193 protein-coding genes, 4 tRNA genes and 1 riboswitch (2 of these 198 only partly in view) are annotated in these 230686 nt (G+C 36.2%); of the genes, 100 read left to right on the top strand and 97 right to left on the bottom strand.

Annotated elements, in window-relative coordinates; all coding sequences use genetic code 11:
• From metH to murQ, 4 genes are all read right to left on the bottom strand, one after another.
• Positions 1-3003 carry the 5' portion of a methionine synthase gene (gene metH, locus R2Q16_RS03080; RefSeq protein WP_316735105.1) on the bottom strand. 699 nt of this gene lie to the left of the window's left edge, so the window shows 3003 of its 3702 coding nt (coding positions 1-3003); the start codon lies at positions 3001-3003; its stop codon lies beyond the left edge, outside the window.
• Positions 3004-3175: 172 nt separating this feature from the next.
• A riboswitch (SAM riboswitch) is annotated at positions 3176-3281 on the bottom strand.
• Between the two features lie 113 nt (positions 3282-3394).
• The gene (locus R2Q16_RS03085; protein WP_316735106.1) at positions 3395-4150 is read right to left on the bottom strand and encodes a Bax inhibitor-1/YccA family protein; all 756 of its coding nucleotides are present in this window, start codon (positions 4148-4150) and stop codon (positions 3395-3397) included.
• A 40-nt stretch (positions 4151-4190) separates the two neighbouring features.
• Entirely contained in the window at positions 4191-4757 is a 567-nt protein-coding gene (locus tag R2Q16_RS03090; protein WP_316735107.1) for a hypothetical protein, read from the bottom strand.
• A 102-nt stretch (positions 4758-4859) separates the two neighbouring features.
• The gene (murQ, locus tag R2Q16_RS03095; protein WP_316735108.1) at positions 4860-5672 is read right to left on the bottom strand and encodes an N-acetylmuramic acid 6-phosphate etherase; all 813 of its coding nucleotides are present in this window, start codon (positions 5670-5672) and stop codon (positions 4860-4862) included.
• 190 nt (positions 5673-5862) lie between these two features.
• Between murQ and R2Q16_RS03100 the strand changes: the two genes are divergently transcribed.
• Genes R2Q16_RS03100 through bla form a run of 3 tightly spaced genes read left to right on the top strand, consistent with a single transcriptional unit; the run spans position 5863 to position 8715 of the window.
• Positions 5863-7461, top strand: a complete 1599-nt coding sequence (locus R2Q16_RS03100) for a S41 family peptidase (RefSeq protein ID WP_316735109.1) — start codon at positions 5863-5865, stop codon at positions 7459-7461.
• 18 nt (positions 7462-7479) lie between these two features.
• Positions 7480-7989: a GNAT family N-acetyltransferase gene (locus R2Q16_RS03105; protein WP_316735111.1), complete on the top strand. Its 510-nt coding sequence runs from the start codon at positions 7480-7482 to the stop codon at positions 7987-7989.
• A gap of 3 nt (positions 7990-7992) precedes the next feature.
• On the top strand, positions 7993-8715 hold the full coding sequence (bla, locus tag R2Q16_RS03110; protein ID WP_316735112.1) for a BlaB/IND/MUS family subclass B1 metallo-beta-lactamase: 723 nt from the start codon (positions 7993-7995) through the stop codon (positions 8713-8715).
• Here bla and R2Q16_RS03115 read toward each other — a convergent pair.
• From R2Q16_RS03115 to era, 3 genes are all read right to left on the bottom strand, one after another.
• Positions 8705-9214: a GNAT family N-acetyltransferase gene (locus R2Q16_RS03115; RefSeq protein ID WP_316735113.1), complete on the bottom strand. Its 510-nt coding sequence runs from the start codon at positions 9212-9214 to the stop codon at positions 8705-8707. The two genes, bla and R2Q16_RS03115, sit on opposite strands and share 11 nt — an antisense overlap.
• 637 nt (positions 9215-9851) lie before the next feature.
• A complete protein-coding gene (gene der / locus R2Q16_RS03120; RefSeq protein WP_316735114.1) occupies positions 9852-11153 on the bottom strand; it encodes a ribosome biogenesis GTPase Der in 1302 nt (433 codons plus the stop codon).
• A 130-nt stretch (positions 11154-11283) separates the two neighbouring features.
• Positions 11284-12186: a GTPase Era gene (era, locus tag R2Q16_RS03125; RefSeq protein WP_316735115.1), complete on the bottom strand. Its 903-nt coding sequence runs from the start codon at positions 12184-12186 to the stop codon at positions 11284-11286.
• Between the two features lie 187 nt (positions 12187-12373).
• Here era and R2Q16_RS03130 point away from each other — a divergent pair.
• The 4 genes from R2Q16_RS03130 to R2Q16_RS03145 all read left to right on the top strand — a co-directional run bounded on the left by R2Q16_RS03130 (position 12374) and on the right by R2Q16_RS03145 (position 15413).
• Positions 12374-12449, top strand: a tRNA-Met gene (locus R2Q16_RS03130).
• A gap of 79 nt (positions 12450-12528) precedes the next feature.
• Positions 12529-12600: transfer RNA gene (locus tag R2Q16_RS03135), tRNA-Glu, on the top strand.
• A gap of 247 nt (positions 12601-12847) precedes the next feature.
• Positions 12848-14233 carry a hypothetical protein gene (locus tag R2Q16_RS03140; protein ID WP_316735116.1) on the top strand — a complete coding sequence of 462 codons (1386 nt, stop codon included), beginning with the start codon at positions 12848-12850 and terminating at the stop codon, positions 14231-14233.
• A 109-nt stretch (positions 14234-14342) separates the two neighbouring features.
• Positions 14343-15413, top strand: a complete 1071-nt coding sequence (locus tag R2Q16_RS03145; RefSeq protein ID WP_316735117.1) for an ATP-grasp domain-containing protein — start codon at positions 14343-14345, stop codon at positions 15411-15413.
• On the opposite strand, the gene R2Q16_RS03150 is transcribed toward R2Q16_RS03145, so the two are convergent.
• The 11 genes from R2Q16_RS03150 to R2Q16_RS03200 all read right to left on the bottom strand — a co-directional run bounded on the left by R2Q16_RS03150 (position 15410) and on the right by R2Q16_RS03200 (position 29010).
• Positions 15410-16678 carry a sensor histidine kinase gene (locus R2Q16_RS03150; protein ID WP_316735118.1) on the bottom strand — a complete coding sequence of 423 codons (1269 nt, stop codon included), beginning with the start codon at positions 16676-16678 and terminating at the stop codon, positions 15410-15412. The two genes, R2Q16_RS03145 and R2Q16_RS03150, sit on opposite strands and share 4 nt — an antisense overlap.
• Positions 16662-18035 (bottom strand): sigma-54 dependent transcriptional regulator, encoded by a 1374-nt coding sequence (locus R2Q16_RS03155; protein ID WP_316735119.1) that lies wholly within the window; start codon positions 18033-18035, stop codon positions 16662-16664. The genes R2Q16_RS03150 and R2Q16_RS03155 overlap by 17 nt, the downstream gene beginning before the upstream one ends.
• Positions 18036-18052: 17 nt before the next feature.
• Positions 18053-19231: an ABC transporter permease gene (locus tag R2Q16_RS03160; protein WP_316735120.1), complete on the bottom strand. Its 1179-nt coding sequence runs from the start codon at positions 19229-19231 to the stop codon at positions 18053-18055.
• A 20-nt stretch (positions 19232-19251) separates the two neighbouring features.
• Entirely contained in the window at positions 19252-20481 is a 1230-nt protein-coding gene (locus R2Q16_RS03165) for an ABC transporter permease (protein WP_316735121.1), read from the bottom strand.
• A 9-nt stretch (positions 20482-20490) separates the two neighbouring features.
• Positions 20491-21156 carry an ABC transporter ATP-binding protein gene (locus tag R2Q16_RS03170; RefSeq protein ID WP_316735122.1) on the bottom strand — a complete coding sequence of 222 codons (666 nt, stop codon included), beginning with the start codon at positions 21154-21156 and terminating at the stop codon, positions 20491-20493.
• Between the two features lie 144 nt (positions 21157-21300).
• Positions 21301-22752 (bottom strand): TolC family protein, encoded by a 1452-nt coding sequence (locus tag R2Q16_RS03175; protein ID WP_316735123.1) that lies wholly within the window; start codon positions 22750-22752, stop codon positions 21301-21303.
• Positions 22753-22756: 4 nt separating this feature from the next.
• Positions 22757-24004, bottom strand: coding sequence for an efflux RND transporter periplasmic adaptor subunit (locus R2Q16_RS03180; RefSeq protein WP_316735124.1), 1248 nt, complete (start codon positions 24002-24004; stop codon positions 22757-22759).
• A 416-nt stretch (positions 24005-24420) separates the two neighbouring features.
• Positions 24421-25332, bottom strand: a complete 912-nt coding sequence (locus R2Q16_RS03185) for an alpha/beta hydrolase (RefSeq protein ID WP_316735126.1) — start codon at positions 25330-25332, stop codon at positions 24421-24423.
• Positions 25333-25341: 9 nt separating this feature from the next.
• Positions 25342-26416, bottom strand: a protein-coding gene (gene prfB, locus R2Q16_RS03190) for a peptide chain release factor 2 (RefSeq protein WP_316735127.1) whose coding sequence is annotated in 2 segments (ribosomal slippage) — positions 25342-26355 and positions 26357-26416 — 1074 coding nt in all. Because the reading frame shifts where the segments join, the coding sequence is not laid out codon by codon here.
• Positions 26417-26921: 505 nt separating this feature from the next.
• Positions 26922-28229: an amidohydrolase gene (locus tag R2Q16_RS03195; protein ID WP_316735128.1), complete on the bottom strand. Its 1308-nt coding sequence runs from the start codon at positions 28227-28229 to the stop codon at positions 26922-26924.
• 268 nt (positions 28230-28497) lie between these two features.
• Positions 28498-29010, bottom strand: coding sequence for a hypothetical protein (locus R2Q16_RS03200; RefSeq protein ID WP_316735130.1), 513 nt, complete (start codon positions 29008-29010; stop codon positions 28498-28500).
• Between the two features lie 160 nt (positions 29011-29170).
• Here R2Q16_RS03200 and pgi point away from each other — a divergent pair, with 160 nt between their 5' ends.
• The 4 genes from pgi to R2Q16_RS03220 all read left to right on the top strand — a co-directional run bounded on the left by pgi (position 29171) and on the right by R2Q16_RS03220 (position 35103).
• Complete coding sequence (gene pgi / locus R2Q16_RS03205; protein ID WP_316735131.1) at positions 29171-30817, top strand: glucose-6-phosphate isomerase; 1647 nt, start codon at positions 29171-29173, stop codon at positions 30815-30817.
• Between the two features lie 169 nt (positions 30818-30986).
• Entirely contained in the window at positions 30987-32300 is a 1314-nt protein-coding gene (locus tag R2Q16_RS03210; RefSeq protein WP_316735132.1) for a pitrilysin family protein, read from the top strand.
• 34 nt (positions 32301-32334) lie between these two features.
• Complete coding sequence (locus tag R2Q16_RS03215) at positions 32335-34416, top strand: insulinase family protein (RefSeq protein WP_316735133.1); 2082 nt, start codon at positions 32335-32337, stop codon at positions 34414-34416.
• A gap of 159 nt (positions 34417-34575) precedes the next feature.
• Positions 34576-35103 (top strand): DUF4251 domain-containing protein, encoded by a 528-nt coding sequence (locus R2Q16_RS03220; protein WP_316735134.1) that lies wholly within the window; start codon positions 34576-34578, stop codon positions 35101-35103.
• Positions 35104-35562: 459 nt separating this feature from the next.
• On the opposite strand, the gene R2Q16_RS03225 is transcribed toward R2Q16_RS03220, so the two are convergent.
• The 9 genes from R2Q16_RS03225 to R2Q16_RS03265 form a co-directional block, all read right to left on the bottom strand.
• Entirely contained in the window at positions 35563-36645 is a 1083-nt protein-coding gene (locus tag R2Q16_RS03225) for a glutaminyl-peptide cyclotransferase (protein WP_316735135.1), read from the bottom strand.
• The gene (locus R2Q16_RS03230; protein ID WP_316735136.1) at positions 36623-36988 is read right to left on the bottom strand and encodes a YraN family protein; all 366 of its coding nucleotides are present in this window, start codon (positions 36986-36988) and stop codon (positions 36623-36625) included. Before R2Q16_RS03230 ends, R2Q16_RS03225 begins: the two co-directional genes overlap by 23 nt.
• Positions 36989-37096: 108 nt before the next feature.
• Complete coding sequence (dnaG, locus tag R2Q16_RS03235; RefSeq protein ID WP_316735137.1) at positions 37097-39061, bottom strand: DNA primase; 1965 nt, start codon at positions 39059-39061, stop codon at positions 37097-37099.
• 71 nt (positions 39062-39132) lie between these two features.
• Positions 39133-39792 (bottom strand): SGNH/GDSL hydrolase family protein, encoded by a 660-nt coding sequence (locus R2Q16_RS03240; protein ID WP_316735138.1) that lies wholly within the window; start codon positions 39790-39792, stop codon positions 39133-39135.
• Positions 39793-40007: 215 nt separating this feature from the next.
• Entirely contained in the window at positions 40008-40949 is a 942-nt protein-coding gene (locus R2Q16_RS03245; protein ID WP_316735139.1) for a hypothetical protein, read from the bottom strand.
• A 122-nt stretch (positions 40950-41071) separates the two neighbouring features.
• A complete protein-coding gene (locus R2Q16_RS03250; protein ID WP_316735140.1) occupies positions 41072-42256 on the bottom strand; it encodes a M20 family metallopeptidase in 1185 nt (394 codons plus the stop codon).
• A complete protein-coding gene (locus tag R2Q16_RS03255) occupies positions 42243-42689 on the bottom strand; it encodes an SPOR domain-containing protein (protein ID WP_316735141.1) in 447 nt (148 codons plus the stop codon). The genes R2Q16_RS03250 and R2Q16_RS03255 overlap by 14 nt, the downstream gene beginning before the upstream one ends.
• A 257-nt stretch (positions 42690-42946) precedes the next feature.
• The gene (secA, locus tag R2Q16_RS03260) at positions 42947-46249 is read right to left on the bottom strand and encodes a preprotein translocase subunit SecA (RefSeq protein ID WP_316735142.1); all 3303 of its coding nucleotides are present in this window, start codon (positions 46247-46249) and stop codon (positions 42947-42949) included.
• 137 nt (positions 46250-46386) lie between these two features.
• The gene (locus tag R2Q16_RS03265; RefSeq protein WP_316735143.1) at positions 46387-46686 is read right to left on the bottom strand and encodes a hypothetical protein; all 300 of its coding nucleotides are present in this window, start codon (positions 46684-46686) and stop codon (positions 46387-46389) included.
• Between the two features lie 228 nt (positions 46687-46914).
• Between R2Q16_RS03265 and R2Q16_RS03270 the strand changes: the two genes are divergently transcribed.
• The 3 genes from R2Q16_RS03270 to R2Q16_RS03280 all read left to right on the top strand — a co-directional run bounded on the left by R2Q16_RS03270 (position 46915) and on the right by R2Q16_RS03280 (position 48911).
• A complete protein-coding gene (locus R2Q16_RS03270; protein WP_316735144.1) occupies positions 46915-47649 on the top strand; it encodes an intradiol ring-cleavage dioxygenase in 735 nt (244 codons plus the stop codon).
• 66 nt (positions 47650-47715) lie between these two features.
• Positions 47716-48225, top strand: a complete 510-nt coding sequence (locus R2Q16_RS03275; RefSeq protein ID WP_316735145.1) for a hypothetical protein — start codon at positions 47716-47718, stop codon at positions 48223-48225.
• On the top strand, positions 48225-48911 hold the full coding sequence (locus tag R2Q16_RS03280) for a hypothetical protein (protein ID WP_316735146.1): 687 nt from the start codon (positions 48225-48227) through the stop codon (positions 48909-48911). The genes R2Q16_RS03275 and R2Q16_RS03280 overlap by 1 nt, the downstream gene beginning before the upstream one ends.
• Before the next feature lie 232 nt (positions 48912-49143).
• Here R2Q16_RS03280 and R2Q16_RS03285 read toward each other — a convergent pair whose 3' ends face one another.
• The 4 genes from R2Q16_RS03285 to R2Q16_RS03300 all read right to left on the bottom strand — a co-directional run bounded on the left by R2Q16_RS03285 (position 49144) and on the right by R2Q16_RS03300 (position 54463).
• A complete protein-coding gene (locus tag R2Q16_RS03285) occupies positions 49144-50097 on the bottom strand; it encodes a Smr/MutS family protein (protein WP_316735147.1) in 954 nt (317 codons plus the stop codon).
• A gap of 71 nt (positions 50098-50168) precedes the next feature.
• The gene (locus tag R2Q16_RS03290) at positions 50169-51755 is read right to left on the bottom strand and encodes a DUF1501 domain-containing protein (RefSeq protein ID WP_316735148.1); all 1587 of its coding nucleotides are present in this window, start codon (positions 51753-51755) and stop codon (positions 50169-50171) included.
• The gene (locus R2Q16_RS03295) at positions 51752-53320 is read right to left on the bottom strand and encodes a DUF1800 domain-containing protein (protein ID WP_316735149.1); all 1569 of its coding nucleotides are present in this window, start codon (positions 53318-53320) and stop codon (positions 51752-51754) included. The genes R2Q16_RS03290 and R2Q16_RS03295 overlap by 4 nt, the downstream gene beginning before the upstream one ends.
• Before the next feature lie 96 nt (positions 53321-53416).
• The gene (locus tag R2Q16_RS03300; protein WP_316735150.1) at positions 53417-54463 is read right to left on the bottom strand and encodes a beta-ketoacyl-ACP synthase III; all 1047 of its coding nucleotides are present in this window, start codon (positions 54461-54463) and stop codon (positions 53417-53419) included.
• 125 nt (positions 54464-54588) lie between these two features.
• On the opposite strand from R2Q16_RS03300, the gene R2Q16_RS03305 reads away from it, so the two are divergent.
• Positions 54589-54870, top strand: coding sequence for an ATP-dependent Clp protease adaptor ClpS (locus tag R2Q16_RS03305; RefSeq protein ID WP_010599054.1), 282 nt, complete (start codon positions 54589-54591; stop codon positions 54868-54870).
• A gap of 71 nt (positions 54871-54941) precedes the next feature.
• On the opposite strand, the gene R2Q16_RS03310 is transcribed toward R2Q16_RS03305, so the two are convergent.
• Together R2Q16_RS03310 and rsmA are read right to left on the bottom strand one after the other, a co-directional pair.
• A complete protein-coding gene (locus R2Q16_RS03310) occupies positions 54942-55538 on the bottom strand; it encodes a thioredoxin family protein (RefSeq protein ID WP_316735151.1) in 597 nt (198 codons plus the stop codon).
• A 320-nt stretch (positions 55539-55858) separates the two neighbouring features.
• Complete coding sequence (rsmA, locus tag R2Q16_RS03315; protein ID WP_316735152.1) at positions 55859-56644, bottom strand: 16S rRNA (adenine(1518)-N(6)/adenine(1519)-N(6))-dimethyltransferase RsmA; 786 nt, start codon at positions 56642-56644, stop codon at positions 55859-55861.
• A gap of 182 nt (positions 56645-56826) precedes the next feature.
• On the opposite strand from rsmA, the gene pdxA reads away from it, so the two are divergent.
• From pdxA to ade, 18 genes are all read left to right on the top strand, one after another.
• Positions 56827-57906 (top strand): 4-hydroxythreonine-4-phosphate dehydrogenase PdxA, encoded by a 1080-nt coding sequence (gene pdxA / locus R2Q16_RS03320; RefSeq protein WP_316735153.1) that lies wholly within the window; start codon positions 56827-56829, stop codon positions 57904-57906.
• Positions 57907-58055: 149 nt separating this feature from the next.
• Positions 58056-59219 carry an MFS transporter gene (locus tag R2Q16_RS03325; protein ID WP_316735154.1) on the top strand — a complete coding sequence of 388 codons (1164 nt, stop codon included), beginning with the start codon at positions 58056-58058 and terminating at the stop codon, positions 59217-59219.
• A gap of 11 nt (positions 59220-59230) precedes the next feature.
• A complete protein-coding gene (locus R2Q16_RS03330) occupies positions 59231-60070 on the top strand; it encodes a sulfurtransferase (protein WP_316735155.1) in 840 nt (279 codons plus the stop codon).
• A 404-nt stretch (positions 60071-60474) separates the two neighbouring features.
• Positions 60475-61005: a DUF177 domain-containing protein gene (locus R2Q16_RS03335; protein ID WP_316735156.1), complete on the top strand. Its 531-nt coding sequence runs from the start codon at positions 60475-60477 to the stop codon at positions 61003-61005.
• Between the two features lie 15 nt (positions 61006-61020).
• A complete protein-coding gene (rpmF, locus tag R2Q16_RS03340; protein ID WP_231460361.1) occupies positions 61021-61212 on the top strand; it encodes a 50S ribosomal protein L32 in 192 nt (63 codons plus the stop codon).
• A gap of 101 nt (positions 61213-61313) precedes the next feature.
• Entirely contained in the window at positions 61314-62252 is a 939-nt protein-coding gene (plsX, locus tag R2Q16_RS03345; RefSeq protein WP_316735157.1) for a phosphate acyltransferase PlsX, read from the top strand.
• A gap of 18 nt (positions 62253-62270) precedes the next feature.
• Positions 62271-63266 (top strand): beta-ketoacyl-ACP synthase III, encoded by a 996-nt coding sequence (locus R2Q16_RS03350; protein WP_316735158.1) that lies wholly within the window; start codon positions 62271-62273, stop codon positions 63264-63266.
• A 141-nt stretch (positions 63267-63407) separates the two neighbouring features.
• Positions 63408-63884, top strand: a complete 477-nt coding sequence (gene accB / locus R2Q16_RS03355) for an acetyl-CoA carboxylase biotin carboxyl carrier protein (RefSeq protein ID WP_316735159.1) — start codon at positions 63408-63410, stop codon at positions 63882-63884.
• 44 nt (positions 63885-63928) lie between these two features.
• On the top strand, positions 63929-65269 hold the full coding sequence (gene accC, locus R2Q16_RS03360; RefSeq protein ID WP_290238336.1) for an acetyl-CoA carboxylase biotin carboxylase subunit: 1341 nt from the start codon (positions 63929-63931) through the stop codon (positions 65267-65269).
• A 187-nt stretch (positions 65270-65456) separates the two neighbouring features.
• Positions 65457-66698 (top strand): hypothetical protein, encoded by a 1242-nt coding sequence (locus R2Q16_RS03365; protein ID WP_316735160.1) that lies wholly within the window; start codon positions 65457-65459, stop codon positions 66696-66698.
• A gap of 116 nt (positions 66699-66814) precedes the next feature.
• Positions 66815-67699, top strand: coding sequence for a twin-arginine translocase subunit TatC (tatC, locus tag R2Q16_RS03370; RefSeq protein WP_316735161.1), 885 nt, complete (start codon positions 66815-66817; stop codon positions 67697-67699).
• Between the two features lie 45 nt (positions 67700-67744).
• Positions 67745-68182, top strand: coding sequence for a ribose 5-phosphate isomerase B (rpiB, locus tag R2Q16_RS03375; RefSeq protein WP_316735162.1), 438 nt, complete (start codon positions 67745-67747; stop codon positions 68180-68182).
• A gap of 29 nt (positions 68183-68211) precedes the next feature.
• A complete protein-coding gene (locus tag R2Q16_RS03380) occupies positions 68212-69849 on the top strand; it encodes a M28 family peptidase (protein WP_316735163.1) in 1638 nt (545 codons plus the stop codon).
• Between the two features lie 81 nt (positions 69850-69930).
• Positions 69931-71319 carry a LutB/LldF family L-lactate oxidation iron-sulfur protein gene (locus R2Q16_RS03385; RefSeq protein WP_316735164.1) on the top strand — a complete coding sequence of 463 codons (1389 nt, stop codon included), beginning with the start codon at positions 69931-69933 and terminating at the stop codon, positions 71317-71319.
• A 72-nt stretch (positions 71320-71391) separates the two neighbouring features.
• The gene (locus R2Q16_RS03390; RefSeq protein WP_316735165.1) at positions 71392-71625 is read left to right on the top strand and encodes a DUF4160 domain-containing protein; all 234 of its coding nucleotides are present in this window, start codon (positions 71392-71394) and stop codon (positions 71623-71625) included.
• Positions 71615-71836, top strand: coding sequence for a DUF2442 domain-containing protein (locus tag R2Q16_RS03395; protein WP_316735166.1), 222 nt, complete (start codon positions 71615-71617; stop codon positions 71834-71836). The genes R2Q16_RS03390 and R2Q16_RS03395 overlap by 11 nt, the downstream gene beginning before the upstream one ends.
• Before the next feature lie 32 nt (positions 71837-71868).
• Entirely contained in the window at positions 71869-73845 is a 1977-nt protein-coding gene (locus tag R2Q16_RS03400; RefSeq protein ID WP_316735167.1) for a dehydrogenase E1 component subunit alpha/beta, read from the top strand.
• 95 nt (positions 73846-73940) lie between these two features.
• The gene (ade, locus tag R2Q16_RS03405) at positions 73941-75578 is read left to right on the top strand and encodes an adenine deaminase (protein WP_316735168.1); all 1638 of its coding nucleotides are present in this window, start codon (positions 73941-73943) and stop codon (positions 75576-75578) included.
• A gap of 206 nt (positions 75579-75784) precedes the next feature.
• On the opposite strand, the gene R2Q16_RS03410 is transcribed toward ade, so the two are convergent.
• The 3 genes from R2Q16_RS03410 to R2Q16_RS03420 form a co-directional block, all read right to left on the bottom strand.
• Positions 75785-76435 (bottom strand): SprT-like domain-containing protein, encoded by a 651-nt coding sequence (locus tag R2Q16_RS03410; protein ID WP_316735169.1) that lies wholly within the window; start codon positions 76433-76435, stop codon positions 75785-75787.
• Between the two features lie 75 nt (positions 76436-76510).
• Complete coding sequence (locus R2Q16_RS03415) at positions 76511-76888, bottom strand: GxxExxY protein (RefSeq protein ID WP_316735170.1); 378 nt, start codon at positions 76886-76888, stop codon at positions 76511-76513.
• A 56-nt stretch (positions 76889-76944) separates the two neighbouring features.
• Complete coding sequence (locus R2Q16_RS03420; protein WP_316735171.1) at positions 76945-79266, bottom strand: helix-turn-helix domain-containing protein; 2322 nt, start codon at positions 79264-79266, stop codon at positions 76945-76947.
• Positions 79267-79322: 56 nt separating this feature from the next.
• Here R2Q16_RS03420 and R2Q16_RS03425 point away from each other — a divergent pair, with 56 nt between their 5' ends.
• The 8 genes from R2Q16_RS03425 to R2Q16_RS03460 all read left to right on the top strand — a co-directional run bounded on the left by R2Q16_RS03425 (position 79323) and on the right by R2Q16_RS03460 (position 88434).
• On the top strand, positions 79323-80249 hold the full coding sequence (locus tag R2Q16_RS03425) for an MBL fold metallo-hydrolase (protein ID WP_316735173.1): 927 nt from the start codon (positions 79323-79325) through the stop codon (positions 80247-80249).
• Between the two features lie 341 nt (positions 80250-80590).
• Complete coding sequence (locus R2Q16_RS03430; protein WP_316735174.1) at positions 80591-82174, top strand: peptide chain release factor 3; 1584 nt, start codon at positions 80591-80593, stop codon at positions 82172-82174.
• Between the two features lie 241 nt (positions 82175-82415).
• Complete coding sequence (locus R2Q16_RS03435) at positions 82416-84140, top strand: HAD-IIIC family phosphatase (protein WP_316735175.1); 1725 nt, start codon at positions 82416-82418, stop codon at positions 84138-84140.
• Positions 84141-84145: 5 nt separating this feature from the next.
• Positions 84146-84382, top strand: a complete 237-nt coding sequence (locus R2Q16_RS03440; RefSeq protein ID WP_316735176.1) for an acyl carrier protein — start codon at positions 84146-84148, stop codon at positions 84380-84382.
• 1 nt (position 84383) lies between these two features.
• The gene (locus tag R2Q16_RS03445) at positions 84384-84791 is read left to right on the top strand and encodes a VOC family protein (RefSeq protein ID WP_316735177.1); all 408 of its coding nucleotides are present in this window, start codon (positions 84384-84386) and stop codon (positions 84789-84791) included.
• A gap of 2 nt (positions 84792-84793) precedes the next feature.
• Positions 84794-86248: an MBOAT family O-acyltransferase gene (locus R2Q16_RS03450; protein WP_316735178.1), complete on the top strand. Its 1455-nt coding sequence runs from the start codon at positions 84794-84796 to the stop codon at positions 86246-86248.
• A 5-nt stretch (positions 86249-86253) separates the two neighbouring features.
• A complete protein-coding gene (locus tag R2Q16_RS03455) occupies positions 86254-87162 on the top strand; it encodes a hypothetical protein (protein ID WP_316735179.1) in 909 nt (302 codons plus the stop codon).
• A 6-nt stretch (positions 87163-87168) separates the two neighbouring features.
• Positions 87169-88434: a sialate O-acetylesterase gene (locus R2Q16_RS03460; protein ID WP_316735180.1), complete on the top strand. Its 1266-nt coding sequence runs from the start codon at positions 87169-87171 to the stop codon at positions 88432-88434.
• A 44-nt stretch (positions 88435-88478) separates the two neighbouring features.
• Here R2Q16_RS03460 and R2Q16_RS03465 read toward each other — a convergent pair whose 3' ends face one another.
• The 15 genes from R2Q16_RS03465 to R2Q16_RS03535 form a co-directional block, all read right to left on the bottom strand.
• Positions 88479-89336, bottom strand: a complete 858-nt coding sequence (locus R2Q16_RS03465) for a hypothetical protein (RefSeq protein ID WP_316735181.1) — start codon at positions 89334-89336, stop codon at positions 88479-88481.
• 107 nt (positions 89337-89443) lie between these two features.
• Positions 89444-90697: a pyridoxal phosphate-dependent aminotransferase gene (locus R2Q16_RS03470; RefSeq protein ID WP_316735182.1), complete on the bottom strand. Its 1254-nt coding sequence runs from the start codon at positions 90695-90697 to the stop codon at positions 89444-89446.
• Between the two features lie 30 nt (positions 90698-90727).
• Positions 90728-91060 carry a type II toxin-antitoxin system RelE/ParE family toxin gene (locus R2Q16_RS03475; RefSeq protein WP_316735183.1) on the bottom strand — a complete coding sequence of 111 codons (333 nt, stop codon included), beginning with the start codon at positions 91058-91060 and terminating at the stop codon, positions 90728-90730.
• Positions 91060-91248: a hypothetical protein gene (locus R2Q16_RS03480; protein WP_316735184.1), complete on the bottom strand. Its 189-nt coding sequence runs from the start codon at positions 91246-91248 to the stop codon at positions 91060-91062. Before R2Q16_RS03480 ends, R2Q16_RS03475 begins: the two co-directional genes overlap by 1 nt.
• A 20-nt stretch (positions 91249-91268) precedes the next feature.
• Positions 91269-92600 (bottom strand): argininosuccinate lyase, encoded by a 1332-nt coding sequence (gene argH / locus R2Q16_RS03485; protein WP_316735185.1) that lies wholly within the window; start codon positions 92598-92600, stop codon positions 91269-91271.
• Positions 92601-92822: 222 nt separating this feature from the next.
• A complete protein-coding gene (locus R2Q16_RS03490; RefSeq protein ID WP_316735186.1) occupies positions 92823-93890 on the bottom strand; it encodes a M20 family metallo-hydrolase in 1068 nt (355 codons plus the stop codon).
• A gap of 89 nt (positions 93891-93979) precedes the next feature.
• On the bottom strand, positions 93980-94789 hold the full coding sequence (gene proC / locus R2Q16_RS03495) for a pyrroline-5-carboxylate reductase (protein WP_316735188.1): 810 nt from the start codon (positions 94787-94789) through the stop codon (positions 93980-93982).
• 333 nt (positions 94790-95122) lie between these two features.
• Positions 95123-95911 (bottom strand): acetylglutamate kinase, encoded by a 789-nt coding sequence (gene argB, locus R2Q16_RS03500; protein ID WP_316735189.1) that lies wholly within the window; start codon positions 95909-95911, stop codon positions 95123-95125.
• 79 nt (positions 95912-95990) lie between these two features.
• Entirely contained in the window at positions 95991-96965 is a 975-nt protein-coding gene (locus tag R2Q16_RS03505; RefSeq protein ID WP_316735190.1) for an acetylornithine carbamoyltransferase, read from the bottom strand.
• A gap of 94 nt (positions 96966-97059) precedes the next feature.
• Positions 97060-98196: an aspartate aminotransferase family protein gene (locus R2Q16_RS03510; protein ID WP_316735191.1), complete on the bottom strand. Its 1137-nt coding sequence runs from the start codon at positions 98194-98196 to the stop codon at positions 97060-97062.
• A gap of 25 nt (positions 98197-98221) precedes the next feature.
• Positions 98222-98590 carry a four helix bundle protein gene (locus tag R2Q16_RS03515; RefSeq protein ID WP_316735192.1) on the bottom strand — a complete coding sequence of 123 codons (369 nt, stop codon included), beginning with the start codon at positions 98588-98590 and terminating at the stop codon, positions 98222-98224.
• Positions 98591-98615: 25 nt separating this feature from the next.
• Complete coding sequence (gene argC, locus R2Q16_RS03520) at positions 98616-99623, bottom strand: N-acetyl-gamma-glutamyl-phosphate reductase (RefSeq protein ID WP_316735193.1); 1008 nt, start codon at positions 99621-99623, stop codon at positions 98616-98618.
• A gap of 149 nt (positions 99624-99772) precedes the next feature.
• Positions 99773-100963: an argininosuccinate synthase gene (gene argG, locus R2Q16_RS03525; RefSeq protein WP_316735194.1), complete on the bottom strand. Its 1191-nt coding sequence runs from the start codon at positions 100961-100963 to the stop codon at positions 99773-99775.
• On the bottom strand, positions 100963-101664 hold the full coding sequence (locus tag R2Q16_RS03530) for a GNAT family N-acetyltransferase (protein ID WP_316735195.1): 702 nt from the start codon (positions 101662-101664) through the stop codon (positions 100963-100965). The genes argG and R2Q16_RS03530 overlap by 1 nt, the downstream gene beginning before the upstream one ends.
• A gap of 355 nt (positions 101665-102019) precedes the next feature.
• On the bottom strand, positions 102020-102562 hold the full coding sequence (locus tag R2Q16_RS03535) for a hypothetical protein (RefSeq protein ID WP_316735196.1): 543 nt from the start codon (positions 102560-102562) through the stop codon (positions 102020-102022).
• 286 nt (positions 102563-102848) lie between these two features.
• Between R2Q16_RS03535 and R2Q16_RS03540 the strand changes: the two genes are divergently transcribed.
• The 7 genes from R2Q16_RS03540 (at position 102849) to R2Q16_RS03570 (ending at position 111623) form a co-directional block, all read left to right on the top strand.
• Complete coding sequence (locus R2Q16_RS03540; RefSeq protein ID WP_316735197.1) at positions 102849-103550, top strand: DUF4397 domain-containing protein; 702 nt, start codon at positions 102849-102851, stop codon at positions 103548-103550.
• A gap of 241 nt (positions 103551-103791) precedes the next feature.
• Positions 103792-106203: a TonB-dependent receptor gene (locus R2Q16_RS03545; RefSeq protein ID WP_316735198.1), complete on the top strand. Its 2412-nt coding sequence runs from the start codon at positions 103792-103794 to the stop codon at positions 106201-106203.
• Between the two features lie 57 nt (positions 106204-106260).
• A complete protein-coding gene (locus tag R2Q16_RS03550; RefSeq protein ID WP_316735199.1) occupies positions 106261-106971 on the top strand; it encodes a DUF4198 domain-containing protein in 711 nt (236 codons plus the stop codon).
• A 70-nt stretch (positions 106972-107041) separates the two neighbouring features.
• Positions 107042-108241, top strand: a complete 1200-nt coding sequence (locus R2Q16_RS03555) for a PepSY-associated TM helix domain-containing protein (protein WP_316735200.1) — start codon at positions 107042-107044, stop codon at positions 108239-108241.
• Between the two features lie 28 nt (positions 108242-108269).
• Positions 108270-109187: a DUF6607 family protein gene (locus R2Q16_RS03560; protein ID WP_316735201.1), complete on the top strand. Its 918-nt coding sequence runs from the start codon at positions 108270-108272 to the stop codon at positions 109185-109187.
• An 89-nt stretch (positions 109188-109276) separates the two neighbouring features.
• The gene (locus R2Q16_RS03565) at positions 109277-110428 is read left to right on the top strand and encodes a M28 family metallopeptidase (protein WP_316735202.1); all 1152 of its coding nucleotides are present in this window, start codon (positions 109277-109279) and stop codon (positions 110426-110428) included.
• Positions 110429-110552: 124 nt separating this feature from the next.
• Complete coding sequence (locus tag R2Q16_RS03570) at positions 110553-111623, top strand: DUF5694 domain-containing protein (protein ID WP_316735203.1); 1071 nt, start codon at positions 110553-110555, stop codon at positions 111621-111623.
• Between the two features lie 507 nt (positions 111624-112130).
• Here the strand turns inward: R2Q16_RS03570 and R2Q16_RS03575 are convergent.
• The 3 genes from R2Q16_RS03575 to R2Q16_RS03585 form a co-directional block, all read right to left on the bottom strand.
• Positions 112131-112886, bottom strand: a complete 756-nt coding sequence (locus R2Q16_RS03575; protein WP_316735204.1) for a class I SAM-dependent methyltransferase — start codon at positions 112884-112886, stop codon at positions 112131-112133.
• A 59-nt stretch (positions 112887-112945) separates the two neighbouring features.
• Entirely contained in the window at positions 112946-114346 is a 1401-nt protein-coding gene (locus tag R2Q16_RS03580) for an MBL fold metallo-hydrolase (RefSeq protein WP_316735206.1), read from the bottom strand.
• 64 nt (positions 114347-114410) lie between these two features.
• The gene (locus tag R2Q16_RS03585) at positions 114411-114638 is read right to left on the bottom strand and encodes a YtxH domain-containing protein (protein WP_316735207.1); all 228 of its coding nucleotides are present in this window, start codon (positions 114636-114638) and stop codon (positions 114411-114413) included.
• A 78-nt stretch (positions 114639-114716) separates the two neighbouring features.
• Here R2Q16_RS03585 and R2Q16_RS03590 point away from each other — a divergent pair, with 78 nt between their 5' ends.
• Positions 114717-115349 carry an HAD family hydrolase gene (locus R2Q16_RS03590; RefSeq protein ID WP_316735208.1) on the top strand — a complete coding sequence of 211 codons (633 nt, stop codon included), beginning with the start codon at positions 114717-114719 and terminating at the stop codon, positions 115347-115349.
• A gap of 312 nt (positions 115350-115661) precedes the next feature.
• Here the strand turns inward: R2Q16_RS03590 and R2Q16_RS03595 are convergent, their stop codons facing one another.
• The gene (locus R2Q16_RS03595; protein ID WP_316735209.1) at positions 115662-117191 is read right to left on the bottom strand and encodes a DUF6600 domain-containing protein; all 1530 of its coding nucleotides are present in this window, start codon (positions 117189-117191) and stop codon (positions 115662-115664) included.
• 277 nt (positions 117192-117468) lie between these two features.
• On the opposite strand from R2Q16_RS03595, the gene R2Q16_RS03600 reads away from it, so the two are divergent.
• Positions 117469-118170 carry an SAM-dependent methyltransferase gene (locus R2Q16_RS03600; RefSeq protein ID WP_316735210.1) on the top strand — a complete coding sequence of 234 codons (702 nt, stop codon included), beginning with the start codon at positions 117469-117471 and terminating at the stop codon, positions 118168-118170.
• Between the two features lie 7 nt (positions 118171-118177).
• Entirely contained in the window at positions 118178-118825 is a 648-nt protein-coding gene (locus R2Q16_RS03605; protein WP_316735211.1) for an HAD family hydrolase, read from the top strand.
• A 1-nt stretch (position 118826) separates the two neighbouring features.
• On the opposite strand, the gene nadD is transcribed toward R2Q16_RS03605, so the two are convergent.
• The 3 genes from nadD to R2Q16_RS03620 all read right to left on the bottom strand — a co-directional run bounded on the left by nadD (position 118827) and on the right by R2Q16_RS03620 (position 121011).
• Positions 118827-119399, bottom strand: coding sequence for a nicotinate (nicotinamide) nucleotide adenylyltransferase (nadD, locus tag R2Q16_RS03610; protein WP_316735212.1), 573 nt, complete (start codon positions 119397-119399; stop codon positions 118827-118829).
• Positions 119400-119508: 109 nt separating this feature from the next.
• Positions 119509-120078: a guanylate kinase gene (gene gmk / locus R2Q16_RS03615; RefSeq protein ID WP_316735213.1), complete on the bottom strand. Its 570-nt coding sequence runs from the start codon at positions 120076-120078 to the stop codon at positions 119509-119511.
• A 69-nt stretch (positions 120079-120147) separates the two neighbouring features.
• Complete coding sequence (locus R2Q16_RS03620; RefSeq protein ID WP_316735771.1) at positions 120148-121011, bottom strand: YicC/YloC family endoribonuclease; 864 nt, start codon at positions 121009-121011, stop codon at positions 120148-120150.
• A gap of 417 nt (positions 121012-121428) precedes the next feature.
• Between R2Q16_RS03620 and R2Q16_RS03625 the strand changes: the two genes are divergently transcribed.
• Positions 121429-122142 (top strand): hypothetical protein, encoded by a 714-nt coding sequence (locus tag R2Q16_RS03625; protein ID WP_316735214.1) that lies wholly within the window; start codon positions 121429-121431, stop codon positions 122140-122142.
• Positions 122143-122191: 49 nt separating this feature from the next.
• On the opposite strand, the gene rnc is transcribed toward R2Q16_RS03625, so the two are convergent.
• The 3 genes from rnc to R2Q16_RS03640 all read right to left on the bottom strand — a co-directional run bounded on the left by rnc (position 122192) and on the right by R2Q16_RS03640 (position 124526).
• Positions 122192-122920: a ribonuclease III gene (gene rnc, locus R2Q16_RS03630; protein ID WP_316735216.1), complete on the bottom strand. Its 729-nt coding sequence runs from the start codon at positions 122918-122920 to the stop codon at positions 122192-122194.
• Between the two features lie 94 nt (positions 122921-123014).
• Positions 123015-124268 carry a beta-ketoacyl-ACP synthase II gene (gene fabF / locus R2Q16_RS03635; protein ID WP_290238424.1) on the bottom strand — a complete coding sequence of 418 codons (1254 nt, stop codon included), beginning with the start codon at positions 124266-124268 and terminating at the stop codon, positions 123015-123017.
• A gap of 21 nt (positions 124269-124289) precedes the next feature.
• Positions 124290-124526 carry an acyl carrier protein gene (locus R2Q16_RS03640; protein WP_008508386.1) on the bottom strand — a complete coding sequence of 79 codons (237 nt, stop codon included), beginning with the start codon at positions 124524-124526 and terminating at the stop codon, positions 124290-124292.
• Between the two features lie 157 nt (positions 124527-124683).
• On the opposite strand from R2Q16_RS03640, the gene R2Q16_RS03645 reads away from it, so the two are divergent.
• Together R2Q16_RS03645 and pyk are read left to right on the top strand one after the other, a co-directional pair.
• On the top strand, positions 124684-125103 hold the full coding sequence (locus R2Q16_RS03645; protein WP_316735218.1) for an IPExxxVDY family protein: 420 nt from the start codon (positions 124684-124686) through the stop codon (positions 125101-125103).
• 146 nt (positions 125104-125249) lie between these two features.
• Positions 125250-126680: a pyruvate kinase gene (gene pyk, locus R2Q16_RS03650; RefSeq protein ID WP_316735219.1), complete on the top strand. Its 1431-nt coding sequence runs from the start codon at positions 125250-125252 to the stop codon at positions 126678-126680.
• Between the two features lie 62 nt (positions 126681-126742).
• On the opposite strand, the gene R2Q16_RS03655 is transcribed toward pyk, so the two are convergent.
• On the bottom strand, positions 126743-127738 hold the full coding sequence (locus R2Q16_RS03655) for a LacI family DNA-binding transcriptional regulator (RefSeq protein ID WP_316735220.1): 996 nt from the start codon (positions 127736-127738) through the stop codon (positions 126743-126745).
• Positions 127739-127995: 257 nt separating this feature from the next.
• On the opposite strand from R2Q16_RS03655, the gene R2Q16_RS03660 reads away from it, so the two are divergent.
• The 7 genes from R2Q16_RS03660 (at position 127996) to R2Q16_RS03690 (ending at position 139983) form a co-directional block, all read left to right on the top strand.
• The gene (locus tag R2Q16_RS03660) at positions 127996-129750 is read left to right on the top strand and encodes an alpha-glucosidase (protein WP_316735221.1); all 1755 of its coding nucleotides are present in this window, start codon (positions 127996-127998) and stop codon (positions 129748-129750) included.
• A gap of 1 nt (position 129751) precedes the next feature.
• Complete coding sequence (locus R2Q16_RS03665; RefSeq protein WP_316735222.1) at positions 129752-131101, top strand: MFS transporter; 1350 nt, start codon at positions 129752-129754, stop codon at positions 131099-131101.
• A complete protein-coding gene (locus R2Q16_RS03670) occupies positions 131101-132285 on the top strand; it encodes a glycoside hydrolase 100 family protein (protein WP_316735223.1) in 1185 nt (394 codons plus the stop codon). Before R2Q16_RS03665 ends, R2Q16_RS03670 begins: the two co-directional genes overlap by 1 nt.
• A gap of 8 nt (positions 132286-132293) precedes the next feature.
• Positions 132294-133205 (top strand): carbohydrate kinase family protein, encoded by a 912-nt coding sequence (locus R2Q16_RS03675; RefSeq protein WP_316735224.1) that lies wholly within the window; start codon positions 132294-132296, stop codon positions 133203-133205.
• A 118-nt stretch (positions 133206-133323) separates the two neighbouring features.
• Positions 133324-136347, top strand: a complete 3024-nt coding sequence (locus R2Q16_RS03680) for a SusC/RagA family TonB-linked outer membrane protein (protein ID WP_316735225.1) — start codon at positions 133324-133326, stop codon at positions 136345-136347.
• Between the two features lie 17 nt (positions 136348-136364).
• The gene (locus tag R2Q16_RS03685) at positions 136365-137873 is read left to right on the top strand and encodes a RagB/SusD family nutrient uptake outer membrane protein (protein ID WP_316735226.1); all 1509 of its coding nucleotides are present in this window, start codon (positions 136365-136367) and stop codon (positions 137871-137873) included.
• Positions 137874-137943: 70 nt separating this feature from the next.
• Positions 137944-139983, top strand: coding sequence for a glycoside hydrolase family 65 protein (locus tag R2Q16_RS03690; RefSeq protein ID WP_316735227.1), 2040 nt, complete (start codon positions 137944-137946; stop codon positions 139981-139983).
• Positions 139984-140018: 35 nt separating this feature from the next.
• On the opposite strand, the gene treF is transcribed toward R2Q16_RS03690, so the two are convergent.
• Positions 140019-141620, bottom strand: coding sequence for an alpha,alpha-trehalase TreF (gene treF, locus R2Q16_RS03695; RefSeq protein WP_316735228.1), 1602 nt, complete (start codon positions 141618-141620; stop codon positions 140019-140021).
• Positions 141621-141771: 151 nt separating this feature from the next.
• Here treF and R2Q16_RS03700 point away from each other — a divergent pair, with 151 nt between their 5' ends.
• Both R2Q16_RS03700 and R2Q16_RS03705 read left to right on the top strand, forming a co-directional pair.
• Positions 141772-143904: a S9 family peptidase gene (locus R2Q16_RS03700; RefSeq protein WP_316735229.1), complete on the top strand. Its 2133-nt coding sequence runs from the start codon at positions 141772-141774 to the stop codon at positions 143902-143904.
• Positions 143905-144034: 130 nt separating this feature from the next.
• A complete protein-coding gene (locus tag R2Q16_RS03705) occupies positions 144035-144793 on the top strand; it encodes a hypothetical protein (RefSeq protein ID WP_316735230.1) in 759 nt (252 codons plus the stop codon).
• 115 nt (positions 144794-144908) lie between these two features.
• On the opposite strand, the gene R2Q16_RS03710 is transcribed toward R2Q16_RS03705, so the two are convergent.
• Positions 144909-145088 carry a hypothetical protein gene (locus tag R2Q16_RS03710; RefSeq protein WP_316735231.1) on the bottom strand — a complete coding sequence of 60 codons (180 nt, stop codon included), beginning with the start codon at positions 145086-145088 and terminating at the stop codon, positions 144909-144911.
• A 496-nt stretch (positions 145089-145584) separates the two neighbouring features.
• Between R2Q16_RS03710 and R2Q16_RS03715 the strand changes: the two genes are divergently transcribed.
• Both R2Q16_RS03715 and R2Q16_RS03720 read left to right on the top strand, forming a co-directional pair.
• Positions 145585-147204 (top strand): glycoside hydrolase family 3 protein, encoded by a 1620-nt coding sequence (locus tag R2Q16_RS03715; RefSeq protein ID WP_410478152.1) that lies wholly within the window; start codon positions 145585-145587, stop codon positions 147202-147204.
• A 148-nt stretch (positions 147205-147352) separates the two neighbouring features.
• On the top strand, positions 147353-147559 hold the full coding sequence (locus R2Q16_RS03720) for a hypothetical protein (protein ID WP_316735233.1): 207 nt from the start codon (positions 147353-147355) through the stop codon (positions 147557-147559).
• A 65-nt stretch (positions 147560-147624) separates the two neighbouring features.
• Here the strand turns inward: R2Q16_RS03720 and R2Q16_RS03725 are convergent, their stop codons facing one another.
• Entirely contained in the window at positions 147625-148158 is a 534-nt protein-coding gene (locus R2Q16_RS03725; RefSeq protein ID WP_316735234.1) for a thioredoxin family protein, read from the bottom strand.
• 111 nt (positions 148159-148269) lie between these two features.
• Between R2Q16_RS03725 and R2Q16_RS03730 the strand changes: the two genes are divergently transcribed.
• The 11 genes from R2Q16_RS03730 (at position 148270) to R2Q16_RS03780 (ending at position 162711) form a co-directional block, all read left to right on the top strand.
• Positions 148270-148926 carry a TatD family hydrolase gene (locus R2Q16_RS03730; RefSeq protein ID WP_316735235.1) on the top strand — a complete coding sequence of 219 codons (657 nt, stop codon included), beginning with the start codon at positions 148270-148272 and terminating at the stop codon, positions 148924-148926.
• Between the two features lie 40 nt (positions 148927-148966).
• On the top strand, positions 148967-149761 hold the full coding sequence (locus R2Q16_RS03735) for a tRNA threonylcarbamoyladenosine dehydratase (RefSeq protein WP_316735236.1): 795 nt from the start codon (positions 148967-148969) through the stop codon (positions 149759-149761).
• An 84-nt stretch (positions 149762-149845) separates the two neighbouring features.
• A complete protein-coding gene (locus tag R2Q16_RS03740; RefSeq protein WP_316735237.1) occupies positions 149846-153067 on the top strand; it encodes a UvrD-helicase domain-containing protein in 3222 nt (1073 codons plus the stop codon).
• A 3-nt stretch (positions 153068-153070) separates the two neighbouring features.
• A complete protein-coding gene (locus R2Q16_RS03745; protein WP_316735238.1) occupies positions 153071-155935 on the top strand; it encodes a PD-(D/E)XK nuclease family protein in 2865 nt (954 codons plus the stop codon).
• 178 nt (positions 155936-156113) lie between these two features.
• The gene (tnpA, locus tag R2Q16_RS03750) at positions 156114-156548 is read left to right on the top strand and encodes an IS200/IS605 family transposase (protein WP_316735239.1); all 435 of its coding nucleotides are present in this window, start codon (positions 156114-156116) and stop codon (positions 156546-156548) included.
• A 3-nt stretch (positions 156549-156551) separates the two neighbouring features.
• Positions 156552-157109, top strand: coding sequence for a GNAT family N-acetyltransferase (locus R2Q16_RS03755; protein ID WP_316735240.1), 558 nt, complete (start codon positions 156552-156554; stop codon positions 157107-157109).
• Positions 157110-157113: 4 nt separating this feature from the next.
• Positions 157114-157470, top strand: coding sequence for a VOC family protein (locus R2Q16_RS03760; RefSeq protein ID WP_316735241.1), 357 nt, complete (start codon positions 157114-157116; stop codon positions 157468-157470).
• A gap of 196 nt (positions 157471-157666) precedes the next feature.
• Positions 157667-158653 (top strand): pyruvate dehydrogenase complex E1 component subunit beta, encoded by a 987-nt coding sequence (locus tag R2Q16_RS03765; protein ID WP_316735243.1) that lies wholly within the window; start codon positions 157667-157669, stop codon positions 158651-158653.
• A gap of 390 nt (positions 158654-159043) precedes the next feature.
• The gene (locus R2Q16_RS03770) at positions 159044-159616 is read left to right on the top strand and encodes a pentapeptide repeat-containing protein (RefSeq protein ID WP_316735244.1); all 573 of its coding nucleotides are present in this window, start codon (positions 159044-159046) and stop codon (positions 159614-159616) included.
• A gap of 40 nt (positions 159617-159656) precedes the next feature.
• Positions 159657-160031 (top strand): iron chaperone, encoded by a 375-nt coding sequence (locus R2Q16_RS03775; protein ID WP_316735245.1) that lies wholly within the window; start codon positions 159657-159659, stop codon positions 160029-160031.
• A gap of 388 nt (positions 160032-160419) precedes the next feature.
• Positions 160420-162711 (top strand): Tex family protein, encoded by a 2292-nt coding sequence (locus R2Q16_RS03780; protein ID WP_316735246.1) that lies wholly within the window; start codon positions 160420-160422, stop codon positions 162709-162711.
• Between the two features lie 105 nt (positions 162712-162816).
• On the opposite strand, the gene R2Q16_RS03785 is transcribed toward R2Q16_RS03780, so the two are convergent.
• Entirely contained in the window at positions 162817-163896 is a 1080-nt protein-coding gene (locus R2Q16_RS03785) for a mechanosensitive ion channel family protein (protein ID WP_316735247.1), read from the bottom strand.
• Between the two features lie 124 nt (positions 163897-164020).
• Here R2Q16_RS03785 and R2Q16_RS03790 point away from each other — a divergent pair, with 124 nt between their 5' ends.
• From R2Q16_RS03790 to tsf, 5 genes are all read left to right on the top strand, one after another.
• Positions 164021-164560, top strand: coding sequence for an ORF6N domain-containing protein (locus R2Q16_RS03790; protein ID WP_316735248.1), 540 nt, complete (start codon positions 164021-164023; stop codon positions 164558-164560).
• A gap of 388 nt (positions 164561-164948) precedes the next feature.
• Positions 164949-165392 (top strand): 50S ribosomal protein L13, encoded by a 444-nt coding sequence (gene rplM / locus R2Q16_RS03795; protein ID WP_010602007.1) that lies wholly within the window; start codon positions 164949-164951, stop codon positions 165390-165392.
• A 3-nt stretch (positions 165393-165395) separates the two neighbouring features.
• Positions 165396-165782 (top strand): 30S ribosomal protein S9, encoded by a 387-nt coding sequence (rpsI, locus tag R2Q16_RS03800; protein ID WP_055913282.1) that lies wholly within the window; start codon positions 165396-165398, stop codon positions 165780-165782.
• A gap of 18 nt (positions 165783-165800) precedes the next feature.
• Positions 165801-166634 carry a 30S ribosomal protein S2 gene (gene rpsB / locus R2Q16_RS03805; protein WP_316735249.1) on the top strand — a complete coding sequence of 278 codons (834 nt, stop codon included), beginning with the start codon at positions 165801-165803 and terminating at the stop codon, positions 166632-166634.
• Between the two features lie 130 nt (positions 166635-166764).
• On the top strand, positions 166765-167610 hold the full coding sequence (gene tsf / locus R2Q16_RS03810; RefSeq protein ID WP_316735250.1) for a translation elongation factor Ts: 846 nt from the start codon (positions 166765-166767) through the stop codon (positions 167608-167610).
• 60 nt (positions 167611-167670) lie between these two features.
• Here tsf and R2Q16_RS03815 read toward each other — a convergent pair whose 3' ends face one another.
• Entirely contained in the window at positions 167671-169692 is a 2022-nt protein-coding gene (locus R2Q16_RS03815; RefSeq protein ID WP_316735251.1) for an O-antigen ligase family protein, read from the bottom strand.
• 140 nt (positions 169693-169832) lie between these two features.
• Between R2Q16_RS03815 and nagA the strand changes: the two genes are divergently transcribed.
• The 3 genes from nagA (at position 169833) to frr (ending at position 172303) form a co-directional block, all read left to right on the top strand.
• Positions 169833-170930, top strand: a complete 1098-nt coding sequence (nagA, locus tag R2Q16_RS03820) for an N-acetylglucosamine-6-phosphate deacetylase (protein WP_316735252.1) — start codon at positions 169833-169835, stop codon at positions 170928-170930.
• 64 nt (positions 170931-170994) lie between these two features.
• Entirely contained in the window at positions 170995-171699 is a 705-nt protein-coding gene (gene pyrH, locus R2Q16_RS03825; RefSeq protein ID WP_316735254.1) for a UMP kinase, read from the top strand.
• 40 nt (positions 171700-171739) lie between these two features.
• Entirely contained in the window at positions 171740-172303 is a 564-nt protein-coding gene (gene frr / locus R2Q16_RS03830) for a ribosome recycling factor (RefSeq protein ID WP_316735255.1), read from the top strand.
• A gap of 143 nt (positions 172304-172446) precedes the next feature.
• On the opposite strand, the gene R2Q16_RS03835 is transcribed toward frr, so the two are convergent.
• Positions 172447-172590: transfer RNA gene (locus R2Q16_RS03835), tRNA-Asp, on the bottom strand.
• A gap of 72 nt (positions 172591-172662) precedes the next feature.
• Positions 172663-172770: transfer RNA gene (locus tag R2Q16_RS03840), tRNA-Asp, on the bottom strand.
• 156 nt (positions 172771-172926) lie between these two features.
• Here R2Q16_RS03840 and R2Q16_RS03845 point away from each other — a divergent pair.
• Positions 172927-173403 (top strand): Lrp/AsnC ligand binding domain-containing protein, encoded by a 477-nt coding sequence (locus tag R2Q16_RS03845; protein WP_025145395.1) that lies wholly within the window; start codon positions 172927-172929, stop codon positions 173401-173403.
• A gap of 449 nt (positions 173404-173852) precedes the next feature.
• Here the strand turns inward: R2Q16_RS03845 and feoB are convergent, their stop codons facing one another.
• The 10 genes from feoB to R2Q16_RS03895 form a co-directional block, all read right to left on the bottom strand.
• Positions 173853-175961 (bottom strand): ferrous iron transport protein B, encoded by a 2109-nt coding sequence (gene feoB, locus R2Q16_RS03850; protein ID WP_316735256.1) that lies wholly within the window; start codon positions 175959-175961, stop codon positions 173853-173855.
• Positions 175962-175973: 12 nt separating this feature from the next.
• Positions 175974-176189, bottom strand: a complete 216-nt coding sequence (locus R2Q16_RS03855; protein ID WP_316735257.1) for a FeoA family protein — start codon at positions 176187-176189, stop codon at positions 175974-175976.
• Between the two features lie 143 nt (positions 176190-176332).
• Positions 176333-179092 (bottom strand): outer membrane beta-barrel protein, encoded by a 2760-nt coding sequence (locus tag R2Q16_RS03860; RefSeq protein ID WP_316735258.1) that lies wholly within the window; start codon positions 179090-179092, stop codon positions 176333-176335.
• A 133-nt stretch (positions 179093-179225) separates the two neighbouring features.
• A complete protein-coding gene (locus R2Q16_RS03865; RefSeq protein ID WP_316735260.1) occupies positions 179226-182045 on the bottom strand; it encodes an outer membrane beta-barrel family protein in 2820 nt (939 codons plus the stop codon).
• A gap of 248 nt (positions 182046-182293) precedes the next feature.
• Entirely contained in the window at positions 182294-182692 is a 399-nt protein-coding gene (locus tag R2Q16_RS03870; RefSeq protein WP_316735261.1) for a VanZ family protein, read from the bottom strand.
• Positions 182693-182702: 10 nt separating this feature from the next.
• On the bottom strand, positions 182703-183083 hold the full coding sequence (gene gcvH / locus R2Q16_RS03875) for a glycine cleavage system protein GcvH (protein ID WP_316735262.1): 381 nt from the start codon (positions 183081-183083) through the stop codon (positions 182703-182705).
• A 164-nt stretch (positions 183084-183247) separates the two neighbouring features.
• Positions 183248-183862, bottom strand: a complete 615-nt coding sequence (locus R2Q16_RS03880; RefSeq protein WP_316735263.1) for a hypothetical protein — start codon at positions 183860-183862, stop codon at positions 183248-183250.
• A gap of 72 nt (positions 183863-183934) precedes the next feature.
• On the bottom strand, positions 183935-191134 hold the full coding sequence (gene sprA, locus R2Q16_RS03885; protein WP_316735264.1) for a cell surface protein SprA: 7200 nt from the start codon (positions 191132-191134) through the stop codon (positions 183935-183937).
• Between the two features lie 11 nt (positions 191135-191145).
• Positions 191146-191730, bottom strand: a complete 585-nt coding sequence (ruvA, locus tag R2Q16_RS03890) for a Holliday junction branch migration protein RuvA (RefSeq protein ID WP_316735265.1) — start codon at positions 191728-191730, stop codon at positions 191146-191148.
• A gap of 69 nt (positions 191731-191799) precedes the next feature.
• Complete coding sequence (locus R2Q16_RS03895; RefSeq protein ID WP_316735266.1) at positions 191800-194124, bottom strand: NADP-dependent malic enzyme; 2325 nt, start codon at positions 194122-194124, stop codon at positions 191800-191802.
• Positions 194125-194408: 284 nt separating this feature from the next.
• Between R2Q16_RS03895 and R2Q16_RS03900 the strand changes: the two genes are divergently transcribed.
• The 3 genes from R2Q16_RS03900 (at position 194409) to R2Q16_RS03910 (ending at position 199673) form a co-directional block, all read left to right on the top strand.
• Positions 194409-197582 (top strand): TonB-dependent receptor, encoded by a 3174-nt coding sequence (locus R2Q16_RS03900; protein WP_316735267.1) that lies wholly within the window; start codon positions 194409-194411, stop codon positions 197580-197582.
• Between the two features lie 105 nt (positions 197583-197687).
• On the top strand, positions 197688-199439 hold the full coding sequence (locus R2Q16_RS03905) for an ABC transporter ATP-binding protein (RefSeq protein ID WP_316735268.1): 1752 nt from the start codon (positions 197688-197690) through the stop codon (positions 199437-199439).
• Between the two features lie 15 nt (positions 199440-199454).
• The gene (locus R2Q16_RS03910; RefSeq protein ID WP_316735269.1) at positions 199455-199673 is read left to right on the top strand and encodes a PLDc N-terminal domain-containing protein; all 219 of its coding nucleotides are present in this window, start codon (positions 199455-199457) and stop codon (positions 199671-199673) included.
• Between the two features lie 311 nt (positions 199674-199984).
• Here the strand turns inward: R2Q16_RS03910 and R2Q16_RS03915 are convergent, their stop codons facing one another.
• The 6 genes from R2Q16_RS03915 to R2Q16_RS03940 all read right to left on the bottom strand — a co-directional run bounded on the left by R2Q16_RS03915 (position 199985) and on the right by R2Q16_RS03940 (position 206345).
• The gene (locus tag R2Q16_RS03915) at positions 199985-201268 is read right to left on the bottom strand and encodes an MFS transporter (protein ID WP_316735270.1); all 1284 of its coding nucleotides are present in this window, start codon (positions 201266-201268) and stop codon (positions 199985-199987) included.
• A gap of 86 nt (positions 201269-201354) precedes the next feature.
• Positions 201355-203460, bottom strand: a complete 2106-nt coding sequence (gene recG / locus R2Q16_RS03920) for an ATP-dependent DNA helicase RecG (protein WP_316735271.1) — start codon at positions 203458-203460, stop codon at positions 201355-201357.
• Positions 203461-203465: 5 nt separating this feature from the next.
• Complete coding sequence (locus tag R2Q16_RS03925; RefSeq protein ID WP_316735272.1) at positions 203466-204368, bottom strand: EamA family transporter; 903 nt, start codon at positions 204366-204368, stop codon at positions 203466-203468.
• Between the two features lie 2 nt (positions 204369-204370).
• Positions 204371-204751 carry a RidA family protein gene (locus R2Q16_RS03930; protein ID WP_316735273.1) on the bottom strand — a complete coding sequence of 127 codons (381 nt, stop codon included), beginning with the start codon at positions 204749-204751 and terminating at the stop codon, positions 204371-204373.
• Positions 204752-204767: 16 nt separating this feature from the next.
• Positions 204768-204902, bottom strand: a complete 135-nt coding sequence (locus tag R2Q16_RS03935; protein WP_316735274.1) for a DUF6728 family protein — start codon at positions 204900-204902, stop codon at positions 204768-204770.
• A 96-nt stretch (positions 204903-204998) separates the two neighbouring features.
• Entirely contained in the window at positions 204999-206345 is a 1347-nt protein-coding gene (locus tag R2Q16_RS03940; RefSeq protein ID WP_316735275.1) for an OmpA family protein, read from the bottom strand.
• Between the two features lie 173 nt (positions 206346-206518).
• On the opposite strand from R2Q16_RS03940, the gene R2Q16_RS03945 reads away from it, so the two are divergent.
• The gene (locus R2Q16_RS03945; protein WP_316735276.1) at positions 206519-207808 is read left to right on the top strand and encodes an aminopeptidase P family protein; all 1290 of its coding nucleotides are present in this window, start codon (positions 206519-206521) and stop codon (positions 207806-207808) included.
• Here R2Q16_RS03945 and meaB read toward each other — a convergent pair.
• Positions 207795-208694, bottom strand: a complete 900-nt coding sequence (gene meaB / locus R2Q16_RS03950; RefSeq protein WP_316735277.1) for a methylmalonyl Co-A mutase-associated GTPase MeaB — start codon at positions 208692-208694, stop codon at positions 207795-207797. The genes R2Q16_RS03945 and meaB overlap by 14 nt on opposite strands.
• 75 nt (positions 208695-208769) lie before the next feature.
• Here meaB and R2Q16_RS03955 point away from each other — a divergent pair, with 75 nt between their 5' ends.
• The 6 genes from R2Q16_RS03955 to R2Q16_RS03980 all read left to right on the top strand — a co-directional run bounded on the left by R2Q16_RS03955 (position 208770) and on the right by R2Q16_RS03980 (position 214938).
• Positions 208770-209645: a glycosyltransferase family 2 protein gene (locus R2Q16_RS03955; protein ID WP_316735278.1), complete on the top strand. Its 876-nt coding sequence runs from the start codon at positions 208770-208772 to the stop codon at positions 209643-209645.
• Positions 209646-210632, top strand: a complete 987-nt coding sequence (locus R2Q16_RS03960; RefSeq protein ID WP_316735279.1) for a glycosyltransferase family 2 protein — start codon at positions 209646-209648, stop codon at positions 210630-210632. It begins immediately after the preceding gene.
• Positions 210633-210760: 128 nt separating this feature from the next.
• Positions 210761-212581 (top strand): ABC transporter ATP-binding protein, encoded by a 1821-nt coding sequence (locus tag R2Q16_RS03965; RefSeq protein ID WP_316735280.1) that lies wholly within the window; start codon positions 210761-210763, stop codon positions 212579-212581.
• 3 nt (positions 212582-212584) lie between these two features.
• On the top strand, positions 212585-213388 hold the full coding sequence (locus R2Q16_RS03970) for a hypothetical protein (RefSeq protein WP_316735281.1): 804 nt from the start codon (positions 212585-212587) through the stop codon (positions 213386-213388).
• Positions 213388-214125, top strand: coding sequence for a glycosyltransferase family 2 protein (locus R2Q16_RS03975; RefSeq protein ID WP_316735283.1), 738 nt, complete (start codon positions 213388-213390; stop codon positions 214123-214125). The genes R2Q16_RS03970 and R2Q16_RS03975 overlap by 1 nt, the downstream gene beginning before the upstream one ends.
• Positions 214126-214134: 9 nt before the next feature.
• Positions 214135-214938, top strand: coding sequence for a DUF5672 family protein (locus tag R2Q16_RS03980; RefSeq protein ID WP_316735284.1), 804 nt, complete (start codon positions 214135-214137; stop codon positions 214936-214938).
• 1 nt (position 214939) lies between these two features.
• Here R2Q16_RS03980 and R2Q16_RS03985 read toward each other — a convergent pair whose 3' ends face one another.
• Entirely contained in the window at positions 214940-215887 is a 948-nt protein-coding gene (locus R2Q16_RS03985) for a glycosyltransferase (RefSeq protein WP_316735285.1), read from the bottom strand.
• Between the two features lie 84 nt (positions 215888-215971).
• On the opposite strand from R2Q16_RS03985, the gene R2Q16_RS03990 reads away from it, so the two are divergent.
• A complete protein-coding gene (locus R2Q16_RS03990) occupies positions 215972-216910 on the top strand; it encodes a glycosyltransferase family 2 protein (protein WP_316735286.1) in 939 nt (312 codons plus the stop codon).
• A gap of 122 nt (positions 216911-217032) precedes the next feature.
• Positions 217033-218115, top strand: a complete 1083-nt coding sequence (locus R2Q16_RS03995; RefSeq protein ID WP_316735287.1) for an acyltransferase — start codon at positions 217033-217035, stop codon at positions 218113-218115.
• A 508-nt stretch (positions 218116-218623) separates the two neighbouring features.
• On the opposite strand, the gene R2Q16_RS04000 is transcribed toward R2Q16_RS03995, so the two are convergent.
• Positions 218624-219079, bottom strand: coding sequence for a PA2169 family four-helix-bundle protein (locus R2Q16_RS04000; protein WP_316735288.1), 456 nt, complete (start codon positions 219077-219079; stop codon positions 218624-218626).
• Between the two features lie 192 nt (positions 219080-219271).
• Between R2Q16_RS04000 and R2Q16_RS04005 the strand changes: the two genes are divergently transcribed.
• Positions 219272-219994, top strand: a complete 723-nt coding sequence (locus R2Q16_RS04005) for a hypothetical protein (RefSeq protein WP_316735289.1) — start codon at positions 219272-219274, stop codon at positions 219992-219994.
• Between the two features lie 35 nt (positions 219995-220029).
• Here the strand turns inward: R2Q16_RS04005 and R2Q16_RS04010 are convergent, their stop codons facing one another.
• The 5 genes from R2Q16_RS04010 to R2Q16_RS04030 form a co-directional block, all read right to left on the bottom strand.
• Positions 220030-221094 carry a branched-chain amino acid aminotransferase gene (locus R2Q16_RS04010; RefSeq protein ID WP_316735290.1) on the bottom strand — a complete coding sequence of 355 codons (1065 nt, stop codon included), beginning with the start codon at positions 221092-221094 and terminating at the stop codon, positions 220030-220032.
• 138 nt (positions 221095-221232) lie between these two features.
• A complete protein-coding gene (locus R2Q16_RS04015; RefSeq protein ID WP_316735291.1) occupies positions 221233-222198 on the bottom strand; it encodes a tryptophan 2,3-dioxygenase family protein in 966 nt (321 codons plus the stop codon).
• A gap of 12 nt (positions 222199-222210) precedes the next feature.
• Entirely contained in the window at positions 222211-222588 is a 378-nt protein-coding gene (gene crcB / locus R2Q16_RS04020; protein WP_316735292.1) for a fluoride efflux transporter CrcB, read from the bottom strand.
• 4 nt (positions 222589-222592) lie between these two features.
• Positions 222593-223894 carry an HAD-IB family phosphatase gene (locus tag R2Q16_RS04025; protein ID WP_316735293.1) on the bottom strand — a complete coding sequence of 434 codons (1302 nt, stop codon included), beginning with the start codon at positions 223892-223894 and terminating at the stop codon, positions 222593-222595.
• A complete protein-coding gene (locus R2Q16_RS04030) occupies positions 223894-224856 on the bottom strand; it encodes an NAD-dependent epimerase/dehydratase family protein (RefSeq protein WP_316735294.1) in 963 nt (320 codons plus the stop codon). Before R2Q16_RS04030 ends, R2Q16_RS04025 begins: the two co-directional genes overlap by 1 nt.
• Positions 224857-224926: 70 nt before the next feature.
• Between R2Q16_RS04030 and R2Q16_RS04035 the strand changes: the two genes are divergently transcribed.
• The gene (locus R2Q16_RS04035; RefSeq protein WP_316735295.1) at positions 224927-226108 is read left to right on the top strand and encodes a formimidoylglutamase; all 1182 of its coding nucleotides are present in this window, start codon (positions 224927-224929) and stop codon (positions 226106-226108) included.
• Positions 226109-226197: 89 nt separating this feature from the next.
• Entirely contained in the window at positions 226198-227340 is a 1143-nt protein-coding gene (locus R2Q16_RS04040; RefSeq protein ID WP_316735296.1) for a TlpA disulfide reductase family protein, read from the top strand.
• A gap of 75 nt (positions 227341-227415) precedes the next feature.
• Here the strand turns inward: R2Q16_RS04040 and R2Q16_RS04045 are convergent, their stop codons facing one another.
• The 4 genes from R2Q16_RS04045 to R2Q16_RS04060 all read right to left on the bottom strand — a co-directional run.
• Positions 227416-227922 (bottom strand): SMI1/KNR4 family protein, encoded by a 507-nt coding sequence (locus R2Q16_RS04045; protein WP_316735297.1) that lies wholly within the window; start codon positions 227920-227922, stop codon positions 227416-227418.
• Between the two features lie 16 nt (positions 227923-227938).
• Positions 227939-229210, bottom strand: coding sequence for a phosphoribosylamine--glycine ligase (gene purD / locus R2Q16_RS04050; RefSeq protein WP_316735298.1), 1272 nt, complete (start codon positions 229208-229210; stop codon positions 227939-227941).
• 138 nt (positions 229211-229348) lie between these two features.
• Positions 229349-230224, bottom strand: coding sequence for an SDR family oxidoreductase (locus tag R2Q16_RS04055; RefSeq protein ID WP_316735299.1), 876 nt, complete (start codon positions 230222-230224; stop codon positions 229349-229351).
• 82 nt (positions 230225-230306) lie between these two features.
• On the bottom strand, positions 230307-230686 hold the end of the coding sequence (locus R2Q16_RS04060) for an enoyl-CoA hydratase/isomerase family protein (RefSeq protein WP_316735300.1). It continues 382 nt past the right edge of the window; only the last 380 of its 762 coding nucleotides appear in the window; its start codon lies off the right edge, out of view; it ends in the stop codon at positions 230307-230309.

Genomic DNA, 230686 nt, shown 5'->3' on the forward strand with positions numbered 1-230686 from the left:
TGGCCAAAAACCAAATACCGCCTTTGCAGTTAAAAGCTTTTCATCTACGATTCTGTTTAACAATACTTGTGCATCATCAATAAGTTTTTTGGCTTCATTGCCAACATTTTTATCATCAAATATTTTAGGATAACTACCACGAAGCTCCCAGGTATGGAAAAAGGGTGTCCAATCTATGTATGGTACAAGTTCTGCCAACGGATAATCATCCAACACTTTAGTTCCGGTAAAACTTGGTGCCGGAGCAACTTTTGTAACGTCTATCTTAAATTTATTTTCCCTTGCTTGTTCTAAAGTTTTAAAACGTTTATCCGAACGTTTGTTCAAATGCGCTTCACGGGCCTTATCATATTCGGCTTTAATGCCTGCAACATATTCATCCTTCGTTTCAGGATTCATTAAAGTACTACAAACCGTAACACTTCTCGAAGCATCTAAAACATGAATTGCAGGGCCGGAATAATTTGGCGCAACCTTAACAGCAGCATGGATACGAGAAGTTGTTGCACCGCCAATAATTAAAGGAATAGTAAAGTTTTCACGTTCCATTTCCTTTGCAAAGTGTACCATTTCATCCAATGATGGTGTAATTAATCCACTTAAACCAATAATATCAGCATTTATTTCTTTGGCTTTTTTGATGATATCCTGAGCAGGAACCATCACACCCAAATCTACAATTTCGAAGTTATTACATGCCAAAACTACACCTACGATATTTTTACCAATATCGTGTACATCACCTTTTACGGTAGCCATTAAAACTTTACCTGCCGATGAACTTTGATTTTGATCAGGATTATCTAACTTTTCTTGCTCGATAAATGGAAGTAAATAAGCTACTGCTTTTTTCATTACCCTTGCCGATTTTACAACCTGTGGCAAAAACATTTTCCCTGCGCCAAATAAATCACCCACAATGTTCATCCCATCCATTAACGGGCCTTCAATAACCTGAATCGGACGGGCATACTTCTGGCGAGCTTCTTCTACATCATCATCGAGATATTCTACAATACCTTTAACCAACGAATGAGATAATCTATCTTCAACCGGGCCTTTTCGCCACTCATCATCCTTAACAATTTCTTTGCCTTTAGATTTTACGGTATCAGCGTACTCAACCAATCGTTCGGTTGCATCTTCCCTTCTATTTAAAAGAACATCTTCAACTCGTTCTAATAATTCTGGCGGAATTTCCTGATAAACTTCCAACATACCCGCATTAACAATCCCCATATCTAAACCCGCTTGAATGGCATGGTATAAAAACGCAGAGTGCATCGCTTCGCGGACGACATTATTTCCTCTGAAAGAGAATGAAATATTCGAAACACCGCCACTTACCTTTGCGTAAGGCAAGTTTTCTTTTATCCACCTTGTGGCATTTATAAAATCAACAGCATAGTTGTTATGCTCTTCCAATCCGGTTGCAACAGTTAAAATATTAGGGTCGAAAATAATATCCTCTGGAGGAAAACCGATTTCATTAACTAAAATATCATAACTGCGTTTACAAATTTCTTTTCTACGCTCATAATTATCGGCCTGGCCTTGTTCATCGAAAGCCATAACTACAACTGCTGCGCCATATTGCATAATTTTTTTGGCGCTTTCGCGGAATTTATCCTCACCTTCTTTAAGCGAAATCGAGTTTACAATTCCTTTCCCCTGCAAGCATTTCAAACCATTCTCGATAACCGACCATTTCGAGGAATCGACCATGATAGGCAATTTGGCAATATCAGGTTCGGATGCAATAAGGTTTAAGAATTTGGTCATGGCTGCTTCCGAGTCAAGCATACCTTCATCCATATTTACATCAATTACCTGCGCACCGCCTTCAACTTGTTGCAAAGCAACGGCAAGAGCGGCTTCATAATCGCCACCTAAAATCAGTTTAGAAAATTTAGGTGACCCTGTAATATTGGTTCTTTCACCAACGTTTACAAAAATACTTTCAGGCGTTATCGTTACGGGCTCTAACCCACTCAAACGCATATAAGGCTCGATTACAGGCAATTTCCTAGGCGATGCTTTTCTTGCATTGTTAGCAATACAACAAATATGATCTGGAGTTGTGCCGCAACAACCACCAACAATATTAACAAAACCTGATTGAATGAAATCATCTACCAAATGAGCGGTTTCATGGGGCTGCTCATCGTAAGCACCAAACTCATTTGGCAAACCTGCGTTTGGATAAGCAGACACATAACAACCAGCTTTTGCAGCCAATTCTTCGATATGCGGACGCATTTCTTTTGCACCCAATGCACAGTTGAAACCAATACTCAATGGTTTCGCGTGCATAATCGAGTTTAAAAAAGCCTCGGCTGTCTGTCCGGATAATGTTCTGCCAGAAGCATCAGTAATAGTACCCGAAATCATAATTTCGAGTTTACGACCAATAACTTCTTCGTATTTTTTAATGGCAACAATTGCCACTTTTGCATTTAAAGTATCAAAAATGGTTTCAATGAGCAACACATCCGAACCACCATCAACCAAACCACGTACCTGTTCGTAATAAGCTTCCTCTAATTCATCAAAATAAACCGCTCTGTAGCCTGGGTCGTTAACATTTGGCGACATAGAAAGCGTACGATTGGTTGGTCCAATAGCACCGGCAACGAAGCATTTACGATCTGGATTTTCAGACATAAATTCCAATGCAGCTTCTTTGGCAACCCGAGCGCCTTCAAAACTTAATTCGTACGACAAATCTTCCATCTGGTAATCTGCCATAGAAATACGTTGCGTACTAAAAGTATTGGTTTCGATAATATCGGCACCAGCTTTTAAATATTCAAGATGGATGGCCTTGATAATATCCGGACGAGTAATATTAAGCAAATCGTTATTGCCCTTTACATCACAAGGATGATTTTTGAAACGCTCTCCTCTAAAATCCTCTTCTGTTAACGTATAACGCTGAATCATGGTACCCATCGCACCATCAATTACCAAAATACGTTTTTCTAATTCTTCTCTTATGCTCATTTGTTGCTGATAGTTAGTATCAAGTAGCGAGAATCAAGTATCAAGACTTTCTTAATATTCTGATAATGGCTTTATAGAGTACTGTAAGAAGACTTTATTGTCTTGATACTCGATACTTTATTCTTGATACTCCAAAGGCTTATTTAAAAAGTTGGCAGATTGATACCAGCTAAACTTATCTTTCTCCCGATAAATCGGGATTAGAATTTAGCACCTTGTGTGGGCACAGGTTGCTAAGACATCGTAGGGTCTAATCCCTCCGTCTTTCATAATAAGCATACAAAAATGCAACAAAGCAACATCATTTCCAAAAATTATCGCTTCGCTACCAAATAAAATTACAAAGGCCACGCAAAATTGCGCAGCCTTTAAAATATTGTTTTGCTGAAGATTACTTTCTGCTTCCGAAAATACGAAGTAAGAAAAGGAAAATATTTAAGAAATCTAAGTATAAAGATAATGCAGCTACAATAGCCATTTTCTTCGATTCTACTTGTAAAACCTGTTCACCATTGGCTTCGATACCCTCACCAATTCTTTTGATTTTTTGAACATCATATGCAGTTAAAGCCGTAAAAATTGCAATACCAATAAAAGCCATAAACAAGCTAAATTGCTCACTTTGGATAAACATATTAACCAAGCTAGCAATTACCAAAGCAATTACGCCAACCATTAAAATCGGACCAAATTTGCTTAAATCGATGTTAGTTGTGTATCCCATTACAGCCATAATACCAAATATACCAGCTGCACCTGCAAAACAACTTACAACCGAACCGGAAGTGTAAGCCAATAAAATAAAGCTTAAGCTGATTCCAGTTAATACTGAATATAGAACAAACACGCCAATTAATGATGTGTAAGAAAGCTTGCTTAATCCAAATCCCATTAGTAAAACTAATCCAAGCGGTGCAAACATTGCAATGTAACCGAAAATCGACATACCAACTTTTCCTGTTGATGGATTTATGGTTAACAGATACTGCATCAATTGCTCATTCTCACTAAATAAGTATGCTGCAACTGTTGATAAACATAGTGCCACAAACATCCAGGTAAAAACATTTGCGAAGAATTTTTTAGAAACAGAGCCTTGCTGTACAAAAACGCTGTTATCTTGATATTGATAATTTTGTTGTTCCATTTTTTGTTTTGTGTATTTAAATTATATAAAAATAGATATTTTAATTCAATCTTTTTGTCAGCAACTCTTCAACTTTTTTAAAGAATTGTAACGGTTTTAGTGTACGCCAAGGCATCTCATCAAAAGAACCACCAAAATTGATGTAATAATCGATGCTGTTTTCCTTAAATTCTCGGATGACGTGCTCCTGAAAATTTATACCAACAATCCAGCCATCTTCTACTTCCTGAAACCATTCTTCATAGTAACTATCGTCTGATGAGTGAAAATTTAGTACATTTTCTCCTATCAGGATAAATTTATTAATGCCTTCATCCATCATCAACTCCAAAATATCACGTTTAAGCAACATGATATCGTTATTAATGGCGTCATTCCATTCTCCCATAAATTCGATAATGGCATAACTTCTATCATAATCTACAAAAAGCACTTTCATGTATAAGGTGCTCGAACCAAATTCATCCCATTGAGGATGTAAAAGAAAATTGTAAATCTGCTTATCGAAGAATAACTCAGAATATTCTGTATTGTAAAAAGGCGAACGTTCATCCTCTGCTGAGATATATTCATCCCTCCATTGATAATACGGCTCTATCTCGTGCATTTTTTAAATTTTTGATTTAAAGATTTACGATTTTAGATTGAAAAATAGTAAATCAATTTATTTGAAATTGGGTTGCAGAAATCGTAAGTCGTAAATCTACAATCATAAATTCAATTGCCCCGCTTCTACCGCTTTACGAACACTTCCATGAATTGACAAAAGCTCTGCTGCATCATCATAGTTAATGTGTAATTCATCAGCAACCATCTGCGTTCCGCGATCAACCAGTTTATTATTAGTTAACTGCATATCAACCATTTTGTTTCCAACTACACGGCCTAACTGAACCATAACCGTGGTACTCAGCATGTTTAAAACCAATTTTTGTGCAGTACCCGATTTCATACGAGTAGAACCAGTTACAAATTCAGGCCCAACCACAACCTCCACAGGAAAGTCAGATTCAGCAGCAATTGGTCCGCCGGTATTGCAAACAATGCAACCTGTTAAAACGCCTATTTTACGGGCAGTATTTAAACCCCCAATAACATATGGTGTTGTACCCGAAGCAGCCAAACCAACCAAACAATCTTTTTCGTTGATGTCAAATTCTTGCAAATCTTTCCAGGCTTGTTCGGTATCATCTTCCGCAAACTCTACTGCTTTTCTAATCGCAGTGTCGCCACCAGCAATTATGCCTACAACCCAATCAAAAGGAACGCCATAAGTTGGTGGACATTCGGATGCATCAACTACGCCCAAGCGCCCGCTTGTACCTGCACCAATATAAAAAAGACGACCGCCCTTTTTCATCCTTTCGGCCACTGCCGAAGTTAATTTTTCTATCTGAGGCAAAGATTTTTCAACCGCAAAAGCAACTGTTTTATCTTCATTATTAATGCCTTGAAGAACCTCTAAAACCGACATTTTTTCGATCTCATGGTAATTTGATTCTTGCTCGGTAACTCTGTTCATAAATTTAATTTTGATAAAATTCGGTAAATTCTTTTTAAAAACTATTCAAAACTTTAAAAATCTACAGCACAAAAATTCGGGATGTTAGGGTAAGGAGTTAATTTATGTTAAAAATTAGAAACAAAAGACTAATAAAATGAGTTAAAAAATTAATCAAACCGCTTATTTTCATAAATTTGTAGCAACGCTGATGAAAAAAAATACCCGTAATAATGCCCTAATTGCAATAAGCTATTCTGTAATTTTAATAGTTGGCATGTTTTTGGGCATTAAGTTCATAAAAGACCAAGGGTATGGTGTTCAAAAACCAACAAAACTTGCTGCAAATTCCGAAAAGCTTGATGAAATCCTGCACATCATCAACGGGAATTATGTAGATGACATCAATACAGACTCACTTCAGAATTTACCAATCGATAGCGTATTGCATCAATTAGATCCGCACAGCGTTTATCTGCCACCTGCAAATGCTCAAAACATGCAGGAAGATTTGGAAGGAAACTTTGAAGGCGTTGGCTTGGAATATTACATGCTTAACGATACCATGATGGTAACCGGAGTTATAAAAGACGGACCAGCATTTCAAGCAGGGATAAAACTTGGCGATAAAATTTTAAGCATTGATTCTACTGTGGTTAGTGGCAGAGAATTGCCAAAAGAACAATTGGCCGGTCGCTTTAAAGGTAAAGCCGGGAGTGGTGTAAATGTTTTATTGCAGCATAGCGGAAGCCAATTGCCAAATCGGGTAATGGTAACCAGAGGTAAGGTAAACATTAGCAGTATTGATGCCGCTTACATGATAAACGGTGAAACAGGTTATGTTCGCATTAGTAAATTTGGTGCCAACACTGATAATGATTTTTCAGCCGCAGCAAATAATTTAAAAGCCAAGGGCATGAAAAAACTGATTCTCGATTTGCGAGACAATGGCGGTGGTTATTTCAGTGCGGCAACGGGCTTGGCCGACCAATTTTTACCCGAAAATAAACTTATCGTTTACACGCAAGGTAAACACGAACCTCGCACAGATTATTTCTCGACTGGAAGCGGTGCTTTTCAACAAGGTAAATTAGCGGTTTTAATCAATGAAAATACCGCTTCAGCAAGTGAAATTGTAGCCGGAGCCATTCAGGATTTAGGACGAGGTGTGATTGTCGGTCGTCGCTCTTTTGGTAAAGGCTTGGTGCAAGAGCAATTTGCTTTTAATGATGGTTCTGCACTAAATCTAACCATTGCCAGATATTACACACCATCAGGTAAAAGCATTCAAAAATCTTATAAAAAGGGTTACGATGCTTATAAGCATGAGCTTGATGAACGCATGAATGATGGAGAATTAACCGGAGATTTAACATCCTTTAAAGATTCTCTTGAAAAAAATAATGGTGTAAATCTTCAGAAAAAACCTAAGACCGTTGGCGGCATACAGCCCGATGTTTTCGTAAAACTAGATACTACAGGTTACAACAAATTCTACAATAACTTAGTAAGCAAAAAAGTGCTTTCTGATTATGTTTTCAATGTTTTAACCGCAAAATACAGCTCAACTTACATCGAACAGAATATCAATAACTTCAATTTAAATGATTTGGATTTTAAAGATTTTATAGGTTTTCTTCAACGTAAAAATGTACAAATCGATCGTTTTCAGCTTTACAATTCGAGAGGCTTGATTTTGAACGATTTAAAAGCATTGCTTTGCAGATATTATTTAGGAGATGTTGGTTATTACCGTGCTGCAAACCAAAACGATAACGTAGTTAAACAAGCACTAAACAGTTTACAGTAATCTAAAAAGCACTAATTTATGACTCTTGAAACGGACCGATTGATTTTGCATCCGCTAACTCATAACCAGCTTTTAAAATATGTTAGAAATAACAATTCGCTCGAAAGAGAATTAAACCTGAAACCGGGTAAAAACATCATTTCTGAAGAATTACAAGCTGCCATCCGCGAAACCATTTTGCCAAATGTAATCGATTCTAATAAAAATTATTTATACAACACCTTGTGGTCAATTAGCTCAAAAGCCGATGAAAAATTAATTGGCGATTTGTGTTTTGTTGGCGAACCCGATGCAAATGGAGAAATCGAAATCGGCTACGGTACTTACCCCGAATTTAGAAATAATGGCTACATGACTGAAGCGGTTGCCAGGTTAATACAATGGGCAGCAACACAGGTTGATGTGAAAACAATTACGGCATCAACAGAAATTGAAAATGTTGCATCTTATTCAATTTTGGAAAAGAATAATTTCGTTAAAATTGCCGAGGGAGAAGGTATGTTTACCTGGAAACTAAATTTAAAATAACTTATGAAAACCTTAGTTTTTGCAATTTTTTGTTTGATTTCTACAAATATTTTAGCCCAAAATCCAAAACTAAAAATCACAAAAATTGCCCCAAATTTATACAAATACACATCATACAATGTGTATAAAGGCAACATTACCGATGCGAATGCGGTTTATTTGGTCACTAAAAAAGGTGTAGTTGTAATTGATGCGCCCTGGGATTCCACACAATTTCAACCCTTTTTAGATAGCATAAAAGTTAAGCATAACCAAAAAGTTGTACTAGCAATAGCAACACATTCTCATGAAGATAGAGCAGGCGGATTAGGGTTTTTTAAAGCAAAAGGCATTGAAACTTATGCAACAGCCAAAACCAACAAAATACTTCTAGCAACTAAAAAACCTACTGCTCAATTTACATTTAATGGCGATACCACTTTTAATATTGGAGGAGTAAACATCCACACTTATTTTGCTGGCGAAGGGCACACCAAAGACAATATCACCATTTGGTTTGAACAAGGTAAGTTGTTATATGGTGGCTGTTTAGTTAAAAGTATCGATTCGAAAGATTTGGGCTATATTGGCGAAGCCAACATAAAACAATGGGCACAAAGCATTAAAAATGTACAAAAGAAATTTCCTGATGCTAAAATCTTAATTCCTGGTCATGGCGAGGGCAATAAACCCAACGCCCTAAACCACACTTTAGAATTATTAAGTAACACAAAGGTTAAACCTTAATTTCGAATAAGCTCAAACTGATGCCTTCATAATGTTTTGGCAAGCCCTCCGACTTTTCCAAAGTAACCATACCAGCATAGTCAAAACCGCAAGCAGTATAGTATTTTAAAAGCTTCTCATTATCAGCCCAGGTATCCATTCTTATAAAAGCAATATTATTTGTTGCCGCATAAGTTTTTGCCCATTTTATAATTTCTTTCACAAAAGCATAACCCCTAAAATCAGGATGCGTGACGATTCTATGAATGTAAATTGAATCTTTATCTCGCTCGCCCCAAATTAATTTATCATTAAAAGTTACGGCAAAAACACAGGCAATTTCTCCATCAACCAAAATTTTATACTGGCGATTTTCGGCGATTTCAGACTCAACTAATGTTCTGCTGAAACCTTGCCAATGTTTATTGAAAACCTTTTTTTGATAGGCAATCGCCATATCATAAAATTCAAAAATTTTATCGATATCGGTTTGGATGCTGTTTTTAACTTCAATTTGCATGGTGTAAAATTATGTTTTTACCACGGAATACACTGCGGATTTTATAATATATTACCACATGGCCGTAACTCCCGCGTAGGCAGAAATTATGAAGCTACCTAAATGAAATTTTCAATAATATGAATTAATTTAATTTTTTGAAGCGCAATTGCACTACATAACTTTACGCTTCTTCCCGTTTTACGCTTATACGCTTTGGGCATGCTACGCAGCCCTGCAGGGTATCGCTTCAACCGGGGCTATAAAACTTCTATTGTGTAAATATCTATGGGTGAATGGAGCAAAACCAGCCCTAAATGCCATCAATTTAAATAAATCCGTTGTCAGTCTGAGCGTAGTCGAAGACTTTTCTTTCAGTTGAAAAACACAAAATATCTATCCTTCGACTACGCTCAGGATGACTATATTTTTCCATTTTCCTAAAGTTAACGACATTTGGGCAAGGGGGGGGTAACTTGCCCAAAAAGTTCATTCCTTTGTAACTAAACCTGATTGGCGTGAAAATCCCCCGATTTTTCATCGGGGATTGAAACAAAAAGCAGGGCTGCTTTCCCCGATGGAATGCGAACCCTGCTTTTCTAATTACGCTTTAAAATTTAAGCCAATATCGTTCAGCTTTAGTTTTTCCGACTTAAACCTACTTCTGTCTGAAATAAATCTGAATTGGAACACCAGAAAAATCAAAATTTTCTCTCAATTTATTCTCGATAAAACGTTTGTAAGGGTCTTTAATATATTGTGGCAAATTACAGAAGAACGCAAACATTGGCGAAGTTCCATTAATTTGTGTGATGTATTTAATTTTGATATGCTTTCCTTTTAATGCCGGAGGTGGGAAAGCCTCGATTAATGGTAACATTACATCGTTCAATTTTGATGTAGGTATTTTCTTGCTACGGTTTTTATAAACTTCTAAAGCAGCTTCAATGGCTTTGAAAATACGTTGTTTATTTAAAACGGAAGTGAAAATAATAGGCACATCAGTAAATGGTTTAATGCGCTCTCTAATTTCATCTTCAAAAACCTTCATGGTTTTAGTGTTCTTTTCAATCAAATCCCACTTATTTACCAAAATAACAAGACCTTTTTTGTTCTTTTCGGCAAGGTGGAAAATATTAATATCCTGACTTTCGATACCTTCTTGTGCATCAATCATTAATACCACAACGTCAGCCTCTTCCAATGCTTTAATGGTACGCATTACCGAATAAAACTCAAGGTTTTCTTTAACCTTTGTTTTTTTACGTAATCCGGCAGTGTCAATTAGCATAAACTCATGCCCAAACTGGTTGTAATGAATTTTAATTGAATCGCGTGTTGTACCTGCGTTTGCCGTTACAATATTACGCTCTTTACCAATTAATGCATTTACCAATGAAGATTTACCAACATTTGGGCGACCAGCGATGGTTATTTTTGGTAGTTGATTCTCCTCTTCAGGTTCATCATCAAAGTTTTTAATCACTTCATCAAGCAACTCGCCAGTTCCAGAACCCGTCATAGATGAAAGCGGATAAACTTCGCCTAAACCAAAACCGTAAAAAGTATGAACATCGTTGTACAGCGCTGTATTATCAACCTTATTAGCGCAAACAAAAACTGGTTTTTTACTTCTACGAAGCACCTGTGCAATATCATCATCCAAATCGGTAATGCCAGTCGTTACATCAACCATAAAAATAAGCACACTCGCTTCTTCAATGGCAATCATAACTTGCTCACGAATTGCTGCTTCGTAAACATCTTCAGAATTCGCAACGTAACCACCGGTATCAATTACAGTAAATTGTCTGTCAGTCCACTCGCCAACGCCATAATGCCTATCGCGGGTTACACCGCTCATATCATCAACAATAGCCTTACGACTTTCAGTTAATCGGTTAAAAAGGGTACTTTTTCCTACGTTTGGTCTGCCTACGATGGCGATAATATTACTCATTGTTGTATTATTGATAGTTAATGGCTTATAGTTAAGGGTCGCGGTGTTTAGGCAATCTGCTTAAACGATTTGGCTATCAGCCATTGACTATCAACTACTAACCGATTTATTTCGGGCTGCAAAGGTACGGTTAATTATCGTAACCGAAGCTCTTTAAATAATTCTTTTTACTTCTCCAGTCTGGGATTACCTTAACAAATAGTTCTAAGAAAACTTTGTTCCCTAAAAATTTTTCTACTTCTAAACGGGCTTCGGTACCTACTTTTTTAAGCATTTTACCGCCGGTGCCAATCAATATATTTTTTTGAGAATCGCGTTCTACCACAACCTCAGCACTAATTCGTATCATTAAATCGCCCTCTTTACCAGAACGCAATTCTTCTTCCTTAAAGCTTTTTACAATAACTTCGGTACTGTATGGAATTTCTTTCTGATAGTTTAAAAAGATTTTCTCTCTAATAATTTCCGACACGAAGAAACGCTCCGAACGGTCGGTTAAATCTTCTTTATCATAATATGGCGGATGTTCTGGTAACATTTCCAAAACTCTATCTAACAAGCCATCAACATTATGTTTATGCAAAGCTGATATCGCGTAAATAGCTACAGGATTTAATTTTTCCTTCCAGTAAGCAATTTTTTCATCAACCTGCTCTTGTAAAGCCGTATCGATTTTGTTGATTAATACAATAGTTGGAATATCACGATTAAGCAATTTCTCTAAAACATCATCCTCATCATGCGTTTCATTAATATCAGTTACGAACAAAAGTACATCGGCATCAGTTAAAGAACCATTTACAAAGCTCATCATACTTTCCTGTAAACTGTATTTTGGTTTGATAATTCCTGGAGTATCAGAAAAAACTATCTGATATTCTTCTTCATTTACAATACCTAAAATGCGATGTCTTGTGGTTTGTGCCTTAGGTGTAATAATGCTAAGTCGTTCGCCAACAAGCACATTCATTAGGGTTGATTTACCAACATTTGGTTTACCGATTATACTAACAAAACCTGCCTTATGTGCCATTAAAATATTTTTTAAAAAAAATTTGCACTACAAAGAAACGAATTATATCTTTGCATTCCAATTCGGAAACAGAGTTAAGGATTTAATTCAAGCGAAAAACGAGTTGTATATAGTGCGGGGTGGAGTCCCGATTTATCGGGAGTAAGCTCGGAAGAGTTCATAACCGATTAGAAAATTCCAAATATAGTGCGGGGTGGAGCAGTTGGTAGCTCGTCGGGCTCATAACCCGAAGGTCGCACGTTCGAGTCGTGTCCCCGCTACCAAGTTGAATGACGATTTTAGATTAACGATTGTAGATTTTTACTAATCGTAATTCTAAAATCCAAAATCACAAATTAAAATGGCCCGTTCGTCTAGGGGTTAGGACGCCAGATTTTCATTCTGGAAACAGGGGTTCGATTCCCCTACGGGCTACTAAACCGCTTTAAGAAATTAAAGCGGTTTTTTTGTTTCCAGAGAAATTCGCTTCTCATAATTGTATAAAAATACATTTTAAAAAAATAACTCCTAAAAGTTGTATAAAATAAATAGAGTTATTTAATTTTGTACCTTTTATTACCCAAGCATGTCATTCCTATTAAAATTAATACGCGTTTGTATTATTGTTATTTTTTGTTTGTGCTACATAAATTCAGCATTTGCACAGGCAAACAAAAAACAAATGGATAGCCTATATTCAATAGCTACTACAACTTCCGATGCCGACTCCAGCACGCTAATGATAGAAAGGCTTTTAAAACAAACCAGGGCAAACCATTATCAATCAGGTACTTTAAAGCTATTGCTGCTAAAAGCTGTTAATCTATACAATAGTGGCAAATTCGACATCGCCTTAAAAGAAACGTATAATATTGAGCAAGAAGTACGCGAAACAAAGGATTTTGCCAAAATCTCCCATTTGCTGGCCCTTAGAGCCAATTGTTACGGCAACCTCTTCTATTTTGATAAAAGCAAAAACTGCCTAAAGGAATCTACTTTCTACGCAGAAAAAATAAAGGATGAAGATGAAAAGTACAATTGCTTGGGAAGAATATACAGGCTAACCTCCCTTAATATAAAAACAAACACGAGCGTACCAGTAAATAATGATTCTGTAATGTATTACAGAAAGAAAGCTTACAATGTTCAGCTTTTGATTAAACGAAAGCACTCAAATCAAGGTTTGGTGGTAGATGCAGCTGCCGTCGGAGAATTATATCTTGAAGCGGGAAGACTAGACTCCGCCAAAAGTTATTTCCTTATTGCTCAAAAACTCGTTAAAATCACTAAAGCTTATAAATTTGGCATAGAACCAATATATGGCCTGGGCGTAATTTTCGATAAACAAAACCAGACAAATAGCGCCTTAGCTTACTTCAATTCTGGGCTAAAAATGTCTCAAAAAGCAAAAAGAATTGGCAATATTAAAAGGGGCTACCAACTTTTATCTGCTTTGTACAACAAAATGGGAGATAAGAAGATGGCTCAAGATTATGCTAATAAATTTGCAATGATTACGGATAGCATTGCCAATGCCCATAAGAAAGCATCGACCATTACTGCCGACTTAATTATCAAAGATAACGAAACACTCCACTCAAAAAGCAAAAAAAATTACATGTTAATTATCGCCATTGCGGCGATAGTTATTCTGCTCACAACCATTGCCTTTGTTTTGCTCCGCAAGAAATATTTTAAATCCGTAAAAACCCACAAAGAAGAAAAAAACCTGTTAAACAAGAAATTTGATGATTTACAGGTAGACAAACTTAGCGATGAAATCTTGAAAGAAATTAACGGATTGGTCAAAACAAATGATGCCGCATTTTATTCGAAATTTAAGGAACATCACCCCATTTTCATCCACAAATTAACGCAAAAATCACCCGATATGCTTGCGTCAGACTTAGACCTCTGTGCAAAACTTAAGCTTGGTTTTAACACCAAGGAAATCGCTTACTATAGCAAAAGCTCGCAAAGGGCAGTAGAAAGCCGAAAATACAGAATCAGAAAAAAGTTAGGTCTGTCTCCCGATGATGATATGGGTACCTGGGTTATGAATTTGTAACCTGTAATCGGTTTACATGTGGCTAAAAGAATAGAACCGCATGACAACCTTGGATTGCAAACTTAACATCAACAGCCAAACCAAAAGCCCGTCATTTCGTTATTAAGACATGAGTGACACTAATTTTAAGGTAGCTGTATTGTACCAGGCGAAACAACCCCCTGTTAAAGATGGAATTTTGAAACCTATCAAACCCGGTGGTTATGCCGATAGCGGTGCCGATATTGCTTATACGCTTAAAGAAAAAAACATTCCCGTTATTACGCCAACCGAAAATCCGGAAGTTGAGCAAGATTTAGATTGGGTTTTTCCGGATACAAAAGAGGGCATTTCCAAAGCCATATCGTTAGGCGCAAATACCTTCTGGCTGAATACAGTGCTATATAACGGACATCCGATAGAAGAATTTATTTCAAAAGATATTTTTGTTGTAGGGCAGGACCCAAAAATGGTTGATACCTATGACGATAAAGTCCATACTAATAATATGCTCAAAAAAGCCAATTTGCCCATACCAAAATCTATGCTGATTGATAGCAAAAACATAGATAAACTTGGTTCGATTGACCTGAAATTTCCTTTAATGATAAAACCAATAAGAGGAAGGGGAAGCCAAGGCGTTATGCTTGTAGAGCAGGAAAAAGATTTAGAAAAAAACTTAAAGGAGACTTTTAAGAAAGGAGATTTTGGAATGGCAGTTTACCTTGAAGAGTACCTGCCCGGAGAAGAGCTTACAGTTACCATAATGCCACCCGGAAAATACATAGTGGAGGAACTTGAATTAAGGTATGACTATTATTGGGCATTGCCAGCCGTTAGAAGATTTAACCATGAAAACGGCGTGGCACCCTACAATGGGCAGGTAGCCATAATTAACAACAGCGAAGTGCTGACTGTAGAAGAAGAAATAGAACCAAAGGTGAAATCTCTTTATAAATTGTGCCAACATGCAGCCGAAATAGTACATTCAAAAGCACCGATTAGAATTGATTGCAGAGCAGATGATAATGGTCAGTATTTCCTATTTGATTTAAACATGAAACCAAATATGACTGGTGCAGGCAGAATGCATCGAGCAGACCAAGACAGTTTAGCGGCACTTTCAGCCAGACGAATTAATTGGGAGTTTAGCGATTTACTTACAGCGATGCTTGCGCAACGATGGAACTCAGAAAGCTAAAATCTAAATTTAATTTCAAATCTGGTATCATCCGTACCGTAAGTTTTTAACTTAAATATAAAATTATGGTTCAAGAGTATTTCCCTTACTAAGGTTAAGCCTATACCCTGTCCGTCCTTTTTAGTGGTAAAAAACGGACTGAATAATTTATATTCATTTTCTGCGGATATACCCTCACCGGAATTAATTACATTAAGGCTATAATCATTTGAATTTATATAGATTTTGATTATACCATTACTTCCTATAGCTTCAACAGCATTTTTTATGATGTTGATTAATGCCTGCTCCATTTGCTCGGCGTCTGCATTTATAAAAAATGGTTTTTCCGGAATGGCAAACTCTAATTTTATATTTTTTTCAGTAGTTGTGAAATGCAATAATTCAGTAATGGAAATAAGCAATGAAACTAAATCTATTTGCTTACGGTTTGCAGGGGCTAACTTAACCAAATCAGCAAAATTCCGCATAAAAACAGCCAGATTCTGATTTCTGTCTACAGCAACTTTCATGGCATTTTTAATCATTACATCATCATCATTAAGCCACAAGTTTTGTTGATTTAATGCCGTATTCATAATCGAATTTACAGGTCCGATGGTATTGTTTACCTCATGCGCCATCATTCTGATAACCTTATTATAAACGCTCTTTTCTGCTGCAAAAATCTCTGCTGTAACTTCTTCCATCATAACAAAAATTCGCTCAAAACCTCTATCAATAAATTTCGATTTCTGAATTTTATAACTGTATAAACCATCAATCCGAATCATTTTTGAAGTACCGGTTTGCATGGAATGAATATGCGTTTCTAGCAAATCAGAATTTGATTTTAAAATCTCCAATCCCTTTGGGTTAATTTGTTTAATCTGCTTATCAAAATCGAGTATTATAATTCCCGTTGGCGAGGTCTGAATCAGTTTCTCGAGAAAAAAGTGCTGTTCTTCTTGCCTAGTACGTTCAGCCCTCAGCTCATCAATCATGTGGTTATAAACATCTACCAATTCATCTACTTCTTTCTTACCTGTTGATAAAAATTTCACATTAAAATCTTTATCCTTTATGGCAGAAATTCCTTGTTTTAAATAAGTAAGTGGACTAATTAATTGCTTATAAAGATTAATGGAAATAACCACCGAAAGCAGAATAGCAGCTTCTGAAAGGATGAAAATCAGTTTTTCCTTTTGAAAGATAAAATAACTCAGTACAAGACAAATCGAGTGCAGAATCACAATAAAAAGGATGTACTTAGTCTTCAGTTTCATTAAAAGGAATTTGATGTTTTTCCAGGCGGCGATAAAGTGCATTTCTGGTGATACCTAAAGATGCAGCTGCTTTGGTAATTCTGTTTTTATGAAAGTTCATCGCTTGCTTCACCATCTCCGCTTCCATTTGGTCTAATGTCATGGTACCCACACCCGGCAATCTCACCTTATCATTTTTTAATGGCGATAAATTCAATTGCGACTGAAAATCATCAATACCCAATTCATCTTTACTGCTGATTAAAACCGTACGTTCGACCAGATTTTTCAACTGGCGGATGTTTCCGGGCAAAGGCAATTGCTGCAACCAACGCATGGCTGCCGGTAAGATCATTAAATCCGGTCTGCCGTAAAGTACTTTCATGTTATCAATGAAGAAATTAACGAGTAACGGGATATCTCCTGGGCGTTCGCGTAGCGCAGGTAAATGTATCGTAATGAGGTTAATCCTGTATAACAAATCTTCTCTAAATGAACCTGTTGCAACCATATCATTTAGGTGTTTGTTGGTTGCACAAACCACACGAGCATCAACCGTTTTTGTACGGCTGCTGCCTAAAACTTCGTAAGTTCTGTCTTGTAAAACGCGTAAAAGTTTAACTTGACTAGAGGCCTCCAAATCACCAATTTCATCTAAAAAGATAGTGCCTTTATTTGCCATTTCAAAGCGACCGATTCTATCAAAACGGGCATCAGTAAAAGCACCGCGAACATGACCAAACATTTCACTTTCGAATAACGAAGATGATATTCCGCCCAGATTAACCTTAACAAAGGGCTTTGTAGAACGGGTGCTATTTTCGTGAATGGCTTCGGCAATTAATTCCTTACCCGTTCCGCTTTCACCGGTAATTAAAACCGAAGCGTTGGTTGTAGCAACACGCCCGATGGTTTCCAATATGTTTAACAAGCCTTCATCCTCACCAATAATCTGAGCGAAATTATACTTTTTTGATAGCGCTTTACGGCTCTGAGAAGTATTTCTTTTGCCGTTCAACTGCAACAAAGTTTCTACGGTTTGCAAAAGGTAATCGTTATTCCAGGGTTTGTTTACAAAATCATTAGCGCCAAGTTTCATACCCTCAACCGCAAGCTCAATACTTGCCCACCCGGTAATTAAAACGATTGGCACTTTGGTATCAATACCCCTTATCTTAGTGAGCAAGCTCATGCCTTCCTTACCGGAAGTATCGATAGAAAAATTAAGATCTAAAATAATCAAGTCGGGCTTTCTCGTTTTAACCATTTCAAAAGCCTGAATAGAATTATCTGCCGTAAGAATTTCATGCCCTGCCCCTTTTAAAAGCAATGAAATGGAAGTTCTTACGGCAATGTCATCATCAACAACTAAAATCATATGCGAAGTTAAGTTATTTAGTCTTCATGCAAGGCAATAGCCGGATGAATTGCCGCAGCTTGCTTGCCCGGATATAAAGAGCAGGCTAAAACCAAAGCATAGATAAATAAAACAGCAATTAATATTGCAATAACATATACACTTGCCGGAATATTGAAAACGTTTAGCAATGGAAACTGAATCGCAAAGAAACAACCAATCAATAAGGAAATGGTGGTGAGGATTATGGATTCCATTACCATTTGCATAGAAACTGATGTTCCACTTGCTCCGATTGCCCTGCGCAAACCGATTTCGCCCTTTCGCTTATTAATGTTGTACCATAAAACACCAAATAAACCTAGCGCCACATTGATAATAAGGAAAGCAGCAACAATTACAAACAAAAATATTGGTATAAGTGTATTTCGGTTTTTGGCCGCCCGCATTTCATCAACATGTTGAATTTCAACAGCACTACGTGTGGCATTTGTCATAAACTTATACAACTTGCTTTCAAAAGTAGCATCTGCAGTTTCATGTACTTTTAGCAAAACGGTACTTGTCCATTTTAAATAACCTGTATCTAATTGCTTAAACATAATGTTATTCATTGGCGAAAAATCTCCGTCTGATTTGAAATCATGAATTACACCAATAACTTTCATTTTACTATTAACATCATCTCCAATCAATTTACCAATACCCTTATCTTTACCAAACATTTCTTTACTAAGTGATTCATTAATGATGATCGCTTTATCTTTGCCAACCAAATCTTCGGGCAAAAACCATCTTCCATCGGCAAGCTCTACATTCCAAACTTTGTTATAATTGTTGGTAACAGTGTAACTACTAATCATATTAAACTCTTTTTTACCAAATTTGATACCCGTACTCATAAAGCTGGATGAATATGGAAAATTAGAACTTGCAAAACTTACCTCTTTAATTTCGGGCATAGACTTTAAGCCTTTCTCAAGATTGGCATAAAAAGTAGTTAAAGTATCAGGGTTTTTAGACAATTGCTCACCGCTATAAGCAATTGCCCAAACCCTGTTATAATCAAAACCCAATGGCTTTGAATAGTTCTGATAGTAATAAGTTATGTAAGAAAAAACAGCAAACACAACCAGAAATGAAATCAGAATTTCGGATAGGAATAAAAAGTTTTGGCTCCTTTTATTCCACATTAATTTAAATAGATGCTTAAACATATAATATTTTTTATGGCGAATTAAGCCTTTAAAGCTTTAACAATATTCAACTTAGACATTCTCCAGGCTGGATATACTCCTGAAATTAATCCGAACAAAAAGCATGAAACCAGGCTTAGAAAAAGCACTTTAAGGTTCATGGAAAGATTAAAGTTCGAGACGTAATTCGATTCATTTATCAAATAAATAACCAGTATGGACAGAAATATGCCAATGAATCCTCCGATAAGCGTAAGAATTAGATTTTCGACAATGAACTGGTAAACCAATGTTTTTGATGATGCACCAAATGCCTTTCGAACGCCAATTTCTGATGAACGTTCCATAATCCGGGTAATGTTAATATTAACCAAATTGATGGTTGGCAATAACAGGAAAAGCAAAACAAAAACACCACCAATCGTAATCACCCTTGTAACACCATTATCTGTAGAATTTCCACCCATTCTACGGGTGATGCTCATGATGTACTCATCTGCATTGCAATAAATCTTATCAAACTCCGGTGGAACAGGCAACTTCTTTACCATTTGGGCAAACTCCTTTTTCATTTTAGGTAAATCATCTGCAGATTGCCCTAAAAGCACAGCATTGTATTGCCCCATTAAACCAGTGTCTTTACTATCTCTGGAAAGTGTGTAAGGCAAATACATATCGCCTGTAAAATTGCGAACGGAGCCAGGAACATTTTCTACAACTCCAATAACGCGGTAATTAATATTATCAGCCGAAATGTATTGACCAATTACCGATTTGGCATCACCAAAATAAGCAGTTTTGGTTTCCTGTGAAATCACCGCTACACGTTCTGCACTCTTAATTTCTTTATCACCATATGGCTTACCTTCGAGGAATTTGTAATTTAGTACATTCCAATAATCAGCATTGGTGTATTTGTATTCTATAACCAACTTCTGATTATTTACATAAGCGTTTGATGATTTCTGACCAGAAGAAATAGCCATTTTGGTAACAGACTTCAACTTTGACACGTAATGATCAAAGAAATAAAACGACAGGTTACTCATATTCACCCAACCTTCTTTGGTATTTTTGATTTCGATTCGCTCTACGTAAAGCGACTGTTTCTGTTTATCATCAGGATAATCTGCACTAAACATTTTATCAGCAAGTGCCGTTGCCACCATCAAAATGGTTAGCGTAAAACTGATGCCGAATAAGCTGATAAAGGTGAAAAATTTCCTCCTCTTTAATACAGCTATGGCAATTTTGAAGTAATTCTTTAGCATAACTGAATTTTATTGAACTTGTGAACCATCAAAAAGACGCACCAACTTGTGGGTTTTATGCGCCATGCTTTCATCATGCGTAACCATAATGATGGTAGTGCCTTCGTTTTTATTTAGGTTGATTAGGATATCCATTATCTCATTGCCCATTGCACTATCTAAGTTACCCGTCGGCTCATCTGCTAAAATAATTTGTGGTTGTCCAACTATTGCTCTCGCAATGGCTACACGCTGTCTTTGCCCGCCAGAAAGCTGACTTGGAAAATGCTTTAAACGATTGGCTAAGCCAACTTTTTCAAGTGCTGCTGTTGCCAGTTCTTTTCTTTCCTTTGCTGATGAATTACGATACAGCAATGGCAACTCTACATTATCCAAAACCTGCAAATCGTTAATCAGATGATAACTTTGGAAAATAAAACCCAATTTCTCATTTCTGAAATTAGCCAGCTTCTTGTCAGAATAACTGCTGATGTCTTGATTATCAATAGTGATTTTGCCCTTAGAAGGTTCATCGAGCAAACCCATTATGTTAAGCAGGGTACTTTTGCCGCAGCCTGATGGCCCCATGATGGAAAGAAATTCCCCTTTGGAGATATCCAGATTAATGCCATTAATGGCCAGCGTTTCTACAGTATCGGTTCGGTAAACCTTTTCAATATTTTGTAAGCGTATCATAATTTATTTAAGATGGTTTATTGGTTCATTTGTCATTAGTTCATTTGTAAACTCGTCATCCGTATATTGTAAATTGACTTTTGTAAATTGTTAATTGAGTTTTGAAAATTGGTAATTGTAATCTCTGTTCTCTATTTTCATTTTTTAATAGGTGATTTTAACATTCTTCTCAAAATCGTATAACGATAAATACCTGAGCTGGTAATAAGCACCCCAAAAATCGCGAAGCGAAGAAACATAATCTCTTTTTGCCCTATCGTTTTCCTGAAAGGCAATGCTTAAATCGGTGATGCTTAGGTTACCTAAAATATATCGCTCACTTGCAATTTTATACTTTTCTGCCGCAATATCTTCCGCTGCATCGGTTAATTTAATTTGCTCCTTCATCATATTAAATAGGGTTACCTGTGTAATAATTTGCTGCTCAAAAATCTGTTTATCTTGTTCCACAGCATAGGTTATGAATTGCTCATTTGCCAATGCCGTTTTGGTACGCGATTTAGAACGCCCCCAATCCATTACCGGAATGGATAATTGTAGCTCTACCGATTGCTGACTTCTTGGATTCCGATATACATCAAAAGCATTTATACCTGCATTTGAGAATCCAAGGTTTGCCCTTAATGTTGCCTTTAAGCCGTTTTCGCCTTTGGCTTTAGCCACATCCCTTTTTGCTTCTGCCAATCGGCGGATAAACCCAATCGCATCCGAGCGATTTTCAAAAGCCTGAGCCAACACTTTTTCGGCGATGACCGACATTTGTGCAACCACGGCAGGCATTTCGAGCTTTATGCGGTTATCGCCCTCAATGCCCGTGTAACTACGGAGATTTAAAGTCGCAATTTCAACATCCCGCTTCGCGGTACCTACCGCTTTTTGAGCATTTAAAACCTCTAACTGAAGTTGAAGAATTTCGTTTTTAGAAATCTTACCCAATTCAAATTTTGTATCGGCTATGCCTAAAATGCGTTTGGTATTGGTAAAATTCAATTCTGCGATGCTCAGGTTTACTTGCGCCAACAGCAAATCAAAGAAATATTCGGTAACGGTGATGGATATCTTTTCCTGTGTTTCGATAAAAGTTTGCTTGCTTTCATTGTACTTTAAAGGCTCAATCTTTTTATCCCATTTTAAACTATTAAATTGTAAAAGCGGCTGCATGTAACCCAAACCATAAGGAATACCATTGTACAACACATTATCTCTATCAAAATCGGTAAAGCGTTGCAATTGTGTTGTACCGAAAATGGTTCCACCTGTTGCGGCTATACTCTGACTGAAATTTAATGTAAGCGATGAATTATCGTAATGCACCGGTTGAAAAAGAATAGTTCCATTTGGTTGTTGCACCTGACTGTATGTTTTGGTATAACCTGGCAAAACACCTTCTAACGAAAGCTGTGGCTGATAGTTAGACTTAAAAGTTCGCCATTCCCAATATTTGGTTTCCTTTACAGTTGTAGCCTGCTTTGCTGCAATGGAATTGGATTTTGCCATTTCTACAACCTGTGGCAAAGTTAATTTTAACGTATCCGCTGCCGCGAAAGCCAAATCTCCCGAAGCAATTAATAAAACCATAAGTAAAAAATTCTTCATCGTCTTAATTACTTAGTGTTACGGTTTTTACATTTTTAAAATCGCCCATATCTGATGTAATGATTTCATCGCCAGCTTTTAAACCACTTTTTATCTCTACAAAATCGAAATTATTTAGCCCTGTTTTAACCGTTCTTCGTTCTGCGATACCTTTATTGAGTACAAAAATTTCCTGAAGATTAGAACCATTGAATGCAGGTCCGTTGGCAACCCTTAAAATTCCGTTTCGGGTTTCCGTTACTAAAAAAACATCAACCTTTTGATTTGGACGTAGCACTTTACTGTCTTTTTGGGTAAGCTGAACATCGAATGAAACGATAGAATTACTTACTGAAGGTGAAATATTTACCACCGTACCCCTCAACTGTTCATCACCAATACGTATAATAGCAGCCATATTTTGGTGAATTTTATCGAGTAAATTATCTGATAATCTTCCGGCAATTTTAAAACCGCTTAAATCGGCAATCCGCACTAAAGCTTCGCCAGCCTGTACACTAGTGCCAATATTTTTATTTACCCAGGTAATTACCCCAGAACGGGTTGCAGTAAGGCTTGCCAAATCGAGCTTTCGCTTTAAGCCATTCAAATCGTTCTTCTGAATCGCAAGGGCAATCTCTGCCTCCCTGATTTCGATTTTCATGGTTTGTTGTTTGCTTTTGATTTCATTCTCCAGCTGAAGCTTCTCCAGGTTGGCAACTTTCAAATCAAGCTCTGCCCTTTCTACATCTTCTTGTGTACCGCCACCCGCTTTGAGCAAACGCTTGGCAGCAGAAACGGCATCTTTCAGATTACTGATACGTAATTGTTTAATACTGTTGCTTGATTTGATATCGAAGAAACTTTTTTCTAAATCGAGTTTAAGCTTGCGTATTTCGTTTTCTTTAGATTCCATTTGAAACTGTAATTTGCCAAATTCAGTTTCGGTAGCGGTTTTATCGAGCGATAAAATAGCCTGACCTTTTTTTACCGGATTTCCGGCGTCCATTAAAACAGTTTGTATAGATGCATTTATAGGGCTGGTTATTACTTCCTCAAATTCGGGAAGCACTTCTCCAGTGGCATTAATTGTATTTTCGATAATACCTACTTCAACTTTTGCTGTTGTAATATCGCTATTGGTTAAGGCTGGCTTAAAATAAAACCTAACCAACCAGATTACTGCAATTAGCACAAATAGAATGGTGAAACCTATAACATACGCTTTCTTCTTTTTCTTAACTAAAACTTCTTCTTCGATGAGCCTGTCCATTTAAATAATTTTGAACAAGCTTTTACAAGCGAAATGCCAAACATAAAATACTAATAATCAGATTATTATATGTTATTCAAAAATAAAAAATGCCCGATATCGAACGTTGTGTTTAATATCGGGCATTTTTATTTGAATGATATTTTGAAAGCTTTAGCAAATTCTTCCGCCTCTGCTAATACGGTCGCTTTCCCGATAAATCGGGACAGGCTGTCGGTTTCCTTACTGCAGGGTAGGGCTGCAACTGGGGCTAAAAAGCAACTGCCGTAATTTTTTTAAAGCTTTGGGTGCAGAACCACAAATCTTAAACCCGATATGAGCGGCAGCCCCGAAATGCAATGAGGGCTATAGCGTTTAGCGGGGCTGAACCTTGCCAAACGCAATTAACCTTTGATTTTCAAATTCTTATTTAATGATTAAAATTTCTCCTTTTTCATCCAGTTTACCATAAGATTAAACCAATCGACATCAGACGTTTTGTTCTTTAAGCCAAAACCATGTCCGCCTTCTTCATATAAATACATATCGGTTTTAACACCATTTTTTTTCAAGGCTTCGCTCAGCAAAATACTATTGGTAACCGGGACAGATTTATCGTCTTTTGCATGAACTAAAAATGTTGGCGGCGTTTTCTTATTTACATTCTGGTTTGCAGAAAAATAATGCTTCAATTCATTACTTTGTGATGCGCCCAACAGGTTTTTCATCGTTCCGGTATGTACCGATTCCTCAAAGCTTATTACCGGATAAACCAACACTGCAAAATCAGGGCGAAGGTTAATTTTCTCTTTATTTTCTATTTTAACATCATTGTAATGAGCCAATAAGGTAGAAGCCAAATGTCCGCCGGCTGAAAAGCCCATTATACCGATTTTATTGCTCTTGATATTATACTTCTTAGCATTTTTTCTCGTCAGATAAATGGCTTGCTGAACATCCTGTAAAAGCGCATAAGTTTTATCGACCATAATTTCTTCGCTAGGTAAGCGATATTTTAATACCAAAGCCGTTACGCCAATTTCATTGAATTTTTTAGCAACATTATAACCTTCGTGGTCTATCGCCAAAATACCGTAACCACCGCCGGGACAAATTATCACAGCCGTGCCATTAGCTTTATCGGCAGGGGCTTCAAAAACAGTTAGTGTTGGCGTTGTTACTTTACTAATTCTCGATATGCCATCAGTTCCTTTTTGCGTAACCTCAGTATAGGTTGAAGAAACTTTTGAACCCGGAACTACGCCAGTATATAGCGGAATTACTTCCTGTGCATTTAAATTTAACATCAGCAACACACTTAAAATAATTAATAAGGAAAACCTTTTCATAAAATAGATTTAAAATTCCATTAAATAAGCCTTTAAAAAGCCATCAATATCGCCATTTAAAACCGCATCCGGATTTGAGGTTTGAAAGTTAGTACGGTGGTCTTTGACCCTTCTATCATCCAAAACATAACTGCGAATTTGCGAACCCCACTCAATTTTTTTCTTCGAGCCTTCAATCGCCGCAATTTCTTCATTGCGTTTACGCTGTTCAATCTCATAAAGTTGAGATTTTAATAAACGTAAAGCATTTTCCTTGTTCTGCAATTGCGATCTTGACTCTTGATTTTTAATGATAATACCTGAAGGCTTGTGGTATAAACGAACAGCTGTTTCCACCTTGTTTACGTTTTGTCCACCTGCACCACCAGCCCTGAATGTTTCAAATTCAACATCTGCTGGGTTGATATTGATGTCTATCGTTTCATCGATTAAAGGATAAACATAAACGGACGCAAAAGAAGTATGCCTGCGTGCATTGGAATCGAACGGAGATATTCTAACCAAACGATGCACACCATTTTCACCTTTTAGATAACCATAAGAAAAGTCGCCGTCGAATTGTAAGGTTACAGATTTTATCCCTGCCACATCACCTTCCTGACTGTCCTGCTCTGTTATTTTGTAGCCATTTTTTTCGCCCCACATCATGTACATACGCATCAGCATGTACGCCCAATCGCAACTTTCCGTTCCACCTGCACCAGCTGTAATTTGCATGACTGCCGAAAGCTGATCTTCTTTGGTACGAAGCATGTTTTTCAGTTCCAAATCAGAAACGATTTGTTTACTGTTTTCGAAAAGCTCTTCTAATTCGGCTTCTGAAGCATCACCAGACTGAAAAAAATCAAACATAACGGCTGCGTCTTCTACAGCGCTGTTTGCATTTTCAAAACCATCCGTCCACTTTTTCTTTGAACTGATTTCTGCAAGAATTTTCTCTGCTTTTTTTGGCTCATCCCAGAAATCGGGCGCCATTGTTAATTTTTCTTCTTCGCGGATGTTGTATAAAAGTTCATCGACGTCAAAGATGCCTCCTCAGAGACGTTATTCTGTCTCTTAAATCCTGAATTTGTTCTTTAGTCATAAAGGCAAATATATAAATTAGGGGATTAGTATAGGTGATAATTGGTTAATTCTTTATAAGCCCACTCCGTCATTGCTAGGCACTAAGAAACTTTGCTCTTCGAGATGTTCTGAAAGGCATCTCGAAGCTTTAATTAAAGAGGATTTCAAATCCTCAACTTATCATGCATTCTGGATGCGCTTTGCTAACATCCAGAATAGCGACATTGATTAATTCTTTATACGCCACTCCGTCATTGCGAGGCACGAAGCAATCTTTATCAAAATAGATTGCTTCTTGCCTCGCAATGACGACTTTAACTTATGCGTCTTTCAGAACATCTCGAAGTTTTAATTAAGGAGGATTTCAAATCCTCAACTTATTATACATTCTAGATGCGCTTTGCTAACATCCAGAATAGCGACATTGATTAATTCTTTACACGCCCACTCCGTCATTGCGAGGCACGAAGCAATCTTTATCAAAATAGATTGCTTCGTGCCTCGCAATGACGAAATCTTTTAAGTTAATTCTTCTTCATCGCCATATAATCCAAGGTCAGATTAGATAACAATTTAACACCCAATACAAATCCACTTTCATCTAAGTAGAAATCTGGTGTATGGTGCGATGGTGCTTTTAGCGGGTCTTTGCCTTTAGGCATTCCACCTAAAAATACAAACAAGCCAGGAATTTTCTCCTGAAAGAAAGAAAAATCTTCTGCTCCGGTAACAGGTGGCTTAAGTTTTACATGCGCTGTGCCTGCTGTAGCCTGCATACTTGGCAGCATTTTTTCAGTTAAAGCGATATTATTAAATGTTACCGGATAATGATTGCTGTAAGGGATTTTAACCTCTGCCTTTCCCCCTCCTGCTTCGGCAGTTTTGGTTGCAATTGTTTTTATCCGCTCGATAAACATCGCTTCATCTTCCTTACTGAAATTACGAACCGTACCCAGCATTTCTACTTTTTCGGGAATAATATTCGAACGTACACCGCCATTAATTGCGCCAATCGTTACCACACCAGGGTTTTCAGTTACATTTAAGTTTCTGCTTACAATGGTTTGTAAATTATTTACAATTTGCGTTGAAATCACAACCGGATCGATGCTGCTCCATGGATAAGCACCATGCGCCTGACGACCAGTTACCGTAATTTTCATGTCGTTTACGGCAGCCATTGTTCCGCCCGGGCGATAGGTTACATCGCCAGCTTCTGTTTGCGAATTAATGTGCAGGCCAAAAATCACATCAACCTTTGGATTTTCCAGAACACCTTCTTTAATCATTAAAGCGGCACCACCTTCTTCACCGACAGATACACCTTCTTCAGCTGGCTGAAAAATAAACTTTACCGTTCCAGCGATATCTTTTTGCATTGATGCAAGAACCTCTGCAACGCCCATCAAAATGGCCACATGACTATCATGACCGCAGGCATGCATCACGCCAACTTCTTGTCCGTTATACTGGGTTTTAACTTTTGATGCAAATGGCACATCTACCCTTTCTGTAACTGGCAAACCATCCATATCTGCTCTTAATGCTACTACAGGTCCAGGTTTACCACCTTTTAAAACCCCTACAACTCCGGTTTTTGCAACACCAGTGGTTACTTTAATGCCTAATGCTTCTAAGTGTTTTGCTATAATTCCAGCAGTTCTGGTTTCGGTATTGCCTAATTCCGGATGCTCGTGAAAATCGCGGCGCCAAGTGATTACCTTCTGTTCAATGGCATCAGCTTTTTTTGAAACTATTGGTCTCAAATCTGATTTTTGAGCATTGGCATGTATAGAAAGCGCACAAAGGCTTAACAGTATTAGTTTTTTCATAAAGGGATTGGTTCTGGTTAATTGATGAACTAATCTAAGAATTTTTAGTTGGGAAATTATTAAAAACAAATACAAACCTGTTCGCACCTTGTAGGGACCTTGTTCGAGACTTGTTCGAAAAAGCACCCCTTTTTTCGAACAAGGTCCGAACAAGTCTCGAAGAAGCTTCGAAGAAAGTAATTGTTAAATCTGATTTTTAAAAACAAAAAAGCCATTAAGTCTATGCTTAATGGCTAATAAATTATTTGATTAAAAACTTAGAATAACCTTAGTTAAATAATCCTTTTAGCTTATCCATAATACCACCAGATTCTGACGTATTACCACCTTGAGCCTGATTGCCACCATTGAACATGCCAATTACATCACTTACATCAAACTTACCATCAGCACCGCCGGCAAGATTTCCTAAAACATCCTGAATGTTGAAAGCGTTATCATTTGGGTCGGCAGTTTTTTTTGTTAGCTTGCTTAAAATTACCGGGATAACTGTTGACGCTAAATTCTTAGCGGTTTCAGCATTAATGCCTAAGCCAGCTAATTTATCTGTAAAATTTCCTGCTGCCTGTGCTGTAACTGGTGAGCCTTCTGTATTGCCGGTATTGAAAATTTCTGCCAAGCCACCAATATTACCAGAAGACAATTGATTTTTTAAAGCATCAAAAATAGAACCCGAAGCAGCCTGAATTACAGCTTCATTTTGTTCATTCGGAACTGCGCTGTTATTTACAACACTTTCCTGTACGTTCTCTCGAACCAATTCACTCAAATTTTCTAACATAATATTTAAAATTAATGTTTACAAAATAGGATGCTATAATTGTAGGAGATGTTAACTGCAAGTTACTTCCTTTAAAAGAAATAATGAAATGATTTTTTTGAACAAAAAAAGGACACTTTTAAAAATTTGCTTTACTACTTTTACAAAAAACAAAAATACTATGTTACCGAAAATAAATTTTACCGAAACAGAAGCCTACAAATATTTGGCAGATCATTTTATAGACATCAATGAGAAAAGCATTAAGGATTTATTTGCTGAAGATGCAGACCGCTTTGCAAAGTTCTCTTTATTTTTTGAAGACATTTTACTTGATTACAGTAAAAATAGAATAACCGAAGAAACATTTGCTTTGCTGATTCAGCTTGCCCGCGAATGCAAATTGGATGAAGCCATAAAATCGATGTTTAATGGCGATAAAATTAACGAAACGGAAGATCGTTCTGTACTTCACATCGCTTTGCGTAATTTAAGTAATACGCCAATATTAGTAGATGGTAAAGATGTAATGCCGGATGTTAATGCGGTGCTTGCTAAGATGGAGAAATTCAGCAATAGCATTATTAGTGGTGACTGGAAAGGACACACAGGCAAAGCGATAACAGATATTGTAAATATTGGTATTGGTGGTTCTGATTTAGGTCCGGTAATGGTTACCGAAGCTTTAAAGCATTACAAAAACCACTTAAACATTCATTTCGTTTCAAATATTGATGGAACACATATTGCAGAAACATTATCGGGTTTAAATGCTGAAACAACCTTGTTTTTAGTCGCATCTAAGACTTTTACCACGCAAGAAACCATGACCAATGCACATTCTGCACGTACGTGGTTTTTAGAAAAAGGAGGCAAAGAAAGTGATATTGCTAAACATTTCGCAGCATTATCTACGAACGCTAAAGATGTTTCGGCGTTTGGAATCGATACGGAAAACATGTTCGAATTCTGGGATTGGGTTGGCGGTCGTTATTCTTTATGGAGCGCAATCGGTTTATCCATCTCTTTAAGTATCGGATTTGATAACTTCAAACAATTACTAGCCGGAGCACACGCTGCTGATAATCATTTCAAAAACGCAGAATTTGAAAGTAATATACCTGTAATTTTAGGCTTACTAGGCGTATGGTACATTAATTTTTACAATGCTGAAACACAGGTTATTTTACCTTACGACCAATACATGCATCGCTTTGCGGCATATTTCCAACAGGGAGATATGGAAAGTAATGGTAAACATGTGGATAGAAATGGCAACGAAGTAGATTACGAAACTGGCCCGATTATTTGGGGCGAACCTGGAACAAACGGTCAACATGCTTTTTACCAATTAATACACCAGGGAACCAGAATTATTCCTGCAGATTTTATTGCCCCTGCACAAAGCCTAAATCCACTTGGCGACCACCATCCAATTTTATTATCGAATTTCTTTGCTCAAACAGAAGCTTTAATGAATGGTAAAACGGATGAAGAAGTTTCATCAGAATTAAAAAAAGATGGAAAAAATGCGGATGAAATTGCAAAACTAGCACCATTCAAAGTGTTCGAAGGCAACAGGCCAACCAATTCAATTTTATTGAAAAAAGTAACACCATATACTTTAGGAAGTTTAGTTGCGATGTACGAACACAAAATTTTTGTTCAAGGTATTATCTGGAACATTTTCAGCTTTGACCAATGGGGCGTTGAATTGGGTAAACAACTTGCTAAAAAAATCCTTCCTGAGCTAGATGGAAATGAGCAGGTATCGAGCCACGATAGTTCCACCAACGGATTGATAAATCAATACAAAAACTGGAGATAATATTTAGATAACATAAAAAAGCGAGCTAAACACTCGCTTTTTTTGTTAGAATTATATACTTTAGCTTTAATCTCCTATTTGTTTAGTTATAACAATTAAACGATTACTAATATTTTTTAAAAACCAAGAAATCAATCTAAACTGATTTCAAAAACAAACAAATTATCTAATGAAAAAAAGATTTCTTTTTGCTCTTGCCATTTCCGGTTTGTGCTTTAGTGCTTCTGCTCAAAAAGTGCAATTTTCCGAATTTGATTTAGACAACGGATTGCATGTTATTCTACATCAAGACAAAACTGCTCCAGTTGTAGCCGTTTCGGTAATGTACCACGTTGGCTCCAAAGATGAAGAAACAGAACGCACAGGTTTTGCTCACTTCTTTGAACATTTGCTTTTTGAAGGTTCAAAAAACATTAAACGCGGTGAATTTATGAAATTGGTGAGCAGTAATGGCGGTCAGAACAATGCCAACACCTCACAAGATCGTACTTTTTATTATGAAGTTTTCCCATCAAACCAGTTAGAATTAGGTTTATGGTTAGAAAGCGAGCGTATGCTACACCCGATAATTAACGAAGTTGGTGTAAAAACCCAAAATGAGGTTGTGAAGGAAGAAAAACGCATGCGTATCGATAATTCGCCGTATGGTAAATTCACCGAAAAAATCTTCACACATTTATTTGAAGGTCACCCATACAGATGGCAGCCAATTGGCTCAATGGAGCATTTAGATGCAGCAAAGCTTAGCGAATTTATTGCCTTCTTTAAAAAATACTATGTACCTAATAATGCAGTATTAACCATTGCTGGTGATTTAGACGTAGAAAAAACCAAAACACTTGTAAAACAATATTTTAACGAAGTTCCGAAAGGCGCTCCAATTGTTAGAAAAGAAGTGGTTTTACCTGAGATTAAGAAGCAAATTATTGATACCGCTTATGATGCAAACATCCAGATTCCGGCAATTTTTGCAGCGTATCGAGTACCAGGCATGAAAAGCAGAGAAAACAAAGTTTTGGGTATGATTAGCTCAATTTTATCTGGTGGAGGAAGTTCGAGATTAAGCACTAAAATGGTTGATGAGAAAAAGACTGCCCTACAAGTTGCGGCTTTTAACTATACACTTGAAGATTATGGTGCATACATCACTCTAGCTTTGCCAAACAAAAACACGCCACTTAACGATTTATTAAAAGATATTGATGAAGAGGTTTTACGCCTTCAAACGGATTTAATCAGCGAAAGCGATTATAAAAAACTTCAAAATCAGTTTGAGAATAGTTATGTAAGTGCAAACAGTAGAATGCTTGGTGTTGCCGAAAACTTAGCAAATGGTTATACTTTCCATAATAAGGATACCAACGACATTAATAAAGAACTTGATGTAATTAAATCGATTACAAGAGAAGAGATTAGAGATGTGGCTAAAAAATACCTGAACAAAGAACAACGCATTGTTTTGTATTATTTACCGAAAAAATAACTAAAGCTAAGTTTCATATTACATTATTTAAGACATGAAAAAATTATTCATAATAGCTGCAGTTTCCTTATTGGCTCAAGGTATTTCAGCACAAACAATAGATCGTAGCCAAAAACCAAAACCTGGTCCGGCACCAGTAATTACCATTGGCGACCCGGTTATTTATAAATTAGCAAATGGCATTACCGTTTTAGTTGTAGAAAACCATAAACTTCCAAAAGTTACGGCTAGTTACAGTATCGATGCCGGACCAATTACTGAAGGTGCTAAAGCTGGCGTAGTAAGTTTAATGGGCAGTATGCTTAATGAAGGAACAACCACTAAAACGAAGGCACAATTTGACGAAGCAGTTGACCAATTAGGCGCAAATGTTTCTACAGGGGCATCAGGCGGTTCGGTTTCGGCATTAACCCGTTATTTCGACCAGGCTTTTATGCTTATGGCAGAAAGCTTACGCAAGCCATCTTTTCCTGCTGCATCATTCGAGAAATTAAAATCTCAAACCTTAACAGGATTAAAATCAAACGAGAAAAGCGCAAAGGCAATTTCTACGAGAGTTGTAAATGCACTTTCTTACGGAATAAATCACCCAAGTGGCGAATTTACTACTGAAGCATCAATTAATGGTATCACGTTAGATGATGTTAAAGCCGTGTACACTAAATATGTAACTCCATCAAGAGGTTATTTAACTTTTGTAGGTGATATTAAACCAGCAGCAGCTAAGGCACTTGCAGAAAAAGCATTCGGCGATTGGAAAGGTTCGGCTTTAACTTTGCCAACGGTTGCAAAAGTTAACAATCCGGCTAAAACAGAAGTTGACGTTGTGAATGTAAGCAATGCTGTTCAATCAGAAATAACGGTTGCAAACCTTATCGATTTACCTTTAAGCAGCCCTGATTATTTCGCTGTTTTATTGGCAAATCAAATTTTAGGTGGTGGTTCAGAATCGAGATTGTTTATGAACTTACGTGAGAAACATGGTTTTACTTATGGCGCTTATTCTGGTACCGGTTCAGGTAGATTTCAATCTAAATTCTCGGCAAATGCAGCCGTTAGAAACGAGAAAGTGGACAGCGCTGTTGTAGAATTTTTAAGAGAGATTAACAACATTCGCACGACCAAAGTAACTGCGGAAGAATTACAAAATGCTAAAAACTTGTATAATGGTTCATTTGCATTGGGCTTAGAGAATCCTGCACGTACAGCTGGTTTTGCAAGCAGCATTTTAATTAACGATTTACCGAAAGATTTCTATCGCACTTATCTTCAAAAAATTAATGCAGTAACAACTGATGATGTTTTGCGTGTAGCTAAAAAATATTTTAACCATGATAATACCCGCGTAATTATTGTTGGTAAAACCGATGCATTTGTACCAGGTTTAACTAAAGCAGGCTTTACAGTTAAAACTTTTGATAATTATGCTGCGCCAGTTACGGCAACTTCAAATGCAGCAGCTGCACCAGCGAAGTCTGCTCAGGAAGTTATTGGTAGTTACATTAAAGCCATTGGTGGGGAAGCTGCTTTGAAAAAAGTAAATGCTTTACAACAAACCGGCGAAATGGATATGCAAGGCAATAAATTAGCCGTTTCATTCAAAAAAATGAATCCGAATATGAGCAGCATGGAAGTTTCTATGATGGGCCAATCGGTAATGAAACAAACTTTTAACGGCGCATCTGGTTACCAAATGCAAATGGGTAAAAAAGCTGATTTAACTGCTGAAGAGGTTGCAGAAGCTAAAGCAGATAAAGGGATTTTCAATCAACTTTACTACGGAACCGATGGCAGTAAAGTTGAAGCTGCAGGAACCGCTAAAGTTGGCAAAGCTGATGCTTACAAGCTTACGGTAACTTCTGCATCTGGCAAAAAGAAAACAGAATATTATGATGTTACTTCTGGATTACTTTTGAAAGAAGAAAGCACAACTACTAAAGAAGGTAATGAGATGACTCAAAGTACTGAATATTCAGATTACAAAAAAGTTGGTGATGTACTGTTTCCGCATACTATGATTCAAACCGTACAAACGGCAAGAGGTGGACAAGAATTTAACATCTCTATCAAAGAGATTAAGGTTAATCCAACTTTACAAGCTGCTGATTTTAATTAAGCAGATTTAAGTCAATATATAGCCGCTCTTTCCAGAGCGGCTTTTTTTATGTTTTTTTGGCTCGAAATTGGTTATATTTATATAGCCGTTTTAACATAAAAATTCTTTGATTTATGGAATAGGCTGAATTAATACATCTATAATTTGTATTAAAGACAAATGAAAAAGCTAAAATTATTATTGAGTATTATTTTTGCCGCGACTTTTATGCAGGCAATCGCTCAAACGGATAAAGAAACTACCGGGAGGATTATAACTGATCAGCACTATACTTTTAATGCTAATACAGCTATTCCAATGGCCAACAATGATATAAATCAGATATTGAGCAGTATGCCTGGAGCGATAGGTGGTGGAACGATAAATTTAACCGGTTCGCAATACGATTTAAAAGTTACTAAGGACAGTGTTGTCGCTTATTTGCCTTATTATGGGCGAGCCTTTAATGCTCCATATAACCCAACAGAGGGCGGCATTAAATTTAAATCGAAAGATTTTAGTTATAAATTAACTAAAAATAAAAAAGGTTCTTATACCATAAATATCCGAACGAATGATTTAAAACAGGAGAACTTTCAGCTAACCTTAATGGTTTCACAAAATGGTTATGCTAATCTTTTTGTTTTCAGTAACAATAAACAGTCAATAAACTTTCAGGGCACATTAGCTGAGCCTAAAAAGGATTAGCAGCCTACAGAATTGCATATAACCGCAATCTGATTATAGTAGAGCGTTTTTGATATTTACCATAAGCGCTGCGATGCAACGTTTTTGAATTGGGTTCAAAGATTTCTCGGCTGCGCTCGAAATGACGATGTTGGAATAGACTCTTAATTCAGCCGTCACCTCGACCGTAGCGGAGAGGTCTGCTAAGCTTGTTGAAAAATTGCCATACGAAGTGACGGTTTTATAAGAAAATCTTCTATCAAGGCCTCATCTTGAAATTATATAGCTTAATATTCTATCCGAATCGCGGCATGCAATGTTCCTTAAATCATTACAAAGATTTCTCGGCTGCGCTCGAAATGACGATGTTCGAACAGACTCTTAATTTAGCCGTCACCTCGACCGTAGTGGAGAGGTCTGTTAAACTTGTTGGAAAATTGCCATATGAAATGACGGTATCACATCAGGTCTTTGATAAAACTACTTCTTGCTTATCTTGATTTCGAAAATGTAGGGCCACTTCTTTCCTGCAACGAAAAGGCGTTTAGAAACTTTATCATATGCAATGCCATTTAAAACGTTATTTTCTCTTTCACCATCAGTCTTAAAATAATCCCTAATAGGGAACAAACCATTCAAATCAATTTTGCCTTCAACAGCGCCAGTTTTTGGGTCAATAATTACAATATCATTCGTTAAGTAAACGTTGGCGTATATTTTTCCATCGATAACTTCCAGTTCATTTAATTGGGAAATAGCGCCTTTATCATCGTAAACGTCAATAGAACCAATCTGGCTATAGTTATTTTTATCTAAAAAGTAAATGGTATTTGTTCCGTCAGAGTTCAGGATTTTCTCACCATCAAAAGCTAAGCCCCAACCTGCCTGACCTACAGAAAAAGGAAATTTTTTAATGAGTTTAAAGGTATTTTTATCGTACTCAAAAGCTGTTTTTTCCTGCCAGGTAATTTGTAGTATTTTATCACCAACTACCGTCATACCCTCTCCAAAATAAGCGGTATCCAACTTAACCTGTTGCAGTGCTTTACCACTTTTAATATCGACTTTCTTCAAATAAGAATTGCCTTTTTCACCGGTCCCTTCATAAAAAAAACCATCGTGGTATTCCAATCCTTCTACATAAGCCGTTGTATCATGCGGAAACTTAGCAATAACTTTATAGGTATATAAATCTGGCGCTTTAGCCGATAAGATATTAATGTTAGTGGTTAGATCTTCGAATTCGCTACCATTATAAATTTTCGCTGTGATGATGTGGTTACCTAATATCAAGCCTTCAGTTTTAAGCTTTACCGCAGCAGTGTCTGTTTTGGAAACAGATTTTATGGTATCGATTAGATAAACGACAGAATCGACTGGCTTGTCTTTTCCGAAAAGCAACTTTACCTCTACATCGTTTCCAGATTTTACGTTTAAGCCAATTAGGGGCGATATAAAACTGCGATAAGTTGAGGTTTCTTCTTTACATGAGCTTGCAAAGCTAATCGCAACTGCAATAAAAAATAAGGTTTTGATTTTGTTAATCTTCTGGCCAAAAAGCATCTTCAATATGGTTTAATGTAAATGTATTATCTTTTTTAAAAGTTATGGCAATAATATCAAAACGAATTTCCTTTTGATGGTTCATGATTTCTATATAAGCCAATGAACCCAGTTCCATCTGCTTTTGTTTTCGCTTCTCTACAAAATCTTCTGGCTGACCAAAAGCTACTGAAGTCCGGCTTTTAACTTCAACAAAAACCATTATTCCGTTTTTGTAAGCGATTAAATCTATTTCAGCTTTGCCATGAACCCAATTCTCATCCAAAATCTCGTAACCCTTATCTTCTAAATAAGCTTTGGCAAGTTCTTCACCTTTTCGACCTAAATCGTTATGCGTAGCCATTTTTAATTGTTGAATGAATGAATTTTAAATGACTGGATTATTGAATGAATGAGTTATTGAATTTGGCAGCTAGAATCTTAAAATCCCTAAATCCAATAAATCCTGTTCCTATTTTACGATTACAGAGCCCAGGAATTTTGAAATCTCCCGTTCAACATTTTTAATAACACCATATCGCTGCATTAAAATCATTTGATTATCGCCATCTGTTTCTTCCTTAATTTCTTTCAATAAAGTGGTTAAAATTTTGTCAACCTTTCTCTTTTTCAAGTGAAATATACCACCTAATATAGTTGCTTTCAAGTTCATTGACTCATCTTTAACATAAATAAGATGTTTATTTAACCAATTATCACTCAGCGCATAGGGCGAGGTTGATAAGTCGATAGCCAAATCAGCAATGGCTCTATCCTGATGTTTTATAAAGTGATTAGCCGTAGGAAGCCGACCATTGTCAAGCTCTGCTTTATAAAATTCAGCAATTTGTCTACATACCACATTATCGAACTCCACATCGGCCAAATTTTGCACGATGAACGAGCCAATGTACATATCATCAATTTTATCCCAATTAACAAATTCGTGACCGTAGGCTAAAAGAAGGCGTATGATTTCCTTCTCCTGATTTTCATCCGTTTCTGTTGCCTGACTGGCTGTAGATGGCCCATTATCATCCCATAAATCATCTGGCGGGCCTAGTGGCTCTGGCGGACCAGAATTATAATTGTTTTGATTAGCTCTTTGATTACTTTCGAAAGTTTTTTTAGTCTTGCTAGCCCGCATTTTATTGAGCTCAGACATCAGAATACTTTCTTCAATCTGCAATAAACTGCTACTTTCTCTAATAAAAACAGAAGCTTTAATCGGATCGGGAATTTTGGCTATACTTTCTACAATATCGCGGATAATTCCTGCTCTTTTAATTGGGTCGGTTCCGGCCTCCTTTAATAAAACATTGGCTTTATATAAGATAAAATCTTTGCGATTTTCTTCAATGTAAGTTTTGAATGCGCCTGCACCTACATGGTGCATGTATGAATCCGGATCGTGTCCATCAGGAAAGGAAACGATTTTTACATTCAATCCCTCTTCCAAAATCATATCCAAGCCACGAAGGGATGCTTTGATACCTGCAGCATCACCATCAAAAAGAATGGTTACATTTTGTGTAAAACGCCCAATTAGCTTAATCTGTTCAACGGTTAAGGATGTTCCGGATGACGCCACCACATTTTCTACCCCAGCCTGATGCACTGATAGTACATCAGCATAACCTTCGGCAAGGTAACAGTTGTCTAAATCGCGAATGGCTTTTTTAGCGTGAAATAAGCCGTATAGCACATTCGATTTATGGTAAATTTCACTTTCCGGAGAGTTTACATATTTAGGAACATTTTTATCGGTTTTTAACGTTCTGCCACCAAAACCAATAACCCTACCTGTAAAATTATGAATGGGAAACATCACGCGACCGCGAAACCTGTCGTAAATTTTCCCGTTATCGTTTTTAATTGATAAGCCGGTTTGCTCTAGGAATTCGAGTTTGTGGCCAGCGCCAACGGCCGATTGTGTCATCGCGTCCCAAACATCGGGTGAGTAACCAACTTCAAATTTCTTTAAAATATCTTCTCTAAAACCCCGCTCTTTGAAATAGCTAAGTCCAATGGTTTTACCCTCTTGCGTTTCCCAAAGTTGCTTTACAAAAAAAGTTGAGGCAAATTGAGAAACTACATAAAGGCTTTCCTTTGCATTTTGCGCCTCGGTATCCTGAGCAGAAAGTTCAGTTTCCTCAACCTCAATATTATATTTATTGGCTAAAAATTTAAGCGCTTCGGGATAAGAATATTTTTCATGGTCCATGATAAAGCGAACCGAATCGCCACCCTTTCCACAGCCAAAACATTTATAAATGCCCTTGGTAACCGAAACATGGAAAGATGGTGTTTTTTCTCCATGAAATGGGCAATTACCAATTAAGCTTGTACCACGTTTTTTTAAATGTACGAAATCCCCTACTACCTCCTCAATACGGGCGGTATCCATTATCTTATCTATCGTTTCGCGGTTTATCATATAGGTTGTATGTTTTAAGTGATACGTTGTACGTCTGCTGACTTAAAACGTATTACTTATAACTTTTCACTCTAGCGTACCAAAGGCAATAATTGCTCAGCAACTAATTTATTACCAGTTTCATTTAAATGAACTCTGTCGCCTGTTAAAATACCTTTTTCTTTATCTTCTGTATTATTCTTTGCTTCGTAATCGGTAAAGATTTTTCTTAAATCGCAAACCGGAAGGTTATTTTTTGCAGCCAATTGTCTGATGCCTTCAGCATATTTATTTAAATCGGCATCAAGTTCGTTAGTGCCGTCTTTTTTCTCGCCAACAACCGATGGTGTAACTACCACAACCTTACTTCCTGTAGCTTGAATTTTATTAATTAACGCCTGATAGAATTTAAGAAATTTATCATAATCAGTACCAGTGTGAGAGGATTGTTTATGCCAAACATCATTGATGCCTACATAAATCACAACCAAATCGGGCTTTTTGCTTAGAACATCATCTTCTAAACGCAGGTATAAATCGTAAACCTTATTTCCACCTATTCCGGCGCCCATCACTGTGTATTTGGTAGAATCTAAAGCTTTTTTGACTAACGTTACATAACCATTGGCAGATACACCTTGTTGGGTAATAGAATCGCCGAAGAAAACAATTCTTTTAGGTTTAAATGTCATAGATGTTAAGATAATGATACAAACTGAAAAAAATAGGGTGACTTTTAATGTGGTTCTCATCGTTTTATTTTTAGTTGGATTATTTGATCGAACAGTAAATTTATAAATTGAAAGTCGATATAGCAAAGTATAATAAAGGTTAATACTGGATAAGTATTGTTACGTTGAGCTTCTCGAAACGGCATAATGAGGTTCCGGTAGAACCTTCTACAAGCTCAGGATGACAAATTGCTATTATCATCTGCCCAGATTAACGACCCAACCTTTATCGGATTCTATTTCTTCTCGAGTTTATAATCTTTGTGCAGAATTAAGAAACTTGCCCGTTCTTCTTTTTTAAAAGGATAATCCCAGTTTCCCTGATAGGTAATTTTTGTAGGCAATTTATCTTCTCCAAAATAACCCATTTCAATATTCATCTGTACATCAAAATCAAAAAGCATGTTGCTGTATTTCATATCAACATAGCGACCTAAAATATTAAAGTTTCGTTTGTCGAAGATGGTCACCAATTCTTTAATCATTATGCCATCTTTTGTCCAGCTGCTCAAATCTGGCTTCACAGAAACTTTAAAGCGATAAACCGGGATGGAATCAAGATAAGTTCCACTGGTAAAACCATAATCGTAATACTGGCGCATATTAGCCGAAAAAATTTCAGTTTTACTGCCAATGAAGGGTACTTTTACCGGGCGACCTGGATTAAAAATCAAAGTTTTAAGTTTGCTTTTATAACCCTCGTTTGTACCACCCTTACCATCACCAGCCGGCGCATTTGGAACAAAATCAGTATTGTAAGCATTCATAAATATATAATCGAACATTTCAACAGTATATAACTGATATTTTCCATTCTTCTTATACATTTTGCCTTCATCTTCCTTTACCAGATATTCCATACGATAAGGTCCGCTATTGTTGTGTTTTATCTTGCGATAAATCCTGCCATCAACCTTATTCTTTTTATCATAACTGAAAATGCGGTTTTCGGCGATAAAGCTGTAACGTTTCATATCGCGAAACGATTGATAAAAGCTGGTATCGTTAATAATGGCATTGATAAAAGTTTCGATATTTAATCGCTCTGCTTTAATATTTACGGCTCCAGAATCAAGCATTATTGTTTTTACCGTATCCGGATTAAACCTATCTATAACCTGACTGTAAACCTGTGATATAAAGAGCGTAAAGGATATTAATAAAATTATTTTTTTCATGTGTTGATGAGTATTCAAAAATGATGCCCCTTTATGTGATGGAAAATGTTACGCGTGAGATGGATAATGGGCTATATGCATTTCCATCTTCCCTCCCACATATCACATCTTACATTACAATCCTAGTTTCCAAGTTGCTTAAGCGCAATATATGCCATTAATCCAGTTGATATTTTCAGTGCATCTTCATCAATATCGAACTTTGGCGTATGGACTGAATGCATCGTATCTTTAGCTGCATTCCCGGTGCCTAAGCGATAAAAACAAGCATCCGTTACCTGAGAATAAAAAGAGAAATCCTCCGCAGCCATCCAGATATCTAAGTCGATAACGTTTTCCTTTCCAAGAAAATCTTCGGCAAAGCTTCTTGCATTGGCCGTTAGTTTTTCTTCATTAATCAGAAAAGGATAACCTTTATGTATATCGAAATCACAGCTTCCACCCATACTTTCGGCAATACCTTCGGCCATTTTTTTCATTCTTTTATGAGCCTCCGCACGCCAATCTTCGTCTAAAGTTCTGAAAGTACCTTCAATTTTAACTTCATTAGGAATAATATTAGTTGCTCCATTTGCCGTTACTTTTCCGAAAGATAAAACCGAAGGTAAACGTGGATCGGCATTTCTACTAACGATTTGCTGCAGCGCAATAATGATGTGTGATGCAATTAGAACCGGATCGATATTTTGATGTGGTTGTGCACCATGACCGCCTTTACCGGTTACAGTTACATATAATTCATCGGTTGAAGCCATGTAAATTCCCGAACGGAAACCAACTTTACCAGACTCAATAAGCGGCATTACGTGTTGCCCAACAATGTACTGAGGTTTTGGGTTTTCTAAAACGCCTTCCTTAATCATAATACTTGCGCCACCAGGTAATAATTCTTCAGCAGGCTGAAAAATTAATTTAATTGTTCCACCGAATTCATCCTTTAATTGGTTTAGAATATATGCCGTTCCTAAAAGTGAAGAGGTATGTACATCATGACCACAGGCATGCATCACACCATGATTTTTAGAGCGGTAAGGCTTGTCGTTATCCTCATGAATAGGCAAAGCATCCATATCTCCACGAAGTGCAATAATTTTATCTGAAGGTAAATTACCTTTTATTAAACCAACAACACCTGTATTTGCACAACTTGTAAACTCAATGCCCCATTTTGTAAGTTTATCTTTTACATATAATGAAGTTTCAAATTCTTTAAATGATAATTCGGGATTGGCATGTATATGGCGACGATAACCTACAACATCATTAAAAATGGTTTCGGCTAAGTTTTTGATTTTATCTTTGATCATCGGTAGTAGTATCTAAAGTTGGTGCATTAATTTTCTCCCTGAAAATGAATAAGGTGGGGAAAGCTGGGCGAAGCTCGCTCATTAATCTTTGTGCTTCTAATTTGGTTCTGAAATCACCAACACGTAAATAATAATTTGGCTCTTTGTAAATGATATAAGTATTTATTTTAGGATAACTGCTTTTAAAGCGGGATTGCTGGTTGAACATTTCTCGTCTGTCAGACCCGTAAAAAACCTGAACCCGGTAACCATAGGCCGAAACAATAGGCTTGTTTGTTTTGGTTACAACATCACCTCCGGTTCGGTAAACCTCCAATCGTTTTGCAATTAAACTATCAATTAAGGGGTCTTTAATTACATTTACCTCACCTTTTTGTGCAAAGGAGAGTGTATAAATAAATAGGGAGCAGATTATTGAGTAAAATATTTTCATGATGTTATGACATCGCTGGCGTTAAAAATGTTTTAAAACAAGAATGCCGAACTTTCTGCAAAATTCGGCATTCTTTATGGGTTGTGCAAATGCTAGTTTACTACTTTGTAGATAGCAAAAATTTTGCGTCAGCGCCATGCTGAATTTATTTCAGCATCTATTTGAAAGAGAGACCCTGAAATAAATTCAGGGTGACGAACAACAAAATAACAAAGCCAGATTATTATCTAAATCTAGCTTCATCAATTTTATTATTCTTACAAATTCGCTCCGTGGCAGTTTTTGTATTTTTTACCACTACCGCATGGGCAAGGTTCGTTACGACCAACTGTAGCTTCCTTACGTATTGGTTGTTGCGGAACTGCTTCACGGGTATCTCCAAATTCGATACCTGGTTGCTCAGCACCAAATTCTTGTTTGGTGGTTTGTAACTTTGGCTGTTTTACTGGAGCTGGTGCTTCTCTAACTTGATCTGGTTCTTGCTGAACGGGAATGCCACCTTTATATAAGAAACTCACAACTTCTTTATTTACCGCATTTAACATGCTTTTAAATAAATTGAAAGCCTCCATTTTGTAAATTACCAACGGATCTTTTTGTTCATAAACTGCATTTTGAACCGATTGCTTTAAATCGTCCATTTCGCGTAAATGCTCTTTCCAGCTATCATCAATTAAAGCTAAAACAATTGTTTTCTCAAAGGCACGAACAACTTCTTTTCCTTTGTTATCAATTGCCTTTTTCAAATCAACCGCAACCTGGATACCGCGAATACCATCCGTAAAAGGAACAACAATTTGCTCAATGTGCTCACCACGTTCTTCAAAAACCTGTTTTAATACAGGCATTGATTGCTCGATAATTGCATCGGATTTACGGGCATAGAATGCTTCAGCTTCACCGAAAAGTTTTTCAGTTAAGGTTGCAACATTTGTCGAAGAAAATTCTTTTTCAGTAATTGATGTATCAACAGAAAAGTTTTTAATCACTTCCAGTTTAAAACCTTCGTAATTAGATTCTTCTTTGTATTCGGTTACGATATCTTCCGCAACATCGAAAACCATGTTATTCATATCAACATCTAAACGCTCACCGAATAATGCATTCTTACGTTTTGCATAAATAACAGTACGCTGAGAGTTCATTACATCATCATACTCTAATAAACGTTTACGGATACCAAAGTTATTTTCTTCAACTTTTTTCTGTGCACGCTCGATAGATTTGGTAATCATAGAATGTTGAATTACTTCGCCATCCTCGATTCCCATGCGAACCATAATGCTTGAGATTCTTTCAGAACCAAATAAACGCATTAAGTTATCTTCTAACGATACGAAGAATTGAGATGAACCTGGATCACCCTGACGACCAGCACGACCGCGCAACTGTCTATCTACACGACGAGATTCGTGACGTTCGGTACCTACAATTGCCAAACCTCCGGCTTCTTTAACACCTGCACCAAGTTTAATATCCGTACCACGACCAGCCATATTGGTTGCAATGGTAACTGTTCCGGCCTGACCAGCTTCGGCAACAATATCAGCCTCTTTCTGGTGCATTTTAGCGTTTAACACATTATGCTTAATGCCACGAAGTTTAAGCATACGGCTCAATAATTCTGAAATCTCTACAGATGTTGTACCAACTAAAACTGGTCTACCCGCTTGGGTTAGTTTTACAATTTCATCTGCAACGGCATTATATTTCTCACGAACGGTGCGGTAAACGTAATCCTGCTCATCTTTTCTTGAGATATTTCTGTTCGTAGGAATCTCAACTACATCTAATTTATAGATAGACCAAAACTCGCCTGCTTCGGTAGTTGCCGTACCCGTCATACCGCAAAGTTTGTGGTACATACGGAAATAGTTTTGCAAGGTTACCGTAGCATAAGTTTGCGTAGCATCCTCAACTTTAACATTTTCCTTAGCTTCAATTGCCTGGTGTAACCCATCCGAGTAACGGCGACCATCCATGATACGGCCGGTTTGCTCATCAACAATTTTAATTTTTCCTTCATCGATGATGTATTCAACATCAATTTCGAATAAAGTATAGGCTTTTAACAATTGATTTACCGAGTGGATGCGTTCTGCTTTAACAGAGTAATCACGCATTAAAGCATCTTTTGTAGATACTTTCTCATCCATTGGCAATTCAGATTTTTCTAATTCGGCAATCTCTGTACCCACATCAGGCAGTACAAAAAACTGAGGGTCTTCACCCGATTGGGTAATCAACTCAATACCTTTTTCAGTTAATTCTACCTGATTATTTTTTTCATCGATATAGAAGAACAACTCCGAATCTACCTTAGGCATATTCTTAGATTGGTCAGCCATGTAATGGTTTTCTACCTTTAATAAAAGCGCACGAACACCACTTTCACTTAAAAACTTAATTAAAGCTTTATTTTTAGGCAAACCGCGATAAGCACGTAATAAGGCTAAACCGCCTTCGCCTTCCTCAGTACCGGTATTTCCAGCGTTAATTAATTTTTTAGCTTCGTTTAAAGATTGCGTTACATAAGCTTTCTGAGCATTAACCAAACGTTCGATTCTTGGTTTTAATTCATAAAATTCGTGTTGGTCGCCATGGGGAATCGGACCAGAAATAATTAATGGTGTACGGGCATCATCAATTAAAACTGAATCGACCTCATCAACCATTGCGAAGTGAGGCTTACGTTGAACCAACTGATCAGGCGTTTGCGACATATTGTCACGCAGGTAATCGAAACCAAATTCGTTATTCGTTCCATAAGTAATTCCTGATGCATATGCTTTTCTGCGTTCCTCAGAGTTTGGCTCGTGTTTATCAATGCAATCAACACTGATTCCGTGGAATTCGAATAAAGGTCCATTCCATTCGCTATCACGACGGGCAAGGTAATCATTCACCGTTACGATGTGAACACCTTCGCCAGCTAATGCATTTAAATATGCAGGAAGCGTACTTACAAGCGTTTTACCCTCACCAGTTGCCATCTCTGCAATTTTACCACTGTGCAATACAATACCGCCAATTAATTGCACATCGTAATGAACCATGTTCCAAACCACTTCAGTTCCGGCAGCATCCCAACGGTTAGCCCATTGCGCTTTATCGCCAACAATTTTAACATTGCTTTTGCGTGCAGCGTAATCTCTATCAAATTGCGTTGCAGTAACTTCTAAATAATCGTTTTCACTTAAACGACGAGAAGTTTCTTTTACCACAGCAAAAGCTTCTGGTAAAATCTCCAACAATATTTTTTCCAGCTCCGCATCGCGATCTTTACCTAAAGCATCTACCTGCTCATATAAAGCCGTTTTTTGATGAAGCTCTAAATCTTCACTTTCAGCTTCAGCTTTTATTGCTGAAATTTTACCATCAATATCTTCTAAAAAAGTAGCAATTCTACTTTTAAACTCTATTGTTTTAGCACGTAACTCATCATTGCTTATTGAAGATAACTTTGCGTACTCTTCATTTATTTTAACAACTAATGGCTGTATGCCCTTTATATCTCTTTCTGATTTACTTCCGAAAACCTTCGCTAAAAATCCTAACATTATATTTTAATTCGTAATTATTAATAAAAAACTGGTGTGTTACAACAACTAAGCCACGACTTGCAGCAAGTCATTTTGGCTGTTAATTGCATAAATGAGGAAAAAGATCTTAGAAAAAGACCTTTGATACAAGGAAATTATGGACTGTTGTTCTTAGGTTTTTTCCTTATGGTTAAATCAGCAATTACCTGATTTGTGTTAACATATTTTGCCGTTTTTATTGGTGTTTGGGTTCCAATCAGGGCCAAACGGCTGTAAGAAAGCAAATATGGATTGCGATCTTCATTCAGCTGAACGGAAGCTTTACCAGCGGTATGAGTGCTAATATTTTGCTCATTACAATATTCGTTTAATATTCTTAACCCTTCAACACGCTCGGCTTTGGCCAAATGTGTTAAGCTAAAAAATACTAGGGATATGGTAACGAGGTGTTTCATTATTTAGCGGCAAAGCTAGTTTTATTCTTTTATAAAATGAAATTTCATGTTCGCAAAAACTGTACCTCGATTTTCCTCTTGACTTTATTAATAAATTGGGATGCCTGCTCAAAACTTTAAACTTCAACGCATTTAACGTTTGAAAACAATCGTTTGTCGATACATTTGTTACAAATATTTCCTTTCTGTACATCTTTATATCAATAAGCAACAAAACATAAATTATCCATGGAAAGAAAGAATTTTATCAGGAGTTTAATGGTTGGAGCAATCTCAACTCCAGTAATAATCGAGGCTTGTAAAAAGACAAGTATGAGTGACGGCTCTGGCAGTACATCAGGTTCGGGCAGTGCAGGTACAACCACAAGTACAAATGGTACCTGTACAGTTGCGCCAACTGAAACTGAAGGACCATTCCCAACTAAAGTTCCGGCATCATATGTAAGAAGCGACATTACAGATGGAAGAACCGGTTACAAAATGACTGCTAAAATCACCATTGGAAATATAAATAATAGTTGCGCAGCTTTGGCCGGTGCCATTGTAGATATCTGGCATTGTGATGCAGAGGGGAATTATTCTGAATACGGTGGTTCGGGTATGCAAAGTACCAATTATCAATCGGTGCATTTTTTACGCGGCAGGCAAGTAACAGATGCAAATGGACTGGTTACTTTCACAAGCATTTTCCCGGGATGGTATAGTGGCAGAGCAACGCATATACACGTTCATGTTTACAATGCGGCAGGGGTTTCTCTTAATGTAACGCAAATAGCCTTTCCTGAAGGTTCAGGTACGGCTGTTGCTTTGGTTAACGGTTATTCAAAAGGCATGAATGGCTACACATACAATAATGCCGATAATGTTTTTAGTGATGATAAAACGGGTGTTGAAATTGCAACGGTAACTGGAACCGTTACAGCTGGTTTCGACTTAACTTTTAAGTTAAATGTAAAAGCATAAGATTTATAATTGTTTGTTATTTTTATGCGGCGTTGAGGTTTTTCTCAACGCTTTTTTATGATCTCAATGATGTCTGAAAAAGTAATTACCCTGTGTTACCGAAAGATAATTGATGTAACAAACGTTAACCCCTGGGATAAATTTGTACATGAGGATAGTTTTGCTGAGTTTAAAATGCAATCGCAATTTTACAACCAGGAAAATAAATACACATCATTTTCTCAAATTTTGATAAACACTCCCGGAGCTGAAAAACTTCATTTTTTGGTTGGCGGCTCAATTATCGGTTATATTCAACAATTAAAAGGCATTATCCCAGATGTATTGGATGATTTGGGCAGACGATTTTTAACTTTCGATAATTTTAAATTCGAAATTATAAACTCGGATATCAACAACATAGAAAAACATAAAATAGCACTAAACTTTTTTTCAAAACCATTAGTTTTGCATGAGCTTATAGGTGAACATCTATTAATATCGCAGTTTACAGAAAATGATAATGAAGAAATTTTCACTAATCTTTTTAAACTGCAACCATTTGTAAGCATACACTCCATAAAAAAACTAAAATAGTGGAAAACCCGGGTAAAATTTATTTAGCAGATCAGAGAGGATTAATTGAAAATTCCAGTATACAACGACATTGCACATTTAATTTCGACCGTTTTTTTAACGAACATAAAACAGCTTTTCAATCCCTATTTATTTGTAACGATGATTTTGTTGCTGCCGGGAAACTTAACTTTTATCTCGCCAAAGAAAATTCGTTGCATTTATTTATACCGATTACCGGAGGTATTGATATCGTGACTAAAGACAAAGAATTTTCTGTTGAAACCGGACAGGTACAGTTGTTGAGTTTAGAAAAAGGTGAAGTTTTGGAAATCAGTAATCCGTATAAAGATGATGTTATAAATTATATCCATTTGGGGATGGTTAATGGTGATTCTGCATTTTTCAAAGACCAACTTTTTACTTTTGATTTTGATAAAAATCCTAATCAATTAATCGATATTATTTCCAATTATAGATTTCCTTTTAAGCTTAGTGCGGGTATTTTTGCTGGTCGGAAGGAAGCGATTTATAAGTTGCACGAAAAGGCAAATCGTTTTTTCACTTTTATTATAGATGGCGCTTTTGAAATTGAGGGCCGTTTAATGCACGCCCGTGATGGACTTGCGCTTTGGGATACTGAAAACGTAGAAATTGAAGCGCTCAGTAATAATGCAATTGTAATAACCCTGGAGTTGTTCGCATAAACATAGATTGGGTTTTGCGTTAAGGGTTGTCTGCCTACGGTAGGCAGTTAAGGGTTTAGTGCCGTTTTTCACGGTACCGAAGCGAAGAGCAGCCCTGAAAAAGCCCGACCCTTTCCCGATTTTTCATAGGGAAAGGGAAGCGCCCAAATAGTTTTATTCTACTGGAATTAATCCATCCGAGATTCAACTTTAAAAGATTTCTCCGCTTCGGTCGAAATGACGGTACTCATCTTTACTTAAAAACAACTTCGGTTGCACCGTAGCCGAATTTCTCCTTTCGGGCATCCATATAAGTTTTAATGTGCGGGTTTTTACTTATCAATTTATGGATTTTATCTCTCAAAGTTCCGTTTCCTATGCCATGTATAAATATCATTTTGTCAAAATGATGGACGATTGCTGCATCTAAAGCATTTTGAAAGTGAGATAACTGAATTTGCAGTATTTCATCGGTTTCTAAAAAATGATGATCATCTCTAAGTTTTTCAATATGCAAATCGATTTCCTTATTCGGTACTTCAACGGTGCGTTTTTCTGATGGCGATCTGAAGAAACTTTCCTTTAACTTTTGCGGGTCGATGCTAACCGAAGCCAACTCATCCAATCGAATTAGCCAGCCTTTTTGTGTTAAATTTGGCAACTCCTTTTGTTCTGAGCTAAAATCTTTCGCCCTGAATTTTTTAGTTACCACTAAAGGGGCCAATGGTTTAACATCAGCCTTGCTGAACACTAGAAACTGAAAGGTAAATTCTGGCCACATATCTAATTCGGACAAAGAAGCAGAATGCACCAGCGCAGACTGAAAGCTTTGAATTATACCATGAAAAACGCCTGAGTATTTTTCCTTTCTTTCAGAACTCAAACTTACTAATAATGTATTTGGAGATTGATTTTGTAAGTGAAAATGAACCACACTGCCAGCTTTTACATCGGCCGCAACAGCAACATAAATTCCGTTTTCAATTTTATTAATTGAAGGCACATTAACCTGAATGGGCTTTGGTGCATCTTGTTCTTCGGCTACTTTACCGTGTCCATGAACTGATGTTAAATTACTAACCGCAACGGGAATTTCAAATCCGTCTTCATCGGTTACACCTAAAGTTTGTGCATCAATAATTTTTGTAACATATCCTTCACGTTTTTCATCAACAAAACGTACAAAATCACCAAGATTAAACTTCATATTAAGATATTTCTGAAATGAGAATCATCTTTAAAAACAGATGATTTAAGCAAAAGTACCTAATTTTTAGTTTAAGAAACGATTAGCATATTTCTGACTTGCTGCAATTCTCCGTTTTGAAGTCGGGCATAGTAGACACCTGGAGCGTAGCGCTGATTTTCGAAATTGATGTTGTAAGTACCTTCATCTTTAACTGCATCTACAACGGTAGCCATTAATTTCCCCATTGTATTAAAAACCTGGATTAAAACGTGACCGCCTTTTGAGGTATATTTTATGGTGGTACTTGAGGTGAACGGATTTGGATAATTACTGATTAAACTTTCGCCACTTAAGCGGTTGGTTTGCGCCAAACTTGTCGACATACAATTTGTTCCAGGTTGAATAAGCGGCAACGATTGAAAATCCTTTAGCATTACATTCGATAATGTTGATTTATCTACACAAAACCATTTTTCCAATAAAGTAGCGTAAACAGATCGGAAATCATATTGCATCGGAATATTATCATTTACGGATGTGGTGGCTGAAATTGTTGGATTTTTACCTAGAACACCGCCTTGAATGGCATCGCCAAAAACGATTAGTGGTGCTGCTGCGCCATGGTCTGTTCCGTTACTGGCGTTTGATTTTATCCTTCTTCCAAATTCTGAAAAGGTCATACCAGCTACTCTTTTTGATGCACCTAAACCTTTCAAATCATCCATAAAAGCTTTAATGGCATCGCTAACTCTTTGAAGCAAAACTGCATGGGTTCCGGTTTCAGTAGATCCTGTATTTACTTGTGCAGCATGAGTATCAAAAGAACCAATATTTACCATGTACAAGCGGGTTTTAAGGCCTCCGGCAACTAATCTTGCCACAACTTTAAGCTGATCTGCAAGTGAATTATTGGTTGGATATGTACCCTGCTTTGTTACTTTGCCTGCCGCAGCTTTAATTACAGAAGCATACTGTTGTGTTTGTTGAGAAACCTGGCGAATGTATGTTAACTCCTTACCGGCATTCGTATTTGGCGCAGGAGATTGAATTCCATTTATTAAATTATAAAAATTAACCGGGTCGGAAATTGCCATACCCATATTAACAGAAGGCCCCTGAAAAGCAGGAGATATAAAAGAGCCGATCTGAATGGCAAGTGGATCAGGCATTACTGTATTTGGATAACCGATTGGAAAATTTGAATATTCTTCGCTTAAATATCTGCCTGCCCAACCGCTTTCTATGATTTGGTCAGAATCTGAAGCAGAAAGCCAAATATCTGTCGCCCTGAAATGGCTAAAGTTTGGCTGTGGATAACCCACGGATTGAATGACCTGAACTTTTCCATCATCATACAAACCAGCCAAACCCGACATTGAAGGATGTATACCGGTATTGAAGCCTGAAAGTTTAATAATTTTATTTTTTGGAAGAATAATATTCGGACGAGCAAGTGTAAGGTTGTCATACTGATCCAATGGAAGAATCATATTCAAACCATCATTCCCACCATTTAACTGAATAATTACCAACACATGGTCGGTTTCCTGATTGGCTGCTGTAATTGCCGATAATAAACTCGATGCACCAAATGCCTTTAACGAAAATCCTCCTATTAAAGATGGAAGCACCACGCCAGCGGGCATTGCTTTAGTTAAAAATTCCCGTCTTTTCATGATAGCTGATACTCTTCAAGGTTCATAATGTATTTATAAAACTCTTGCAAACGGGTTTGCACAATTGCCGTTTTTGCTGTTGTCGGCGCAGCTTTGTAATCGAGCCAGGCGGTTGTCCAGTAAGCATCAGTGACCTGATTACTCAACAATATACTTTTTAGAAACTTTTTTACATCGGCGCTAACCTCAATTGTGTATAAATGCGCCAAAGCTTCATCAAGTAAAATATTTGGATCTTCTGGTTTGCTAAATTTTGCGGTGTAAGCAATCGGGTCGATAACAATTTTCTTTCCGTTTCGGGTATAACCAGAGCTGATAAATCTATCGGTAAAAACATTTCGCTTTGGTAGGGTATCAGAATTTATCCAAAGCTCATAAAATTGAGGTACTTGATAATATGCAGGCCAGCCCGAAACATTTGGTGGGTCGGCTAAATTTTGCTGAAGATTTGAAGCCGTACTCCGCAAATAATCACTCATGTAATATACGTTTACATAATCGCTGGCATCGGGAAAAACAATTTCAAATTCTCGAGCCAAGCCAACCACAAAATCTACGGGAGCTTTAATGTTACAAGAACGGTTTTGAGCTAAAAAGAAATGATTACTGGTAAACAAAACCTTTAACACAGGCTTTATTTCATAATTCGAACTCCTAAATATTTCCGCCAAAGGCGTGATGAAATTAGCTTCAACATCAGCAGTAATATCATAATAAACGAAAAACCGATATAATCTTCTACAGATGTATTTACTCACCTCTACTTGTGCAAAAATCATATCCAGCAAATCATCCACTTCTTTTGCACCATCTGCCCCGGTTCTGCCTTTAATCAATTTATTTCCATAAAATGACGAAAATTGCTTATCCGTAACATCATGTCTGTTCGTATTGAAAACGGAAATAATATTTGTGCTATCGAGTGTGTAGCCAGTAAGCAATCTGGCAGCCGCCTTAACGTCGGCTTCGGTGTATTTGGAGTCTGGTCCTTTACCTAAGGTAAAAAGTTCTTGTAACTCGCGGGCATAATTTTCATCAGGTGCGGTTCGGGTGCTTGCATATCCATTTAAATACCGAACCATTGCCGGGTCGATGGTTACTTGCTTTGTTAAAGTTTTAAAGTTGCCTAAAGCTGAACTCCGCAAAAGCGCATTATGTTTATAGATATATCTTGCATCATCAACAGTATCGGCTTCGGTAGCAAAATGATTGTGCCAAAACAAGGTTAATTTTTCTCTTATTGAAACTGGTTGATTAAGCATTTGGGTAATCCACCAGGATTTAAAAGATGTAACCCTACGACTGTTTGCAGTTCCATCTGTATAAAGTGTATTTACCCAGGTTTGCCCAATCGGAACATTTGCATCAGTATAATTGGTATCGTTATAATTATTTACCGGAGGATTTGGAAGCGCTAAATCTCTCAATAGAAAATCGACAACCTGAGAAACAGATTGACCTGCAAAAGCGGCTATATCACTCCTTTTAGCTCCGAATAATGTTCGTTTTAGTAGATGATTTAGTTCTTTTGCTCCAAAATTGCCTGCGTAGATGTCTATCGCCATAAAAGATTATCTTGAAACAAAATAAAATTAAGAGATAAAACGCTGATTTTCAATTTTTTTACACGAAATGTCAAAATTTAGTTACCAAAAAATAGTTTACCAACGGATAAGTGCACTTGCCCAAGTAAAACCAGATCCAAAAGCCGCTAAACAAACTAAATCGCCATCTTTTATTTTTCCAGCTTCCCATGCTTCGCAAAGTGCAATTGGTACAGATGCAGCTGTTGTGTTTCCGTATTTTTGAATGTTATTGAAAACCTGATCATCTTTTAAACCAAGTAATTGCTGAACATACTGACTGATGCGCAAATTTGCCTGATGAGGAACCAGCATATCAATGTCTTTTTCCGTTAGATTATTTGCCGCCAATGCTTCTTTTATAACTTCTGGAAATTTAACTACTGCTTTCTTAAAAACCGATGGACCATCCATATAAGGTAAAGCAGCACCGCTTTCTAAAATTTCTGGCGTCATAAATAAACCGCCCAATTCCTGGTCTGGAAAAGCCGGCTTATCTTTCATCCATTTATTGGCATGAGAACCCGGGTAATACATTGCCAAAATTTCAGCATCAGCACCATCGCTATGCAAATGCGTACTTAAAATCCCTTTGCCTTTCTCATCCGTTGGTTGCAATACAACTGCTCCTGCTCCATCGCCAAAGATTACGGAAACGTTTCTGCTTCGTGTTTCAAAATCCATTGCAAAAGAATGTTTCTCGCTACCAACAACTAAAACATTCTTATACATCCCTGTTTTTACGAATTGATCGGCTACAGAAAGTGCGTAAACAAAGCCAGAACATTGGTTTCGGATATCTAAAGCGCCTATTTCGCCCATGCCCATTTCTCGTTGTAGCAAAACGCCGCAGCCAGGGAAATAATAATCCGGGCTTAATGTGGCAAATACAATAAAATCAACATCTTTTGCGGTAATTCCAGCTCTTTCTAATGCAATTTTCGAAGCTTCGATACCCATTGTTGTGGTTGTTTCTTCGTATCTATCTGCAAAGCGACGTTCCTTAATACCAGTTCTTTCCTGAATCCATTCATCGCTGGTTTCCATGAAACGGCTTAAATCATTATTGGTATATACATTTTTAGGAACATAGTAACCTATTCCTGCAATTTTAGATTGGTGCATGCTATTATATTTTGGTTAGTAAATGTATTAAAACTAGCGGAAGATGTATCTTTTCAATCATACTAAAATGCACAAATCTTGAGACTTAATACTAAATACTTAATACTAATGTTTATTTTTGCCAAATGTCTACAGAAACAAAAGAAGAGACCTTTACGCTCGAAGAAATTTTAACTTCCTTAAAAACTGTACATCGTTTAATTTTATGGAATGATGATGTGAATACTTTCGACCATGTGATTTATTGCATGATGAAATATTTAGACTATAACGAATCGCAAGCTGAAAAAATTGCCTGGAAAGTTCATAATGATGGTAAATGCCCGGTTTTAGAAGGTTCTTTTACTGAGATGGAAGTTTACAGGAAAATTCTACAACAAGAAGGATTAACCGTTTCGGTTGATTAAGCACTCTTAATGGGTCGTCATGCTGAACTTGTTTCAGCATCTCTACACGAATGGAGACTGATATAAGTTTATTAATTAAGCCCTTCTAATACCCCCAACAACTCTGCCTGCGTACTCAAAGTTTTATCTTTTGCATACCAGCCATGAAGTTTTTCTGCCAAAATTGTCATTTCAGTAGTTTCTTCTTTCCATTCTTTTAAAAGCTTTTGCAAAACCTGTGGACGCGGTGCCCAGGTAGCTAAAACTTTATCCGCATTTTCATCTAAAATTATTAAAACCGGAATTGCTCTGCCACCATTGGTTAAATGTGCATCAATCAATGGTAAGTTTTTATCTCGTAAAACAAATTTTAAGTCGATTTTACCCAAAGATGTTGTTGCGATTTTATTGAAAACAGGAACAATTTGAGCCGCATCTCCGCACCAACCTTCGGTAATGACCAAAAATTTATAATTTCCTTTTAAGTTTTCTATTACTTTGGCAAATTCTTCAGTTAAACTAACGGTTTTATCAACCCTGTTCATGCGTTGCACATTCATTTTAGTATAGTGCAAATCGTATGTTACATCGCCTGTTGCTTTTCCTTCCAATAAAAGTTGGTCTACCAAAGCTCTATAAGTTTGATAATCCATGCCTTGTTCGTTGAATATTTCGCTGTAGTTAACCATGTGTTTTACAATTTTATGTGGCAAAGGAAAGGAGAAATTGGAATAAATTAATCATTGCTTTGCAAGAAATTTAAGTGGCTAAGTATTGACTTTTGAAAGAAACATTGATATGCTCTTTTCAATTTTTGTCTTAGCCAGACAGTCTTTTTTCTTTTGACAACAAAAGAAACAAAATTGCCGGCTGAAAATTTTTGTATTAAAGTTAGTGGTTTGGCTTTGAAAATGTATTCCCAAAAATTTGTTAGGCCGGTTTTTAGTAAAACGTAGATTTTGTGCCAAGGCTCTATAAAATTCAGAAAACAAACCCCCTTTTTCATCAACTAAGCTTCCATCAACTTACCTACATGCTGCGTTAATGCAACAAAATCGGCAACTGTTAATTGTTCTGCACGTTTTTCGAAATAAATATGGTTATCCATTTTATCTTTCGGCATTACTGCCGAAACCGCATTGCGCAAGGTTTTTCTCCGTTGATTAAAGCCTGCTTTAACTACACGCCAAAACAATTTCTCATCACAATCTAAAGTTTCAACTTCGTTTCTGGTTAAACGAATTACAGCCGAATGAACTTTTGGAGGTGGATTAAACGTTCCAGGTTTTACAGTAAAAAGGTATTCAATTTTATAATAAGCTTGCAAAAAAACACTTAAAATACCATATTCTTTGCTTCCCGATGGCGCTGCACAACGTTGCGCAACTTCCTTTTGAAACATCCCAACCATCTCCACAACTTTATGGCGGTTATCTAAAATTTTAAATAAAATCTGTGATGAAATATTATAAGGGAAATTTCCAATGATGGCAAACTGATTCGGAAAAATATCGTCAAAGTTCAGTTTCAGGAAATCGCCGTTTATTAATCTATCTCCCAATTGAGGGTATTTTTCGTTTAGAAAGTGAAACGATTCTGTATCAATATCAATCAAATAAGTTTGCAAATCCTGGCGTTGAAGCAAAAAATCGGATAAAATACCCATTCCGGGGCCAACCTCTAAAACCTGATTATATTTATCGGTATTAATCAAACTTTCTACAATACGGTTTGCAATGCCTTTATCGGTTAAAAAATGCTGACCTAAATGTTTTTTTGCTTTTACTAAACTCATCGCTACAATTTCGTTTGCCACGGAAGCACTAAAAACATTGAATTATTTAGAAAGAGGTTCTTTCTATTTCTGTGTTTTTGTATTTCGGTGACGAGATATTTTCTACAAAATAACTAATTTTTATTCGGTAAGCCCCTGTTTAAACGAAAATCAGTATTTTGCGCTAAAATTTTCCAAAAGTTATGAGCGATAAACTTAAAATAGGCATCAGTATTGGCGACGTGAACGGTATAGGTTTAGAGGTAATCATCAAAACATTATCCAATCCGGCTATTTTAAATTACTGCACGCCAATTGTTTATGGCCATACAAAAGTTTCATCTTTTCACAGAAAGGCAAATAACCTCGGAGAATTTAGTTTTAATGTAATTAACCATGCAAATCAGGCGCAAGTAAAAAAAGCGAATATGATTAATTGCTGGGAAGAAGATGTTAAAATAGAACTTGGTCAGGTTACAGAAATTGGCGGAAAGTATGCGCTCTTATCATTAGAAAGAGCAACTGCCGATTTAGTAAATGGCGACATAGATGCCTTGGTTACCGCACCGATTAACAAACACAACATACAATCCGATACTTTTTCTTTCCCTGGCCATACCGAATATCTGCAAGAAAAGAGTGGCAGTAAAGATGTACTGATGTTTTTAATCAGCGAAGGTTTACGCGTTGGCGTGGTTACTGGTCATATTCCGGTGGCAGCTGTACCAACTGCAATTACAAAAGAAAAAATCATCAATAAAATTCGTTTAATCAACGATAGTTTGAAGAAAGATTTCTGGATTGAGAAACCAAAAATTGCAGTTTTAGGCCTAAATCCCCATGCCAGCGACAATGGCTTGCTTGGCACAGAGGAAGCTGAAATTATTACACCTGCAATTGAGGAAGCTTACGGCAAAGGCGTAATGGTTTTTGGACCATACCCTGCAGATGGTTTTTTTGGAAATGGCAGCTACAAACAATTTGATGCCGTTTTAGCCATGTACCACGATCAAGGTTTAATTCCTTTCAAAACATTGGCTTTCCACAATGGGGTTAATTATACAGCGGGCTTAAACTTCGTGCGCACCTCTCCGGACCATGGAACGGGTTACGATATTGCGGGTAAAAACCTTGCCGATTCTACCTCATTTACTGAAGCCCTATTTTCGGCTATCCACATTGTTAAAAATCGCAGAGAGCAGGAAGAAATGCTGAGCAACCAACTTAGAACTGGTGGCAAAGTTGTAGAAAACCAGTTCGATATTAAAGATGATGCTTCTTAAAAAGCTGAAAGGCAAAAGCGTTAAATATTAGAAAAGCAAAACCTGCATTTCATCGGTTGCGATACTCCTGCTATTCGTTTCTCCCGATGAAAAATCGGGATTCACTGCTATCAGGTTTATTTTAGTTAAAATTGTGCAACAAATAAAAAATGAGCGGCACAAAGAAAATACTCCCGATAATCGTAATATCTCAATTCCTCTGCACCTCGTTGTGGTTTGCTGGTAATGCAGTTCTACCCGATATTATTAAAAATTTCCCGACAGAATTAAACCTTCTGGCAAACTTAACCAGTATGGTTCAGTTGGGTTTTATTAGTGGAACCCTGGTTTTTGCCGTATTTGCAATATCCGACATTTTCTCTCCATCAAAAGTTTTTTTCGTTTGCGGCATCGCGGCAGCATTATTTAATTTAGGCGTTAGTTTACCAATCTCAAACGCAAACATTTTGCTATTGTTTCGCTTTTTAACTGGTTTTATGCTTGCGGGTATTTATCCCGTTGGTATGAAAATAGCAGCCGATTATTTTAAAGATGGTTTAGGAAAATCGCTCGGTTTTTTAGTTGGCGCATTAGTTTTAGGAACTGCGTTTCCTCATTTATTAAAAACATTTACAACCAACTTTGCCTGGCAATACGTTATTTATGCCACTTCAATTTTATCTCTAATCGGCGCTGGTTGCATTTACCTTTTTGTTCCTAATGGTCCGTACAGAGTAGCCGGACAAAAATTTGATTATAAAGCAAGTTTTAGCGGCTTCAGAAATCCCAATTTTCGTTCTGCAGCTTTTGGATATTTTGGCCATATGTGGGAGTTGTACACTTTCTGGGCGTTTTTACCGGGAATGCTTATGCTTTATAACGGCACACATCAAAATGCAAACTTAAATGTTTCATTATTTTCCTTTCTAATTATCGCCTCGGGCTGCATATCATGTATGATTGGCGGAATGCTTTCTCAAAAGTTTGGCGCAAAAAAAATCGCAACAATTGCGCTTTCAATATCTGGATTATGTTGCCTGCTCTCGCCAATATTTTTGTTTTCAAGTTTAATTTATATTTTCTTGTTTTTTCTTTTTATTTGGGGTTTAGCCGGCACAGCCGATTCACCTCTATTTTCAACGTTGGTTGCTAAAAATGCACCCGATTCTTTAAAGGGAACTTCACTTACCATTGTAAATTGCATCGGCTTTGCCATTACCATAATTAGCATACAAGCAATCAATATTTTGTCTAAAGAAATGAATTCGCATTATCTTTACATGCTTTTAGCAATTGGACCTATTTTAGGGCTTTACGCTTTAATCAAGAAATAAAAATTAATGATATGAGAACAATTTCCCCAATCATAAAACCCGAAGATTTAACCTGGTTAAATTTTGATGAAGAGATAGTGATTTTAGATGCCAGTGCTGGCTCAAAATCGCGATATGATGAAGAACATTTATCAGGTGCGATTTTCGTTGATGTAAATGAAGATTTGGCCCATATCGATGATTTTGCTAAAGGCGGCAGACATCCCTTGCCTAGTCTTGAACAATTTGCTACAGTTTTACAAAAACTTGGCGTTACCAAATATAGCCACGTAATTATTTATGATGATAAAAATGGTGGAAATGCCGCTGCAAGATTATGGTGGATGCTAAAATCCATTGGTCACGAAAAAGTTCAGGTTATAGATGGAGGTTATCAGGCAGCAGTAAAATCAGGTTTCCCAACAACGAATAAAATTGAAATTCCGAAATCTGTTGAGAAATATGGGATTGAGAACTGGAGTTTACCATTATCAAATATTGATGAAGTAGAAAACGTATCGAAAACGAATAAATTTATTGTGATTGACGTTCGCGATGCGAACCGTTTTGCCGGCTTAACCGAGCCAATCGATACGATAGCCGGGCACATTCCGGGCGCTACAAATATTCCATTTACAGAGAATTTGGATGCTGATGGACGTTTCTTAGCTCCGGAAATTTTAAAAGAAAAATATACTGAAGCTTTAGCAAAAGTAAAACCTGAAAATGTAATTGTTCATTGCGGTTCAGGCATTACAGCTTGTCATACATTATTGGCAATGGATTATGCAGGCTTGCCAATTCCAAAGCTTTATGTAGGCTCTTGGAGTGAATGGAGCAGGAACAATAAAGAGATGGTTTTGGCTGGCTAGAACTTAAATAAACTAAAATTACAAATGAGCTCTTCGAGATGTTCTGAAAGGCATCTCGAAGTATAATAATGAGGATTTGAAATCCTCTGTTATCATCCATTCAAGATGCGCTTTGCTAACATCCAGAATAGCGATGCTGGAAGTAAATTAAACCCGATTGAAGTGGAAATACTTTTGGCTTACCAAGCTTAACGAAGTCTAAAGAACAACTTTAAAGAGACTTCGTAAGTTTAGCCAAAAGATTGCAACGAAAAGCGGGGCTGTGGTAACCGATTAGCAATGAAACTGATTTTCAAAAAATTATAATACTGGTTATCTATGCGCCAAACATTAACAATTTTTAAAAAACATTTTTTATCTAAGTATTTTATCCCTACATTTGCAGGCTAAAATTTTACAGTACTTTGAACCCGCTAAAACAATTTTCTGTACCGTTTACCGGATTAAAATTGGGAAGCCATCATTTTGATTATGAGCTTGATGACACCTTTTTTGGTGCATTTGAGTACTCAATGATTAAAAACGGGAACTTAAAGGTTGACTTGGAACTTGACAAACAAGAAACCATGTTGATTTTAAAATTTAAAGTTTTGGGTACTGTTAATTTGGATTGCGATAAATGCTTATCGGAATTTGCTTTGCCGATTAATTTGTACGAAAGACAAATTGTAAAGTTTGCAGAGGATGAACTTGAAAGCGATGATGAAGAGATTATTTCATTAAGCAGAAAAGAAACGTCTATTGATATATCGAAACCGTTATACGAAATGATAAACGTTGCGGTACCGTATATTAAAAACTGCGAGCAAAGTGGTAAAGATTGTGATCAGGAAATGATTAATAGACTGGAAAACCTTTCTATTGAAAAACAGAGCGAAGAAAAAGAACAAATAAGCGACCCACGTTGGGAAGCACTTAATAAGTTAAAAAAATAATTAGATTATACACCAATGGCACATCCAAAACGGAAAATCTCGAAACAGAGAAAAAATAAAAGAAGAACGCACTATAAAGCTGAGCTTCCTTCTTTAGCAACTTGCGCAACTACAGGTGCTATCCACGTACCTCACCGTGCATATAACGTTGATGGTAACCTATACTATAACGGTAAATTGGTTATCGAAAATACTCAAATCGGGTAATTTTCTTAAAAAATTGTTTGTGTTTTCAGCGGCTTTAGTCATACCTTAGTCAACTGAAACATTCAGGATTTAACCTGAACTAACACAAACAGATTTTTTCTATGAAAATAGGCCTCGACATAATGGGCGGAGACTATGCTCCCAAAGCAATTGTTTTGGGAGCAATAGCAGCTCATCAATCGCTAAACGCTGGAGAACATCTAGTTCTTATCGGCGATACCGAACAGATTAAACCAATTCTTGCAGAAGAAGGATTTAATCCAGATCATTTTGAATACGTTCATACTGATGAAGTTATTGGTATGGGCGAACATCCCACAAAAGCAATTGTTCAGAAACCAAACTCGAGCATAGCGGTTGGTTTTAACCTTTTAAAAGAAGGAAAACTCGATTCGTTTGCCAGCGCAGGTAACTCTGGGGCAATGTTGGTTGGCGCTGTTTTTAGTGTTAAAACCATTCCGGGCATTATCCGCCCATGCTTATGTACAATACTTCCAAAAATTAAAGGCGGCACAGGTTTGTTATTAGACGTTGGTGCAAATGCCGATTGCAAACCCGACATTTTACTTCAATTTGGTGCTTTAGGTAGTTTGTATGCAGAGAATTTACTGCAAATAGATAATCCAAAAGTGGCTTTAATGAATATTGGTGAAGAAGATGAGAAAGGTAACATGCTAAGCATGGCAACTTTTCCGTTAATGAGAGATACCAATTTATATAATTTTGTGGGCAATGTTGAAGGAAGAGATTTATTCAATGATAAAGCTGATGTAATTGTTTGTGATGGTTTTACGGGGAATGTGATGCTAAAATTAGCTGAATCATTTTATGTAATGACTGTTAAAAAAGGATTAAAAGATGAATTTTTTGATCGTTTTAATTACGAACAATATGGCGGAAGCCCTGTTCTGGGGGTTAATGCACCTGTAGTTATCGGTCACGGAATTTCAAGCCCGTTGGCTGTTAAAAACATGGTACTTCAATCGAGAGAAATGATTACGACTGGTTTGGTAGAAAAAATTAGAACAGCATTTAAATAAATTTTTAAATTTTTTAAAATGAGTAAAATTCACGCTGCTATTACGGCAGTTAATGGTTATGTTCCTGATTATGTGCTTACAAACGCAGAGTTGGAAACCATGGTTGATACTTCGGATGAATGGATTACCAGCAGAACAGGAATTAAAGAACGTAGAATTTTAAAAGGTGAGGGTTTAGGCACATCAGATATGGCAGTTCATGCTGTAAATGGGTTGCTTAAGAAACGTGGTATTGATGCAAAGGAAATTGACTTAATTATCTTCTGCACCACAACTCCGGATTTTACTTTTCCAGCTACCGCTAACGTTTTAGCAGATAAAGTTGGGGCTACCAATGCATGGGGTTACGATTTACAGGCTGCTTGTTCAGGCTTTATTTTTGGATTAGCAACCGGAGCATCATTTATTGAATCTGGCCGACATAAAAAAGTTTTGGTAGTTGGTGGCGACAAAATGTCTTCAATTATTAATTATGAAGACCGTACAACTTGTATCATTTTTGGCGATGGTTGTGGTTGCGCTTTACTAGAACCTAATGAAGAAGGTTTAGGTATTCAGGATTCTATTTTAAGAACGGATGGTTCTGGAAGAGATTTCTTGGGTATGAAAGCTGGTGGTTCGGTAAAACCGGCTACACACGAAAGCATTGATGCAAGAGAGCACTTTGCACACCAGGAAGGCCCAACGGTATTTAAATTTGCTGTAACCAACATGGCTGATGTTGCTGCCGAAATTATGGAGCGCAATAGCCTAACATCTGATGATGTTGCTTGGTTAGTGCCTCATCAAGCTAACAAACGTATTATTGATGCAACTGCAAACCGTATGGGGGTATCAACCGAAAAGGTAATGATTAACATCGAACGATACGGTAATACAACCAACGGAACCATTCCGTTATGTTTATGGGAATGGGAAAGCAAGCTTAAAAAAGGCGACAATATTGTATTAGCGGCATTCGGTGGCGGCTTTACATGGGGTTCGATTTACCTTAAATGGGCATACAATAGTTAGTTGATTGGTTTTTTAGCTGGTTAGGATTTTTACATCATACCAAAAAACAAAAAACCGAACAACCAAACTACAAGAATTTAAAACAAAAAAATTATAACTTAGTTAATTCATAAACTATTTTTTACAATAAAAGCTTAAAAAATGGATATCAAGCAAATACAGGAACTAATTAAATTCGTTTCTCGTTCTGGTGTAAATGAAGTTGCAATCGAGCAAGAAGACTTCAAAATAACGATTAAAACCAACCAAGCACCTACTGTTGTGCATGCAACTGTACCACAAGCACCGCTTGTACAGGCTGCAGCTCCGGTTGCAACAGCTCCAACTGCTCCAGTTGCGGCAACACCAGTTGTTCCGGTAGCAGATGACTCTTCAAAATACATCACAATTAAATCTCCAATGATTGGTACTTTCTACCGTTCATCAAGCCCTGATAAACCTATGTTTGTTAATGTTGGCGATGAAATTGGTACTGGTAAAGTGGTTTGTATTATCGAGGCAATGAAACTTTTCAACGAAATTGAAAGTGAAGTTTCTGGCCGCATTGTTAAAATCTTAGTTGATAATGCTTCTCCGGTTGAATACGATCAACCATTATTTTTAGTAGAACCTATTTAATTAGCTTATTAATCAATTAGCTAATTAGCTAATGAACTAACATTATGTTTAAAAAAATACTAATTGCCAACAGAGGGGAAATCGCTTTGCGTATTATCCGTACCTGTAAGGAAATGGGCATCAAAACCGTTGCTGTTTATTCTACTGCTGATAGAGAGAGTTTACACGTACGTTTTGCTGATGAGGCTGTTTGTATTGGTCCTCCACCAAGTAAAGATTCTTACTTAAATATCCCAAATATTATTTCGGCTGCTGAATTAACAAACGCTGATGCTATCCACCCTGGTTATGGCTTTTTATCTGAAAATGCTAAATTTTCAAATATCTGCCGTGAATATAACATCAAGTTTATTGGTGCAACGCCTGAGCAAATTAATGGAATGGGCGATAAGGCTTCGGCTAAAGAAACCATGAAAATTGCTGGTGTACCAACAATTCCAGGTTCTGAAGGCTTACTTAATAGTGTAAAAGAAGGTATTGCTATTGCAAACGAAATGGGCTATCCGGTTATACTTAAGGCAACTGCCGGTGGTGGTGGCCGAGGTATGCGTATAGTTTGGAAAGATGAAGATTTTGAAAACGCATGGGACAGTGCACGTCAGGAATCTGGTGCGGCATTCGGTAACGATGGTTTATATCTAGAAAAATATATTGAAGATCCTCGCCACATTGAAATCCAGATTATTGGTGATCAGTTTGGCAAGGCTTGCCACCTATCAGAGCGTGATTGTTCAATTCAACGTCGTCACCAAAAATTGGTTGAGGAATCTCCTTCGCCATTTATGACAGAAGAACTTCGTTTAAGAATGGGTGAAGCTGCAATTAAAGGTGCGCAAGCTGTAAATTATGAAGGTGCTGGTACAATCGAGTTCTTGGTTGATAAACACCGTAACTTCTATTTTATGGAAATGAATACGCGTATTCAGGTAGAGCATCCGGTTACAGAAGAAGTTATTGAGTTCGATTTAATTAAAGAACAAATTAAAGTTGCTGCTGGCATCCCAATATCAGGCAAAAATTATTTCCCTCGTTTGCACGCGATTGAATGTCGTATTAACGCAGAAGATCCGGCTAATAATTTCCGTCCTTCGCCAGGAAAAATCACGAATTTTCATTCACCAGGCGGCCATGGTGTTCGTGTTGATACACACGTTTATGCGGGCTACTCTATTCCATCTAACTACGATTCGATGATTGCAAAGCTTATTTGTGTTGCACAAACTCGCGAGGAAGCGATTTGTACAATGGAGCGTGCTTTAGGAGAATTCGTTATCGAAGGCATTAAAACAACAATTCCTTTCCATTTACAATTAATGAAAGACCCTAACTTTAGAGCAGGTAATTTCACAACAAAATTCATGGAAACATTCGAATTTTCGGAATAACGATTACAAAACAAATCTTAAAAAGGCTGTTCAATTTATTTTGAACAGCCTTTTTTATTTTCAGCCTTTTAGCATTGTGCCGATAACAAATGGGCAAAATTTTGATTTACATCAAACTAACCACATAACAATCAATAACTTGTAGCGTTTCTCAAACTCATTACGTTTGAATTAAAAACCAAAAAACATGAAAAAATTTCTATTTAACGGATTTCTCTTAATACTCGCCATTGTAGTATTAAGCCAGTGCAAAAAAAATGATGATAACGAATTGCAATTAATTCAAATTAGCAAAGTAATGTCGGTCGATGCGATGAGAGCGCTTCCGGTGGGATTAACTAAGGCCACTAGAGTTAAAAATCCAGGAAAAATTTACATCTATAATGATTATCTTTTCATTAACGAACCACACAAAGGCATCCACATCTACAACAATACTAATCCGGCTGCGCCGATTAATATGGCCTTTTTACAAATACCCGGAAATGTTGACCTAGCCGTTCGTAATAACGTGCTTTACGCAGATAGTTATGTAGATTTATTAGCTTTCGATATTTCTTCGGTATCAAATATTAAGCAAATTAAAAGACTACCAGATGTATTCAGGCAATTTTATTGGGGAGGTTTCAATGCTCAAGGCACTCAAAGGAGTGTAGTTACTTACAAAGATACTTTAGTTAGAAAGAGTACATACAAAAGCGGTTGGGCAAATGATGCTGCTTCGTTTTCTAATTCAGCAAACAGCAGTTCATCTGGTCAGGGTGGTTCGATGGCAAGATTTACCCTGCTAAACGATTATTTATATACGGTTGGAAATATGGACTTAAGTTTGTTCGATATAAAGACAGCAACAAATCCAAGCTTTATTAAATCGATAGTTTTAGGTTGGGGTGTTGAAACAATATTTCCGTATGAGAACAAATTATTTATCGGAACGAATACAGGCATGCATATTTTTAGTGCAGCTCAACCCGAAAATCCTATAAAATTATCCACTTATAGCCATGTGTTTGCCTGCGACCCTGTTGTGGTGCAAGGAAAATACGCATTTGTTACGCTTCGCACCGGAACCATCTGCCGACAAGGAAGTAATCAGTTAGAAGTTGTAGACATTGAAGACCCAACTAAACCAAAACAAGTTGCAGTATTTCCGATGAAAAACCCACATGGCCTAAGTGTTAGCGGCAATAACTTATTTTTGTGTGAGGGTGAATTTGGTGTTAAGAGCTTTAATATTACCAATAAGACCGAAATTGATAAAAATATGTTGCAGCATTTAACTAATATTAAAAGTTATGATGTTATTGCCGGACCAAAATCTTTGATTGTAACAGGTGCAGATGGTGTTTATCAGTTCACTTACTTCAATCCAGTTAACATGAAGCAACTCAGTTTAATTAAAGTAGATAAAACTGCATCCATCTTTTGATATATATAAAATGGAGATTGTATTTTGCCGTCAATTCTCACAATAATATAAACTATTTCTATATTTAACACGTAAATACCATTCTATTCATTTAGAATGGTATTTTTGTTTTCAACATGAGCAACACTAGAGAAAAATCATCCCTTACCAAAGCCATTGGGCAGCGTAGTACAACTTTAGAGGCAGAAATGTCCTTTTTTGATCACCTTGATGTACTTCGCAAGCATTTAATTAGAGCCGCCATTGCAATTGCTGTTTTTACCGGCATAGCATTCTATTTTAACGAAGAAATATTAGATAAGATAATTTTCGGGCCAAAAAAACCAGACTTCTGGACTTACAGAATGATGTGTAAATTGGTAGATATGTTTCCATCTCTAGGGAAAGATATGTGCATTACCAAAATAAATGGCGAAATTATCAATACCGAAATGGCAGGCCAGTTTAATTTACAGTTAAATGTTTGTGTTATGTGCGGCATTGTTGTTGGTTTTCCATACTTACTTTGGGAAATCTGGAGATTTATAAAACCTGCGCTCCACGAAAATGAGCGTAAATCGGCAAGTGGTTTTGTATTCTTCGCATCAATTCTATTCATAATCGGAATATTTTTTGGCTACTTTATTATCTGTGCATTATCAATAAACTTCTTAACAGGCTATACGGTAAGTTCGGAAATTAAAAATACGTTCACAATCGATTCTTATGTATCATCAATTGCTACTTTAACATTGGGGACTGGGATTATTTTCGAATTGCCAATTATCATCTTTATCCTATCAAAACTTGGATTAATGACACCTAAGTTTATGAGGGCGAGCAGAAGGTACGCTGTTGTCATAATCTTAATTATTGCAGCTATTGTAACTCCAACACCTGATATTTTAACGATGCTAACGGTTGCAGCTCCATTATTTTTGCTTTATGAATTGAGTATTTTTGTTTCGGCATACATCGAAAGAAAGAAGAAAAAAGCAGAAAAAGCGTTCTATGCTAACTAACAAAAACATTACGAATACATTTCATAATTCTCTATAAATTTGGCCATGTCTGATATAAAAATCAAAATTGCCATTGGCGCCGATCACGCTGGTTTTGAATATAAAGAAATCCTTAAAACTTATCTTACAGATTATGAGCTTAAAGATTTTGGCACACATTCTTCAGATTCTGTTGATTATCCAGACTTTGCCCATCCGGTAGCATCTGCTGTAGAAAGCGGTGCATTTACTTACGGTATTTTACTTTGTGGTTCTGCAAATGGCGTGGCCATTACGGCAAATAAACATCAAGGTATCCGTGCCGGATTATGCTGGGAAAACGAAGTGGCATCTCTAGTAAGAAAACACAATAATGCAAATGTTTTATGCATTCCAGCTAGATTTGTGACTGAGGAACTTGCAAAAGAAATCACGACCACATTCTTAACTACAGATTTTGAAGGTGGCAGACACCAAAACAGGGTTGATAAAGTATCCTGTTAATTTCAACGAACAACTAACTTTTACTAATAATGAATAAAAAATTTTTAACCCTTGGCTTTGTGTCACTATTTGCTGCAAGTAGTTTCGCTCAGGTTAAACCTTTAGTACCCAACAAGGATGCCATTAGGTTTAGCAAAGTCATTAACCCTGAAAATGGCTATAAACATCTTTCCATTTTAGCTTCTGATGAATTTGAAGGACGCGAAACTGGTAAAAAAGGCGCTTGGATGGCTGCCGATTATATTCGTGATTATTTCAAATCTCTTGGCTTAAAAGGCCCGGTTGATGGTAGTTATTTCCAAAAAATAGATTTGGTAAACTATTCTATAAACCAAAGTTCGTTAACGATAAATGGCCAGCCAAAGCAATTATATAGCGATTATTTGATTACAGGCAACGCAGTTGGATTAAATGGTTTTACTTTTAGTGCCGATGATTTAGTTTTTGCGGGTTACGGTGTAAATAAAGATGGTTATAACGACTTCGAAGGTTTAAATCTGGAAGGAAAAGTTGTCGTAATCTTCGGAAGTGGTGATCCAACTGCAAAACCTGGAGATAAACAAGATAGAAGAACAGTGATGATGGCAAGAGCCAGAAAAGTTACTCTTATATCTGAAAGTAAAGCAAAGGCAGTTATCATTATCGACCCATCATTAGATAACAGAGCAGATCAGCTTAAGGCAATTTATGGCGAAGGACAACCTGTAATGAAGTCTCCTGAAGTTGTAGAGCGCATGAAAACGCAAACACCTTTTACTACAATTAGTGTAACTACTGCAACTGCAAACGAAATTTTGAAAGCTGCAAACACTTCGGTAGAGGCTGTCCAAAAAAAGATTGCTGAAACTAAAAAACCAGCTTCACAAACGATTAATGTTCCAGTTTCTGCAAGCGCAATGAAATCTGAAGTAGCCGTTAGAGCTGAAAATGTATTAGGTTTCTTAGAAGGTTCTGACCCTAAATTAAAGAAAGAAGTTTTGGTTTTAACAGGACACTATGACCACATTGGTTTAGTTGCCGACCCGAATGCAAAAGATAAAGTAAATAATGGTGCTGATGATGATGGCTCTGGAACTACAGGCGTTTTATTAATGGCAAAAGCGTTTACTGATGCAAAAAAAGCAGGTAAAGGCCCTAAACGCAGCATTTTATTCATGACTGTTGTTGGTGAAGAAAAGGGACTTTGGGGTTCTGATTGGTACTCATCGCACCCTGTTTTCCCGGTTGAAAATACAATTGCAAACTTAAATACAGATATGATTGGCCGTACTGGTGAGGAATATCTTGGCAAACCTGATTCTGCAAATTACATTTACTCTATTGGTTCAAACATGTTAAGCAGCGAACTTGGAAAATTAAGTGAGCAGGTAAATGCAACTTACACTAAAATGAAATTAGATTATAAATATGATGATCCTCAAGATACTCAACGTATTTATTATCGTTCAGACCATTACAATTTCGCGAAACTAGGTATTCCAATTATTTTCTATTATGATGGTATGTTGGAGCAAGATTATCACCAACCTGGAGATGAAGTGAGCAAAATCAACTTCCCATTATTGGCAAAAAGAGCACAATTAACTTACTACACTGCGTGGGAGTTGGCTAATCAGGCTAAGCGACCAGTAGTAGATAGAGACGGAAAAGGAAATCCGAAGAAATAATAAAAATTAGCCTCGATATTCAATCGGGGCTTTTTTATGCACATTACTTTTGGTGCCTGCTTAAATTCTTATCTTTGATTTATGATCAAAACTGCCGAGGAATTTTTAGAGAAGTCTGATGAGAAAGCGTTCGATTTACCGCATCGTAAAACCATAAATTATAACATTGGTAAATACAATACGGCTGTTGAAAGTGGTTTATCAAAATTCGAAAATCTCGAGGCATCAAAAAAGAAAGCACACGTTACAAAATGGCGTGTGATGGAAAATTTAGATAAATTCTTACCTGAGTTTGAATCTAACTTTCAGCGTAGAGGTGGTAAAGTGATTTGGGCGAATGATGCTGCAGAAGCACAGCAGGAAATCTTAAACATCATCAAGAGGAATAACGGCAAAACGGTTATTAAATCTAAATCGATGACAACCGAAGAAATTCATTTGAATGATTTTTTAGAAAGCAATCAGATTGAATCTTTAGAAAGTGATTTAGGCGAATATATTGTTCAGTTGCTTGGGCAAGCCCCTTATCATATTGTTACACCTGCCATGCACTTAAGTGCAACTGATATTGCCCAATTGTTTCATGATAAGTTTGGTACACCGATTGATGCCACACCGCCGCAATTGGTTCAAAAAGCGAGAGAATTACTTCGTGATAAATATTTAAACGCAGATATCGGTATTAGTGGCGGAAATTTTTTAATTGCTGATACGGGAAGTATCGCCATTACAGAAAACGAAGGAAATGCCAGATTAAGCACAACCTTTCCTAAAATCCACATCGCTATCGTTGGTATAGAAAAGATTATTCCATCAATTGCTGATTTGGATTTATTTTGGCCTCTATTAGCATCTCATGGAACCGGGCAAAACCTAACAGTTTACAATTCTATTTTAAGTGGACCTCGTCAACCAAATGAAACCGATGGCCCTGAAGAAATGTATGTTATCCTTTTAGATAATGGACGAACCAATTTATTGGCCCAAAAAGACCAGCGACAAGGTTTATACTGCATTCGATGTGGTGCTTGCTTAAACGCTTGTCCGGTTTACAAAAATATAGGCGGCCATACTTACAATACAACCTACAGTGGCCCGATTGGTTCGGTAATTACGCCACATTTAAAGGGCATGGAGGAGTTTAAACATTTAAGTTATGCTTCTAGTTTGTGTGGAAAATGTACGGAGGTTTGCCCTGTTAAGATAGATATTCATAAAATGCTGCTTCTAAATCGTAGAGATGCGGCTGCCACCCATGAAAACAAAAAAGTAGAAGAAATGGGCTGGGGAATGTTTAACCGAATGATGCAAAAACGTAAATGGATGGATTTATTCGGAGGAAAATTTAAAAACTTTATGCTTAAAACATTCTTCAAAAAAAGTTGGGGCAAATACCGAGAGTTACCAAAAGTTGCCGATAAATCTTTTGCAAAGCAATGGGAAGATTTGAAAAAAAGTAAGGAAAATTAACAAATCATGATTGGCTTATGATGTCTTTAATATTTGAATTTGTAAATTCACTAGTATAAAAGCTATTATAATATGCCAACACTATTTATCGTTTTTGGATTAAGGTTTTTCTTCTACTCAAATGAACATTTACCAATACATATTCACGTTAGAAATGCCGATGGGGAAGCAAAATTTGAAGTAGAAGAAATAAAACTAGTTTCTAATAAAGGTTTAAAAAATAAAGATATTAACTTGGCAATTTCTTTGATTGAAGAAAATAAAGAGATAATCATTAATAAATGGAAAGAATATCATGGAAGTTAACGTTATAAAAGTTTGGTTTGACAACGACAGTATCTTTATTAAAACAGTTAATGGAGATACTAAAAGCCATCCGTTAAGTTGGTTCCCCAAACTTCAAAATGCATCACAATCGTTATTAGAGCGTTTTACTTTATCACCTTTTGGTATTCATTGGGAAGAATTAGATGAAGACCTAAGTTATGAGGGCTTTTATAGTTATAAACGAAAATGATTTGATATCTATTACAATCCACCTAACCAAATATGCAATTTAACCGAGGCGATAAAGACAACTCATTCCTGCTAAGTTTATACAAAAGATTACTTTACCCTCGCATGGTTGAGGAAAAGATGCTCAAACTTTTGCGCCAAGGCAGAATTGGTAAATGGTTTTCGGGGATTGGACAAGAAGCAATTGCCGTTGGCTCTACTTTAGCCATGCAAAGCGATGAATATATTTTACCCATGCATCGCAATTTAGGGGTTTTTACCTCACGGGATATTCCTTTGAAAAAGTTAATGGCGCAATGGCAAGGCAAAGCCACAGGTTTTACCAAAGGCCGCGACCGTTCCTTTCATTTTGGTACGCAAGACTATAAAATTATCGGGATGATTTCACATCTCGGTCCGCAAATGGCATTAGCTGATGGGATAGCTTTGGCGGATGTTTTATCCAACAAGCAAAAGGCAACCTTAGTATACACAGGCGAAGGTGCAACCAGCGAAGGCGATTTTCATGAAGCAATTAACGTTGCCGCAGTTTGGAATTTGCCCGTAATCTTCCTGATAGAAAACAATGGCTACGGTTTATCAACGCCAAAATCAGAGCAATTTCGGTGCAAAAATCTAGTTGATAAAGCTATTGGTTATGGCATTGAAGATAGACAAATTGATGGAAATAACATTCTCGAAGTTTATGACACCATCAGTCAGTTAGCAAATGAAATTCGTAAAGACCCACGACCAATATTATTGGAGTGCCTTACTTTCAGGATGCGTGGACATGAGGAAGCATCGGGAACCAAATATGTTCCGCAGGAATTATTTGATGAGTGGGAAAAGAAAGACCCGTTAAGCAATTACGAAAATTACCTAATTGAACAGGGAGTTTTAACAGCTGATTCAATAATTGATATCAGAGCTAAAATTAAAAAAGATATAGAATTAGAAGTTGAAGAAGCTTTTGATGAACCTGAACCAGAGGTTGATTCTACCCAAGAGGAAAGTGATATGTACTTTCCTTACGAGCAAAAAGTTATCGAGCCTAATCAATCATCAACAGAAAAAAGATATTTGGATGCCATAACGGATGGATTGGATTTGGCTATGCAAAAATACCCGAATCTGGTTTTGATGGGACAAGACATTGCTGATTATGGCGGCGTTTTTAAAATCACGGATGGCTTTACAGCGAAATATGGTAAAGGCAGAGTTCGCAATACACCAATTTGCGAATCGGCTATTGTTGGCGCAGGTTTAGGCTTATCAATAAATGGTTATAAAGCGGTTGTAGAAATGCAATTTGCAGATTTTGTTACGGTCGGATTCAATCAGATTGTAAATAATTTGGCCAAAACACATTACCGTTGGGGCGAAAAAGCAGATGTTGTGGTGCGTATGCCGACAGGTGCAGGAACTGGTGCAGGCCCTTTCCATTCGCAAAGTAATGAGGCTTGGTTTACCAAAACACCTGGTCTGAAAATCGTTTACCCTGCCTTTCCTGAAGATGCAAAAGGTTTACTATTGGCCGCCATAGAAGACCCGAATCCAGTTATTTATTTCGAACATAAATATTTATACAGGAGTTTAACCTCGTCAATTCCTATTGGTTATTACACGACCGAAATTGGTAAGGCTGTAACTTTGAAAACAGGAAGTAAATTTGTAATTATTACTTATGGTTTAGGTGTTCATTGGGCTTTAGATTATTTAAAAAACAACCCACAAAGTGATGCGACATTAATTGATTTAAGAACTTTACAACCTTGGGATAAAGAAACAGTTCGAGAAGCCGTAAAAACAACAGGCAGGGTTTTAGTCTTGCATGAGGATACCTTAACCAATGGCTTTGGGGCAGAAATTTCAGCATGGATTGGCGAACATTGTTTCAAATATTTAGATGCACCAGTTTTGCGCTGTGCCAGTTTGGATACTGCTATTCCGATGAATAAAGCATTGGAAGACGAGTTTTTAGCCAAAGCGAGATTAGCAGAAACGATTGAAAAACTATTAAAATATTAAAGATGGTTAATTGTCGTAACTATTTGAATTGGTTAATTATTGCTCGACCAATTTAACAATTAAGCACTTAACCAATTCAAACAGTTATATAAAATATGGGCAATTTTAAAGTTGAGGGAAACATCGTAGATATCGCAAAGCGAGATATTTTCTTTGGCGCCGTAGAGGTAGAAAACGGAAAGATAAAATCGATTAACAAAATTTCTGATAAAAAAGAAAATGCCCATTACATCCTTCCAGGATTTATTGATAGCCATGTTCATATAGAAAGTAGCATGCTTATTCCAAGCGAATTTGCCAGATTAGCTGTTGTGCATGGAACTGTTGCCACAATTAGCGACCCACACGAAATTGCCAATGTTTGCGGCATGGAAGGTGTAGAATTTATGATTGAGAATGGAAACACGGTTCCTTTCAAATTCAATTTTGGTGCGCCAAGCTGTGTTCCTGCTACGATTTTTGAAACCGCAGGTGCGGAATTAAATCACGATGATGTTAAATCGCTTCTGGAACGTCCGGAAATAAAATACCTAAGTGAAATGATGAATTTTCCTGGTGTACTTTATAAAGATGAAGAAGTTTTAAAAAAGATTGCCGCTGCACATGATTTGGGTAAACCAGTAGATGGGCATGCGCCAGGTTTGCGAGGCGATGCTGTTCAGCAGTATATTGATGCGGGTATTTCTACCGACCACGAATGCTTTACTGCCGAAGAAGCTTTAGATAAATTACAGCGAGGAATGAAAATTCTCATTCGCGAGGGAAGTGCTGCCAAAAACTTCGAGGCTTTGATTGATTTATTAAACGATTGGCCAGAAATGATGATGTTTTGCAGTGATGACAAACATCCGGATAGCTTAGTCGAAAGCCACATAAATGAACTTTGTGCCAGAGCCGTGGCTAAAGGAATTGACATTTTTAACGTTTTACAAGCAGCCTGTATCAACCCTATTCTTCATTATAAATTAGAAGTTGGTGCGCTGCAAATTGGCCATTACGCTGATTTCATTGTTGCAGAAGATTTAATAAACTTCAAAATAAAACAAACTTACATTGATGGTATTTTACTTGCCGAAAATGGTAGAACGGTGAGCGATTGGATAAAACACAATCCTGATAAAGAATCAGTAAATCATTTCGATTGTAGTTTTAAAAAAGTTGAAGATTTCATTTATCCTTATCAAAATCAAAAAGAAATTGCTGTTATTGAGGCTTTGGATGGGCAATTAATCACCAATAAACTATTCTTTCCACCAAAGGTTGATGATAAAAATATTGTAAGCGATTTAGAAAACGATGTTCTGAAAATGGTTGTGGTCAACCGTTATCACGATGCACCTATTGCCATTTCTTTCGTTAAAAACTTCGGGATGAAACAGGGTGCAATTGCATCAAGCGTGGCGCACGATAGCCACAACATTATTGCTATTGGCATAGATGATAAGAGCATTTGCGATGCCGTTAACCTAGTTATTACGGCAACTGGTGGTGTGGTCGCTTTGGGTAATGATAAGGAAGAAGTTTTGCCGCTGCCTGTTGCTGGTTTAATGAGCAACCACAATGGCTATGAAGTTGCCGCAAGCTATACTTCTATTGATAAATTTGCCAAAGAATTAGGTTCGACACTTGTAGCCCCTTTCATGACGCTTTCTTTTATGGCACTATTGGTTATTCCGCATTTAAAATTGAGTGATAAAGGTTTGTTTGATGGCGATAAGTTTGAGTTTTTATAAAATCGTGCAACTTTGAGGAGCTTCCTTGCACAAACCTTTGTACATAAACCCGACATAAACGAACACGGAGCGCAGTGGAGTAAAGTGTTTGGCGGGACTGAAAGCCGCCATAAAAATCGAACTATCATTTTCAAATAATTTAATTAGAGGATATTCCGAAATAAGTTCAGAATGATGGTAAACTAAACGACCAAAAACCCAACCAACTACATTACAAAAACTTCCGCCAGCGGATTAAAAAGATAAATCCGTTTATCGTCTAAACAAACACAACGATAGCGTTTTCGAATGCGTTCGCCCTTAGTAAAGCGCCGTCCATCCTTGATTTTGAAATTCGTATTTACAGGTAGTTGCTCAAGATGTAAAGTCTCGGTTTTATCAGAATCGTATTTTTTTAAGGCTCTTGATAGATGTAAATCAGAACAGCTAGAAGCCGCAGGATTCGACATATAGTTATCAATCGCTTTATGAATATCTTGCGGAAAAATATTCATTTCAAAAAATGGCACCATCATTCTCTGAAAATTCTTTTTCCATTCCGAACCATGAGGTTTAACCTTGTTTTTGAAATCGTTCCAGGTTAAAAGATGTGCAAATTCGTGAACGGTTGTTACTAAAAAAGCGTAGTTGTTTAAGTTGTAATTTACAGAAATACGATGACCTTTATCGCGGTATGGATGGCGGTAATCGCCAAGTTTTGTAGAGCGTGTTTTGGCAATTTTAAATTCACATTGAAAATAATCTATCCACTTTGCAATTAGCGGTGCCGCATCGGCAGGCATGTATTGGGCTAAAACGTTAACTTTCTCCACGTTGGCTAAGGTAATTATTTTTAATAGTTTAACCACAGGTGACATGAAGATTTACCTAAAGCTAACGAAGTGGTATAACCACAGAGCGCACTGAGTTTTCACAGAGGGAAAAGAGTAATTTTAGTAGCCGTTTACAACCCGCTTAATTCCATCTTTCAATCTCAAAACATTAAAATTCATCAACAAACCAAATCTATATCCACCTAATTTCATATAAGTTAAAGTTTGAGCCAAATGTATATCTGTTAAGCTTTCAACACTTTTTAGTTCGAGGACTAAAGCATTTTCCACCAGAATATCAATTCGGTAACCACAATCAAGCTTAGCTTCCTCAAATACTATCGGCATGGCTTTTTCTCTTTCCACAAGAAAACCAGCTTTTGAGATTTTGTAAAAAAGGCATTCCCTATAAGTATTTTCTAACAAACCTGGCCCTAAAGCCGAATGAACTTCCATGGCAAGTCCAATTATTGTTCTTGATAACAAATCTTCTCTCATAAATCTCCGTTTTCTCTGTGCCTTAACTTGGTGCGCTCTGTGGTTAAAAAAAGATACTACTCTTCCGTTGGAAATAACGAAGCCAACACCAGCTTAATCTCTCCAAAAGAATAATCCTTACCCAAAAAATCTCTGATTACTGACATGGATTTTGTTTTCTGGCTTTCCACAGCATCACTAATATTTCTGATTTTGTTTGGCTTAACCAACTTTGCAACATCCAATTGTTGTGTTGAAACAAAATATGCTAAATGTCCCTCAATTGTACTTACCGAAAAACCACGTTCCTTGGCAATTTCTTCCAAAGTTTTGCCTTGCTCGTAAAGCTCAAAACTCACCAACCTAGTATCAACCTTTGGCTCCTTTTTCTTTTTTTCAACCGCAGATTTTACCTTTAAAGTAACGCCCTTCAACTGAATCGCTTTTTGCAATTGTTTATCGCGTTCTGAAGCATTAAGTAGCGCATCCGTATCAGCTTTATTAAATTCCTTACCATCAATCATGGCTTGCAGTAATGCTTTACTTTTATGTATTTTTTTTAACTGCTCATAAACCAAAATTTCTAACTCAAGCAATTCAGTTAAATAAGTTTTTATCTGCTTTTCTTCTTTTATAGCCTCAATATGTGCAAGCAGTTTATCCGAAATTTCTTTTATTAACGGATTAAAATATTTCAAAGCAGCCCCTACTCTTTTCGAAACATTAAACAAGGTATGTTCCGTTTGTGTGGCAAATAAGTTTTTTAGTTGATTGATAAAAGTATCGGCAGTTGCTGTAATTTTTTGAAAATCCTGATACAACTCCATCGTCCAGCCATCATAATGTTGTTTGGTCGATTTTTCACTTTTATCGAAAGTTTGCACATGTTCCTTTATGTAATAGCGAACCAAATTTAAATCGAAAGCCGCTAGCAGATATGTTCTGATAAAATCGTAACTCTCAAAACTAATCTGCTGGTTCAGTTCATCAGCTGGCTGTTTTGTTTTCGAAAAATAGTGGATGTTCTGGTCTTGTTGCAAACCAGTTTCACGTAAATGCGAAGTTAAAACCAAACCTTTAAGCGAGCGCAAACGCGAAAGCGCAACGTAAGCTTGTCCAGGAGCAAAGGCATCGCCAATATCAATTATGGCTTTATCAAAAGTTAAACCCTGACTTTTATGCACCGTGATTGCCCAAGCTAATTTTATCGGGTATTGAACAAATGAACCAGCTACTGTTTCCGAAATTTCATTTGTTGCCTCGTTCAGTTTGTATTTTACGTTCTCCCAAGTGTAAGGAGCAATCTTAATTATAGCCTTATCTTCTGGTAATTCAATTTCAATACTACCTTTTTCAATATGATGAACAACACCGATTTTACCATTGTAATAACGTTTTTCGGCGGTCATATCGTTTTTAATAAACATAATTTGAGCACCAACTTTCAGTTCTAAACTTTTATCATTTGGAAAAGAAAACTCGCTAAATTCTCCAACAACTTTGGCATCAAAAAAGTAAGATTTAGATGTAAGCTGTGTTAACCTTTCGCGATTTATCGCATCAGCCTTATTATTATGAGTGGTTAAAGTGATGTAATTTTCATCTGCCGCAGGTTTAAAATCTTGCTTAAAATGCTGACGAAGTAAGGCTGTATCTTCAGCTGTTATCTGATTATTTCTGAGGTTATTTAGTAAATCAATAAAAACCGAATCATCCTGACGGTAAATTTTATCTAACTCAATATAAATTGGCGGATTATTTTGCAATGCCAAGGCATCAAAAAAATAAATGCTTTTATAAAAGCCTGCCATTACCCGCCACTCATCGTTTTTTACAACTGGTGGTAACTGGTGCAAATCGCCAATAAAAAGTAGCTGCACACCACCAAAGGGCACATTTCTATTTCTTCGGATATAACGTAAAGAAAAATCAATTGCGTCAAGCATATCAGCACGAAGCATACTTACTTCGTCAATTACCAACAACTCCAATTCTTGAATCATGCGCCTTTTGTTGCCCTGCATATTTAAATGCTTAACAATAGTTCGCGGCGTATTAAAATTAAAGGTGATGTTTTGATTGATGATATTAGCCGCCGCATCTGGAAAAAATGCTCCAAAAGGCAATTGAAAAAGGGAATGAATGGTAACGCCAGCTGCGTTGATTGCGGCAATGCCCGTTGGAGCGCAAATCATTGCTTTCTTATGCGTAAGCTGAATTAATTTCCGCAGAAAAGTGGTTTTACCTGTTCCAGCTTTTCCAGTTAAAAAAACATGCTTTGAGGTATAATTAACAAATTTTGCAGCAATTTCTGCGGGCATAGAAGTTTCTTCTAATTCTGGCATTTTATCTAAAAGTGCTTGTTTAATAATTTGGCGGGATGAATTAAAATTAGCCAATATTTAGCAAAGAAACGTATTACTTTGCTAAATTCGTGAGCATTTATGAATAAAACATGCTATCAAAACTTTCACAATCTTTTATCTTACTTTTATTTCTGTCGATAACTGGCTTTGCGCAAAACACAACCCAACCTTATGTTTTGGTTTTGGGAGTGGCGCAAGATGGCGGTTACCCGCACATGGGCTGTTCTAAAATTTGTTGTACAAATGCCTGGAAAAATCCAGAAACGCAAAGAGCTGTAAGTTCAATTGCTTTAATTGACCCAAAAGCCAAAAAATGGTATTTATTTGATGCATCGCCAGATATTAAGAAACAGCTCAAAGATTTTAGCGAGAGCACCAAAAATCAATATTCTTACTTACCAGATGGTATTTTTATAACCCACGCACATATTGGGCATTATACGGGATTAATGGAGTTTGGTAGAGAGGTAATGAATACCAAAAACTTAAATGTTTATGTATTACCAAAACTTAAATCTTTTTTAGAGGAAAACGGTCCGTGGAGCCAATTGGTAAAATTACAAAACATTAAAATTACCGCTTTAGAGCAGGATAAACCCTTTAAAATTGGGGAGAGTAGTGTAATTGCTTTCACTGTTCCACATCGCGATGAATATTCGGAAACGGCTGGCTTTGAAATCTCTACACAAGCTAAAAAATACCTTTTTATACCTGACATTGATAAATGGAGCAAATGGAATCAAAGCATTATTCAGCGGGTTAAAAAAGTAGACTTTGCCTTTTTAGATGCTACTTTTTACAATGCCGAAGAACTTGGCGACAGGCAAATTAGCGAAGTACCGCATCCTTTGGTTACTGAAACCGTGAAGCTTTTTGAGCAAGAGCCTGCAAGTGTGAAATCAAAAATCCACTTTATACATTTAAACCATACCAATAAATTGCTGTGGGATAAGGATGCACAGAAAGACTTTTTGAAAAATGGCTTCAATCTAGCACAGCAAAACGATGTTTATTAGCAGAATTTGAGTTAATTAAACCCGATTGAAGTGGAAATATTTTTTTAAGTATTTACGAAAAAGATTGCCACGTTGTTCCTCCTCGCAATGACGAAATTGGGAGCAGAACAGAAGTTTAAAAAAGATTGGAACAAAAAGCGGGGCTGATTTAACCTAAGAACCACTGCAATTGCTTTTCAAAAAATATGATGGATTTTGATTTTTAATTAAACAACTAGCAGTTCAAACAGTTAACCAATTTTCTTATCTTTGCAGCCTGATGAAACAACACTATTCAAATCTTATTGCAGTTAAATTCCTTTAACTAGGTTTCATCGCCTCTTTTTACCCAAATTTTTATTATGCTTAACCCTGAAATAGAAAAACGCAAAACCTTTGCCATTATTAGTCACCCCGATGCGGGTAAAACCACATTGACAGAAAAATTTCTGCTTTTTGGTGGTGCAATTAATACGGCTGGTGCGGTAAAACGTAACAAAGCGAACCAAAGTAATACTTCCGATTTTATGGAGATTGAGAAACAACGTGGTATCTCAGTTGCAACTTCGGTAATGGGTTTCGAATACAGCGGAAAACGCATTAATATTTTAGATACTCCTGGTCACAAGGATTTTGCGGAAGATACTTACCGTACTTTATCGGCTGTGGATAGTGTGATTTTGGTGGTGGATTGTGTAAAAGGTGTAGAGGAACAGACGGAAAAATTGATGTCGGTTTGCCGTATGCGTAACACGCCCGTTATCATTTTCGTTAATAAAATGGACCGCGAAGGTAAGGAAGCATTTGATGTTTTGGATGAAATTGAGCAAAAATTAAACATCAGTTTATGTCCGCAAAGTTGGCCAATTGGGCAAGGACATACATTTAAAGGTGTTTATAGCATTTATCATAACCAGTTAAATTTATTTCACTCTGATAAAACTAAGGTTACCGATTCGGTAGTTAAGGTAAATGATTTAACCGACCCAGCACTGTTGGATTATTTGCAGGAAAAGGAAGTTGAATCTTTACAGAGTGAAACAGAATTAGTGCATGGTGTTTATGGTGATTTGGATGTTTCGCTATATAAAGAAGGATTATTGGCACCTGTATTTTTTGGTTCGGCTATTAACAATTTTGGTATAAAAGAGATTTTAGATACATTCATAGAGATTGCTCCAAGTCCTAAACACCGCGAAGCTGAAGAACGGGATGTGTTGGTTGAAGAGAAAAATTTTAGTGGTTTTGTATTTAAAATCCACGCCAACTTAGACCCTAAACACCGCGATAGAATTGCGTTTTTACGTATTTGTTCTGGAAAATTTGAACGTAATAAATTTTATTACCACACACGCCAGGATAAAAAAATGAAGTTTGCCAATCCGATGGATTTTATGGCAAATGAGAAGAATCTATTAGAAGAAGCCTGGCCAGGTGATGTTGTTGGCTTGTATGATAGTGGAAACTTTAAAATTGGCGATACTTTAACTGAAGGTGAAAAGTTACAGTTTAAAGGAATCCCGAGTTTCTCTCCTTCGATTTTTAAAGAGGTAGAAAATTTAGACCCTATGCGTACCAAGCAGTTAGAAAAAGGCATTAACCAATTAACAGACGAAGGTGTAGCGCAATTATTCGTTATGCAACCTGGTAATAGAAAAGTAATTGGTGCAGTTGGTGAACTCCAGTTCGAGGTTATTAATTTCCGTTTAGAGCATGAATATGGCGCTAAATGTCGTTTCCGTACTTTGAGTTATACGCGTTCGAGTTGGGTAACATCAACAGACAGAAAGAAATTGGATGAATTTGTGAAACGCAAGCAACAACATATCGGTTTCGATAAAGAAGATCAACCCGTTTATTTATCGGATAGTGATTACATGATTAATTTAACTAAACAGGATTATCCGGATATTGATTTCCATAAAACCAGTGAGTTTAAGAGTTAACCTTCTGTGGAATTGGTTTTTATCAAAATAATTTTATCTTTGTTACAAGTGTATTTTATGATTTAAAAACACTTGTAGCATATAGAATTCAATACCAATCATTCACTAGTTTTACTTGAATTAACGTGTTAACGCTAAAAAATAACTGCTCTCATCAACAATATTCTTTAAAAATATCATGCAGTATTTTGATAACAGATTCTAATATGCTGTCCATCAATTATGTATTTCATAAAGAAAAATGATATCATTTAAAGAACTCAAAAAAAACATAAAGAAAGATTCTTCTGCATTTCCTAACCTTAAGGTTGCACTCCTCGGAGATGCAGCAACTCAATTTTTAGCAACAGCTATAAAAGGGATGGGCTATGAAAGAAACATAAATGTTGAACTATTTGAAGCCGAGTTTAATCAGGTAGAAAGACAAGTTTTGGATCCTACATCTGACTTGTATCAATTCAATGCTGATTACACAATTGTGTTTCAATCATCGCATAAACTATTAGACAAGCACAGTATTATTACTGAATTTGAGCAAGCTAACCTTGCTGATGAGCGCTTAGACTTTATTAAGGCAATTTGTAATAATATTCCGGGCCGAATTATATACTATAACTATCCTGAAATAGAAGATACAGTTTTTGGAAGCTATGCTAACAAAGTTCAGTCTTCATTTACCTATCAAGTTCGAAAACTTAACTTCGAGTTGATGAATCTTTCTCAACAAAACCCAAAACTATTTATTTGTGATATTGCTGGCCTGCAAAACAAATTTGGAAGGGATTTAATGTTCGATAGTAGCATATATGTTAGTACAGAAATGTTGCTTAGCTTAGATATCTTACCGTATGTTGCTTCGAGAACTTTGGATATCATAGGTGCAGTAGAGGGAAAATTCAAGAAATGCCTCATCATGGATTTAGATAATACAATGTGGGGCGGAATAGTTGGGGATGATGGTTGGGAAAATATTCAGATTGGCCATGGCTTAGGGATTGGCAAAGCATTTACAGAATTTCAACATTGGATTAAAAAACTAAAAAATAGAGGTATTATAATTGCCGTTTGTAGTAAAAACGATGAAGCCAGAGCAAGGGAGCCTTTTGTGCTGAATCCCGAAATGGTTATTAAAATTGATGATATAGCAGTTTTCGTTGCTAATTGGGATAATAAAGCCGATAATATCAGAATTATCCAAAGCGTACTTAATATCGGCTTCGACTCAATGGTATTTCTGGATGATAACCCATTTGAAAGAAATCTGGTAAGGCAAAATGTACCTGAAGTTACTGTACCTGAATTGCCTGAAGATCCTGGAGATTATTTAGAGTTTCTTTATTCTTTAAATCTATTCGAAACTGCAACTTATTCGAATGCAGATGCAGACAGAACTAAGCAATACCAAGTTGAGAGTCAAAGAGTTTCTCTTTTAAAAAGTTTTACTAATGAGGCCGACTTCTTAAAGTCATTAGATATGACTTCTGAGGTAAAGGGTTTTGACTCTTTTAATAAATTACGTGTTGCACAACTTTCACAACGCAGCAACCAATTTAATTTAAGAACAATTAGATATACAGAAGCCGAAATTGAGGAATTGGGCAAAAATGAAGACTACGTAAACTTCTCTTTCACTTTGACCGATAAATTTGGAGATAACGGACTAATATGTGTTGTTATTTTAAAGAAAATTAGTCCCGAAATACTCTTTGTAGACACCTGGTTTATGAGTTGTAGAGTATTAAAACGCGGCATGGAAGATTTTACACTCAGTATTATTGTTAAATATGCCTCAGAAAATGGATATCTAAAAATAGTTGGAGAATATCTGCCATCAGCAAAAAACCAAATGGTTGAGGAGCACTATCCAAAATTAGGCTTCGTAAAAATAGATGGAACGGATACGCTTCAGTTTGAACTAGACATAAATACATTAAAAGGAAAAGAATTTTTTATTACACAAAAATAAATACCATGAACCAGAATGAAATTTTAAGCAAAGTAGAAGTTATTTTCAGAGACATACTTGATAACGAAGACATTACACTAACACCACAAACCACAGCAGATGATGTTGAAGATTGGGATTCTCTATCTCATATTCAACTTATTGTTGCGATAGAAAAAGAATTTAAAATAAAGTTTACCTCAAAAGAAATCCTTTCTTGGAGCAATGTTCAAGAAATGATTGATTGTATTGCAAGTAAATAATATGCTAACTGATTTTAAATTTCATCATATTGGTTACGTAACTGATAGTATAGAAAATACATCTGTTTTTTACATCAACGCAGGCTATCAGTCAACACCAGTAATTGAGGATTCCATTCAACGAGTTCGTATTTGTTTTCTTACCAAAGATGGTTTCCCAAAAATAGAACTAATTGAACCCGTTGATGAAAAGGCTTCCGTAACCAAAATTTTAAAAAAAAATGGTGTTGCCCCATACCACGTATGTTACGAAGTTGATGATATCCATAAAGCTTTTGACGAACTTGTTGATGTGCAGGAATATATCCCTCTATTCCGACCGGTTGAAGCCATCGCTTTAGAAAACAGGCTAATTTGTTATTTATATAGAAAAGAAGTTGGTTTTATAGAATTGGTTAATAAAGATTAATAATGGTTGTAAATTCTATTAATTTCTTAATATTCTTTCTGGTAGTATTCACGGTATATTACTTTTTATTAAAGGATAAAAAAAGTGCTCAAAATATCTGGCTACTTTTATGTAGCTATTTCTTTTATGGCTTTGCAGAATGGAAAATGATTCCTCTACTGCTTGCAGCAACTGTAGTTTTTTACGGACTCGGCCTGGCAATTGGAAATTATAACTTAAGTAATCAAAAAAGAGCATCACTGCTTACCACTGTTGGAACTTTATTAGGCATTGGTCTTTTACTTTATTTCAAATATCTCAATTTTTTCATTACCTCTTTTAGTGATCTTTTTAACGCCATCGGATTAAAAACAAATTGGAGTACTTTCAATATCCTTATGCCAATTGGCATAAGTTTTTTTACGTTTAAACTAATTAGCTATCTTTTGGAAATACAACGCGGACATATTGAGCCCGCTAAAAACTTTATAGATTTTGCGGTCTATATCTCATTTTTTCCAACAATTTTATCTGGCCCAATTGATAGGCCAAAACCATTTTTAGCTCAGCTAGCATCTATCAGAGTTTTTGATTACGACCGTGCATCCATTGGTTTGAAAAGAATATTTTGGGGTATGTTTATGAAAATGTGTGTTGCAGATAGATTATCAATTTATGTTGATGCAGTTTTCGACAATTCCGTTCATCATAATGGCACATCTTTGGCATTTGCATCACTTCTTTATCCAATTCAAATGTATGCAGATTTTGCAGGTTATTCTGAAATGGCAATTGGGGTAGCACTTCTACTAGGATTTAAAATTTCCGAAAACTTTAACCGCCCATTCTTTTCTTTAAATATTGCAGAATACTGGCGTAAGTGGCACATTTCATTAACTGGTTGGCTAACCGATTATGTTTTTATGCCATTAAATATCAAGTTTAGAAATTTTGAGAAATGGGGTTCTATTTTTGCGATTATTATAACATTTGTATTAATAGGTTTGTGGCATGGCGCCGCCTGGACATTTGCACTTTTTGGATTATACCACGGCTTATTATACATCCCCTTAATGCTATCTGGAGCATTTTTTAAGAAAAATAAAGTTAAAAAAACACAAAGTGGCTTACCAACCTTTGAAAGTTGCCTAAAAATGTTCAGAACATTTTTGTTCGTAGCTTTTGGCCTTATACTATTTCGCTCCACTAGCATCGATGAAGCAGGAGCCATTATGTATAAAATTTTAACATCATGGGGCGCATTATTTATAGATCATACAACACTAATCAATGGCATTATATGTATGATAATATTATTCTTTAAAGATTTTCAGGACGAATTTTTTAATAACACTGCTTCCACTTCAAATACCCTTTTTTATAGGTATAAATATGAAATTGCCGTATCAACTTACATTATTTTAATTATGTTCTTTGGCGTTTTAGATGGTAACCAATTTATCTATTTTAAATTTTAGCCCGAATGAAAAGATTTATATTCAGATTACTGATTATTATTGGGATAACACTAATTTTCGATAGAACGCTTGCATTTGTGGTCAACTATTTTTATAAAACAGCAACTACAACTGATGAGTATAAAATAAATTATGTTACCTATAAAATGGATGATCCTATTGTATTTATGGGAAGTTCAAGATGTCATCATCACTACATTCCTTCAATACTTGAAGATTCGTTAAAAAGAAAGGTTTACAATGCTGGTCTTTGGGGCATGAGGAATGTTTATTTTCAATATGCTTTTTTAAGTAATATCCTTCAAAATAACACACCAAAAACTATCTTTCTGGAAATACATCCAACAGACTACCTAAAAACACCATTCTCAGGCTTAGATGTGGTAGGAAACCTATCCCCATTTATTAATTACAGCGAGGGCTGTGATGATGTGCTGAAAAAAGCAAAATTCTTTTATAAAGGAGAAGTATCGCATCTATATAGATATAACAGTTTGTTTGCAAATCTTGCTTTAGGCAATATGTTCCAAAGAATAAACCCTGAAAACAAAGGCTATAAACCACTATATGGCGAATTAGATTTAAGCCACGGGCCTATCAAACCAGAAAAATTTGATTTTGATGTAGATAACGAAAAGGTCAAATATTTAAAATCATTTATCGATAAGTGTAAGGAAAAAAGGATAAATTTAATTCTATTATTTTCTCCTATGTATGCTGTTGAAAAAAACAACATGTTTGATATTCCTTACCGTTTGGCTAAAGAAAATAATTTAGTGTTTATTAATAATTACAATATGGCCGGGATAACTGGTCATCAAGAGTACTTCCATGATTTTGGTCACTTAAATGACACTGGTGCTAAAAAATATTCCATAATGATTGCCTCCCAATTGAAAAAATATCTAAAGTAAAATGAAATGAAAACGCGCTCTCTCCTTATTTATCTTTTATTTATAACAACGTTAATCGCTTGTAATAATACTCCTAAAGTAAAGAAAAGAATAATTGCAATTCCGGTTTACGGGCAAAGCCTGGCCCTGGGAGAAGAAGCAACCAGAATTACCAATTTTGATTCCTTATCAAAGCAAACGAATCACACATTCGTAACCGAAAACCTAGATGAAAGATTCGGATACTTATCCGATACCCATTTTAAACAATGGATGAAGAAGATAATTAATGATAGAGAAAGGGCATTTGAACTTTCAATATACGGCATGTCAGAAGTTTTAGCTGAATATTTTAAGCAGAATGGAAATGATAGTATAATGATATGCTCATTTCCTGGAGGTCAGGGAGCTTCGGGGATTTTAGAAATTAACAAGGGCACAAAAGCATATAAAAAATTTCTTGACGAAATTAAAACAGCGAATGATAAAGCAAAAAGTAGAGGATGGGATTTCGTTGTACCAGCTTTTTGCTGGATGCAGGGTGAAGACGATATCGTTTGGAAAAAATCAAAAGAGTATAAAAAGGATCTAAAAAAAATTCAAACAGATTTTGATTCAGATATCAAGAATATAACGAAGCAAAAAAATGATGTTATCTGTATTACCTATCAAACAAATTGTTTAACCTTATCGAAAGAATTTAAGCAAAATAACTTTTATAATAGGGAAACTTTAGTACCACAAGCCCAAATGGAATTAGTTAGAGATGATAGCCTATTTATGGCAAGTGGCCCAACTTATCCTTATAGTTTTATAAGTGAGCGGGTTCATATAGATGGTATCTCTCAAAAAAGATTAGGATATCTGGCAGGTTTATCTGTTATAAAGTTAATGGAAGCCAAAAAAAATAAAGGCCTTGTTCCGTTAAATTTCTCTATATCGAAAGATACTATTACTATATCCTTTAATATTCCTTCTCCCCCATTAATAATTGATAGCACAGCTGTGCTAAAAGCTGATGGTTTTGGATTTAGTGTTATCAATCAAAAGAACGAAAATATTTTATCTAAGGTAGTTTTAAGAGATAACAAAGTAAATTTAATCTGTAAAAATTCTCCTATCGGAAGTAAAGTAAAATATGCCGTTAATGGGCTTACAGAGAAAAGCGGTTATAGATATGGCCCTCGCGGTAATCTTCGTGATTCTCAAGGAGAAAAATTATTTGCGAGTATTCAGAAGAAGAAATATCCTTTACACAACTGGTGTTACCAATTTGATGTATTGGTAAAATAAATTACTGAATTAAGTTATGGCAAAAATCTTTTTAGCAGATTCAATTACACATCAGCATTTAAAAGTTGTAATTGCAGTATAATATTTTTCCGCTTAGAAGTTATTTTCCCTTTTTTATCAATCGTATTTTGGGCATTGACAATATTAATATATTTAGATGGCTCTCCGGGATATTCATAAACAACAACTTCTGCAAAATTTTCATGGTCTAATAATGCTTCGTTATGCTTCAGTAAATTGTAATTTCTCCTGTCAATTTCGTTTAAGAAAGCCTCTTTATTATCAACATAATTAATTCGGTTTGTAAATTTACGCCTGGTCATCCAGGCATCGTTATTTTCTGAAAAAGGTCTGGCTGCCTGTCCGTTGGCAACCGTAAAAACAATACTGCCGAAGATTGTTAAAAATTCTCCAATCCAAACTATCCAAAGTAATGCGCCTGAAACATTCGAGCTGCCTTTTATTCTAAAGGTGCCGTACTCATTTAATTTTTTAATCTCTTCAAATAAAATTCCAGGGTGCGTAAAAAGATAAATAAAATCTCTCAACAAAATATTAATATCTGCACCGCTAAGCTTGAACGTAAAGCCTTTAGCGCTGTACATAATCGTATCAAATAAAACCCATTGATTATAGCAAGCCAACAAACCACAGAAAATAGCAATGGCAATGGCAATTTTTAAGTTTCTTATTTTACCAATTTTGATACCTAAATCAATAAAATAGCCCAGAGAAATGCCTAATAATACTGCGGATATTGTATTAACCCAAATGTTAGGCAAGAGCCTTAATAAGATAATATAAATTATTGGTAATACGAATGAGGCTAAGATGCCAAAAAGAATTGTTTTGAATATGCCTGATACTGAGGCAGCACCGGATGCAACATATTTTTCTCCCATAGATTGAAATTAAAATTATTTTTTAATATTTCAACTCAGGAATGGATTAAAAAGGAAATTATCAGATAAAAATGCTTGGTTCAACTTTCGCTGAACCAAGCAAAATATTATTTTAACTTGCTCAATGCAGTTTTAATTCTTGGTAACATATCTTTAATATCCTGTAAAGTACAAGCACCAACAGACGCTCTAAACCAAGGCATGCTATGTTCGTTACCGAAAGCAGAGAAAGGTACTAAGGCTGCACCCGCTTCTTTAATCAAATAGAAGTTCACATCTGCACTATCCTTTAAAACCTGTCCATCTTCTGTAGTTTTTCCGATATAATCGATTTTAATAGTTAAATAAATTGCGCCCATTGGTTCAACGGCATCAACATTAAAACCTTCGCTTTTTAGTTCGTTAAAACCATTGTAAAGCGCATTTAAGCTATCTTGAATTTGACCTTTAAAACTGGTTAAGAAAGTATCAACCTGTGTTTTATCATTAAAATAGTTAGACATGGCAACTTGCTCGGCTTTTGGCGCCCATGCACCCATGTGTCCAACTAAAGCTTTCATCCTGTTCACAATATCCTCTGGACCAAAACCCCAACCCACACGTACACCAGTTGCAGCTAAACATTTCGAACTACCATCAACAAAAACGGTAAATTCACGCATTGCCGGACGTAACGAAACTGGATTTACATGTTCCTTTCCGAAAGTCAGAAGCGAATAAATCTGGTCATACATTAAATATAGCGGTTTTTCATCCGCTCCGCGGGATGCGTTTTCTTCTAGAACCACATCACAAATTTCTGTTAAAGAATCTGCATCAAACATGGTTCCCGTAGGATTCAATGGCGAACATAAAGCCAATAATGTTGCACCTTTTAAATGCGGTTTTAACTGTGCCGCAGTTGGCATAAAGTTATTCTCTGCATCAGTTTCAACTGCGATAGATTTTGCAGAAGTTAAGTGGCAATAGTGATTGTTATTCCAAGATGGCGCAGGGAAAACTACGGTATCTCCCGGATCGATTAAAGCTAAATAAGTAGCATAAATTAACGGACGAGAACCGCCAGAAACCAAAATACTGTTGGTGTTGTATGCTAAGCCAAATCTTTCTTTCAGTAATTCAGAAACTGTTTCTCTCAATTGCAAAACACCATCTGCTGGCGGATAATTGGTTTGATTTGCATTGTATGCTTCTACAATTCCTGATTTTAATTCTGTTGGAATTGGGTAGATGTTCGAATCAAAATCTCCAATCGTTAAGTTAGCTATAGATGCGCCTTTACGCTTCATTTCGTTAACCTCGTTACCAATTTTAATAATCTCTGAGCCAATTGATGCGCTGGCTAATACTGAAACTTTCATATTTATATCTTGATGCTGCTAACAGCAAATTTATAGTGCTCTAATTATCTTTTGAAGTTCTTTTTTGTCAATACTGCTCTCTTCTGATTTATCATATAATGTAAGCATATTTATAATGATGCCATCATCAGTATTTGAAACCAAGTAGGTTATAATTCTAAATCCTCCACTCTTACCTTTTCCTTTACTTTTTACGGCAAGCCTAACTTTATAAAGTCCAGCACCCAAATCATTTCCTTGTTCAGGATTTTTTAGAAGTTTGTCCTCAAGTTCGTAAAGGTCATCAACTAAAGAAAGGTATTTCTTTTTATAGATTTTTGCCTTTTTAATAAATACGGCAGAATAAATAATGCTGCAAACCATTAAATATCTTTCAGACTTAACGGTTTGCGTTTGCCTTGCTGCATTTCTTTAATTTCAATTAAAGCCTGAGCAATTTCTGATGTAATTTGACTTGTTGGTTCTGTTTTAACTTTAGCACCAATTTTGCTGAGAAATTCTTTTACGAATCCAGCATCTTTATCTTTAATTTCTATTGTTAAAGTTGTCATAATTACAAAATTAGCAAAATTTATTTAACCAATTCTTCTATCGCTTTATTCACTTTATCGAAACCAAATTGAGATAAAACAGCTTGCATTGATGCGGCAATTTGTTCGTTACATAGGTTGCCAATGCTTCCCTCGTGTGTATGATGTATTTGGCTCGATGGTGCAAAAGTACCATTTTCTATTTGCTCACCAACTATTTTATAAGCTTCCCTAAAAGGAACACCTTGTAGTGCCAAATCGTTTACCACTTCAACACTAAACAAGTAGTCATACTTTTTATCTTTTAAAATATCATCTTTTATGCTGATGTTTTGGAACATGAAAGTCGCGATTTCCAAGCACTCATTTAATGATGTAATTGCAGGGAAAAGATTTTCTTTTAACAATTGTAAATCGCGGTGATATCCTGATGGTAAATTGGTAATCATCATTGCAATTTCATTTGGCAAAGCCTGAATTTTATTACATCGCGAACGAATTAACTCAAAAACATCGGGATTCTTTTTATGCGGCATAATGCTCGAACCTGTAGTTAATTCTGCAGGAAAACTAATAAAGCCAAAATTTTGATTGATGAATAAGCAAACATCCATAGCCATTTTAGCCAAGGTTGCAGCCACCGCACTCATCGCTTGTGCTAAAATTCTTTCTGTTTTGCCACGACCCATTTGTGCATAAACTACATTATAGTTTAAGCTTTCAAAGCCTAATAAATCTGTAGTTAAAGTTCTGTTTAATGGAAAAGATGAACCGTAGCCAGCAGCAGAACCTAAAGGATTTTTATTCGTGATTTTCCAGGCGGCAAGCATCAGTTCTAAATCATCGGCAAGGCTCTCGGCGTAGGCACCAAACCATAAGCCAAACGAAGATGGCATCGCAATTTGCAAATGCGTATAACCTGGCATCAATTTATCTTTGTGCGTGTTGCTTAGCTCGATTAATTGATTAAACAAAGTTGAAGTTTGCCCAACCATATCTTCAATGCAAGCACGAAAAAATAATTTTAAATCAACCAAAACCTGGTCGTTACGAGAGCGACCGCTGTGAATTTTTTTACCTGCCTCGCCGATGCGCTGCGTTAATAGCCACTCCACCTGAGAGTGCACATCTTCAACCGTATCTTCAATGGTGAAGTTTCCGGCCTCAATTTCAGCGTAAATATTTTTAAGTTCCTTTTGAACCGTTGCCAATTCATCAGCGGTTAGCAAATTAATGGTTTCTAACATTTGTGTATGAGCCAAAGAACCCAACACATCAAACTTTGCCATTTGTAAATCCAACTCACGGTCTTTACCAACTGTAAAGCTTTCCACAAATTTATTTACATCAATATTTTTTTGCCAAATTTTCATTTTACTTTATTTAACCGCAAAGAGCACTAAGTTTCTCGCAAAGAGCGCAAAGCTATTTTTATTTAACTACGGAGTTCGCTGAGTTTTTTACAGATTGCATGAAGGATTTAAATCATCTCCGTCATTGCGAGGCACGAAGCAATCCCCTTTTTATTTTTAATTTCACAGCGTTACATTTTGCAATAGATTGCTTCGTACCTCGCAATGACGGTTTATATACAATTAGTTACCCACAACTGGTTTCAACATATTTACATAACCTTCAACACCTTCTGCAACCTCTCTAACATATAAAAATTCATCAGCCATGTGCGAACGACCAGAAAATCCCGGGCCGCATTTTACTGAAGGAATATCTAATAAAGCTTGGTCTGACGTGGTTGGCGAGCCATAAGTGGTTTTGCCTAAAGCTACACCCGCCTGAACGACTGGATGGTTTTTATCAATTGATGATGGCTTTAAACGAATCGAACGCGGGGTAACATCGCAACCAACATTCGCACGGATAATTTCCAAAACTTCCTCGTTTGTGTAAGCATCTGTAACCCGAACATCAACCGTAAACGTACAATTTGCGGGCACTACATTATGTTGAGAACCTGCATTAATAATCGTAACCGTCATCTTAAGCGGACCAAAAACCTCTGATACTTTCGGAAACTGGTAATTTCTAAACCATTCAATATCTGCTAATGCCTTATAAATTGCATTTTCGCCTTCTTCTCTGGCCGCATGACCAGCCTTTCCGTGAGCAACACAATCCAACACTAATAAACCACGCTCTGCAATCGCCAAATTCATCTCCGTTGGTTCACCAACAATTCCGAATTCCAATTCACCTAAATCTGGCAGAACCAATTCTAAGCCATTATTTCCAGAGATTTCTTCTTCCGCCGTTGCGGCCAAACAAATATTATATTTTAAATTTTCTTGCTCGAAATAATACAAAAACGTACCGATTAGCGATACCAAACAACCACCAGCATCATTGCTGCCCAAGCCAAAAAGCTTGTCACCCTCAATTGCGGCATCATATGGGTCGCGGGTGTAGCCAGAGTTTGGTTTAACAGTATCATGATGAGAGTTTAACAATAATGTAGGTTTTGCAGCATCAAAATGTTTGTTGTAAGCCCAAACATTATTCATTTTACGGAATGTTTTTACACCACGTTCCTCTAAAAACTGCGCAATTAAATTCGCTGTTCTATCTTCTTCCTTGCTAAAAGACTGTATGCGAATCAAAGCACGCAACAAATCTAAGCTCTCTTTCTGTATATTTTCTAATAACATAGTATCAAGTAGTTAGTATCAGGTATCAAGACAAAACGCATCTTATACTTTTTACTTTACATTAGCCTTAAGCTTTATTCTTTCTGCTTTTAGCTTTCTTTAGTGTACAAATTTCCTGCTTTTAAAGCCGAAAGTTTAATACCTTTTATTAAAGATGAACTAAAACCATTGTGTTCCATTTCATTTAAACCTGCAATAGTGCAACCTTTCGGCGAAGTTACTTTATCTATTTCTGATTCTGGGTGTGTGCCATGTAATAAAAGCAAATCGGCCGCACCTTTTGCTGTTTGAACCGCCATTTTCAATGCTTCATCTGCGTGGAAACCAATCTCTACCCCGCCTTGCGAAGCTGCTCTGATTGCCCTTAAAAAGAACGCAATACCACAAGCACAAAGCGCCGTTGCCGAAGTCATTAAATCTTCATTTATCTTCACAACCGAACCAACCGTTTCAAACATTTTAGTCACGTTGGCAATATTTTCTACCGATGCATTATCACTCGCCATACAAGTCATGGATTGTCCAATAGCAATTGCAGTGTTCGGCATTACACGCACAACCTCCACATTTTCGCCCAGCTTTTCGCGAACAGCAGCACAGCTCACACCCGAAATTACCGAAATAACTAAATGTTTCTTAAAATCAATTGCTGGTTGAATTTCATCCAAAACCGTGTTTAATTGTTGCGGCAAAACAGCAAGAATCACAACATCAGCATCAGCAACTGCTTGTTTGTTATTGTTACTCACCCCAAATCCAGCCTCCGCGAAAGATTTTAAATGGTCGATATTTCTTCGGGTTAGGGTAATATCTACGGCTTTTGCAAAGTCGGCTTTCACCAATCCTTTAGCTAAAGATAATCCGATATTTCCGCTACCAATTATGGCTATTTTTTTCATGTGGTTCATTTAATTAATTCTACTAATTGAATTTAGATTGTCATACTGAGCGTAGTCGAAGTATGAAAAGCAGCTGCTGTGGTTCTGTTTATTGTTCGTCCTGCTATCCACTATAATCTTTTTTAACTTCTGTCATGCTTCCCACGGTCGTCATTGCGAGGAGGAACGACGTGGCAATCTTTTCAGTTTGAATCTTAAAAAAGTATTTCCGTTGTTATCAGGTTTAATTAACACATTTTATTACAAAGTAATCTCCCATCACAGCGATTAGATGAGATTGCTTCGTACCTCGCAATGACGAAACCTTATATCTTATATCTTTCGCCCTCTACCTTATTTAAGCATCTTCGTTCCAAAAGTACCTGTAGCCAGCTCATTCAATTCATCGGCTTTGCCAATATAAACTGCCAAAACGCCTTTCTTAATCGCCTCAAAAGCATTATGTAATTTGGGAATCATGCCACCTTGCACAGTCCCATCCGCTTTTAAGCCTTCAAATTCATCGGCTTTAATTTCTCGCACAACTGAAGCATCATCATTAACATCTCTCAAAACACCTTTTTTCTCAAAACAATATACCAAACGTGTATCGTAAAGTGATGACATTGCAACGGCAACCGATGATGCAATTGTGTCTGCATTAGTGTTCAGTAATTGTGTTGCTCCATCATGTGTAATTGCACATAAAACCGGAACTAAACCTGCTTTTAATAAGCTATCCAAAGTTTCGGCAGATACCGAATTTTCATCTAAATCGCCCACAAAACCATAATCAATTTCTTTAACAGGACGTTTTCTAGCTTTGATTACATTTCCATCCGCACCGGTTAAACCAATGGCGTTGCTGCCTTTCGCTTGCAATTGTGCTACCATGTTTTTGTTAATCAAACCAGCATAAACCATGGTTACAACCCGCAAGGTTTCAATGTCGGTAATCCTTCTACCTTCAACCATTTTAGCTTCGACACCTAAGCTTTCGCCCAGTTCGGTTGCGATTTTGCCACCACCATGAACTAAAATTTTATCGCCTGGTAAAGCCGTAAAATCCAACAAAAACCCATGTAAGTTTTCAGAATTATCGATTACGTTTCCACCAATTTTAATGATTGTAAGTTGTTTCATATTTCTACGTTTTCGTCATTGCGAGGCACGAAGCAATATTACCAATCAGATTGCTTCGCGACTCGCAATGACGAGTGTACTATTTTAGCTTTTCCAACATCTCTTTAATCACTGCCTGAGCAGCCCATAAACGATTTCCAGCTTCATGGATAACCAATGAATTTGGGCCATCTAAAATTTCTGAAGATAATTCTAAATCTCTTCGAACTGGTAAACAGTGCATCACTTTAGCATCATTTGTAAATTTAAGCTTTTCGTTGTTCATCATCCAGCCATCAGGATAAGTTAAAACTTTACCGTATTCTTTATAACTGCTCCAGTTTTTTACATAAACATAATCAGCGCCAGCTAAAGCTTCTTCTATATTATACTGAATATCTGCACCAGGGGTAAATTCTTCAGCCAGTTCATAACCTTCGGGCTGAGCGATGGTAAAATCAATCATACCTTCAGCTTGTGCTTTACACATCCATTCGGCAAACGAATTTGGAACGGCTTGCGGTAAAGCTTTTACGTGTGGAGCCCAAGCCAAAACAACCTTTGGTTTTCTACCATCTGGTTGTTTCGTCCAGGTTTCGTGAATGGTGATAATATCGGCAAAACTTTGTAGTGGGTGGCGAGTTGCACTCTCCAAACTCACTACTGGAACGGCACAATATTTCACAAATTTGTTAAAGAAGTCTTCGCTATAATCTTCCTCACGATTATTCAATTTTGGAAAAGAACGCAAACCTAAGATATCACAGTATTGCCCCATAACGGCCGCAGCTTCACGAATATGCTCTACAGTAGAGCCATTCATTACTACACCATCTTGAGTTTCTAAGGCCCAACCTTCTTTATCCAGATTCATCACCATAACATTCATACCCAGATTTAGCGCCGCTTTTTGAGTGCTTAAACGGGTACGTAAACTTGGGTTCATAAAAACCAAACCCAAGGTTTTGTTTTTACCCAAACTTTGGTGCGCATAAGGATTCGCCTTTAATTCAAGTGCATCTTTTACAAATTGTTTGATGCTTGGAACATCGTGTACGGAAGTGAAAAGTTTCATTTTAAAACGTTGTAAGTAGTAAGTTATACGTTATAAGTTTGTATCCCTCGCCTAAAAATAATTTATAAATAAAGTCCCGTGTACTTAAAACGTACTACTTAGAACTTAGAACCAAATTAAAAGCCGCTAAAAATTCATCAGCATGTGCTTTAGTTAAATTTAACGCAGGCAATAAACGGATAACATTCGGTTTAGCCTCACCCGTAAAGATGAAATGTTTAAATAATAACTCTTTTTTAACATGCGCCAATTCTTCTGGCAACTCGATTCCAATCATTAAACCGCGACCGCGAACTTCCTTCACCTGCTCAAATTTCTTCAACTCTGTGATAAGATAATTACCGATTTCCTCTGCATTTTTCATCAGGTTATCTTGCTCCATCACTTCTAAAACGGCCAAAGCTGCAGCGCAAGCCAAATGGTTACCGCCGAAAGTTGTGCCCAACTCACCATGCCAAGGTTTAAATTTTGGTGCAATTGAAATTCCTGCTACTGGAAATCCGTTGCCCATGCCCTTTGCCATGGTATATACATCGGCTTCTACCCCTGCATAATCGTGTGAATAAAACAAACCCGTTCTGCCATAACCACACTGAACTGAATCGGCTATGTAAACGGCATTATATTCATCGCATAGTGAACGGATTTTTTGCAAGAAACTTTTGGAAGCTTCTTTAATCCCGCCAACACCTTGAATACCTTCAATAATTACGGCCGAAATTTCATCGCCTTGTGATTTAAAAGTTTCATCTAGTGCAACTTCATTATTAAAAGGCAAGAAAATTACATTTTCTGTTTGGTTAACAGGTGCTACAATTTTAGGGTTATCGGTTACGGCGACTGCTAAAGATGTACGGCCATGAAAAGCACCGCTGAAAGCAATTACCTTTTTTCTTCCATTATAAAATGATGCCAATTTCAAAGCATTTTCATTGGCTTCTGCACCAGAATTTACCAAAAATAATTGGTAATCTTTTTTACCTGAAACCTGACCTAATTTCTCTGCCAATTGTACTTGCAAAGGAATTTTAACGGAGTTGGAGTAAAAACCAACTTTGTTTAATTGTTCCGTTAAGCGATTTACATAGTGCGGATTGGTATGGCCGATTGAAATTACGGCATGACCACCATATAAATCTAAATACTTTTGTTCGTTAGCATCCCAAACATTGCTGCCTGATGCTTTTGTAATTTCTATATCGTTAAGAGGATAAACGTCGAATAGTTGCATGTTACTAGGTTATAAGTTGTACGTTTTAAGTTATAGGTTTGGGTGCTCTCACTCTCGAAATTAAATTGATAAGCATTGCCTTAACTTCGTTAATACTGTTAGATAAAATTGTGAACTGTTCTTCAGTCAGGTAATCTAAATCTTTTGATAAAATCAAAAAGTATTCAGTTTCGTTAGCCGAGCCCAAAGAAATATTTAAAAAATTTGCCAAATCTGCTTGTGAATTTTTACCACAACCTTCGGCAATATTAGCTGGTATTGATGCCGATGCCCGCCGAAGTTGATTTGTTAAACTATAAATTTCTTCCTTTGGAAACTTGGCACTTGTTTTATAAATACTAAGCGTAAGCTGATGGGCTTTCTCCCAAACTTTCAAATCTTTAAAATTCTGCATACACTTATAACGTATTACCTAAAACTTAAAACCCAATAGCTTTCAATCGCAAGCCCGCTGTTTCTTCCAAGCCAAACATTAAATTCATATTCTGAACCGCTTGTCCACTGGCGCCTTTTAACAGGTTATCAATAATGCTGGTGATAAATAATTTATTGCTATGCTTTTCTACATGCACCAAACATTTATTGGTATTTACAACCTGTTTTAAATCGATGTTTTTCCGACTTACGTGCGTAAAAGGGTGATTGTTGTAGTAATCCTCGTAAACCTTTTGTGCGTCTTCTAAACTTAAATCGCTTTCCAAATACATCGCAGCTAAAATGCCTCTGGTAAAATCTCCGCGTTGCGGGATGAAACTCAAAGTCTCTGAAAGTGATGGTTGTAATTGCAATAAACTCTCGCCAATTTCATTCAAATGCTGATGCTCGAAAGCCTTGTAAACCGAAAGATTATTATTTCTCCAGCTAAAATGAGAAGTTGCGGCTAAACTTTGTCCAGCACCAGTTGAACCTGTAGTTGCATTGATGTGAACCTCTGCATTTATTAAGCCTTTTGCAGCCAATGGCAATAAGCCTAATTGAATACAAGTAGCAAAGCAACCTGGATTAGCAATATTGTTAGCAGTTTTGATTTTATCGTAATTCAATTCTGGCAACCCGTAAATGAAGTCTTTAGTCTGAAGTCCGGAGTCCGAAGTCGAAAAACTAGCATTCGCAGTTAACCTAAAATCTTGCGATAAATCGATGATTTTTATGTTATCGTTAATCGGATGTGTAGCCAAAAATTTCTTCGCATCACCATGTCCAACGCATAAGAACAAAACATCAATATCCTGAGAAATCTCATTCACAAAACGCAAATCAGTATCGCCCAATAAATCAGTGTGCACATCAGAAATTAGGTTACCAGCATTACTGGTACTATTTACGAAAGCAATTTCAACATTTGGGTGGTTTACCAAAATACGGAGCATTTCGCCACCAGTATATCCCGCACCACCAATTATTCCTGCTTTGATTTTATTATTCATAATCTGTTCCCTCAATTATAGATGGATATGAAAATTAGTTTTAACAATCCTTCGACAAGCTCAGGATGACAATTGTAAAGAGATTGCTTCGTCGTTCCTCCTTGCGATGGTGGACAGGAACGGTAGCTTTCCGCTTTAGTCTTTCAGCTTTAAGCTTCTTCAGAATTAACTTTATGCCAAATCATTACCTGGTTACCAAATATTTTAGAGAAACCTTTAACATCTTCGCCACTCCATGCATTGTTCATTTCGCCATAACTACCAAATTTATTGCTCATTAAATCGTGGTTCGATTCAATACCAATAATCTGGAAACGATAAGGCAACAATTCAACGAAAACTTTACCGCTAACAACTTTTTGTGTATCAGTTAAAAAAGCTTCAATGTTGCGCATAATTGGGTCATGAAACTGACCTTCGTGCAACCAGTTACCATAGAAAGAAGACAATTGCTCTTTCCAGCTTAACTGCCATTTGGTTAAAGTATGTTTTTCTAAAGTATGGTGTGCTTTAATAATTAAAACCGGTGCCGCAGCTTCAAAACCAACACGACCTTTAATTCCGATGATGGTATCGCCAACATGAATATCACGACCAATACCAAAAGGTTGTGCAATGGCCTGTAATTTCTGAATTGCTCTAACAGGCGCTAAAGTTTCGCCATCAATTGCAACCAATTCACCCTTTTCAAAAGTCAATTCTATTTTACGCGATTCTGTTTCTGTAACCTGAGTTGGCCATGCGCTTTCCGGTAAGGTATCATGTGAAGTTAATGTTTCTTTACCTCCTACTGAAGTACCCCATAAACCTTTATTAATTGAATAAGTTGCTTTTGCAGCGCTATATTCAACTCCATGTTCAGCTAAATATTCTATTTCCGCTTCGCGGGATAATTTTAAATCTCTAATTGGTGTAATGATTTCAACATTTGGAATCAAAATGTTAAAAATCATATCAAAACGAACCTGGTCGTTACCTGCACCTGTGCTACCGTGCGCAACATAATCTGCACCAATTTTTTTAACATAATTAGCAATTGCAGTAGCCTGACTAACACGTTCTGCGCTAACAGAAAGCGGATAAGTTGCATTTTTTAATACGTTGCCGTAAATTAAATACTTAATACACTCATCGTAATAACTTTCAGTTTCATCTACCACAGCGTGAGATTTAACACCTAAAGCATAAGCTCTTTTCTCAATTTCCTGTAATTCTTCATCAGAAAAACCACCAGTATTTACAATTACAGAGTGAACTTCTAATCCACGATCTTGTGCCAAATAAATACAGCAAAATGAGGTATCTAAACCTCCGCTAAAAGCTAAAACTACTTTGTTCATTACTTATTAAATAATAGGGTAAATAAAAACATTAATATTTTTAAGCCCGATTTAGGCTTAGGTTTAACAACCAAACGTTGCTTAATACGCATAAAGCGCTCATATAACTTTGGTTTCTTTTGCAATTCTTCAGCAAACTTTTTAGCTGCATCGTGCTTTTGTGTTGCCGGATCGTAAAGCATAGCGGTACACATACAGTTTTTCCGCTCCTTCATTTTCAAAATTTCGAAGTTTACACAGCTTTGGCAGCCTTTCCAAAATTCTTCATCCTGTGTTAGCTCAGAATAAGTTACAGGTTCGTAACCTAAATCGGAGTTTATTTTCATTACAGCCAAACCAGTAGTTAAACCGAAAATCTTGGCTTTAGGATATAAGCTTCTGGAAAGTTCAAAAACCTTTTCTTTAATGGCGTGCGCCAAACCTGCTTTTCTAAATTCAGGTGATACAATTAAGCCCGAGTTGGCAACAAATTGCCCATGACTCCAGGTTTCGATGTAGCAGAAGCCAGCCCACGTACCATTTTTATGGAACGCAATAACCGCTTTGCCTTCTTGCATTTTATTTGCAACATAGTCAGGCGAACGTTTTGCAATGCCCGTACCGCGTGCTTTAGCAGATTCGGCCATCTCGGTTACGATTTGTTCTGCAAATACACGATGTTCAGGAAGTGCAACCTGCACTATAAATTCGTTAATATCCATTCGTTTTCTAACGAAAAATTATAAGTATTCTTGTTAATTGGGTTTTTAGAGAGGATCAATTCCTCGTTACGTTTAGTGGAGTACTAAATACGTGGAGTAAAATTTTGCCGACTTATGGGATAGTAAAATACGGGCTGAAAACGATTAATAAATAAACTTTCACCAGCTACTAAATGTGCTGTGAATTTTGAAAGTTTATGTAAAAATTGTTTAATCATTTCTTGCGTATTAAAACGGCTTTAACTCTATTGAGGTGCAAAGGTTTAAATAAAAATTGAGTTACACAATATTAAACTGATTTTTTTACATTTTTATACAAAATAAAAAAGCCTCCTTTGTTAAGGGAGGCTTAAAGTTATTTTTTATCAAGTCCGACAGAAACTCTAGTTCCATCTAAAAAGAAATTAAGTTTTTTAGGATTTGCGGCAGCTGGCACTTGAAATTTCCAAACGGCTTCAGTTGATGCTTCAGCATCGGGTTCTGTACTGCCACTATCTTTATTACCAGGAACCGATGTTCCATTATCTAATTCCAACCTTGCTTCTGATGCTGATACCGAAAAATATTTCTTAGCATCTAAAGTACTTTTATTGGTAATTAGCAACTTAACGGTTAACTCTGCACCTGTCGATTTACCTTCAGCATCTTGCAGTTCAACAGAATTAACATCCTTAACTTTTACTAATGCTTCTTTGCTTTTGCCTAAAATTGCACTATCCGGACTTGCAGTAAAATTGGTGTTGGCTGGTGCGTTTTCTTCTTTCGCAGGCTCACTTGTTGTTTCTTGATTTTGTGTGGCTGTGGCATCAGCGGGCTTATCCTTTGATGAACCACCACAAGCAGATAATAGAATTGCACAAACAGAGATGTAAGCTAATTTTGAGATGTTTTTAATCATTTTAGTAGATTTATGGTTGAACAAAATTACAGTTGCAATCATAACTTAATGTTAAGATTGCTAAACATTTAAGTAAACTTACTCCAACGTTTATACACTTCTATTTGTTTTCATCATTTTATGAAATTGATATTCGGATAATTTCATATTCAAAAAACTTTAACATCTGCTTAACAACATTTAACATTTTCAATTACTGTTTAAATACAATATTTGTATTGATGTAGCGAAAGCAACTATGCATTCGTTTAAATCGAAACATTAAAACAAAATCCCTATATTAATTATGCTAAACTTTACTCAACGCAAAACACAGTTTATAATATTTGCTTTAGCGACATTCACAACTATTTTAGGTGCTTGCGGAAAAACAGAAACAACCGATACAACAATTTCTTACATCAGGGTGGTAAATGGTTCACCAGGTTTGGGAACCTACAATGTATATTTATCTGGAACTGCAATTAATTCTGCGGCTTTACCTTTTGCCGGGGCAACATCTTACACATCAAGAAGTTCTGGCGCTTACGCCTTAAAATTTACTACCGCAAGCAGTACAGATGCTTTACATACTAAGGATATCACCTTAAATCCAAGTTCAAATTATTCGTATTATCTGGTAAATAAACCAGGGCAGTTAGATGGTTTTTTAATTACTGATGATATTTCTATAACTTCGGCTGATAAAGCTTACATTCGTTTTATTAACCTATCTCTTGATGCACCAGCCTTAGATTTAGCAAAAACCAGCGCAACAACATCATTAATAACAAACAAAGCTTATAAAACAGCAAGTTCATTTATTACGGTTGATGCAGGTACAATTTCTTTAGACATTAAAGACACAGCAACCGGCACAATCAGAACTACAAAAACTGATGTTACACTTACCGCAGGTAATCATTATGATATTATTTGTGCTGGCTTAGTAACACCTGCCAACGACACCGAAAAAGGTTTAAGCCTACAGGTTTTGACACTCAAATAAAAAATTTAACTCAATTTAATAAAGCTTATTCTATAACTAGGATAGGCTTTTTTTGTTTAAAATCGAATAACTAAGAAATTGAAATGTTAAAATTATATTAGAAAAACTGCCTCAGATTAATACAAATGGACTTATTGTATTTTTAACACAATAGCTTATTTAGAATTAATCAAAATAATTTGGATTATAAATAATTGTGCTGTTATTTTGCAGCTGTTTAGAATTAATCCAAATAAATACAATGAAAAGAACTATACCCTTTCTTTTAACACTTCTCCTATCAATTTTTACTATAACATCTTTTGCGCAACAGTTTTCTTCAATTACGGGAATTGTTACGACATCAGATGGTAAACCTGCTCAATATATTTCTGTCGGACTAAAAGGCAAAGGTATTGGAAGTATTACCGACGAGAATGGAAACTATCAAATTAATAGAATTAAAGCTGGCACTTATATTATTAGAACTTCGGCTGTTGGTTTAAAATCTGAAGAAAGAACAATTACCATTTCTGATGGACAATCAATCACACTTAATTTTTCGCTGGCTGAAAATGAAGGCCAGTTGAAAGAGGTAAATATCAACTCAAGAAAAACAAATAAATTTGCGACAAAGGCAAGTACATACGTTGCTAAACTTCCATTAAAAAATCTAGAAAATCCTCAGGTTTATACCACAATATCTAAAGAATTAATGCAAGAGCAAATCTCTACAAACTTTAATTCGGTATTAAAAAATGCTCCAGGTTTAGATAAACTATGGACTTCTACCGGTAGAGGTGGAGATGGTGCAGCTTATTATTCCTTAAGAGGTTTTACCACACAAGTATCGATGATTGATGGAATTGCTGGCCAAACAAATGGCGATCTTGACCCGGCAAATATCGAAACAGTTGAAGTAATTAAAGGTCCATCTGGTGCTTTGTATGGCGGCGCATTAACCAGTTTTGGTGGTTTTATTAACGTTGTAACTAAAAAACCACTAGATACGGCTGGCGGAAGTTTTAGTTATTATACCGGAAGTTTTGGCTTAAACCGTTTAACAGCGGATGTTTACAGCCCAATCAACAAAGAAAAAAATCTTCTTTTTAGAATTAATGCAGCCTACAATAAACAGAATAGCTGGCAGGATGCTGGATTCAGTAAATCAACATTTATTGCCCCAAGTTTAGAGTATAGAGTTAATGACCGGTTAAAGTTAAACTTATCAGCAGATATTTATAACTACGAGGGTACAAACCCAACCATGATTTTTTTAAATAGAAGCAGACAATTAATTGCTCGTACGCCGTCAGAATTAAATCTTGATTGGGGAAAATCATACACAAGCAACGACTTAACGGTTAAAACACCAACGTTTAATGTTCGTGGTCAGGTAACATACAAACTATCAGATGAGTGGACTTCTCAAACGAACTTCTCACAAAGTAACCGTAAATCAGATGGCTTTTACTCATACGTAATGTTCTTAGGAGCTACGGATGATGTTTTATCAAGATATATTAATATTCAAAACTCTTCAAGTAACTCTGCTAATGTTCAACAGAATTTTATCGGAGATTTTAAAATCGGAAGCGTTAGAAACCGGGTAATAGTTGGCTTAGATTACCTTACACAAGAAACTCACAACAGCAATTCGCCATACGTATTGTTTGATTTGGTAAACACTGTTGGTACACCTGCAAATTATGCAAGCATTACCCGTAGTGCTGTTGAGGCCAGAATTGGCGCAACTGCTGGTCCGGCAAAATCATATACTCAAACTAAAGTTTACAGTGCTTATGCATCGGATGTAGTAAATATTACAGATGCCTTGGCCGCTATGGTAGCTTTAAGAATTGATAGATTTGATAATAAAGGCGCTTACAATATTGCTACAGGCGTTACCACTGGTAAATTCTTACAAACAGCAATCTCCCCAAAATTCGGTTTAACTTATAACATAATTAAAGACCAGGTTGCTTTGTTTGCAAACTATATGAATGGTTTCCAGAACCTGGCTCCAGTTATCCAGCCTTTGGCCGATATTAATGGCATTTTTAAACCTACCCAAGCAAACCAAATTGAAGGTGGTGTTAAGGTTGATATCTTCCAAAATAAATTAAACATTACGGCTAGTTACTACGATATTAAGGTAGATAACATTACTAGAGGTGAGTCAATTGTTAGAAACGGAACCAACTACAACATTACAGTACAAGATGGAACTCAAAGAAATAAAGGTATTGACATCAGTTTAAACGCTAATCCAATTGAAGGATTAAACTTTGTTGCTGGCTACAGCCACGTAAATAGCAAAATAACTAAGGCTGCAGCGACTGTTGAAGGCAGAAGACCTGTTGGCGCCGGACCAGAAGATACCGTTAACGGTTGGTTGAGCTATACTTTTACACAAGGAAATTTGAACGGTTTAGGTTTAGGTTTTGGAGCAAATTACTATAGCGAAAATGTAATTACCAATAGTTTACCAACAGGTATTTTCACGCTTCCATCTTACACAGTATTAAATGCAACTGCTTTCTATAATAAAAACAGATACAGAATTGGTTTAAAGCTAGATAACATCACTGATAAAAGATATTATAAAGGCTGGACAACAGTTGAGGCACAAATGCCAAGAAACTTTGTTGCAAACATTACTTATAAATTTTAATTAACAAGCCGGCAGAAATTTATCAGAGGTTTCTGCCATTTTAAAAACCCGAAATATATGAAAACTAAATTATCACTATTATTTTTTCTTTTAGCGTTTAGCGTATCTAGTGCTTTTGCACATGCGATTTGGATTGAAACGGCATCTAACGGAAAAAAAGGACAAGCACAAGAAGTAAAGATTTTCTTTGGAGAATATGAAGCAAATGAGCCTGACTCTGCTGCAAAATGGTTTAGCAACCTTAAAGATTTTAAATTGGTTTTAACAGCACCTGATGGAAAATCACAGGTATTAGCAACAACACAAGATGTTCATTTCTATAAAGCTAACTTCACACCGGAGCAAAACGGAAGCTATAAATTATCGATTGTACACGAAGTGGCAGATATTTACGAAAAAGGCAAATTAGAATATTATGCATTTGCAGATGTTGCCGTTGGTAAAGCTAAAGTAAATAGCACTTTCCCCAATGAAGCGGCTTTAACCATCAGAGCAGATAAAAATATTGCTAAAGCAGGTGAATCTGCGGTTCATCAGGTTATTTATAATAAAGCACCATTGGCAAATCAAAAATTAACTTTAGTAAATACTGAACGTAAAGCCCAAGAAGTTAATACAGATGCAGACGGTAAATTCACTTTCAAACCAGAGCAAAAGGGAAATTACTTTTTAGAGGCTTTTGTTGAAGATAAAACGCCAGGAAAATTGAATGGTAAAGACTACGAAAAAGTTTGGCACTTAGTAACCTATACTACTCAGGTTAATTAGTAGAATAACAATACAATTTTTAACCAATTGATGTGTAAAACCGTCAATTGGTTCTTTTATTAATAGCTTAATGGCACTAACAAAACAGGTAAAAAAGAAATCGAACAAATCGCGTTTGAGAAGAATTAGCGATTGGTTACATCTTTGGCTTGGCATTGCATCCGGATTGGTTGTTTTTCACCTGGGTGTAACAGGCTGTATTTTTGCTTTTCAAAAAGAGATTACCGATTTTATCCATAAGAAAGATTTTTTTATTGATGTGCCGGCAAAAACACAAACCTTACCATTAAGTACATTGAAATCTAATGCTGAAAAAGCTTTAGGACAAAATAAAAAAATCACATTTATCTCTACCTATAAAACGCCTGATAGAGCTTGGGAATTTGGCGTTTACAAAGCCGGCGACCCAAAGGCTTTTTGGTATTTCGATTCGATAGATTATTACGATGTGGTTTATGTAAATCCATATACAGGCCATGTAAACCTAGTTGCCGACCATAAATATGAATTTTTTGGTATTGTTAAAATGCTCCATTGGAGTTTTTTAATCAATCATCCTATCGGGCAACAAATCATTGGTTGGTCTACATTTATTTTTGTATTTCTGTTGATTTCGGGAATGATTATGTGGTGGCCAAAAAACCTTAAAAAATCAAACTTCGATAAAAGTTTCAAGATTAAATGGTCGGCAAAAATTAAACGCATTAATTACGACTTACATAATGTTTTAGGCTTTTATGTAATGACAATTTGCTTGGTATTAGCGTTAACCGGAATGGTTTGGGCATTTACCTGGTTCCAAAGTACGGTTTATGTCGTGGCAGCAAGAAGTATAACGCCACCTGCATTTGCCGATGTTAAATCAGATTCAACCAAAACCATTTCAGCTATTCCTTTTGACATTGCTTTCGAGCAAGCGAAGTTAAAATTTAAAGATAAAGATAGAATCGGAATGTCGCCGGCCGAAGGTGGAAGTGCAACGATTTATGCAACTGGCTACAAAGGAGATGAAACTTATTGGAATTTTGATGTAATTCAATTTGATCAATACACAGGAAAATTACTTCACCGGAAAAATCAATCCGAGAAAAATGCTGGCGAAGCCTTAATCGGTATGAACTATGATATACATGTTGGTGCAATATTAGGATTACCTGGCAAAATACTGGCATTTTTTGCTAGCCTTATTGCCGCAAGTTTACCAATTACAGGTTTCATCATTTGGTGGGGCAAAAAGAAAAAGAAAAGCAATCCCGCAGTTGCGGTTTAATAAACACAATCTTAAATTAAACATAAAAATGAAAATTTTAAACCTGATTTTAGTACTGACAGGAATTTTAACTGTTAGTGCATCTGCTCAAGATAAATTAGAGCAAGACAGAAACGCGATTAAATCATTAGCTGGTTTTTACAAAGTGAATTTCAACTATGCTGAGGTTACCTCCCCAGACGCCAGTTATCAATTCAGCAAACCTTACAGAAGTCATGCGAACGAATGGGCAGAAATCATCGTGGATGAACCAAAGAGAATCGTTATTCAGCACATGCTTGCCATTAACGATTCTACAGTAATTAAACACTGGCGCCAGGATTGGACATATGAAGACACCAACATTATGCTTTATACTCAGGACAATGCCTGGAAAAAAGGAAAATTAACTGCTGCAGATGTAAAAGGAAAATGGACTCAGAAAGTTTATCAAGTTGATGATAGCCCGCGTTATCAAGGCATCGGAACCTGGAGCCACATTGGCGGTCATGATGCATGGGCTAGCGAAACGGACTCACCACTTCCAAGAAGAGAATCGACAGTGCGTAAAGATTACAATGTATTGGGTCGCGGCAGCAGAATTAACATCACTAAAGATGGCTGGATGTTCGAACAAGACAATAAAAAAATTCTTCGTACTCCACAAGGTGATAAGTTAATTGCTGTTGAAAAAGGTTACGAAGAATTCACAAAAATCGATACAAAAAAATTCGAATTTGCTCAAAAATGGTGGAATAGCCAGGCAACCTATTGGGCTGATGTCCGCAACGTTTGGGCTGATGTTATTGGAGCAAATGATACTTTTAAAGTGAAAACGATGGCAAATGGTAAATTGCTTTACGAAACACTCTTTACACTTGGCGACCAATCTATCAAAGAAAAATGGACAGCTGCACAAAACAAAGAAAAAGTAAAAACTGCATTGCAACCTTACTTAGCTAAATAATTATTTTATAGTCACATCCCTCAAAAGCCGGCTAATGCAATATTAGCTGGCTTTTATTTTGAGTTAAATTACATTTCTTAAATTGCGGTATGCAAATCTCCGCCTTAAGAAATACACTCCTATTTTTGTTAATATTCTGCTCTATCAATGCATTCTCACAAGATTCCACTTACACCCGAAGCCTAATTAAAACCTTAACCTCTAAAACATTCTGGGGCAGAGGTTATACTAAAAACGGAATGGCTAAAGCAGCTACATTCTTATCATCAGAATATAAGAAAATTGGCTTATTACCATTTGGCGAAAGCTATAAACAAGATTTTAGCTTCCCGGTGAATACATTTCCAGGCAAAATGGAATTGAATATTGATGGCAAAAAACTTATTCCGGGTAAAGATTTTATAATAAGTCCTGAAAGCAATGGTAGAAGAACGATTGTAGATAAACGGAAAGACAGCCTGAATTTAGCCGATACCACAAGCTTAAGCATCGAACTCGAAGATAAACTTACCTGGTCAGTTGCTCAAAAAGCCAGAGATTGGACAACACTTATCGTTAAAAAATCGGCCATTAAACAGCCTTTTAATTTGATAAAAGTTGATATTGAAAACAAGTTTATTCCTGATTTCAAAGCATCAAATGTTGCTGGTTTTGTAAAAGGTACACAGTATCCAGATTCTATTTTAATGATAACCGCACATTACGACCATTTAGGTGGCATGGGCGCAAATGTCTATTTTCCTGGTGCAAACGATAATGCAGCAGGCGTGGCAACTTTGTTAAGCCTCGCCAAATATTACGTCGAGAATCCACAACCATATTCTATTGGTTTTATTTGTTTTGCCGCCGAAGAAGCTGGTTTATTAGGCTCTAAATATTTTGTAGAAAATCCATTAATTCCATTAAGCAAAATAAAGTTTCTGCTAAATTTGGATCTAGTTGGAACTGGCGAAGCCGGAATGACTGTGATAAATGCTAGTGTTTATCCAAAAGCATTTGCTGTGCTAAACGAAATTAATGCCAGTCAAAAACTCATTTCGAAAATAAATCCGAGAGGAAAAGCAGCCAACAGCGACCATTATTTTTTTACAGAAAGCGGCGTTCCGGCATTTTTCTTTTACACACAAGGTGGCCCATCTGCCTACCATGATGTTTTCGATATTGAGCAAAATCTCCCTTTAAATGAATACAATGATTTATTTAAGCTGATTATCGGTTTTAATAAAAAAATGATGGAGTAAATCTATTGCATACTTGATTTCATAAGGAATTATGGAATTGGGATAAAATTTTAACCTGTTCGGATAATTAAATATGTGTTCTTTTCACTTCTGAACATCTTTGAATCAACAAATCAAAACCCTTATGAAAAAGATACACAAAACCTGCTTAGCCTTATTAATTTTAATCGGCGTAGCCTTAACTACAAAAGCACAAATTGAAATTGTAATTGTTGGTTCAAGTCATAACAATTCAAAATCGACCCAAAACTTTGAAGCTGTAATTAGCAAATTAAAAAACTTTAAGCCCGATATGGTTTTCGGTGAATATTTGCCAGCCGATGATTATGCAAAGCTTGAAGCTGATAACTGGGCTAAAAAAGGATTTGCAACCAAAGTAAATTATATTCAAAAGCTGAATCCTGAAAACGCTAAAAATCCATCGGCCGTAATAAAAAAGAATCAGAAAGCGCTCTTGTCTTCTCCTAATTATCATCAAACGAGGATGAACTTGGCGGTTGAATACGCCAAAATTTGGGATAGAGGAAATTTTGACTATCAGATTTACGTATTGGATAGCTACAAAAAACAAAATTTCGGTAAAGAAGAACAAGCCGCATATACTAAAATGTTTGGTGGCACCGATTCTTTAAAAAAGCTAAATGTAATCAGACCCGCAAGTGAATACAATAAAATTTTCTTCCCATTAATTTATCAGCTTGGACAAAATCAAATTTACAATATGGATTGCCAAACCTATGATAAACCTTGGAGTGCAGCATGGGCCAAAACGGATTCGCTTTTTAAAATCTTAGCTGCAAAAGCAAAAAAAGATAGCCTTTCATCGGAAGCAAAAACATTAAAAGCTATCGAACAATATTCTAGATATGCTGATGAGGAAGAAAAAAAGTTCTTGGCTGATGAATATGCAGGCATGAACACCGACAAATATTCAGAACTTAACGATGCCTGGAATTTTTATGGCGGTCGGAAATTTTATGGATACGCAGGTTTCCCAACAGAATCGGTTAAAGAAATGATGGCGCAATGGGCTTTAAGAAATGAAGGTATGTGCAAAAACGTTATTGAGCAGGCAAAAGCGAAAAAAGCAAAAAGAGTTGTGGTTGGCGTTGGCGCAGCTCACCGTAAAATAATGGAAGAGATTTTAGCCAAGAATAGCGATGTGAAAATTGTGAATTATAACGAGCTTAGATAAGCTTAAACTTATCTTTTACGTCATTCTGACCTGGAGCAAAGCAGAAAGCTACGGAGTAAATTTATTTCAGAATCTGCATCAATGAATTATTAGAAAATGAATATTTGATTTGAATGGCAGCCTTTGGTCCCACCAAACACCTTCTCTTTTAAGTACGGAATACCTGCTCGTTTATGTTGGTTTTGGATAAATTCTTTTGAAATCATTTGGGAAATTTAACCACCCCTTGCCCCTCCTAAATTAGGAGGGGAGGAGTAAAAACGATGGCAAATCTCTACGCTTGATTTATTGCTGTTGGTTAAACCCAATCTCTTAATAATCGCAGAAACTTTTAAGTAGTACTGTCCAACTCCCCTCCTTATTTTCAAGGAGGGGTTGGGGGTGGTTTATTTAAAGTTTCATAATTTAAACCATTGCCAACTCTTGCTGCAGCCTATTTTTACTACCTGTACGCTACAAGTCGTTTATAAACTAACTTGGTATAAGTTATCATTTAAAAGAATGGAACTATTTTGCCAATACCAACCGAATCAAATATTGGTCTTCCTCATCATCAAAAATGACTTCGCTAAGCCAGCCAGTTTCTTTTGCAATTACATCTATCGTTTTCGGGTCAATGTATAACCAATCAAACCAATTTCCCTTTTCGCCTTTGTATTCATATTGATAAGAAACTTCTCCATAATATCGATTTAGCGGTTTTTGTAAATCCTCATACAGATAAGAGATATCCGAAGTATCGAATAATATTTGTCCTTCGGGATTTATGAGTGTTTTTAACTTAATTAAGAAATCTTTAAAACCAGATAAAGTTCCAGTCAAACCAATTCCGTTCATCAGCATTAAAATGGTATCAAACTTTTCATTATAGGTAAAAATATCCTGATGGATGGCTTTTTTCACACCTCTATCCTTCATAATTTTTACTGCAGCTTCAGAAATATCAATCGCGGTAACATCAATATTAAAAGCTTGCAAAACCAAAGCATGGCTCCCAACACCTGCACCGATATCTAAAACCTTACCATTGCACATTTGCAAAGCTTGTAATTCGAGTACCGGCATTTCTTCATCATCTCTAAAGAAAAAATCTACAGGCATTTCTTCTGCATCAGCATAAGAATTGTGTAGCCAAAGTGTATCCGATTCTCCGGTTTTATAAAAATCAGTAATTGCGTTGCCAAAAACATCCATGCGGTAAAGATAATAAAATGGAAGATGTGGGATGGATGATGTTCTGGTTAAATCGTCATTGCGAGGCACGAAGCAATCTCATTAAGCAAAAGATTGCTTCGTGCCTCGCAATGACGAGAAAATTAACTTTACTTTAGTTCAAATTCCTGATGATATTCCGGAATGGCCACGTGTTTAAAGCCGTGTTCTTTTAATCGCGTTGCGAAATTCTGTTGTACCTCATATTCGCCATGCACTAAAAACATTTGTTTTACTTTTTCAGGGTCTTGACCGGATAAAAACTGTAATAAATCTTCGTAATCGCCATGCGCACTCATCGATTTGATTACACGAACCTCGGCTTTTACCTCATAATCATCATTAAAAATATCGACAACTTTTTGTCCGGCAATAAGGCGACCACCTAATGATGACGGCTCACAATAACCAACCATTAAAATTGTGTTTTTAGCATTGCTAATATTATTCCTGATGTGATGTTTCACACGCCCCGCTTCTGCCATGCCCGATGAGGAAATAATTACACATGGTCTTGGGTCAGCGTTTAAAGCTTTTGATTCTTCTGCACTTTCAACAAAACGCAAACCTTTAAAAGCAAAAATATCATGATCTACTTTTAAAACTTCCTTAACACCATTGTTATAAACTTCCGGATGATTTTTCAAAATCTCGGTAGCTTTTGATGATAAAGGGCTATCCACAAAATAACGAACATCGGGGAGCTTATGCTTTAACTCCATGCTGTTTAAAGCATATAAAAGTTCTTGAGTACGCCCAACACTAAATGCAGGAATTATGACCTTACCTTTTTTAACGATGCAGGTATTATTAATCACCTCAAAAAGCATATCTTCAATAGGTTCTAAATCTTTGTGCAACGAATCGCCATAAGTAGATTCCATCAAAATATAATCGGCCTGGCTAAATTGCTGTGGGCTTTTCAATAACAAATCGCCATATCTGCCCACATCACCACTAAAAGTAATTCGAGTAGGCTTACCGGCTTCTGTTATGGTTAAGTGAACGGCTGCGCTCCCTAAAATATGTCCGGCATCGGTTAATTTTAAACGAATATCTGGCTCTATTTCAAAATCCTCTTCGTAATCTACAATCTTCATTTGCCCAACCGCTTTGGTTACATCTTCATCAGTATATAGCGGTTCTTCCTTTTCCTGTCCTGGTTTTAAATGTCGGTTTGAAAATTCGGCATCTTGCATTTGTATTTTAGCCGAATCCATCATTAAAATTCTGGCCAAATCCATAGTTGCAGCGGTACAAAAGATTTTGCCATTAAAACCTTCGGCAACCAAACGTGGCAGTAAACCACAATGGTCGATATGAGCATGAGATAAAATCATATAGGTTATCTTTTTTGGATCGAAACCAAAAAAGTCATTAAGCTTATCGGTAACATGTCCCATGCCTTGAAAAAGGCCACAATCTAATAATATTTGAGTGTTATTTTTGAGCGTAATAAGGTGCTTACTACCTGTAACTGTACGGGCAGCACCATGAAAGGTTATTTTCATTTTTGATGGTTAGAAATAATAATTGAATAAAAATGCCGGAATTATCCGGCATCTCCAATTATTTTTAAGCTTTAATATCTGCGATTTTATCTTTCACTTTATCGGCAACACCACTCGCTTTGCCAGCCAAATCTGCTAATTTATCTTTTGATGAGTCTAGTAAATCGCAGAACCAATCTGAAACTTTATTCTTTACATCACTGTTTGAATCTGACGATAATGCTAATGCTATCGTAGCACCTAATGCTGCTCCGGCTAATACGCCTACTACTATTTTTGTTTCCTTTGTCATAATCTTATTTTTTAATTATTAAACATAAATTAGTGCTCGCTGTTTTTATTTTTTTAATATCACAAAAACCACTCCATAATGAAAAGTATATTTTTTATTGATTTAGATAATACGATTTATTTTACCAAGCCAAACGAAGAACAGTTAATGGGCGGACTGTATAACGTTTTAGAAAATGAAGATTTGGGAATTTCTGAAGATGAATACCAATTAGCCAAAGCAGAAATGCTCAAAACACCCTTTCAAAAGGTTGCGGCAAAATATGGTTTTAAACAAACAGCGATTGATAATGCAATTAAATACCTGGTAACTGGCGAAGTTACGGCGCCTTTAAACCCCTCAGAAGATTATCACTACATTAAAAATTTAAAGGGTAGAAAATTTATTGTAACTGCTGGGTTTTTAAAGAAACAAACCACCAAAGTAAAGATGTTAGGGATCAGTGATGATTTTGAAGAATTATATGTAGTTGATGTAACCACCTCCAGTGAGACCAAAAAAGATGCATTTGAAGCGCTAATCAAAAAGCATAATTTAAATCCGGATGAAATTTTAGTTATCGGCGATGATGCAGAATCAGAAATTAAATTCGGATTGGAACTTGGTTTAACAACGTTTCTTTTAGACCCTGAAAATTTGCATTCTAGTGCTAAAACCACATATCGTGGAACAGACTTAAGCAAACTTCATCAAGCTGCAGGACAGGAATAGCAGTAGCTGAATGCAGGATGTCGGGAATATTTTCCAGAACTTCTCAAAAAGCGATATTACACCGTGAAATTTAGTCACTTTGGTACAAAATAAACAACACCTTTCTATCTTTTGAAACGGAGATTAAACGGACATCAAACGGATGTAAGACATAGCTGTGACAATAGTACCCGAGTAAAGTGCGGTACAGAGGCGTTGCTATTTGATATCAAGTGTTCATCGTTAACCATTTAAAACATCCTCGCATCTTAAAAGTACCAGAATTGATGAACTTAAAATAAAAAAGCCCCGATTTCCATCGGGACTTTTAATTTATCCTCTTCCACCTCTGGTAGGTCTTCCTCCACCCTCACTACTTCTTTCTCCACCGCTTCTATTTTGTTGTTGAGGTGGGGCTTGTTGCCTGGTTTCAGCCGGGCGTTCAATCCTTTGTTGACGTTGTTGTTGCATTTGCTCGTTTCTTTGCTGCTGCATTTGTTGCGAACGTTCTTGTTGTTGCTGACGCTGCTGTTGCAGCTGCTCACTACGTTGAGCCCTTTGCTGATCCATCTGCTGACGTTGTTGTTCAGCTTGTTGAGAACGCTGTTGCTGCATTTGCTGCGAACGTTCTTGTTGTTGCTGACGTTGTTGTTGCATCTGTTCGCTACGTTGAGCCCTTTGCTGATCCATCTGCTGACGCTGTTGTTCAGCTTGCTGATTACCGCTTACTCTTTCTTGCTGGCTGCGCTGTTGCATTTGCTGAATACGCTCTTGGTCACGGCTTCCCTGCTCTCTACTTCGCTCCAGCGTCTGCCTGTTTCTCTGCTCCGCCTCGCCCAAATTTTGGTTTGCTCTATCTGCACCTCTATTCGCATCACGATTATAAACACCACCACGATTATTGTCAGACTGATTCTCTCTACGATTTTCTAAATTCCCGTCATTTCGTCTATTAGGTTGGGTCATTCTATTATCGTTTCTGCTGCCATTTTGGTCACGATTAGCATAACCTGAATCTCCCCTACCGTTTCTATTGAAACCAGCGTTACCTTGTTCAAATTTTCGAGGCGCAGCACTTCTATTGTCAACCGAACCACGCTCTGGACGCGGGCGATAAATTGAAACCGCTCTATCGTTAATTCTTCCTGCTCCCGGTCTGTTGCTTTGCTCAAAGCGATAAACCCTCACATCCCTATTTGTTGCTCTTCTAATATCTTCCATCCTTGGGCCACCATAATAACTTCTTCTGTTATACACATAAGTGTTGTTAATTATGGTTGTATTGCGGATATAGACGTTATTTCTGCCGTAATCATACCTTGGAAATCTGTTAATGTAAATATTGGTTTGAGGGATAAAATTCCAGCAAAAATCAGGCACTGCATACCTGCGCCCGAAACTTAAATTAATGCTGATTGCCGGAGCCATTGGTGCCCAACCATAATAACCATCGCCACTTCTCCAATCTACCCAAGCTGGTCCCCAGTTCGTATCAGGCAACCAAATCCATTGTCTGTAATTGTTAAATACCCATCTACCATAGTGAAATGGTGCCCAACCCCAATCATAATTAGAAACCCAGGTATTACCATATTCCGTCATAACCCAACGGCCATTTGTATAATACGGACGAAAATCATCTTGGTCTACATCTGGTCGCCACACATAACCATATTGCGGGTCTTGAATCCAGGTACCGTAAGGTGAAAGTTCATCGTAAAAGGTTTGCATAGAAACATTACCAGTATTGTAACCATCACTCTGATAATTTTCTTCATAGCCTTGCGCCCGGGCTAAAGTTGTGGTTCCGGCAAGGAGCGCAAAGAGCCCCAGCACAAGTGCCGTAGTTTTCAGTGTTTTCATTTGTGTGTTTATTTAATAACCTAAACTGTGTGTATCAATTAGAGAACCAATTTTTTAATTGGTTTAATATGCATGCATAGTTTTATTAAATACTTTAAAATATTGCCTTCTAAGGCGTATTTAACTAATAATTAACGGATTCGGAATGTTTTAATTGTGCAGAAAATAAGTCAACAAGGAATAAAATTTGCTACACCACTGTTTATGAAATAGAATATATTGCCGTTGATCTGATTTTTAGAACATATTATTTATTTATTGTAAGTATTTTTGCGATATGCAAAATGGCACCTTATACCTTATCCCTGTACCGCTGGCAGAAGAAGCATCAGCAAAAACTTTTACACCATATTTGGTAGAAACGATTAACCAAATCGATACCTATATTGTTGAGAATAGTAAAACTGCCCGTAAATTTTTGAAGGAAGCAGGCCTTAAAACGCCACAAAAGGATCTAATTGTACATGACTATGGCAAACATAACCGAAATGACTTAAATCAATTCTTCCATGAACTTAAGGCTGGTAAAGATGTTGGCTTAATGAGTGAAGCTGGTTGCCCTGGTATTGCAGACCCGGGTGCAGATATTGTTGCTGAAGCGCACAAGAGAGGTATTAAAGTTGTGCCGTTAGTTGGTCCAAGTTCAATTCTTTTGGCATTAATGGCCTCTGGTTTTAACGGACAAAGTTTTGCTTTCTGGGGATATTTACCAATTGATAAGGAACAGCGCACAAAAAGAATTAAGGATTTAGATTTATCGGCAAGCCGCTATAAACAAACTCAAATTTTTATAGAAACGCCATTCCGTAATAATCAAATGTTGGAAGAAGTATTAAAAAGCTGCAAGCCTAATACCCAACTTTGTATAGCAAGTAATTTGACCGCCGAAAATGAATTTATAAAAACGCAAAGTGTTTATAATTGGCGCAAAGAGCAAATAGATTTACACAAACAACCAACGATATTTTTGTTGTATTAAGCCGAGAATGTCAAAAATAAAAGCAGTAATTTTTGATTTAGATGGAACAATTGCGAATACGCTTCCGCTTTGTATTCAGGCATTCAGAAAATCGGTAGAACCATTAATCAACCGATCGCTCTCTGACGAGGAAATTATTGCCACATTTGGTCCATCAGAAGAGGGAACAATAAAAATATTAGCTCCTCATAATTATAATGAAGGGGTTAAAAGCTATTTGCATTTCTATGAAAAACTTCATGGAATGTGCCCGGTAGCTTTTGCTGGCGTTGAGGAAATTTTATCAACCTTAAAACAAAAGGGTGTGCATATTTCTATGGTTACAGGAAAGGGTAACTATAGCACCGAAATTTCTCTAAAACAGTTTAAGCTTAACCATTTTTTTGAAATCATTGAGACAGGCGCTCCCACTGGTCCAAGAAAGGTTGATGGAATTAAAATTGTTTTGGAAGCTTTATCTAGCTTAAACAAAGAAGAGATTATTTATGTTGGCGATGCACCTAGTGATATAGAAGCCAGTAGATCTGTTGGCATCTCAGTTATTGCTGCTGCATGGGCAGAAACAGCAGAACCAGAAAAGTTAATTCCACTCAAACCAGATGAACTTTTTTACACTATAGAGGATTTCAAAGGCTGGTTATATTCCAGAATTTAAGTTATTTGTACATGCCTTTGGCATCAATAAAATCGATTACTTTATCGGGTAAAAAGAATTGAACGTTTTTATTTTCCTTTATCGCTTTGCGGATAAATGTAGAAGAGATTTCCATCAAAGGTGTTTTTGTAAATGTAATTGACGGGTGGTTTTCCCATTCACTAATGTCAGCACCTGGGCGTGGATAAACAAAAATTTCGTAGTCTTTCAACAAAACCTCATAATTCTTCCATTTTTTGAAAGAAACCAAATTATCAGCCCCCATTATCAGAACAAACTTATTGTTTGGGTAACGCTCTCTAAGATGGGTTAAAGTGTCTACTGTGTAAGATGGTTGTGATAAGTTAAATTCGATATTGCTTACCTTAATGTTCGCAGTGTTTTCAGTTGCTGAGGTAGCCATTTCCAACCTATCGTACATATTTGCCAATCCGCTCTTCTCCTTTAATGGGTTATGTGGCGAAACAACAAGCCAAACTTCATCTAATTCAGTATGATTTGCCATGTAATTGGCGATAATCAAATGCCCGGTATGTATTGGGTTATAAGAACCAAAGAATAAACCTATTTTCATTTGGAAGTTTCAGTTTGTTAAAACGTTATTGCGAGGCACGAAACAATCTTTCTTACAAAATAGATTGCTTCGTGCCTCGCAATAAGGACTATTTATTCAAAAGACTAAATTACTTCTTTAAAAAATCCCCTACCAGTTTTTCAGCCTCAGCACAAGCAGTTTCTAAATCGTAATTTTTTAAAATCACATCAAACTTATCAGCATAAAGCAATTCCTTTTCAGCCTTTACAAAGCGTTCCTGAAGCTTTTCGGCACTATCTGTACCACGTCCGCTTAAACGTTCCTTTAAAACTTCTAAAGATGGCGGTTGAACAAAAATCGCTAAAGCATCCTCTTCATATTTACGTTTTAAGCGAAGTCCGCCTTCCACATCAATATCGAAAATAACATGCTTATCCGCATTCCAGATGCGTTCAATTTCTGAACGTAAAGTACCGTAGAAAGTTCCATTATAAACTTCTTCAAACTCTACAAATTCCTGATGCGCAACTTTATGTAAGAACTCTTCTTTCGAAATGAAATAATAATCATTTTCGTGTTGTTCAGCGCCTCTAGATTCGCGTGTTGTAGCCGAAATTGAGAAGCTCAATTCAGGAAATTTCTTAAGCAAGTGGTGTACAATTGTAGTTTTACCTGCTCCCGATGGTGCTGAAAATATAATTAATTTACCTTGTTTCATTCTTTTAAGCATAAAGACAAAAGCAAAAAGTCCAAAGCTTTAGTCTTTGAGCTTTTTGCTTTAAGCTTTCTATAATACGTTTAATAACTGTTCTTTAATCTTCTCCAACTCTTCTTTCATGCCCACAACAAACTGTTGCATCTGTGCGTCGTTTGCCTTTGCGCCCATGGTATTAATCTCTCTACCAATTTCCTGAGAAATAAAACCTAACTTCTTACCATTTGCTTCTTTGCTACCCAATGTTTGTAGGAAATAATCACAGTGACTTTTTAAACGGGTTTTTTCTTCGGTGATGTCAATTTTATCGATGTAGTAAATCAACTCCTGTTCAAAGCGATTTTGGTCTATGTTTACCTTTCCTACTGCTTCATCTAAAAACTGGGTAAATTTATCGCGAATTGCTGCAATTCTTTTAGGTTCAAGCTCCTCAACCGATTTAAAATACGAAAGAATATTTTTAATTCTTAACTCCAAATCCGCCTTTAAAACAGCGCCTTCGTCTGCTCTAAATTTGTTAAAATTAACAAGCGCATCATTAAAGATTTTATACAACTCATTCCATTCATCTTCGCTAACACTTTCTTCTTTGTAGCTAATTACTTCAGGAAAAGTTAGTGCGGTTTGCAATAAATTACTGCTATTGGCCTGCAAATCATTATTAACTGCCAATAATTGGTTGTAATAATGTGCAAGTAAAGCTGTATTAATATTTGCTCCGGTAACTTCACCCAAATTTCTATCTACAGTAATGTTTAAACTAACCTTACCACGCTCAATATCTTTACTACAGATATTTCTTAGGATTAACTCCTTATCAGAAAAAGCTTTAGGATATTTTAAATTCAGCTCAAGAAATTTGCTGTTAAGTGATTTGATTTCGACACTATACTTAGCATTTGCATAATCGGCTGTTGCCAGTCCGTATCCTGTCATGGATTTTATCATGCGCAAAGGTAAGAAAAATTTGAAGAGTTTTCAGTCTGCTATAAAGCTTGTACTTTCATATGATTCGACTACTTTCAGAAGCGCAACAACTGTTATTCTTGGCAAATACCTTCCCGCCAATGCTGCAATCTTTTGGCTCAAAACCTGTGCTGGTAAACTTACGAATCCAAATAAACATCATCAAGTATAGACTTCGTAAGTTTGAAAGGCCAAAAGTATTTCCGCTTATGTCGGGGCTATTTAACAAAGTGTTGTAATCATGGCAAATTTTAAAGGCAATAGCACAAAAAACTATCTCCAAATAAAACAAATAATGTTTAGTGTCAAACAAAGCAATCAGCATTAACGTTTTTTTAACAGTTTACATCAGCTACAATTGTTATTTTTACAAGAAAATCTCACCAAATGAAATTCAAATACTCGCTTCTCTTCTTACTTGCCCTTGCCTTAACCATTAGTTCATCATTAAAGGCACAGGATTTTATTGTAAAAGGTGTTGTATTTGAAAAAGGCGCAAATGTTCGAATTGCGCTTGCAAACATTACCAATGTTCGTACAAAAATTGGCGTTACCAGTAACGATTTAGGTATGTTTCAAATCAAAGCTGCTGTTGGCGATACACTTCAGATAGCCAAAACCTATATGAACGACCAAAGAATTATTATTCACGGTCAGCAGGATATTTTAATTTATATGGTACGAGGAAGCACTGTTTTAAATGATGTAACCATTTACGGAAACAGCAAAAAACAAGATTTGGCAGATATACAAAGGGAATTTCAAAATAAGGGAGTATATAATGGCGGGAAATCATCTATTTTATCTTCAGTATTTCATCCGCTAAATGCCATTTATAACTTATTTGGTAAAGACCCAAAAAATGCCAGACGCTTTGGGAGGTATGCTGATAATGAAATTAAACAATCACAAATCGATGTTTATTTTAATCCTTCAATTATTAAAAACAATTCTGATTTGAGGGGTGATACACTTGAAAGGTACATGATTGATTACCGCCCTGAATTCCAAAAAGTTCAGTACTGGAACAGTTACGATTACATCAAATACATTAAAGAAACATCAAAGAAATTTACAGATACGCTAGGTAAGGGGAAATAATAAACAATTCATCAATTGCTCAATTGGCAAATTTTAATAGTTAATCAAACTAAATAGAAAGTGCCTCGCAAGCTTTTTCAGCGGCTAATTTTTCAGCATTCTTTTTGTTATAATCTCTACCGATTCCAACTTTTTCAGCATCAACAACTGCACTTATTGTAAACAATTTATTGCTTTCGCCTTCCCCGTTTTCAACCAGTTCGAACATTACATCCTTACCATGTCTTTGGCACCATTCAATAAGCTTACTTTTGAAATTTGTTTCGGTTAGCTCAAGCGTATGAATATCTATATGGGGTTTAACGATTCTCCGAAGTAAAAATTCTTTGGTAAAATTGTAGCCTTTATCCATGTAAATTGCACCGATAATTGCTTCAAATGCATCGCCAAGCATAGAATTGTGCTTCGTTTGAATACTTACAGAACGCTGGTCAAACTGGATTAATTTATCGAAACCCATTTTCTTAGCCAGCTGATTCAGGTTAGCACGATTTACAATTTTAGAACGCATTTCAGTTAAAAAGCCTTCTTCTTTGTATGGATAATGCTTAAATAACAATTCAGCTATCACTGAGCCTAAAACTGCATCGCCTAAAAACTCTAATCTTTCGTTACTACTTCTGCTGCCATTTTTTAAAACTTTTGCTACAGAGCGGTGCCTGAACGCCATTTTATATAGCGCAACATTACCTGGTACAAACCCAAGAATATTCTTTAGCTTTTTAACAAATTCCTTTTCAGGAGAGATGTAAAGTTTATATAATTTTAATATCGGCATTAAATAAATAACACAATTAACGGCTAATCAGCATATTTAACTAAGTTATCTATTTTTAATTAGCATACAAAATTATATAGCAGGGCTGATGAAATTATTCTTCGTACTTTTTGAAAATTACTGAAGCGTTGTGACCGCCAAAACCGAATGTATTACTTAAAGCCGCTCTAACAGTACGTTTCTGAGCTTTGTTAAAAGTAAAATTCAATTTAGGATCAAATTGCGGATCATCTGTAAAGTGATTAATTGTTGGAGGAACAATATCATTTTTTACAGCAAGAATTGCAGCAATTGATTCAATAGCGCCAGCGGCTCCAAGCAAATGGCCTGTCATAGATTTAGTAGAACTGATGTTTAACCTGTAAGCATCTTCACCAAATAAATCGCCAATGGCTTTGGTTTCACTAATATCTCCAAGCGGAGTAGAAGTACCGTGAACGTTAATGTAATCAATATCAGCAGTTGTTAATCCTGCATCCTTCATGGCGTTGGCCATTACCATTTTGGCTCCTAAACCTTCTGGGTGTGGCGCTGTAATGTGATTTGCATCAGCACTCATACCACCACCAACAAGCTCTGCATAAATTTTTGCACCTCTTGCCTTAGCATGTTCAAGTTCTTCCAAAATAATGGTTCCAGCACCTTCCCCGGCAACAAAACCATCGCGATCTTTATCGAACGGACGTGAAGCGGTTTGTGGATCATCATTACGTGTAGATAATGCATGCATGGCATTAAAACCACCCATTCCTGCTTCGTTAATAATTGCTTCAGAACCACCGCTGATGATTACATCTGCCATACCTAAACGGATATAGTTAAATGCATCAATCATTGCGTTTGTAGAAGAAGCACATGCCGAAACAGTTGCAAAATTTGGCCCACGCAAGCCGTATTTGATAGAGATATGCCCTGGGGCGATATCTACAATCATTTTTGGGATAAAAAATGGATTGTATCTTGGCGTACCATCTCCTTTAGCGAAATTCGAGATTTCATCTAAAAAAGTTTTCAATCCACCGATGCCTGCGCCCCAGATAACTCCGATACGGTTGGTATCCAATTTCTCAAAATCGAAACCTCCATCCTTAACGGCTTCATCAGTTGCTACAAGGGCATACTGTACAAACGGATCTAGCTTGCGGGCTTCCTTTTTCTCCAAAAAATCTTCCGGATTAAAGTTTTTTACCTCGCATGCGAATTTAGTTTTGAACTTTTCAGTATCAAAACCCTTAATAGGAGCAGCGCCACTCACCCCGTTAGTCAATCCTTCCCAAAAATCGGGAACATTATTGCCTATAGGAGTGAGCGCACCCAACCCTGTTACTACTACTCTTTTTAATTCCATTTATACTGAAAAAGCGTAATTCTATTTAACGTTTTTTTCCAAATAAGCAATCGCTTGACCAACTGTACCGATGGTTTCAGCCTGATCATCAGGAATAGCTACATTGAATTCTTTTTCAAATTCCATAATTAACTCTACGGTATCTAAAGAATCTGCACCTAAATCGTTGGTGAATGAAGCCTCTGGCGTAACTTCGCTTTCGTCAACACCTAGTTTTTCTACGATAATAGCCTTAACTCTTGAAGCAATATCAGACATAATTTTATAATTTAATGGTTAAATAATTCTGTGCAAAGAAAAATAAATTCTTACAATTTTCAAATGTTTTTATTTCGAGACCTAATTTTGGCTCTCAAATAACAAGCGAATATAGAATTAGTTTTTTAATTTCGTTCTGTAAATAATTTATTTCGCTTTGAATAAAACTTACTTAAAATTAACCTTAGACCTTGATTTTACACTAATTGCGGTAACTGCACCGCTAAAAGACTACGTTTTATGCCACAAAATTAATACGCGTTTAAATACCCAATTTGAGAAGATTGATGACCATGAAATATTTTTTAACATTGATGAACCTGCCTGGTTTTTCTCTAAATATTACTTTTTTGTAGAGCAGGGAGAAACGGAATATTACCTGATAAGTAATAAAAGTAGTGATGGAATATTGGTTCCGGAAATGAACAATGTCGATTTTTTCATTATAATTAAGGAATTTATTGACATGGAAGACCTTAATTATTTGATAAACGGATTAAACAAACTGCCTGATATTCAGGTAGCTGCAAAAATAGACCCAACAAAACTAAAATCGAAAGAGAATTTGGTAATATAAAAATTATATACTTGGTGTATTAATTACACTATATTTGAGGGTTATAAAAAACTGTACAAAACAAATTATATATAAAAATTAATGCGGTTTAGTTAATTTAGATAATTAATTAAAAAACAGAACAGCATTGCTAAAACAATTATTAAATGAAACCTTTTCATTCCAGAACAAAAATTGTAGCCACTCTCGGCCCCGCTTCAGCTAAACCAGATGTATTATACAGCATGTTTAATGCAGGTTTGGATGTTTGTCGTTTAAATTTCTCTCACGGTTCTCAGGCAGATCATCAAGCGGTTTTGGATACCATCCGCGATTTGAATAAAAAATATGATTACAACGTTGGTATTTTGGCCGATTTACAAGGTCCGAAAATCCGCATCGGTTTAGTTAAAGAAGGTGGAATTAACCTAATTAACGGTAAAACTACAATCATCACTACTCAAGAATGTATTGGTAACGAGGAACGTATTTACATCACTTACCAAAACTTCCCTCAAGATGTTCAGGCTGGCGAAATTATCCTTTTAGATGATGGAAAGCTACAAATGAAAGTGCTTTCTACAAACTTAAAAGATGAGGTGGTTTGCGAGATTGTTCACGGTGGTATTTTAACTTCCAGAAAAGGTGTAAACCTTCCTAACACCAAAGTTTCTATTCCATCTTTAACACCAGAAGATAGAGAAAACCTAGAGTTTGTTCTTGAAAATGATGTAGAATGGATTGGTTTATCATTCGTACGTAAGGCTGAAGATATTATCGAACTTAAAAAAATAATTGCTGAGCGTGGTAAAACTGCCCGCGTAATTGCAAAAATTGAAAAACCAGAAGCAATTGCAAATATTGATGAGATTATTGCAGCTACGGATGGTATTATGGTTGCCCGTGGAGATTTGGGTGTTGAATGTCCAATGGAAGAAGTGCCATTGTTGCAAAAAATGATTGTAGCAAAATGTAGAGCGGCTTCGAAACCAGTAATTGTTGCTACTCAAATGTTAGAAAGCATGATTACTACACCTCGCCCAACTCGTGCAGAGGTTAATGATGTGGCTAACTCAGTTTTAGATGGTGCGGATGCGGTAATGTTAAGTGGCGAAACTTCGGTAGGCGAATTTCCACTGATTGTTATCGAAACAATGCAAAAAATCATTCAAAACATTGAAGAGAACAACTACCCTTTCAATCCGGATAAGTTTTTAAAACCAAAATCTGCATCCTTTTTAAGCGATGCGATTTGTGATTCGGCTTGTTTCTTAGCTAAGCAAACTAATGCTGTTGGTATCGTTTCAATGACTTTGAGCGGTTATACTGCTTTTGAAATTTCTAGTCACCGCCCTGAAGCTTTAACCTTCATATTTACAAGCAACCGTGCTTTATTAAATGCGGTAAGTTTATTGTGGGGTGTTAGAGGTTTTTACTACGATAAATGGGAAAGTACAGACAATACCATTATTGAGGTTAACGAATTCCTTAAGAGCAAAAAATTGGTTAAACAAGGTGATATCGTTATCAATACTGCCGCTATCCCGATGGAAGCAAAAGGTAAAACCAACATGCTAAAAATCACTGTGATTGATTAATTTCAAAAACACATAATATGCAAAAGCTCCCGAATTTATCGGGAGCTTTTTTTGTATATGCTCTAAATAGAACCTCCTACAACGAGTTTAGATTCATCAATGATTGTTTGTGCAAAAGAACTACCGGCGATGCAGCGCATCATTCGGCCAAATGCCAGTTTCCCTAAATTATATCCACTTGTTTCTGCATAAGTAATTTCAGGATAGAAAAGTAGTGGAATCATACCATCACTTATGGCAATTACACCTAAATCGTTAGGGACTTGCAAACCCTTTCTTTGTATAGCTTTCATGGAACCGGCTAATATTTCATCGCTCATACAAAAAACTGCAAATCGTTTTTCTTTAAAATCAGATAATAAAGATAATGTAACCTGTTCTGCTTCTTCAGAACTCCCGGCATGAGCTGTTTTCAAAATTATGGAATTATCTTTTGAAAGAACCGATGTAAATTTCTGCAGCCGAGCCTTTGTAATCGACATATTTTTATCTCCAAAGATACCAATGACATTCGTTATGCCCTTTTTTAAAATTTCTTCTGCAGCTATATTTGCTGCATGTTCATCACCAACACATATTTTATTGCAGGATTCATATTGCGGAACTTTATCGAAAAAAATAACAGGAATGCCATGAACATCTAGTTTCAAAAAAGGATCGATGTCTTTTGTTTCTGATGTAATTGCGATAAAAATTCCTGACACTCTTTTATGTCTGCAGCTTTTTAAAATCTGCTGTTCAATCTCCGGGTCGTTTGAGGAACGATAAATAATAACCGAATAACCAAAAACCCTTGCATCTTCTTCAATTGCACTTATAAAAGAGTGATAAAAGAAATTGGATAGGCTAGGCACTACAACAGCAAACTCTTTACTGCTGTGCGTACGTAAATTTACCGCATACGGGTTTGGATCATATTCCAGTAACTCTGCAAGCTCATTCACTTTCTTTTTAGTATCAACAGAAATATCGGGATGATCTTTTAAGGCACGTGAAACTGTAGATATACTTACACTTAACCTTTCAGCAATCTTTTTTAAAGTAGGATTCTGTTTCATGGTTTTATATTTGGTTACTCAAATATAAGTTTTCCACAGCAAACATTTTCGCAAATGTTACCGCAAACGTTTGCGGTGATAATTTTGTAATTTATATGTTTTTCAACTACTTATAATCTTATCTTCATGTTACCAATAAGTGAGATATAGCAAGGTTTTAGTTTAACCATGTAAAATATTTCATTAAACTAACCAAATATTAACGACTACAAAATTTAAGTTCCCTGATATTGGGAAGTTATTTTTAAGATAGAAATATGAGAAAATCTGTTGTCTTAACCTTTACTTTTCTTAGCACATTTATTTTTGCTTGCTATGCACAGCAAACAGATAAGCACACTAAAAGCAATGAAAACACCTGGTGGAAAGAAGCTGTTGTTTACCAGCTTTACCCAAGAAGTTTCAAAGATAGTGATGGCGATGGTGTTGGAGATATTAGAGGCATTATTTCCAAACTTGATTATTTAAAAAGCCTGGGTATCGATGCCGTTTGGTTAAATCCAATATTTTCTTCTCCGAACGATGATAACGGTTATGATATTAGTGACTACCGAAATATCATGAAAGAATTCGGCACCATGCAAGATTTTGATGAACTGCTTGCCGGATTACATAAACGTAAAATCAAGTTGATTTTAGACATGGTGCTTAACCATAGTAGTGATGAACACGAATGGTTTAAGCAGGCTAAATCTTCTCGCACAAATCCTTATCGAAATTATTACCATTGGTGGCCGGAAGAAAAAGGCAAACCAACACCACGATATAGCTTTTTCGATGTTAATAACGATGCATGGAAATATGATGCCACAACTAAATCATATTATTTACACTATTTCTCGCAAAAACAACCCGACTTAAATTGGGAGAATGAAAAGCTTCGGAATGAGGTATACGATATGATGAAATTTTGGTTAGATAAAGGTATCGATGGTTTGAGAATGGATGCTTTTCAATATGTTTCGAAAGACACCACCTGGAAAAAATATCCCGACGGTTACGAGAAAGACATTATAAAATACTACGGCATGGGTCCAAATCTCCACAATTATTTGAAAGAGATGAACAAAACCGTAATCAGTAAATACAATGTTATGACGGTTGCCGAGGGAGCAGGCAGCACTTTAGAAGATGCACATGCGCTAGTGGATGAGGATAGAGATGAGTTAAACATGGCTTATCATTTTGAAATAATGGATATCGGGAACGATCCCGAGGGTTATAAACTCACCGATCTAAAAAAGGCATTCACCAAATGGGATTATTCCTTTGCAGATAAAGGCTGGCTAGCCATATTTCTTGCCAATCATGATGTACCCAGAATGGTAAGTAAATATGGAAATGATAGCCCTCAGTTTAGAAGTTATTCTTCAAAATTATTAACCACTCTAATTATGACAATGCGTGGCACTCCATTTTATTTTAATGGTGATGAACTGGGCATGTCCAATATTAAATTTAACAACATTGATGATTATCGCGACATCGCAACCATCAATGCATATAAAAGTATTAAAGCTAAAGGCGATGATGTACAAGCTTTTATGGATAAGCAGAAATTTATCTCCAGAGATAATACCCGTACACCATTCCAGTGGGACTCGAGTTTAAATGCTGGCTTTACCACAGGAACTCCCTGGATAAATATAAACCCAAATTACAAAACAGTAAATGTTGTTGCTGAAGATAAAAATCCGAACAGTGAGCTTTCCTATTTTAAAAAGATAGTTGCATTGAGAAAAGCAATGCCCGTATTAGTTTATGGAGCATATAAGGTTTTTGACATCGAAAATCCTGATGTGTATTGTTATACCAGAATGATGGGTAATGAGCTTGTGTTGGTTTTACTGAATTTTTCAGCCAAAGCATTAACATATACCATTGATAAGCAAATCAACACTTCAACAGCGAAATTGCTTATTAGCAATTACAATGATATTGTAGCTGTAAAAAACAATAAAATCAACCTAAAACCTTGGCAATCTTTAGTTTTTAAAATTAATCAGCTGTAATATGATAGTCGCTAAGGCAGAAAAAGCTGATAATTTTTCATCAGCAATCAGATTAAACTTCAGTTCAATTATTGCCATGAACCTTGGTTTTTTCGGCATACAATATAGCTTTGGATTGCAGCAAACCAATATGACACCGATTTATTCTTACCTCGGTGCAAATGCAGATCAAATTCCATTGTTAAATTTAGCAGGACCAATGACGGGTTTAATTATACAACCAATTGTTGGTGCAATGAGCGATAAAACCACAAGTAAATTTGGTAGAAGAAGACCTTTCTTTTTAATCGGAGCTATTATCTGTAGCATCTGCCTTTTCGCAATGCCATACAGTAGTTCTATTTGGATGGCAGCTGGCATTTTATGGATTTTAGACGCTGGCAATAACATTACCATGGAGCCATACAGAGCATTTGTGAGTGATAAACTTCCATCAGATCAGCATGCACTGGGCTTTTTAACACAAAGTTTTTTCACAGGCCTTGGAATTACCATAGCCAATCTTACGCCCGGAATTTTAATTGCAGCTGGCTTAATTAGCATACATGCAAGAAGTGGAAATAACATCCCTTACACCACTTATGCTGCGTTTTTTATCGGTGGGATAGTTTCCATCGGTTCAATTATGTACAGTTGTTTTACCACAAAAGAAACGCCCTTATCATCTCAGGAAATAGAAAAAATAAAGTCTGAACCCAGTGGTGTAAAGATGGTTTTTAAAGATATAATAGAGGCTTTTAAGGTTATGCCTTTAACCATGAAAAAACTAGGCATAGTTTATTTATTTAATTGGTATGCTATGTTTATTTACTGGCAATTTATTACACTCTGTCTTGCAAAAACCATCTACAACACTACCGATGCAACGTCAGACGGTTTTGCTTCTGCACAATTACTAACAGGAACAGTAAATGGCGGCTATAACATTGTAACATTTATTGTTGCATTTCCACTCGCCTTTTTTGCTCGGAAAATAACGGCGCAAAAAGTACACTTAATAAGTTTGCTATTTGGTGGTTTATGTTTGATTTGCCTTCCAATGATTCATAATCAATCTTTACTAATTATTCCGATAATTGGTTTAGGCATAGCCTGGGCAAGTATGATGGGCACCCCTTATGCAATGCTTGCGGGAAGCATTCCAAAGGCGAAAACAGGAATTTTTATGGGTATTTTGAACATGTTTATCGTAATGCCGATGCTGCTGGAAACCATAACCTTTAAATATGTTTACCGCTATATATTAGGGCATAACCCTGAAAACGCAATAATTTTTGCTGGTATTTTAATAACGATTGCTGGTTTCCTGGTTCTATTAATCAAAAGAAAAAATACCTCAGATACACTATAATGATAGATTCAAAACCATATAAGCTGGCGCTAAATCTCTTGCATGAGGCATCTACTCCTTACGGATTTGTTGCTGCAGTGCAAGAACAGGATAACTATAAGCGTGTATGGACGAGAGATGGCGTAATTACGTCAATTGCGGCATTGTTAAGTGCAGATGAAACATTGATAAAAACTGCAAAAGTAACGTTAGAAACCCTTTTCAATAATCAGCACACAATCGGTTTTATGCCATCAAATGTCTCACCAATTAATGGCTCCGTTAGTTATGGTGGCACATCTGGAAGAGCGGATAATCCATCTTGGGCAGTAATTGGTTTGGCCAGTTATACAATTTTAACTGAAGATGATAGTCTTTGGATTAAGTATAAAAATGAAGTTGATAAATGTTTTGCTGTATTGGAAAACTGGGAGTTTAATGGCAAACATTTAATTTATGTACCACAAAGTGGAGATTGGGCCGATGAATACATTCAGCACGGCTACATCTTATTTGACCAACTATTACGCATTTGGGCGCTTAATTTGGCATCGAAGGTTTCTAATAATAAAATCTGGACAGACAAATCCTTACAGATTAGCAAATCCATCAGGGCAAATTATTGGAAAAATGAAGAACAGAGAAACTTATATGCTGTGAATCTAAACCATCAGTTGGAAGAAGCATCGCATGAGTTCTGGATGATGGGTTTTAATCCATCAAGGATTTACAAGTATTTCGATTTACAGGCAAATACTTTTTGTTTTCTACTTGGTTTGGGCAGCAATGACCAAAATAAGTCGGTTCTAAGGTACATCAAAAATCTGTATCAAAGTAACCAATCCATGTTCCCTTCATTTCACCCGACTATACAAGAAAATGATTCAGACATGCTAGAACTAATAAATAACCATGCTTATGGCTTCAGGAATAAGCCAGGCTACTTTCATAACGGAGGATTATGGCCAGTTTGGAACGGTTGGCTTGTAGCAGCGTTAAAGGTTCAAGGTGAAAAGGATTTAGCTCAAACGTTATTGGCCAACATCCACCAATCGAACATGAAAGCTGATTTATTTAATGAGTGTTTGCACGGAAATGACCAAACACCATGTGGTGTACCTAAATGTACCTGGAGTGCAGCAGGAGCAATAATTGGTGAGCAGGCACTAGCGAATAACAATTTTATGAAACTTTTTAAATTCTAAAGGAGGAAATGATGAATACACCAGGAAATTTTTCAGAAAAAAGGATTTTAGTAATTGGTGAATTGCTTGTGGATATTATTTCTGACAATGATATTGAATCGTTGGCTTCTCCATCAAATTTTTCGACTAATCAGGGCGGTAGTTCGGCCAATTTATGTGCTAACTTAAAATGGCTAGGTGTTAATTCAGAATTGGTGGCTACAGTTGGAGATGATAATCTTGGAACATTTCTGATAAACGAACTCAAATCGGCTGGTATTGAAGGTACTCATATTAACCGTTCGCCCAATAGACAAACCAGTATTGTACTCGTGGGTAAAAACGAAAAAACACCAGACTTTATTCCATACCGAAGTGCTGATTTAGCGATAAAAAGAATCGACTGTTCGTTATTAGAATCTGCAACTATCATTCATACAACCGCATTTGCTTTAAGTAAAGAACCCGCCCGCAGCAATATTTTAGATGCACTTACAAAAGCAACTCAAATGGGTAAATCTATATCGGTTGATTGGAATTTTGCACCGTCCATTTGGCAAGATGACGATGGTAGAGATGTTTTTAAAAAAATACTTAAATTAAATCCTTTGATAAAAATCAGCATTGATGATTTAGAACGTTTTGTTGGCGAATATTTAACAATTGAGCAATGTATGACTTGGTTAGACAATTTAAACTCACGAATTATTTGCCTCACCTGCGGAAAAAACGGAGTATGGTATAAAGAAAAAAATCAGGGTTGGAAACATGAACCAGCAATACCAGTATCAAATATCGCTAGTGTTACAGGCGCAGGTGATGCATTTTGGGCAGGTTTCTTATCATCATATTTAAGAGAAAAGCCTATTAAGGAAAGTATTAACGAAGCATTAAAAACTGCAAAACTTAAAATTGAAAAATCCTCTGCTATCTATAAATAACTATTATCTATCATTAATATAAACTAACAAACCAATTATGAAACATCAACCTCCTTAAGATTTTTAGCATTAAATTCCTAAAAACATTAAAATTTTCTAACCAATTAAATACTAAATTATGAATATGACTCTACTAAGCAATTGGTCTGGCTCACCGAAGAAACAGAAATTGCATGTACTGAAGAAACTTACATTTTTAAGTTTTTTCATGGTATTGTTAAGCACAGCAGCTTACGCACAAACCATTGTAAAAGGTGTAATTTACGATAGCGATAAAGCACCTTTGGCCGGTGCAACAATACAAGTTACTGGTACAAATACCAGAACACAAAGTGATGCTGAAGGTAAATATCAAATAACAGCTCCTTCTGGAACATCAAGATTAACTATAAGTTTTGTAGGTTTTGAAACACAAACCGTAAGCATTAATAACCAAGCCATCGTCAACATTACATTAGCATCATTAAATAATCTCGATGCTGTTGTGGTTGTTGGTTATGCATCTGTTAGGAAAAGCGATTTAACTGGAGCAGCAACAACTGTTTCGGCTAAGGATTTTAACAAAGGACCACTAAACGCACCCGACCAATTAATTCAGGGTAAAGTTGCAGGTGTGCAAATGATAAATAATAGCGGTCAACCTGGTGGTGCATCAACGGTAAGAATTAGAGGTAACTCTGCAATTACTGGTACAGGTCAACCACTTTATGTTGTTGATGGGGTAGCACTTGATGGTAGATCTGCTCGACCTTCTACCAGCGCAGGTATTGGTACTGCACCAGATGGAAACCCATTAAACTTTATTAATCCGGCAGATATCGAATCGATGGAAATTCTAAAAGATGCATCGGCTACTGCTATTTATGGTTCTCGTGCTGCATATGGTGTTGTTTTGATTACCACTAAACGTGGTAAATCTGGCGAAACAAAAATCGATTTCAGTGCTTCTGCTGGTGTGAGTAATATTGCCAGAAGAGTAGACGTTTTGTCTGGTGATGAATATCGTGCGGCATTAGCTAAATACAATCTTACCAGCGGAAATTTTGGAACAAGTGTAGATGCTCTTGATGCAATTACCAGAACTGCTTATAACCAAAACTATTCAGTTGGAATAAGCGGCGGCGCTAACGGAAATACATTCCGTGCTTCATTAGGTTATCAAGATCAACAAGGTATTGTTAAAAACACTGATTTTAAAAAATACAGTGCAGGTTTTAATGGAAACTTCAAGTTTTTAGAAAGTAAAAAATTAGGGTTAGACATTAACATGATTAGTAATCAATACCTTGAAAAAATTGCTCCGATTACTACTGATGCAGGTTTTACAGGGAGCTTAATCAGTCAGGCTTTATCATGGAATCCAACTCAGTCTTTCTATAATGCAGATGGCAGTTTGTTTATCGATTATGGTTCAACAACCATAAATCCATTAGCCGCTTTAGCTGCTACTAATGATAAAGCAAAAGTTTCTACAATATTGGGAAGCGTTTCGCCTTACTACAAAATCACACCTTGGTTAGAATATAGAATGCTAGCCAGTGTAAATTATAGTACAGGTATTAGAAGAGCATCAACCAGAAGTACTTTAAACTTGCAAGGCATTCAGCCATCGGGAGCTTTCTTAGGCGGTTATGCGAGTTATTCTAATAGCGAATTGATCACGCAACAGTTTACAAATACTTTAAACTTTAATAAAGAAATCGCAACTAAACTAAATCTAAATGCGATTATTGGATACGAATATTCGAACTTTATAAATAAAGGAACTACAAATACAGCAACAGGTTTTGGAGATATTGCAGCAGATTATACCGATGCATTTCAAACTACAGCTCCTGCTAACCGTACATTCTCTGCATTTAACAACCCAACAACTGAGTTACAATCTTACTTCGCCAGGGCGATTTTTAATTATGATAACCGATACATTTTAACTGCAACTTTTAGAGCAGATGGTTCAACAAAGTTCGGCAAATCTAACCGTTATGGTTATTTCCCATCTTTTGCTGCTGCATGGGATGTTAAAAAGGAAGGTTTTATGGCAAATACAGAATGGATTGACCAGTTAAAAGTTAGAGTTGGCTATGGTAAAACCGGTAATCAGGATTTCCCATCAGGTTCTGCTCAACAACGTTACGATTTTGGCAACTCAAATGGAGCACCAACCTTAGTGGCTATTAATAATGCAAATCCAAATTTGAAATGGCAATCTGATGTACAAACCAACGTTGGCGTTGATTTTGCCTTTATGAAAAACAGGTTCACAGGATCAATTGATTACTTCCGCAAAGAAACCAACGATTTGTTATTCCCTCAAATTTCATTCGTACCAGCTGTGGGCGGTAACGTACCAACGTGGGTAAATTTACCAGGACAAATTATTAACAAAGGTTTAGAGTTAACGCTTAACGGAAACATTGTTGAAACGGATAATATTTCATGGTCTTTAGGCGGTAATGCAACTTTCATCAAAAATACAGTCCAAAACATTAACGGCATCATTAAAACAGGTTCATTAAACGGACAAGGTTTAAGTGGTGTAACTACAGAGGTTATTCAAAATAGCCTACCATTATTTGCTATGGTTACCAGACAATTTAATGGTTTAGATGCCAATGGATTTTCTTTATATACTGATGATGGTTTTACCAATTATTATGTTGGTAATCCAAACCCTAAAGTTATTATGGGTTTAAGTACCAATTTCAGATATAAGAAATTATCTTTTACGGCAAACTTTAACGGCGCATTCGGACAAAGCATTTACAACAATACTGCAAACTCTGTTTTAGCGATTTCTAACTTAGGAACAAGAAATATTTCTTCGGCACTTGTAAGTTTACCTATAGCAGAATCATTAGCAAATCCAATTGCAGCATCATCAAGATATATTGAGAAAGGTGATTATGTAAAACTGGCAAATGCTACCTTAAACTATAATTTCGGTAACATCGGAAAATCAATCAAAGCACTTAATGTTTTTGTAAATGGTCAAAACCTTTTTGTAATCACAAATTACACGGGTTTCGATCCAGAGGTTAACGTAAATAAGAGTGTAAGTGGTGTTCCATCGGCAGGTATTGATTATACAGCCTATCCAACTGCCAGAACATTCAATTTCGGTGTTAATTTTTCTCTTTAATTTTTAAAAATACAGATATGAAAAATAAATATATTATCGGTTTTACTGTGGTAGCCCTAAGTTTTGCGGGTTGTACAAAGTTAGATGAAAACCTGAATGGACAGGTTAGTAGTGCCGGAGTAAGTGGCGGAAATGTTGCGAGTTTATTGGGTGCATCTTATGCCGCAATGATTGGTCCTTATCAGGCACCATGGAATTGGTCGGCATTGCAAGAGGTAACCTCTGATGAAATTATTGTACCAACCCGTGCAGGCGATTGGGATGATAATGGTGCGTGGCGTTCACTCCATTTACACAAATGGGCGCCAGACCATTCCAGGATTTCTGACGTTTTCAGAGACTTAAATAGTATTTCGTACGTAGCTACAAGTGTTTTAGGCGCAAGCCCAACACCAGCACAAGCAGCACAAGCAAGATTTCTACGTGCATTTGCCCAATTCTCTATTTTAGATGGCTGGGGACAGGTTCCGTACAGAGATGCAGGAGAAGATGTTACCAAGCCTTCACGTGTAAGAAATGCTGCTGATGAAGTTGCTTATCTGATTGCTGAATTAAATGCAATTATTCCTGATTTGCCAACCGGACCTGCAAATGTTGCTAATAAAAATGCAGCAAAAACACTTTTAATGAAGGTTTATCTTAATAAAGGTGCTTTCCTAAACCGTACTGCTCCAACTTTTGATGCAGCTGATATGGCGAGGGTAATTACGCTGGCAGATGAAATTGCTACCGGCGGTTATGTATTGCAACCTAACTATTTCGATAATTTTGCACCAACAAACGATGTTCTGTCAAAAGAAAATATTTTTACAGCACAAAATATTGGCGGTGTAAATGGTAGCGATCTTGATGGTCAGTGGAGATGTACTGCACACTATAACCAAAATCCAAGCGGGTATAATGGCTTTTCTTCTCTTTCAAATTTCTATGGCAAATTCGAAGCATCGGATACCAGAAGAGGTGGAAGTTATGCAGGCCAAACTAATGTTTCGGGTATTAGAGTTGGATTCTTAGTTGGTCAGCAATTCGACCAAAATGGTGTTGCCTTAAAAGACAGAAAAGGGAATCCATTAGCTTTTACGCCAGAAGTTTCTATTATAGAGCGTGATCCGAATCACCTTGAAGTAGCAGGTATTCGTGTAATTAAATACCCTGTTGATTATGCCAACTCCGGCTCGAGGAAACCAGAAAATGACTGGGTTTATTTCCGTTATGCGGATGTTTTGTTGATGAAAGCAGAGGCACAATTAAGAACATCGTTAACTGCTCAGGCCTTAACATTGGTAAATTCAATAAGAACGGTTAGAGGTGCATCAGTCTTAACAACTATAAATTTAGATGTTTTACTAGATGAACGTGGTCGTGAATTATATTGGGAAAGTTTTAGAAGACAGGATTTAATTCGTTTTGGCAAATTCCTTGCTGCATGGCAAGAGAAACCGGCAAGCGAAGCAAAATATCTTGTTTTTCCAATTCCTGACAACCAGCTTGGTAACCCGAATTTAGTTCAAAATACCGGATACTAGATTAACTCAAATATTAAACATAACTAAGCCTGATTAATTTCAGGCTTAGTTATTTAATACAAATCCAATTATGAAAAAAATAACGCTACTGTTTTTAACAACGCTATTTTTTAGCCTAATATTAAAAGCACAGCATCCCTGGAAAATAAAAGCAGATAAAATTGAGCCTGGTAAATATTATGGTATAACGGTTGCCAATGGAATTATCGGCGTAGTATCCTCTCCCGAACCCTTCAAAGTAAAAAATGTTGTTCTGGCGGGAGCGTATGATACATATGGTCGTGGTCGCGTGAGCAATTTCTTAAACGGTTTCAACCTATTAAATATGTATATTGAGATTGACGGCAAAAGGCTCGATGCTCAAAATACCCAAGGTTTACAGCAAGAGCTGGATATGCAACATGCCGCTTTCAGTACACAACTTAATTATGGTAGTAAAGCAATTATAACATATACTTATTATGCGTTAAGGCACTTACCATTTTCGGTATTGATTGATGTTACCATAACTGCAAAGGAAGACTTAAAATTGACGGCTGCCAGTGTTATGGAAACCCCAGATGCACTTCGTGATGTAGAGAACTACTACAATGAAATTGACAGACCGCATGTAACCCTAAGTTTGTTAACATCAACAGCAAAAAGCCCTACTGGCAAATTACAGCTATGTGCTTCAAACAGTTTTCTATTTAATGAAGAACATGGTAGCGAGCCTAAAATTATCCACGAAATGTGGGATAATAACAGCCATTTAATGAAGTTTAATAAGGTATTGAAGGCTGGCGAAAGCTATAAGTATTCGGTTGTAGGTAGTACAATAAGTTCTGCACAACATGCCGACCCGCTTAATGAAGCAGAACGTATGACAATTTACGCCAAATTAGAAGGTCATGATAGGTTGGTAAAATTTCACAATTCGGCATGGGATGAACTTTGGAAATCAGATATTCTAATAGATGGTGATCCGCAAGCGCAACAAGATATACATAGCATGTTGTATCATCTTACTTCATTTTCTCGGGCAGGAACCTCATATTCTCTTTCCCCAATGGGATTATCGGGTTTGGGCTACAATGGACATGTTTTTTGGGACACCGACATCTGGATGTTTCCGGCTTTATTAGTTCTCCATCCCGACATTGCAAAATCTTTAATCGAATACAGATTTGAACGATTAGAACCCGCGAGAAAAAATTCCTTTTCACATGGTTTCAAAGGTGCAATGTATCCTTGGGAAAGTGCAGATTCTGGTGTAGAAGAGACACCGGTATGGGCTTTAAGCGGGCCATTTGAACATCATATATCTGCTGATGTTGCTTTAGCTGCATGGAATTATTATTGCGTAACGCAAGATAAAACCTGGCTAAAGGAAAAGGGTTGGCCTATCTTATCGCAAACTGCCGAATTTTGGGCGAGCAGAGTTGAACGAAACGGTGCAAGTCAGTATGATATTAAAAATGTTGTTGCCGCCGATGAATGGGCAGAAAATGTAGATAATAATGCTTTCACAAATGCTGCGGCTAAGCTAAATCTAAAAAATGCAAATCTTGCAGCGGCCATTTTAGGGATACCGCAAAACAAAGATTGGGAATTAGTTGAAAAGAATATTCCAATATTAAAATTCCCTGATGGCGTTACGAGAGAACATGCAAGTTACAAAGGCGAAGGCATTAAGCAGGGCGATGTAAACTTACTGGCTTATCCATTAAAATCGATTACTGACAAAAATCAGATTGAAAAAGATTTAGCTTATTATGAAACCAGAGTACCAGATGAAGGTACACCTGCCATGACACATGCAATATTCGCACTATTATATGCACGAACTGGTCATGCCGATAAAGCTTATCGTTATTTTAAAGAAGCATATCAGCCAAACTTAAACCCACCATTTAGGGTTATTGCAGAAACTAAGGGTGGCACAAATCCGTATTTTGCAACTGGTGCTGGTGGTGTTTTGCAAAGTGTTTTAATGGGTTTTGGCGGCTTAGATATCACCAACAAAGGTATTGTTCAAATTCCTAGTGTTTTACCTGAGCATTGGAAATCGGTTACAATCAATGGTGTTGGTACCGAAAAGAAAACCTTTACAGTTCAACAAAAGAAATAAAAAAAATGCCGCTTAAAACTCAAGCGGCATTTTTTCTAAGGTTTCATCAATTTTAAGAGGACACCGTTTGTCCATCCAAAGCCATCTTGCAAAGGATATTCGCCTCCACCTCCGCCCTTGCTATTGGTTTCAACTACATTGTATTTTTCCATCAGCTTACCTGTATCTTTAAAAACTGCTGTATTAAGATTTATCCACCTCTCGGCAATGTTATCAGCTAGTTTATCAAAGCCATAATTCTGCAAACCTTTAATACTTATATATTGCAGAGGTGCCCATGCATTTGGTGCATCCCATTGCTCTTTGGTTGTTGTTAAGGTTGTGATTAATCCTCCTGATTTTAAAAAATCCTTCTCAATTCGTTCTGAAACCGATTTCGCCTGAGCTGGAGTTGCCAGCTTAAAATAAAGTGGGAATGAGGCCGCCAAGGTTAACTGATTTGATAAGGATTTAGTTTTCCAATTGTAATCGGTAAAAAAGTTATGCTCGGTGTTCCAGAAATATTTTAAAATTGCCGTTTTACGGGTTTGCGCCCTTGCGCTAAACAGCAATGATTTCGAATGATTTCCCACCTGCTTATTTGCTTCCGATATTGCAATTTCCAGATTATACATCAAGGTATTTAAATCTACAGGCAGTAAATCAGTTGTATTTATACTGCTGAAATTTTTTCCATCTGCAAACCAACGGCTACTGAAATCCCAACCAGATTCTGCTGCAGAACGTACGTTACGCAAAAAAACTGCAGGTTGCTGTTTAGTTAATTTCGCTGCCTCAAAATCTTCTCTGTAAGATTCCTCTCTAGGTTGGTCGCCAGCATCGTAATAGCGGTTTAAAACAGTTCCATCAGTTAATTTTACTGAGTGATTTATCGCATTTCCTCTTTTTAATTCTGCAGCACCTTTCATCCAAAAATTATATTCTTTTTCAAGCGCATCTTTATAATCGCTTATCTTAACATCCTTATTATCTAGCGTTAACAATTGCACCATAGATGCAAAAAATGGCGGTTGAGAACGAGTTAAATAATAACTTCTATTCCCATTGGGTATAAATCCGTAAGTATTAATTAAATAAGCGAAGTTATCAATCATGTCTTTCATGATCTTAATTTTACCAGCTTTTTGCAACCCAAGCATTGTAAAGTACGAATCCCAATAATAAATTTCCCTAAATCTTCCCCCCGGCACGATATAAGGTTTTGGCAATGGAAGTAAAGAGGTTTTGAACTTAGATGCCGTATCCGGATTTCTTCTTAAAACTGTCCATAAAGTATCTAAATGTTTATCGATTCCTGCACTAATGTTTGATTGATAAACTGCATTATGATTTTCAGGCATAGAAAAATGCTCATTTACAAACTTTTTTAAATCAAAATCCTTCAAATCTTTTTGTTTTTGATAAGCGGATAAGATATCAGCTGGCTTCATCTTCGGAATTGCATCTACAAAAGACTTTCCATCGGGGTAAATTTTATCAAGCTGAACTTTGTCAAACAATCCCGGGTAAGTTTGCCGCGGACTTAATTCTTTCTGTGCTAAAACGAGATTTGACAACGTTAAAAAACAGGTTATCAAAATTAAATTTTTAATTATCGTTTTTGAGGATGAAAATCTTGCAGTTATTATTTGGCTCATGTTAGATTATATTATATTAAATCTAACAAAACTTAATAGAAAAAATTACTTCAAATTATAATTTTTAGTTTCTTGGATTTTGTATTATTCTTGATAAATTAAAATCTAATGATAAAACAGTTTTAATTTTATCGCAAAGAACAAACAAAATATGAATAAGTATTTATTAAGTGTAACGGCTATTGCAATGGCTTTCTCGGCTAATGCACAGCAAAAAAACGCTTTTACAGTTCAAGATTATGAACATGCTGAAAGCTTTATGAGTTACAATACCGAGAAATTTATTGATGGTGGAAATGTGAGGCCAAACTGGCTTGAAGGCGATAAATTCTGGTACTCTGTAAAAATAAATGGTGAAGAAAAAACCTATCTTGTTGACCCTGCAACCAAAACAAAAACTTTAACAACTGATTATAAATCTAGTAGTGCTCCTCAAGGTCCACGTAGATCCAGAGGTGAAGTTTTATCCCCGGATGGAAAAAAATCAATATTAATTAAAGATTATAATTTATTTGTTAAGGATGTTGCTTCTGGTAAATTAACCCAATTAACAACTGATGGCGTTAAAGATTATGGTTATGCAACAGATAACGCCGGTTGGAAACATAGCGATGGTGCAATACTTCGCTGGTCGCCTGACTCGAAGAAAATTGCAACTTTTCAGCAAGATCAGCGTATTACAAAGGATATGTATTTGGTGACCACAAATGTGGGATCGCCAAGATTAGAAGCCTGGAAATATCCTTTACCGGGTGATAAAGAAATTCCGACAATCAGACGTGTAATTATTGATGTTGAGCAGGCGAAGGTAATTTCTTTGAATGTTGCACCCGACCCACACCGTGCTACCTTGAGTGATGACATTTCAAGCAGCGGTACATTTGATGATATTGACTGGAAAGCCGATGGTTCTGAAGTTGCCTTCGTTTCTACTTCAAGAGACCATAAAATTGAAAAATTCCGCATTGCGAATGCCACAACGGGTGCAGTACGCGAAGTTTTCGAAGAAGTTGTGAAAACACAGTATGAATCTGGTCAAGGTGCAATTAACTGGAGGTATTTGCCAAGCTCGAAAGAAATTATTTGGTATTCGGAGCGTGATAACTGGGGACATCTTTATTTATACGATGCAACAACCGGAAAAGTTAAAAATCAAATAACTAAAGGCGAGTTTGTGGTTGCAAGAGTTGTAAAGGTTGATGAGAAAACCCGTACAATCTATTTTGTTGGAAATGGTAAAGAAACTGGAAATCCATATTTCACACATCTTTATAAAATTGGATTTGATGGTAAAAAACTAATTTCGCTAACACCAGAAGAAGGGAATCATGTTAGTATTTTTTCTCCATCAGGAAAATACATTTTAGATACTTATTCTCAACCTAATGTACCTCCAACTACGGTTTTACGCGATTTGGATGGTAAGCTTATCAGCACTTTAGAAAAAACAGATGTAACAAGATTAGCGGCTACAGGTTGGAAAGCCCCTATACCAGTTACTGTAAAAGCGTATGATGGTAAAACTGATATTTATGGTTTGGTATTTACACCAACAAAAATGGAAGCCGGTAAAAAATATCCGGTTATCGATTATATTTATCCTGGTCCGCAGGGTGGAAGTGTAGGTAGTTGGGCTTTTGCGGCTTCGAGAGGCGATAATCAAGCTTTAGCTGAATTAGGCTTTATCGTTGTGGTGATTGAAGGAACAAGTAATCCAGATCGTTCAAAAAGTTTCCACGATATGAGCTATGGTAATATGGCAGAAAATACACTTCCAGACCAAATCACCGCGATTAAACAACTTTCTGCAAAATACCCAATTGACACTACAAAAGTTGGTATTTGGGGGCATTCAGGTGGTGGTTTTGCAACAGCTGCGGCAATGTTCCGTTACCCTGATTTCTTCAAAGTTGGTATTTCTGAATCAGGAAACCACGATAACAGAAACTATGAGGATGATTGGGGCGAACGTTATAATGGTTTAGTTGAAAATGCTGACTATGAAGCGCAAGCAAATCAGAATTATGCGAAGAACTTAAAAGGTAAGCTAATGCTTGTTCATGGCATGATGGACGATAACGTACCACCTTATAATACTTTATTAGTGGTAGAAGCACTGGAAAAAGCGAATAAATCTTTTGATTTGGTGATTTTCCCTAATAGCGCCCATGGTTTTGGAGCCTATTCTCCATACATGATGCGAAGAAGATGGGATTATTTCGTCCAGCATCTGTTAAACGCAGAACCACCAAAAGATTACCAGGTAAAAGGTCCGACAAGATAAGTTAAAATAACTCAGAGGTTCCGATTTTCATCGGAACCTCTTTTTGTTATACTGGTAGAATAGTTAAGTTCTGTTAAACTTTCGATCTGCAAATAATATTGTATTATTTTAGATGGAAGCCTAAAGGATAATGAAAACATATCTATTCATTGCATTAATTTTAATGACGCAAAAAATTCATACCCAGCAAATTAGTGGGATAGTTTTAGATGCCGAAAGCAAAATTCCTATAGAAAATGTGGTGGTTACTTATGGTATGCAAACCATCATTACAACAAGTACAGGAAAATTTTCCTTTCAAAAGAATAATTCAATTCAAATTTTAAAGTTAACAAAGTTGGGTTATCAGGATCACGAACTAAGCCTGAATCAGAACTTTAAAGATTTCACCGTTTATTTAAAGCAAACATCCATCAATCTGGACGATGTGTTAATTTTTTCAAAACGCGATTACCTTGCCGATTCGCTAAGAATGAGAAAAGAGTTTGCCGCGGTATTTGCCTACAAAGCCCCAACAATAAAAGATATCGTAGTAAAAAAAGGTTTGCGTAGGGCTCCATTTGGCTCCAATTTGGTTTCAAATTCCACATCATCAATTATTAGTTTTGATGTTTTGAAAGCCGTCGGACTACTCACCAAAAATAAATCTTCCATATCTACATTAAAAAAAGTACAGCTAAATGAGGAAGAAACTAAATATGTTGACCACAGGTTTGACATTGAAAAAATAGCTGGTATTACAAAACTAGAAGGCGATTCTTTGCGAAATTTCATTTTTAAATATCGCCCTTCAGCATCAGATATCCGAAAAATGAGCGATTATCAAATACTCATGTATGCAAAGAAAAGTTTCTCTGAATTTATAAAGCCAAACGAAGATTTACCTTAGGCGTTAACTGTTATATTTTGGGTGGAGGAACTAACCCTGATTATTAGGAGGAAAATGGAGGATGTGAAATGTAGCATAGAGACCTATTCCATCTCACATCGTCCATAACATTATACTATTTCTTATTGTCGTATTTACGCTGATTATCCTTATTCGAGGTTTGGTCTGAACGCTGACCGCCGCCATTGGTTATACCTTGAATTTTCTTATCAACTTTAACATCGTGGTTCGCTCTGTCGGCAATAGAATTTCCCTGAACTGTAGGGTTATTCTTTGGTGTATTTACATTTTTCATGGTTAAAAATTTAGTTTAACATTTTTTGTAAAGCGCTATTATACTAACTTTTGATTTTGAATTATGTTTTATCTTTTTTAAGATAGGGATTTGGAGTTGGCGTTTTTGCATTTGAAACACTGCCTTTGTACATAAACCTGATTGGCGTGGAAATACTTTTGGCTTACCAAACTTACGAGATGTGTATAGCATCATTGAGCAGAGACTTTGTAAGTTTAGCCAAAAGATTGAAACAAAAAGCAGGGCTGGTTTTTTGTGAGTATTACTGGATGTTAGTTTTCAGATTATTTTCATTATAAATCATTCAATCAAACTTCACAACCCTGACTAATAAATTGTATTAAATCGATTACTTGGATTGGTTTTTGTTTTATTAGCATTTTACTTATTAATTTAGCCGCTACAACAAAACACCGTGAGAAAGAACTTTATAACACTAATAACCCTTTGCTTGCTTGCATTTTCGGCAGGCGCACAGCAAAATTCATATTTAGAAATGTTAGCCAATCAGCCAAAATGGGTTGATTCTGTTTTTAAAAAATTAAACCGAAGAGAGCGAATTGCACAAATGTTTTTTGTTAGGGCGCACACTAACCTGGGTCAAAAATACATTGATTCGGTTGGTCTGGTAATTAAGAAAGAGCAACTTGGTGGCGTAATTTTTTTCCAGGGAGGTCCGGTTAGGCAGGCTATGGCAACCAATGCTTATCAAAAGGTAAGTAGAGTGCCGTTAATTGTTGCTAATGATGGCGAATGGGGATTAGGAATGCGTTTGGATAGTACAATTTCTTATCCTTATCAGATGACTTTGGGTGCTATCCAAAACAAGGAATTACTTTACAAAATGGGCTTGGAAGTGGCCAAAGATTATAAGCGTTTGGGCATGCAGATGAATTTGGCGCCTGATGCGGATATTAATAACAACCCTAAAAATCCGGTTATTAATTACCGTTCTTTTGGCGAAAATAAGTTTAATGTTGCAGTAAAAACCGGCGCTTACATGAAAGGAATGCAAGATGGTGGTTTATTAACTACTTTAAAGCATTTCCCTGGACATGGCGATACGGATGTAGATTCGCATTACGATTTGCCACAATTAACTTTTAGCGCAACGCGTTTAGACACCTTGGAAATGTATCCTTTTAGGGAACTGATAAAACAAGGTGCTTCGGGAATAATGATTGCGCACATGAATATTCCTTCGCTGGATACGACGAAGAATCTACCATCAACTTTATCAAAACCGATTGTTACAGGTATTTTAAAGCAGAAATTAGGTTTCAAAGGTTTAATTATTTCTGATGCGATGGACATGAAAGGTGTGGTAAAATACTTCAAAAATGGCGAGGCAGATTTGATGGGTATTATTGCCGGCAATGATATTTTAGAGCTTTCGGAAAACAGCGACAGAGCAATTCATTTGGTTAGAAAAGCCATAAGACAAGGTAGAATTGATATTAAGACGATTGATGAAAGTGTTAAGAAAATTTTAACTGCAAAATATTGGGCTGGCTTGGCACAAAAAGATACGATTGTAACCAAGGGTTTAATTGCAGGTATAAATCGTAACTCGAGTAATGCACTTGTACAGGAATTGGCAAATGCATCGGTAACGATGTTAAAGGGTAAGGATTACATTAAAAATATGATTCCGATTAGAAGAACAGCAATTATTAGCGTTGGTGTTCCATCTGTTACGAGATTTCAAAAAGAAATTTCGAAAGGTTTTTACAACTCTGTTTATTATGTGTTAGATAAAGACGCAAGTGCAACACAAATTTCGAATGTTGCCAGAGAAATTGCTGCCTTTGACCAAGTTATTGTTGGTATACACGATAGCCGTTCGAGGCCAGGAAATAACATTCAGCTGAATGCAGGTGTAAAGAATTTTATTAAAGATTTATCGACCAGGAATACTGTTTTTGCATTGTTTGCAAACCCGTATAATCTTGCAGGCTTGCCGGGTTTAGAGAACAGTAAAGGTTTGGTTATCGGCTATCAAAAGGAAGATTATATGCAAATTTCTGCCGCAGCTGTAATTAATAACAGGCTAGTTCCAACCGGGAAATTGCCTGTGAGCATTTTACCGAATTACAAATTTGGTGATGGAATGTAAGTCTTAATCAAATTTTTAGAAAAAGAAACTTAGCCACAGATTGACAGATTAATGAATAAAATAATCTGTCAATCTGTGGCTTTCTTTATTCAGATAAATTCAAAACAATTTCGCTCTTTAAATCATTATCTATTATAAAATAAAAGTTATGATAGACCCAAAGGACGAAGATTATTCGAACGACCCAAATGATGCTTTACGCAGAGAAGATGATATAGAGAATATAAACGAATTGGATGGTGATAATTCCAACGTTGAACATGATAAAGATATGTTGGAGCAAGCTGACGAAGCTTCGAGACCATCTTACGAGTTAAATGTAGATGATTTGAAAGAAGATGATTCTGAAGATTAAAGAAATGCCACAGATTAGCAGATTTGAACTCCAATAATCTGTGGCATTTCTTTTTTTATTTGAACCTACTTAGTTTTCGGCTTGTAAGTATCAGGGCTAACAGCAGCAACCGTCCATCCTTTTAAAAAGGAATTGATTTTTTTAACATCGTGACCAACTTTTCGTTTACCATCTGCTCCAATTTCTTCTGACTCCAGATAGGCTGAATTCTGTATGTGCAACACCTTCCCTTTTCCATCTAAAACTACAAAAACCGGATAACCAAAACGGTTTGGAAAACCGAGATATTTCATCGCTTCATCATTGTGATGATCCTTATCCCAATTCACTAAAACATATTCGAAATTATCGTTTATGGTTTGTTTTAAAATCGCAGTGGTATCAACCAAATTATGAAAAGCAATGCACCATGTACACCAATTTCCGCCCACTTGTACCAATACATGTTTATTGACTTTAGCCGCTTTTTCTGTTGCGATTTTTAAATCGGCCATTGCATTTGCTTCAGGGTTATAAATATGAACACCCTCTTTCTTTGCCTGACCAAAGGCTGAAGCCGAAATAAACAGAATTGTTAATATTGTTATTATTTTTTTCATGATTTTAATAATGATGAAGCAAAAGTAGCAAAGACTACTAACTTTATAGATTATCAATCCTATCTTTTACAGAAGGAATACATTTTTGCAAAAGCTTATCTTTGCTTCTGAATGGATTTTTTAGATATACATACGCATAAAACTTCCCAACAAAAAGGAGTAATTAGTATTCAAAGTTTATCGCTAACCAGCGATATTTTTCTGGCAATGCCAAAAACAAAACCCATTTCAATAGGCTTACATCCGTGGTATGCCAAAAAAGAATTGCTTGAAACACAGTTAAGATATTTAACCGTTCTGGCAAAACAGAAGAATGCGAAATTGATTGGAGAATGTGGTCTTGATAGAATTAAGGGCGAAAGTATTGAAAATCAAATCTATATTTTAGAAAAACAAATTGCTTTAGCTGAACAATTGAACAAGCCCATGATTCTACATTGTGTAAAAGCATTTGCAGAATTAATAGAGATTAAAGATAGGTTGAAAGTAAAAGTACCGATGATAATTCACGGCTTTAATAAAAATGAGGCGTTAGGTAAGCAATTAATAGCAAAAGGCTTTTTTCTCTCCTACGGATCATCAATTTTTAAAGAAAATTCTGGTGCAGCAGAGCTGATTAAACAAAGCGAAAACTTTTTTCTGGAAACGGATGATTCGGAAATACCCATTGAAGAAATTTATCAAGCTGCTTCTATTTTGAAAAAATGTTCGGTTGATGAAATGAAAGCACTTATTTTTGCAAACTGGATTAGATTGAATTTACTTTAACCATTTTTTACTTTTTACTTTACACTTTTTACTTTAAAAAATGTCTGATACAAGCTGGCTTTCACGTTCTGCCCTATTGGTAGGAAATGATGGAATTGATAAATTACAATCTAAACACGTTTTGGTAATTGGTTTAGGAGGTGTTGGTTCTTTCGCAGCAGAATTTATTTGTCGTGCCGGTATTGGCGAAATGACTATTGTTGATGGTGATGTTGTAGACCCAACCAACCGAAACAGACAATTACCTGCCTTGGCTACTAATCACGGTGTAAGTAAAGCCGCAATTATGCAAGAACGGTTAATGGCGATAAATCCCGAATTGAAACTTCATGTGGTAAACACTTTCCTCACACCCGAAAAATGCAGGGAAATTTTAGAATCGAAATTCGATTACATAATGGATTGCATCGACAGCGTGATGCCGAAAATAACGTTGCTTTCAAAAGCATTGGAAAAAAACATTCCAATTGTTAGCTCTATGGGCGCTGGTGGCAAAATGGACCCAACAAAGCTTAGAATAGCCATGTTGCCAGATACTTACCAATGTGTTTTTGCAAGTTATGTTCGTAAAAGGCTTAACAAACTTGTTGGTGCAGCCAAAATAAAAGCCGTTTTCTCTACCGAAGAAATGGATAAAAACTCGATGATAATGACTGATGGAAGTAACTTTAAGCGCTCTGCTTATGGAACAGTTTCTTATCTTCCAGCGGCTTTTGGAGGTACTTGTGCATCGGTTGTCATCCGCGATTTACTTGGACTTAAAATAGAAATGGCCGAACGACCTGCAAGAATCAGCCATAAAACCTTAGCAAAAAGAAAAGCCAAAAAGAAATAGAATTGAACCAATTGTGGATATCATGATTTCGGGAAAATTTTAAATTGTTGTAAGTTTAAAAATTCCGAAAAACGAAATTATTTTATGCCTCAACCCCTTAAAATCCTTCAAGCTTCTGCCGGTTCTGGTAAAACGTTCAATTTAACAGCGCACTACCTCACCTTGCTTTTTTCTGGCGAAAACAAATACAGAGAAATTTTAGCCGTAACCTTTACCAATAAGGCTACAGAAGAAATGAAAAGCCGAATTTTGGAGGTACTTGTTGGCTTGGCACAAGGCAACCCTTCAAAGAAAATTGATGATTATAGAAAACTCATTTTAGTTGCCTACCCCGATTTAGAAGCTGAAGGCTTAAAGCTAAAAGCTGACAAAATATATCGTAAAATCCTGCACGATTACAGCCGTTTTTCGGTGAGTACCATTGATGGTTTTGTGCAAAAAGTTATTCGTGGTTTTGCTTTTGAGCTTGGCCTAAATGCCGATTATAATTTAGAAATGAATTATGATAAGGTTAAAGATGATTTGGTGAATAAACTTGATGAAGCTTTAAACGACAACCAACAACTTTTACAATGGATTATTGATTTAGCTATAGAGCGCATCAGCGATAATAAAAGCTGGAATTATAAAATTGAACTATACAACCTCATTGGAGAGATTTTTTCGGAGCGTTTTCAAATTTTCGAATCGGCGGTCGAAGAATTGGGATTAGAAAACATTGATGAACTTTTCAAAAAATACATCAGCGTAACGAAGGATGAAATCAAAAATTTTGAAGCTGAAATTATACAATTAGCAACCGATGCGCACGAAGCACTCGAAGTTTTAGGCATAGAAACCGACCAGTTAAAAGGAAAATCCAGAAGTCCGCTAACTAAATTAATTATCATCGCCCGTGGCGATTTTTCTAAAATAGAAACACTTTTTAATCTTATTGATGAACCTGAAGAATGGTTCCAGAAAAATGCTGCTAATCCTGAAGCTTTCGATGCCATAAATCCGATTTTGCATAAAATCAAAAATCATTATTTAAACCATTTACCAACCTACCAACTTGCAATTGCATTTAACAAAAACCTCTATTATTTAAGGTTGATGCAAGAAATCGCTGTGCTATTAAAGGAATATCGAGCCGAAAATGATAACCTTTTAATCAGCGATGCACAAAAATTAATCTCAGGAATTACAGAAGATGCAGGCGATAATCCTTCATTTATCTGGGAAAAGGTTGGCAATCGTTATCGCAACTTCCTGTTTGATGAATTTCAGGATACTTCTACCAGCCAATGGGGAAGTTTTAAATCGCTTTTAACCAATGCCATTGCCACGCCTAGTTTAGATTTAACTGATCATTTAATTGTTGGCGATACTAAACAATCTATTTACCGTTGGCGAAATGGCGATTGGAATATTCTACATAAACACGCCAGATTAGATGTTGGTCCGCATAATGTAATTGAAGATAGTTTAGCAGAAAATTATCGCAGTACGGAAAACATCATCACCTTTAATAATTTTTTGTACCGACAAATTCCTTTAACCTTACAAAACGAGTTAAATGAGAATTTGGCTGGCAAGCCAGAAAGTATCTCTGCTTGGTGGAATTCGCAAAACTACAACTCAATTATTACAGATATTTATGCAGGCTCAACTCAAAACTTTGCATCAAATACTTTAAAAGGTGGCACCATAAAAATTAAAAAGTTTAGTAAAGAACATGCTCCTGATGAAGCACGTTTTTCGGAAACTATTTTTAGAGAAATTGCCTTGAATGATGTTATTGAAGAAATTCTTCACTTAAAAAATGAGCAGCATTATGCACTGAAAGACATTGCCATTTTAGTTCGCTCCAATAGCGAGGCGATGCTAACAGTTCAGAAATTAATGGAGCAGAAACTTCCGGTATTATCTGGAGATGCCCTATTGATTTCGAACAATTCTGCCGTTCAGCTTATCATCAATACTTTAAAAACATTAATTGGTTTAGATGCACAAACCGCTTTATACAAAGCAAACTGCATTGCACTTTACCATTCGTTGCACGAAAAAGAAGCAAATGCTAACCATTATTTAAATCTAAACAATGTTTCATTAACTACGCTAAGCAACGTTTTACCCAAATCGCTTTGCGAAAACTGGCAATCTTGGTTACAACTTCCTTTGGCGGAGTTAGTAGAAATTTTGTTTGAAGCTTATGATTTAAAAAACCTTAACCAGCATCTACCCTATTTATTAGCTTTTAGAGATTTAACGGCTAATGCCGGAAAACTTGGTGAGAAAGGCATTATTTCTTTTTTAACCTGGTGGGATGAGGATGGTGTAAAAAAATCACTTCCGTCACCTGAAGGCGCAGATGCCATTCAAATCATCACCATTCATAAATCTAAAGGACTTGCATTTAGAGCTGTTTTTGTGCCCTTCTGTAATTGGGAAGTGAAGGGTAAAGCCAACTCCACTTTCTGGGTTTCATCAGAAGATACAGTTTACAAAGAATTAAAGGGGATTCCGTTAAAGTACAACGAAGCATTGGGCGATTCATCAATTGCGCAAGCCTATTATGAAGAATTGCTTTATAATAATATGGATGCTTTAAACATGCTTTACGTTGCAACGACACGTTCAAAAGATTATCTGTATGTATCAACAATGGGTAAAAAAGAGCTGAAACTTTCAAATATGGGTGATGTGATTAATCTTACTTTTGATGATAAATTTGATGAAAACGGCGTATACGAGATTGTTGAATATGTAACGACTGAAAATAAGGTTGAGGAATCTAATTTTATCAACCTAAGGAATTATCCAACTACAAGCCGCTTATCCGAACTTTATATTCCATCAGAGGAAAAACATTTAAAGCACCTGGTTAATATCGAAAAATCCGGCAGAAAAGGTTCATTACTTCACGATATTCTGGCGAGTGCAACTACAGAAAAAGGCGTTGAGGATTACACTTCAAACCTTATTTTGCAAGGCATCATCAAAGCGGAAGAAAAACAAAAGCTGGTTGAATCTGCAATGGAAGTTTTAAATCATCCGGAGCTAAAAGAAATTTTAAATAAGGCAACTGAAAGTATTACGGAGAAAAATATTATCGATGCGAATGGAAAACTTCACCGACCGGATAAGGTATTAATTAGTGAGAAGGAAGTGATTATTCTGGATTATAAATTTACCTTGGAAGAAAGCGACAAACACATTCAACAGGTTGATGGCTACAGAAATTTATTATCAGAAATGGGTTATGAAAACATCAAAACCTATCTATTTTACGCAATTAAGGGCAAGTTAAAATTAGTACAATAACCAATGAAACCATTTTTACAAGAAGTTGCCGAAGATTTAATTTCCAGATTTGGGAATCAGCTGGAAAACTGTGCCATCGTTTTTAATAATAAAAGGCCAGCAGCCTATTTGCAAAAACACTTTGCAGATATTATCGGAAAGCCATTTTTCAGTCCATCCTTTTATACTATTCAGGAATTTTTTGCTTGCTCAACCAATTATAAAATTGCCGATTTCTATCTACAGTTTTTTACACTTCATAAAATCTATAATCAACTCCTGGCTGAAGAAAAACTTGAAACCATTTCTAGCCATAAGTTTTTTCCATTGGCAAAAATTATTTTAAGTGATTTTAATCAAATAGATGCCGATTTAGTTGATGCTGAAAAACTGTATCGCGATTTGGAAGACATTTCAGTTATCAACCAAGACTTTGATTATTTAAGCCCTGAACAATATCAGTTTCTTTCTCAATTCTGGACATCCTATTCAGAAGGAAAGCATAAAAAACAGCAAGAACTGTTTATTAAAATGTGGCGTAGAATGCCGAAACTTTATAATAAATTCCATGCTGTTTTAAAAGAACAAGGTTATTTAACAAATGGTTCAGTATATCGCCATTTGGCAGGTGATATTACAAGTCACCAGGAATTTATATCAAATTTTGATAAAGGAAAAATAATATTTGTTGGTTTTAATGCTTTGAGTAGCGCAGAGGCAAAAATTTTCACCCAACTACAGGAATTTGAAAAAGCGCTTTTCTATTTTGATGCCGATAGCTATTACTTAGATGATGTTTCTCAGGAAGCAGGATTATTTCTAAGGAAAAACCTTAATCTATTGGGTTTAAAAAATGAATTTGCTAACCGGAAAAGTTTAATGAAAAGCGAAGAGCATGATGTTAATGTTTTCAAAGTTCAAGGACAATCTGCACAAGCAAAAATTCTAAATAACATTTTAGAGGAAGATTACACAAATGCCGAAACAGTTGGTAAAACAGTTGTCGTTTTAGCTGATGAAAGTTTGTTGATACCAACCCTACAAACCATTCCAACTACATTCAACAATCAAAAAATTGACCTGAATGTAACCATGGGTTTTGCCTTATCTACATCGAGTATTTTCGGTTTGGTAGACTTATGGTTAGCCAGTCAGCTTGAAGTTTTGCAAAGCGATAAAGTTAGTTATAAAAATGTTGAAGCATTCCTCACGCATCCTCTATCTGGTTTAACGCAAAAAATGCGTGATAAAATTCTGACCGCTTTATTGGATGAAAATCAAGTTGAAATTGACCACAAACGCTTGTTAAGACAAAACGGTTTGTTCGAAGTTTTCTATAAAAAGATTGAGGAGCCACAATTTGTAGTGACGAATTTACTCGAGGTTCTAGATTTTGTTTTAACGAGATTATCAAACGCAAAAACATTAAAGAAAATTGATGCGGAACTCTTCGTTAAAACCATTCAAGAGTTAAACCGACTGCACGATACTTTTAATAATCACATTGGTAAAGAAGAAATTCCTTTTGTAATTTATCTTGTTCAAAAATCGTTGCAGGCCATTGCTGTTCCGCTTTCTGGCGACCCGTTAAATGGTATTCAGGTGATGGGTTTGTTGGAAACCAGAAACCTAAATTTTGATAAGGTGGTTATTTTGGGCTTTAATGAGGGTATCATTCCAAAATCATCAATTGGTAATAGTTTTATTCCTGATTCTATCCGTAGGGTTTACGGCTTACCGGTTTTAGAAAATTTGGATGCCATTTCATCCTATATGGTTTATAGGTTGATGCAAAGAGCAAAAAACATCAACTTCGTTTACAATAGCTTAACCGATGAATCGACATCAGGCGAAGCCAGCAGAATTTTAAAGCAATTGGAGTACGAAAGCGGTTTTAATTTCACTTATAATGAATTAAATCTCGAAGTAAAAACAGAGCAGTTTAAAGAAGTTGAGATTGAAAAAACCGGAAATGCTTTTATCCAGGAAACGCTGCAGAAATATCTCGACAAAAAGAAAATCCTTTCACCATCTGCTTTAACGCAGTACATTTCCAATCCAATTGATTTTTTCTTCAATTATATTGCTGGTATTAAAGAACCAAAAGAAATTAGTGCAGTAGTAGAAGCCAATGAAATTGGTTCTATTTTACACAAGGTGATGGAATATTTTTATGAAGATTTAAGAAGCGCAGAAATTACGGAAGAACGCATTAAAGAAAGGCGAAAAATGGTTCCGAAATTGATTCAAAAAGGATTTAATGCGGTTATGTTTAATCATCCTGATAAGGTGATGGAATATAAAGGCATGCAAAAAGTTATTCTTGCGATTGTTGATGCTTATGTAAATATTATTCTAAATCAGGATATTTCGCAAACGCCGTTTACCATTATAAGTTTGGAACAAAAGGTTGAAGCAGAAATTAATTTCCCGCTAAACGGGAAGGAAGAAAGTATTAAAATATTTGGTTACATCGATAGAGTTGATGTAAAAGATGGTATTACTAAAATTGTTGATTACAAAACGGGAAGTGATAAATTAGCTTTTAAAGATGTTGATGAACTTTTTAATTCGGATGGAAAACATATCAACAAAGCATTAATTCAAACCTTACTTTATACTTATGCTTACGAGCAATCGGCCGGAAAAACCTGTGTAGAACCAAATCTTTATATCGTAAAAACAATGAATGATCCGATTTATGGTGGTGTTTGGTTTAAATCTAACCGTCAGGTTTTACGTGGCGATTTCTTAGAGGATATTAAACCTTTATTTTTAGCAAAACTTAAAGAAAAACTTGCTGAATTATTTGGAGCGCCACATTTTAAAGCAAGCGAAATTCCTGATAATTACAAATATTCTATTTATAAAACATTGTTTGGAAAGTAGATTTTGGCTAAAGCCTATATAATCATTTTAAACCGTTGGTTGAAACCAACGGCAAATAATTCGAGCAAACGCATAAAGGAAATATCACTCTGTTCAGGCATTTCTTTGCCGTCTGGCTTTAGCCGACGGCTACAAATAACATAAAATTGCTATATTGGCTTTAGCCAAATTATAAAATATGTCGTATGTAAAAATTTGGGTTCACCTGGTGTTCTCAACAAAAAATCGACATCCCTATCTAACTAACAATATCCGCTACCAAGTTTATAAGCATATCATCGAAAACTGTAAAGAAAAATCTATTTTTCTCAAAGCTATTAATGGTTATACAGAACATTTGCATTGCTTAATTTCATTAGGAAAAGAACAAAGTATTGCTAAAATTGCACAACTTATTAAAGGCGAATCTGCTCATTGGATTAACAAAAATAAACTTATCGAAGGGAAATTTATGTGGCAGGATGATTATTTTGCGATTTCAGTAAGCGAATCTAAATTAGAAGTAGTAACCAATTACATTAAAAATCAGGAAGTACATCACACTAAAAAATCCTTTGCTACAGAAGTAAAAGAATTCTCAGATAAATATAAATTTGATATAAGAAAAGAATAATCAATGCTAAGCCTCAACTTCACCAAATTTCCAATCCTCGAAACCGAGCGACTAATCCTAAGAGAACACAATCTTTCAGATGCCGAAACATTATTTGCTATGCGCACTAATGAATCGGTTATGAAATATATAGACCGTGAAAGACCAAAGGATTTAATGGAAATTAAAACCTTTATTACCAAGTTTAACGAAGGCTTCGAAAATGGGGATAACTTAGCTTGGGTGATTGCTTTGAAAGAAGATCCAAATAAAATGATTGGTTCGATTGGGTATTGGCGAACCGATTTTGCAAACCACCGAGCAGAAATCGGCTACATGCTACACCCCGATTATTGGCGAAAAGGAATTATTTCTGAAGGTTTGAAAAGAACAATTAATTTCGGTTTTGATGACATTAACCTTCATACCATAAGTGCAAATATCAATGTAGAAAATGATGCATCAAGGCAAATTTTACTTAAACATGGTTTCGTTAAAGAAGCGCTTTTTAAACAAGATTATTATTTCCGCGGTCAGTTTTTAGACAGCGAAATTTATGGCATGTTAAATCCAAATCATTAAAATTATGTTTAAAGCCGCAGTACCAATACTAGCATCCCTAAACACCGAAGAAACGGTAAAATTTTATACCGAAAAATTAGGTTTCACTTTTCATTCCGAATGGGATGGCTATTTAATTTTTAGCAGAGATTGTATGGATTTACATTTTTGGACCACCGACAACCCCGATTACCCTAAAAACACAGGTTGTTATATTAACGTAACCGAAGTTGATAAACTTTACGACGAATATAAAGTTCATAACGTAATTCATCCCGAAGGCGCATTAAAAGATATGCCTTGGGAAATGCGGCAATTCTCGATCTTAGACAATAATGGAAATATTATCCATTTTGGTGAAGATATTTCGACAAACCTCTAAACTATAATATAAAAACAACCTCATTTATCGCATTGCGAAATAATATTTTAGCTATTATCCAAAAACAAATAGAATAAAAATTAAAAGCTGCAAAAAACAATCAAAATCAACCATAATTATTACAAAATACACGCATTATAGCCTTTGGTTTCAATGCTTTTAATAATTATATTTGCCACCGTTATTAAAATTTACAATGAGAGAAATCCAATTTAGAGAAGCACTACGCGAAGCCATGAGCGAAGAAATGCGTAAAGATGACCGCGTTTTTTTATTAGGTGAAGAAGTAGCAGAATATAACGGAGCGTACAAAGTAAGTCAAGGTATGCTTGATGAATTTGGTGCGAAACGCATTATCGATACCCCGATTGCCGAATTAGGTTTCGCAGGTATTGCAACTGGTGCTGCAACAGCAGGCCTTATTCCAATTGTCGAATTTATGACATTCAACTTCTCATTAGTAGCTATCGACCAAATCATCAACGGCGCAGCTAAAATTTTATCAATGAGCGGTGGTCAGTTCTCTTGCCCAATGGTTTTCCGTGGTCCAACAGGTAACGCGGGCCAACTAGGTGCACAACACTCACAAAACTTCGAAAACTGGTTTGCAAACACTCCAGGTTTAAAAGTAGTTGTTCCATCAACTCCATACGAAGCTAAGGGTTTATTAAAACAAGCAATCATCGACCCAGATCCGGTAATTTTCATGGAATCTGAAGTAATGTATGGCGATAAAGGCGATGTTCCTGCAGAAGAATATTACATCGAATTCGGTAAAGCAAACGTAACCAAACAAGGTACAGATGTAACCATCGTAACTTTCGGTAAAATGTTAACTCGCGTGGTTAACCCTGCTGTAGAAGAATTAACTAAAGAAGGAATCAATGTAGAAGTTATCGATTTACGTACCGTTCGTCCTATCGATTACGATACAATTATCGAATCTGTTAAGAAAACAAACCGCTTAGTTGTGGTAGAAGAAGCGTGGCCGCTAGCATCACTTTCTGGTGAAATTGCTTTCATGGTTCAAAAAAGAGCTTTCGATTACTTAGATGCACCAGTTTTACGTATCACTTGTGCTGATGTTCCACTTCCGTACTCACCAACTTTAATTGCTGCCAGCTTACCAAACGCTGAAAAAGTAGTTAAAGCGGTTAAAGAAGTTATGTACGCTACAAAATAATTGTCATTCTGAGCATTGCGAAGAATCTCATTTCATATAAATCCTCCAAAGCAATTTGGGGGATTTTTTTATGCAAAACATTTACCATATAAAGCATATTGGATTTCTTACATGGTGAAATAATTTGAAAACCAAACTTAGTAATACTTCGTTTACAGCAGTCCTGCCATCCATTCCAATCTTTTTAAATATCTTCAATACTCCAACTATCGTCATTGCGAGGCGGAAGGACTTGGCAATCTTTTTCGTTAATACTACTAAAAAGTATTTTCATTGCTGTCAGGTTTATTTTACCAAAACTTGTGTAAAAAACGTAGTTCAGCTTACTGCCCAAACCATAAAATTAAATGATAATTTTTATCTTCGTTTCAACAAAAAATGTCCCACCCAATGTCTGAATACATAACCGAGCAAACTTTCGAAAAAGCCGATTTCACTTCACGTCCGCTACCAAAAGCAGAATACGAAAACTGTAAATTCATGGGCTGTAATTTTTCAAATTCAGATTTAAGTGGTGTAAAATTTCTCGATTGTGAATTTATTTCCTGCAATTTAAGTTTAGCAATTTTAAGCAAAACCTCATTTAACGATGTTAATTTTAATGATTGTAAAATGCTTGGACTACGTTTCGAAAATTGTAATGATTTTGGTTTAGGATTTAGTTTTGATAATTGCAAACTAGACCATTCTTCCTTTTATAAGCTAAAACTGAAGAAAACAACTTTCAAAAATGCACAGCTACATGAGGTTGATTTTACAGAAACTGATTTAGCAAATTCCATTTTCGATAACTGCGATTTATTGAATGCTACTTTCGATAGAACCATTCTTGAAAGAACCGATTTTAGAACAGCATACAATTATTCAATCGACCCAGACCGAAGTCGAATTAAAAAAGCAAGATTTTCGAAAACTGGAATTGCTGGTTTATTAACTAAATACGATATCATAATTAGCGAATAATATTTGGTTTTTTTGTATTTTCATAATAGATTTCAATGTTATGGAAAAGATAGACCCAAAAACAATCGATGAATATATTGCGCTTTTCCCAGCTAAAACTCAAGAAATTTTACAACAAGTTAGGAAAACGATCCATAATGCAGTGCCAAACGCTACAGAAGTAATCAGCTATAAAATGCCTGCATTTAAGCAAAACGGTATTTTGGTTTACTTTGCAGGTTATGCAAAACACATTGGCTTTTACCCAACGGGGTCGGGCATCGAAGCCTTTCAACACGAATTTGGCGATTATAAGTGGAGCAAAGGTGCTGTTCAGTTCCCAATCAATAAACCAATGCCTTTAGATTTAATTACTAGAATCACCAAATTTAAAGCAGAACGAGATTTGAAAAAAGTGGCGGAGAAGAAGCAATAACTCAATTATATTTTACGCCCTGCAACCTTAATTACCTGCAAAAACCAGAATTAATTAAACGGGATTGAAGCGGTATACTTTTACAAGCAATCCCACTCATCACTTGTCATGCTGAGGCACGAAGCATCTGCAACCGATGAAAAAGATGCTTCGTGCCTCAGCATGACAGCGGCTAGTAAAAGATATAACGTAAAGCCCGGCTAGCATTAAAAAAATCTTTTGCCTTTGCTTTTCAAAAAATTCGTCTTAACAATCCTAAAATCGCGTAATCCATAAAATCTTAGTTCGCGAAGCGATTAATTACTCACACTTTCTGGTGGAAAACTTCGTCTTAAAAAACTTTAAATCCGGCAAATCCTGATTAGCTTTGCCACATTAATTTTTGAATATGTTAACTCACCATAAAATAATTGCAGCCGAATTAAAGGTTGCAGAAAAACAAGTAACAGCCACGATAAACTTGTTAGATGAAGGCGCAACCGTACCATTTATTTCGCGTTATCGTAAAGAATTAACAGGAAGTTTAGACGAAGTTCAGGTGGCTGGAATTCGTGACAGAGTTTTGCAGTTACGCGATTTAGACAAGCGCAGAGAAGCGATTTTAAAATCGATGAATGAGCTTGGGAAGTTAACGCCAGAACTTGAAAAACAAATTAACGAAGCCGAGACCATTTCACTTTTAGAAGATATTTATTTGCCTTACAAACCGAAACGTAAAACCCGCGCTTCGATGGCGAAAGAGAAAGGTTTAGAGCCTTTGGCTTTACAGATTTTCGACCAGAAAAACTTCGATTTGGAGGCAGAAGCCAATAAATTTATTGATACCGAAAAAGGTGTAAATACTGTAGATGAAGCATTTGCCGGTGCAAGAGATATTATTGCTGAAATGATTTCGGAAAATGCAGAAGCCCGGACCAAAATGCGCTCTTATTTTCAAGAAAAGGCGGCCTTCAAATCGGAAGTAATAAAAGGAAAAGAAGAAGAGGGGATAAAATATAAAGATTATTTTGAGTGGAATGAGCCTGTAAAAACGGCTGCTTCGCATCGTGTTTTAGCCATGCGCCGTGGTGAGAAAGAATTGATTTTACGTTTAGATGCTTTGCCACCTTCGGATGATGCTCTAGCAATTTTAGAAAACCAGTTTATTTTAGGCAATAATGCCGCATCGAAACAGGTTCAACAGGCTTTAGAAGATGGTTATAAACGACTATTAGAGCCAGCGATGGAAACCGAACTACGTGTATTAACCAAACAAAAAGCCGATGAAGAAGCCATTCGTGTCTTTGCAGAAAATGCCCGCCAGTTGTTATTAGCTGCACCACTGGGGCAAAAAAATGTATTAGCCATCGACCCAGGTTTCCGTACGGGCTGCAAAGTAGTTTGTTTAGATAAGCAAGGTCAGTTACTGGAAAATACGGCCATTTACCCGCATACCGGACAAGGAAACGTTAAAAATGCAGGAATTACTATTCAGCAACTTTGTGAAAAACATAATGTGGAAGCAATTGCTATCGGCAACGGAACTGCAGGTAGAGAAACGGAGGCTTTCGTTCGCGGTTTAAACTTACCAAATGTAACTATCGTGATGGTGAATGAAAGTGGCGCTTCGATATATTCAGCTTCTGAAGTTGCTCGTGAAGAGTTCCCAACACAAGATATTACCGTTCGTGGAGCGGTTTCTATTGGGCGTAGGTTAATTGACCCATTAGCAGAATTGGTTAAAATCGACCCGAAATCTATTGGCGTTGGACAATATCAGCACGATGTTGACCAAACCAAATTGCAAGCAAGCTTAGATGATACCGTAATCAGCGCAGTAAATGCGGTTGGTGTTGAACTGAATACAGCTTCAAAACAAATTCTGGCTTACGTATCTGGTTTGGGACCAACATTAGCACAAAACATTGTTGATTATAGAAATTCAAACGGTGCTTTTAAAAACCGAGAAAGCTTGAAAAAAGTGCCTCGTTTAGGCGATAAAGCTTACGAACAAGCGGCTGGTTTCTTACGTATTCGTAACGCTGAAAATGTTTTAGATACCAGTGGCGTTCACCCAGAACGTTACGTTGTAGTAGATAAAATGGCTAAAGATTTGGGCACAACAGTTTCGGCCTTGATGAAGGATACGCAGCTTCAAAAGCAAATCAAGCTACAACAATATGTTACCGATGAAATCGGCTTACCAACCTTAACGGATATTTTAAAGGAATTGGCAAAACCAGGCCGCGACCCCCGTGAAGCTTTTGAAACTTTTAGCTTTACGGATGGGGTAAACGAGATTGCTGATTTAAGAATTGGTATGAAGTTACCTGGAATTGTAACTAACATCACTAATTTCGGTGCCTTTGTAGATATTGGTGTTCACCAAGATGGTTTGGTTCATACAAGTCAGTTGGCAAACCGTTTTGTAGCAAACCCGAATGATGCTGTTAAGGTTCATCAAAAAGTGGAAGTTACGGTAATGGAGGTTGATATAGCTCGTAAAAGGATTTCGTTATCGATGAAAACCGAAGTTAGTCAGAAGTTGGAAGTTCGAAGTACGAAGCCTAAAGAACAGAAGCCAAGGCAAGATTATAAGCAGAACAATTCAAAACCTAATTTTAGGCCTAAGCATGAACAAAAAGATGCTGATGGCGATTTACAGGAAAAATTAGCGAAGTTGAAAGGTATGTTTAAGTAAATCAATCATTTCATTTTTTACTTTCGTCATTGCGAGGCACGAAGCAATCTATTTTTTTATAATTGTATGAGATTGCTTCGTGCCTTGCAATGACGAATTTCAGTACTAAATCCCCTCAAACTTATCCTTAAACTCCAACCTTTTCTTCGGTAAACTTTCTGGATAATTGTTTTGAATAAATGCAATCATTTCTTCTCGCACATAACACCTTAAATCGAAAGCCCTCGAGGAATTAGAGGCACTCATTAAATAACGAACTTCAATCGAGCCATCTTTTGTACTATCGGTAACTTGCACAACATTAACTCTTTTGTCCCAAAGGGGATTTGAAGTTAGCAATCGGGTTAATTCCCGGCGCATTGGTTCAATTGGAATCGTGTAATCTAGGTAAAGAAAAACCGTTCCGAGCAAATCTGCGGAAACCCTGGTCCAGTTTTGAAAAGGTTTTTCAATGAAATAAGTGATTGGAAGAATCAACCGCCGTTGGTCCCAGATACTAACCACAACGTAAGTGAGAGTTATTTCTTCAACCCTACCCCATTCGCCCTCTACAATTAAAACATCATCAATACGAATCGGTTGTGTAAATGCAATCTGAAAACCTGCGAGTAAATTCCCTAGCGATTTTTGTGCAGCGAAACCAATAATAATTCCACCAATCCCAACGCCAGTAAGTAGCCCTGCTCCTATTTTACGCATACTTTCGAAGCTTAACAGAATAATTGCGGCGGTGATTAAGATAATTAGCGAGACAATGAATTTGCGCACAAACTGCAATTGCGTTCTAATCTTTCGCTCTTTTAAATTGTTCTCTTTATTGAGGTCGTACTTGAGGTAAAAGAAATCCTCCAGTACATTAATCAAACGGATTAAAATTAAAGCGAATGTAGCGGTTAGTGCAATTTCAAGAGATTTATCTAAAGGAATGCGAATAGTGGCATGCATTACCATTAAATCCAATGAAAAATTAAGAAATAGTAGTGGAATAAATATTGCGACAGGTCGGCGTAAATGTTTAATAGTTGATTTTATGATGATGAAATCCCACCAGCGAGATAATAAAATAAAGATTTTGTGAATAATAAATTTAACAAAGACACCAAGTAAAATCGCAACGATACTAATAATTAGATTTTTTAAGAATAATGGAATAGGATAGCCGAAAATATCATCAAGGTACTGCATAAACAAATTTGTTGGTTAAGGAATATTTATCTAACAACAGGCATTGTTTATTGTTTGATGTCGCAAATTGCGAGCTCAAATAACTCAATGAAATTAATTATATTAGTGTAAATCCAAATATGATATGAAAGCAGAAGATGCGCTCTCTATCATCCCTGAAAATATTTTAATAAATAAGATTTATGAAATCCGCAATCACAAAGTGATGCTTGATAGCGATTTGGCTGAACTCTATGACGTTGAAACCAGAACACTAAACCAAGCTATCAAAAGAAATATTGAAAGATTTCCTGAAGATTTTATGTTTCAGCTTACAGAAATTGAGTGGCAATCTTTGAGATCACAAATTGTGATCTCAAAGAAAAACAAAGGTGGTAGAACATACTTACCAAATGTTTTTACCGAACACGGTATATTAATGCTTTCTAGTATTTTAAACAGCCAACAAGCTATCCAAGTTAACATTCAAATTGTAAGAATTTTTACACGGTTGAGAAATTTATTGAGTGAACATTCGGAGCTTAAGTTAGAGATTGCCGACATTAAAACGCACCTCCAAAATCATGATAAGAATATCGAATTAGTATTTAGTTATTTAGATAAACTAATTGATAAAGAAAACCAGCCAAGAAAACGAATAGGTTTTAAACCCGATGATTTGTAGCCGTTTTGCTAGAAACCATCAATAGTATAACAATCCTAGCCATATAAACGGGATTGCAGCGATATCCTTTTTGCGAGCTGGGTAAACTTACGAAGTCTTTTTAGCGCTTTAGAAAGAGACTTCGTAAGTTTATGGCTGGGGGCCAAAAAGATTTAGCGGAAAGCCCGGCCAAAGCTAACCGATGTACTGCTGAAATTGCTTTACAAATTCTGTGTAAATTCTTTTCTATTTAACAGATGCTGAAATAAATTCAGCATGACGGTTATACTTAATAAATCAAGTCAAAATTTTTCTCATCAACTATTTGATTATAAAACTTTTCTATCTATCTTTGCAGTCCCAATTTTAATGGGAATAAATAATTGTTTAATAAATTAAATACAAGCAAGTGAATACGTTAAGTTACAAAACTGTCTCTGCCAATGCGAAAACTGTTAACAAACAGTGGATTGTTGTTGATGCACAAGGCGAGATTTTGGGGCGCTTGTCATCGAAGATCGCTATGATCATCCGTGGTAAAAACAAGCCAGAATACACCCCACACGTAGATTGCGGAGATAACGTAATTGTTATCAATGCAGACAAGGTTAAATTGACAGGAAACAAATTCAGCGAAAAGCAATATGTTTCTTATACTGGTTATCCAGGTGGTCAACGTTTTATCTCTCCAAAAGAGTTAATGGCGAAACACCCTCAACGTGTAATCGAGAAAGCGGTACGTGGTATGTTACCGAAAACTAAATTGGGTAAAAAACTTTACACCAATCTTTTTGTGTATGCTGGTGAAACTCACCCTCATGCGGCTCAATCTCCAAAAACCATTAAACTTTAAGAAATGTCAGTTACTAACACTTCAGGAAGAAGAAAAACAGCTGTTGCACGTATCTACTTAAAAGATGGTGCTGGAGCAATTACCGTTAACGGTAAAGATCACAAAGTTTATTTCCCTACTTTACCTTTGCAATATATCGTAAACCAAAGTTTAGAAGTTTCTGAGCTTACTGGCCGTTATGATATCACTGTAAATGTACAAGGTGGTGGAGTAAAAGGACAAGCAGAAGCTGTTCGTTTAGCTATTGCTAAAGCGATTGTTGAACTAGATGCGGAGAAAAAACCTGCATTACGTGCTAAAGGCCTAATGACGCGTGATATGCGTATGGTTGAGCGTAAGAAACCAGGACGTGCTAAAGCTCGTAAGAAATTCCAATTCAGTAAACGTTAATCACAGGAGGCAAGAACAATGGCAAGAACAACTTATCAAGACTTATTGGATGCAGGTGTACACTTTGGTCACCTTACCCGTAAATGGAATCCAAAAATGGCTCCTTACATTTTCATGGAGCGTAATGGAATTCACATTATAGATTTAAATAAAACTTTAACTAAAACTGAAGAGGCTGCGGCTGCGATTAAACAAATCGTAAAATCAGGACGTAAAGTATTATTTGTTTCAACAAAAAAACAAGCAAAAGGAATCGTAGCTGAGCAAGCTAAAAAAGTAAATATGCCTTTCGTAACCGAGCGTTGGTTAGGTGGTATGTTAACTAACTTTGCTACAGTACGTAAGTCAATCAAAAAGATGTCTAACATCGATAAAATGACTAAAGACGGTACTTATGCTATCTTATCTAAAAAAGAGCGTTTGATGATTCAGCGTGAGCGTATTAAATTAGAATCACTTTTAGGTGGTATTGCTGATTTAAACCGTTTACCAGCAGCTTTATTCTTAATTGATGTTAAGAAAGAGCACATCGCTGTAACTGAAGCGTTAAAATTAAACATCCCAACTTTTGCGATGGTTGATACAAACTCTGATCCTTCTAACATCGATTTCCCAATCCCGGCGAATGATGATGCTACAAAATCTATCTCTTTAATTACTGATGTAATTATCAAAGCGATTGAAGAAGGTTTAGATGAGCGTAAACGCGAAAAAGATGATGAGGCTGAAAAAGAAGCAGTAGCAGCTAAAACTGCAGCTGATGCGCCAGAGGTTAAAGAACCAAGACGCAAAAAAACAGCTGAAGCAGAAGTTGAAGCATCTTCATCAGAAGAAACTAAAACAGAAGAATAGTAATATTTTTTTATTGCAGGTTACTGGTTTCAGGTTTTAAGTTGGCTTAACATGAGTTTAACTTGGCGCTTGTAACTTGTAACCTGTAATTGTTATAAACAAGATTGTAAATTTTAAAAAAGGAAATAAAATGTCTACAGTACAAATTACTGCCGCTGATGTAAATAAACTACGCCAACAAACTGGTGCTGGTATGATGGATTGCAAAAAAGCTTTAGTTGAAGCTAACGGCGATTTCGAAGCAGCTGTTGATTTATTGCGTAAAAAAGGTCAAAAAGTATCTGCTGCTCGTTCGGGCAATGCTACTTCAGAAGGTTTGGTATCAATCCAAGTTTCGGCTGACGGTACTAATGGTAAATTAGTTGCTTTAGCTTGCGAAACTGAGCCAGTTTCTAAAGTTGAGGATTTCCGTAATTTAGCTCAAGCTGTTTTAGCTGCAGCAGTTGCTAACAATCCTGCTACTGCTGAAGAATTATCGGCAATTGCTTTAGAAGATGGACGTACAGTTGCTGAAACTATTACTGAATTGACTGGTAAAATCGGCGAGAAAATCATTATCCAGGAATATGCAAATATCTCTGGCGAACAAGTTGTTTCTTATGTTCACTCTAACGGTAAAATGGGTGTTTTAGTAGTATTTCAAGGTGCTAACGGTACTGATATTACTGAAGCAGGTAAAGATGTTGCTATGCAAATTGCTGCAATGAGCCCGGTTGCTGTTGATAAAGACGGTGTTGACCCGGCTACTATCGAGCGTGAAATCGAAATTGCTAAAGACGTTATCCGTCAAGAAGGTAAACCAGAAGAAATGGTTGAGAAAATTGCTGCAGGTAAATTAAACAAATTCTACAAAGACAGTACTTTATTAAACCAAGAGTTTGTTAAAGATGGTTCTATGGACGTTCGTAAATTCTTAGACAACACTGTTAAAGGATTAACTGTAACAGCTTTCAAACGCGTACAATTAGGTGCATAAGCACTTTTAAATTATATAAACCGTTCCGATGTAAAATTGGAACGGTTTTTTTATGCACATTTATTTAGGTAAAAATGGTTTATAGCTTAACATTACAGTATCAGCTGGAAAATATTTTAATCCCGAATCAACCACCTTTTTAACTTCATTTCTATCTGCTTTGGAATAAAAAAGACTTAAAGAATAGTATGACCAAGATTGCTGGTCATTTCTAAATGAATGGTATCTTTTAAATAACTCGTTTATTTCATTTGTATTATTATTTATTCTGGCAAAATAGCTCGCCATTCGATAGTAATAAAAATTACGGGGTTTTGCATTGGCAGCTTTTCTGGCGTATTTATTTGCACTATCTAATTTTTTAGAATCGAGATAGATATTACATTTTAAATAATCATTATACGATAAATTTGGACTTTGATGGTGCACACTATCCAATAGCCTTACTGCCTCAGCATACCTTTTTTCTTTATATAAATACCTCGCCTTTTTATACCCTATTGTTTCAGAATTTTCAGCAATATTTGGCCAAGCAGGTAACAAATCATTAACCTCGCTATAGTTAAGCTTTGGCATTGCATTCGGAAGGTTGTCGATACTATTCAAATCAGCATCTACAATAAATTGAGCCTTCATTGATTTTAAAACCTTAAAATGAATAAAAATTGTACTGGTAACAATTAAAAGAATAGGCAAGGCAATTATAAAACTCACCCCTTTAACATTAGCATCACTTGCTTGTTTAGCCGAGAGATAATTAATTATTACAAAAGCAAAAATAAAGGCAAATAACAACTGTACATTTGGGCGCTCGGAAGGAAAATTAAAAAAAGCATCAATAAAGTAACCACTTAAACAAGCTAATATAATTATAGCGATAATTTTTTGCTCACCCGCTGCATTTGAAACTAGAATCTTTATCGTAAATACGAATGCAAATAGAAATATCGACAAATAAATAATTGCATTCGGAATCCCACTTTCTCCAGCAACTTCAATGAAATCGTTATGTGGGTGCTTCGAAAAAACATTATCATCTAAAAGTTTATTGGTATATAATGGCGAATAAAGCTTCCAATTACCATAACCTAACCCTAATATTGGTTTTTTGGCAATCAAATCCCAACTACCTTTCCAATATTTCAATCGAATATTGGTTGTTTCATTATTTGTATCGGCAACAGTAGCCAACCTATCTATTAATGTACCATAAACAGTTTCCGTATTAGTTGCTTTTGCTTTTTTGATAGCATTTTGACTCATGAAGAATGCAATACTAAATGCAGCTAATAATATAACACAAATAACTTTCGACAGTGCAAATTCTACTTTTTTAAAATGCAAATAGCATAATCCAATCAAAACCACACTGCTGCTTACAATCAATCCTAAATATGCAGATCTGGCATTAATTAAAAAAACAGCGAGTACAGCAAAGAAGAGTGATAATGCGCTTAAATATTTAAAAAATCCATTCCTTTTAACTATGCAATAAATGACTATTGGTATTTTTATAACTAAAGCTGCAGCAAAAATATTCTTATTTCCGGTGGAGCTTTGCAGCGCATTAGTGAGTGTCGATAAATCTATCTTACCAGTGCCCTGGTAAAATTCCATAACTCCAGAAAAAGTTTGTGCCAGTACGATTAAGGTGATTACTACACCAATATTTTTAAGCAAATGGCTCCTCTTGTAAAGTAAGACGCAAAAAACAAAGAAAGCGGTAGCAGTAGTAATTAGCCTAACGTAGTTTACTAAACTTTCTGTTTTATTTATCGCGATTAATATTGATAAACCCGAAATAGTAATAAATACAATATACAACCACGATATTCCATTTTTAAAAATAGGTTTTAGTGCTTCGCTAAATTCTTTGTTTTTAAAAATGTAAATGATTGCACCAAAATTTAGCAGGCTAATTACTAACCAATGGATTCCCATCTGATCTGGAATGTCTATTTTAGGTATACAATCTACGAGGAAATATAAACTCAGGATAACCAATACAAAATTATCGGTTAGACTTGATGGCTTGCTCGTTAAAACTTGGGATGATTTAACATTTTGCTTTTCGCCTTTCATTTCAGAAAATTTAAATAAAATTAGCCATTTTTAAAGATTATCCAAATTTCAGCATAAAGCTCTCTGATTATCGAAGAATTGAAATTTTAAAATGGTTATCTATCAATTATATCTAAATTTGGTTAAACTTCATTAATTATATGTCTACAGCTATATCAAACATAAGTTATTTTAAAGGCGATGTATTAAGTACAAATCAGGACATTATATTAAACAACACACTGATTTCAGGAATAAAAAAATCAGATAATCAGTCGTCAAGCTCATTATTAGTTACTCAAGGATTTATCGATTTACAAATTTATGGTGCAGGCGGTAGATTATTTTCAGCGTCACCTACTGTAGAATCGTTAACCGTGATGGAAAACGAGTTATTGAAAAATGGTACAACTGGTTTTTTAGCCTGTATGGCCACTAATACACCAGAAGTTTTTAATGAGTGTATTAAAGCGGCAAAAGAGCATCGTTCAATTGCAAAAAATTGTTTGGGCTTGCATTTAGAAGGGCCGTTTTTAAACCCTAAACGATTAGGGGCACACGTTCCAGAGTTTGTCCGAAAAGCAACATTAGATGAAGTTAAAGCTTTATTAGATTTTGGCGATGGTGTAATTAAAATGATGACGATTGCACCAGAATTGCAGGATGATGAAGTGATAAAATATCTTTTAGATAATGGCGTGGTTGTTTCTCTAGGACATAGCAATGCTACTTTTGACGAAGCGACAAACGCCTACAACAAAGGGGTTCAAACCACAACGCATTTGTTTAATGCAATGAGTCCGATACACCACCGCGAACCCGGAATACCAACTGCTTTATTCAGTCACAGTAAAGCGGTAGCAAGTATAATTGCCGATGGGCAGCATGTCGATTTTGAGGTGGTTAAAGTTGCCAAAAAATTATTGGGAGAAAGATTATTTCTGATAACAGATGCAGTTACAGAATGTGCAAACGGACCATATCAACATGTAAAAAGTGGAAATAAATTTGTTATGCCTGATGGAACATTATCGGGCTCATCTTTGACCATGTTGCAAGCTGTTAAAAACTGTGTAGAATATTGTGATATTTCTTTGCCAGAAGCTTTAGATATGGCTACAAAATATCCTTCGAAACTTATTGGTATAGATAACTTAACCGGAGAAATTGCCGTCAACAAATCTGCAGACTTGCTAATTCTCGACGAAAGATTAAACCTAAAACAGGTAATATTCAAAGGTGAAGAAATATCAATCTAAATATTTACATCAATTCTTAAAAAGCATAGCCAAGTATTAAAAAAATGTTAATATTTTTGAGGTCATGAAATACAAACGCATCCTATTAAAGCTTAGCGGCGAATCGCTAATGGGCGAAAAACAATACGGTATTGATAATGAACGTGTTAAACAATATGCTGAAGATATTAAAGCTGTACACGATAAGGGATTAGAAATAGCAATCGTGATAGGTGGCGGAAATATTTTTAGAGGTTTAAGTGCCGAAAAAAGTGGAATGGACAGAGCGCAGGCCGATTACATGGGCATGTTGGCAACGGTAATCAACTCAATGGCTTTGCAAGATGCATTGGAGAAAGTTGGTTTAAAAACCCGCTTACTAACGGCAATTAAAATGGAGCAAATTTGCGAACCATTTATCCGTAGAAGAGCTGTACGTCACTTAGAAAAAGGTCGTGTGGTAATTTTTGGTGCAGGAACCGGAAATCCTTATTTCACAACGGATTCTGCTGCTGCTTTAAGAGCAATTGAAATTAAGGCTGACGCAGTTTTAAAAGGAACAAGAGTTGATGGTATTTATACCGCAGACCCTGAAAAAGACCCTTTTGCAACTAAATACGAAGAAATTTCTTTTAAAGAGGTTTATGCTAAAGGTTTAAACGTAATGGATATGACCGCATTTACGTTGTGCGAAGAAAACCAAGTTCCAATTATTGTGTTTGACATGAATAAACATGGCAATTTTATGAAAATTGCCAATGGTGAACCGATTGGTACTTTGGTAAAATAACCATTTAAAAATTTATTATTTTTGTAGAAATACACACATTATGAACGAACTCATAGAATTACAATTAATGGATGCCCAGTCTTCGATGGAAAAGGCAATCGATCATTGTGAAGCTGAATTAACTAAAATTAGAGCTGGTAAAGCATCAGCAGGAATGCTTGATGGTATTTTTGTTGATTATTATGGCGCATCTACTGCTTTGGCTCAAGTGGCAAGCATTAATACACCCGATGCAAGAACAATCGTTATTCAACCTTGGGAAAAATCACTTTTAACTGTTATTGAAAAAGCGATTCAGGTGGCTAACATTGGCATTAATCCTCAAAATGATGGTATTGTGATTCGTTTAGTTGTACCGCCATTAACTGAAGAACGTAGAAAAGACCTGGTTAAAAAAGTAAAAGAAGAAGCTGAACGCGGCAGAATTACCGTTCGTAATATCCGTAAGGATGCAAACACTAAAATTCAAAAATTGAAGGGTGATGGCGTTTCTGATGATGAGATTAAAACAGGTGAAGGCGAAGTGCAGAAATTAACTGATGCTTATATTGTTAAGGTTGATAAACACGCAGAAGCTAAAGAAAAAGATGTAATGACAGTTTAACTGTTTTACAAATTTGATATTAGAAAGGAACAAAGAAATTTGTTCCTTTTTTTGTTCATAGCTATTTCAAAAAGCCTTTAAAAAGAAAAAGAGCAACCCATCCGGGATTGCTCGATTAACTAACTTATTATTCATAAAAAATGCTGTTGGGGAAGGAGTCGAACCTTCAAGGGGTAGTTAGCTACAGTTCAAAAAATTAATTGTGGTCAACCCAATAAACTGCGTTTGTCCCATTATTCCCCACCACCGAGACAAGGAGGCGTGTCTGCCAATTTCACCACCCAACATTTTAGTCAAAAGTCTTGAGTCTGTAGTCAACAGTCTAAAAACTTAAGACTTATGACTCTCGACTATTGAAGCTGTAGGGGAAGGAATCGAACCTTCAAGGAGTGGTTAGCCGTTTCCGATTTTCCAAATTCTCCGCCACCGAGACAAGGAGGTGTGTCTGCCTGTTTCACCACCCTACAGTATGTTAAACAAATTGTTAAAGAACGTTCCTTTTTCTTATTTGCTTAATACAAATGTAAAGGAACATCTAATACCTTGCAAATATTTTAAACATTTAATTTTATTTTTATAATATTGATAATTTTTATTAAATTTGCTTATCAAAATCAGAAAATATGCTTAAAAAAGATAATTCCAATTTAGAAATTGACAACCTCGACATTGATATTTTAAAACAATTAATGCAAGATGCGACCAAACCTTATACTGAAATCGCAAAAGACTTGATTGTTTCAGGTGGTACAATCCACGTTAGAATGAAGAAATTACAGGAAATGGGCATTATAAAAGGATCGCACTTAATTATCGACCCACAAAAGGCTGGTTATGATATTTGCGCATTTCTTGGTATCTATTTAGAAAAAGGAATACAGTACAAAGATGCAGTAGCTCAATTAAGCAAAATAAAAGAGGTTGTAGAACTTCATTACACAACCGGTGCTTACAGTATGTTTGCGAAGATAATTTGCAGAGACACCAACCACTTACGCCATGTGCTAAACGAAGAAATACAAGCAGTAAATGGCATTCAGCGTACTGAAACTTTAATCTCGTTAGAAGAAAGTATCAAAAGACAGATTGAGTTGGGGTAAGCGTTTTAAGTTATAGGTTGTACGTTTTACGTGAAAAGCAGAAAGCGTATAGTTGAAAGTTAAGAGTTGAAAGTGTAGAGTTGAGCGAATAATGTGTGATAAGGCTATGATTTTTATTGAAAGGTAAATTGAGATTTAATCTTTTATTTGGAAATGAAGGCTTGAAGCTCTTCTGATGCTGTAGTCCTGCTATACGCTTTGGTTCCGATTTTCATCGGAAGCCGCCGCTGCTATCGGGTTTAAGAACAACGGTGCGTGCAATAAATAGCAAATTGCATATAAACAATTATATATGCTAAGCGCCTTGGCCGATAATAGTAATACAGAATAAACCCCTTAGACCCGATTGTAGTGAACATGGAGCCACAGCTATTTCAGCTGTGGTGGAGTAAAACGAAAAGCGGGAACAAGCTTTAGCAGTTGCGAAGAACCTTGCTCTTCAGATAAATTTATTTAAGCAATTGATAGGCAATTAATGCGGCGAAATATGCCATTGCTGTCATGTAAACCAATTGTATTACAGGCCATTTCCAACCTTTGGTTTCACGGTAAACAATTGCCACAGTGCTCATACATTGCATAGCGAAAGCATAAAACAACATAAGTGATATTCCGGTTGCGAACGAATACACGGGCAAACCAGTACGGCTATTTACTGATGCCGACATACGTTCTCTAATTGTTGATGTATCTTCATCGCCACCATCAACACTGTATATGGTTGCCATTGTACCAACAAATGCCTCACGGGCTGCAAAAGAGGTAATTAAACCGATGCCGATTTTCCAATCGTAACCTAAAGGACGAATGGCAGGCTCTATCCAATGGCCGAGAATACCAACATAAGAATTTTCGAGTTTCTCTGTAGCAATTAAGGTTTCTATGTGCTCTGTATTTTTTGTGGTATCACTTAAAGCAGATTCATATTTTTTCTCAATATCTTCGAAACGGTTTCCTGGTCCAAATGAAGCCATTACCCACAGTATTATTGAAATTGCGATAATAACTTTACCAGCTTCAAAAACAAAGGTTTTAGATTTTTCGTACATGGTAAAAAGCACATTTTTCCATCTAGGCATACGATAGATGGGTAGCTCCATGATAAAATACGCTCTTTCTTTGGTTTTAATGATGAATTTCATAACCCAGGCCACTAATACCGCAGCAACTAAACCCACCAAATACATTATCATTAAGGATAAACCTTGCAGACTAAAAATGCCAAAAACGTTTTCTTCGGGTATAATCAGCGAAATGATTAAAATGTAAACCGGCAACCTCGCAGAGCAACTTACCAAAGGCGTTACCATAATGGTTATCATCCTGTCTTTCCAGTTTTCGATGTTTCTGGCCGCCATAATTGATGGAACTGCGCAAGCTAAACCACCAATCATCGGTACGACAGATTTTCCATTTAAACCAACTTTACTCATGATTTTATCCATCATAAAAGTAACCCTGGCCATGTAACCGGTATCTTCCAGTATAGAAATAAAAGCGAAAAGAATGGCAATTTGTGGGATGAATACAAAAATTCCACCTAAGCCGGCTATTATGCCATCCAAAACCAAATCGGTTAACATACCTGCGGGAAGATATTCGTGACCAAGTTCTGTAATTAGACCAAATGTACTTTCAATCAAATCCATTGGATAAGACGACCAGGCAAAAATTGCATTAAATATTACAAAAAGGATTGCAAGAAAAATTGCAAAACCCCAAACTTTATGTGTTAAAATCGAATCGAGCTTATCACTAAAAGTGAACTTTTTAGCTAAGCCATTATTTGTAACAACACCAGAAAGTAATGTATTCAAATGTTTGTATCGGGCAATTGTTTCCGCAGCTTGAACTTTTGAAGATTCAAATTTATGCGAAACTTCAATTTGTTCTATCTCTTCCTGCTCCTGTTCGCTAAAAAACTTTAAATATTCATGTTGGTGCAACACCTGCAAAGCATAATAATCATTATCAGAATTAAGCTTTGATTTTATTGCATTAATCGCCTCAGGCGCTAAAACGTTTACATCAACATCTTGAAACTGTGTTGCAACTTTATTTGTATTGGCAATGGCTTGTTTTAATTTATCAATGCCAATATTATTACGGGCTGAGATTGAAACCACCTGAATGCCCAATTTTTGCGCAAGCTTATCTAAATCAATATTGATTCCCTGCTTTTCGGATAAATCAATCATATTCAAAGCCAAAATCATCGGAATGCCTAAATCTGCAACTTGCGAGTATAGTAATAAATTGCGTTTAAGGTTAGAGGCATCGGCAATTAAAACAATTACATCAGGAAAGGCTTTGTTAGATTTATCGGCAAGCACCTGAAAAACAATACTTTCATCAGTGCTTTTTGGATATAAACTGTAAGTTCCGGGTAAATCAATAATTTCTGCTTCACTACCATTTCCAAGTTTCATAAAACCTGTTTTTTTATCAACAGTGATACCCGGAAAATTTCCAACTTTTTGATTTAATCCCGTTAAACGGTTAAACAGAGTAGATTTACCAGTATTGGGATTACCAACTAACGCAACTTTAATATTCAAACCAGCTTAATTTTATTGAATGATAATGACATCAGCTTCGCTTTTACGTAAGCAAAGCTGATAACCTGCAACTCGAATTGCCATTGGATCTCCTAGCGGAGCAAAGCGTTCTACTTCTACAATCTCGCCGGGCAAACAACCCATCTCCATTAATTTTACAGATAGATCTAAATCTGTAAATGAGCTAATGGTTCCTTTTTCGCCGACCTTTAATTGTGAAAGTTTCATTTGCATTATTGTATTTATTTAGCAAAATAAACTCAATACAGAGTCACATGCTAATTTTTGTGCAATTTAGCCTTTCTTTAGATTTATTCCAAATAAGCAGGTAACAATCGTATGCCCTAAATCAATCGATGACCATAAGCTGATTAATTCCTTCTGCCTCCAAAACCACCACCTCTGTTTCCTCCTCCGTTTCGTTGGTCACGCATCATGTTCATATTTTTTCCGCCCATACGGTTAAGCGCATAAGTAAAAGAAAACATAAAATAACGTTTTAAAACATTATAGCTTACATCCTGAATGGTATTATTATTTGCTGTCCTGGTGATGCCTTGATTTTGATTTAATAAATCGTTTACTGCAGCTTTAAGCGTACCTCTATTTTTGAACATTAGCTTGCTTATGTAAGAATTTATTAGCGTAAAGTGTGTATCAAAACCTTCTCCTCTGCCAGTATTCTGATTATAATCGGCATCGATGTTCCAGCGGATATCGCCCGGGAAAAGATAACTTACACTCACATTCGGACTAAAAGTATAAAACCTTGTATTTGAGTTTGGCTGAACAGAATAAGTAGCTCGATTTATAGAACCATTTACTCCCGCAGTTAAATCCAATTTATCTAAGTTAGATACTAATCGATATCCATTGGTAATGCCCCAACTGTTGGTAATATTTTTTAAGGAGTTGGTGAAATTCACATCACGGTCGTAATTTCCTCCAATATTGATGTGAAAATTTAATTTATTTTCTGGTAAGAAAGGTAAACCGAGCGAAGATGAAATACTCCCCGAATAAGTTCCGTTTACATTAACAGGCAAAATGGCAAGTTTACCTTGGTCTACACCGCTTTGAATTAAGCTACTGCTGTTTGCAATCCGGTTGAGGGTTTGCGTTAAGTTCATATTTACAAAAAGCGACCGATTTTTACCAACAGTAAAAGTGTTATATGCAATGCGTAAGTTATTATTAAACTCTGGTTTTAAATCAGGATTACCAACCGGAATACTTTGCGTATTGGTATTATTTGGTATAGGCTGTAATTGTTGTATGGTTGGCTGATTTGTAGTTCCGCGATAATTGATAACCAAACGCTTACTATTGCTAAAATTATATCTATACATTGCCGATGGCGTATAATTGAAAACATTTTGCTTCAGCGTAAAACCCTGACTTATATTATTATTTGTGCGGTCGGTATTTTGAACTGCCATGCCTAAATTCCAGTTAAACCTTTTGCCATTACCATTAAAGCTGAAACCGGCAGTATTGGTTAAAATTGTGTTTTCATAAGAATTACTGTAGGTTAAATCTAAAATATCATATTGCAGCGTAGCAGGATTGAAATTATAGGTAAATCTGTCAGATGTATTGTGGTTATACCCATTCTGATAGTTTAATTCCAGATTTAAACTTTTGGATAATGGCTCCGTATAAACAAGCCTTGAATTCTGATTAATCGATTCGCTAGTTTGATCGTTAAACTGATTGGTAATTTTTTGGGTAGTTACACCTGCATTGGTTGTGTTATCTACAATGTTGTTGTAATTATCGGCATCGTTATTATTAATACTTGTATTTAAGTTTAATGAAAGTGTTCTTCCTCTTCTCTTAAACTTCCGTCTAAACAATATATTATTATTGATAGATGGCGAGGTATTTTTATTGTTTAAGGCCTGTGTTCCATTGGTGGTATAGGTACTATAATCTCTGGTGTAAAAACTATTATTTGAACTTTCATTGTTTGTGTAACTTAATGTAGGCTGAATTCTTAATGAGGTTAAGGAATCTATTTTTGTATCAACCATAAAGTTTAACCGATGATTTAACCTATTTGCGGTATTGTTTTGATTGTTATTAAAAATGGTTGTGATATCACCCAAAAGATTTTGTGTAACACTATTTCGCAAAACGAGGTTTTCGGTTTTATTGAAAAAATAACTGGCATTAATCTGGGTTTGGTCAGTATAGGTATCTGCGAAATTAAAACCCAATGCATTTGTTGTGGTGATACCAGTTCCTCTGCCTCCTGCCCCACCATTACCACCTAAACCACCACCAAAATTTTGCTTGTTTACATTATTAAACTGCGCCACCAAACTCATTTGCTGATCTTGATTAAAGCGATTTAGATTTGCATTTGCATCATACCTATCATCAGAACCATAGCCAATGCTTGTATTTCCGAAGTAACCGTTTTTCTTATTTTTTCTTGTGGTGATGTTAATGATCTTAGTTCGGGTTCCATCATCAACACCCGTAAACTGAGCCTGATCAGATAATTGATCAACAATCTGTATTTTATCAACCATATCTGCGGGGAGGTTTTTGGTTGCCAAAAGTGGGTCGTTGCCGAAAAACTCTTTGCCATCAACCATTACTTTGGTTATGGTTTCACCTTGTGCTTTTACGGCTCCGGCTTTATCTACCTCAACACCTGGAAGTTTCTTGAGCAAATCTTCAACTACTGCATTTTCTACAGTTTTAAAAGAACTGGCATTAAATTCAAGCGTGTCTTTTTTAACAACAATTGGTGGTACTTCGGCTTTAATTTCAACAGTTTGTAAATCAATGGCACTTCCATCTAATATAATATCGCCAAGTGCAATTTCATTTTTATCAGCAGTAATTGAAAAATCTTTATTATTATTTTTCAAACCAATATAAGCTGCATAAATTTTATAATTACCTGGCTGAAGGTTTTTGAATGAGAATTTACCATCTTCGCCTGTGGTACCCGACACCACAACGCTTGAATCTTTAAGGTTTTTTATTACGATTGAGGCATAATCTAAAGGTTTTCTATCTTTCGATTGAACGACCCGACCGCTTACCATTCCGGGTTTTTGCTGGGCAAATGTTGATAGAGATAAAAATAGTAAAAGGCAGGTAAAAAATGTTTTCATTTGGTTAACGAGTAGTCTGTGTGTTATTGACTATCAAGCTACTGAAAGGTTTGTTTTATTATTGGTAACAATTGGAATACAAAAAAGCCTATCGCTTTTAACGATAGGCTTCTAAAAATTTTAAAATTAAATTTTAAAACCGCATACGTGGTGCACCACCACCCATTCCAGGCATTTGAACATCATTACCAATGTTTCTGCCACCAATACGTGTTAACGAATAAGTAAATGAGAACATGTAATAACGTTTTAATACGTTATAGTTTAAATCTGTAATTGCGTTGGCTGTTGCCGTACGACTAATTCCTTGATTTTGATTTAAAGCATCATTTACAGCAACTTTAAATGTGCCACGGTTTTTGAAAAACTGGCGACTGATGTACGCATTAACCAAAGTAAAATCGGTATTAAAGCCTTCACCTCTACCTGTGTTTTTCATATAATCCAAATCAACCGCCAATCTAATATTTCCAGGAAAAAGATAAGAAACATCAAAACTTGGATTTAAGGTAAAGAATCTTGTGTTTGAATTTGGTGTTGCAGAATAAGTTGCTCTCGTTACCGTACCACCAATTCCAGCCGTTAAATCAAGCTTATCTAAATTAGTAACAAACCTGTAATTATTTGTTAAGCTCCAGTTATTGGTGATGTTGTCGACACCGCTGGTAATGTTCGTTCCTCTAGAATAATTTCCACCTAAAGTTGCATTTAAGTTTAGTTTATTGTTTGGAAGAATTGGCTGACCTAAAACGACGTTGGCATTTCCGCTATAATTACCATCAACATTTATAAAGGTTGAAGCAATTTTACCATAATTTATATCTGCAATATCAGTGATAACCGATTGACTTGATGCAAAAGCATTAAAGGTTTGTGTTAAATTCAAAAACACGGCAAAGAAACGCATCTTAGCAAAAGCAAAATTATTATAACGAACACTTAAAGTATTGTTAAATGCAGGTTTCAAATTAGGGTTACCCAAAATAACAGATTGCGTATTGGTATTATCCGGAATAGGTTGAATCTGATCGATTGTTGGTTGAGCAGTAGTTCCTCTATAGTTAATAAATAACCTTTTGCTATTGCTGAAATTATATCTGAATTGTGCCGATGGTGTTAGGTTAACAAAGTTTTGGGTAAATACAACTCCTGTAGTTAAGTTGGTATTCTCCCTGTTAGTTTGTTGGCCTGCAATACCAATATTCCAATTGTATTTTTTCTGTGTTACGGTATAACTTAAACCGGCAGCATTTGTTAAAGTCTGGTTTTCGTAATGGTTAGAATAGGTATTATCAATCAAATCGAAGTTGCCAGTTATCGTATTAAAGTTGAAGATATTTCTATCAGAGGTACTGTTATTAATACCATTTTGATAATTTAATTCTAAACTTGTTGTTTTGGATAATGGCTCTGTATATACAACTCGTGTGGTATTGGTAATATTATGACTGCTTAAATCATTCAACTGATTGGTTAATTTCTGGGTAGTTACACCGTTTAGTGTACTATTTTCCGAAATGTAGTTGATGTTATCCGAATCGCTATCATTAATGGCAGTATTAATATTTAATGATAAGGTACGTCCTCTACGTTTAAACTTTTTTCGCACCAAAATATTATTGCTGATAACCGGAGTAGAATTATCTGTTGTGAAATTCTGATTACCAATGGTATTCGTTATTCCGCTGGCGATAACGTTATTTCTAACATAGTTTTGCAAGCTCAAACCTTTGTTCTCGGTGTAAGCCACATTCGGCTGAATTTTAATACTGGTGCTCGAATCCAATTTAGTATCAATCATAAAATTAAATCTATGATTGGTTCTATCGCTGTTACTATTTAGGTAATTATTTACATTTTGAGAAGTATTGCCTAATAAAGTTTGTGTATTACTGGTTTGCTCATTAAATACTGAAGATTTATTGAAGAAATAACTCCCCTGAATTTGCGTGCCATCTTTATAAGTATCGCCAAAATTTAAACCAGCAGCATTTGTAGTTGTGATACCGCCGCCGCCTGATGATGAATTACCACCACCAATATTGAAACCTCGACCACCGCCGCCACCGCCGCCAAATCCGTTACCCTGACCGCCGCCGCCACCAAAGTTTTGTTTATTTACATTATTAAACTGACCAATAAAACTAAATTGTTGGTCGTTATCAAACTTATTTACGTTTAAACTGGCATCGTAACGGTCGTTAGTTCCATAACCCACTGTACTATTTCCAAAATAGCCTTTTTTCATGCCGCTTTTGGTTGTAATGTTTAAGATTTTACTACGTGTGCCATCATCTACACCGGTAAATTGTGCCTGCTCTGATAATTCATCAATAACCTGAATTTTATCAACCATATCCGCCGGAAGGTTTTTTGTCGCTAATAATGGGTCGCTACCAAAAAACTCTTTACCATCTACCTTTACACGTGTTACTGTTTCGCCACCAGCTTTAATGCTACCATCCTTGGCAACTTCAACACCCGGAAGTTTCTTTAAAACATCTTCAACAACTGCATTTTCCCTAACCTTAACCGATTTTGCATCGTATTCTAAAGTATCTTTCTTAACAACAACAGTCGGAACCTGAGCCGTAACGTTTACATCGTTCAGATTTAAACCATCATCATCCATCGCGATGTCGCCAACATTTACCGCAGCTTTTGCAACTGTAATGTTTTTATTGGTTGTTTTTAAACCTAAAAATGCGGCTATAACTCTATAATTACCTGCCGGGATGTTTTTAAACGAGAAAGTTCCATCAGGGTTAGATTGACCCGATGCAACAACAGAGGAATCTTTTAAACTTTTAACCGCAATAGTAGCATAGTCTACTGGCTTTTTATCTTTGGCATTAATAACGCGACCATTAATCGCACCGCCATTCTGCGCCTGAGCAAAGTATCCACAAAAAATAAGAACAAGAAATATTGCTCTTTGAACGTAAATTTTCATCAAAAATTGAATATAATTAGTACAAAACTATGCTATCAGACTAAGGGAATGCTGAAAGGTTTGTTAAGGGATGTTAAATATAAAGTAACATTTTAAATACAGCTTAGAAAACAAAAGTTTGCCTTTAAACTATTAATGCCATTTATTTTTGTGATGGATAAGATTTGTAATACACTTTAGGGCAATTACAATTCTTTTTGAAGATGCTGCAACCACTTAATGTAATTACAACAAATAGTAAGATTAAACTAATTGGTTTTTTCATTGAAATTTAATTTATGCAATAGAACATAACTAAATACGGCCATAAAGCAGCCTAACATATCACTTGTAAAATCCCACCACTCCGCAGAGCGATAAGTAAAAACTTTCCATTGCAATAACTCAATTCCACCACCAATTATTGCGTTAATCAGTATGATTTTAAAAATAGTTAAGGTTCTGAAACCAAAACTATGTTGATAATTGATTTTCCCGTAAAATAGCAATACCGATAAAATATAAAAGAAACCCAAATGAGCCATTTTATCGAATCCAGTAAAGAAAAAACCAGAACCTTCTTTCTCCGGAAGATGGATATTACAAAGCACTAAAGTCACAACTGTCCATAATATGGCCCATTTTTGTGTTTTTAGTGCTTTGAACAAGGTCGTTGAATTATGCGCCAACTAATGCCTGGTAAGCGTCTGCAGTAAGTAATGCATCTACATCAGCAGCGTTAGATAATGAAACTTTCACCATCCAGCCTTTACCATATGGGTCAGAGTTTACCAATTCAGGATTATCATTTAATTCAGCATTAACTTCTAACACAGTACCAGCAATCGGCATAAATAAATCAGAAACAGTTTTAACAGCTTCTACAGTACCAAAAACTTCTTCTGCAGCTACTTCAGTCCCTACGCTATTGATATCCACGTAAACGATATCGCCTAGTTCACGCTGAGCAAAATCAGTAATACCGATATAAGCTTCGTTTCCTTCTACTTTAACCCATTCGTGGTCTTTAGTATATTTTAATTCTGATGGAAAATTCATTTTATAATTATTTGTTTATCAATAAGTTTTGTTAGTTACGACTGAGCCAGTGCAAACATTTTATTGTTTTAGCATTTGCTCGCGTCAAAAATACATATTAGTTTGATGAAAGCAATAATAGGAGGTAACATTAAAATGATATTGTTAATCTATTTGAGCAGCATTTATTCCTTAAACGCATTAAAAAATATATTTAATAATTTAATTGCAGCTTGTCTCCCTTTCCTGCCAGGACAGAACTTCTCGTAATCATGAAGCGCATAGAAGTTTAAGGGCTTAATCGAGGTCTTGGTTACTAACAGGATATAAATTCCACCGGCATCATCAATTGACATCACTCCTTTGCCTTTAACTAGCGGGCATCCCTCACCATCAACGGCATCATCGTTAATATTCCATGGCTTTAATTTCATTACTTGGTTCCAGAATAGCCAAAGGGAATCTGGAGACTTATCAACAACCTTGAAAAATCTATTGATTGACACTGACTCTTTCCAAAACTCATCATAATGATTGCTATACATTTCTTTTGCCATGGTCTTCGGCAGAGTACTATTAATTTTCAGAGTGTATTTTGGTTGCTTGTAATCGTAAGTATTTATAGTGTCTCCTTTTTTACTAAGAAACTGCACATTAGGACTTCTCTTCCAAACGCTATAATGTTGAATAAGGATAGTTGTATCAGCTATGCGTTGCATTGCTTTAACAATGGGACTATCAGCGAATTGAACTTGTGAACAAACTGACAGATAAGTAAAAAGAAGAAAAATAGTAATCATTAATTTATTCATGCTTACAAGATGATGAAAGTATACTTATTCCACAAATCACTTGTTAGCATTCAAACAAATTTAATTCAAGGTAAACCTCAAGCTAAAACCAAAATTACTGAACGATGTATTGAACGCCTGCGAAGTATATGGCTTGGTAATATTCGAATCGTAAAATAACCGAATATTGAATTTCTGGTTTAAAACATAATCCACCGTTGGTCTTAGTGTGATATTTTTTGCGCCAGATGATACTTCTGTTTGCGCCACTTCTTGGTTATTTCTATCGGTAACCGTTCTGTAGATTACTGTTTTATTATCTCTAATCGCAACATCAAGCTTGAAATCCATATTGTTATCCATTTTTAGGCTTTTAAACCAACCGAAAGGAAAACGGAATTTATTGGTTCGGTAACCGAAACCGACAACAATATTATTTTCTGAAAGTTGCGCCAACTGACTATTCGTTAAACTTAAACCCAATAATCTAGAACGGTTCAATTCGATGTTTGCGGTAATGTTATTTTTTAAACGTGTGTCTATACCAATCAAAGGAGAGAAATATTCTGAAACGGTTACCTGTGCAAACTGAAACTGTGGTAAAAAGTTATTATTCGCATCTCTTGTGAATACAGAACCGTTGTTTTCCTGGTAACGAAGTAGTGAATTGTAGCCATTAATATTATATGCCGAACGGTAACCATGCTTAATATCTACTGATGAGAATCTATCGGCAATAAAAGGAATTTTTGTCAATCCATTATAGGTTAAGCTCCAGTTTGGCAAAGGTATTTTAGGGAAAGAACTCAATTTCGAATTACTTGCATCTTTACCTGAATAAGCAGCCAAAAATGCTGCAATTACCACATCCTGACTTTCCTTGCCGTAACCATCTGCATATCCGTTTGTGATACCTTGAGAGTTTGGATTTTGCCCACCCAATCGGCTAGACATAATCATGCGGTTTGAAATAAATCTGTTGTATAAAGTAGAAACAGTACTTGCATTATTTTCCTTAAACGCTGTTCCGATAGCGATGTAAGAAATACTATAATCTCCGGTAGTAATTGCGCTCAGATTTTCGAAAGAAGAAACACTTGCCACATACCGGAAATTAGTTGAGAAATTCCTCGTTTGCGCTCGGTTTGCTCTGATGGTAATTCTTAAATCTTTAATCGGTTCTATCTGCCCGGTTAACTGAAAGTCTTCTCTGAGTGTATTAATATATTGCTGGTTTTGCAAAGTATCTGTAGTTAACCAGCCATTGTTAAGCGCCATATCTCTTATGTCTCGCTGACTACCAAAAACAAAGCCCAAACCAGGAGCACCCGTTATATTATCAATACCTAAATATCTTGTTGTTGGTAAATAACCCGGCAAAAACGTACCCTTAGTTTGTACATAATTAAGATTTACATTTTTTATACTGGTAAGTAAGTTGATGAAAAACTTCTTAGCGCCACCTTCTTCACTATTGTTTGCATTTCGAATAAAACCAAACTTACTGTAAAGGCTATTGAAATTAAATGTTGGATTTACCTGAATATTCCTGCTGTTTTGAACCGTATTGCCCAAATTAATATTCGGGTCATTCAAAGTTGCTAAAGGTTCAGTTTGCCAGTTAAAATTTGTACCATACTTCGTTAATAAAGTAACCCAGTTTAAGCCTGGAATTTTATTAATCGGCACGGCATAAGTTACGTTTAAGTTGTGGTTATAATCCGTTGTTCTACCCAAACGTTTTAAATTTTGCCATACGGTATCCCTTTTCAAACCCTCAATTCTTCCATCGGGTTCATCAATTATCGAATAATTCGTAGCATTAAAATCAAGTTGTAGAGAACGGGTTAAATTCCATGCGATGCCATACAAACGGCTCATCCTGAAATTTTTATTAAATGTTTTACCATAGCCGTTCTGAAGTAGAGGAATCGTATTATTTGGGTCGTTATTTCTCAGCGTATTCTCCGAATATAACCTGTCTACATCCACACGGAAATTTATCGCACTCGGTAAAATGCTAAAGTTGAAATCTCTGAGAATAGAAAGCATATTCGATTTTATAATCTTTTCAAAAGGCGCATAACTTCTTGCTTCTTTAGAATAACTATACTGCAGAGAGCCCCGATAATTATTCTGAATACTGTTCTGATTTATAAAATCACGATGATCATATTGGGTGTAAGCATAGCTTGCTGAAAAGTTTTCGATATCCCAAAGCCTTACCGGCTTGGTGTTATTGGTTCTTTCTTTTCTAACATTTGTAAAATTGATACCCCGCCTTACCGTGTAATCCTGCGCAAAGTTTAATATCGAATCCTTTTGTTCTTTGGTAGATTGGTCTAAAGCATTTTTCAGCTCAATATCCGGTGTCCGAGGGTTAAACTGTGGTGTAGCAACCTGCTTAGAATAACTTACAAACATTGGTATTTTAACACCCGATTTCTGAGGCAGAAACTTACCTAACTCAACTGCAGAAGAAACATCTAATAAAACATTATCAGCACGATTTCTTTCGCTCACGCGAGAATCGATGGAACCAAAACCAATTGTCGATTTACTTCCTGAAATATTTACGTCAGCAAAATCTGCCAGTTTTAAATTTAATCTGGCTGTTGCTGCCCATCCACCCCGTTCATCAAATTCTGTTAAACGAAGTTCGTTAAACCAAACCATTACGCTTTTATCCAAACCATCATCACGCCCCGGGCTTGCTAAATTTCTAAGCGGATTTTTTACCCCTAACATGTAAATTCTAACCTTACTCATATCGGGCTGTCCTTTAACAATAATAGTCCTTACGCCATCAGAATAAGTAAAAGGGACATTTATCGGCCAAGGCTGTCCGTTAGGTTGTTTAGCTACATTACGAGCCAACTTTGCATTTTGGAACAATGTTAAATCAATATCCATCCGATTTGCATCCGGCCAAATTGCATCTGGGTCAGAAGTTCCTGGTGTAGTAATTTTTAGCGGAATATCGTACTCGTAATAGTTATCCTGATTATCTGTTCCAATTCTTAAGAATGCAGCAACATCGCCATCATTTATCAGTTGGTTATTAAATGCTTCCGCATGGATAAACATTTCCAACCTTTTGTATGAGCGGAAATCGCTATAAGCTGTTTTGAAAGCTGCACGTCCGTAACCATCTCGAAGTGTTTTCACGCCCAACGCCAACGATTGCTCATTTAAACGGGTATCTCCACGGTAATTACTGTAATCCCTTTCTCTGATAATTCCTGGTGGCGTTACGTACGGAATTGGTGTACGCCGTCCATTTTCTTCGATATTTACAGTGGAAACCTCAACAGTAGAATTATCCGGAGTGAGCAATGGTAAGCTTGGGTCTACAATAACCTGATCGGCACCATTTTTAGCATTAAACTCCCGCCATTCGCCACGAATTAACTGCAATTTTGCGAAACGCATAATCGTTGTATCTGCAAAATTGGTCATAAACATCCTAAAGAAACGGATGGATTTAAAATCCTGAATGTTACCAACCTTTTGTTGATAATCCCCAATCGGCACACGGAACTGATACCAACTTACTGCCTGACTATTTCCATTAGCAAGCCTCACCGTTGAAGTTACCTTATCGGTAATATAATTTTGCCCAACAACTAAATCTGCCGGACGCATAGATACTTTATATTGAAAATACTCATCGCTTTGCGTCATGTTATTATCGCGATTAATATCCTCACCATCGGGTAAAGAAGTTGAAGCCGAGTTTTCTAATCCAAGCTCTTCTTGAGATTGTTGCGAAGTTTTAGAGTTCCCTTCAGGGCCGTTATACCTTTCATAGCGTTTTAATATACCTGCATTAATCTGATCTAAAGCCGGACCTCGGAAATAGGCGTAATCATCTGAAGATGGATCGGCATCGATAATGGCCGCCGCTGCCGGGCTCAACTGTGCTTTAATCGTATTAATTGCATTGGCAAATTTTGTCCGTTCGTTCTGGTTTGATAAACCATCCAAACCAACATCCTGCGCTCTACGGGCATCCGGATCGTTATCAAAAGCTTGTATAACAGGTTGCAATTTTGGAACACGACCCCAAGCAGTTTCATCATATTTTGATGGATCTTCATTGGCTGGCAAACCATTTTCCAATGATTTACGTCCGTCTTTTAGAATATCCTCAGAAATATTACCAAGATTGAAATAAACATCACCGCCAGCTGTATTACTTTTATTGTAAATGAATGGATCTAAAACCCAAAATTCTATAAAGCCCACATTCAAGGCTTCAAAATCATTCGTTTCTATTCTACGTTGAAAACCACCCCAATTATTTCTTGGATTGAGCAAAGTTCCATCTCTATTGAAACCCGTAGTTCGGTAATTGTATGGTCCACGAATGGTTGGGTAGTAAGCAACATCTAAAGTGGTAATATTTAATGCCTGTCCGGTTGCAGTTTGCTTAAATGGGAAAACCTCTTGCTCTATAACCTCACGAACGTAATGATTAGAAAGTTCGTTTCTATTATTACGAATATTTGCGGGCGTTGTTGAAGCCGCAGCGTTGTAGAATGTTGGGTCGATATTATAAAACGCAACCCTTGCCCTGTTGTATCCATACTCTAAATTATCAATTAACTGAGATTCTGGAAAAAGTTGCGGTGTACCAGAAAGTTGCCAGGAAATTGCACCTTTCAAATCGATAATCGACCTAGAAGCTTCAAAATCATCAAGATAACTAACACCATTTCTACTTCCTGCAAAATCTAAAGCCCTCGGATGCCCCGGAATAAGTTGTGCATACTCTCCATAAAAAGTGACGCTCGATGGCGCTTTGGTAGAAATGAATGGTATTTTATCAACCAGTTTAGTTAAGAACCTTGACGGTGAACTATAATTGATATCAGCACCCCAAATGGTATTTGAAATCGGTTCTTCGCCCAGATTAACTTTTTGAGTAAGAGGCTTCTCGGTAAGATTCATTATCGTACCGCCCAAATTTAACTTGTTATTAACCTTATAATCTAGCCTTGTACCAAATAGCGAACGTTGTTGCAAGCCAAAAAGCTCATTATTTTCTGTTGTAATTCGTATCGGCTGACCAGAAATTAAAAGTGCCTGATTAATGATACTTACCCTTCCACCCTGATAATCGACAGTAAAATCTACACCTTCTACCAAAGGCATTGTTCCGGCGAAAACTTTAACAGAACCTTCGGGAACATTTATTGCATTAAGGCTAAATTCTGATGAAACATCAGATTGGTAATGACCTTTAAATACAAATCTGTTCTTATCCTGAAACAGCTGTTTGGCAATGGTTTGCGTCGAATCGTACAATGCCGTAAAAGTGTACTTATCAATAAGTGCTTGTTCTCCGGGTGCAAATTTTGCGGCTAAATCCTTTCCAAAGGGTTCAATTACAGGGAAAATTATTCTTCCGTTTGCAGGGTCGATGGTAATATAGCCCGTATTAGTATTGTTAAGCAAGGCTGATAAACCAGTTCCGCTTAAATTAGAACCAAAGGTTGAACTATTATTTGCCGTATATGTATTTGTTGCAGAGCCAAAGGCATTATTTGCAGGCACGAAATCGAAAACACCATCAGATTTCCTTTCGTTCTGAGGATTTAACCTATCCACTTCAGTCAGGTTTATCCACTGTTTATTGGCGGTGTTCTGTCCTTCAGTCATTACCGGACTTTCAACGCCACTTTGGTTATCAATCCGGTAAACATCCAACCTAAAATTCTGACTGCTGATTTGATAGCCACCAATAGAATAGATGTTTTTCATCATCAGATCCCAGGTTGGCAGGTTAATTTTGGTAGTTTCGTTTTTTAATAATTTTGCATATAAAACTTTTGGTGTGGCACCGTCAAAAGTAACATCTGTAGAAAATTCCCCTACCTGATATTCTACGCCATTGTAAGTGTATCGATAGGCAACGGCCAAAACTTCATCGCCATTTAAACCATTATTTAGGGAGATATAACCAAGTTGCGGCTGAAAGGTAAACTCTCTATCGGTTAGTTTTCTGGCATAAATTAATTTAGCAAAGTTATCCGTTCCGCCATTTCCCTGAAAGTAGGAAATTACATCGTTCGAGTTTGTAAGCCTTGCACCTGCCGGAAGGTTTTGTAATAAATTATTCGATTGTTGTGGAAACCCTGTAGCTGTTGTTCCGGCCGGAAGTGCAGAAGTTCCACCTGTGATTTGCGCAGTATTAAACGGGCTGTTTTCGCCTAAGTCAATTAATCCCAAAACGTCGCGAGAATCGGTAGTGTTGCCCGCCTTATTTGTTATCCAAACTTCAATTTTTGTAATCTGAATAGGCGAAGTTATAATCGGTGCATTAGCTAAATTTCTGTTGTAGGTATTTCTGAAGTATTGCGATAGGAAAAAGTGACGATTGGCTTCATAATTATCTGCACTAACCCTAAAATCATTTGATTGTGCACCATTCGTAATTTTAATCTCTCTTGATTGTGATTTCTGCTGGGTGTAAACACTCGTGACATTTAACTTGCCAAATTGAAGTTGCGTTTTCAAACCGAACAAAGCCTGTGTACCAGAAATTAAGCTCGTATTTAGTGGCAAACTCACATTACCTGCTTCAATTTTTTTAATGATATCATCTGGTCCACCCGTGTAATCCAACTTAATTTGATTTTCGAAATCGAACTGGGCTTCGGTATTGTAATTACTTTTGATTTTTAATTTTGTACCAATGTTTCCAATTAAATCCATCTGGATTCTTTGATTGAAATCGAAATTTGTTTGAACCCTTTGGCGCTCGTTAAATAATGGATTTTCGTTTCTGTTCGTGCGACCAAGAAAAGTCAATTCGGCCTCGCCACGAGGTTGAATATCGATAGTTGTACCACCGAATAACTTTTCAAAAGCTTTACTATTTACCTGAATTTGTGGAATAACACCTGTGTTTCTAAAATCGCTAACCTCAGCATTGGAAATACTTCTCCAATTGCCACGCTTAACCTCACTGTTAACCAATCGTTGGTACTCATCAATTGTTAAATATTGAATACTGGTTACGTATTTATCGCCAACTAAATCTTTTACAATGTACCGTTTGGTTTTAGGTTCAAACTCTACCGTTCTTTTTAAACCATTTGGAAGTGGATAAAAAGGATTGGTGGTTGGACTTAAACCAAGCAATTGTTTTTCGCGGAGGCTGAAGTTATTTTTTAACAAAGAGGTATCCGCTTTGCCAGTTACAACTTGAGCAAAGCTGTTTTTTGTGGCAAGTAGAAGTGGGATGAGAATTAATAGGGTAAATATTCTCTTCAAAGGCGGTTAGTCTATAAGTTCTTCAAGGCTTGTTTAATTAGCTGCTCTACCGAAAGCGTTCCTTCTGTTACTTTTAAAATCTGATCGATAGTTTTTTCGGCTGTTTGTTTGGCGAAACCGAGCATCACTAATGCTGATAACGCTTCATCTTTAACGGTATTGTGTTGAGGTACAGAAATTAATGAATCCACACCTTCCTTTTTCAGTTTATCCTGCAACTCTAAAACCAGGCGTTGTGCGGTTTTTGCACCTAAGCCCTTAATCCGTTGTATTAAAGGGTAATCTGCATTAACAATTGCGGCTTGGATTTCGGTTGGCGTAATGGATGAGAGAATCATCCTTCCTGTATTCGGGCCAATGCCCGAAACAGAAATTAAATGTAAAAATAAACGGCGTTCGCCCTCATCAGCGAAGCCGTATAATGTATGTCCATCTTCCTTAACATGTAGCCAGGTATAAAGCTTACACCTTTCTGTTTCGGCAAGACTACTGTATGTATTTAACGAAATATTAATATGATAACCGATTCCTCCCGCTTCTATTACAACATAGGCAGGGTTTTTAAAGGTAAGTTTACCATCAATGTAGGCGTACATATTGAGATTTCGAATTACAATTTTAGAATTTTAATTTAAAGCTAATTGCAGTTAAAAGCAATTAATAACTTATTTTTTTGCTGATGTTTTTGTAAAAATACCTTTTCGCTTAGCACCACCTGCCGATTCTTCCTTTGCTTGTGCATCAGCAACGGCAATGGTAACCATATTCACAATTTCACGCACCGAACTGCCTAATTGCACAATATGCACAGGCTTATTCAAACCTAACAAAATCGGACCAACAGCCTCAGCACCACCAAGTTCCTGCAATAATTTATAAGCAATATTACCAGCTTCCAGGTTTGGGAAAATTAATGTATTTGCAGGTGCATCTGCCAGTGTACTGAAAGGGAAATTATCTTTCAACAATTCGTTATTCATGGCAAAGTTTCCTTGCATTTCGCCATCCACTACAATTTCCGGATGCTCCTTATGCAAAATATTTACAGCCTTTCTAACTTTCTCGGGTGTTACACCATCATTTGAACCAAAGTTTGAATAAGATAACAAGGCAACCCTTGGTTTAATGTTAAATTGCTTAACCGATTTCTCTACCAATAACGTGATGGCAACAAGTTCTTCGGCAGTTGGGTCTACATTTACAGTAGTATCTCCAAAAAATACCGGACCTTTTTTAGTCATCATCATATACATACCAGCAACGCGTTTCACCGATGGGTCTACACCAATTACATGTAATGCAGGTTTAATGGTATCGCCATAGTTTTTGGTTAAGCCAGAAATCATTGCATCAGCCTCACCAAACTCAACCATCGATGCTCCATAATAATTTCTATCTCTCAATAGTTTTGTTGCATCGCTGGCAGAAATCCCTTTACGCTGACGTTTTTTGTACAAAGCATCGGCATATTGTTTCGTCTTCGCCGGATTTTGCATCTGATCGATAATTTCAACGCCATCTAACTCCAACGCATGAGCATCAATAATATCTTGTATCTTTTCTCTGTTACCCAATAAAATCGGAATTGCGATTCCCTCATCTTTAACGATTTGAGCCGCTTTTAAAATTTTATAATTATCAGCCTCTGCAAAAACTACTCGTTTAGGATCAGACTTTGCTTTGTTGGTGATGGCACGCATGATAACATCATCCAAACCTAGGCGTTTTCTTAACTCTTCATGATAAGCATCCCAATCGGTAATAATTTTGCGGGCTACTCCGCTTTCAATTGCTGCCTTTGCAACCGCGATCGAAACCTCGGTAATTAACCTAAAATCAACCGGTTTTGGAATAATATAATCCTTACCAAACTTAAGGTTACGGGCATTGTAAGCAAGATTTACAGCTTCTGGAACAGATTTTTTCGCCAGTTCTGCAATTGCCTTAACGGCTGCAATCTTCATCGCTTCGTTAATGGTTGTTGCACGAACGTCTAACGCTCCGCGAAATATGTATGGGAAACCCAGAACATTATTAACCTGGTTTGGATAATCAGAACGACCAGTTGCCATAATAATATCCTTACGGGTTTTTACAGCAAGTTCGTAAGCAATTTCCGGGTTTGGATTTGCCATTGCAAAAACAATCGGGTTTTTCGCCATACCAACCAACATTTCTGGTTGGATAACATTTCCTGCTGATAGGCCGATAAATACATCGGCGCCTTTCATGGCATCACCGATATTTTTAATGTCTTTTCTGGTTGTAGCGAAACTCATTCGCATATCATCCAAGTCAGTACGTTCGGTGGTAATTAAACCATTAATATCGAACATCACTAAGTTTTCGGCTTTCACACCTAGAGATAGATACATTTTAGAGCATGATACTGCAGCAGCACCAGCGCCACTTACCACAACCTTAATTTTATCTATTTTCTTTTTCTGGATTTCGATAGCATTTAACAACGCTGCTCCAGAAATAATCGCCGTTCCGTGCTGGTCATCGTGCATTACAGGAATATTCATTTCCTCTTTTAAACGACGCTCAATTTCAAAACACTCAGGCGCTTTAATATCTTCTAAATTTACCCCACCAAATGTTGGCTCCAAAGCCTTAACGATTTTAACAAAATCATCAACATTTTTGGTATCTAATTCTAAATCGAATACATCGATATCGGCAAAAATTTTGAATAACAAACCTTTACCTTCCATAACCGGCTTGCCTGCTTCAGGGCCAATATCGCCCAAACCTAAAACGGCTGTACCATTACTGATTACCGCAACAAGATTTCCTTTTGCGGTGTATTTATAAACATCATCTGTATTATTAGCTATTTTTAAACAAGGTTCTGCAACACCCGGCGAGTAAGCCAAGGTTAAATCGCGTTGCGAAGTTGTTGGTTTTGTAGGTACTACTTGTATTTTTCCTGGCCGCCCTTGCGAGTGGTAATCGAGTGCATCTTGCTTTCTATTGATATTACTCATTAAGTAACTTATTAGTGACGGCGCAAAGGTACAATTCTTTTTATAAGGCTTAACATAAAAAGGCTACTGAATAAAAAGAATAAGCAATCCTTAAATTGTTTAAATAATCATTAAGCTACTTCGACAGCCAATCTATATCTAATTAGGCTAATTCTTAAGATATAGGTTTTTATTTTAACATTCAATTATGAATTAAGCAATTTGGAAACGTTTTCTTAATCCTAAATAGAATTTTAGTTAATACTGTAATAACAATTTTGCACCATAAATCAGAAAAACTAATCATGGTCAAAAATTTACTCTTAGCAGTATTAATGCTGTGTTTCTGTGTTTCAAGTTCCCTAAAAGCACAAACAACACAAGCTTCAATTTCCGGTAAGGTTACCGATGAAAAAAAACAACCAATTCCAGGCGTTTCTGTTCAGGTTAAAAACAACTCAACAGGTTTTACAACCCGAACATCAACAAACGCACAAGGAGAATACACCTTTAAAGAACTTCCTTTAGGTGGACCATATACCATAAAGGCACTTTACATTGGTTATGCTGAGCAGAACAGAACAGGTTTTATGCTGAACCAGGGAGATGCGGTTATTGTAGCCATCAACATGCAAGAATCAGCTCAAAATCTTGGCGATGTTGAAATTAATGGTTCATCATTAAGAAATAAAGTACAACAATTTGGTGCTTCAACAGAAATTTCATCAAAAACGATGAACATTTTACCTGTAAACGGTCGTAACTTTTCTAGCTTAACAGATTTATCTCCATTAGCAGGACCGGGCGGTATTTCTGGTCAGTTAGGTTCATCTACGAATTTTACTATTGACGGTATGACGGCGAAGAACCCAACATCTTCAGGCAGTACAACCAGTCGTAGTGGTGCGCCATACTCTATCTCAATAGAAAGTGTGCGAGAGTTTAAGGTGGTAACCAATCAATACGATGTTAGCTTAGGCCGCTCAGGTGGTGGAACAATTAGTGCGGTAACCAAATCTGGTACAAACGAAGTTACAGGAAGTGCATTCGCTTATAACCGTGCAGATTTTTTAGCCAGTAAATATGACATCAGAGGAAATCCTAGAGTTAATGATTTCTCAACTTATCAATATGGTTTTAGCTTAGGCGGTCCCATCATTAAAGATAAATTACATTATTTTGCAGCTTGGGATCATCAAAGAGATTCTCGCCCATTAATTATTGCTGATATTAATTCAGATGCAGACGTTGCTCGTTTTAACATTACAAACAGTACCTTAAATAACTTTTTAGGTGTTGCGAGAAGCAAGTATGGCGTTGCTAACACACAACAATTTGGTTCTTTCGCCAAAAAAAGAGGTACAGATGCTGGATTTCTTCGTTTAGATTGGCAAATTAATGATAAGAATTTATTGACTATCAGAGATAACTATACCAATGATAGAAATCCATTAGGTTTAGGCGATAATACAGCGATAAATTTCTATGAAAGTTACGGTAATGATAAAAACGTTGATAATAGTTTATTGGCTACATTACGTTCTACAATTAGTAGCAAAGTTACCAATGAGTTAAAATTACAACATTTATATACATACCAAGCCAGTACTCAGAATGATGAGTTAGGTTTTGCTATACCAAGGGCTGTAGTTTCTAACTTAGAATCTATATCTCCTACTACTGGAGCTACACTAGCGACTGCCGTTCAAATTGGCGGACACCGTTTCGGGCAGGAAGGTTTTACCAATAACGTTTTCCAATTGGTAGATAATTTTTACTACAATACAGATAAAATCAAATATACTTTTGGTGTAGACATTATGTACACCCATGCAAAATCATTGTATGGTAGTGAAGTAAATGGACGTTTTACATTCAATAGATCAGGTACGGGAGCAACTGCGCAGACTGCTTTGCAAAACTTCGACAATTTAATACCTATTAGCTATTACAGAGAGGTTCCTTTAGTTGCCGACCCAACTGTTACAGGTAATTTATGGAATACAGCAGTTTATGGTCAAATGCAAACTAAATTAGGTAAAGGTTTAGACTTTACCGGAGGTTTACGTTTAGACTTTAGTAAATATCCAACATCTCCACTTAACCAACAACTATTTGATGCGATTGGTGTAAGAACAGATCACAAATTAAAACAGTTTTTAGTTCAGCCCCGTATTCAGTTTAATTGGGATATTAATGAAAAACATACAGACTATGTTCGCTTAGGAGCAGGTATTTTCGGCTCTGACATTAATAACTACATGACCATTAACAACCTTACGTTTGATGGTAAACACTTTGCAACGGTTGATGTAACGGGTACTGGTGTACCAACGCCTAACTTTATTGGCTACAGAAATGGAAGTGCAACAGCGCCAACTTTAGCAGCGTTACAAATTCCAACCATAAATACTTACGCTGAAGATGCTAGAATGCCAGTAGTTTATAAAGCCAACTTATCATACAATAAATTAATAAACGATAAAATACGTATTGGTATTACTGGTTATGCAACATTAGCACGTAACAACTATATGTATGTGGATAGAAACATGGTTGCAAATCCTTTCTTCAGATTATCAAATGAAGGAAACAGAGGCGTATATGTACCAGCAAATACGATTATTCCGGGTAATGGAACTACAGATTGGAAAACAGGTCGTTTAACAAATGCATTTGGTAGGGTATTAGAGTTAAACAGCAAAGGAAAAGTTAACCAATTTGCTGTGGTTGTAGATGCTACCTGGAAATACTTTAAAGATGGAGAAATTTCTGCGAGTTTTACCTACAACGATGCCAAGGATAATACTTCATTTAACGGTAACGTAGCCAATTCGGCAACTTTATCTTTACCTGTTGTTGATGATCCAAGAAACTTAAACAACATGACTTATTCGAACGGTCAATTCAGAAACAAGGTTGTTGTTTATGGAACATTGCCATCATTTTATGGTATCAAGGCTGGTATTCGCTATTCAGGTATTGGTGGTACCAGATATAGTTTATTATCTGGAGGAAACACAAATGGCGATTTCGTGGCAACAAACGATTTAGCATACATCTTCAGTCCTACAAATACAAGTGTACCAGCAGCGCTTAGAACTGCTTTACAAACTTTATTAGCCAATGGCGATGCAAGTCAAAGTTTGAAAGATTACATCACAAAATATGAGGGCACATTTGCACAACGTAATGGTGGTATAAATGGCTTTTTTGGTACAGTCGATTTAAGATTAGCCTATGAGTTTAAATTTGGCAAAAAACAAAAGTTAGAAATTTCTGGCGATTTGTTTAACGTAGCCAACTTATTTAAGAAAACCTGGGGTACATCAGAAACATTAGGTACTCAAGCACTTTACGCTGTTACTGGTTTTGATGCTGCAAGCTCGAACTACAACTACCGTTTAAATAATACAGGAGTTGTAAATCCAACGGGTAATCCTTGGCAGGCTCAAATTGGTTTGAGATACGGATTTTAGTCATAGAAAGATACGGCGTATCTTTCCAAAAAGTCATAAAAAAAGGGAATGGATTTTTATCCATTCCCTTTTTTTATGTTTGCACTTACAAACAACAAAACTTTAATGGGATTATTATTAGACTACCTGAAAAACCACAAATGGATTGTGGTTTTGGCGTTACTGCTTGCAGGTTTAAATATCGGTTTTTCACTACTAGATCCATATATAACGGGCAGAATTTTAGATCGTTTCATCAATCAAAAAGATAAATTAACCTATAGCCAATATTTATGGGGCTCTTTAGGTTTAATCGGTTTGGCTATTGGTGCGGCAATGGTTTCTCGTATTGCTAAAAACTTTCAGGATTATTTTACCAGTGTTATCGTACAAAAGGTAGGTGCAAAAATGTACGCCGATGGATTGCAGCATTCGCTGAAATTACCCTACCAAGTTTTTGAAGATCAGCGTAGCGGTGAGACCTTGGGTATTTTGCAAAAAGTACGATTAGATTCAGAGAAATTCATTACCTCATTCATCAGCATATTGTTTGTCAGTTTAATCGGGATGATTTTCGTTATCGTTTATTCTGTTTCAATAAGCTACAAAGTTACTTTGGTTTATTTCACGGCTATTCCAATCATCAGTTTTGTAAGCTGGTTTTTAAGCCGCAAGATTAAAACCATTCAACGTTCAATTGTTGGCGAAACTACTGCTTTAGCTGGCTCAACAACAGAATCACTAAGAAATATTGAATTGGTTAAAAGTTTGGGCTTAGCCGATCAGGAAATTGAAAGATTAAATAAAACCACCTATAAAATTTTAGGCCTGGAGCTTAAAAAAGTAAAGTATGTTCGCAGTATGAGCTTTGTTCAGGGTACTACGGTAAACCTGGTGCGCAGTACCATGATTTTGGTTTTGCTGCTACTCATCTTTGATAATGCCATTACCGCCGGACAGTATTTAACATTCTTGTTCTATTCTTTTTTCCTGTTTGGCCCTTTGCAAGAACTTGGCAACGTTATTTTAGCCTGGAGAGAAGCAGAAGTTTCATTAGGTAACTTTAAGAAAATTTTAAGCACTCCGATTGACAAAAAACCTGAGAACCCGGTATCCATAGAGAAGATTAAAGATTTAACCTTTAGTGATGTTGGCTTTAAACACCAAACCGCTAACAGAAATGCTTTAGAAAATATCACCTTCAAAACCCATAATGGACAAACCATCGCTTTTGTTGGTCCTTCGGGTTCGGGTAAAACAACCCTAGTTAAGTTATTGGTAGGTTTATATCAACCCAAAGAGGGCGATGTGCTTTACAACGGTATTTCGAGCAAACAGATTGATTTAGATGCCTTACGCGAAAAAATTGGTTTTGTAACCCAGGATACACAATTATTTTCGGGCACGATTAGGGAAAACTTACTTTTTGTAAACCCAACTGCAACCGATGAAGAATGTTTTAAAGTACTAAATCAGGCAGCTTGTCAAACTTTGCTGGCTCGTGCCGATAAAGGTTTAGACTCGTTAATTGGTGAGGGCGGCGTAAAAGTTTCGGGTGGCGAGAAACAGCGTTTATCAATCGCAAGGGCTTTGTTAAGGCAACCAGATATTCTAGTTTTTGATGAAGCAACTTCATCTCTAGATTCTATAACGGAAGAAGAAATTACTAAAACGATTAGAAACGTATCTGATTTAACCGACCACATTACAATCTTGATTGCACACCGTTTATCAACCATTAAGCATGCTGATGTGATTTATGTTTTAGAGAAAGGACACATTATCGAACATGGCAAACATGAGGAACTAATTGCTCAGCAAGGTTTATATCAGGCCATGTGGCGCCAACAAATTGGCGAAAGGATTGTTGAAGCTTAATACATCAGAAATATTATGCTATTACAAACTAATGTTAGCAGCAATCAAATTGCGTTATTTATTATTATCCCGGCTATTTTATGGCTGATATTGATACTTGTGGCGCTTTATCACATCTCAAGAAATAGCGGAATGAATTTTACGGTTAAAGTTTTGTGGTTTATTATTATCGTTATGGCTCCGTTTTTAGGCTCGATAGTTTATTTGATTTGGGGGAAGAACAGAAAATTTTAAGGTTTTTCCCGCAGATTTAAAAGGAAAAGGAACGCAGATTTTCGCTGATTTTTGATAGGGGCACATTGTTTGGAGCGACGATAATAGTATTACAGGATTGTTGTAAATAAACCTGACTGTACGGAAATACTTTTAAAATAGCATCGGCCTTAAATATATTGTCATGCTGAGGTACGAAGCATCTGCAACCGATGAAACAGATTCTTCGTGCCTCAGAATGACAGAAGTTTTTAAAAGATTGGAGTAAAAGCAGGATGATGCTTAAATTTTAGCACGTTCCTGCCTTTTCAAAATCAAAATTTATATTTTATTTAGCCTTTGGCAGTTTGCTCATTTATATCTTGCAAACTCAGCTTCGTTAACGGTTTTGTTTTTAGCCAGGTGATGAACGCAATTGCGATGGTCATGCTTCCGCCGAAAACTACGGCAGGCACAAGGCGCATGTATTTTGCCGTTAAACCGGATTCAAATTCGCCGATTTCGTTTGATGAACCAATAAACATACTGTTTACAGCAGATACTCTTCCACGCATTTCGTCGGGTGTAAGTAATTGCATAATCGTTTGTCGGATGAGCACACTCACGCTATCAAATGAGCCTTCTAAAAATAAGAAAAACAGGGTTAAATAGAAGTTTCTAGATAAGCCGTAACAAACAATGCTTAAACCAAAACCAGTTACAGCAATCAGTAAATTTCTCCAGGGTTTGCCCATAGGCGAAAAGCGTGTCATGGCCAACATGGTAATTACAGCACCTAATGATGCAGCGCCCCTCATCATGCCCAAACCAAATGAACCGAGGTGAAAAACATCTTTGGCGAAGATTGGCAACAGCGCAACCGCACCACCGAAAAACACAGAAAATAAATCTAAACTCATTGCCCAAACCATCATTTTGGTTTTAAATACAAACTGAATACCTTCTTTTAAACTGTTGAAAATATTTTGAGTTGGTAAATAGGTTGCCTCATGTTTTTTAAAGGTTAAAATACAGATTAATGCAATTGTAACGAACAGTACAATTACGCTGTAAGCTGCTGTTATGCCCCAAAGCCAATTGACCAATCCACCCAGAGAAGGACCAATTACAGTAGCCAATTGAAAACTGCTCGTGCTCCAGGTACTTGCATTAGGATACAACTCTCGCGGAACAATTTTCGACATTAAAGAAAATGTGGCCGGCCCAAAAAAACCTCTTGCGATACCTATACAGAAAACCAATCCGTACATGATTAATACAATTGCATCTTCTTTTAAATGAAGATACTTGCTGGTTATAAATAACATTAAAACAGAAACAAACCAAACGCCAGAAAAAATCTTGATTAGCAAACCTCTTTTTTCACTTTTATCGGCAATATAACCACCATAAAGTGCAATACATATCGCCGGAATTACCTCACAAAGTCCAACCAAACCAAGTTTTAACGGATCATGTGTTAAATCGTATATGTGGTAAGCGATGACAACCGCCTGCATTTGGTAAGCGAGTGTAAAAAAGAAGCGCATACCTATAAAAGAGCGGAATTCTTTATAGCGTAATGCAGCGAATGAATCTGGTTTTAGAACAACGGAATTGGGGTCTGAATCTGCCATTAGAAATTTTTATGCAAAACTACGTTTTGAGAAATTAAAATTGTATTAGATTTTTACTTAAAAAAGTAATTTACCGATAAATGATATTAAGAAATTTTATCGAAAGAAATTCCTCTTTGTAATTTTAGTAAATGCGCCTTCAATAACGCATGTTCTGGTTTCTCTAATTGCGCATCGCTTTCAAAAATTGAGATAACTGTATTTCTGGCTTCTGATAATATTGCCTGGTCTTTTGCCAAATCGGCAAGTTTTAAATCAAGCACGCCACTCTGTTGAGTTCCGGTTATATCTCCAGGACCACGTAACTGTAAATCTATTTCTGAGATTTCGAAACCATTATTGGTTCGCACCATCGTTTCTAATCTGATTTTCCCTTCCTTGCTGAGTTTGTTGCTACTCATTAAAATGCAAAATGATTGTTCGGCACCACGCCCAACACGACCACGAAGCTGATGGAGTTGAGATAAACCAAAACGCTCAGCATTTTCAATTACCATTACCGATGCATTTGGTACATTCACCCCAACTTCTATAACCGTTGTTGCCACCATAATCTGGCTTTTACCATCAATAAACTGTTGCATTTCAAATTGCTTGTCGGCATTTGGCATTTTGCCATGCACAATGCTGATTTGATAATCCGGTCTTGGGAATTGGTAGCTGAGTTGTTCAACTCCGGCTTCAAGATGGAGCAGGTCTAATTTTTCGCTTTCCTTTATCAGTGGATAAACGATATAAACTTGTCGGCCCTTGGCAATTTCCTGCTTCATAAAGCCAAACATTCGCAAACGCTGACCTTCAAATAAATGCCGGGTTTCAATCGGTTTTCTTCCGGCAGGTAGTTCATCAATTTGCGAAACATCCAAATCGCCATACAGTGTCATCGCTAAAGTGCGGGGAATTGGTGTGGCTGTCATCACTAAAATATGTGGAGGAATTACATTTTTACGCCACAGTTTTGCCCGTTGTTCTACACCAAACCGATGCTGTTCATCGATAACCACTAAACCCAAGTTTTTAAACTGAACCTTATCTTCAATTAAAGCATGGGTACCTATTAAAATGTCGATTTCGCCGTTTTCTAATTGCTCATGGAGAATGGTTCGCTCTTTCTTTTTGGTATTACCTGTTAAAATGGCAACTTTAACCAAATCATCGGTAACTAAATCGGTAATCGATGCATAATGCTGACGAGCCAAAATTTCGGTTGGCGCCATCATACAAGCTTGGTAGCCGTTATCGTTGGCTAACAACATGCTCATTAGTGCCACAGCAGTTTTTCCGCTACCAACATCACCTTGCACAAGCCTATTCATTTGAATGCCACGTTGAGTATCCAAACGAATTTCCTTTACAACACGCTTCTGTGCATTAGTTAATTCGAAAGGGAGAAATTCATTATAGAAACGATTAACCTTTTCACCAACTTTATCAAACACAACACCCTTGAATTTTAATTGTCTGAGTTGCTTGTTGTGCAGTAGCTGCAATTGAATAAAAAACAGTTCCTCAAATTTTAACCTTCTTTCGGCAGCGTTTAAATCAGTTTGGTTTTTAGGAAAATGGATATTTAATAAGCTTGTTCGCTTATCAGGAAGTTGATACTTGGCTAAAATATAAGACGGCAAATTTTCATTAACCTGCGGGATAACCTGATCAAGCAATCCGGCAATTAAGCGTTGTAAACCTTTTGAATCGAGATTAAATTTTTTAAGCTTTTCTGTAGAGTTGTAAACTGGTTGTAAAGTCTGGTTTCCTCTGCCTGCAACCTTACTTTGGTACAATTCCATCTCCGGATGGGAAATGCTAAACGTGTTATTGAACAAAGTTGGTTTACCAAAAGCTACATACGCGGCACCAACTAAAATGTTTTCCTCTACCCATTTTAAGCTTTGAAACCAAACGAGTTCCATCAACCCTGTTTCATCTTTAAAAACAGCAACAATCCTTTTCGTACGCTTTTCGCCAACAACCTTTTTGCTAACAATGCGACCAATAATTTGAATGTACTGGGAATCGAGGTTGATGTGCTTGATTTTATGATACTTTGTTCTATCGATATACCTGAAAGGATAATGCGAAAGCATATCCTGAAAAGTAAATAAACCTAAATCCTTTTTAAGTACATCTGCACGGCTCGGACCTACGCCTTTTATAAACTCTACAGGTGTATCTAAAATCGAGTTGAACAAAATATTTACTGCTTTTTAAAAACTAAACCTTTTATCAATTGAACATTAAAAATAATAATAGAGAAGAGCAAAAGCAAATAAGCAAAAAGTTGATGCATATCAATTTTCTCCTTAAAATAGAAAAAAGCTACGGCGAATGCCACAATTGGATTCAGATAAATTAAAATACCGAGTGCCGAAGAAGGCATTCCTAAAAGTGCATAAGAATTAAGAAAAAGCGGAATAATGGTAAATATTATCGCAATTAAAAATATATGCGACCAAAAGAAAGTATCAGCTGGAAAAGGCGCTGCGCTTGCTAAATACATGGGCAACAGCAACAAACCTGAGATAATTAACTGCACACCTAAAAAATTAAACTTGTCGATGTGCTTAATTACTTTCAGTAAAATTACATATAATGCATAAAAAGATGCGATAACAACTGCCCATAAAACCTCATGCAAAGAACCAGTCGCCAATAAAGCGATACTAAAAAATGCAATAAGCAAAGCTATTATTTTTGCTTTTGATAATTGTTCTTTAAGGATGATAAAACCACATAAAGCCGTAAGTAATGGACAAACCATATAAGCGAAGGCTGCCGATTTTAAACTAACACTATTTACTGCATAGATGTAAGTGAACCAGTTTCCGGTAATTAAAACAGCAGAAAAAAAGGTTAATGAAATTAACTTAGATTTCTCCTTACCAGAAATAGATTTTAGATAAGTTAAATCACTTGCCAAAGCTTTTTTTCTGAAGAACAAAATTGTGCTCCACACTACCACAATGGAAATAAACAGACGATAATATAGTATTTCTTGGGGAGGAAATCCTTTTATATTTCGTAAGGGAACCGACATTGTTCCCCAAATAATATAGGGAATAATGCCGGCAATAAAATACTTTGCTTTACTTGCTGCCAAAATTAACCTTTAACCGCAATTACAGAAATCTCAACATTAACATTTTTTGGCAATGCTGAAACCTGAACGGTTTCTCTTGCAGGAAAATCTGAGGTAAAATATTTTCCATAAATTTCATTTACTTCCGCAAAATTGCCCATATCTGTTAAAAAAATACTACTCTTAACAATATTGTCGAATGTTAAACCTGCCTCTAACAATACCGCCTTTAAATTGCGCATAACCTGATGTGTTTCCTCTTCGATGTTAGGCATATTTAGTTCGCCATTTTCAGGGTTTATAGCAACCTGACCAGACACGAAAAGAAAATTACCAGCCATTACAGCCTGGTTATAAGGACCAATAGGTGCCGGTGCACTGGTGGTATTAATAATTTGTTTCATTTTATAAAATTATGATTTAGAAAAGCCACTGAACGAGCTTATAGATTATGCCTGCAAGAAAAACAATAATGGCCAGCGCATTTATAAAATGCATAATTTTTAAATTAATATTGTTTGGCCTATCGGGATTCTTTTTCCTAAAGAAATACATAAAGCAAACTTAGCAAAAAAGGCGTAGCCTTAAAATTAAAAGGCATAAAAAAAGCCCCGATAAAATCGGGGCTTCTTAAACTTTTATATTGAAATACTAGTTTCTAGCAGTTTCAACACGACGGTTTTGGATACGACCTTCTTCAGTATCGTTTGTAGCAATTGGATTTGCTTCACCTAAACCTTTTGTAGCAACTTGACTAGCGTTAACGCCAGAGTTTACTAAGTAAGTTTTAACAGAGTTAGCTCTGTCTTTAGATAATTTCAAGTTATATGCAGCAGTACCTTCGCTTGAAGCGTAACCAGATACAGTTACTTTACCACCGTTTTCACGTAACACTGAAGATAATTTATCTAAAGTAGGGTAAGACTCAGTTTTTAATACTGATGAGTTGAAATCGAAACCGATTTTCTCGAAACCAGTTACATTTGAAGTTGAATCAGGTGCTTGATATTTTGGAAGTGGGCAACCTGAACCATCAACAGCAGTACCAGCAGGAGTACCTGGGCATTTGTCGAATTGATCAGCAACACCGTCACCATCAGTATCTTTTTTCAAATCTTCAACAGATTTTTCAACAGCAGAAACACGGTTTTTCAATGCTTCAACTTCTTGACGTAAAGTAGGATCTTTTAACTCATCGTACATAGTAGCTAATGGGTTAGACCATTCTAAACTTGGTTTTGCAGAAGAACCTAAAGAGAATTCTAAACCAGCATAACCGTAAGAGAATTTATCTTTAGTTTGACCTTTAGCATAAACTCCGTCTAAGTTATCAGCGTCAACAAAGTTCATAGTGTAACCTAAGTTAAAGTTAACACGCTCTGAAACTTTGAATTTAACACCAGCACCAACTGGGATATACATACCTTTTACGTAATCTTTTGGAGAATCATGTCTGTCATCAGCAGGACCTAAAGCTTTACCTTTCCAATCAACAACTGCACCGTTAGTGTAAGTTACTTTTGGAGCATAAGCCATATAACCAGCACCAGCAGTAACGAAGAAACCTACAGCGTTTTCGCGACGTAAGAAATCGATAGAACCGATGTTGATAACACCACGTAAATCTACAGCATATTGCATTTGAGTTTCGAATTCTCTAACAGTAGCACCAGTTACACCTTCGTTAGTACCAGAAAGTTTACCGCGAGTTCCGTTTAATTCTAATCCGAAAGCATGGCTTAATTGTTTACGGATGTTTAAACCGTAACCTAAGTTAGCATCCCATTTGTTAAAATCATTAGTACCACCAATAGCAACAATCGGCATTAATACACCACCGTGTACGCCAATTGACCATGTTCTGTACTGAGCTCTTCCACCAAATACCTTGGTAGAAGAAGTTGTTGCAGGAGCATCCTGAGCGACAGCAAGAGAAGCAACTCCTGTTAATGCCACTAAAGAAAGCGCAACACTTTTCTTTAAAGTAGAATAGTTCATAATCTTTTTTTCTTTTTTAAGGGTTAAACAATTTAATTGATTAATTTTTCAGTAACTGCAAAATTAATCAAAATATTAAATTTTCAAACTTTTATACAAACTCCGTTCCAAACTTCGCTATCCGTTATCATTTTCTTACATTTGGCCATCACCTGTTTTACAATATAATAATTATGAAATATCCACAAATCAATCAGGATTTATTTGTTTTAAATAGAAAAAATTTCATTAAACAACTTAAAAACAACTCTTTAGCTATTTTTCAATCTAACGATGAATTCCCAAGAAGTGGCGACCAGAATTTTGTATTTAAGCAAAATCCCGATTTATTTTATTTATCAGGCATTGATCAGGAGCAAACAATTTTGCTGCTTTATCCTGATTGTCCTAATCCTTTGTATAGAGAAGTCCTATTTTTAAGACAGACCAATGATTACATAAAAGTATGGGAAGGATATAAATATACTAAGGAACAAGCTTTAGCAACTTCTGGCATTAAAAGTATATTTTGGTTAGAAGATTTCGACAATATCTTACACAGTATTGTTAACTATGCAGACAACATCTATCTTAATACAAATGAAAATGATAGATATGCGCATACAGTTCCATATCGGGATATCAGATTCATAAATGATATCAAATCTAAATATCCTTTGCATCATTTTGAACGTTCAGCGCCAATTATGCGAGCGCTTAGGGCAATAAAATCGGATGTTGAAATCGAATTAACTAAAAAAGCTTGTGCCTTAACCCGCGATGCTTTTGTAAGGGTTTTGAAATTTATTAAACCTGGGGTTAATGAATATGAAATAGAAGCAGAGATTATTCACGAATTTATAAGACAAGGCGGAACGGGTCACGCTTACACGCCAATAATTGCTTCGGGGCACAATGCAAACATTTTGCATTACAACGATAATAACCAGGAATGTAAAGCTGGCGACGTAATTTTATTCGATTTCGGTGCAGAATATGCAAATTATAATGCAGATATGAGCCGCTCGGTGCCAGTTAGCGGTCGTTTTACGCCAAGACAAAAAGAAGTTTACAACGCTGTGCTTCATGTAATGAAAGAAGCAACAAAGTTAATTGTTGATGGAACAGTTTGGAATACTTATCACGAGCAAGTTGGGGAAATAATGACCGAACAACTTATTAAGTTAGGTTTAATTTCTACTGAAGATGTAAAAAAACAAAGTGCAACATGGCCGGCTTACAAAAAATACTTTATGCACGGCACTTCACACCATTTAGGTATTGATGTGCATGATTTTGCGGGAAGATATACGCCATTTGCTACCGGTAACATCTTAACTGTAGAACCAGGCATTTACATTCCGGAAGAAGGTTTGGGTATTCGTTTAGAAAACAATATTCTGATAACCTCAAACGGAAATATTGATTTAATGGCTGATATTCCGTTAGAAGCAGAGGAGATTGAGGATATTATGAACTCATAAATTCATCAGCAAAACGATAAATATTAAAATTATCATTTTTTAAAGCTTCGCGAATCGCATCGCGGAGCTTTCTTTTATCTACATTTTTCATTCGCTCCTGCTGAATCAGCTTTAAAGCTTTTTCAGAGAACAGGAATGTTTTTCTTTCAGATGAATTATCTTGTTTAATATTCACCATCCAATTACATAAATCATCAACGCCAGTATTTTTATCAGCAACAGTTTTAAAAACTGATATTTCTTTAGTGCTTTGATGAACCATCTTTTTTAGGTTATTTGCAAAAGTATCGGCACCTTCCCTATCTGCTTTATTCACCACAAAACAATCTGCAATTTCCATCAATCCAGATTTTATATTCTGAATTTCATCGCCCGATTCAGGTACCAAAACCACTATCGTTTTATCGGCCAAACCAGCAATTTCGACTTCAGATTGTCCAACGCCAACGGTTTCTACTAAAATTAAATCGAAATTGGCTGCTTTTAAAACATCAACCATTTCGATAGTTTTAACTGAAATGCCACCCAATGCACCTCTTGTTGCAAGTGAGCGAATAAATACATTTGGATTGTTAAATTGATTGGCCATACGGATTCTATCGCCTAGTAAAGAACCAAAATTAAATGGAGAGGTAGGGTCGATAGCTAAAATAGCAACACGCTTATTTTCTTTAGAGAAATAATTGGCAATTGCATTTACCAAGGTACTTTTCCCAGCTCCCGGCGGACCTGTAATACCAATAACCTTCACATCAGCCTTGCTATCTAAATCTCGCAAAATTGAATTTGAGGGCGCAATATCATTCTCAACCAGTGTTAAAGTTCTGGCCAGCGTTTTAACATCGCCCTGCTTAATTTCGCGGATAACCGATAGGTTGGTATTCATCAATAAAACTATATTTGTACAAATAAACAAAAATATAAAGCGTTAAGAATCTAAAATCATCAACAAATTTTACAAATGAAAGTTACCGGATTTACCTTTATCAGAAATGCTGTTGCAAACGATTATCCGGTAAGAGAAGCTATACTTTCTGTTTTGCCTTTATGTGATGAATTTGTTGTTGCGCTCGGCAATTCTACTGATGAAACTGCGGCTTTGGTTAAAAGCATCGACCCAAAAATTAGAACCTTTGATACCGTTTGGAATGAAAGCTTAAAGGAAGGCGGTTTTGTTTTTGCCGATGAAACCAATAAAGCCATTGCAGAAATATCAAAAGATACAGATTGGATGGTTTACATTCAGGGCGATGAAGCCATACATGAAGATTATTTGCCGCTGATAAAGAAAGAAATGGAAGCCGAACTACATAATAGTAATGTAGAGGCTCTGCTTTTAAAGTACAAACATTTCTATGCTTCTTATGATTATCTGGCAGAGTCGAGACGCTGGTATCGAAGAGAAGTTAGGGTTTTAAAAAACCTTCCAGGCATACATTCTTATAGAGATGCGCAAGGTTTCAGAATTAACGATAGAAAGTTAAAAGTGAAATTAATTGACGCTTATATTTACCATTATGGATGGGTAAAACCACCAAAAGGTTTGCAAGGCAAGGTTAGAAATTTCAACCAATATTATCAATCTGAAGAGTGGATTGAAGAACGTTATCCGGTTCAAAATACGTTTGATATGCATAATGCAGATAGATTGGTGCATTTTGAAGGAACTCACCCTAAAGTTATGACGGAAAGGATTGCTGCTGCAAACTGGAAATTTGAGCAAGACTTAACGCAGTTGCCTTCAAAAATGAATTTCAGGAGAAAGCTTTTGCAAAAAATTGAAGATTTAACCGGGATGCGTTTATTCGAATACCGTAATTATAAAATTGTGAAGTAGATGCAGAAAAGCGTTTCAATTGTTATTCCTAATTATAACGGCAAGCATTTATTAGAAAATTATTTGCCATCTGTTTTTGCAGCTGCAGAAAATGCTCAAACCAATTTTGAAGTTATCGTAATTGATGATGGCTCAAAGGATGATAGCATCAACTTTATCAAAAGCAATTATCCAAATATCAAGCTGCTCATCAATGATAGAAACCGGGGTTTTTCTTACACCTGTAACCACGGCATCCGCGAAGCGAAATATGAATTAATTTTACTTCTAAATTCGGATGTTAAATTAACACCTGATTATTTTACGCATCAATGGAAATATTTTGAACACAAAGATACTTTTGGTGTTATGGCCAGAATTATGAGCGTTGATGGAAGCCGAATTGAAGATGCCGCCCGACTTTTATATTATAGCGGTTGCCGCATTAAAGCCAATAAGTTTTATTACAGCGAAAACACAACTGATGAACAAGTTTATACTGCTTATTTATCTGGTGCAAATGCTTTGGTTGATGCTAAAAAATTAAAAGAACTGGGTGGTTTTGATGAAATATTTTCGCCATTCTCTTCAGAAGATTTCGATTTGAGCTTAAGGGCTTGGCAATTAGGCTGGAAATGCTATTACGAGCATCAATCCATTTGCTTTCATCACGTAAGCGGCAGTACGAAAACCCAGATAAAATCTAATTTTATTAAGAAAATATATTATCGCAACCGGTTTTTATTGCAAGCCATTCAGCTTAATGGTTTGCGCTTAAACTTACTGCCTTTACATTTACTTTTTGCAGAGATAATCCCCAAAATAATTACCGGTAAATTTTGGATTTGGAGTGCATTTCAAGAATACAAAGGCATGAAAAATGTAATTTCAGTAAGTAGAAATAGATTACACGACCTGAAAAGCAAATACAATTCGAAGCTTAACGTAAACGATATAATTGAAATTATCAATAAATCAATTGAAGTTAAAAACATAAAGCGATTGTAATTTTAAGCCTACCGGTTTTGAAAAAACTATTGGTTTATTTCAAAACCGTACATTTGCTAAGTTTTAATTAGATTTTTTTGGATGATGTTTTGTACTTCATCCAACATACATATTCCATTTTCTATAAAATGAAGACCTATTTTCGTTTATTATCTTTTGCCAAACCAATTGAAAAGTTTGCCATCCCTTATGTTATCGCAACGCTTTTTGCAATTGTTTTCAATACCTTTCTTTTTACATTATTGGGACCGTTAATGAGCGCTTTGTTTTTAAATAAGCAAACCATTGATATTAAACCAAGTGGCGAGAGAAGCGCACTAAATCTTTTCGGACAATTTAACGATTACATGGCAACTGTTATTGCCGAAGATAAAGTATATGCATTGCAAGTAATCTGCGTTGTTATAGTAGTTACTGTGTTTCTATCTAATTTTTTCCGTTATTTTTCTCAAAGGTTTATGGAAGATTTGAGGGTTCATACCCTTTTAAATTTACGTAAAACCGTATTTGATAATGTAATGAACTTACATGTTGGCTATTTCAACAATGAGAGGAAAGGCGATATCATTTCGAAAGTTGCTTCTGATGTTCAGGTTGTACAATTTACGGTAACAAATACCCTGCAAGTGGTTTTCAAAGAACCTTTACAGCTTATATTTTTCATTGCAGTTTTAGTAGGAATTTCATTTAAACTTACTATTTTCTCACTTTTAGTTATTCCAATTTCTGGCTTTATCATAAGTAAAATTGTTAAAAGATTAAAGCAACAAGCTACCCAATCGCATGAATCTTTTGCAAAAATGATTGGTTTTCTGGATGAATCTTTAAGTGGGATAAAAATCATTAAAGCGTTCAATGCATCGAATAGAGTAAAAGAAAAGTTTGGAGAAGAAAATAAATTTTACTCTTTTCTAAACAGAAAAATGGCCAGAAGGCAACAGCTGGCTTCTCCGGTATCGCAAACTTTGGGCGTATTAGTAGTCGTTTTCATTCTGCTTTACGGCGGTACAATGATTTTAAATGGAAAGGGAGATTTATCAGCCGATCAATTTGTGGTTTACCTTGCAACATTTAGTCAGGTTATGCAGCCAATTAAGGCTTTAACAGATTCTTTTAGTGGTATTCATTCTGGAATTTCGGCTGGAGAACGTGTGTTAGAGTTGATTGATACTAAACCAGAACTTAACAATAAGCCAAATGCAACTTCATTAAATACATTTAACGATGCATTAGTTTTCGAAAATGTTGCATTCAATTATGGCGAAAAACAAGTTCTGAAAAACATTAACCTCACCATAAAAAAAGGAGAAACTGTTGCCTTGGTTGGTCCATCAGGTGGTGGTAAGAGTACAATGATGGATTTAATTCCACGTTTTCATGATCCAAAATCAGGCGCAATAAAAATTGATGGCATTGATTATAAAGATTTAGCGGTTGAAAGTATACGTAATAATATGGGAACGGTTAACCAAGAATCATTTCTGTTTAACGATACCATTTTTAACAACATCGCATTCGCTAAACCAGATGCAACCGAAGCCGAAGTTATTGCGGCAGCGAAAATTGCCAATGCACATGATTTTATCGAAAATACGGAAAGTGGCTATCAAACTTTTGTTGGCGATAGAGGTAACCGATTATCGGGCGGACAAAAACAAAGGGTTTGTATTGCCAGGGCAGTTTTGGCAAATCCGCCGATTATGTTATTGGATGAAGCAACTTCTGCCTTAGATACAGAATCAGAAAAGTTAGTTCAGGATGCTTTAAACAATTTGATGAAGAATAGAACTTCTATTGTAATTGCACATCGCTTAAGCACTATCCAACATGCTGATAAAATTGTAGTTATTGATAAAGGTGAAGTAATTGAAACAGGTTCGCATCAGGAATTAATGCTGAAAAATGGCTTGTATAAGCGGTTAATTGATATGCAAGCTTTTAACGATTAGAAGATGAGCGCAAGCATTTTAGATATTGCAAATTCAATTCAAGCAGAAAATTATGCTTTTGAATTTTCTATCTGCACCTTGGTTACCCGAAAGCAAGAGTACAATGAAATGCTCGAATCTTTCTTATCTAAAGGTTTTACTAACGATAAGTGTGAGTTTATTTATGCTGATAATACTGAAAAAAATAACTTCGATGCTTTTTCAGCTTTCAATCTATTCTTAAAAAAAGCCAAAGGAAAATACATCATCATCTGCCATCAAGATATTTTAATAAATAAGGATGGTTACGATGATTTATTAAAGTGTATTTGTTTACTCGATAATATAGACCCGAACTGGGGCTTATGTGGTAATGCTGGTGCAGCCGGCCCAAACCATATTGTTTACTACATTTCCTATCCTGATGGAACTTTTATGAACAAAGGTAAATTTCCTTTGAAAGTAACGGGTTTAGATGAAAATTTTCTTCTGGTAAAAAACAGTGCAAACCTTAAAGTTTCGAATAATTTAACCGGTTTTCACTTGTATGCAACAGATTTAGTATTGCAAGCCGAATTAAATGGCTTTTCATCTTACGTAATTCCATTTAACCTTACACACAAAAGTCGTGGCAATCGAAATAGTGATTTTTTTCGCATCAGAAACGAATTAATAAACAAATACAATCGGTTTTTTAGAACTAGGTGGGTACAAACCAACTCTACTGTTTTTCATTTATCAGGTTCTTTTTTAGGCAGATTAACCGGAAATCCATTATTTTTATTTTTCGTAAGGATGTTTAATGGTGTAAAAAAGAGGGCAAATTAGTGATTGTACAAGAAAATAATCTGTTAAAGAAAAACATCGACTTTCCATTAGTAAGTGTAATAACTGTAACCTATAATGCTAGTGAATTTATTTCAAAATGTATAGATAGCGTAAAGGCTCAAACGTATCCAAATATTGAACACGTTATTATTGACGGAGGAAGTACAGATAATACACTCGAACTGGTAGATGGTAGGGTTGAGTTTTGGATTAGTGAAGAAGACAAAGGAATTTATGATGCGATGAACAAATCTGTTCAATTTGCGAAAGGCCGATGGATCTTATTTCTTGGAGCAGATGATACCCTATTATCTGGTTTTAGCGATATGTGCCTATTATTAAAGGATAAGAATTGCATTTATTACGGCGATAGTAAAATAAACCAACATGTATTTGGAGGTGAATTTAATGCCTATCGCTTAGCGAAATTTAACATTTGCCATCAAAGTATTTTCTATCCTAGAACAGTTTTTGATCGCTATCATTATAATCTAAAATACAAAGTGAGGGCAGATCATGATTTAAATATTAGATGTTATGCAGATTCAAATTTAAGATTTCAATACTATCCTATGTTTATTTCTCAATTTGCAGATGGAGGTTTTTCTAGCGTATTTGAAGATAAAGCCTTTTTTAAAGATCGAGGAAAAATTATAAAAGAAGCATTTGGTTTTAAAATTTACCTCCGTTATATACTTCGTCGATTAAGGCATAAAATTAAAGGCAGAAAAAGCTAATATAAAATTATGAGCAATCAAAATATCGTTATTGTTCCACTCTATAAAAGTGAGCTGAATAAATACGAGGTCATATCTTTAACGCAATGTTTTAGTATTTTTAAAGAGAAAACTATAATCGCCGTTAAACCAACGAACCTTGATATTTCATCAATTTCTATTAATTTCCCCTTTAATAAGGTTATTTCTTTTGATCATCGTTTTTTCGAAAGCATTCATGGTTATAACGAATTAATGTTATCTGCATACTTTTACAAGGAGTTTTTATCTTATAATTTTATGCTTATCTATCAATTAGATACATTCGCTTTTGCTGATAAATTAGATTATTGGAGTAGCCAGGGTTACGACTATATTGGAGCACCTTGGATTAAACCGCTAAAGAACAATAATAAAATAAATCAATTCATTTATAATTTAAAAAGTTACCTATACACCAAATTTAATATAACCCGAGATGGTTTGCCGAAGAGTAAACAATTTTACAACAAAACTGGTAATGGCGGCTTTTCTCTCAGAAATATAGAATTGTTTTATAAACTTGCGGTTAAAGAAGCAAATTTAGCACAACAATACATCAATCTTAAAAATTTAGCTTTTAACGAGGACCTTTTTTGGTCAATAGAAGTGAATAGAAAAGAAAAACGGATACAAATTCCGGATTATAAAACATCATTAAAATTTTCTATAGAATCATTTCCTGAATTTGGATATGAAATTAATGGTAAAACATTGCCTTTTGGATGCCATGCATGGGAAAAACATTTAGATTTTTGGAAGGATAAAATTGAAGCTTTTGGATACATCCTTTAGCTTATTCAATTTTCTTACCCAGATACTTAAATTTAATATAGTAATACCTGAGTTTCAAATATGAGCCAATCTCCATATTCGACTTTTTCTTATATTCCTTCAAAAACCTTAAAATATACTCTTCGTCAAATTTAAGCTCTACTAATTTAGAAAGTATTCGTTTGTAAGCTCTTTTTTCAATTAAGTCCTTATGCTTTTCCGAGATTTTAGCTACTGATCTGGGTAAAGAATTTTCCCACTTTTTATGCAATTTTAAGGTATCGTAAAGCCAGTCGCGATTATAGCCACCCTCAGAGAAATGTTCTAAAAGGATGTCAAAAGTTACCACAACATCGTAAAACCGGCCTACATTTAAACAAAAATCTAGATCATAACAGTGGAAACCTTTCAGCATGTCTTCATCGAAACCTGTTTTACCTACAACTTCTTTTGTAGTACAAAACCACATTCCATCAACTGTAACTACCTTTTCAAATGAACTATTGTTTGGATTAGAGTAAACATGAATCGGCGGTTTATTACTATGCTTAAATTGCTGCAAATAATTTCGGAATATTAAGTGCTCTTCAGAACTCTCAGAACCCCAGCTTGATGGAGCAAAAGATTTATAAGAACTACCAGCTACGCCAGCAATTCCAATATTTGGATTCATTGAAAATAAATCAATCACTTTTTTTCCCCAATCCTCTGTTTTAATCTCAATATCTTCATGCATATAGCAAATCAAATTATATTTAGCTTCTTTCGCTGCAATATTATAAATTTCGCATAGAGATTTTTTTCCTCCAGAGTTTTCAAAACTTAAAATTTCGAAATCCGTACCAATTGTCTTTTCAATATTTTTCTTTATATCAATTAACAAATCACTTTTTACTGAAGCTATAACTATTGAAATCATATATTTGCAGGAATAATGCTGGACTAAGCTAATAAAAATACGGAAATCCATAAAGCAGATTTAGCTTTAGCTGAAAAACGAACCTCGTTTCTAACTATTAATCTCATAGTGGAAATTGGTTAATAATCTATCCTTATGCTACAAAACAATCCTTTAGTATCAGTTGCACTTTGCACTTACAATGGCGAAAAATTCATAATTGAACAGCTTGAAAGCATAATTAATCAAACCTATGTTAATTTAGAAATTATTATTATCGACGATTGTTCAACTGACAATACCTATGAGTTGCTAATCAATTTAATAAAAGGACTACCTAATATAAAACTTGAAAGAAATACTCAAAACATCGGATTTACAAAAAATTTTGAAAAAGCAATTGGTTATTGTCAAGGTGATTTTATCGCCATCAGTGATCAAGATGATATTTGGAACTTAAACAAAATAGATGTTCTTGTAAGTGAAATTGGCGAAAATAACCTAATCTTTCACGATTCGTTATTAATAGATGAAAATGGAGAGTCAATTAAAAATCTCAAAGTTTCAGATAAGACAGAAATATATCAAGGAAAATCGAATCTATACTTTTTAACCAGTAATTGTATATCAGGGCATGCATGTATGTTTAGAAGAGAGCTTTTAAATTTTGCTCTTCCATTTGATAAGAGGTTTTTTTATGATTGGTGGATTGCATTTGTTGCTGCCAGTATTGGTACAATAAAATACATCCCAAATGCTTTAGTAAGCTACAGGCAGCACAGTAATAATATTACAGATATTTTATCGAAGAATAAAAAAAGTAAAAATAATCAAGCAGGGAACAATTATTTTAAATATAATATCGAATGGATTGAATTTGCTTCGAAATTTAAGTATCTGAAAAATGCAAAGGAAGTGAAATTTATATATAAAACACTTTTAGATTATAGTAAGGGTAAACGGGGAATTAACTTTATAAAATTTCTCTCAAAATATTACACTAAGCTTTATCCTGTTAAAGAACGATCTGGTTTGAGCAAATTAAATCAGATAAGAAAGATCTATTTTTCACAACCTATTGTCTTGGAGAAATAAATGTTAGTTTTCTTTTCACCCTTACTGTAACAATCTTATTTCGAAGGTTCTAAAACTTAAACCAGTTTAACAATTTACGCTCTAATTTTAGAAAAAAACTTAGCGCTTACCGAATAAAACATATGCCTGAAACAATAATGAAAGATAAAATCAATTACGATTTTATAGACTCTTTAAGATTTATTGCAATAATAACAATTGTTATAGAACATAGCTATTTTTGGCCCTCTTACCAATATTTCAAAAATATTGATGAACAAATTATTCAAACCATAACAATGGAATTGTTTAAGTTCGGAACAATCACTTTCTATATTTTAGCTGGGTTTTTAATTGGCGATAAAATTCACACAACAACTTCACTTCAATATCTTAAAAGAAGATTTGATGGAACTTTTAAACCATGGCTATTTTGGATTATTGTTTTTTTGATTTTGATTTATGCAAATGCTTTAATCATTTTTATAAAAGGTGGTGATGCTCCGGCGTTTGAAAATCCTTTAATGTATTTCTGGGAAAAAATTAAGTATATTATTGTTGACACAAGCTTTTGGTTTATTCTTAACTTTCTAGGTAGCATTTCAATATTACTACTGTTCAGAAGATATCTTTACAGTAAGTGGGTTGGACTTTTACTCGGTACCTGTTCCATATTTTATTCTGTTGACATATACTACCATTGGATACCTAGTGGCCACACAACCGCAATCTTAGGATTTGTTTTTTACTTGTGGATAGGTGTAATTTTACACAAATATTTTTCACAATTTAATGAGTGGATTAAGCTTATAAAGCTTTGGCATTTAATACTTTTATCAGCAATTACTTTCTCTTTATCATGCTTTGAAAGTTTATATATAATGAATAATCATATTCATGCTGATCCATACAATACATTAAAAATTACTAATATAATATACTCATTAGCAGTATTTTTGCTTCTTTATAAAATTGGTAATCCAAGATGGATAAAGAACTTAAATCCAAGAAGTAGCACATACGGAATACATTTAGTTCATTATATTATTATTGTACAGATATTGCCCACAATATTCAATCCCCTCGGCATAACGCCTGCGGGCAAATCATCTATAGAACTTGTGATAATCCAATACATTCGATTTTTTATAGCTTATTTTGCGAGTTACTTTTTGGTGTATTTAATCAATAAATCGAATAGAATTAAATGGATTGTTGGACAATAATTATTGTAAAAAAATCAGTTATCAATCTTTTAATTTCATCATGAGACTCATTTAAGGATTGTGTATTATGGATTTAAATTACTAGGATGAGGGCTCAATCCATTAGTAGTAGCGGTTGATGCTAATACCAAAGCCGCATTCTCCTGAATAATCTTTCAGTATATTATGGGTATTTGATAAGAGTTTGATAACCCTTTGTTAACCTTTTGGGTAAGCAAGGGGTTAACAAAGGGTGAAGTATTTCAAATTTTATATGATGCTGATATATACAGGAGGGATAACATACTGATCACTACAAGACAAGCTGTGTAGATTTTAGTTTATTGATTAACATTTAAATTATTCATCTTTTGCTAATCTATCCTTATAGGATAATATGAGTAAATAAAAATTCAATTCCTAATCCGCAAAACCACATTATTAAAAAGTTGTTATAAAAAACGGCTGTCAGTTATTAAACTGACAGCCGCTATGTAGAATCATTTTGATCCGATTAGATAGATTCAAATTATGCATGTGCATCACGCAATCTTTTAATCTCATCATGAGAAACTCTTAAAGATGCTTTTTGCTCAGAAATTAATTCTCGGATATTAGCCGGAACACCTTCTACCTCTAAAGCCATTTTATATGCGTTTTGTGCAGCATCTTCTCCAAACTCACAATTATTTAATACCGTTTGGCGATCGTGGCCTGTAAATAAAGCTTTAACATCCATCCAGGCTCTGTAAATTTTACCTGAGTTTGTTGTACCTGTTTCTACGTCCTCCCCTGCCACACTAATTTCTTGCGCTAAAGCCAATTTATATTTCTGGCTTTCTTCAATCATATTTAAGAACAAAGACTTTAAGTCAGCATCGCCATCCTGTAATTCTTTACGAGCTTTTTCATAACCTTCAATTCTATCATTATTAATTTGTACCAGGTCGTTTAAAACCTCTGCGGTTAATGTTGTAGTATTCATGTTTTTTATATTTATAGTTTCGATGTATATAAGCAACACTATGATTTAAAAAAAGGTTTGTCATTTTCTAGATTATTTACAACATTTTGCTATAAATGGATATTACCAATCTGTTAATTTATAGTCGCAATTTTTTTACCCAAAAACTTAACACCATCAGTTTAAACATTGGTTTTATAAATGCACATTGCAATGATTAAACTATTTGTATTGCCAGATATGATTGCACTAATTCAGAATCCGCCAGATGGAGGTACCGCTTATACCGAAACTAATCTGGCGAACTTTTTCCCCGAGCCACTTAACACAATAACAAGTTGTTTTTTCCTGGCGATTGCGGTATATTTTAGTATTAGGGTTTGGGGTAGTTTTAAAACTTATAAGTTTCTAACCTTTGCGTTGTTGCTGCTGTACATTGGTGGCATTGGCGGTACAACTTATCATGGATTTAGGCGCTGGCCTATATTTATAATGATGGATTGGATGCCAATAATGTTACTCTGTTTATCGGCTGGTGTTTATTTTTTGGCGAAGATTACCAAATGGTACTTTGCCGTTTTGATAGTTTTGATGTATGCAATTTTTCAATTCCTATTACGCAAGCAATTTACCGGAGAGGACTTTCAGATATTCATCAATATAAATTATGCATTTATGGCTGCATTGGTTTTATTTCCCGTTTTTGGTTATCTGCTAAAAAGTAACTGGAACAACGGAAAATGGGTAGGTTTTGCGCTGCTTGCATTCATATTTGCCTTAACATTTAGAATTGCTGATAAATGGGAGATTTTAGCCGTTGGCACTCACTTTTTGTGGCATACATTTGGGGCGATTGCCTCATTCTGTATGCTGAATTATATTTTCCTGGATAGCAGTAACTATCAATTGAAAAACAAAAAAGCTCCAAATGATTAGTTTGGAGCTTTCTTTATAATTCAAAATCGTTTCTTTTACAAAATCCAGTTCCAACCAAATTCATCAGTTGATAAACCGTAACGGATATCGTTTAGCTTTTTAGCAATCCCGTTTGAAACTGTTCTGGTAGAAGAATCTGTCAATTTGTAGGTTTTGCCTAAATAACCGATTTCGCCAATTTGGGTAACCGTTGCTGCAGTGCCCGCAGCAAAGGCTTCTGTTAAAGTACCGTTTTCAATGCCTTCGATAACTTCCTTAACCGAAACTCTGCGTTCTTCAACTTCAACACCTGCATTTTTAGCAAGGGTAATAATAGTATCGCGGGTTACGCCATCCAAAACTGTACTACGTACCGAAGGCGTAACTAATTTACCATTGATAACGAAAATCAGATTTGCAGTTCCAGCTTCTTCAATATATTCGTGATTTACAGAATCTGTCCAGATTAATTGGTCATAACCCTCTTTTTTAGCTTGCTCAAACGGATATAAAGAACGGGCATAGTTGCCTGCAGTTTTTGCAAAGCCAACTCCACCATCATCAGCTCTGGTAAATTCAGTTTCGATTTTTACTTTTAAAGCACTACTGTAATACGGTCCTGTTGGCGTAGTTAGCAAAGCAAATTTATAAGTATCAGAAGCTTTTACGCCTAAATATGGGTCTGTTGCAAACATCACCGGACGAATGTACAATGCGTAATCATCTTGCGCCGGAACCCATTTCTCATCAATATTAATCAAAGCAGCCAAACCTTGCATAAAAACCTCTTCAGGTATGGTTGGCATCGACATTCTAGCAGCAGATTTATTAAAACGTTCGAAGTTTTTATCTGCACGGAAAACACTAATTTTTCCATCAGGCTGGCGATAAGCTTTTAAACCTTCAAAAATTGCTTGCCCGTAATGCAACGCCGAAATAGCAGGACTCATTTGAATTGGCCCGTATGGCAAAATCTGTAAATTCTTCCACTCGCCGTCTTCATAATCTGCCGTAAACATATGGTCGGTAAAAACTTTACCAAATGGCAATTGAGAAAAATCTGTAACTGATAAACGTGTTTTATCGGCCTGAACAATTTTGATGTCTAATGTTTCAGTCATTGTAATTTTAATTTTGGATGAGTGAATTTTAAATGGATTTGAATACTGATTCAATCAATCTGCCATTCTATAATTCAATCATTATTTAATTTGCGCAAGTTATAAAAAAACAAGCTATTTTGATAGTTTTTCGGGATATTAATCTTTGTTCTTTAGTGTTTTAAGCACACTAAGCACCCAACCTTTACCCCATTCATCCATCTGTTCTTCAGTCCATAAAAACGGATAAAATATTCTTTTTTGAAAACGTGGAGGTAAATATTTTTGCCAGTTTGTTCCGCCCGTAGCCGCAATGTCAACAGGGTCTTTTTCCAGGTAACGAACGGCAGATTTATAATGCGACAATGGCCATTCTACATTAACATACAAATCCAGTTTCCTTAACTCTTCTGCTAAAAGTGCTACATCTTCACCTTTTGTTTGGAGTTGATGATATAGTGCCGAAAAATTACTTGAAACTCTATCCTTAGCCAAAGCTAAAAATTGAGCAGCGTATTTCTTAATAAATTGCTTTAAAGTAAGGGTTTGTTTGCCAGAGGCAAGTTCTGTTGCACCGAACTTCCAGTAAATATGTTCAAACTGTTCTTCTATTGAAGCGCTTTTTAATTCTTCACGTTTGCTTTTATCTGTTAAGCGGATAAAATCTGTTGCACTAATTTCAATCATTCTGTATTGACCAGATTGAAACCCACTAGCCGGTAAAAGTGACATTCTAAATTTTAGAAATTGTTCTTTTTCCATGCCATCAACCATTACCTCAAACGAAGTTGTTAATGCATTAAAGTATGCGTTAATTCTTTTCACCCTTGCCGTAAAAAATTCTACTGATAAGTTTTCATGGTTAGCAACTTGATTAAATTCATGCAAAGCAAGTTTAAAATAAAGCTCCGTAATCTGATGATACATGATAAAAATTTCTTCGTCAGGAAACGGTGTTTTAGGACTTTGCAAGCTCAAGAGCGTATCGAGATGAATGTAATCCCAATAGGTTAAAAAATCGGCATATAGCAAGCCATCCAAATACGAGGCCATATCCTGCCCCATTGCAGTATATTTTTCTTGCAGCTGGTTGAGTTTATCTTTAATTTCAGGAGTAAAATCCATTGTTTAATCTTTTTAGCTAAACTTTAATTTCGACAAATACATTCCTGCCAAAATTGCGGCAGTACACAAAACAAAGTTTATAATAATGTTTAACACAGCAACGTTAATCTGACCACTTTTGTAAAGGTTTAAGGTTTCGAGCGTAAAAGTAGAGTATGTACTAAAGCCTCCACAAAAACCTGTTATTAAGAATAGCTTCAGATTATCGTTTATTGCAGATTTCTGAATAAAAAACCCAAGGAAAACACCCATTGCCAAACAACTCAAAAAGTTAGCTGTTAACGTTGCATAAGGAAAATTTACAGCCTTCTGGGTATATAATTTGGTAGTTAAAAAACGAGCTAAACTTCCTAAACCACCGCCCAAAAAAACTATAAGGAATTGTTTCATAACATTAATATAACACCCTGAATTTTATAGTATGCTCAATCTTTTTAAGCGCCTTAAATAATTGCTTGTCATACTCCGTGTTAATGTCTGTAATGGCATAGCCGATATCAGTATTTGTCATTAAGAACTGACCAACAATATTGATGTTATGCTTGGCAAAAACCGTATTAATTTGTGCCATTATACCCGGCAAATTTTTATGGATATGAATCAAGCGGTGCGATTTATCAATTTTTGGCAGCTGCAAATTAGGATAATTAGAACTTAGATAAGTTGCACCGGTATTCATAAAATCGATTATCCTTTTAGGAATAAAATCGAAGTTACGGGGGTTTCCTTTAACATCATCAAAAATTACGATACCCATCTTTGTACAAAGTTCGGCATCAATTTTACCTTTCGAATTACCTAAATAACCTATCGTTTTCAGTTTTACGGCATTTTTAAGTTGTGTCTTTTCTATTTTCTCTCCATCGGCCAGTAAAATAACACCAACATCCTTAACATACTTTTCTTCGAAGCTTGTTTTATGTCTGATGGATAAACCATCGTTTTTCAACAGCGTAATACTTTTCGGGTCAACATCACCAATAACCAAACATAATATGCGGTTTTTTGGATATGAAATTGCTCTAGGCAAATCGTTCACATATAAAAATTCATCAAAACTTGGGGTAATGTGATCAGCTTTTGCAACAATACTTTCGCGAGCAATATTCTCAGTAAAAGCGAAAAATTTGTTAATCAAACCACTTTCCCGAAGTTGAAAATCTGAGTAACCATCTCCAATACCAAAAAGCTCGCCTTCTAATTTTAAATGCTGAAGCAATTTAACCTTTCCACCTTCTTCGCTTAAGGGATTTGCATGGTCGTAATCTATAATTTTCCCATCACCTGTGGTTACAAAAGTGTTGGCATAAATATTTTCTTTTTTTATGTGATACTGACTTACAACCGGTGTAATAAATTCTTTAAATCCGCCAGAAACGATTAAAACCTCGTCAGCATGTTTTTTAAAAAACTCAGCATTTCGTGAAAAGGAAGTCGAAACTTTTTTCTTTAAATGCTTTATCAGCTGCTTTAAATGTTCTTCATCAGCCTCTAATAATTTCACTCTTTGCGCTAAACTTTCAGAAAAAGATAGTTTCCCTTCCATCGCCAAATTGGTGTAATCTTCAATTTTTTGAAAAATAGATTCTTTCTGTGGATGTTTTTTTAGTGAAATCCTGGCGAGTTCATCTAGTGCTTCTACCTGCGTAAAAGTGCTATCAAAATCAATAATGTAGTAGGCTTTTTGTTTAGGCATTATTTTAAGTGTTGGGTAATTTCTGCAATACTATTTGAAAGTGGCTTAAATTGTATGCCGATTTGGTTTACGATTTTATCATTTGAATAGTAGCTTAATGTAATGCTACTTTTTGCGGTATCTTTAGTAATTGATGGCTGGTTTCTGGTAAAAAAAGAGAAAAATTTTAATGCTCTCCAGGCTAAACCAAGCATCCAGGGTTTGGCTTCCTTTGTTGGTGATTTAACGCCAAAACCATTTGCAATCGAGGTAAATAAATCTTTGTAGTGGATGTTTTCTGAAGAGATAATAAAACGTTCGGCGGTGACTTCGCTATCCATAAGCGATATCATGGATTTAACCACATCATCAACATCAACAAAACCCGATGCACCATTAGTGTAAAACGGAAAACCACCTTTTACCAATTTAAAAATTGCGCCACTCCCATCAAAGCCCGCATTTTTGCCAATAATTACGGATGGATTAACAATTACAGCATCTAAACCTTCGGTTATTCCACGCCAAACTTCCATTTCAGCTTCGTACTTCGAAAGTCCATAAGCGTGGGCCTTTGCATCGTATTCCCAAAAATCCTTTTCTGTAATTTGATTCCCTTTTTTTGGTTCGCCCAACGCGGCAACAGAACTAACGTGAACCAATCTGCAATTGTTATCTAAACAGAGATTTACAATGTTCGATGTGCCATCAATATTGACGTGAAAAAGTTGTTTTTTGTGGTTCGAATCTAAAGAAACAAAAGCTGCACAATGAAAAACTTTGGTAATCCCTTGAAATGCATCTTCTAAGGCAGAAGTTTCATTTATATCCGCATCAACCCAATCAATTAATTTAATGCTTTTTAGTAACGATGGAATTACAGATGTTTTCCTTTTCAGCGCCCGAACGGCTAAACCATTATCAGTAAGCTGTTTTATTAACTCAGATCCTAAAAATCCCGTTCCGCCGGTTACGAGTATCATTATATTTTTTGGGGCTATTGGTGAAAATACGCTTTCAAAAATAGATATTTGAGGCGATAGTTTTAAATATATGTCATTAACCGATTTCTTTTCTCCCTTAAATATTGATCAGTTTACACCAAAACAAGGTTTTTTCACCAGTCAGCTGGGTATGAAAACCGAATTTTATACTGAATCATTTCCCGATTTGGAGGAAGGAAAATTCGACATCGCAGTTTTTGGTGTTTTAGATGGTAGAAATGCAGTAAATAATGAAGGCTGTGGAATTGCGCCCGATTATTTCAGGGAAAAATTTTACAAATTAAATGAAGGCGCTTTTGAAAGCAAACTTGTCGATTTAGGAAACATCAGACCAGGTGCAACCGTAGCTGATACATACATTGCCGTTAAAATGGCGGTTTCCGAATTAATTAAAAATAACATTATTCCAATAATAATCGGCGGCGGACAAGACATTACGTACGCTCAATATTTGGGCTACGAAGATTTAGAGCAGAAAGTTGATTTAGTGGTTGTAGATAATCAATTTGATATTGATGGACATGAAAGTGAAGGCATAGAAACCCGGTCTGATTGCTATTTGAACAAAATATTCCTGCATCAACCTAATTATCTTTTCAACTTCAGCAATCTTGGCTACCAAACCTATTTTGTAAATCAGGAAAGTTTAAACGTAATGGATAAGCTTTATTTTGATGCGCACCGCGTTGGCGAATTCGCTCAAGATATTACACTTACCGAACCCATTATCCGCAACGCGAATATGGTAAGTTTTGATATTGGCGCCATACGCTCGGCTGATGCCGCTGCAAATGCAAATACTACGCCGAATGGATTTGATGGTGAAGAGGCTTGCAGAATTGCCCGTTATGCAGGCATGAACGATAAATTAACCTCGATTGGTTTTTATGAATTTAATCCGGCTTATGATAATAACGGCCAAACTGCATTTTTACTGGCCCAAATGGTTTGGTATTTTGTAGATGGATTTTACGCCCGTAAAAAAGATTTTCCACTAACACCGAAATCTCAATTTATAATTTATAGAACGAGTTTGAAGGATGGTTCTGGCGAAATGACTTTTGTGAAGAGTAAAAAATCGGATAGATGGTGGATGCAAGTGCCTTATCCAGCGCAACAATCTAAAAATGAGCGTTACCATTTGGTTCCTTGCCGTTACGATGATTACCAAACTGCAGTAAATGGCGATATGCCCGATTTATGGTGGCGCACCTATCAAAAGCTATCATAATTTTACATAAATTATAGCCTGATAAGACTACATTTCTTTACATTTGATTTTAAGAGCTTTAACCCTCCTCAAACTTAAAAAATCAACTAATGAAAAAAATAATTTTATCAGCAATGGCAATTTTGCCTTTGGCTGCACTAGCTCAAAAGCCTTTTACTGTAAAAGGTGATGCAAAGGCTTTAAAAACCGGCGACAAGGTTTACCTGATTTACAACGAAAACGGTCAGCGTAAAACAGATTCTGCTACTGTTGCAAATGGCAAATTTGAATTTAAGGGAACCGCTACCGACCCAATATCTGGCAGTTTGTTCAAAAACATTAACCCTTATATTAAAGGTGCTAATACCAAAAACTTAGATTACGCAAATTTATATTTGGAGCCAGGAAATATCGTTGTAAGCTCTACAGATTCGATTAAATCGGTTTCTGTTAGCGGAACACCTGCTAACAATGATAATACAAAATTAAAGGCGAGTTTAAAACCTGCTACAGATAAACTTGATGCCATTAATGCTGAGTATGCTAAACTAAGCGCAGAGCAGAAGGAAGATAAAACAGTTGTAGCTGGTATTCGTGAACGTTTTGAAAAGGCATCAGAAGAAATGACGCCAATTTATTTAAGTTTTGCTAAAAGTAACCCAAAATCTTATGTGAGTTTGGTTAGTTTGAGTCAACTATCTGGCGACCCAGATGCACAAGCACAAGTAGAAACTGCTTACGCAGGCTTAAGCCCTGAATTAAGAGCAACTAAAATTGGTACTACGTTAGCCAAAACCTTAGAAGCGACTAAAAAAACTGCTGTAGGTGTTATGGCAATGGATTTTACACAGAATGATGTAAATGGCAAACCTGTAAAATTATCTGATTTTAAAGGAAAATATGTTTTGGTTGATTTCTGGGCATCGTGGTGTGGTCCTTGTAGAGCCGAAAATCCAAATGTTGTTGTCGCTTACAATAAATTTAAAGACAAGGGCTTTACCGTTTTAGGCGTTTCTTTAGATAGACCAGGTGCAAAAGATGCATGGATTAAAGCGATTGCTGATGACAAATTAGATTGGACACAAGTTTCAGATTTAAAATTCTGGGAGAATGAAGTTGCGGTAATGTATGGCATTCGTTCTATTCCTGCTAACTTTTTAATTGACCCAACTGGCAAAATTATCGCTAAAGGATTAAGAGAAGAAGCTTTACAAAGTAAATTACAAGAGCTTTTAGGTAGCAAATCGAAATAAGTAAAACACAAAGAAGCCACAGATTTACAGGTTAATATTAATCTGTAAATCTGTGGCTTTAATGCTTATAACCTCTTAAGCGCCTTTAAGAAAATCGAGCGCATTAATGAAATAATTCTCCATTCCTTCATATGGGTCTTCACCCGGTATCCAAGAAGCGAATTTCCAATATTCCCACTCGCCACTTTCTGATAATGGCGGAACTAAAAGAAAATATTGCTCTTGATTTCTCCCGCCAACAATTATGCTTCGCGATAGCTTAATCGCCACATCCAAAAGCTCATCATTATTAATCCAAATCTCGATTATTTCAGGATCAATATCTTTTAAATAGCCAACATTAATTGTAGATTCAAAAGATGGTTCGATGTTTTCATTCGGCGTTGTGAAGCCATTTGTTATCAATAGAAAGTTCTTGTAATCCTTTGGCAGGATAATCTGTAATCTTTCCTCAAGCTGCTTAATTTCATCAGCAGAAGCTGGTTCATTTCCTAACCATTTCGATTCAACCTGTTCAGGGGTAAATGTAAATTCACCTTGTTTAATGGCAGTTTCCGAAATCTTTTTAAGTATCTTTTTCAAATTACAATAGTTTAAATTAGATTAAATCGAAACCGATATCTTCTCTGAAATATTTGCCATCGAAATAAATTCTACCCGCATCGGCTGTTGCAGATTGAAGCGCAGTAAATAAATCTTTTTGCAAACTGGTTATTGCAATTACACGTCCGCCGTTTGTTTTAACTACATCGTTATCCAATAAAGTTCCGGCATGGAAAGCGTTTGAATGTCGAAGATTTTCGATGCCTGTGATGGCTTTTCCCTTTAAATATTCGCCAGGATAACCGCCTGCAACAATCATTACGGTTGCCGCAGTTTCTTCGCTAATTTCGAGCTTAACCTGATTTAGTTTTTTATCAGCCGTTGCGATAAAAAGTTCGACCAAATCATTTTTTATCCTTGGAATTACGCTTTCCGTTTCCGGATCGCCCATACGAGCATTGTATTCAATAACATATGGTTCATCACCAACTTTTATCAACCCGAAGAAAATAAAGCCCGTATAATCAATATTATCTTTCTTTAAACCTTCAACAGTTGGTTTAATAATTCGTTCCTCAATTTTATTTAAAAACTCGGCAGATGCAAATGGCACCGGAGAAACCGAACCCATACCACCTGTATTTAATCCAGTATCAGCCTGACCAATACGTTTGTAATCTTTCGCTTCTGGCAAGGTAATGTAATTTTCGCCATCGGTTAAAACGAAAACTGAGAGTTCGATACCGCTTAAAAATTCCTCAATTACAACAGTAGCACCCGCAGCACCAAATTTACCACCAAGCATTAACTTTAGTTCTTCTTGTGCTTCGATGGTTTCAGTACAAATTAAAACACCTTTGCCCGCAGCCAAACCATCTGCCTTTAAAACAATCGGTAAAGCATGGTTTTGTAGATAGGCCAACCCATCCTCCAAAGTATCAGGAGTGAAAGATTGAGATGCCGCAGTTGGAATGCCATGACGCTGCATAAACTGCTTAGAAAAATCTTTACTTCCCTCTAAAATTGCGCCTTCTTTTTTCGGTCCGATAACCGGAATATGCGAAATTGCTGTATCTGCCAGGAAAAAATCGTGAATACCGTTTACCAAAGGTTCTTCTGGTCCGACAACAACCATGTCAATTTGCTCTGTTAAAACAATTTTTTTAATCGAATCGAAATCATTTACGCTGATGTTGATATTGGTGCCATAAGCACCTGTACCACCATTTCCGGGTGCAATAATCAATTTATCACAATGTGAAGACTGGCTGATTTTCCAGGCAAATGCACTTTCTCTGCCACCTGAACCTAATAGTAAGATATTCATGTGGGCAAAGATAATAAATGAGGGATGGAAAATGGTAGATGGGTGATGGAAAATGTGATTAGATTATAGATAATGCATAGCTACAAGCAGATGATGGGCAAGCATTTCATCATCCATTTTACATAATTACATTTTACACTATTTAGCGCTTCTCGTCATTTGCTCCAACATATCCCACATTTCATTTGGAATGGCTTCCAATCCATTCATTTGACCAGCACCTTGCAACCATTCGCCACCATCAATCGTGATGACTTCGCCATTAATATATCCAGAGAAATCGCTAACCAAAAATGCTGCAAGATTTGCAAGTTCCTGGTGTTCGCCAACTCTTTTAAGTGGAACACGGTTTTTAAAATCAAACTTTTTGGCTAAATCTCCAGGTAATAATCTTTCCCATGCGCCTTTAGTTGGAAAAGGACCAGGTGCAATTGCATTTGTACGGATGCCATATTTGCCCCACTCAACCGCTAACGATCGTGTTAAAGCCAAAACGCCACCTTTTGCACAAGCAGATGGAACTACATAAGCAGAGCCTGTAAAAGCATATGTGGTAACGATGTTGAGCACCGTTGCCGTTTGTTTTTCTTTTATCCAGTGTTTTCCAAAAGTCAAAGTACAATTCACAGTGCCTTTTAGTACGATATCAATTATTGAGGAAAATGCATTTGCCGAAAGACGCTCGGTTGGAGAAATAAAATTGCCTGCAGCGTTATTTAAAAGCACATCTACAGCGCCGAATTTCTCAATCGTTTTAGCAAGCACATTTTCAACTTGCTCAATTTCGCGAACATCGCAAGCTACAGCTAAAACCTTTCCACCGGTTTTTTCTTCCATCTCATCAGCCGTTTTCTGTAAAACATCTTGTTTACGGCTAGTAATTACCAAATTGGCGCCCAATTTCAGGAAATAAACACCCATCGCTTTTCCTAATCCAGTACCACCTCCAGTAATAACTATTGTTTTGCCTTTTAACGCATCATCGCGAAGCATAGGTTGATTGAAATTTAACATATATCTGGTTGTCTTAAGGTTTAATTGATCAATTGTTTAATTGACGAATTGCTAATTGTTCAATTGTGATTTTTAATTTTGATTATTTCCTCTGGAGATTTTCTAAAATCGTTTTTAGAATATGCCTGGTTGATGGCGACCACCATTGTGCAAGCATTTTCTCTAAAGTTGCAGATTGATCACCACTTACCGCAGCAATTAAATCAGTACGGATATTAAGTTTACTTTGCGACCAGGTGTTACTTTCCAGCTCCATAAACTTTTTAATTTTTCGCTCTGCGGATGTTAGTAAACTTTCATTTTTAACCAACTCATCTACCAAGCCAATTTTTAATGCTTCCTCGGGATTGTATAATCTTCCGGTTAACAAGCTTTGCGAAGCTTCGGCCTTGCCAATCCAAAACGAATACAATTGAAAAATACTATTTGGCACAATAATTCCTACCGGAACTTCATTTAAAC

It is taken from the genome of Pedobacter aquatilis (genome assembly GCF_032678425.1).
Lineage (GTDB): Bacteria > Bacteroidota > Bacteroidia > Sphingobacteriales > Sphingobacteriaceae > Pedobacter > Pedobacter aquatilis_B.

Excerpts from the sequence above, each read along its gene's own strand:
- R2Q16_RS03085 (WP_316735106.1), bottom strand. The coding sequence starts at position 4,150 with ATGGAACAACAAAATTATCAATATCAAGATAACAGCGTTTTTGTACAG.
- R2Q16_RS03090 (WP_316735107.1), bottom strand. The coding sequence starts at position 4,757 with ATGCACGAGATAGAGCCGTATTATCAATGGAGGGATGAATATATCTCA.
- murQ (WP_316735108.1), bottom strand. The coding sequence starts at position 5,672 with ATGAACAGAGTTACCGAGCAAGAATCAAATTACCATGAGATCGAAAAA.
- R2Q16_RS03100 (WP_316735109.1), top strand. The coding sequence starts at position 5,863 with ATGAAAAAAAATACCCGTAATAATGCCCTAATTGCAATAAGCTATTCT.
- R2Q16_RS03105 (WP_316735111.1), top strand. The coding sequence starts at position 7,480 with ATGACTCTTGAAACGGACCGATTGATTTTGCATCCGCTAACTCATAAC.
- bla (WP_316735112.1), top strand. The coding sequence starts at position 7,993 with ATGAAAACCTTAGTTTTTGCAATTTTTTGTTTGATTTCTACAAATATT.
- R2Q16_RS03115 (WP_316735113.1), bottom strand. The coding sequence starts at position 9,214 with ATGCAAATTGAAGTTAAAAACAGCATCCAAACCGATATCGATAAAATT.
- der (WP_316735114.1), bottom strand. The coding sequence starts at position 11,153 with ATGAGTAATATTATCGCCATCGTAGGCAGACCAAACGTAGGAAAAAGT.
- era (WP_316735115.1), bottom strand. The coding sequence starts at position 12,186 with ATGGCACATAAGGCAGGTTTTGTTAGTATAATCGGTAAACCAAATGTT.
- R2Q16_RS03140 (WP_316735116.1), top strand. The coding sequence starts at position 12,848 with ATGGATAGCCTATATTCAATAGCTACTACAACTTCCGATGCCGACTCC.
- R2Q16_RS03145 (WP_316735117.1), top strand. The coding sequence starts at position 14,343 with ATGAGTGACACTAATTTTAAGGTAGCTGTATTGTACCAGGCGAAACAA.
- R2Q16_RS03150 (WP_316735118.1), bottom strand. The coding sequence starts at position 16,678 with ATGAAACTGAAGACTAAGTACATCCTTTTTATTGTGATTCTGCACTCG.
- R2Q16_RS03155 (WP_316735119.1), bottom strand. The coding sequence starts at position 18,035 with ATGATTTTAGTTGTTGATGATGACATTGCCGTAAGAACTTCCATTTCA.
- R2Q16_RS03160 (WP_316735120.1), bottom strand. The coding sequence starts at position 19,231 with ATGTTTAAGCATCTATTTAAATTAATGTGGAATAAAAGGAGCCAAAAC.
- R2Q16_RS03165 (WP_316735121.1), bottom strand. The coding sequence starts at position 20,481 with ATGCTAAAGAATTACTTCAAAATTGCCATAGCTGTATTAAAGAGGAGG.
- R2Q16_RS03170 (WP_316735122.1), bottom strand. The coding sequence starts at position 21,156 with ATGATACGCTTACAAAATATTGAAAAGGTTTACCGAACCGATACTGTA.
- R2Q16_RS03175 (WP_316735123.1), bottom strand. The coding sequence starts at position 22,752 with ATGAAGAATTTTTTACTTATGGTTTTATTAATTGCTTCGGGAGATTTG.
- R2Q16_RS03180 (WP_316735124.1), bottom strand. The coding sequence starts at position 24,004 with ATGGACAGGCTCATCGAAGAAGAAGTTTTAGTTAAGAAAAAGAAGAAA.
- R2Q16_RS03185 (WP_316735126.1), bottom strand. The coding sequence starts at position 25,332 with ATGAAAAGGTTTTCCTTATTAATTATTTTAAGTGTGTTGCTGATGTTA.
- R2Q16_RS03195 (WP_316735128.1), bottom strand. The coding sequence starts at position 28,229 with ATGAAAAAACTAATACTGTTAAGCCTTTGTGCGCTTTCTATACATGCC.
- R2Q16_RS03200 (WP_316735130.1), bottom strand. The coding sequence starts at position 29,010 with ATGTTAGAAAATTTGAGTGAATTGGTTCGAGAGAACGTACAGGAAAGT.
- pgi (WP_316735131.1), top strand. The coding sequence starts at position 29,171 with ATGTTACCGAAAATAAATTTTACCGAAACAGAAGCCTACAAATATTTG.
- R2Q16_RS03210 (WP_316735132.1), top strand. The coding sequence starts at position 30,987 with ATGAAAAAAAGATTTCTTTTTGCTCTTGCCATTTCCGGTTTGTGCTTT.
- R2Q16_RS03215 (WP_316735133.1), top strand. The coding sequence starts at position 32,335 with ATGAAAAAATTATTCATAATAGCTGCAGTTTCCTTATTGGCTCAAGGT.
- R2Q16_RS03220 (WP_316735134.1), top strand. The coding sequence starts at position 34,576 with ATGAAAAAGCTAAAATTATTATTGAGTATTATTTTTGCCGCGACTTTT.
- R2Q16_RS03225 (WP_316735135.1), bottom strand. The coding sequence starts at position 36,645 with ATGCTTTTTGGCCAGAAGATTAACAAAATCAAAACCTTATTTTTTATT.
- R2Q16_RS03230 (WP_316735136.1), bottom strand. The coding sequence starts at position 36,988 with ATGGCTACGCATAACGATTTAGGTCGAAAAGGTGAAGAACTTGCCAAA.
- dnaG (WP_316735137.1), bottom strand. The coding sequence starts at position 39,061 with ATGATAAACCGCGAAACGATAGATAAGATAATGGATACCGCCCGTATT.
- R2Q16_RS03240 (WP_316735138.1), bottom strand. The coding sequence starts at position 39,792 with ATGAGAACCACATTAAAAGTCACCCTATTTTTTTCAGTTTGTATCATT.
- R2Q16_RS03245 (WP_316735139.1), bottom strand. The coding sequence starts at position 40,949 with ATGAAAAAAATAATTTTATTAATATCCTTTACGCTCTTTATATCACAG.
- R2Q16_RS03250 (WP_316735140.1), bottom strand. The coding sequence starts at position 42,256 with ATGATCAAAGATAAAATCAAAAACTTAGCCGAAACCATTTTTAATGAT.
- R2Q16_RS03255 (WP_316735141.1), bottom strand. The coding sequence starts at position 42,689 with ATGAAAATATTTTACTCAATAATCTGCTCCCTATTTATTTATACACTC.
- secA (WP_316735142.1), bottom strand. The coding sequence starts at position 46,249 with ATGTTAGGATTTTTAGCGAAGGTTTTCGGAAGTAAATCAGAAAGAGAT.
- R2Q16_RS03265 (WP_316735143.1), bottom strand. The coding sequence starts at position 46,686 with ATGAAACACCTCGTTACCATATCCCTAGTATTTTTTAGCTTAACACAT.
- R2Q16_RS03270 (WP_316735144.1), top strand. The coding sequence starts at position 46,915 with ATGGAAAGAAAGAATTTTATCAGGAGTTTAATGGTTGGAGCAATCTCA.
- R2Q16_RS03275 (WP_316735145.1), top strand. The coding sequence starts at position 47,716 with ATGATGTCTGAAAAAGTAATTACCCTGTGTTACCGAAAGATAATTGAT.
- R2Q16_RS03285 (WP_316735147.1), bottom strand. The coding sequence starts at position 50,097 with ATGAAGTTTAATCTTGGTGATTTTGTACGTTTTGTTGATGAAAAACGT.
- R2Q16_RS03290 (WP_316735148.1), bottom strand. The coding sequence starts at position 51,755 with ATGAAAAGACGGGAATTTTTAACTAAAGCAATGCCCGCTGGCGTGGTG.
- R2Q16_RS03295 (WP_316735149.1), bottom strand. The coding sequence starts at position 53,320 with ATGGCGATAGACATCTACGCAGGCAATTTTGGAGCAAAAGAACTAAAT.
- R2Q16_RS03300 (WP_316735150.1), bottom strand. The coding sequence starts at position 54,463 with ATGCACCAATCTAAAATTGCAGGAATAGGTTACTATGTTCCTAAAAAT.
- R2Q16_RS03305 (WP_010599054.1), top strand. The coding sequence starts at position 54,589 with ATGTCTACAGAAACAAAAGAAGAGACCTTTACGCTCGAAGAAATTTTA.
- R2Q16_RS03310 (WP_316735151.1), bottom strand. The coding sequence starts at position 55,538 with ATGGTTAACTACAGCGAAATATTCAACGAACAAGGCATGGATTATCAA.
- rsmA (WP_316735152.1), bottom strand. The coding sequence starts at position 56,644 with ATGAGTTTAGTAAAAGCAAAAAAACATTTAGGTCAGCATTTTTTAACC.
- pdxA (WP_316735153.1), top strand. The coding sequence starts at position 56,827 with ATGAGCGATAAACTTAAAATAGGCATCAGTATTGGCGACGTGAACGGT.
- R2Q16_RS03325 (WP_316735154.1), top strand. The coding sequence starts at position 58,056 with ATGAGCGGCACAAAGAAAATACTCCCGATAATCGTAATATCTCAATTC.
- R2Q16_RS03330 (WP_316735155.1), top strand. The coding sequence starts at position 59,231 with ATGAGAACAATTTCCCCAATCATAAAACCCGAAGATTTAACCTGGTTA.
- rpmF (WP_231460361.1), top strand. The coding sequence starts at position 61,021 with ATGGCACATCCAAAACGGAAAATCTCGAAACAGAGAAAAAATAAAAGA.
- plsX (WP_316735157.1), top strand. The coding sequence starts at position 61,314 with ATGAAAATAGGCCTCGACATAATGGGCGGAGACTATGCTCCCAAAGCA.
- R2Q16_RS03350 (WP_316735158.1), top strand. The coding sequence starts at position 62,271 with ATGAGTAAAATTCACGCTGCTATTACGGCAGTTAATGGTTATGTTCCT.
- accB (WP_316735159.1), top strand. The coding sequence starts at position 63,408 with ATGGATATCAAGCAAATACAGGAACTAATTAAATTCGTTTCTCGTTCT.
- accC (WP_290238336.1), top strand. The coding sequence starts at position 63,929 with ATGTTTAAAAAAATACTAATTGCCAACAGAGGGGAAATCGCTTTGCGT.
- R2Q16_RS03365 (WP_316735160.1), top strand. The coding sequence starts at position 65,457 with ATGAAAAAATTTCTATTTAACGGATTTCTCTTAATACTCGCCATTGTA.
- tatC (WP_316735161.1), top strand. The coding sequence starts at position 66,815 with ATGAGCAACACTAGAGAAAAATCATCCCTTACCAAAGCCATTGGGCAG.
- rpiB (WP_316735162.1), top strand. The coding sequence starts at position 67,745 with ATGTCTGATATAAAAATCAAAATTGCCATTGGCGCCGATCACGCTGGT.
- R2Q16_RS03380 (WP_316735163.1), top strand. The coding sequence starts at position 68,212 with ATGAATAAAAAATTTTTAACCCTTGGCTTTGTGTCACTATTTGCTGCA.
- R2Q16_RS03385 (WP_316735164.1), top strand. The coding sequence starts at position 69,931 with ATGATCAAAACTGCCGAGGAATTTTTAGAGAAGTCTGATGAGAAAGCG.
- R2Q16_RS03390 (WP_316735165.1), top strand. The coding sequence starts at position 71,392 with ATGCCAACACTATTTATCGTTTTTGGATTAAGGTTTTTCTTCTACTCA.
- R2Q16_RS03395 (WP_316735166.1), top strand. The coding sequence starts at position 71,615 with ATGGAAGTTAACGTTATAAAAGTTTGGTTTGACAACGACAGTATCTTT.
- R2Q16_RS03400 (WP_316735167.1), top strand. The coding sequence starts at position 71,869 with ATGCAATTTAACCGAGGCGATAAAGACAACTCATTCCTGCTAAGTTTA.
- ade (WP_316735168.1), top strand. The coding sequence starts at position 73,941 with ATGGGCAATTTTAAAGTTGAGGGAAACATCGTAGATATCGCAAAGCGA.
- R2Q16_RS03410 (WP_316735169.1), bottom strand. The coding sequence starts at position 76,435 with ATGTCACCTGTGGTTAAACTATTAAAAATAATTACCTTAGCCAACGTG.
- R2Q16_RS03415 (WP_316735170.1), bottom strand. The coding sequence starts at position 76,888 with ATGAGAGAAGATTTGTTATCAAGAACAATAATTGGACTTGCCATGGAA.
- R2Q16_RS03425 (WP_316735173.1), top strand. The coding sequence starts at position 79,323 with ATGCTATCAAAACTTTCACAATCTTTTATCTTACTTTTATTTCTGTCG.
- R2Q16_RS03430 (WP_316735174.1), top strand. The coding sequence starts at position 80,591 with ATGCTTAACCCTGAAATAGAAAAACGCAAAACCTTTGCCATTATTAGT.
- R2Q16_RS03435 (WP_316735175.1), top strand. The coding sequence starts at position 82,416 with ATGATATCATTTAAAGAACTCAAAAAAAACATAAAGAAAGATTCTTCT.
- R2Q16_RS03440 (WP_316735176.1), top strand. The coding sequence starts at position 84,146 with ATGAACCAGAATGAAATTTTAAGCAAAGTAGAAGTTATTTTCAGAGAC.
- R2Q16_RS03445 (WP_316735177.1), top strand. The coding sequence starts at position 84,384 with ATGCTAACTGATTTTAAATTTCATCATATTGGTTACGTAACTGATAGT.
- R2Q16_RS03450 (WP_316735178.1), top strand. The coding sequence starts at position 84,794 with ATGGTTGTAAATTCTATTAATTTCTTAATATTCTTTCTGGTAGTATTC.
- R2Q16_RS03455 (WP_316735179.1), top strand. The coding sequence starts at position 86,254 with ATGAAAAGATTTATATTCAGATTACTGATTATTATTGGGATAACACTA.
- R2Q16_RS03460 (WP_316735180.1), top strand. The coding sequence starts at position 87,169 with ATGAAAACGCGCTCTCTCCTTATTTATCTTTTATTTATAACAACGTTA.
- R2Q16_RS03465 (WP_316735181.1), bottom strand. The coding sequence starts at position 89,336 with ATGGGAGAAAAATATGTTGCATCCGGTGCTGCCTCAGTATCAGGCATA.
- R2Q16_RS03470 (WP_316735182.1), bottom strand. The coding sequence starts at position 90,697 with ATGAAAGTTTCAGTATTAGCCAGCGCATCAATTGGCTCAGAGATTATT.
- R2Q16_RS03475 (WP_316735183.1), bottom strand. The coding sequence starts at position 91,060 with ATGGTTTGCAGCATTATTTATTCTGCCGTATTTATTAAAAAGGCAAAA.
- R2Q16_RS03480 (WP_316735184.1), bottom strand. The coding sequence starts at position 91,248 with ATGACAACTTTAACAATAGAAATTAAAGATAAAGATGCTGGATTCGTA.
- argH (WP_316735185.1), bottom strand. The coding sequence starts at position 92,600 with ATGAAAATTTGGCAAAAAAATATTGATGTAAATAAATTTGTGGAAAGC.
- R2Q16_RS03490 (WP_316735186.1), bottom strand. The coding sequence starts at position 93,890 with ATGTTATTAGAAAATATACAGAAAGAGAGCTTAGATTTGTTGCGTGCT.
- proC (WP_316735188.1), bottom strand. The coding sequence starts at position 94,789 with ATGAAAAAAATAGCCATAATTGGTAGCGGAAATATCGGATTATCTTTA.
- argB (WP_316735189.1), bottom strand. The coding sequence starts at position 95,911 with ATGAAACAACTTACAATCATTAAAATTGGTGGAAACGTAATCGATAAT.
- R2Q16_RS03505 (WP_316735190.1), bottom strand. The coding sequence starts at position 96,965 with ATGAAACTTTTCACTTCCGTACACGATGTTCCAAGCATCAAACAATTT.
- R2Q16_RS03510 (WP_316735191.1), bottom strand. The coding sequence starts at position 98,196 with ATGCAACTATTCGACGTTTATCCTCTTAACGATATAGAAATTACAAAA.
- R2Q16_RS03515 (WP_316735192.1), bottom strand. The coding sequence starts at position 98,590 with ATGCAGAATTTTAAAGATTTGAAAGTTTGGGAGAAAGCCCATCAGCTT.
- argC (WP_316735193.1), bottom strand. The coding sequence starts at position 99,623 with ATGAATAATAAAATCAAAGCAGGAATAATTGGTGGTGCGGGATATACT.
- argG (WP_316735194.1), bottom strand. The coding sequence starts at position 100,963 with ATGAACAAAGTAGTTTTAGCTTTTAGCGGAGGTTTAGATACCTCATTT.
- R2Q16_RS03530 (WP_316735195.1), bottom strand. The coding sequence starts at position 101,664 with ATGGATATTAACGAATTTATAGTGCAGGTTGCACTTCCTGAACATCGT.
- R2Q16_RS03535 (WP_316735196.1), bottom strand. The coding sequence starts at position 102,562 with ATGATTAAAAACATCTCAAAATTAGCTTACATCTCTGTTTGTGCAATT.
- R2Q16_RS03540 (WP_316735197.1), top strand. The coding sequence starts at position 102,849 with ATGCTAAACTTTACTCAACGCAAAACACAGTTTATAATATTTGCTTTA.
- R2Q16_RS03545 (WP_316735198.1), top strand. The coding sequence starts at position 103,792 with ATGAAAAGAACTATACCCTTTCTTTTAACACTTCTCCTATCAATTTTT.
- R2Q16_RS03550 (WP_316735199.1), top strand. The coding sequence starts at position 106,261 with ATGAAAACTAAATTATCACTATTATTTTTTCTTTTAGCGTTTAGCGTA.
- R2Q16_RS03555 (WP_316735200.1), top strand. The coding sequence starts at position 107,042 with ATGGCACTAACAAAACAGGTAAAAAAGAAATCGAACAAATCGCGTTTG.
- R2Q16_RS03560 (WP_316735201.1), top strand. The coding sequence starts at position 108,270 with ATGAAAATTTTAAACCTGATTTTAGTACTGACAGGAATTTTAACTGTT.
- R2Q16_RS03565 (WP_316735202.1), top strand. The coding sequence starts at position 109,277 with ATGCAAATCTCCGCCTTAAGAAATACACTCCTATTTTTGTTAATATTC.
- R2Q16_RS03570 (WP_316735203.1), top strand. The coding sequence starts at position 110,553 with ATGAAAAAGATACACAAAACCTGCTTAGCCTTATTAATTTTAATCGGC.
- R2Q16_RS03580 (WP_316735206.1), bottom strand. The coding sequence starts at position 114,346 with ATGAAAATAACCTTTCATGGTGCTGCCCGTACAGTTACAGGTAGTAAG.
- R2Q16_RS03585 (WP_316735207.1), bottom strand. The coding sequence starts at position 114,638 with ATGACAAAGGAAACAAAAATAGTAGTAGGCGTATTAGCCGGAGCAGCA.
- R2Q16_RS03590 (WP_316735208.1), top strand. The coding sequence starts at position 114,717 with ATGAAAAGTATATTTTTTATTGATTTAGATAATACGATTTATTTTACC.
- R2Q16_RS03595 (WP_316735209.1), bottom strand. The coding sequence starts at position 117,191 with ATGAAAACACTGAAAACTACGGCACTTGTGCTGGGGCTCTTTGCGCTC.
- R2Q16_RS03600 (WP_316735210.1), top strand. The coding sequence starts at position 117,469 with ATGCAAAATGGCACCTTATACCTTATCCCTGTACCGCTGGCAGAAGAA.
- R2Q16_RS03605 (WP_316735211.1), top strand. The coding sequence starts at position 118,178 with ATGTCAAAAATAAAAGCAGTAATTTTTGATTTAGATGGAACAATTGCG.
- nadD (WP_316735212.1), bottom strand. The coding sequence starts at position 119,399 with ATGAAAATAGGTTTATTCTTTGGTTCTTATAACCCAATACATACCGGG.
- gmk (WP_316735213.1), bottom strand. The coding sequence starts at position 120,078 with ATGAAACAAGGTAAATTAATTATATTTTCAGCACCATCGGGAGCAGGT.
- R2Q16_RS03620 (WP_316735771.1), bottom strand. The coding sequence starts at position 121,011 with ATGACAGGATACGGACTGGCAACAGCCGATTATGCAAATGCTAAGTAT.
- R2Q16_RS03625 (WP_316735214.1), top strand. The coding sequence starts at position 121,429 with ATGAAATTCAAATACTCGCTTCTCTTCTTACTTGCCCTTGCCTTAACC.
- rnc (WP_316735216.1), bottom strand. The coding sequence starts at position 122,920 with ATGCCGATATTAAAATTATATAAACTTTACATCTCTCCTGAAAAGGAA.
- fabF (WP_290238424.1), bottom strand. The coding sequence starts at position 124,268 with ATGGAATTAAAAAGAGTAGTAGTAACAGGGTTGGGTGCGCTCACTCCT.
- R2Q16_RS03640 (WP_008508386.1), bottom strand. The coding sequence starts at position 124,526 with ATGTCTGATATTGCTTCAAGAGTTAAGGCTATTATCGTAGAAAAACTA.
- pyk (WP_316735219.1), top strand. The coding sequence starts at position 125,250 with ATGAAACCTTTTCATTCCAGAACAAAAATTGTAGCCACTCTCGGCCCC.
- R2Q16_RS03655 (WP_316735220.1), bottom strand. The coding sequence starts at position 127,738 with ATGAAACAGAATCCTACTTTAAAAAAGATTGCTGAAAGGTTAAGTGTA.
- R2Q16_RS03660 (WP_316735221.1), top strand. The coding sequence starts at position 127,996 with ATGAGAAAATCTGTTGTCTTAACCTTTACTTTTCTTAGCACATTTATT.
- R2Q16_RS03665 (WP_316735222.1), top strand. The coding sequence starts at position 129,752 with ATGATAGTCGCTAAGGCAGAAAAAGCTGATAATTTTTCATCAGCAATC.
- R2Q16_RS03670 (WP_316735223.1), top strand. The coding sequence starts at position 131,101 with ATGATAGATTCAAAACCATATAAGCTGGCGCTAAATCTCTTGCATGAG.
- R2Q16_RS03675 (WP_316735224.1), top strand. The coding sequence starts at position 132,294 with ATGATGAATACACCAGGAAATTTTTCAGAAAAAAGGATTTTAGTAATT.
- R2Q16_RS03680 (WP_316735225.1), top strand. The coding sequence starts at position 133,324 with ATGAATATGACTCTACTAAGCAATTGGTCTGGCTCACCGAAGAAACAG.
- R2Q16_RS03685 (WP_316735226.1), top strand. The coding sequence starts at position 136,365 with ATGAAAAATAAATATATTATCGGTTTTACTGTGGTAGCCCTAAGTTTT.
- R2Q16_RS03690 (WP_316735227.1), top strand. The coding sequence starts at position 137,944 with ATGAAAAAAATAACGCTACTGTTTTTAACAACGCTATTTTTTAGCCTA.
- treF (WP_316735228.1), bottom strand. The coding sequence starts at position 141,620 with ATGAGCCAAATAATAACTGCAAGATTTTCATCCTCAAAAACGATAATT.
- R2Q16_RS03700 (WP_316735229.1), top strand. The coding sequence starts at position 141,772 with ATGAATAAGTATTTATTAAGTGTAACGGCTATTGCAATGGCTTTCTCG.
- R2Q16_RS03705 (WP_316735230.1), top strand. The coding sequence starts at position 144,035 with ATGAAAACATATCTATTCATTGCATTAATTTTAATGACGCAAAAAATT.
- R2Q16_RS03710 (WP_316735231.1), bottom strand. The coding sequence starts at position 145,088 with ATGAAAAATGTAAATACACCAAAGAATAACCCTACAGTTCAGGGAAAT.
- R2Q16_RS03715 (WP_410478152.1), top strand. The coding sequence starts at position 145,585 with ATGTTAGCCAATCAGCCAAAATGGGTTGATTCTGTTTTTAAAAAATTA.
- R2Q16_RS03720 (WP_316735233.1), top strand. The coding sequence starts at position 147,353 with ATGATAGACCCAAAGGACGAAGATTATTCGAACGACCCAAATGATGCT.
- R2Q16_RS03725 (WP_316735234.1), bottom strand. The coding sequence starts at position 148,158 with ATGAAAAAAATAATAACAATATTAACAATTCTGTTTATTTCGGCTTCA.
- R2Q16_RS03730 (WP_316735235.1), top strand. The coding sequence starts at position 148,270 with ATGGATTTTTTAGATATACATACGCATAAAACTTCCCAACAAAAAGGA.
- R2Q16_RS03735 (WP_316735236.1), top strand. The coding sequence starts at position 148,967 with ATGTCTGATACAAGCTGGCTTTCACGTTCTGCCCTATTGGTAGGAAAT.
- R2Q16_RS03740 (WP_316735237.1), top strand. The coding sequence starts at position 149,846 with ATGCCTCAACCCCTTAAAATCCTTCAAGCTTCTGCCGGTTCTGGTAAA.
- R2Q16_RS03745 (WP_316735238.1), top strand. The coding sequence starts at position 153,071 with ATGAAACCATTTTTACAAGAAGTTGCCGAAGATTTAATTTCCAGATTT.
- tnpA (WP_316735239.1), top strand. The coding sequence starts at position 156,114 with ATGTCGTATGTAAAAATTTGGGTTCACCTGGTGTTCTCAACAAAAAAT.
- R2Q16_RS03755 (WP_316735240.1), top strand. The coding sequence starts at position 156,552 with ATGCTAAGCCTCAACTTCACCAAATTTCCAATCCTCGAAACCGAGCGA.
- R2Q16_RS03760 (WP_316735241.1), top strand. The coding sequence starts at position 157,114 with ATGTTTAAAGCCGCAGTACCAATACTAGCATCCCTAAACACCGAAGAA.
- R2Q16_RS03765 (WP_316735243.1), top strand. The coding sequence starts at position 157,667 with ATGAGAGAAATCCAATTTAGAGAAGCACTACGCGAAGCCATGAGCGAA.
- R2Q16_RS03770 (WP_316735244.1), top strand. The coding sequence starts at position 159,044 with ATGTCTGAATACATAACCGAGCAAACTTTCGAAAAAGCCGATTTCACT.
- R2Q16_RS03775 (WP_316735245.1), top strand. The coding sequence starts at position 159,657 with ATGGAAAAGATAGACCCAAAAACAATCGATGAATATATTGCGCTTTTC.
- R2Q16_RS03780 (WP_316735246.1), top strand. The coding sequence starts at position 160,420 with ATGTTAACTCACCATAAAATAATTGCAGCCGAATTAAAGGTTGCAGAA.
- R2Q16_RS03785 (WP_316735247.1), bottom strand. The coding sequence starts at position 163,896 with ATGCAGTACCTTGATGATATTTTCGGCTATCCTATTCCATTATTCTTA.
- R2Q16_RS03790 (WP_316735248.1), top strand. The coding sequence starts at position 164,021 with ATGAAAGCAGAAGATGCGCTCTCTATCATCCCTGAAAATATTTTAATA.
- rpsI (WP_055913282.1), top strand. The coding sequence starts at position 165,396 with ATGTCAGTTACTAACACTTCAGGAAGAAGAAAAACAGCTGTTGCACGT.
- rpsB (WP_316735249.1), top strand. The coding sequence starts at position 165,801 with ATGGCAAGAACAACTTATCAAGACTTATTGGATGCAGGTGTACACTTT.
- tsf (WP_316735250.1), top strand. The coding sequence starts at position 166,765 with ATGTCTACAGTACAAATTACTGCCGCTGATGTAAATAAACTACGCCAA.
- R2Q16_RS03815 (WP_316735251.1), bottom strand. The coding sequence starts at position 169,692 with ATGAAAGGCGAAAAGCAAAATGTTAAATCATCCCAAGTTTTAACGAGC.
- nagA (WP_316735252.1), top strand. The coding sequence starts at position 169,833 with ATGTCTACAGCTATATCAAACATAAGTTATTTTAAAGGCGATGTATTA.
- pyrH (WP_316735254.1), top strand. The coding sequence starts at position 170,995 with ATGAAATACAAACGCATCCTATTAAAGCTTAGCGGCGAATCGCTAATG.
- frr (WP_316735255.1), top strand. The coding sequence starts at position 171,740 with ATGAACGAACTCATAGAATTACAATTAATGGATGCCCAGTCTTCGATG.
- R2Q16_RS03845 (WP_025145395.1), top strand. The coding sequence starts at position 172,927 with ATGCTTAAAAAAGATAATTCCAATTTAGAAATTGACAACCTCGACATT.
- R2Q16_RS03855 (WP_316735257.1), bottom strand. The coding sequence starts at position 176,189 with ATGAAACTTTCACAATTAAAGGTCGGCGAAAAAGGAACCATTAGCTCA.
- R2Q16_RS03860 (WP_316735258.1), bottom strand. The coding sequence starts at position 179,092 with ATGAAAACATTTTTTACCTGCCTTTTACTATTTTTATCTCTATCAACA.
- R2Q16_RS03865 (WP_316735260.1), bottom strand. The coding sequence starts at position 182,045 with ATGAAAATTTACGTTCAAAGAGCAATATTTCTTGTTCTTATTTTTTGT.
- gcvH (WP_316735262.1), bottom strand. The coding sequence starts at position 183,083 with ATGAATTTTCCATCAGAATTAAAATATACTAAAGACCACGAATGGGTT.
- R2Q16_RS03880 (WP_316735263.1), bottom strand. The coding sequence starts at position 183,862 with ATGATTACTATTTTTCTTCTTTTTACTTATCTGTCAGTTTGTTCACAA.
- ruvA (WP_316735265.1), bottom strand. The coding sequence starts at position 191,730 with ATGTACGCCTACATTGATGGTAAACTTACCTTTAAAAACCCTGCCTAT.
- R2Q16_RS03895 (WP_316735266.1), bottom strand. The coding sequence starts at position 194,124 with ATGAGTAATATCAATAGAAAGCAAGATGCACTCGATTACCACTCGCAA.
- R2Q16_RS03900 (WP_316735267.1), top strand. The coding sequence starts at position 194,409 with ATGGTCAAAAATTTACTCTTAGCAGTATTAATGCTGTGTTTCTGTGTT.
- R2Q16_RS03905 (WP_316735268.1), top strand. The coding sequence starts at position 197,688 with ATGGGATTATTATTAGACTACCTGAAAAACCACAAATGGATTGTGGTT.
- R2Q16_RS03910 (WP_316735269.1), top strand. The coding sequence starts at position 199,455 with ATGCTATTACAAACTAATGTTAGCAGCAATCAAATTGCGTTATTTATT.
- R2Q16_RS03915 (WP_316735270.1), bottom strand. The coding sequence starts at position 201,268 with ATGGCAGATTCAGACCCCAATTCCGTTGTTCTAAAACCAGATTCATTC.
- R2Q16_RS03930 (WP_316735273.1), bottom strand. The coding sequence starts at position 204,751 with ATGAAACAAATTATTAATACCACCAGTGCACCGGCACCTATTGGTCCT.
- R2Q16_RS03935 (WP_316735274.1), bottom strand. The coding sequence starts at position 204,902 with ATGTATTTCTTTAGGAAAAAGAATCCCGATAGGCCAAACAATATTAAT.
- R2Q16_RS03940 (WP_316735275.1), bottom strand. The coding sequence starts at position 206,345 with ATGAACTATTCTACTTTAAAGAAAAGTGTTGCGCTTTCTTTAGTGGCA.
- R2Q16_RS03945 (WP_316735276.1), top strand. The coding sequence starts at position 206,519 with ATGAAATATCCACAAATCAATCAGGATTTATTTGTTTTAAATAGAAAA.
- meaB (WP_316735277.1), bottom strand. The coding sequence starts at position 208,694 with ATGAATACCAACCTATCGGTTATCCGCGAAATTAAGCAGGGCGATGTT.
- R2Q16_RS03955 (WP_316735278.1), top strand. The coding sequence starts at position 208,770 with ATGAAAGTTACCGGATTTACCTTTATCAGAAATGCTGTTGCAAACGAT.
- R2Q16_RS03960 (WP_316735279.1), top strand. The coding sequence starts at position 209,646 with ATGCAGAAAAGCGTTTCAATTGTTATTCCTAATTATAACGGCAAGCAT.
- R2Q16_RS03965 (WP_316735280.1), top strand. The coding sequence starts at position 210,761 with ATGAAGACCTATTTTCGTTTATTATCTTTTGCCAAACCAATTGAAAAG.
- R2Q16_RS03970 (WP_316735281.1), top strand. The coding sequence starts at position 212,585 with ATGAGCGCAAGCATTTTAGATATTGCAAATTCAATTCAAGCAGAAAAT.
- R2Q16_RS03980 (WP_316735284.1), top strand. The coding sequence starts at position 214,135 with ATGAGCAATCAAAATATCGTTATTGTTCCACTCTATAAAAGTGAGCTG.
- R2Q16_RS03985 (WP_316735285.1), bottom strand. The coding sequence starts at position 215,887 with ATGGATTTCCGTATTTTTATTAGCTTAGTCCAGCATTATTCCTGCAAA.
- R2Q16_RS03990 (WP_316735286.1), top strand. The coding sequence starts at position 215,972 with ATGCTACAAAACAATCCTTTAGTATCAGTTGCACTTTGCACTTACAAT.
- R2Q16_RS03995 (WP_316735287.1), top strand. The coding sequence starts at position 217,033 with ATGCCTGAAACAATAATGAAAGATAAAATCAATTACGATTTTATAGAC.
- R2Q16_RS04000 (WP_316735288.1), bottom strand. The coding sequence starts at position 219,079 with ATGAATACTACAACATTAACCGCAGAGGTTTTAAACGACCTGGTACAA.
- R2Q16_RS04005 (WP_316735289.1), top strand. The coding sequence starts at position 219,272 with ATGATTAAACTATTTGTATTGCCAGATATGATTGCACTAATTCAGAAT.
- R2Q16_RS04010 (WP_316735290.1), bottom strand. The coding sequence starts at position 221,094 with ATGACTGAAACATTAGACATCAAAATTGTTCAGGCCGATAAAACACGT.
- R2Q16_RS04015 (WP_316735291.1), bottom strand. The coding sequence starts at position 222,198 with ATGGATTTTACTCCTGAAATTAAAGATAAACTCAACCAGCTGCAAGAA.
- crcB (WP_316735292.1), bottom strand. The coding sequence starts at position 222,588 with ATGAAACAATTCCTTATAGTTTTTTTGGGCGGTGGTTTAGGAAGTTTA.
- R2Q16_RS04025 (WP_316735293.1), bottom strand. The coding sequence starts at position 223,894 with ATGCCTAAACAAAAAGCCTACTACATTATTGATTTTGATAGCACTTTT.
- R2Q16_RS04030 (WP_316735294.1), bottom strand. The coding sequence starts at position 224,856 with ATGATACTCGTAACCGGCGGAACGGGATTTTTAGGATCTGAGTTAATA.
- R2Q16_RS04035 (WP_316735295.1), top strand. The coding sequence starts at position 224,927 with ATGTCATTAACCGATTTCTTTTCTCCCTTAAATATTGATCAGTTTACA.
- R2Q16_RS04040 (WP_316735296.1), top strand. The coding sequence starts at position 226,198 with ATGAAAAAAATAATTTTATCAGCAATGGCAATTTTGCCTTTGGCTGCA.
- purD (WP_316735298.1), bottom strand. The coding sequence starts at position 229,210 with ATGAATATCTTACTATTAGGTTCAGGTGGCAGAGAAAGTGCATTTGCC.
- R2Q16_RS04055 (WP_316735299.1), bottom strand. The coding sequence starts at position 230,224 with ATGTTAAATTTCAATCAACCTATGCTTCGCGATGATGCGTTAAAAGGC.